204 protein-coding genes, 2 pseudogenes and 1 riboswitch (2 of these 207 running past the window's edge) are annotated in these 223,860 nt (G+C 69.8%); of the genes and pseudogenes, 107 read left to right on the plus strand and 99 right to left on the minus strand.

All coding sequences use genetic code 11. From position 1 onward, the window contains the following. From recG to WAF18_RS04915, 7 genes are all read left to right on the plus strand, one after another. On the plus strand, window positions 1-1,354 hold the 3' portion of the coding sequence (gene recG / locus WAF18_RS04885; protein ID WP_337244135.1) for an ATP-dependent DNA helicase RecG. It extends 740 nt beyond the left edge of the window; the window shows 1,354 of its 2,094 coding nt (coding positions 741-2,094); its start codon lies off the left edge, out of view; it ends in the stop codon at window positions 1,352-1,354. 138 nt (window positions 1,355-1,492) lie between these two features. Further along, the gene (locus WAF18_RS04890; protein ID WP_337244136.1) at window positions 1,493-2,152 is read left to right on the plus strand and encodes a response regulator; all 660 of its coding nucleotides are present in this window, start codon (window positions 1,493-1,495) and stop codon (window positions 2,150-2,152) included. 249 nt (window positions 2,153-2,401) lie between these two features. Next, complete coding sequence (locus tag WAF18_RS04895; protein WP_337244137.1) at window positions 2,402-7,153, plus strand: YadA-like family protein; 4,752 nt, start codon at window positions 2,402-2,404, stop codon at window positions 7,151-7,153. 61 nt (window positions 7,154-7,214) lie between these two features. After that, window positions 7,215-8,027, plus strand: a complete 813-nt coding sequence (locus tag WAF18_RS04900; RefSeq protein WP_337244138.1) for an OmpA family protein — start codon at window positions 7,215-7,217, stop codon at window positions 8,025-8,027. A 55-nt stretch (window positions 8,028-8,082) separates the two neighbouring features. Next, a complete protein-coding gene (locus WAF18_RS04905) occupies window positions 8,083-9,021 on the plus strand; it encodes a nucleoside hydrolase (protein WP_337244139.1) in 939 nt (312 codons plus the stop codon). 93 nt (window positions 9,022-9,114) lie between these two features. After that, a complete protein-coding gene (locus tag WAF18_RS04910; RefSeq protein WP_183427564.1) occupies window positions 9,115-9,366 on the plus strand; it encodes a type B 50S ribosomal protein L31 in 252 nt (83 codons plus the stop codon). 244 nt (window positions 9,367-9,610) lie between these two features. Then, the gene (locus WAF18_RS04915; protein WP_183427563.1) at window positions 9,611-10,903 is read left to right on the plus strand and encodes a citrate synthase; all 1,293 of its coding nucleotides are present in this window, start codon (window positions 9,611-9,613) and stop codon (window positions 10,901-10,903) included. 568 nt (window positions 10,904-11,471) lie between these two features. Here WAF18_RS04915 and WAF18_RS04920 read toward each other — a convergent pair. Beyond that, entirely contained in the window at window positions 11,472-12,116 is a 645-nt protein-coding gene (locus WAF18_RS04920; RefSeq protein WP_337244140.1) for a hypothetical protein, read from the minus strand. 108 nt (window positions 12,117-12,224) lie between these two features. Further along, window positions 12,225-14,783 carry a penicillin-binding protein 1A gene (locus WAF18_RS04925; protein WP_337244141.1) on the minus strand — a complete coding sequence of 853 codons (2,559 nt, stop codon included), beginning with the start codon at window positions 14,781-14,783 and terminating at the stop codon, window positions 12,225-12,227. A gap of 188 nt (window positions 14,784-14,971) precedes the next feature. On the opposite strand from WAF18_RS04925, the gene WAF18_RS04930 reads away from it, so the two are divergent. The 13 genes from WAF18_RS04930 (at window position 14,972) to WAF18_RS04990 (ending at window position 29,293) form a co-directional block, all read left to right on the plus strand. Further along, the gene (locus WAF18_RS04930; RefSeq protein WP_337244142.1) at window positions 14,972-16,030 is read left to right on the plus strand and encodes a pilus assembly protein PilM; all 1,059 of its coding nucleotides are present in this window, start codon (window positions 14,972-14,974) and stop codon (window positions 16,028-16,030) included. Next, window positions 16,030-16,635: a PilN domain-containing protein gene (locus tag WAF18_RS04935; protein ID WP_337244143.1), complete on the plus strand. Its 606-nt coding sequence runs from the start codon at window positions 16,030-16,032 to the stop codon at window positions 16,633-16,635. Before WAF18_RS04930 ends, WAF18_RS04935 begins: the two co-directional genes overlap by 1 nt. Next, the gene (gene pilO, locus WAF18_RS04940; protein WP_337244144.1) at window positions 16,632-17,306 is read left to right on the plus strand and encodes a type 4a pilus biogenesis protein PilO; all 675 of its coding nucleotides are present in this window, start codon (window positions 16,632-16,634) and stop codon (window positions 17,304-17,306) included. The genes WAF18_RS04935 and pilO overlap by 4 nt, the downstream gene beginning before the upstream one ends. A 20-nt stretch (window positions 17,307-17,326) precedes the next feature. Beyond that, on the plus strand, window positions 17,327-17,848 hold the full coding sequence (locus WAF18_RS04945; RefSeq protein ID WP_337244370.1) for a pilus assembly protein PilP: 522 nt from the start codon (window positions 17,327-17,329) through the stop codon (window positions 17,846-17,848). Window positions 17,849-17,861: 13 nt separating this feature from the next. Beyond that, the gene (pilQ, locus tag WAF18_RS04950; protein WP_337244145.1) at window positions 17,862-19,757 is read left to right on the plus strand and encodes a type IV pilus secretin PilQ; all 1,896 of its coding nucleotides are present in this window, start codon (window positions 17,862-17,864) and stop codon (window positions 19,755-19,757) included. Window positions 19,758-19,930: 173 nt separating this feature from the next. Further along, window positions 19,931-20,740, plus strand: a complete 810-nt coding sequence (locus WAF18_RS04955; RefSeq protein ID WP_337244146.1) for a hypothetical protein — start codon at window positions 19,931-19,933, stop codon at window positions 20,738-20,740. A 279-nt stretch (window positions 20,741-21,019) separates the two neighbouring features. After that, the gene (locus tag WAF18_RS04960) at window positions 21,020-22,012 is read left to right on the plus strand and encodes a MoxR family ATPase (RefSeq protein WP_337244147.1); all 993 of its coding nucleotides are present in this window, start codon (window positions 21,020-21,022) and stop codon (window positions 22,010-22,012) included. Between the two features lie 39 nt (window positions 22,013-22,051). Next, a complete protein-coding gene (locus tag WAF18_RS04965; protein ID WP_337244148.1) occupies window positions 22,052-22,969 on the plus strand; it encodes a DUF58 domain-containing protein in 918 nt (305 codons plus the stop codon). A gap of 7 nt (window positions 22,970-22,976) precedes the next feature. Next, a complete protein-coding gene (locus WAF18_RS04970) occupies window positions 22,977-23,429 on the plus strand; it encodes a DUF4381 family protein (protein ID WP_337244149.1) in 453 nt (150 codons plus the stop codon). Next, window positions 23,426-24,445 carry a VWA domain-containing protein gene (locus WAF18_RS04975; protein ID WP_337244150.1) on the plus strand — a complete coding sequence of 340 codons (1,020 nt, stop codon included), beginning with the start codon at window positions 23,426-23,428 and terminating at the stop codon, window positions 24,443-24,445. Before WAF18_RS04970 ends, WAF18_RS04975 begins: the two co-directional genes overlap by 4 nt. Then, window positions 24,442-26,187, plus strand: a complete 1,746-nt coding sequence (locus WAF18_RS04980; RefSeq protein WP_337244151.1) for a VWA domain-containing protein — start codon at window positions 24,442-24,444, stop codon at window positions 26,185-26,187. The genes WAF18_RS04975 and WAF18_RS04980 overlap by 4 nt, the downstream gene beginning before the upstream one ends. Beyond that, on the plus strand, window positions 26,184-27,866 hold the full coding sequence (locus WAF18_RS04985) for a BatD family protein (protein ID WP_337244152.1): 1,683 nt from the start codon (window positions 26,184-26,186) through the stop codon (window positions 27,864-27,866). The genes WAF18_RS04980 and WAF18_RS04985 overlap by 4 nt, the downstream gene beginning before the upstream one ends. A 47-nt stretch (window positions 27,867-27,913) precedes the next feature. After that, entirely contained in the window at window positions 27,914-29,293 is a 1,380-nt protein-coding gene (locus WAF18_RS04990; protein WP_337244153.1) for a dicarboxylate/amino acid:cation symporter, read from the plus strand. A gap of 87 nt (window positions 29,294-29,380) precedes the next feature. Here WAF18_RS04990 and WAF18_RS04995 read toward each other — a convergent pair whose 3' ends face one another. Continuing rightward, window positions 29,381-29,953, minus strand: coding sequence for a Dps family protein (locus tag WAF18_RS04995; RefSeq protein WP_183427549.1), 573 nt, complete (start codon window positions 29,951-29,953; stop codon window positions 29,381-29,383). A gap of 89 nt (window positions 29,954-30,042) precedes the next feature. On the opposite strand from WAF18_RS04995, the gene hrpA reads away from it, so the two are divergent. Further along, entirely contained in the window at window positions 30,043-34,170 is a 4,128-nt protein-coding gene (gene hrpA / locus WAF18_RS05000) for an ATP-dependent RNA helicase HrpA (RefSeq protein ID WP_337244154.1), read from the plus strand. A 195-nt stretch (window positions 34,171-34,365) separates the two neighbouring features. Then, on the plus strand, window positions 34,366-34,587 hold the full coding sequence (locus WAF18_RS05005) for a hypothetical protein (protein WP_337244155.1): 222 nt from the start codon (window positions 34,366-34,368) through the stop codon (window positions 34,585-34,587). Window positions 34,588-34,714: 127 nt separating this feature from the next. Here WAF18_RS05005 and WAF18_RS05010 read toward each other — a convergent pair whose 3' ends face one another. Further along, window positions 34,715-35,179 carry a transposase gene (locus tag WAF18_RS05010; RefSeq protein WP_337244156.1) on the minus strand — a complete coding sequence of 155 codons (465 nt, stop codon included), beginning with the start codon at window positions 35,177-35,179 and terminating at the stop codon, window positions 34,715-34,717. A gap of 231 nt (window positions 35,180-35,410) precedes the next feature. Then, window positions 35,411-35,941 carry a hypothetical protein gene (locus tag WAF18_RS05015; protein WP_337244157.1) on the minus strand — a complete coding sequence of 177 codons (531 nt, stop codon included), beginning with the start codon at window positions 35,939-35,941 and terminating at the stop codon, window positions 35,411-35,413. A 64-nt stretch (window positions 35,942-36,005) separates the two neighbouring features. On the opposite strand from WAF18_RS05015, the gene WAF18_RS05020 reads away from it, so the two are divergent. Together WAF18_RS05020 and WAF18_RS05025 are read left to right on the plus strand one after the other, a co-directional pair. Beyond that, complete coding sequence (locus tag WAF18_RS05020; protein WP_337244158.1) at window positions 36,006-38,162, plus strand: bifunctional (p)ppGpp synthetase/guanosine-3',5'-bis(diphosphate) 3'-pyrophosphohydrolase; 2,157 nt, start codon at window positions 36,006-36,008, stop codon at window positions 38,160-38,162. Window positions 38,163-38,208: 46 nt separating this feature from the next. Next, window positions 38,209-39,762, plus strand: a complete 1,554-nt coding sequence (locus WAF18_RS05025) for a hypothetical protein (RefSeq protein WP_337244159.1) — start codon at window positions 38,209-38,211, stop codon at window positions 39,760-39,762. Here the strand turns inward: WAF18_RS05025 and WAF18_RS05030 are convergent, their stop codons facing one another. Further along, complete coding sequence (locus WAF18_RS05030) at window positions 39,763-41,880, minus strand: glycosyltransferase (RefSeq protein ID WP_337244160.1); 2,118 nt, start codon at window positions 41,878-41,880, stop codon at window positions 39,763-39,765. It abuts the gene before it with no gap. A gap of 121 nt (window positions 41,881-42,001) precedes the next feature. On the opposite strand from WAF18_RS05030, the gene mrcB reads away from it, so the two are divergent. The 6 genes from mrcB to WAF18_RS05060 all read left to right on the plus strand — a co-directional run bounded on the left by mrcB (window position 42,002) and on the right by WAF18_RS05060 (window position 49,329). Next, entirely contained in the window at window positions 42,002-44,488 is a 2,487-nt protein-coding gene (mrcB, locus tag WAF18_RS05035; protein ID WP_337244161.1) for a penicillin-binding protein 1B, read from the plus strand. Further along, window positions 44,485-45,012: a hypothetical protein gene (locus WAF18_RS05040; protein ID WP_337244162.1), complete on the plus strand. Its 528-nt coding sequence runs from the start codon at window positions 44,485-44,487 to the stop codon at window positions 45,010-45,012. Before mrcB ends, WAF18_RS05040 begins: the two co-directional genes overlap by 4 nt. A gap of 20 nt (window positions 45,013-45,032) precedes the next feature. Beyond that, window positions 45,033-47,114, plus strand: coding sequence for an ATP-dependent DNA helicase (locus WAF18_RS05045; RefSeq protein WP_337244163.1), 2,082 nt, complete (start codon window positions 45,033-45,035; stop codon window positions 47,112-47,114). Further along, the gene (gene tsaB, locus WAF18_RS05050; protein WP_337244164.1) at window positions 47,111-47,815 is read left to right on the plus strand and encodes a tRNA (adenosine(37)-N6)-threonylcarbamoyltransferase complex dimerization subunit type 1 TsaB; all 705 of its coding nucleotides are present in this window, start codon (window positions 47,111-47,113) and stop codon (window positions 47,813-47,815) included. Before WAF18_RS05045 ends, tsaB begins: the two co-directional genes overlap by 4 nt. A 105-nt stretch (window positions 47,816-47,920) precedes the next feature. Beyond that, window positions 47,921-48,526 carry a signal peptidase I gene (gene lepB, locus WAF18_RS05055; protein ID WP_337244165.1) on the plus strand — a complete coding sequence of 202 codons (606 nt, stop codon included), beginning with the start codon at window positions 47,921-47,923 and terminating at the stop codon, window positions 48,524-48,526. Further along, window positions 48,523-49,329 (plus strand): class I SAM-dependent methyltransferase, encoded by an 807-nt coding sequence (locus tag WAF18_RS05060; protein ID WP_337244166.1) that lies wholly within the window; start codon window positions 48,523-48,525, stop codon window positions 49,327-49,329. Before lepB ends, WAF18_RS05060 begins: the two co-directional genes overlap by 4 nt. A gap of 96 nt (window positions 49,330-49,425) precedes the next feature. Here the strand turns inward: WAF18_RS05060 and WAF18_RS05065 are convergent, their stop codons facing one another. After that, window positions 49,426-50,295, minus strand: coding sequence for an energy transducer TonB (locus WAF18_RS05065; protein ID WP_337244167.1), 870 nt, complete (start codon window positions 50,293-50,295; stop codon window positions 49,426-49,428). Between the two features lie 59 nt (window positions 50,296-50,354). Beyond that, complete coding sequence (gshB, locus tag WAF18_RS05070) at window positions 50,355-51,296, minus strand: glutathione synthase (protein WP_337244168.1); 942 nt, start codon at window positions 51,294-51,296, stop codon at window positions 50,355-50,357. A 159-nt stretch (window positions 51,297-51,455) separates the two neighbouring features. On the opposite strand from gshB, the gene WAF18_RS05075 reads away from it, so the two are divergent. From WAF18_RS05075 to WAF18_RS05105, 7 genes are read left to right on the plus strand one after another with little or no spacing between them, the layout of a single operon-like run. Beyond that, window positions 51,456-51,860, plus strand: coding sequence for a response regulator (locus tag WAF18_RS05075; RefSeq protein ID WP_337244169.1), 405 nt, complete (start codon window positions 51,456-51,458; stop codon window positions 51,858-51,860). 10 nt (window positions 51,861-51,870) lie between these two features. Further along, window positions 51,871-52,236 carry a response regulator gene (locus WAF18_RS05080; RefSeq protein ID WP_183427535.1) on the plus strand — a complete coding sequence of 122 codons (366 nt, stop codon included), beginning with the start codon at window positions 51,871-51,873 and terminating at the stop codon, window positions 52,234-52,236. 29 nt (window positions 52,237-52,265) lie between these two features. Further along, on the plus strand, window positions 52,266-52,796 hold the full coding sequence (locus tag WAF18_RS05085) for a chemotaxis protein CheW (protein ID WP_337244371.1): 531 nt from the start codon (window positions 52,266-52,268) through the stop codon (window positions 52,794-52,796). A gap of 36 nt (window positions 52,797-52,832) precedes the next feature. Beyond that, complete coding sequence (locus WAF18_RS05090; RefSeq protein ID WP_337244170.1) at window positions 52,833-54,854, plus strand: methyl-accepting chemotaxis protein; 2,022 nt, start codon at window positions 52,833-52,835, stop codon at window positions 54,852-54,854. 13 nt (window positions 54,855-54,867) lie between these two features. Further along, window positions 54,868-60,360, plus strand: a complete 5,493-nt coding sequence (locus tag WAF18_RS05095; protein ID WP_337244171.1) for an Hpt domain-containing protein — start codon at window positions 54,868-54,870, stop codon at window positions 60,358-60,360. Beyond that, window positions 60,353-61,669 carry a chemotaxis protein CheB gene (locus WAF18_RS05100; protein WP_337244172.1) on the plus strand — a complete coding sequence of 439 codons (1,317 nt, stop codon included), beginning with the start codon at window positions 60,353-60,355 and terminating at the stop codon, window positions 61,667-61,669. Before WAF18_RS05095 ends, WAF18_RS05100 begins: the two co-directional genes overlap by 8 nt. Further along, a complete protein-coding gene (locus tag WAF18_RS05105; protein ID WP_337244173.1) occupies window positions 61,666-62,130 on the plus strand; it encodes a chemotaxis protein CheW in 465 nt (154 codons plus the stop codon). Before WAF18_RS05100 ends, WAF18_RS05105 begins: the two co-directional genes overlap by 4 nt. Before the next feature lie 34 nt (window positions 62,131-62,164). Here WAF18_RS05105 and WAF18_RS05110 read toward each other — a convergent pair whose 3' ends face one another. Next, a complete protein-coding gene (locus WAF18_RS05110) occupies window positions 62,165-62,899 on the minus strand; it encodes a 16S rRNA (uracil(1498)-N(3))-methyltransferase (RefSeq protein WP_337244174.1) in 735 nt (244 codons plus the stop codon). Continuing rightward, window positions 62,890-64,317: an adenosylmethionine--8-amino-7-oxononanoate transaminase gene (gene bioA, locus WAF18_RS05115; RefSeq protein ID WP_337244175.1), complete on the minus strand. Its 1,428-nt coding sequence runs from the start codon at window positions 64,315-64,317 to the stop codon at window positions 62,890-62,892. Before bioA ends, WAF18_RS05110 begins: the two co-directional genes overlap by 10 nt. Window positions 64,318-64,370: 53 nt before the next feature. On the opposite strand from bioA, the gene nudE reads away from it, so the two are divergent. The 4 genes from nudE to WAF18_RS05135 all read left to right on the plus strand — a co-directional run bounded on the left by nudE (window position 64,371) and on the right by WAF18_RS05135 (window position 67,082). Further along, entirely contained in the window at window positions 64,371-64,922 is a 552-nt protein-coding gene (nudE, locus tag WAF18_RS05120) for an ADP compounds hydrolase NudE (protein ID WP_183427527.1), read from the plus strand. Further along, on the plus strand, window positions 64,915-65,730 hold the full coding sequence (cysQ, locus tag WAF18_RS05125) for a 3'(2'),5'-bisphosphate nucleotidase CysQ (RefSeq protein WP_337244176.1): 816 nt from the start codon (window positions 64,915-64,917) through the stop codon (window positions 65,728-65,730). The genes nudE and cysQ overlap by 8 nt, the downstream gene beginning before the upstream one ends. Window positions 65,731-65,823: 93 nt before the next feature. Next, window positions 65,824-66,669 carry a nucleoside triphosphate pyrophosphohydrolase gene (gene mazG / locus WAF18_RS05130; protein ID WP_337244177.1) on the plus strand — a complete coding sequence of 282 codons (846 nt, stop codon included), beginning with the start codon at window positions 65,824-65,826 and terminating at the stop codon, window positions 66,667-66,669. A gap of 89 nt (window positions 66,670-66,758) precedes the next feature. Beyond that, a complete protein-coding gene (locus WAF18_RS05135) occupies window positions 66,759-67,082 on the plus strand; it encodes a YnfA family protein (protein ID WP_337244178.1) in 324 nt (107 codons plus the stop codon). 332 nt (window positions 67,083-67,414) lie between these two features. Here WAF18_RS05135 and WAF18_RS05140 read toward each other — a convergent pair whose 3' ends face one another. After that, entirely contained in the window at window positions 67,415-67,759 is a 345-nt protein-coding gene (locus tag WAF18_RS05140) for a DMT family protein (RefSeq protein ID WP_183427523.1), read from the minus strand. Between the two features lie 142 nt (window positions 67,760-67,901). Here WAF18_RS05140 and WAF18_RS05145 point away from each other — a divergent pair, with 142 nt between their 5' ends. The 6 genes from WAF18_RS05145 to WAF18_RS05170 all read left to right on the plus strand — a co-directional run bounded on the left by WAF18_RS05145 (window position 67,902) and on the right by WAF18_RS05170 (window position 74,419). Next, window positions 67,902-68,615 carry a response regulator transcription factor gene (locus WAF18_RS05145; protein WP_047137337.1) on the plus strand — a complete coding sequence of 238 codons (714 nt, stop codon included), beginning with the start codon at window positions 67,902-67,904 and terminating at the stop codon, window positions 68,613-68,615. Window positions 68,616-68,641: 26 nt separating this feature from the next. Beyond that, window positions 68,642-69,955, plus strand: a complete 1,314-nt coding sequence (locus tag WAF18_RS05150; protein ID WP_337244179.1) for a HAMP domain-containing sensor histidine kinase — start codon at window positions 68,642-68,644, stop codon at window positions 69,953-69,955. A gap of 108 nt (window positions 69,956-70,063) precedes the next feature. Further along, the gene (locus WAF18_RS05155; RefSeq protein ID WP_337244180.1) at window positions 70,064-71,593 is read left to right on the plus strand and encodes an efflux RND transporter periplasmic adaptor subunit; all 1,530 of its coding nucleotides are present in this window, start codon (window positions 70,064-70,066) and stop codon (window positions 71,591-71,593) included. Continuing rightward, the gene (locus WAF18_RS05160) at window positions 71,590-72,357 is read left to right on the plus strand and encodes an ABC transporter ATP-binding protein (protein WP_337244181.1); all 768 of its coding nucleotides are present in this window, start codon (window positions 71,590-71,592) and stop codon (window positions 72,355-72,357) included. Before WAF18_RS05155 ends, WAF18_RS05160 begins: the two co-directional genes overlap by 4 nt. Beyond that, window positions 72,354-73,592 carry an ABC transporter permease gene (locus WAF18_RS05165; RefSeq protein WP_337244182.1) on the plus strand — a complete coding sequence of 413 codons (1,239 nt, stop codon included), beginning with the start codon at window positions 72,354-72,356 and terminating at the stop codon, window positions 73,590-73,592. The genes WAF18_RS05160 and WAF18_RS05165 overlap by 4 nt, the downstream gene beginning before the upstream one ends. Window positions 73,593-73,753: 161 nt before the next feature. Next, a complete protein-coding gene (locus tag WAF18_RS05170) occupies window positions 73,754-74,419 on the plus strand; it encodes a LysM domain-containing protein (protein WP_337244183.1) in 666 nt (221 codons plus the stop codon). Between the two features lie 104 nt (window positions 74,420-74,523). On the opposite strand, the gene WAF18_RS05175 is transcribed toward WAF18_RS05170, so the two are convergent. Continuing rightward, window positions 74,524-75,042, minus strand: a complete 519-nt coding sequence (locus tag WAF18_RS05175) for a hypothetical protein (RefSeq protein ID WP_337244184.1) — start codon at window positions 75,040-75,042, stop codon at window positions 74,524-74,526. A gap of 70 nt (window positions 75,043-75,112) precedes the next feature. Next, window positions 75,113-75,823, minus strand: coding sequence for an SGNH/GDSL hydrolase family protein (locus WAF18_RS05180; RefSeq protein ID WP_337244185.1), 711 nt, complete (start codon window positions 75,821-75,823; stop codon window positions 75,113-75,115). 223 nt (window positions 75,824-76,046) lie between these two features. Between WAF18_RS05180 and WAF18_RS05185 the strand changes: the two genes are divergently transcribed. Genes WAF18_RS05185 through WAF18_RS05205 form a run of 5 tightly spaced genes read left to right on the plus strand, consistent with a single transcriptional unit; the run spans window position 76,047 to window position 79,499 of the window. Next, window positions 76,047-76,427: a diacylglycerol kinase gene (locus WAF18_RS05185; protein ID WP_183427514.1), complete on the plus strand. Its 381-nt coding sequence runs from the start codon at window positions 76,047-76,049 to the stop codon at window positions 76,425-76,427. Between the two features lie 52 nt (window positions 76,428-76,479). Beyond that, a complete protein-coding gene (locus WAF18_RS05190; RefSeq protein ID WP_183427513.1) occupies window positions 76,480-77,259 on the plus strand; it encodes a TerC family protein in 780 nt (259 codons plus the stop codon). A 4-nt stretch (window positions 77,260-77,263) separates the two neighbouring features. After that, window positions 77,264-78,160, plus strand: a complete 897-nt coding sequence (lgt, locus tag WAF18_RS05195; protein WP_337244186.1) for a prolipoprotein diacylglyceryl transferase — start codon at window positions 77,264-77,266, stop codon at window positions 78,158-78,160. A 2-nt stretch (window positions 78,161-78,162) separates the two neighbouring features. Further along, window positions 78,163-78,957, plus strand: a complete 795-nt coding sequence (locus tag WAF18_RS05200; RefSeq protein WP_337244187.1) for a thymidylate synthase — start codon at window positions 78,163-78,165, stop codon at window positions 78,955-78,957. Then, complete coding sequence (locus WAF18_RS05205; protein WP_337244188.1) at window positions 78,954-79,499, plus strand: dihydrofolate reductase; 546 nt, start codon at window positions 78,954-78,956, stop codon at window positions 79,497-79,499. The genes WAF18_RS05200 and WAF18_RS05205 overlap by 4 nt, the downstream gene beginning before the upstream one ends. Here the strand turns inward: WAF18_RS05205 and WAF18_RS05210 are convergent. From WAF18_RS05210 to WAF18_RS05260, 11 genes and pseudogenes are all read right to left on the minus strand, one after another. Further along, on the minus strand, window positions 79,484-80,101 hold the full coding sequence (locus WAF18_RS05210; protein ID WP_337244189.1) for a DUF1287 domain-containing protein: 618 nt from the start codon (window positions 80,099-80,101) through the stop codon (window positions 79,484-79,486). The two genes, WAF18_RS05205 and WAF18_RS05210, sit on opposite strands and share 16 nt — an antisense overlap. A 2-nt stretch (window positions 80,102-80,103) precedes the next feature. Further along, window positions 80,104-80,934 (minus strand): annotated as a pseudogene (locus WAF18_RS05215) (symmetrical bis(5'-nucleosyl)-tetraphosphatase); the annotation flags it as partial. Beyond that, window positions 80,934-81,317, minus strand: a complete 384-nt coding sequence (apaG, locus tag WAF18_RS05220; RefSeq protein ID WP_047137325.1) for a Co2+/Mg2+ efflux protein ApaG — start codon at window positions 81,315-81,317, stop codon at window positions 80,934-80,936. The gene apaG and the pseudogene WAF18_RS05215, both read right to left, overlap by 1 nt. Before the next feature lie 38 nt (window positions 81,318-81,355). Then, entirely contained in the window at window positions 81,356-82,165 is an 810-nt protein-coding gene (gene rsmA / locus WAF18_RS05225) for a 16S rRNA (adenine(1518)-N(6)/adenine(1519)-N(6))-dimethyltransferase RsmA (RefSeq protein WP_337244190.1), read from the minus strand. Between the two features lie 28 nt (window positions 82,166-82,193). Beyond that, complete coding sequence (locus tag WAF18_RS05230; RefSeq protein WP_337244191.1) at window positions 82,194-82,541, minus strand: tRNA-binding protein; 348 nt, start codon at window positions 82,539-82,541, stop codon at window positions 82,194-82,196. Then, the gene (gene pdxA, locus WAF18_RS05235) at window positions 82,538-83,518 is read right to left on the minus strand and encodes a 4-hydroxythreonine-4-phosphate dehydrogenase PdxA (RefSeq protein ID WP_337244192.1); all 981 of its coding nucleotides are present in this window, start codon (window positions 83,516-83,518) and stop codon (window positions 82,538-82,540) included. The genes WAF18_RS05230 and pdxA overlap by 4 nt, the downstream gene beginning before the upstream one ends. Window positions 83,519-83,521: 3 nt before the next feature. Beyond that, entirely contained in the window at window positions 83,522-84,841 is a 1,320-nt protein-coding gene (locus tag WAF18_RS05240; RefSeq protein ID WP_337244193.1) for a peptidylprolyl isomerase, read from the minus strand. Then, window positions 84,838-87,315 (minus strand): LPS-assembly protein LptD, encoded by a 2,478-nt coding sequence (lptD, locus tag WAF18_RS05245; RefSeq protein WP_337244194.1) that lies wholly within the window; start codon window positions 87,313-87,315, stop codon window positions 84,838-84,840. Before lptD ends, WAF18_RS05240 begins: the two co-directional genes overlap by 4 nt. Before the next feature lie 105 nt (window positions 87,316-87,420). Next, window positions 87,421-88,332, minus strand: coding sequence for a histone deacetylase family protein (locus tag WAF18_RS05250; protein ID WP_337244372.1), 912 nt, complete (start codon window positions 88,330-88,332; stop codon window positions 87,421-87,423). Window positions 88,333-88,372: 40 nt separating this feature from the next. Further along, window positions 88,373-88,924 (minus strand): cob(I)yrinic acid a,c-diamide adenosyltransferase, encoded by a 552-nt coding sequence (locus WAF18_RS05255; RefSeq protein WP_183427502.1) that lies wholly within the window; start codon window positions 88,922-88,924, stop codon window positions 88,373-88,375. An 18-nt stretch (window positions 88,925-88,942) separates the two neighbouring features. Then, on the minus strand, window positions 88,943-89,545 hold the full coding sequence (locus WAF18_RS05260; protein WP_337244195.1) for a DUF6580 family putative transport protein: 603 nt from the start codon (window positions 89,543-89,545) through the stop codon (window positions 88,943-88,945). A 102-nt stretch (window positions 89,546-89,647) separates the two neighbouring features. Between WAF18_RS05260 and ubiH the strand changes: the two genes are divergently transcribed. From ubiH to WAF18_RS05275, 3 genes are read left to right on the plus strand one after another with little or no spacing between them, the layout of a single operon-like run. Continuing rightward, window positions 89,648-90,856 (plus strand): 2-octaprenyl-6-methoxyphenyl hydroxylase, encoded by a 1,209-nt coding sequence (gene ubiH, locus WAF18_RS05265; protein ID WP_337244196.1) that lies wholly within the window; start codon window positions 89,648-89,650, stop codon window positions 90,854-90,856. Continuing rightward, window positions 90,853-92,031 (plus strand): FAD-dependent oxidoreductase, encoded by a 1,179-nt coding sequence (locus tag WAF18_RS05270; RefSeq protein WP_337244197.1) that lies wholly within the window; start codon window positions 90,853-90,855, stop codon window positions 92,029-92,031. The genes ubiH and WAF18_RS05270 overlap by 4 nt, the downstream gene beginning before the upstream one ends. A gap of 38 nt (window positions 92,032-92,069) precedes the next feature. After that, on the plus strand, window positions 92,070-92,342 hold the full coding sequence (locus tag WAF18_RS05275) for a hypothetical protein (protein ID WP_337244198.1): 273 nt from the start codon (window positions 92,070-92,072) through the stop codon (window positions 92,340-92,342). Between the two features lie 22 nt (window positions 92,343-92,364). Here WAF18_RS05275 and WAF18_RS05280 read toward each other — a convergent pair whose 3' ends face one another. From WAF18_RS05280 to WAF18_RS05310, 7 genes are all read right to left on the minus strand, one after another. Beyond that, the gene (locus WAF18_RS05280) at window positions 92,365-93,306 is read right to left on the minus strand and encodes a DUF808 domain-containing protein (RefSeq protein WP_337244199.1); all 942 of its coding nucleotides are present in this window, start codon (window positions 93,304-93,306) and stop codon (window positions 92,365-92,367) included. A 79-nt stretch (window positions 93,307-93,385) separates the two neighbouring features. Next, complete coding sequence (locus tag WAF18_RS05285; protein ID WP_337244200.1) at window positions 93,386-93,724, minus strand: hypothetical protein; 339 nt, start codon at window positions 93,722-93,724, stop codon at window positions 93,386-93,388. Window positions 93,725-93,745: 21 nt separating this feature from the next. Further along, window positions 93,746-94,843, minus strand: coding sequence for a 23S rRNA (cytidine(2498)-2'-O)-methyltransferase RlmM (rlmM, locus tag WAF18_RS05290; RefSeq protein ID WP_337244201.1), 1,098 nt, complete (start codon window positions 94,841-94,843; stop codon window positions 93,746-93,748). A gap of 1 nt (window position 94,844) precedes the next feature. After that, entirely contained in the window at window positions 94,845-95,405 is a 561-nt protein-coding gene (locus WAF18_RS05295; protein ID WP_337244202.1) for a nucleoside deaminase, read from the minus strand. A 39-nt stretch (window positions 95,406-95,444) separates the two neighbouring features. Then, window positions 95,445-95,780: a hypothetical protein gene (locus tag WAF18_RS05300; protein ID WP_337244203.1), complete on the minus strand. Its 336-nt coding sequence runs from the start codon at window positions 95,778-95,780 to the stop codon at window positions 95,445-95,447. A gap of 136 nt (window positions 95,781-95,916) precedes the next feature. Beyond that, window positions 95,917-96,468 carry a CPBP family intramembrane glutamic endopeptidase gene (locus tag WAF18_RS05305; protein WP_337244373.1) on the minus strand — a complete coding sequence of 184 codons (552 nt, stop codon included), beginning with the start codon at window positions 96,466-96,468 and terminating at the stop codon, window positions 95,917-95,919. A 134-nt stretch (window positions 96,469-96,602) separates the two neighbouring features. Further along, window positions 96,603-98,372, minus strand: a complete 1,770-nt coding sequence (locus tag WAF18_RS05310) for a glutamine--tRNA ligase/YqeY domain fusion protein (RefSeq protein ID WP_337244204.1) — start codon at window positions 98,370-98,372, stop codon at window positions 96,603-96,605. Window positions 98,373-98,617: 245 nt separating this feature from the next. Here WAF18_RS05310 and WAF18_RS05315 point away from each other — a divergent pair, with 245 nt between their 5' ends. The 3 genes from WAF18_RS05315 to msrA all read left to right on the plus strand — a co-directional run bounded on the left by WAF18_RS05315 (window position 98,618) and on the right by msrA (window position 102,481). Continuing rightward, window positions 98,618-100,768, plus strand: coding sequence for a GGDEF domain-containing protein (locus WAF18_RS05315; protein WP_337244205.1), 2,151 nt, complete (start codon window positions 98,618-98,620; stop codon window positions 100,766-100,768). A 60-nt stretch (window positions 100,769-100,828) separates the two neighbouring features. Further along, window positions 100,829-101,761, plus strand: a complete 933-nt coding sequence (locus WAF18_RS05320; protein ID WP_337244206.1) for a DMT family transporter — start codon at window positions 100,829-100,831, stop codon at window positions 101,759-101,761. 66 nt (window positions 101,762-101,827) lie between these two features. Then, window positions 101,828-102,481 carry a peptide-methionine (S)-S-oxide reductase MsrA gene (gene msrA, locus WAF18_RS05325; protein ID WP_337244374.1) on the plus strand — a complete coding sequence of 218 codons (654 nt, stop codon included), beginning with the start codon at window positions 101,828-101,830 and terminating at the stop codon, window positions 102,479-102,481. A gap of 21 nt (window positions 102,482-102,502) precedes the next feature. On the opposite strand, the gene WAF18_RS05330 is transcribed toward msrA, so the two are convergent. The 4 genes from WAF18_RS05330 to WAF18_RS05345 form a co-directional block, all read right to left on the minus strand. After that, window positions 102,503-103,423: a LysR substrate-binding domain-containing protein gene (locus WAF18_RS05330; RefSeq protein ID WP_337244207.1), complete on the minus strand. Its 921-nt coding sequence runs from the start codon at window positions 103,421-103,423 to the stop codon at window positions 102,503-102,505. An 85-nt stretch (window positions 103,424-103,508) separates the two neighbouring features. Next, on the minus strand, window positions 103,509-105,089 hold the full coding sequence (gene ahpF / locus WAF18_RS05335; protein ID WP_337244208.1) for an alkyl hydroperoxide reductase subunit F: 1,581 nt from the start codon (window positions 105,087-105,089) through the stop codon (window positions 103,509-103,511). Between the two features lie 172 nt (window positions 105,090-105,261). Continuing rightward, a complete protein-coding gene (gene ahpC, locus WAF18_RS05340) occupies window positions 105,262-105,825 on the minus strand; it encodes an alkyl hydroperoxide reductase subunit C (protein ID WP_337244209.1) in 564 nt (187 codons plus the stop codon). A gap of 871 nt (window positions 105,826-106,696) precedes the next feature. Continuing rightward, window positions 106,697-107,593: an alpha/beta hydrolase gene (locus WAF18_RS05345; protein ID WP_337244210.1), complete on the minus strand. Its 897-nt coding sequence runs from the start codon at window positions 107,591-107,593 to the stop codon at window positions 106,697-106,699. Between the two features lie 65 nt (window positions 107,594-107,658). On the opposite strand from WAF18_RS05345, the gene prmC reads away from it, so the two are divergent. The 3 genes and pseudogenes from prmC to WAF18_RS05360 all read left to right on the plus strand — a co-directional run. After that, complete coding sequence (gene prmC, locus WAF18_RS05350; protein WP_337244211.1) at window positions 107,659-108,498, plus strand: peptide chain release factor N(5)-glutamine methyltransferase; 840 nt, start codon at window positions 107,659-107,661, stop codon at window positions 108,496-108,498. A 45-nt stretch (window positions 108,499-108,543) separates the two neighbouring features. Then, on the plus strand, window positions 108,544-109,485 hold the full coding sequence (pip, locus tag WAF18_RS05355) for a prolyl aminopeptidase (protein ID WP_337244212.1): 942 nt from the start codon (window positions 108,544-108,546) through the stop codon (window positions 109,483-109,485). A gap of 119 nt (window positions 109,486-109,604) precedes the next feature. Further along, window positions 109,605-109,823, plus strand: a pseudogene (locus tag WAF18_RS05360) (alkylphosphonate utilization protein); the annotation flags it as partial. Between the two features lie 38 nt (window positions 109,824-109,861). Here WAF18_RS05360 and WAF18_RS05365 read toward each other — a convergent pair. From WAF18_RS05365 to WAF18_RS05375, 3 genes are read right to left on the minus strand one after another with little or no spacing between them, the layout of a single operon-like run. Then, complete coding sequence (locus WAF18_RS05365) at window positions 109,862-110,428, minus strand: NUDIX hydrolase (RefSeq protein ID WP_337244213.1); 567 nt, start codon at window positions 110,426-110,428, stop codon at window positions 109,862-109,864. 54 nt (window positions 110,429-110,482) lie between these two features. Beyond that, window positions 110,483-111,439, minus strand: a complete 957-nt coding sequence (locus WAF18_RS05370) for a 5'-3' exonuclease H3TH domain-containing protein (RefSeq protein ID WP_337244214.1) — start codon at window positions 111,437-111,439, stop codon at window positions 110,483-110,485. Then, complete coding sequence (locus WAF18_RS05375; RefSeq protein WP_337244215.1) at window positions 111,436-112,029, minus strand: nitroreductase; 594 nt, start codon at window positions 112,027-112,029, stop codon at window positions 111,436-111,438. Before WAF18_RS05375 ends, WAF18_RS05370 begins: the two co-directional genes overlap by 4 nt. A gap of 71 nt (window positions 112,030-112,100) precedes the next feature. Here WAF18_RS05375 and WAF18_RS05380 point away from each other — a divergent pair, with 71 nt between their 5' ends. Next, window positions 112,101-114,407, plus strand: coding sequence for a DUF1631 family protein (locus tag WAF18_RS05380; protein ID WP_337244216.1), 2,307 nt, complete (start codon window positions 112,101-112,103; stop codon window positions 114,405-114,407). Window positions 114,408-114,446: 39 nt separating this feature from the next. Here WAF18_RS05380 and WAF18_RS05385 read toward each other — a convergent pair whose 3' ends face one another. From WAF18_RS05385 to WAF18_RS05420, 8 genes are all read right to left on the minus strand, one after another. After that, window positions 114,447-114,866, minus strand: coding sequence for a DUF3106 domain-containing protein (locus WAF18_RS05385; RefSeq protein WP_337244375.1), 420 nt, complete (start codon window positions 114,864-114,866; stop codon window positions 114,447-114,449). Window positions 114,867-114,902: 36 nt separating this feature from the next. Then, on the minus strand, window positions 114,903-115,292 hold the full coding sequence (locus WAF18_RS05390; protein ID WP_337244217.1) for a hypothetical protein: 390 nt from the start codon (window positions 115,290-115,292) through the stop codon (window positions 114,903-114,905). Beyond that, on the minus strand, window positions 115,289-115,903 hold the full coding sequence (locus WAF18_RS05395) for an RNA polymerase sigma factor (RefSeq protein ID WP_337244218.1): 615 nt from the start codon (window positions 115,901-115,903) through the stop codon (window positions 115,289-115,291). The genes WAF18_RS05390 and WAF18_RS05395 overlap by 4 nt, the downstream gene beginning before the upstream one ends. Window positions 115,904-116,106: 203 nt before the next feature. After that, window positions 116,107-117,504: an NAD(P)(+) transhydrogenase (Re/Si-specific) subunit beta gene (locus tag WAF18_RS05400; RefSeq protein WP_337244219.1), complete on the minus strand. Its 1,398-nt coding sequence runs from the start codon at window positions 117,502-117,504 to the stop codon at window positions 116,107-116,109. Further along, the gene (locus WAF18_RS05405) at window positions 117,501-118,022 is read right to left on the minus strand and encodes a hypothetical protein (RefSeq protein ID WP_337244220.1); all 522 of its coding nucleotides are present in this window, start codon (window positions 118,020-118,022) and stop codon (window positions 117,501-117,503) included. Before WAF18_RS05405 ends, WAF18_RS05400 begins: the two co-directional genes overlap by 4 nt. Next, a complete protein-coding gene (locus WAF18_RS05410; RefSeq protein WP_047138234.1) occupies window positions 118,019-118,318 on the minus strand; it encodes an NAD(P) transhydrogenase subunit alpha in 300 nt (99 codons plus the stop codon). The genes WAF18_RS05405 and WAF18_RS05410 overlap by 4 nt, the downstream gene beginning before the upstream one ends. Next, a complete protein-coding gene (locus WAF18_RS05415; RefSeq protein ID WP_337244221.1) occupies window positions 118,315-119,430 on the minus strand; it encodes an NAD(P) transhydrogenase subunit alpha in 1,116 nt (371 codons plus the stop codon). The genes WAF18_RS05410 and WAF18_RS05415 overlap by 4 nt, the downstream gene beginning before the upstream one ends. A gap of 130 nt (window positions 119,431-119,560) precedes the next feature. Then, window positions 119,561-120,310 (minus strand): sulfite exporter TauE/SafE family protein, encoded by a 750-nt coding sequence (locus WAF18_RS05420; RefSeq protein ID WP_337244222.1) that lies wholly within the window; start codon window positions 120,308-120,310, stop codon window positions 119,561-119,563. Between the two features lie 92 nt (window positions 120,311-120,402). Between WAF18_RS05420 and WAF18_RS05425 the strand changes: the two genes are divergently transcribed. Further along, a complete protein-coding gene (locus tag WAF18_RS05425; RefSeq protein ID WP_337244223.1) occupies window positions 120,403-121,308 on the plus strand; it encodes a LysR substrate-binding domain-containing protein in 906 nt (301 codons plus the stop codon). A 21-nt stretch (window positions 121,309-121,329) separates the two neighbouring features. Here the strand turns inward: WAF18_RS05425 and WAF18_RS05430 are convergent, their stop codons facing one another. Both WAF18_RS05430 and WAF18_RS05435 read right to left on the minus strand, forming a co-directional pair. Beyond that, window positions 121,330-121,797: a DUF2269 domain-containing protein gene (locus WAF18_RS05430; protein ID WP_337244224.1), complete on the minus strand. Its 468-nt coding sequence runs from the start codon at window positions 121,795-121,797 to the stop codon at window positions 121,330-121,332. After that, window positions 121,778-123,052 carry an SDR family oxidoreductase gene (locus WAF18_RS05435; protein ID WP_337244376.1) on the minus strand — a complete coding sequence of 425 codons (1,275 nt, stop codon included), beginning with the start codon at window positions 123,050-123,052 and terminating at the stop codon, window positions 121,778-121,780. The genes WAF18_RS05430 and WAF18_RS05435 overlap by 20 nt, the downstream gene beginning before the upstream one ends. On the opposite strand from WAF18_RS05435, the gene WAF18_RS05440 reads away from it, so the two are divergent. Beyond that, window positions 122,984-123,523 carry a hypothetical protein gene (locus WAF18_RS05440; RefSeq protein WP_337244382.1) on the plus strand — a complete coding sequence of 180 codons (540 nt, stop codon included), beginning with the start codon at window positions 122,984-122,986 and terminating at the stop codon, window positions 123,521-123,523. The genes WAF18_RS05435 and WAF18_RS05440 overlap by 69 nt on opposite strands. Before the next feature lie 55 nt (window positions 123,524-123,578). Here WAF18_RS05440 and WAF18_RS05445 read toward each other — a convergent pair whose 3' ends face one another. Then, the gene (locus WAF18_RS05445; protein ID WP_337244225.1) at window positions 123,579-123,992 is read right to left on the minus strand and encodes a hypothetical protein; all 414 of its coding nucleotides are present in this window, start codon (window positions 123,990-123,992) and stop codon (window positions 123,579-123,581) included. A 98-nt stretch (window positions 123,993-124,090) separates the two neighbouring features. Here WAF18_RS05445 and sufT point away from each other — a divergent pair, with 98 nt between their 5' ends. The 4 genes from sufT (at window position 124,091) to WAF18_RS05465 (ending at window position 129,876) form a co-directional block, all read left to right on the plus strand. Next, window positions 124,091-124,642 carry a putative Fe-S cluster assembly protein SufT gene (gene sufT / locus WAF18_RS05450; protein WP_183427614.1) on the plus strand — a complete coding sequence of 184 codons (552 nt, stop codon included), beginning with the start codon at window positions 124,091-124,093 and terminating at the stop codon, window positions 124,640-124,642. Window positions 124,643-125,085: 443 nt separating this feature from the next. Next, window positions 125,086-126,816, plus strand: a complete 1,731-nt coding sequence (locus WAF18_RS05455) for a S8 family peptidase (protein WP_337244226.1) — start codon at window positions 125,086-125,088, stop codon at window positions 126,814-126,816. Window positions 126,817-126,949: 133 nt separating this feature from the next. After that, a complete protein-coding gene (locus tag WAF18_RS05460; RefSeq protein WP_337244227.1) occupies window positions 126,950-129,271 on the plus strand; it encodes a pre-peptidase C-terminal domain-containing protein in 2,322 nt (773 codons plus the stop codon). 200 nt (window positions 129,272-129,471) lie between these two features. After that, window positions 129,472-129,876 (plus strand): hypothetical protein, encoded by a 405-nt coding sequence (locus WAF18_RS05465; RefSeq protein ID WP_337244228.1) that lies wholly within the window; start codon window positions 129,472-129,474, stop codon window positions 129,874-129,876. Window positions 129,877-129,892: 16 nt separating this feature from the next. On the opposite strand, the gene WAF18_RS05470 is transcribed toward WAF18_RS05465, so the two are convergent. The 3 genes from WAF18_RS05470 to wrbA all read right to left on the minus strand — a co-directional run bounded on the left by WAF18_RS05470 (window position 129,893) and on the right by wrbA (window position 131,428). After that, window positions 129,893-130,381 carry an asparaginase domain-containing protein gene (locus tag WAF18_RS05470; protein WP_183427466.1) on the minus strand — a complete coding sequence of 163 codons (489 nt, stop codon included), beginning with the start codon at window positions 130,379-130,381 and terminating at the stop codon, window positions 129,893-129,895. 109 nt (window positions 130,382-130,490) lie between these two features. Then, window positions 130,491-130,838 carry a DUF2069 domain-containing protein gene (locus tag WAF18_RS05475; protein WP_337244229.1) on the minus strand — a complete coding sequence of 116 codons (348 nt, stop codon included), beginning with the start codon at window positions 130,836-130,838 and terminating at the stop codon, window positions 130,491-130,493. Further along, complete coding sequence (gene wrbA, locus WAF18_RS05480) at window positions 130,835-131,428, minus strand: NAD(P)H:quinone oxidoreductase (protein WP_337244230.1); 594 nt, start codon at window positions 131,426-131,428, stop codon at window positions 130,835-130,837. Before wrbA ends, WAF18_RS05475 begins: the two co-directional genes overlap by 4 nt. 114 nt (window positions 131,429-131,542) lie before the next feature. Between wrbA and WAF18_RS05485 the strand changes: the two genes are divergently transcribed. Together WAF18_RS05485 and WAF18_RS05490 are read left to right on the plus strand one after the other, a co-directional pair. After that, window positions 131,543-132,817, plus strand: coding sequence for a YihY family inner membrane protein (locus tag WAF18_RS05485; RefSeq protein WP_337244231.1), 1,275 nt, complete (start codon window positions 131,543-131,545; stop codon window positions 132,815-132,817). Further along, entirely contained in the window at window positions 132,814-133,368 is a 555-nt protein-coding gene (locus WAF18_RS05490; RefSeq protein WP_337244232.1) for a TlpA disulfide reductase family protein, read from the plus strand. Before WAF18_RS05485 ends, WAF18_RS05490 begins: the two co-directional genes overlap by 4 nt. A 39-nt stretch (window positions 133,369-133,407) precedes the next feature. On the opposite strand, the gene WAF18_RS05495 is transcribed toward WAF18_RS05490, so the two are convergent. Further along, on the minus strand, window positions 133,408-134,823 hold the full coding sequence (locus WAF18_RS05495; protein ID WP_337244233.1) for a serine hydrolase domain-containing protein: 1,416 nt from the start codon (window positions 134,821-134,823) through the stop codon (window positions 133,408-133,410). An 85-nt stretch (window positions 134,824-134,908) separates the two neighbouring features. Between WAF18_RS05495 and WAF18_RS05500 the strand changes: the two genes are divergently transcribed. Both WAF18_RS05500 and WAF18_RS05505 read left to right on the plus strand, forming a co-directional pair. Next, the gene (locus WAF18_RS05500; protein WP_337244234.1) at window positions 134,909-135,511 is read left to right on the plus strand and encodes a LemA family protein; all 603 of its coding nucleotides are present in this window, start codon (window positions 134,909-134,911) and stop codon (window positions 135,509-135,511) included. Window positions 135,512-135,596: 85 nt separating this feature from the next. Continuing rightward, on the plus strand, window positions 135,597-137,507 hold the full coding sequence (locus WAF18_RS05505) for a M48 family metallopeptidase (protein WP_337244235.1): 1,911 nt from the start codon (window positions 135,597-135,599) through the stop codon (window positions 137,505-137,507). A gap of 56 nt (window positions 137,508-137,563) precedes the next feature. Here WAF18_RS05505 and WAF18_RS05510 read toward each other — a convergent pair whose 3' ends face one another. Beyond that, window positions 137,564-139,159, minus strand: coding sequence for a GMC family oxidoreductase N-terminal domain-containing protein (locus WAF18_RS05510; protein ID WP_337244236.1), 1,596 nt, complete (start codon window positions 139,157-139,159; stop codon window positions 137,564-137,566). 116 nt (window positions 139,160-139,275) lie between these two features. On the opposite strand from WAF18_RS05510, the gene WAF18_RS05515 reads away from it, so the two are divergent. Beyond that, window positions 139,276-140,622 carry an MFS transporter gene (locus tag WAF18_RS05515; RefSeq protein WP_337244237.1) on the plus strand — a complete coding sequence of 449 codons (1,347 nt, stop codon included), beginning with the start codon at window positions 139,276-139,278 and terminating at the stop codon, window positions 140,620-140,622. 16 nt (window positions 140,623-140,638) lie between these two features. On the opposite strand, the gene WAF18_RS05520 is transcribed toward WAF18_RS05515, so the two are convergent. Both WAF18_RS05520 and WAF18_RS05525 read right to left on the minus strand, forming a co-directional pair. Continuing rightward, window positions 140,639-141,052 (minus strand): hypothetical protein, encoded by a 414-nt coding sequence (locus WAF18_RS05520; protein WP_337244238.1) that lies wholly within the window; start codon window positions 141,050-141,052, stop codon window positions 140,639-140,641. Window positions 141,053-141,125: 73 nt separating this feature from the next. After that, window positions 141,126-143,609 (minus strand): acyl-CoA dehydrogenase, encoded by a 2,484-nt coding sequence (locus WAF18_RS05525; protein ID WP_337244239.1) that lies wholly within the window; start codon window positions 143,607-143,609, stop codon window positions 141,126-141,128. Between the two features lie 180 nt (window positions 143,610-143,789). On the opposite strand from WAF18_RS05525, the gene WAF18_RS05530 reads away from it, so the two are divergent. Beyond that, a complete protein-coding gene (locus tag WAF18_RS05530) occupies window positions 143,790-144,410 on the plus strand; it encodes a TetR/AcrR family transcriptional regulator (RefSeq protein WP_337244240.1) in 621 nt (206 codons plus the stop codon). Between the two features lie 137 nt (window positions 144,411-144,547). Here WAF18_RS05530 and WAF18_RS05535 read toward each other — a convergent pair whose 3' ends face one another. The 3 genes from WAF18_RS05535 to WAF18_RS05545 form a co-directional block, all read right to left on the minus strand. After that, on the minus strand, window positions 144,548-147,496 hold the full coding sequence (locus WAF18_RS05535) for a TonB-dependent receptor (protein WP_337244241.1): 2,949 nt from the start codon (window positions 147,494-147,496) through the stop codon (window positions 144,548-144,550). 260 nt (window positions 147,497-147,756) lie between these two features. Further along, window positions 147,757-148,608, minus strand: coding sequence for a hypothetical protein (locus WAF18_RS05540; RefSeq protein WP_221187577.1), 852 nt, complete (start codon window positions 148,606-148,608; stop codon window positions 147,757-147,759). 105 nt (window positions 148,609-148,713) lie between these two features. Beyond that, the gene (locus WAF18_RS05545; protein WP_337244242.1) at window positions 148,714-149,619 is read right to left on the minus strand and encodes an Hsp33 family molecular chaperone HslO; all 906 of its coding nucleotides are present in this window, start codon (window positions 149,617-149,619) and stop codon (window positions 148,714-148,716) included. A gap of 129 nt (window positions 149,620-149,748) precedes the next feature. Between WAF18_RS05545 and mtgA the strand changes: the two genes are divergently transcribed. Both mtgA and WAF18_RS05555 read left to right on the plus strand, forming a co-directional pair. Continuing rightward, complete coding sequence (gene mtgA, locus WAF18_RS05550) at window positions 149,749-150,456, plus strand: monofunctional biosynthetic peptidoglycan transglycosylase (protein ID WP_337244243.1); 708 nt, start codon at window positions 149,749-149,751, stop codon at window positions 150,454-150,456. Beyond that, the gene (locus WAF18_RS05555) at window positions 150,453-151,457 is read left to right on the plus strand and encodes a glycosyltransferase family 2 protein (protein ID WP_337244244.1); all 1,005 of its coding nucleotides are present in this window, start codon (window positions 150,453-150,455) and stop codon (window positions 151,455-151,457) included. Before mtgA ends, WAF18_RS05555 begins: the two co-directional genes overlap by 4 nt. A gap of 3 nt (window positions 151,458-151,460) precedes the next feature. Here WAF18_RS05555 and WAF18_RS05560 read toward each other — a convergent pair whose 3' ends face one another. From WAF18_RS05560 to WAF18_RS05575, 4 genes are all read right to left on the minus strand, one after another. Continuing rightward, window positions 151,461-153,440, minus strand: coding sequence for an AsmA family protein (locus WAF18_RS05560; protein ID WP_337244245.1), 1,980 nt, complete (start codon window positions 153,438-153,440; stop codon window positions 151,461-151,463). A gap of 111 nt (window positions 153,441-153,551) precedes the next feature. Next, a complete protein-coding gene (locus WAF18_RS05565) occupies window positions 153,552-154,205 on the minus strand; it encodes a hemolysin III family protein (protein ID WP_337244246.1) in 654 nt (217 codons plus the stop codon). A gap of 85 nt (window positions 154,206-154,290) precedes the next feature. Continuing rightward, on the minus strand, window positions 154,291-155,895 hold the full coding sequence (locus tag WAF18_RS05570; RefSeq protein WP_337244247.1) for a peptide chain release factor 3: 1,605 nt from the start codon (window positions 155,893-155,895) through the stop codon (window positions 154,291-154,293). Between the two features lie 71 nt (window positions 155,896-155,966). Continuing rightward, window positions 155,967-156,896: a peptidoglycan DD-metalloendopeptidase family protein gene (locus WAF18_RS05575; protein ID WP_337244248.1), complete on the minus strand. Its 930-nt coding sequence runs from the start codon at window positions 156,894-156,896 to the stop codon at window positions 155,967-155,969. 167 nt (window positions 156,897-157,063) lie between these two features. Beyond that, a riboswitch (SAM riboswitch) is annotated at window positions 157,064-157,192 on the plus strand. Between the two features lie 97 nt (window positions 157,193-157,289). Between WAF18_RS05575 and WAF18_RS05580 the strand changes: the two genes are divergently transcribed. From WAF18_RS05580 to WAF18_RS05595, 4 genes are all read left to right on the plus strand, one after another. Beyond that, complete coding sequence (locus WAF18_RS05580; RefSeq protein ID WP_337244249.1) at window positions 157,290-158,345, plus strand: homoserine O-succinyltransferase; 1,056 nt, start codon at window positions 157,290-157,292, stop codon at window positions 158,343-158,345. Then, a complete protein-coding gene (locus WAF18_RS05585) occupies window positions 158,342-159,577 on the plus strand; it encodes an O-succinylhomoserine (thiol)-lyase (RefSeq protein ID WP_337244250.1) in 1,236 nt (411 codons plus the stop codon). Before WAF18_RS05580 ends, WAF18_RS05585 begins: the two co-directional genes overlap by 4 nt. Continuing rightward, on the plus strand, window positions 159,574-160,662 hold the full coding sequence (locus tag WAF18_RS05590; protein WP_337244251.1) for a homoserine dehydrogenase: 1,089 nt from the start codon (window positions 159,574-159,576) through the stop codon (window positions 160,660-160,662). Before WAF18_RS05585 ends, WAF18_RS05590 begins: the two co-directional genes overlap by 4 nt. A 136-nt stretch (window positions 160,663-160,798) precedes the next feature. Then, complete coding sequence (locus tag WAF18_RS05595) at window positions 160,799-161,533, plus strand: DUF1521 domain-containing protein (RefSeq protein ID WP_255493031.1); 735 nt, start codon at window positions 160,799-160,801, stop codon at window positions 161,531-161,533. A gap of 81 nt (window positions 161,534-161,614) precedes the next feature. Here the strand turns inward: WAF18_RS05595 and WAF18_RS05600 are convergent, their stop codons facing one another. Beyond that, window positions 161,615-162,997: an L-serine ammonia-lyase gene (locus WAF18_RS05600; protein WP_337244252.1), complete on the minus strand. Its 1,383-nt coding sequence runs from the start codon at window positions 162,995-162,997 to the stop codon at window positions 161,615-161,617. A 49-nt stretch (window positions 162,998-163,046) separates the two neighbouring features. Between WAF18_RS05600 and WAF18_RS05605 the strand changes: the two genes are divergently transcribed. After that, window positions 163,047-163,280, plus strand: a complete 234-nt coding sequence (locus WAF18_RS05605) for a glutaredoxin family protein (protein ID WP_337244253.1) — start codon at window positions 163,047-163,049, stop codon at window positions 163,278-163,280. Between the two features lie 16 nt (window positions 163,281-163,296). On the opposite strand, the gene WAF18_RS05610 is transcribed toward WAF18_RS05605, so the two are convergent. The 3 genes from WAF18_RS05610 to WAF18_RS05620 are packed head-to-tail and all read right to left on the minus strand — an operon-like array spanning window position 163,297 to window position 165,098. Then, complete coding sequence (locus WAF18_RS05610) at window positions 163,297-163,857, minus strand: YceI family protein (RefSeq protein ID WP_337244254.1); 561 nt, start codon at window positions 163,855-163,857, stop codon at window positions 163,297-163,299. A 3-nt stretch (window positions 163,858-163,860) separates the two neighbouring features. Then, complete coding sequence (locus WAF18_RS05615; RefSeq protein WP_337244255.1) at window positions 163,861-164,439, minus strand: cytochrome b; 579 nt, start codon at window positions 164,437-164,439, stop codon at window positions 163,861-163,863. Further along, on the minus strand, window positions 164,436-165,098 hold the full coding sequence (locus WAF18_RS05620) for a YceI family protein (RefSeq protein ID WP_337244256.1): 663 nt from the start codon (window positions 165,096-165,098) through the stop codon (window positions 164,436-164,438). Before WAF18_RS05620 ends, WAF18_RS05615 begins: the two co-directional genes overlap by 4 nt. Before the next feature lie 151 nt (window positions 165,099-165,249). Between WAF18_RS05620 and WAF18_RS05625 the strand changes: the two genes are divergently transcribed. The 10 genes from WAF18_RS05625 (at window position 165,250) to WAF18_RS05670 (ending at window position 184,944) form a co-directional block, all read left to right on the plus strand. Then, window positions 165,250-168,801: an ATP-binding protein gene (locus WAF18_RS05625; RefSeq protein ID WP_337244257.1), complete on the plus strand. Its 3,552-nt coding sequence runs from the start codon at window positions 165,250-165,252 to the stop codon at window positions 168,799-168,801. Between the two features lie 80 nt (window positions 168,802-168,881). After that, window positions 168,882-169,886 carry a ligase-associated DNA damage response exonuclease gene (locus WAF18_RS05630; RefSeq protein ID WP_337244377.1) on the plus strand — a complete coding sequence of 335 codons (1,005 nt, stop codon included), beginning with the start codon at window positions 168,882-168,884 and terminating at the stop codon, window positions 169,884-169,886. 25 nt (window positions 169,887-169,911) lie between these two features. Then, on the plus strand, window positions 169,912-171,624 hold the full coding sequence (locus WAF18_RS05635) for a cisplatin damage response ATP-dependent DNA ligase (protein WP_337244258.1): 1,713 nt from the start codon (window positions 169,912-169,914) through the stop codon (window positions 171,622-171,624). A 61-nt stretch (window positions 171,625-171,685) separates the two neighbouring features. Then, a complete protein-coding gene (locus WAF18_RS05640; protein WP_337244259.1) occupies window positions 171,686-174,184 on the plus strand; it encodes a ligase-associated DNA damage response DEXH box helicase in 2,499 nt (832 codons plus the stop codon). Next, on the plus strand, window positions 174,177-174,851 hold the full coding sequence (pdeM, locus tag WAF18_RS05645) for a ligase-associated DNA damage response endonuclease PdeM (RefSeq protein WP_337244260.1): 675 nt from the start codon (window positions 174,177-174,179) through the stop codon (window positions 174,849-174,851). Before WAF18_RS05640 ends, pdeM begins: the two co-directional genes overlap by 8 nt. A gap of 146 nt (window positions 174,852-174,997) precedes the next feature. Continuing rightward, window positions 174,998-175,630, plus strand: coding sequence for a hypothetical protein (locus tag WAF18_RS05650; protein WP_337244261.1), 633 nt, complete (start codon window positions 174,998-175,000; stop codon window positions 175,628-175,630). 48 nt (window positions 175,631-175,678) lie between these two features. Then, window positions 175,679-177,664: a hypothetical protein gene (locus tag WAF18_RS05655; protein ID WP_337244262.1), complete on the plus strand. Its 1,986-nt coding sequence runs from the start codon at window positions 175,679-175,681 to the stop codon at window positions 177,662-177,664. A gap of 112 nt (window positions 177,665-177,776) precedes the next feature. Next, window positions 177,777-183,092 (plus strand): DNA repair ATPase, encoded by a 5,316-nt coding sequence (locus WAF18_RS05660; RefSeq protein WP_337244263.1) that lies wholly within the window; start codon window positions 177,777-177,779, stop codon window positions 183,090-183,092. Window positions 183,093-183,133: 41 nt separating this feature from the next. Then, window positions 183,134-183,847, plus strand: coding sequence for a hypothetical protein (locus WAF18_RS05665; protein ID WP_337244264.1), 714 nt, complete (start codon window positions 183,134-183,136; stop codon window positions 183,845-183,847). Continuing rightward, on the plus strand, window positions 183,844-184,944 hold the full coding sequence (locus WAF18_RS05670) for a toxic anion resistance protein (protein WP_337244265.1): 1,101 nt from the start codon (window positions 183,844-183,846) through the stop codon (window positions 184,942-184,944). Before WAF18_RS05665 ends, WAF18_RS05670 begins: the two co-directional genes overlap by 4 nt. Before the next feature lie 234 nt (window positions 184,945-185,178). Here WAF18_RS05670 and hemE read toward each other — a convergent pair whose 3' ends face one another. The 6 genes from hemE to WAF18_RS05700 form a co-directional block, all read right to left on the minus strand. After that, complete coding sequence (hemE, locus tag WAF18_RS05675) at window positions 185,179-186,252, minus strand: uroporphyrinogen decarboxylase (RefSeq protein ID WP_337244266.1); 1,074 nt, start codon at window positions 186,250-186,252, stop codon at window positions 185,179-185,181. 11 nt (window positions 186,253-186,263) lie between these two features. After that, window positions 186,264-186,557, minus strand: coding sequence for a WGR domain-containing protein (locus WAF18_RS05680; protein ID WP_337244267.1), 294 nt, complete (start codon window positions 186,555-186,557; stop codon window positions 186,264-186,266). A gap of 71 nt (window positions 186,558-186,628) precedes the next feature. Continuing rightward, window positions 186,629-187,723: a 3-dehydroquinate synthase gene (gene aroB, locus WAF18_RS05685; RefSeq protein WP_337244268.1), complete on the minus strand. Its 1,095-nt coding sequence runs from the start codon at window positions 187,721-187,723 to the stop codon at window positions 186,629-186,631. Between the two features lie 86 nt (window positions 187,724-187,809). Beyond that, on the minus strand, window positions 187,810-188,370 hold the full coding sequence (locus WAF18_RS05690; RefSeq protein ID WP_337244269.1) for a shikimate kinase: 561 nt from the start codon (window positions 188,368-188,370) through the stop codon (window positions 187,810-187,812). Window positions 188,371-188,436: 66 nt separating this feature from the next. Next, the gene (locus tag WAF18_RS05695; RefSeq protein ID WP_337244270.1) at window positions 188,437-188,910 is read right to left on the minus strand and encodes a hypothetical protein; all 474 of its coding nucleotides are present in this window, start codon (window positions 188,908-188,910) and stop codon (window positions 188,437-188,439) included. Continuing rightward, window positions 188,798-189,244, minus strand: a complete 447-nt coding sequence (locus WAF18_RS05700) for a hypothetical protein (protein ID WP_337244271.1) — start codon at window positions 189,242-189,244, stop codon at window positions 188,798-188,800. Before WAF18_RS05700 ends, WAF18_RS05695 begins: the two co-directional genes overlap by 113 nt. Window positions 189,245-189,303: 59 nt before the next feature. On the opposite strand from WAF18_RS05700, the gene pdxH reads away from it, so the two are divergent. Together pdxH and WAF18_RS05710 are read left to right on the plus strand one after the other, a co-directional pair. Then, window positions 189,304-189,942: a pyridoxamine 5'-phosphate oxidase gene (gene pdxH / locus WAF18_RS05705; RefSeq protein WP_337244378.1), complete on the plus strand. Its 639-nt coding sequence runs from the start codon at window positions 189,304-189,306 to the stop codon at window positions 189,940-189,942. A 114-nt stretch (window positions 189,943-190,056) separates the two neighbouring features. Then, the gene (locus tag WAF18_RS05710) at window positions 190,057-190,674 is read left to right on the plus strand and encodes an NAD(P)-dependent oxidoreductase (RefSeq protein ID WP_337244272.1); all 618 of its coding nucleotides are present in this window, start codon (window positions 190,057-190,059) and stop codon (window positions 190,672-190,674) included. 56 nt (window positions 190,675-190,730) lie between these two features. On the opposite strand, the gene WAF18_RS05715 is transcribed toward WAF18_RS05710, so the two are convergent. Both WAF18_RS05715 and proC read right to left on the minus strand, forming a co-directional pair. Further along, complete coding sequence (locus WAF18_RS05715; RefSeq protein WP_337244273.1) at window positions 190,731-191,198, minus strand: DUF4426 domain-containing protein; 468 nt, start codon at window positions 191,196-191,198, stop codon at window positions 190,731-190,733. Beyond that, the gene (proC, locus tag WAF18_RS05720; RefSeq protein WP_337244274.1) at window positions 191,191-192,033 is read right to left on the minus strand and encodes a pyrroline-5-carboxylate reductase; all 843 of its coding nucleotides are present in this window, start codon (window positions 192,031-192,033) and stop codon (window positions 191,191-191,193) included. Before proC ends, WAF18_RS05715 begins: the two co-directional genes overlap by 8 nt. 168 nt (window positions 192,034-192,201) lie before the next feature. Here proC and WAF18_RS05725 point away from each other — a divergent pair, with 168 nt between their 5' ends. The 4 genes from WAF18_RS05725 to WAF18_RS05740 all read left to right on the plus strand — a co-directional run bounded on the left by WAF18_RS05725 (window position 192,202) and on the right by WAF18_RS05740 (window position 196,150). Then, a complete protein-coding gene (locus tag WAF18_RS05725; protein ID WP_337244275.1) occupies window positions 192,202-193,239 on the plus strand; it encodes a type IV pilus twitching motility protein PilT in 1,038 nt (345 codons plus the stop codon). A 105-nt stretch (window positions 193,240-193,344) separates the two neighbouring features. Then, window positions 193,345-194,475 carry a PilT/PilU family type 4a pilus ATPase gene (locus tag WAF18_RS05730; RefSeq protein ID WP_183427427.1) on the plus strand — a complete coding sequence of 377 codons (1,131 nt, stop codon included), beginning with the start codon at window positions 193,345-193,347 and terminating at the stop codon, window positions 194,473-194,475. Between the two features lie 107 nt (window positions 194,476-194,582). Continuing rightward, window positions 194,583-195,362 (plus strand): M48 family metallopeptidase, encoded by a 780-nt coding sequence (locus WAF18_RS05735; protein WP_337244276.1) that lies wholly within the window; start codon window positions 194,583-194,585, stop codon window positions 195,360-195,362. A gap of 161 nt (window positions 195,363-195,523) precedes the next feature. Beyond that, window positions 195,524-196,150 (plus strand): superoxide dismutase, encoded by a 627-nt coding sequence (locus tag WAF18_RS05740; protein WP_183427425.1) that lies wholly within the window; start codon window positions 195,524-195,526, stop codon window positions 196,148-196,150. Window positions 196,151-196,208: 58 nt separating this feature from the next. Here the strand turns inward: WAF18_RS05740 and WAF18_RS05745 are convergent, their stop codons facing one another. Beyond that, window positions 196,209-197,273: a hypothetical protein gene (locus WAF18_RS05745; protein WP_337244277.1), complete on the minus strand. Its 1,065-nt coding sequence runs from the start codon at window positions 197,271-197,273 to the stop codon at window positions 196,209-196,211. Next, on the minus strand, window positions 197,270-197,809 hold the full coding sequence (locus tag WAF18_RS05750) for a DNA-3-methyladenine glycosylase I (protein ID WP_337244278.1): 540 nt from the start codon (window positions 197,807-197,809) through the stop codon (window positions 197,270-197,272). Before WAF18_RS05750 ends, WAF18_RS05745 begins: the two co-directional genes overlap by 4 nt. 100 nt (window positions 197,810-197,909) lie before the next feature. Between WAF18_RS05750 and WAF18_RS05755 the strand changes: the two genes are divergently transcribed. Continuing rightward, a complete protein-coding gene (locus tag WAF18_RS05755) occupies window positions 197,910-198,365 on the plus strand; it encodes a peptidylprolyl isomerase (RefSeq protein WP_337244279.1) in 456 nt (151 codons plus the stop codon). Between the two features lie 13 nt (window positions 198,366-198,378). Here WAF18_RS05755 and WAF18_RS05760 read toward each other — a convergent pair whose 3' ends face one another. Then, on the minus strand, window positions 198,379-199,263 hold the full coding sequence (locus WAF18_RS05760) for a DUF72 domain-containing protein (RefSeq protein WP_337244280.1): 885 nt from the start codon (window positions 199,261-199,263) through the stop codon (window positions 198,379-198,381). A gap of 115 nt (window positions 199,264-199,378) precedes the next feature. On the opposite strand from WAF18_RS05760, the gene WAF18_RS05765 reads away from it, so the two are divergent. The 4 genes from WAF18_RS05765 to WAF18_RS05780 all read left to right on the plus strand — a co-directional run bounded on the left by WAF18_RS05765 (window position 199,379) and on the right by WAF18_RS05780 (window position 202,898). After that, window positions 199,379-199,933: a YqgE/AlgH family protein gene (locus WAF18_RS05765; RefSeq protein ID WP_337244281.1), complete on the plus strand. Its 555-nt coding sequence runs from the start codon at window positions 199,379-199,381 to the stop codon at window positions 199,931-199,933. Next, window positions 199,930-200,412 (plus strand): Holliday junction resolvase RuvX, encoded by a 483-nt coding sequence (gene ruvX, locus WAF18_RS05770; protein WP_337244282.1) that lies wholly within the window; start codon window positions 199,930-199,932, stop codon window positions 200,410-200,412. The genes WAF18_RS05765 and ruvX overlap by 4 nt, the downstream gene beginning before the upstream one ends. Window positions 200,413-200,482: 70 nt before the next feature. Continuing rightward, window positions 200,483-201,430 (plus strand): aspartate carbamoyltransferase catalytic subunit, encoded by a 948-nt coding sequence (locus WAF18_RS05775; protein ID WP_337244283.1) that lies wholly within the window; start codon window positions 200,483-200,485, stop codon window positions 201,428-201,430. Between the two features lie 70 nt (window positions 201,431-201,500). Continuing rightward, on the plus strand, window positions 201,501-202,898 hold the full coding sequence (locus WAF18_RS05780; RefSeq protein WP_337244284.1) for an amino acid permease: 1,398 nt from the start codon (window positions 201,501-201,503) through the stop codon (window positions 202,896-202,898). A gap of 60 nt (window positions 202,899-202,958) precedes the next feature. On the opposite strand, the gene WAF18_RS05785 is transcribed toward WAF18_RS05780, so the two are convergent. From WAF18_RS05785 to WAF18_RS05860, 16 genes are all read right to left on the minus strand, one after another. Continuing rightward, complete coding sequence (locus WAF18_RS05785) at window positions 202,959-203,789, minus strand: prolyl oligopeptidase family serine peptidase (RefSeq protein ID WP_337244285.1); 831 nt, start codon at window positions 203,787-203,789, stop codon at window positions 202,959-202,961. A gap of 24 nt (window positions 203,790-203,813) precedes the next feature. Further along, window positions 203,814-204,452 (minus strand): DUF1294 domain-containing protein, encoded by a 639-nt coding sequence (locus WAF18_RS05790; protein WP_337244286.1) that lies wholly within the window; start codon window positions 204,450-204,452, stop codon window positions 203,814-203,816. A gap of 11 nt (window positions 204,453-204,463) precedes the next feature. Next, the gene (gene mgtE / locus WAF18_RS05795) at window positions 204,464-205,825 is read right to left on the minus strand and encodes a magnesium transporter (protein WP_337244287.1); all 1,362 of its coding nucleotides are present in this window, start codon (window positions 205,823-205,825) and stop codon (window positions 204,464-204,466) included. A 146-nt stretch (window positions 205,826-205,971) separates the two neighbouring features. Further along, window positions 205,972-207,705 carry a phosphoenolpyruvate--protein phosphotransferase gene (gene ptsP / locus WAF18_RS05800; protein ID WP_337244288.1) on the minus strand — a complete coding sequence of 578 codons (1,734 nt, stop codon included), beginning with the start codon at window positions 207,703-207,705 and terminating at the stop codon, window positions 205,972-205,974. A gap of 58 nt (window positions 207,706-207,763) precedes the next feature. After that, window positions 207,764-208,033 (minus strand): HPr family phosphocarrier protein, encoded by a 270-nt coding sequence (locus WAF18_RS05805; RefSeq protein WP_337244289.1) that lies wholly within the window; start codon window positions 208,031-208,033, stop codon window positions 207,764-207,766. Between the two features lie 41 nt (window positions 208,034-208,074). After that, on the minus strand, window positions 208,075-208,467 hold the full coding sequence (locus tag WAF18_RS05810) for a PTS fructose IIA subunit family protein (RefSeq protein ID WP_337244290.1): 393 nt from the start codon (window positions 208,465-208,467) through the stop codon (window positions 208,075-208,077). A gap of 110 nt (window positions 208,468-208,577) precedes the next feature. Then, window positions 208,578-209,447, minus strand: a complete 870-nt coding sequence (gene rapZ, locus WAF18_RS05815; RefSeq protein WP_337244291.1) for an RNase adapter RapZ — start codon at window positions 209,445-209,447, stop codon at window positions 208,578-208,580. After that, window positions 209,444-210,403, minus strand: a complete 960-nt coding sequence (hprK, locus tag WAF18_RS05820) for an HPr(Ser) kinase/phosphatase (RefSeq protein ID WP_337244292.1) — start codon at window positions 210,401-210,403, stop codon at window positions 209,444-209,446. The genes rapZ and hprK overlap by 4 nt, the downstream gene beginning before the upstream one ends. Further along, window positions 210,400-210,873: a PTS sugar transporter subunit IIA gene (locus WAF18_RS05825; RefSeq protein ID WP_183427397.1), complete on the minus strand. Its 474-nt coding sequence runs from the start codon at window positions 210,871-210,873 to the stop codon at window positions 210,400-210,402. Before WAF18_RS05825 ends, hprK begins: the two co-directional genes overlap by 4 nt. 184 nt (window positions 210,874-211,057) lie before the next feature. Then, the gene (raiA, locus tag WAF18_RS05830) at window positions 211,058-211,384 is read right to left on the minus strand and encodes a ribosome-associated translation inhibitor RaiA (protein WP_183427396.1); all 327 of its coding nucleotides are present in this window, start codon (window positions 211,382-211,384) and stop codon (window positions 211,058-211,060) included. Between the two features lie 134 nt (window positions 211,385-211,518). Then, a complete protein-coding gene (locus WAF18_RS05835) occupies window positions 211,519-212,955 on the minus strand; it encodes an RNA polymerase factor sigma-54 (protein ID WP_337244293.1) in 1,437 nt (478 codons plus the stop codon). A 36-nt stretch (window positions 212,956-212,991) separates the two neighbouring features. Next, window positions 212,992-213,711 (minus strand): LPS export ABC transporter ATP-binding protein, encoded by a 720-nt coding sequence (gene lptB / locus WAF18_RS05840; protein WP_241945518.1) that lies wholly within the window; start codon window positions 213,709-213,711, stop codon window positions 212,992-212,994. Continuing rightward, the gene (gene lptA, locus WAF18_RS05845) at window positions 213,711-214,277 is read right to left on the minus strand and encodes a lipopolysaccharide transport periplasmic protein LptA (RefSeq protein WP_337244294.1); all 567 of its coding nucleotides are present in this window, start codon (window positions 214,275-214,277) and stop codon (window positions 213,711-213,713) included. The genes lptB and lptA overlap by 1 nt, the downstream gene beginning before the upstream one ends. Then, window positions 214,255-214,818, minus strand: coding sequence for an LPS export ABC transporter periplasmic protein LptC (lptC, locus tag WAF18_RS05850; RefSeq protein ID WP_337244295.1), 564 nt, complete (start codon window positions 214,816-214,818; stop codon window positions 214,255-214,257). The genes lptA and lptC overlap by 23 nt, the downstream gene beginning before the upstream one ends. Beyond that, window positions 214,815-215,366, minus strand: a complete 552-nt coding sequence (locus WAF18_RS05855) for an HAD hydrolase family protein (RefSeq protein WP_337244296.1) — start codon at window positions 215,364-215,366, stop codon at window positions 214,815-214,817. The genes lptC and WAF18_RS05855 overlap by 4 nt, the downstream gene beginning before the upstream one ends. A gap of 33 nt (window positions 215,367-215,399) precedes the next feature. Beyond that, window positions 215,400-216,365, minus strand: coding sequence for a KpsF/GutQ family sugar-phosphate isomerase (locus WAF18_RS05860; RefSeq protein ID WP_337244379.1), 966 nt, complete (start codon window positions 216,363-216,365; stop codon window positions 215,400-215,402). 208 nt (window positions 216,366-216,573) lie between these two features. On the opposite strand from WAF18_RS05860, the gene WAF18_RS05865 reads away from it, so the two are divergent. Genes WAF18_RS05865 through WAF18_RS05875 form a run of 3 tightly spaced genes read left to right on the plus strand, consistent with a single transcriptional unit; the run spans window position 216,574 to window position 218,383 of the window. Beyond that, window positions 216,574-216,822 carry a BolA/IbaG family iron-sulfur metabolism protein gene (locus tag WAF18_RS05865; protein WP_183427389.1) on the plus strand — a complete coding sequence of 83 codons (249 nt, stop codon included), beginning with the start codon at window positions 216,574-216,576 and terminating at the stop codon, window positions 216,820-216,822. After that, window positions 216,822-218,081 carry a UDP-N-acetylglucosamine 1-carboxyvinyltransferase gene (gene murA, locus WAF18_RS05870; RefSeq protein ID WP_337244297.1) on the plus strand — a complete coding sequence of 420 codons (1,260 nt, stop codon included), beginning with the start codon at window positions 216,822-216,824 and terminating at the stop codon, window positions 218,079-218,081. Before WAF18_RS05865 ends, murA begins: the two co-directional genes overlap by 1 nt. A 2-nt stretch (window positions 218,082-218,083) precedes the next feature. Next, window positions 218,084-218,383, plus strand: coding sequence for a hypothetical protein (locus WAF18_RS05875; protein ID WP_337244298.1), 300 nt, complete (start codon window positions 218,084-218,086; stop codon window positions 218,381-218,383). Between the two features lie 574 nt (window positions 218,384-218,957). Here the strand turns inward: WAF18_RS05875 and WAF18_RS05880 are convergent. From WAF18_RS05880 to purM, 5 genes are read right to left on the minus strand one after another with little or no spacing between them, the layout of a single operon-like run. Further along, window positions 218,958-219,674, minus strand: coding sequence for a DUF3108 domain-containing protein (locus tag WAF18_RS05880; RefSeq protein ID WP_183427386.1), 717 nt, complete (start codon window positions 219,672-219,674; stop codon window positions 218,958-218,960). 1 nt (window position 219,675) lies between these two features. Next, window positions 219,676-220,392 (minus strand): DUF3108 domain-containing protein, encoded by a 717-nt coding sequence (locus WAF18_RS05885; RefSeq protein ID WP_183427385.1) that lies wholly within the window; start codon window positions 220,390-220,392, stop codon window positions 219,676-219,678. Between the two features lie 10 nt (window positions 220,393-220,402). Further along, window positions 220,403-221,062, minus strand: coding sequence for a phosphoribosylglycinamide formyltransferase (gene purN, locus WAF18_RS05890; protein ID WP_337244299.1), 660 nt, complete (start codon window positions 221,060-221,062; stop codon window positions 220,403-220,405). Continuing rightward, window positions 221,059-221,517, minus strand: coding sequence for a hypothetical protein (locus tag WAF18_RS05895; protein WP_337244300.1), 459 nt, complete (start codon window positions 221,515-221,517; stop codon window positions 221,059-221,061). The genes purN and WAF18_RS05895 overlap by 4 nt, the downstream gene beginning before the upstream one ends. 9 nt (window positions 221,518-221,526) lie before the next feature. Next, complete coding sequence (gene purM, locus WAF18_RS05900; protein WP_337244301.1) at window positions 221,527-222,570, minus strand: phosphoribosylformylglycinamidine cyclo-ligase; 1,044 nt, start codon at window positions 222,568-222,570, stop codon at window positions 221,527-221,529. A gap of 148 nt (window positions 222,571-222,718) precedes the next feature. Between purM and WAF18_RS05905 the strand changes: the two genes are divergently transcribed. Together WAF18_RS05905 and WAF18_RS05910 are read left to right on the plus strand one after the other, a co-directional pair. Then, window positions 222,719-223,804: a DUF2066 domain-containing protein gene (locus WAF18_RS05905; RefSeq protein WP_337244302.1), complete on the plus strand. Its 1,086-nt coding sequence runs from the start codon at window positions 222,719-222,721 to the stop codon at window positions 223,802-223,804. Window positions 223,805-223,820: 16 nt separating this feature from the next. Beyond that, a protein-coding gene (locus WAF18_RS05910) for an AI-2E family transporter (RefSeq protein ID WP_337244303.1) crosses the window boundary here: on the plus strand, window positions 223,821-223,860 show its beginning. The gene runs 1,139 nt beyond the window's last position; only the first 40 of its 1,179 coding nucleotides appear in the window; it begins with the start codon at window positions 223,821-223,823; the stop codon falls past the right edge of the window.

Here is a 223,860-nt window from a genome sequence, read left to right on the forward strand (position 1 = left end):
TGCGCTGCAGGCCCATCGCGCGCCAGTGCTGCGGCCCGGACCGCTCGCGGCCGCGATGGAGGCCGGGCTGCCGTTCGCGCTGACCGGCGCGCAGCGCCGCGTCCACGCCGAGATCGTGCGCGATCTCGCGCAACCGCGTCCGATGCTGCGCCTGGTCCAGGGCGATGTGGGCAGCGGCAAGACCGTCGTCGCTGCGCTGGCCGCGCTGGCGGCGATCGACTCGGGCCGTCAGGCGGCGCTGATGGCGCCGACCGAACTGCTGGCCGAACAGCATTTCCGCAATCTGTCGGCCTGGCTCGGGCCGTTGGGCGTCCGTGTCGCGTGGCTTGCGGGCAAGGTCACCGGACGTGCGCGCGCGGCCGCGGCTGCCGACATCGCCGCGGGCGTCGCGCAACTGGTGGTCGGCACCCATGCACTGATGCAGCAGGCGGTCGAGTTCCACGACCTGGCACTGGCGATCGTCGACGAGCAGCACCGCTTTGGCGTGCACCAGCGCCTGGCCCTGCGCGACAAGGGCGCGCAGGCGGGCAGCGTGCCGCATCAACTGGTGATGACCGCCACACCGATTCCACGCACATTGGCGATGGCGGCCTACGCCGATCTCGATGTCTCGGCGATCGACGAACTCCCACCTGGGCGCACCCCGGTGCAGACCGTGGTGCTCGGCGCCGGCCGGCGCGCCGAGCTGATCGAGCGCGTGCGCGCCGCGTGCGCGCAGGGCCGGCAGGCGTACTGGGTCTGCACGCTGATCGACGAGTCCGACGAGGTCGTGGCGCAGGCTGCGCAGACGACGTTCGAGCAACTGTCCGCGGCGTTGCCGGACCTGCGGATCGGCTTCGTGCACGGACGCCTGCGCGCCGCGGAGAAGCAGGCTGCGATGCGCGCATTCAAGGACGGCCACAGTGACCTGCTGGTCGCCACCACCGTGATCGAGGTCGGCGTGGACGTGCCCAATGCGTCATTGATGGTGATCGAGAACGCCGAGCGCCTGGGGCTGGCGCAACTGCATCAGTTGCGCGGGCGCGTGGGGCGCGGCAGCGCCGCGTCGAGCTGCGTACTGCTGTATCAGCCGCCACTCTCGCGCACCGCACGCGAACGGCTCGACACGATGCGCACGACCGGCGATGGCTTCGTGATCGCCGAGAAGGACTTGGCATTGCGCGGGCCGGGCGAACTGCTGGGCACGCGGCAGACCGGCCTGGCCGAGTTCCGGCTTGCTGATCTTGCGCGCGATGCCGACCTGCTGCCGGTCGTCCATCGGCTCGGCGAGGCCTTGCTGCGGACCGATCCTCAGTGCGCGGACCGGCTGGTCGCACGCTGGATCGGGGGCGCGGCGCGCTACGCGGCGGCCTAACAGTGCATGTTGATCGACAAACCGCCCCGGTTGCCTCGTTCATCTGCATGAACTGGCGATCTTCATGCAGTCACCACTTCGCTGCGAGGTACGGTACCTGATACGCGGGGATATGCGTTGTGATGGGGGGGCTAGGGAATGGCGCTTTCAGTGGAAACGATCCGGGTCTATGCGGCCGATGAGCGGCCGATCGTGCTGGCTGGCATGCGCGCGGTGCTGCATGCGCCCGATTCGGGCATGCATCTCACCGGGGAGGCCGCCAGTGGGCAGGCGCTGCTGCAGATGCTGCAGACGCGGTTCGACTGCAATGTTGTGGTCACTGATTTTTCGATGCAGGGTGCCGATCCCCGCGCTGGAGATGGCCTGCGGTTGCTGGGCCAGCTGCGGACGCGGTTTCCTGCGATCGGCGTCGTGGTCTTCACTGAAGTCCGCAATCCGCCGCTGTTGCGCGCGATGTTCGAACTGGGCGTGCACGCGATCGTGGACAAGTCCGGTACGCTCGATGAGCTCCCTGTCGCGATCCGATGGGCGGCAAGCGGCCGGCGCTACCTGAGCCGGAGCATTCAGCGCTTGCTCGATGCTGCGACCGGATGCGGCCGCGGCGCACCGCTGTCGCGCCAGGAGGCGGAGGTCGTGCGCTTGTTCGCCAGCGGCAAGACCGTCAGCGAGATCGCATCGTCGTTCTCGCGCAGCGTCAAGACCGTCAGCAGGCAGAAGAGCGACGCGATGCGCAAGCTCGGGCTCGAGAACCACAGCCAGCTCTATGCCTATGCGTTGTCCGGCGGGTTGGCGCGCTGAGCGAGCCTGACGCAGGCCGTTGCGGGCGCGTCGTCGGGCGGGCCCGCTGCACGCAACCGGCTCAGTGAAGGCGCGGCCGTTTCAATGAATGGATCGATCCCCTCGCGTCGATCAATCGACGTGCAGGTGACGCGTGCGCCTGCAGCCCTGTCGTCTGTGACGACAGTCGCGATTTTTGAGAATCGTCTGATTCACACCCGTGGCGCGGCGCGGTTCCCTTGAGCCCTCATGAACAGCGAGGGAAGCGGGATGAACAAGGTCTTCTGCAGGATCTGGAACCGTGCGCTCGGGGCCTACGTCGTCGCATCCGAACTGGCCGACCGGCGCGTCCGCGACGGGCGTCGCGTGCGTGCTGCGGTGCTGGCGATCGTCTGTTTGCCGGCGATCGCAAGCGCGGCCGCCCAGGAGCGGACGATCGGGCCGTCGGCGGCGGACCCGGAAAAAATCGCCGAACTCGTCGAGCGGCACCTCAACGAGAATGAGCGGGTGCTGGCCGGTGGCGCGCTGCCCGTCTGGTCGAACACCGCGATGATGGGCCAGTCGCGCGCTATCGCTGGCGGTGTCGCGCCCATGGGGGTGATCGATCCAGGTGGCCTGACCGGCGGTACGCTGCCCGGGCTGGTGCAGCATCTGACCAACTTCCTGCTGCCGATCTCCAACGAGTACCGTGCCTGTGGATTGCTCGGTAACGGCACGTTGCTGCCCGACGAATGCCTGTCCATCGCGCGCGAGAACTTCAGCTACGCGTTCCAGTCGGTATCGCTGCTCGGCACCGATCTGCTGACGATCCCCGATGTGCTCGACCTCAACGGCAACCGCCAGGCCGACCACACCACGATCATCGGTCGCGCAAGCTCGGGTAGCTACATCAACGTGCCGATCGGCAACTACGCCGGACAGAACAACGATCCGGACTGCGAACTGGTCGTCGGCATCGGTGTCTGCGTGCCGGGCGTGCTGGGCACCTACACCTGGGACACCTTGCCCGCGCAGGACTACCAGATCATCGTCGGCGATGGTGCGGCGGCCAACGGCTCGAACACGGTGGTCATGGGCACCAATGCCAGCCACGTGTTGCCGGCCATTTCCGCGACCGACCTCGGCTGGACCGGGGGTCCCGACGGCAACTACGCCGCGCGGCTTGGCAATGCGGTGGTCATTGGTCATAACGCGTCGGGTACGGCAGACCGACAGACGATCCTGGGCGCAAACGCCAGTTCGGTACACGCCAACAGCGTCGCGCTGGGCGCCGATTCGGTGACGGTGCGCGGCGCGCAGACGGGCTATACCGCGCCCGGCCTGGCAATTGCACAGACCTCGGCGGGCGAAGTGTCGATCGGCACGGCCACTGCCGCCCGGCAGTTGACCAACGTCGCGGCGGGCAGCGCTGCAACCGATGCGGTCAACGTCGCGCAGTTGCAAGGGGCGCTGGCGGAAGTCGATGGCGTCGGCGAGTTCGCGGTCCGCTATGACGACAACGGCACCGGTGTGCCGGATTTCGGAAGGATCACGCTGGACGGTGCAGGTGGCACCGTGATCGGCAACGTCGCGGCGGGCGTGGCGGATGACGAGGCAGTCAACGTCGGCCAGTTGTCGCCGGTGGTCGCGGCCTTGGGCGGCAGCGCCGGAATCGACCCGACAACCGGCGCGGTGACAGGCCCGGTGTATACGCTCGACGATGGCAATGACACCGGCACGACGGTCGACTTCGGCGATGTCGGCTCCGCGCTCGCCAATCTCGACGGCCGCACCGCAAGCAACACCACGACGATCAACAACCTGCTCGATGGCACCGAAGGTCTGGTGCGGCAGGATCCGGGCACGCTGGTGATGACGGTCGGCGGCCAGACCGGCGGCGATGAGGTGAGCTTTGCGAACGCCGGTGGCGATGCGCGGCGGCTGAGCGGCGTGGCCGCCGGTGTCGAGGCGACGGACGCGGTGAATGTCACCCAATTGACTGACGTGGCCGATGCCGTCGACGACCTCGGCGCGTTGGCGGTGCAGTACGACACCGCTGTCGATGGCGGTCCGGACTACAGCCGGGTGACGCTGGCCGGGACTGGTGGCACCGCGATCGGCAATGTCGCAGCGGGCGAGGTCAGCGCGACCAGCAGCGAAGCGATCAACGGCGCGCAACTGTTCGGCGTCGCCGGTTCGGTGGCTGACCACCTGGGCGGCGGCGCGGGTGTTAACGCCGACGGCACGATCTCTGCGCCGACCTACGTGATCCGCGGCGGCAACTACACCAACGTCGGCGACGCATTCGATGCGGTGGATGGCGCGTTCGATGATCTGATCGACGACTTCGGTGACCTGGGCGCAACTGCGGTGCGCTACGACACCGATGCCGACGGCAATCCGGATTACAGCCGGGTCACGCTGGCCGGCACGGGCGGTACCGCGATCGGCAACATTGCGGCGGGCGTGGCAGTGGATGACGCGGTCAATGTCGGTCAGCTGACGCCAGTGGTTGCGGCCTTGGGCGGCGGCGCGGCGATCGACCCGACCACCGGTGCGGTGACGGGGCCGGTGTACACGCTCGACGATGGCAGCGATACCGGCACGACCGCCGACTTCGGCGATGTGGGCTCGGCGCTCGACAATCTCGACGGCCGCACCGCAAGCAACACTACGACGATCAACAACCTGCTCGACGGCACCGAAGGTCTGGTCCGGCAGGATCCCGGGACGCTGGTGATGACGGTCGGCGCGCAGACCGGTGGCGATCAGGTGAGCTTTGCGAATGTCGCGGGCGATGCGCGGCGGCTCAGCGGCGTCGCCGCTGGCGTCGAGGCGACGGATGCGGTGAACGTGGGCCAGTTGGGCGACGTCGTCGGCGACATCGACGACCTGGGGGCGGTTGCTGTGCGCTACGACACCGACGCTGACGGCAACCCGGACTACAGTCGCATCACACTGGCGGGCGCCGGCGGCACGGCGATCGGCAATGTCGCGGCGGGCGAGGTCAGCGCGACCAGCAGCGAGGCGATCAATGGCGCGCAACTGTTCGGCGTCGCCGGTTCAGTGGCCGACCACCTGGGCGGCGGCGCGGGTGTCAACACCGACGGCACGATCTCTGCGCCGACCTACGTGATTCGCGGCGGCAACTACACCAATGTGGGCGATGCGTTCGACGCGGTGGATGGCGCGTTCGATGATCTGGTCGTCGATGTCGGTGACCTGGGCGCGACCGCGGTGCGCTACGACACCGATGCCGACGGCAATCCGGATTACAGCCGGGTCACGCTGGCCGGCGCCGGCGGCACCGCGATCGGCAACGTCGCGGCGGGCGTGGCAGTGGATGACGCGGTCAATGTCGGCCAGCTGGCACCAGTGGTCGCGGCCTTGGGCGGCGGCGCGGCGATCGACCCGACCACCGGTGCGGTGACGGGTCCGGTGTACACGCTCGACGATGGCAGCGATACCGGCACGACTGCCGACTTCGGCGATGTCGGCTCCGCGCTCGACAATCTCGACGGCCGCACCGCGAGCAACACCACGACGATCAACAACCTGCTCGACGGCACGGCAGGTCTGGTGCGTCAGGATCCGGGCACGCTGGTGATGACGGTCGGCGCGCAGACCGCCGGCGACGAAGTGAGCTTTGCGAACGTCGATGGCGATGCGCGGCGGCTCAGCGGCGTGGATGACGGCGTTGACGACACCGATGCGGCGAATGTCCGCCAGTTGCGTGCGGTGGAGGGTCAGATCAGTGACCTGGATGCGTTCGCGGTGCGCTACGACGCGCAGGACATGGCGCGCATCACGCTGGGCGGAAGCGGCGGCACCGTGATCGACAACCTCGCAGCCGGGCAGATCGCAGCCGGCAGCCTGCAGGCCATCAACGGCGGGCAGATGTTTGCGAGCATTTCGAGCATGGCCGCGATCTTCGGTGGCGGTGCCGCGGTCGATCCGTTCGGCGGCCTGGTCCCACCGGACTACATGATCCAGGGCACGTTCTACAATTCGGTGGGCGCTGCGCTGGCCGCGCTCGACACCGGCCTGACCCAGGTCAACAACCGCATCGACAACCTACCGTCCGGTACCGGTGGCGGCGACCCGCTGGTGGTCGTGGACGGCGTCCGTGATGGGAGCGATGACGCCACCGTCGATGGCCAACGCGGGGTCGCGATCGGCAGCAATGCGTCGGCCGGCGGCGATTACGGTGTCGCCATCGGCGGCGACAGCTATGCGGCGGGCGGCAACGACACGGCCATCGGCGGCAATGCCAAAGTGTATGCCGACAACAGCACGGCGGTCGGTGCCAATGCCACGGTGCAGGCCACGGCGAGTGAGGCGGTCGCGGTGGGCGAGGGCTCCACGGTCGCAGCAAGTGGGGGCACTGCGATCGGTCAGGGGGCGACCGTGACCGACACGGCACAGGGCGCCGTCGCGCTGGGCCAGGGCTCGGTGGCCGATCGCGCCGGCACGGTATCGGTCGGCAGCGCCGGTGGTGAGCGGCAGGTGGTCAATGTCGCGGCCGGCACCCAGGACACCGACGCGGTCAACGTGGCGCAGCTGCGTGCGTCCGAGCAAGGCACGGTGCGATATGACACCAACCCCGACGGCAGCGCCAATCCGACCCAGATCACGCTCAACCAGGGCGGCGGCGAGGTGATGGTGCGCAACGTGCGGGCCGGTGCCGCGGGAACCGACGCGGTTAACGTCAACCAGCTCAACGCCGGGATCGGGCGCGCGATCGGAGAGGCGAATGCCTACACCGACATGCGGGTTGGGCAGATGCAGTCCGACATCTGGGAGATCGACCGCGGGTACCGCGCCGGCGTCGCGGCGGCCATGGCGGTCGCGGGGCTGCCGCAGGCCTACATGCCCGGCAAGAGCATGGTCTCGGCGGCGGTGAGCGGCTACGAGCGCGAGGCCGGGCTTGCGGTCGGCATCACGACGGTCTCGGAGAACGGGCGCTGGGTCTACAAGTTCAGCGGCACGACCAACACCGTCAACGATGTCGGCTTCACGATGGGCGCCGGCCTGCAATGGTGACTGCAGCGGCCCCGTCTTCGGGCGGGGCCGCTTGCCTCGAACGCGACTGAAGGAGACCCGCATGCATTCGATCCCGAGCTTTTCCATCCGCACTTGCGCCTTGGTCCTCGCCGCGGGGCTCGCCGCCTGTGCTTCGACCGGCGGCGCGGATGAGGCGCCACGATTCCCCGATCCCGCTTCGGCCAAGCCGCATGGCGGCACCTATCCCACCGCCGGTGCACTGCAGCCGCTGGGGCCCGGGCTGAGCAAGGACCAGCTCTATGGATTGCTCGGGCCCCCGCATTTCTCCGAAGGCGTGTTCGGCGTGCGCGAGTGGGACTACGTATTGAACTTCCGCGAGGCCGAAGGCCAGGTGGCGCGTTGCCAGCTCAAGCTGCGCTTCGACGAGACCGGTCAGGTGCGCGACATGCACTGGATGCCGGCCGCCTGCGCCGAGCGCGCCCGGCCACGCGATATCGGCATCGGCGGCGGCGTGACGACTGCGGGCGGGCGAGTCGCGCTGCTGTCGGCCGACACCACGTTCGTCTTCGCCCGCGCCGAGCTGACGCCGTTGGGACGGCGCACGCTCGATGCGTTGGTCGAGCGCGCCGGTGCGCTGGATGGCATCGAGGCGATCGAGGTGGTCGGTCACGCCGACCGGATCGGCCGCCCCGCCGCCAACGATGCACTCTCGCGTCGGCGCGCAGAAGCCGTGCGTGACTATCTCGCGCAGCGCGGTGGACCGGCGACGCGGATCTCGGTCGAAGGCCGCGGAAGTCGCGAACCGCTGGTCGCCTGCGAGGGACTGCACGGCGTGGACGAGATCGCGTGCCTGGCGCCCAATCGCCGCGTCGAGATCATGATGCAGCGCCGGGTGACGGCTGCCGTTCCCTGAGCGGCGTCGTTTCGTCGCGGCTGGCCGTGCGCGGCCGTGATGGGGATAATGCGGCATGGACGCCCGTATTCCCCTGCTGATCGACACCGACCCCGGGGTCGACGATGCCCTGGCCCTGCTGCTCGCGTTCAACGATCGCGCGCACGAGGTGGTCGGATTGACGATCGCGGCCGGCAATGTCGGCCTGCATCACACCACGGCCAATGCGTTGAAGCTGTGCGAGCTGGTCGGGCGCTCCGACGTGCCGGTCTACGCCGGCAGCGCCTCGCCTTTGCTGCACCCCGCGCCGGATGCGGCCTACGTGCACGGCAACGACGGGTTCGGCGACGTCGGCTACGCGCCTGCAGCGCACGGCCTGCAGGACGAACATGCCGCGCTGGCGATCCTGCGGCTCTCGCATGTGCACGCCGGCAGCCTGGTGCTGGTGGCGCTGGGGCCGCTGACCAACATCGCACTCGCGCTCAAGCTCGATCCGACGCTGCCCTCGCGGGTGGCGCGCTTCGTGACAATGGCCGGCGCGGTCACCGGGCACGGCAACATCACGCCGAGCGCGGAGTTCAATGTGTACTTCGATCCCGAGGCCGCGAAGATCGTGTTCGACGCGTTCCCGACGTTCGAACTTTCGGACTGGGAAGCCACGGTGGCCCACGGCCTGCCGCATGACGAGGTGCTGGCCTGGATGCAGGCAGGCGGCGCGCGCGCGGATTTCTACGAGGCCATCTCGCGCAAGACGCGCGAGTGGTCGGCCGACCGTCGCGGCGACGAGTGGCACAGCGCGGATGCGCTGGCGATGGCCTGGGTGCTCGCGCCCGATGGGGTGCTGGAGACCGTCGCCCGGCCGGTGGATGTGGTGCTCGACCATGGGCCGGCCCGCGGCGCGACGATCGTCGACTGGCAGCGCCAGCTCGGTCGGCCGGACAATGTCACGATCCTGATGCGCTACGACCGTGTGCGCTTCCACGCCCTGGTCCGCGAGGCACTGCAGGCGGTTTGACCCCGTCCTGGGCACCCGCCGGCAGGTGCCCTTGCCGGCCGGGCCGAGCGCCGGCTATAATGCCGCTCTTTCCCTGCGCAAACTGGTGCCGCCATGAAGGCCGACATCCATCCGGATTACCGTGAAGTCGTGTTTCAGGACGTGACTTCGGATTTCAAGTTCCTCACCCGCTCGACCCTCGCGGCCACCGCGAAGGAATCGATTCAGTGGGACGACGGCAACGAATACCCGCTGGTCAAGATCGACGTGTCCTCGGCCACGCATCCGTTCTACACCGGCCAGAACAAGATCATCGACACCAGCGGTCGCGTCGACAAGTTCCGCAAGCGCTACGCGAAGCAGTAACTGGAACGCGCGTCGCCCGCGCGACGCATCCGGTGTGCGCAGGCGGCCGCCAGCTGGCGGCCGTCGCCGTTTGTGCGCAACGCCCATCGCATCTCCGGTGCGGTGGGCGTTGTCGTGTTCGACGTTCCCGCAACCCAGTGACCGCGTGTCGCGGGGCGCTATGCGATAATTGACGCGTTGCGGCACGCGCCGCGCCCGCCCCACCGGAGCATCCGCCGCTCCGGGAAACGAGGAGTCTTCTTCAGTGTCCGATACCAATTCCAAGCTCGAACAGGTCACGCTCGATGCCGCCGGCAAGTCGGTGACGCTGCCCGTCCTGCATGGCACGCTCGGCAACCCCTGCATCGACATCTCGAAGCTGCCGAAGGAAACGGGCTGCTTCACCTACGATTCCGGTTTCACCGCCACCGCCAGCTGCAAGTCCGCGATCACCTATATCGACGGCGACCAGGGCGTGCTGCTGTACCGCGGCTACCCGATCGAGCAGCTCGCCGAGCATTCCAGCTTCCTGGAAGTGGCCTATCTGCTGATGAACGGCGAACTGCCGTCCAAGGACGAGTTCGGGCGCTTCGAGCACGAGGTCACGCATCACACGATGATGCACGAGTCGCTCAAGTGCTTCCTGCAGGGCTTCCGCCACGATGCGCACCCGATGGCGATGCTGGCCGCGTCGGTGGCGTCGATGTCGGCGTTCTACCACGACACCCTGGACCTGCAGGATCCCGAGCAGCGCCGCCTCGCCGCGATCCGCCTGCTGGCCAAGATGCCGACGCTGGCCGCCGCCGCGTACCGCTATTCGATCGGCTGGCCGATCCGCTACCCGCGCAACAGCCTGGGCTACGTGGACCGCTTCCTGCACATGATGTTCGAAGTGCCGAGCGAGCCGCTTGAGCTCAATCCGGTCGTTGCCAAGGCGATGGACCTGTTGTTCATCCTGCACGCCGACCACGAGCAGAACGCGTCGACCTCGACCGTGCGCCTGGTCGGCTCCACCGGTGCCAACCCGTACGCTTCGGTCGCCGCCGGCATCACCGCGCTGTGGGGCCCGGCACACGGTGGCGCCAACGAGGCGGTGCTCAAGCAGTTGGCCGAGATCGGTGATGCGAAGAACGTCGAGAAGGCGGTCCTTCGCGCCAAGGACAAGAACGACCCGTTCCGCCTGATGGGCTTCGGCCACCGCGTCTACAAGAACTTCGATCCGCGCGCGAAGATCATCCGCGAGATGACCCACAAGGTGCTCGGCGAGCTGGGGATCGATGATCCGTTGCTGGAAGTGGCGATGAAGCTGGAAGAGGCTGCGCTCAAGGACGAGTACTTCGTCGAGCGCAAGCTCTACCCGAACGTCGATTTCTACAGCGGCATCATCTACAAGGCGCTGAAGATCCCGACCGAGATGTTCACGGTGATGTTCGCCATCGGCCGCACCGCCGGCTGGGTGGCGCATTGGCTCGAGCAGCAGGTCGATCCGGAGGCCAAGATCGGGCGTCCGCGCCAGATCTACACCGGCTACGACGTGCGCGACTACCGCAAGGGCTGATGCGTCGCCGACCCTGCGTTCAAAAGAAGCCGCGGTTTTCCGCGGTTTCTTTTTTTCGTTCTCCCGCCAGTTCCACTTCGGAAGGGCAGCGGCCTGCCAGCCGGTAGCCGCTCTTCCCTCGGTCAAGGCATCCTGCCTTGACTCGGGCGCGCGCCATCCATGGCGCGCTTGACGCGGCCACCGGCTGCCAGTCCGCTGCTGCGGACATTGGCAACCTGACTTCGGACGGGCGCAGCGTCGCCCGCTGAAGGAAGTCGCACACTTTGGGCTTAGTGCGTCGTCCTGGCCCGGGATGCCATAGCGGACCACGCGGCGTGAGTCCGTCATCGGCCAGTGCTAACTGCCTACATGGCATGTCGTACAGCTGCCATGAATGCTTTGGCGCGCTTCGCTAGGCCGGACCGCGTCCTGGCCGCTGCGACGCGAGCTCCGGTGAAGATCGCCCCGATCGAGCGAGCAGACGCAGGATTCTTATGGCTTCGCGGAGGCCATTCCTTTCTGCTCGTTACCCGAGCGCGAGAGAGGCGGGGCGCATTCGCTGTCATCGGGCGCTGTGTAACGCGGCGCGCTAGACGCCGTCGTCGTGCCCGGCCGACCCGACGGCGAGCAGCTGGCGCAACTGCGCTCCGGACACCCGGCGTATCGGCCGGTCGTCGTCGGCGCGCAGGGGCGCTTGGCGCAGCGCATTGGCCGGCAGCACGGTCAGTTCGAAGGCCACCTCGCCGGCGTGGAAGGCCCAGATCGGGCAATCCTCCCGGCGGGTGCGGTCGAGGCGGATGCGACGACTGCGCACCTGGGCCGGTATGCGCTGGTCGACCAAAAAGCGCTGCACCGCATCGGCATCGTCGCTGTGCAGGTGCAGTTGCACCGGCGCCTGGGCATCGGCGGTGCCATCGAGCACGCCACCGTGCAGGCGGGGCTGGAACGGCGCGAAGAACGTGAGCGCCTCCAGCGCGGCCTCGCGGCTGCGCTGGAGCGCGTCGGCATGCGCGGCGGGCGAGAACAGGCGGCGGTATTCGCCCAGCGCCTGCTCGATCTCCTGGTCCTGCGGCAGCGAGGCGTCGTCGTGGATGCCCAGTCGACCGGCTGCCTTCAACCGGGCCTGGTGGATGTCGTGGATGCCGCCCTCGGCCATGAGCCGGGCGGCCTCGTGCGCCAGTCGGTGGCGACGTTCGCGGGTGCGGGCCCCGGCATGCTGGCGTGCGCGATGCATGCGTATTCCCCCGTGTCGAGCGACGTTCCGACTCTACGCCTCCGCCCTTGACGGTCAAGCCATCGCGCCGGGGGCGGCGCGATGGGTTCAGGCATCGCGAGCCCGTGATCAGAAGATGTCGAAGGCTTCCTCGGCCGGCACGTCGTCGATCCGCAGATCGACCTCGGACTCCATCCGCTCCAGATCCTCGGCCTTCACGTATTCGACGATGCCGCCGCCCTCGGCGCCGACCGGCATCAATCGCCCGCTGGCGGTCACCGAGACACGCACCATGCCTTCGGGCGGCTCGTTGCTGGCCTCGGGCACGCCGTCCAGGGCGACCCGCATGAAGTCGATCCAGATCGGCAGCGCAGCGCGCCCGCCGTACTCGCGGTAGCCCAGCGAACGGTTGTCGTCGCGGCCGACCCAGACCGAGGTCACCAGGTTGCCGCCGAAGCCGGAGAACCAGGCGTCGCGATGCTCGTTGGTCGAGCCGGTCTTGCCACCGACGTCCTCGCGTTCGAGCACGCGCGCGGCGGTCCCGGTGCCGCGGCGCACGACATCGCGCATCATCGAGATCATCTGGTAGGCCACGCGCTCGTCGATCGCGCGCTCGGCCATGACCGGCGCCTGGCCATCGGCGCGCGCCTCGGGCTCGGGCGCGGCGTCCTGTTCCGGTGCCTCGGTGACGGTGCGCTGCGCTGATGCGGGCCCCAGGTTGAAGCCGTCGACGACATGCGACGGCGCAGCCGACTGGCCAGGGCGGCCGTCGTTGCCGCAGCCACGGCAGGCGCGTGCCGGGTTCTCCTTGAACACCAACGTGCCCTCGCGGTCGCGGACCTCGTCGATGAACCACGGGTTGATCCGGAAGCCACCGTTGGCGAACACCGCATAGCCGCGGGTCACATCGAGCGGGGTCAGCGACGGTGTGCCGAGCGCGATCGACAGGTTGGGCGGCAGTTGCGACTCGTCGAAACCGAAGTGGCTGATGTAGCGGCGGGCGTAATCCACGCCGATCATGTCGAGCAGGCGCACGGCGACCAGGTTGCGCGACTGCACCAGCGCTTCGCGCAGGCGCATCGGCCCGCGGAACTGGCCATCGGAGTTCTGCGGGCGCCAGTCCTGCCCGCGGCGCATCCTGAACAACACCGGCGCATCGGGCACGATCGAGGCCGGGTTGAAGCCCTTCTCGAACGCCGCGGCGAAGATGAACGGCTTGAAGCTCGAGCCAGGCTGGCGGCGCGATTGGGTCGTGCGGTTGAAGTTGCTGCCCGCGAAGCTGAAGCCGCCGATCAGCGCGCGGATCGCACCGTTGTCGGGCTCCAGCGACACCAGGGTGGCCTGGGCGCGTGGCAACTGGTCGAGCTGCCAGCTCACCGTGGGCGGCGGCGCCGGCGCTTCGGGATCGGCATTGGCGGGCACCTTGGCCGGGGTCTCGATCCGGCGCACCCGGATGAGGTCGCCGCGCGCGAGCAGGGCGGACGGCGCGCGTCCGGTCCAGCGGCTGCTGGCCGCGTCCAGCGTGACGGTGCTGCCGTCGGCAAGGACCACGTCGGCGGTGCCGTCGCCGCTGCGCAGCACCAGGGCCGGCAGCAGGCCGCCCTGGGGGGCGATGCCGCGCAGCCGGCGGGCGGCGGTCGCCGCGTCCTCGTCGGCCGCCAGTTCGAAGGTCTCCGCCGGCTTCATCCAGCCGTGGCGGTGATCGTAGGTCATCAGCCCGTTGCGCACTGCCAGTTCGGCGGCGGCCTGCATCGTCGGGTCGATCGTCGTGGTGACGTGATAGCCGCGGGTGAGCACGTCGCCGCCGTAGCGGGCGACCATCTCCAGGCGCACCATTTCGGCGACATAGGGCGCGTACGCCTCGATCGGCCGCTCGTGGGGGCTGGCGTGCATCTCGACCGCGCGTGCGGCCGCCGACTCGGCCGGCGTGATGTAGCCCAGCTCCTGCATGCGCGCCAGCACGTAGACGTCGCGCCGCTCGCGTGCGCGCTCGGGATTGCTGATCGGATTGCCGCTGGACGGGAACTTCGGGATCGCCGCCAGCGAGGCCATCTCGTCCAGATCGAGCTCGGCCAGCGACTTGCCGTAATAGAACTCGGCCGCCGCGGCCACGCCATAGGCGCGATTGCCGAAGAAGCTCCTGTTCAGGTACAACTCGAAGATCTCGTCCTTGCTGAGGTTCTGCTCCATCTTGCGCGCCAGCAGCATCTCGGCGAACTTGCGGGTGAAGCTGTACTCCGAGCTTAGGAAGAACTGCCGGGCGACCTGCTGGGTGATCGTCGAGCCGCCGGGCACGCGGCGGTCGTCGGTGGTCGCCAACAGCCACAGCGCGCGGGCCACGCCGCGGTAATCGATGCCGCCGTGCTGGTAGAAGCGCGCGTCCTCGGTGGCCAGGAACGCCTGTTTCAGGCGCTCGGGCACCTGGTCGATCTTGACCGGATAGCGCCGCGTCTCGCCGAACAGCGCGATCAGCTTGCCGTCCCGGGAATAGACATACATCGGCTCCTGCATCTCGATATCGCGCAGGATCTCCACGTCCGGCAGCTTGGAGGCCACGGCGGCGTAGAGGATGCCGGCGGCCACGGTGGCCAGCACGGCCAGCACCAGGCCCAGGATCAGGACCCAGCGCAGCAGGCGGCGGAAACGGGAGGTGCGGGGGCGGGGGGGCGACGCGGGATCGGGTCTCATCCGCGCAGTATAGGGCGCCATCGCCGGCCGGTCTCTGAGCGGCCGCGACGGCCTCGCACGGCCCCTCGGCAAGGCCCTGCGCGAGGCGCCGGACAGCGCTGCGCTGTTGCCATCGCGGGGAAAGTCCGTTATCTAATGCGCCGGGACACGCGGCGTGCGGATGCGCCCGTGGCGAAGGGGAGCACTCTGTGGGGCTTATCGCAAAAAGCCACGTGCCGCTGGTCGGCATCGACATCAGTTCGACTGCGGTCAAGTTGCTCCAGCTGTCCAGGCAGGGCAACCGGTATCGCGTCGAGCACTATGCGGTCGAGCCGTTGCCGCCCAACGCCGTGGTCGAAAAAGCCATTGTCGAGGCTGAAGCCGTCGGCGATGCGATCCGGCGGGCCGTGGCCCGCTCGGGCACCCGTGCCAAGCACGCGGCCGCTGCCGTCGCCGGCTCGGCGGTGATCACCAAGACCATCCCGATGCCCGCCGATCTCGACGAGGACGAGCTCGAGTCGCAGATCGAGCTTGAGGCGGTCAACTACATTCCCTACCCGATCGAGGAAGTGAACCTCGATTTCGCGGTGCTCGGCCCTTCGCCCGGCAACCCCGACACCGTGCAGGTGCTGCTGGCCGCCTCGCGCTCGGAGAATGTCGAGCTGCGCGCCTCGGCGCTGGAGCTCGGCGGGCTCGTCGCCCGGGTGATCGATGTCGAGGCCTTCGCGATCGAAAGCGCGTTCGCGCTGGTCGCCGACACGCTCGGAATCGCCGAGGACGGTGTCGTGGCGCTGGTCGATGTCGGCGCAACGATGACCACCCTCAACGTGCTGCGCAACGGCCGCAGCCTGTACTCGCGCGAGCAGGTGTTCGGCGGCAAGCAGCTCACCGACGAGGTCATGCGCCGCTACGGGTTGAGCTACGAAGAGGCGGGCCTGGCCAAGCGCCAGGGCGGGTTGCCGGAAAGCTACGAGGTCGAGGTGCTCGAGCCCTTCAAGGAGGCGATGGTCCAACAGATCAGCCGCCTGCTGCAGTTCTTCTACGCCGGTAGCGACTTCAACCGGGTCGACCGGATCGTGCTGGCCGGCGGCTGCGCATCGATCCCGGGCGCGGCGGCGATGGTCGAGGAACAGCTCGGTGTGCCAAGCGTACTGGCCAACCCGCTGGCGCAGATGACACTCGGCCCGCGCGTGCAGGCGCAGGCGCTGGCCCAGGATGCACCGGCGCTGATGATCGCCTGCGGCCTGGCACTGCGGAGTTTCGACTGATGGCGCGGATCAACCTGCTGCCCTGGCGCGCCGAGCGACGCCGGCAGCGACAGAAGGAATTCGGGATCATGGCCGCGCTCGCGGCCGTGGCCGGCATCGTGCTGTGGCTGCTTGTGAACATGTACTACAACGCGCAGCTCGACGGGCAGCATGCGCGCAACGCCTTCCTGCAGCAGCAGATCGCCGAGCTCGATCGCGAGATTGTCGAGATCGACAGCCTCGACCGGCAGCGGGCCCGCCTGCTGGCACGCAAGGCGGTGATCGAGGAGCTGCAGGGCAACCGCTCGCAGATGGTGCACCTGTTCGACCAGCTGGTGCGGACCATTCCCGATGGCGTGCTGCTGACCTCGCTCAAGCAGGAAGGGCAGATGCTGACGCTCGAGGGGCGCTCGCAGTCGAACGCGCGCGTGAGCACCTATATGCGTGCACTTGAAGGCTCGGGCTGGATGACCAACCCGCAGTTGGCGGTCATTGAGGCTCGCGACGGCGTACCGGGTCTGCCGTACGCGTTCACGCTCAATGTCCAGCTCTCGACGCCGGCGGCCAAGGAAGCCGGCGCGACGACGCCTGCGCCCACCGCACCCGCTCAGGAGGTCGCCCCGTGAGCCGCAAGAAGGTGTCGCTGCGCGAGCTCGACCTCAACAATGTCGGCGCCTGGCCGCGCGAGTACCGCATCGGGACTTGCGTGGTCGTGGGCCTGCTGATCTTCGCGTTGCTGTGGTGGGGCATCACCCGCGACAAGGGCAACGACCTGCGCACGCTGGAAGAGCAGGAAGCCACACTGCGCAACGACTTCGAGACCAAGCAGGGCAAGGCCGCCAACCTCGAACCGCTCAAGCAGCAGCTCGCGCAGATGGAGCAGCAACTGCAGCAGATGCTGCGCCAGTTGCCGAGCAAGACCGAGATGCCGGACCTGATCACCGACATTTCGCAAACCGCGATCGCCACCGGCATCCAGAACGACCTGTTCCGGCCCGGCACCGAGATGCCGCGCGAGTTCTATGCCGAGCAGCCGATCGCGCTGCGCATGGTCGGCACCTATCACCAGTTCGGCGCGTTCGTCAGCGGCGTTGCGTCGCTGCCGCGCGTGGTCATCATGACGATGCACGACATCTCGCTCAAACCCCGTGGCGACGACAGCGGCGGACTGGGTGCGATCGGCCCCAACTCGGTGCTCGAGCTCTCGGGCACGGTGAAGACCTACCGCTACCTCGACGAAGAGGAGACCGCGGCCCAGGAGCAGGCGGCCGCCGCCGCGACCGGGGAGACGCCCTGATGGCCGCGTTCGCCAAATCGATGTCCCGATGCGCGCTGACGACCGTGCTGGCCGTGCTCGCGGTCGGCTGCGGGCGCGACATCACCAGCGAGCCCGGCGGCGCGCCCAATCTCGAGGTCTGGGTCGATGAGGTCAAACAGCGGCCCGCGCCGCCGCTCGAGCCGCTGCCGGTGATGCAGCAGTTCGAGACCTTCGAATACTCCGCCCAGGGCATCCGCGACCCCTTCAGCAACGCGTTCACCGACGTCGACAGCGGCACCGGGCTGCGGCCGGACTCGAACCGGCGCAAAGAGATCACCGAACAGTTCCCGCTCGACAGCATGTCGATGGTCGGCACCATGAATACCGGTGCCCGCATGCTGGGTTTGGTGCTGGCGCCCGACAAGGTGACCTACCGCATCGCGCCGGGGAACTATCTGGGGCAGAACGATGGCCGTGTCACATCGGTCACCGAGAATCGTATCGAGCTCGTCGAGCTGGTGCCCGACGGGGCCGGCGGCTGGCTCGAACGCCCGGCGTCGCTCGCGCTGAATGAAAAATAACGAGGAAAGCAAGATGACCGTGAGCAAAGCGGGAAGCCCGCGGGCCGCAAGGACGTCGGCACTCCACGCCGGCGCGTTCGGCCTGGCCATTGGCATGTTGGCGACGTTCGGCGGTGTGCAGGCCGCGCAGCCGGCCGCACCGGGATCGCTGCTGCCTGCGCTGCAGGCCTCGACGGGCGCAGCGCATGCCGGCGTGTCGGTGACCGATCTCGATTTCAAGCGTGGAGACGGCGGCTCGGGCAAGCTGATCCTGCGCTTCGACGGCGAGGGCGCGGCCCCCGACCTGCGCACGCAGGACGGCAACATCGTCATCAACTTGGGAAGCGCCACGCTGCCGGCGCAGTTGCAGCGGCCGCTCAACGTCGTCGACTTCGCCACTCCGGTGCAGCGCATCGATGCACGTCAGGGCGGCAACGGCGCGCAGGTCGTGCTCAGCGCCCGCGGCGACTTCGAGCCGATGGCCTACCAGAGCGGTCGCGACTACATCGTCGAGATCGTGCCGCGCGCGGCCTCGAGCGATCGTGCGGTCGGTGCGGCTACCGCCGCGGCGGCCATGGGCCAGGCCGCGACGACCGTCTCGGATGTGCGGGCCTACAGCGGTACGCCGGTGTCGTTCAATTTCCAGGACGTGCCGGTGCGCACGGTGCTGCAGCTGATCGCCGACGAATCCGACCTCAACATCGTCGCCAGCGACAACGTGACCGGCAACGTCACCCTGCGCCTGCAGAACGTGCCGTGGGATCAGGCGCTGGACATCGTGCTGCAGGCCAAGTCGCTCGACAAGCGTCGCAGCGGCAACGTGGTCTGGGTCGCCCCGCAGACCGAGATCGCCGCCTTCGAGCAGGCCAAGGAAGACGCGCGCCTGGCGATCGAAGAGCGCGCGGAGATGACCACCGAGTACATCCCGATCAGCTACGGCAACGCCGAGGACATCGCCAAGCTGCTGACCGAGGAAAGCAAGAACGGCATGGGGGCCAACACCAACAACACCGGGGCTGGTACCACGCAGCAGCGCGGCTTCCTGTCGGCGCGCGGCAGCCTGAGCTTCGACCGCCGCACCAATACGCTGCTGGTGATCGACATCCCCTCGCGCGTCAACGAGATCCGGCGCCTGGTGAATCTGCTGGACAAGCCGGTCGACCAGGTGGTGATCGAGGCGCGCATCGTGATCGCGAACGAGTCGTTCGCACGCAACCTCGGCGCACGCTTCGGTGTATCCACGAATAGTCGTATTGACAATCGCGTCGATGTCGGCGGAACGTTGCCTATTGGTCAGGATGGTTCTGTTGGCGCCCCGGGCGGTTTGAATGTGAACCTACCGGTGACGGGCAACGCGCCGTCGCTAGCATTCACGATTCTCGGCAACACCATCAACTGGGCAGTCGAGCTGCAGGCACTGCAGGCAGAACAGCGCGGCGAAGTGATCTCCAATCCGCGCGTCGTCACCAGTAACCAGCGCGAAGCGACGATCAGTCAGGGTCAGGAAATCGGCTACATCACCGTGACCGGCGGCCAGAGCAACAATGTGCCGACAGTCCAGTTCAAGGACGTGCTGCTGGAGTTGAAGGTCACCCCGACGATCACCAACGACGGCCGCGTGTTCCTGGCGATGGACATCAAGAAGGATGAGGTGATTGATACCATCGAGTATCCAGATATCGGAGAGGTGCCGCTCATCAGCAAACGCAACGTCACCACGGCGGTATTGATCGACGACGGCCAGACCGTGGCGATCGGCGGCGTCTACGAGTTCTCGGACCGCGCCTCGCTGTCGAAGGTGCCGTTCCTGGGCGACCTGCCGATCCTGGGCAACCTGTTCAAGAGCCGCGGTCGCACCAAGGAAAAGGCCGAGTTGCTGATCTTTGTGACCCCGAAGGTCATGCGCGTCGCGCAGCGCCCGATCGGCTGACCGCCGACACCCTGTATGTCGCCACACGGGGGGCCGAAAGGGCCCCGTTTTTTGCCTGTAGGCCACTGGAGTCGATGCGTAATTGATTTCAGCCCCCTAGTCCCGCGCGCGTCGCGCCGTGTTAACTCGCCTTCTGATAAGTTCTAAGGCGGGCAGGGGGCAAGGAGGCTTAAATGAAAACTGCACGATTCTTCAACATTTCTTTGGTGGGTCTGCTCTGTTTTTCGGCTCCAGCAATCTCGTCCGCTGATTCAGCGTTAGATGGCGGAATCTATTTCGCAAGTCCAGAGGCGGCTAGTTGTAGCTTTCTTGATAGCCGTATCTTTGTTGGCGGTTTTATCCAAGACATGTCTTGCCCTGGTGTCGGGGTCGTCTCAGGCATAGGTTCCACTCTTAACGATGCGAAGAGTAACGCAGAGCAGATGGGGGTACTCGCGCTCGAGACTGGGGTGGGGTGTAATGCTGGAGCTTACTGGGATATAGAATTTAAGACTTTTCCTGGTGGTTTTCGAACCAGGTTCTTCTGCTCTGGTGCGGCTGCTGGGGCAGTCGGCGGGATTGGTTCAACTGCGACGGATCTAGGTCATAACTTGTATCAGTTCGCAGAGCTATTTGCAGCAACTGGTACTCAGTGCGCTTTTTCCACAGCTCTTCCAGATCTGCAAGCAATTCCGGGTGGGTATTATGGGACTATGTTTTGCGACAACGGGATTCGTGGAACAACGTTGCCCGGAGTAGGTAGTGCGACTGGGTTTGGTGTTGCTGTTAGGCGATTTGCAGAGGGATTTGCCCTTTACGACCATGCGTGCTGGTTTGGTTTTGATGCTCCGAATTTGACCGCGATTCCGGGCGGGTGGGATTTTTATGTTTACTGCAGTTCTGGTGATGGCGCCGGCGTGAAGATTTCCGGTTTCGGTTCTTCAATGTCGGATGCGGGCCTTAATGTGGCTGATCTTGCATTTCAACGAGCTTCTGGAGGGTAGGTCTCATCTCTTGGAGTCGGTCTGTTCCCGCTCTCTATATTCTGAGGATTTATTATGAGAGAGTGGCGATGGTATGAATTTTATTTGGAATGATGAGTGTTACCACTGCATTGCCGGTCGCAGTCCGTGGACGGACGTGACCGCATTTTCTACGGGGCCCGCAAGGGTCCCGTTTTCATGTCCGGCGGCTGACGCGCGCGGACACGCGGGTTGAACCCAGCCCCCCGGTTCGGGTCACACTGTCGAGCGGCGCGTCGGGCGCCGGAGACAGGGAATCCGATGGAGCATGCGGTCGAACAACCGGGGCAGTTGCAGGCGCGCTTCGTCGCGCTGCGCGAGGCCCTGAGCGAGGAGATCGTCGGTCAGCCCGCGCTGGTCGACCGGTTACTGGTGGCATTGCTTGCCGATGGCCACCTGCTGGTGGAGGGCGCGCCAGGCCTGGCCAAGACCAGTGCGATCCGGGCACTCGCGGCGCGGCTCGATGCCGAGTTCGCGCGGCTGCAGTTCACGCCCGACCTGTTGCCCGCCGACCTGACCGGGACCGAGATCTGGCGCCCGCAGGATGGCCGGTTCGAGTTCCAGGCCGGTCCGATCTTCCATCCGCTGCTGCTCGCCGACGAGATCAACCGCGCGCCGGCGAAAGTCCAGTCCGCGCTGCTCGAAGCGATGGGCGAGCGCCAGGTGACCGTCGGTGGCCGGACCTATCCGCTGCCCGATCCGTTTCTGGTTATGGCCACGCAGAATCCGATCGAGCAGGAGGGCACGTTTCCGTTGCCCGAGGCGCAACTCGACCGGTTCTTGATGCATGTGCGCGTGGGCTATCCCGATGCCGGGGCCGAGGCGCGCATCCTGCAACTGGCGCGTGAGCGGGCGCTGGCCCAACTCGATGCGCGACCCGAGGCGGTCGAGCGGATGCCGCTCGCGGCGCTGTTCGCGGCGCGTCGGGCGGTACTCGCGCTGCACGTGGCGCCGCCGGTGGAGCGCTATCTGGTCGAACTGGTCCTGGCCTCGCGCGATGCCGCGCGCTACGACGCCGCCCTCGCTGCGCGCATCGCCTGGGGCGCCAGTCCCCGCGGTTCGATCGCACTCGAGCGCTGCGCGCGGGCCGTGGCCTGGCTCGCCGGCCGCGACTTTGTCACGCCCGACGACGTCCGCGCCGTGGCCCCGGACGTGCTGCGGCATCGCATCCTGCCCAGCTACGAGGCGACCGCCGAAGGCTGGGACGGCGAGCGTCTGGTCCAGGCCCTGCTCGACCGCGTCCCGTTGCCCTGACGGCCCGGGGATCGGACGGTCGTGATCGGGCATTCGGCAATGCGGGACGCGGACGGGGCCGTGGACACGGAGGCGGGCGTGCGCCCGGCGCTGGTCGAGCTCATCGCCCTGCGCGCGAGCGCCACGCGGCAGGGCGCGGCCCGGCGCGCGCATGTGGGCCTGCGCCAGCAGGCGCCATCGCCGCAGCGCGGGCAGGGCATGGAATACGCCGAGTCGCGCGAGTACGTGGCCGGCGACGATGCGCGCCACATCGATTGGCGCGTGACCGCGCGCACCGGTCGGCCGCATACCAAGGCCTTCCAGACCGAGCGCGAGCGGCTGACCCTGCTCGTGGCCGATACCGCGCCAGCGCTCTACGTGGGCAGCCGGGTGCGATTCAAGTCGGTCCAGGCCGCGCGTGCGGCGGCGGTCGCCGCCTGGGCCGCCGTCGCCGACGGCGATCGCATTGCAGCGCTGCGCGGCACGCATGACGAGGCGCCGGTGCCGCCGGCGTCCGGCAGTCGCGGCGCGCTGCGCGTGCTGCATGCGCTCGCGCGCTGGTATGCCACGCCGCCTGCGGGCGATGCCGGGCTGGCGGTCGCCCTCGATCACGCCGGGCGGCTGCTGCGGCCTGGCGCGCGACTGCTGGTGCTGGCCGATGCCGCCAGCATTGCGACGGTGCCGGCGCAGCGGTGGCAGGCGCTGGCCGCGCACAATCAAGTCTTGGTGCTGGTGTTGACCGATCCATTGGAACAGGCGCCGCCCCGGGCTCGGCTGCGCTTTGCCGCGTCCTCGGGGCAGGTGGAGCTCGACCTGCGCGACGAGACCCAGCACGCCCGCTGGCAGGCGGCGTTCGCCGAACCGATCGCCCGGGCCCAGGCGACGTTGCGCGCGGCGCGCGTCCGCTGTGTGCTGCTGTCGAGCGAGATGCCGAGCGACGTGTGGTTGCCGGCATTCGGCCGACCGAAGGCGACCTGATATGGCGATGCCGGATCTGGTCCTGCGCGATATTCACGTGACCGCTGCCCCGGGCTGGTGGCCACCGGCGCCTGGCTGGTGGTGGCTTGCCGCGGCGGTCGTGGCCGTGCTCGTCGTGGTGGCCGGCCTGCGCTGGCGGCGTGCCCGCCGGCGCCGCGCCTGGGCGCGGTTGTTCGATGCCCAGGTCGAGGCGGCGATCGATGCGCCTGCGCGGATCGCCGCGATGTCGGCGCTGCTGCGCCGTGCGGCGCGGCGCGTGCGCCCGGATGCCGATCGGCTGCAGGGCGATGCCTGGCTGGCGTTCCTGGACGAAGGCGGTGGCCAGGCGGTGTTCGTCGACGGCGTGGGCCGCCTACTGCATGACGGCGGCTTCCGACGGACGGTCGAGGGCGACGCGCTCGATGCGCTGCACAACGCCGCGCGCACGCGCTTCCTGGCGTTGATGGCGGCCGGCCGATGAGCACGCCTGCGGCAATGGAGGGGCTGCTGTCGTCATTCGCCTGGCCGTGGATGCTGCTGGCCTTGCCATTGCCCTGGGCGCTGCGGCGCTGGTGGCCGCCGGTGCGCAGCGAAGGCGATGCGCTGCGAGTGCCGTATGCCGGCCTCGAGTCGATTGCCACGCCGGCCGCCGGCCGCGGCGGCGCACGGGCGTCGTGGCTGCTGTGGGCGGCCTGGGTGCTGCTGTGCATCGCGGCGGCACGTCCGCAGGGCGTCGGCCCGCCCGAGCACCCGCCGCGCACGGCGCGCGACCTGATGCTGGCGGTCGACCTGTCGGGCAGCATGAGCGAGGAGGACATGGTGATCGGGCGGCGCGCGGTCGACCGGCTCACGGCGGCCAAGGCGGTGATCGCCGACTTCCTCGAGCGCCGGGCAGGTGACCGGATCGGGCTGATCGTGTTCGGGCAGCGCGCCTATGCGGTCACGCCGATGACATTCGATCGCGACAGCGTGCGCCAGCAGTTGGACCGGACCGTGGTCGGTCTGGCCGGGCGCGAAACCGCGATCGGCGATGCGATCGCGCTGGCGGTGCGCCGATTACAGGACGGCGAAGGCGAACGCGTGCTGGTGCTGCTGACCGACGGCGTCAGCAACGCTGGTGCGCTGCGCCCGCAGAAGGCGGCCGAACTGGCGCGCGACGCCGGATTGCGCGTGCACACGATCGCCTTCGGCAGCGATGAGGACGGCTTGCAGATGCTGGGCTTCCGTCTGCCCGACGGCGGCGAGCCGGCGATCGACGAGGCGGCGCTGCAGGCGATCGCCGATACCACCGGTGGCCGTGCATTCCGGGCCCGCGACACCGAATCGCTGGCCGGGATCTATGCCGAGATCGACCGGCTCGAACCGGTTGAAGCGCCGGGGCCGGCGCTGCGCGCGCGGATGGAACGCTATCCGTGGCCGCTGGCCGCCGGTTGCCTGCTCCTGCTGCTGGCGCTGGTGCCGCGTTCGTGGCGTGTGCCGATGCGGGGCGCGCGATGAGCGGCGGATGGCCCGACGTGGTCTTCGCTCGGCCGGCCTGGCTGTGGGCCTTGCTGGTGCTGCCGTTGCTGGCCGGCATCTGGTGGGTGCGCCGGCGCGGCGAGGATGCCTGGCGACAGGCGGTCGATCCACATTTGCTGCCGCACCTGCTCGAGCGCCGTCCCGGTGGACGTGGGCTATTGGCGCTGGCCACGTGGCTGTGCGCGTGCCTGCTCGCGGTGCTGGCGCTGGCAGGCCCAGGTTGGCGTCAGGTCGACGTGCCGTTGGCGTCCGTCGCGGCGACTCCGCTGGTCATCGCCCTGGACCTGTCGTCGGCAACGACGGCGACCGACCTGTCACCGTCACGGCTGTTGCAGGCGCGGGCCAAGCTCGCGCGCCTGCTCGCGTTGCGCCAGGGGCCGGTGGCGTTGCTGGCCTATGCGGACGACGCCTACACGGTGGCGCCGCTGACCGACGACGCGGCGAATGTGGCGCTGTATCTCGACGCGCTCGCGCCCGACATCATGCCGGTCGACGGCCAGCGCGCGGATCGCGCGATCGAGCAGGCGACGCGGCTGCTGCGCCAGGGCGATGCGCTGCGCGGCGAGATCGTGCTGCTGACCGACGGCGCCGATCGGGCCGCGATGCGCGAGGCAGCCGCCGCGGCGCGGATGGGCTATCGGGTCTCGGTGCTGGGCTTGGGCAGCGCGGACGGCGCCGCCTATCGCGATCGCGACGGAGCGCTGCGCCATGCACGCCTGGATGCCGCCGCGCTGCAGGCCTTGGCGACCGCCGGAGGTGGCCGCTGGCACCGCCTGAGCGCCGACGACGGCGATCTCGACGCACTGGGCCTGCGCGAGGCCCGTGCGGGCGGGGCCGGCGCCGCGGCCGACGGCGACGCGCAGGCCCGGCGCATCGCCGACCAGGGCTACTGGCTGTTGCTTCCGTTGCTGGCGCTGGTCTTGCTGGCGTTCCGGCGCGGGGCTGCGGTCGCGGTGTTGGCGGTGGCGCTGGTCTGGCCGATCCTGCCAGCGCAGGCCGCGCAGCCGCCGGTCGGCACGCCCTGGCGGCGCGCCGACCAGATTGCCCACGCCCAACTCGAGCAAGGTGCGGCGGCCTATCGCGGCGGGCGACACGAGGACGCATTGCGCGCGTGGACCGGACTGCCGGGCGCCGACGCTGCTTACAACCGCGGCAACGCGCTGGCGCGCCTGGGGCGGTTCGACGAGGCGATCGCCGCCTACGACGAGGCGCTGCGGTTGCAGCCGGACATGGCCGATGCGCAGGCCAATCGCGCCGCGGTCGATGCCGCGCGTCGCCGTCAGCCGCCGCCAGGTCCCCGCGACGATCCGCGCTCGCCGCCGCGTGACCAGCAGCGCCAGTCCGGACGCCCGGATCCGGGAGAAGGCCGGACAGGCGACCGCGGTGCGCCACAGCCTGCGCCCTCGTCGGACGGCGCGCCGCGCCCCGATACGCCGCCGGCGCCCCCCGATACCGCCCCGCCCACCGACGAGGCCGCGCAGCAGCGCGCCGACCAGGCCATGCGCGAGCGTATGCAGCAGGCACTCGATGACGCCGGCGAGGGCAGCCAGACGCCTGGCGACGCCGCGCCAGCCGACCGGCAGGACGCCGACACCCGGCGCGAGCGCGAGCAGGCCAACCAGGCCTGGCTGCGGCGGGTGCCCGACGATCCGGGTGGCCTGTTGCGGGCGCAGTTCCGGATCGAACACGAGCGGCGCCACGGCGCGGAGGCATTGCGATGACGACCGGAGTTCGGACTTGGCGCGCGGCGGTGGTCCTGGCGGTGCTGCTCGCCTGCCTGGCGGGGAGCCTGCAGGCGCAGACGCGCGCCTGGCTGGACCGGGACCAGATCGCGCTGGGCGAGACCACCACGCTCAATGTCGAAACCGACGAAGCGGTCGCCGTGCCCGACTGGAGCGGCCTGACCCGCGATTTCGAGCTCAGCGGGCACACCAGCCGACGTCAGGTCGAGATCCGCAACGGGCGCCAGATCGAGCGCGCGCTGTTCGGCGTGGCGCTGCGTCCGCGGCGCGAGGGCCGGCTGACGGTCCCGCCGTTGCAGGTCGGTGGTGCGCGCACCGACGCCTTGTCGCTGACGGTCGGCCCGGCGCCGGTGCGATCGGCCCGCGACGGCGCGGCCGCGTTCGTCGAGGCCGAACTCGAGACCGACATGCCCTACGTGCAGCAGGCAGTCGGCTACACCCTACGGCTGCACTACGCCGTGCCGCTGGTGTCGGGCCAGCTCGAGCAGCCCGAGCCCGAGGGGGCATCGTTGCAGCGGATCGGCAACGACATCACCTACAGCCGCGAGTTCGACGGCCGTCGCTACAACGTGGTGGAACGGCGCTTTCTGCTCGTACCCGAGCGCAGCGGGCCGCTGACGATTCCCGGTGCACGCTTCGAGGGGCGCGGCGCCGGCGGCGGCTTCTTCGATGATCTGTTCGATCGCGGACCGCGCCAACTCTCGGCCAACGGCCCGGCGACCGCGCTGTCGGTGCGCGCGATGCCAGGCACGGCGCCGCAGCCCTGGTTGCCGCTGCGGAATCTGGACCTGCGCTGGCTCGACCAGCCCGAGCGCGGCCGGGCCGGGGCTGCAACCACGCTCACGCTGGAGGCGACCTTCGACGGCGCGGTCGGCACACAGTTGCCCGAGATCAGCTTGCCGGCGCCCGACGGCGCGCAGGTGTTCGCCGAGCCGCCGCAGTACGACGAGCGCTTCGACGAGGGCCGCCCACGGGTGCGCATGACCCGCCGTTTCTCGATCGTGCCGCGGGCTGCCGGTTCCTTGCATGTGGCCGGCCCTCGCGTGGGATGGTGGGATGTCCGCGCAGGCGCCGCCCGGACCAGTGCGGCGCCGGATCTGCATCTGGCGATCGATTCCGGTGATGGCGATGCCACCGATGGCGACGCCGACACGCAGACGGTGGCGACTGCGCCGGGCTTGCCGGCCGCCCGTGGAGCGGATGGGGAGGTCAGTCGTGTCTGGCCGTGGCTGGCGGCGCTGTTCGCGCTGCTGTGGCTGGCGACCAGCGTCGTGGCCTGGCATGGGCTGCGCCGGGCACGCGCCGGCGCGCGGGGGCTGGTTGCTGCGGTGCCGGGCGCCGCGCCTGTGCCGAGGTCTCGGAGCGGCGGGCCGTCACTGGCGACCGTGCTGCAGACCGGAGATCCGGCCGAGGTCGACGCGGCGCTGCGCGCGCTGGTCGATCCGCCGGCGGCAGACCTCGAGGCCTTGCGGCGTGTACTCGGCGATGCCGGCCAGCGCGACGCGCTCGTGCAGTGGCAGCGGGCGCGCTGGGGCGGCGGCGACCTGGCGGCAGCGCGCGCCGCGCTGCGCCAGGCCTTCCGCGCTGGCGCGCGCGTCGCCGGCCCGGCGACGCCCGAGGACGAGGCCGTACTGCCGCCGCTCTACCCGCGGCGCTGAGACCCGCTTCCTGCTAGCCTCCGCTGCTTTCCCGCAGCGATCACGCCATGTCCCGTCCGCTCGCATCCGCCCGCGCCCGCCTGCCGCTGCACTGGAAGATCGCGATCGGTTTCGCGGCCGGCTTGCTGCTCGGCATGCTCGCTCACTATACCGGGCTGTCGGCGTGGGCGCCGACCGATCCGGCGTCGGCCGCCTGCGCCGTCGCCGAACCGGGCTGGCAATGCCGGCCGCTGGTCGCGACGTTCGTGGCCTGGGTCACCGAGCCGCTGGGCACCTTGTTCCTGAGTCTGATCTTCATGCTGATCGTGCCATTGCTGTTCTCGGCACTGGTGGTCGGCGTGTCGGAAATGGGCGATGTCGCCTCGCTCGGCCGGATCGGCTGGCGCACGCTGGCCTGGACGATCGTGCTGTCGGGCCTGGCGGTGCTGCTGGGGCTGGTGATGGTCAACCTGTTCCGCCCCGGCGCCGGCGTGGATCCGGCACTGGCCCAGCAACTGCTGGCCGAGAGCGCGCAGCGCACCGAGGCGATCGTCAGCGACAGCCGCAGCGGTGCCAAGGGCATGGAGATGCTGCTGTCGATCGTGCCGCAGAACGTGGTCGGCGCGGCATCGGACAATGCCAACATCCTGGCGTTGATGTTCTTCGCGCTGATGTTCGGTATCGGCCTGGTGCTGACCAAGTCCGAGGCGGCGGCCGCGCTCAAGCGCGGCATCGAGGGCCTGTTCGAAGTCTCGATGACACTGATCGGACTGGTGATCCGGCTGGCGCCGATTGCGGTGTTCTGCTTCATGTTCAACCTCGCGGTGCTGTTCGGCTGGGACCTGCTGGTCCGCCTGGGCGCCTACGTCGCGGTGGTGGCCGGTGCGCTGGCGCTGCACATGCTGGTGACCTACTCGCTGGCGCTGCGGGTGTTCGGTGGCTGGTCGCCGCTGGCGTTCTTCCGCGGCGCGCAGGAGGCGATGCTGATGTCGTTCTCGACCGCATCGAGCAACGCCACGCTGCCCACCGCGCTGCGCGTGGCCGACGAGAACCTCAAGCTGCCGCGCAAGGTCTCGCGCTTCGTGCTGACGATCGGCGCGACTGCCAACCAGAACGGGACGGCGCTGTTCGAGGGCGTCACGGTGATCTTCCTGGCCCAGTTCTTCGGCGTCGACCTGTCGATCGGCCAGCAGGTGCTGGTGATGCTGGTCTGCATCCTGGGCGGGATCGGCACCGCCGGCGTGCCGTCGGGCTCGCTGCCGGTGGTGGCGCTGATCTGCACGATGGTCGGTGTGCCGGCCGAGGGCATCGGTCTGGTGCTGGGCGTCAACCACTTCCTGGACATGTGCCGTACGACGGTCAACGTGACCGGCGATCTGGGCATCGCCGCGCTGGTCTCGCGCGGCGAGGTCGACGGCCCGGACGAGGCGACACCGCCGCAGGCCTAGCAGGGCACGCTGGCCGAGCAACTCGCCTGGCAGCCAGCCATCGGTGCTGCACCGGCGCCGCGCGGCCGCGGCGCCGGATGACGTGCATTACTGCAGCAGCGAGCGCAGCATCCAGGCGTTCTTCTCGTGGGTCTGCAGGCGCTGGGTCAGCAGGTCCTCGGTCGGATCATCGTCGGCATCGTCAGCCACTTCGAGCGCCTTGCGCGCGCTGCGGCAGACCGCTTCGTTGCCCAGGACCAGCTGGCGCACCATCTCGCGCCAGTCGGGCGACTTCTCCAGACCCGGCTCTTCCTTGATCGAGCTCAGCTCGATGAACTCGGCATAGGAGCCCGGCGCGTTGTAGCCCAGGGCGCGGATGCGCTCGGCGATCTCGTCCAGCGCGTTCCACTGTTCGGTGTACTGGCCCTCGAACATCACGTGCAGGGCGTTGAACATCGGGCCGGTGACGTTCCAGTGGAAGTTGTGGGTCTTCAGATACAGCGTGTAGGCGTCGGCCAGGAACACCGACAGGTGCTGGGCGACCTGCTTGCGATCGGCGTCGCTGATCCCGATATCGATCGCCGGCGCGGTCGAGCGCGCATCGGGCGAGGCCACGGCGGGCGCCACCGACGAACGCTTGGTGCTGGATTTGGAGGCAGGTTGGGGTTTGGCCTTGGCCATGGTCGACGACTCCTGTGGGATGGGATTGCGGCCACAATACGCGGCCTTCGCGATCGAATATGAGACCTGGGAGCGGATTCGCAAGCGTGATGGAGTATTCCAGCGACAACGAGGTGAATGCGGCGTTGAGCCGGGCGCGCGCGTCGGTCGATGCCGCCTGCTCGCGCGATCGCGGCCCGCTGCTGGGCCTGTGGTCGCGCTGGCGGCGCACGCCTGGCGACCCGGCCGCGCGCGATGCGTTCAGCAGCCGGCTGCAGGCCTCGGTCGCGCGGCGCGAGGCGCGCGCGCAGCGGCTGCCACGGGCGACGGTCGATCCAGTGCTGCCGATCGCCGGCAAGGCCGAAGAGATCGTCGCACTGATCCAGGCGCACCAGGTCGTCGTGGTCGCCGGCGAGACCGGCTCGGGCAAGACCACCCAATTGCCCAAGCTGTGCCTGGCGGCCGGGCGCGGGGCGGCGGGCATGATCGGCTGTACCCAGCCCCGGCGCATTGCCGCGCGCACCGTCGCCCGGCGCGTGGCCGAGGAGTTGCAGGTACCGATCGGCGGCGCGGTGGGCTACCAGGTCCGCTTCAACGACAACATCGGCCCGGACACCGCGGTCAAGTTCATGACCGACGGCATACTGCTGGCGGAAATCGCCTCGGATCGCTGGTTGTCGGCCTACGACACCCTGATCGTCGACGAGGCGCACGAACGCAGCCTCAACATCGACTTCCTGCTCGGCTACCTCAAGCAGTTGCTGGCCCGGCGACCGGACCTGAAGTTGATCGTCACCTCGGCGACCATCGACACCGCGCGCTTCTCCGCCCATTTCGGCGACGCGCCGGTCGTCGACGTCGAAGGCCGCGGCTATCCCGTCGAAGTCCGCTACCGCCCGCTCGGCGAAGAACCGGGGTCAGTGTCGAATGTCGCAGCAACTGCAAACGGCGCGGCGCGCGGACAGGGAAAAATCGACGCTGATCCCGGTGTTTCCGTGCTCGACGGCATTCTTGCGGCCTGCGACGAGATCATGGGCGAGCGTGGGACCGGCGACACGCTGATCTTTCTGCCGGGCGAGCGCGAGATCCGCGATGCGCACCAGGCGCTCGAGCGCCGCAAGTATCGACACACCGAGATCCTGCCGCTGTATGCGCGCTTGTCGGCGCGCGACCAGGATCGGGTGTTCAACCCGGGTCCGCTGCGCCGTATCGTGCTGGCGACCAACGTCGCCGAAACCTCACTGACGGTGCCGCGGATCCACTACGTGGTCGATCCGGGGCTGGCGCGCGTCAAGCGCTACAGTCCGCGGCAGAAGCTCGACCGCCTGCACATCGAGCCGATCAGCCAGGCCAGCGCCGATCAGCGCAAGGGCCGCTGCGGACGCATCGCGCCGGGCGTGTGCTACCGCCTGTTCTCCGAGGCGGATTTCGACTCGCGGCCGCGCTTTACCGATCCGGAGATCCGACGCGCGGCGCTTGCCGGCGTGATCCTGCGCATGCTGTCGCTGGGCCTGGGCGGGGAGGGCGAGCCGCGCGCGCGGCGCGGCCGGCGGGGCAGCGATGCGCCGCAACCGGCTGCGGATCCGATCGCCGATTTCCCGTTCGTCGAGCCGCCCGATCCGCGCGCGGTCGCCGACGGCTGGCAGCAGCTGACCGAGCTGGGCGCGATCGACGACGGTCGCCGACTGACGGCGCACGGCCGCACGATGGCGCGGTTGCCGATCGACGCGAAGCTCGCGCGCATGCTGGTCGCGGCGAACCAGCACGGCTGCCTGCACGAGATGCTCGCGATTACATCGTTTTTGGGCATCCAGGACCCGCGCGAGCGACCGGCCGACCAGCGCGCCGCGGCCGACGCCGCGCATGCGACCTTCGCCGACCCGCGCTCGGAGTTCGTCGGCATCGTCCGGCTCTGGGACGCGTACCGGCAGGCGCATGAGGACCTGACCCAGTCGCAACTGCGCAAATGGTGCGAGCGGCATTTCCTTGGCTTTTTGCGGATGCGCGAGTGGCGTGAACTGCATCGGCAGCTCAAGTTGCAGTGCGAGGATCTGGGCTGGTCGGTGGACGCGTCTGTCGTCTCCTATGCGGCGGCCGGGGATGAGACCGAGAACGCGCGGGCGCGCGGGCAGGCGGCCATGCGCGCGCACGTGGCCTTGCATCGCGCACTGCTCGCCGGACTGCCCACGCAGATCGGCCATCGCGCCGATCCGGCCGGCGGGGGGCGCCATTCGGGACAGTACGAAGGGCCGCGCGGACGTCGGTTCCAGTTGTTTCCCGGCTCGCCGCTGGCGAAGAAGCCGCCACCGTGGGTGCTGTCGGCGACGCTGCTCGACACCGAGAAGGTCTGGGCACTGACCAATGCAGGAATCGAACCGGACTGGGTGATCGCCGAGCTCGATCACCTGCTCTCGCGTCGTCATCACGACCCGCGCTGGTCGCGCGCGCAAGGGCGGGTGATCGGCAGCGAGCAGATTGCCTTGTTCGGCCTGGTGCTCGCGCCCAAAAAGCCGGTGGACTACGGACGGCTGTATCCCGACCAGGCGCGCGCGCTGTTCCTGCGCGATGGCTTGGCGACTGGCGAGATCGATCTGCGCGCGGGGTTTCTCGAACGCAACCTGCGCACGCTGGCCCGCGCGCGTGAGGAGGAAGCCAAGCTGCGGCGCAGCGGACTGGTCGTCGACGAGGATTGGATGGCGCAGTGGTACGCGCAGCGCATTCCGTCCGACGTACGCTCGGCCCAGGCGCTGGACGCCTGGTATCGCAAGGCGCCGGAGGCGGCCAAACGCGCACTCGAGTGGAGCCGCGACGACCTGTTGGTCGCAGACGGCGTCGATGCCGATCTGTTTCCGGCGTTCATTGCGCTCGGCGACGCGCGGCTGACGGTGTCGTATCGGTTCGAGCCCGGCGCGCCCGACGACGGCATGACCGTGTCGGTGCCGCTGCACCTGCTCAATGCGATCGACCCGGCCCGGTTGTCGTGGCTGGCGCCGGGGTTCGTCGAGGACAAGGCGGCGGCGCTGATCCGCAGCCTGCCCAAGGCGCTGCGTCGCAACTTCGTGCCGGCGCCCGATTTCGCGCGTGCGTTCGCCCAGGCCTGGCGCGAGGGCGATGCGGATACGTTCGCCGGCACGCTGGCGCGCTTTTTGAAGAAGCTCGGCGGTGTGGAGATCGCGGCCACGGACTTCGACGAAACCGCGCTCGAGCCGCACCTGCGGGCGAACCTGCGCCTGGTCGATGTCGGCCGCGACCGCAAGGCGCGCACCGTGCTGGCCGAATCGCGCGACCTGGAAGCGCTGCGCGCGCGTTTCGGTGCGCAGGCGGCGCGTGCATTCGCCGCCCATGCCGCCGATGGGCTGCAGCAACGCGGCTTGACGGTATTCCCGGACACACCGGTGCCGGTGTCGATTGCCGGCGCCGGCGGGTTGCCGGCGTACCCCGCGCTGCAGGACGACGGCGAAAGCGTGTCGTTGGCCGTCCATGCCGATCCGGCGCAGGCGCGGCGCCTGCACCCGCAGGGTGTGCGCCGCCTGCTGCGCATCGCGCTCGTCGAGCGCGTGCGCCAGGCACGCAAGCAGTTGCCGGTGGCCCCGAAGACCGCGTTGCTGTATGCGGCCATCGAATCGGCGGCGCCACGTGCGGCCGACCGGCCGGGCGACCGGCTGCGCGAGGACTTGGTCGAGGGCGCGCTTGCCGCATTGCTCGACGCCGGTCTGGAGACGATTCGCGACGCCGAGGAGTTTGCCGCGCATCGCGACACCATCGGCAAGGCCCTGTTCGGCGAGGCGATGGCGCGGCTGCAGCGCGCCGAGACGATCCTCGATCTCGTAGCCGAGATCCGCGGGCGATTGGATTCGAAGCTGATGGGCTGGGCGCGGGCGAATCTCGACGATATGCAGGCGCAGCTCGCGGCGCTGGTGCCGCCCGGTTTCCTGCGCGACGTGCCGGCGGCCGCATTGGCCGAGTATCCGCGCTGGCTGCGCGCCCTGTCGTTGCGCGCAGAACGGGCCTTGCGCGACCCCCAGCGCGATCAGCAGCGCATGCTCGACGTCAAACCGTTCGTCGACGCACTGCTCGACGCCGGTGCCCGCGGTCTGGCCGACGACGCGCAATGGCAAGCATTGCGCTGGGAGATCGAGGAACTGCGCGTCTCGCTGTTCGCGCAGGAGCTCGGCGCCAAGGGTGGGGTGTCGGCGAAGAAGCTGGCAAGCCGGGTCGCGGTATTGCGCGCGGCCTGATATCACTTCCATCGAATGCCCGACGGCGGCTCACGTCCTGGGTCGCTTGTGTGTCGCGGCAGGGCAGGACCTTCGCGACGTGTCCCATTGTTAGACTGCGGTCGCGGCCTCGGCGGACTTGCCGCCTCCGGACGAGCCGTGCCGGATCGAAGGAAGTGCGGCAATGCGCTGTAGTCACTTTCAAGGAGGATCACGATGAAGACATCAGTTCGCTGGATTTCGACCGTCTGTGCCGTGATGTGTTTGGGGGCGATGGGAACTGCCATCGCGGCGCCGGCCACCCGTTGCACGGCTGAGAACGATGGTGCCACCGAGTACGTGCCCAATCGCAACGGTGGCGCAATCTACGAATGCGTCGATGGCAGATGGTGGAGAATCGCTGTCTGCAACCAGAGCGGGCAGTGCACCTACCTTTGACGATGGAGACGGTCGCTCCACGCGATGGAGCGGCCGTTTCGCGCGCGCAGTAGCTGGCGTCTTACACGCCTTCGTGGGACGCGTTGCTCCGGACTTCGGCCGTGCAGCGCATGCCTGCTGACGAGGGCTACAGGGTCGCGATGGCGTGCGTGTCGCGCATCCACCAGTCGCGATGAGCGCGCAAGCGTCCGTCCAGGGCGTCGCGGAGTGGTTGGGCGATGAGGTCGCGCACGTGGTTGCGCAGGTCGGCGTCCGGGCGCAGCCGTCGATCCATGTAGCCGGCCTGCCAGATCGACCCCGCGCCTCGCGCATGCCCGCGGATCGCACGGGCGGTCTGCGACTTGAACGTCTGCACGACCTGTCCGAGCATCGGGACGCGCAGTTCGAACAGCCAGTGCACCCGGTCGGGCATCAAGACCCAGGCTTCGGAACGTAGCCACCCCTGCCGCTCGCAGGTCTCGATCTCATGGCGCGCGATCCGTGCGTAGAGCGGATCGCGCAGCCAGGGCACGCGGCCGTAGGTGACCGCGGTGACCACGTAGTGCGTGCCTTGTGTGGAGCGCGGAAGCGGTTGGGGGCGAGGACTGGGCATGCCGACAGCGTGCCTCGCACGCCGTGGCACGCGAATCGGGCATCCCCCGCGCAGCGCTTAGGAAAATGCCGCGTGGCGAGGGCGGGAACTTCCCGGTCACTGCACGCAGGCGAACGCGGAGCACTGGCTGTGCCGCGCTCGAGCTCGCAGTGGCGTCGCAGACGGCCGTGTGCGCTCGCGGGTCCGGTCAAGCGCCGCGCGCTGCGCACGGCGCCGCCGGGCGCGGCGTGCTCAGCGGACGCGTTCGACCTTGGCCTGGGTGTTGTAGCCGTCCACTTTCAGCCACCAGGCGCCGAGCATGCCCGGGCGGATGCGCACGCCGATGTCGGTGCCGCGGGCGCCCGAGAGGGTCGCGCCGTCGATCTGGCGCCAGACCTGCCCATTGGCGAGCGTGTACTGCCGGCCGCTGGCAAAGCCCTGGAACGCGCCGACGATCGTGCTCTCGATGGGCTCACGTGCCGGCGCAGGCGCGGGCAGCCCGGTCGCGGCGGAGGCGGCCTCGCGGCGGCCCTCCTCGCGTGCCTGCGCGATCCGCGCTTCGACATCGGTCCCCGCTTCCATCGTTGCGGTTGCGGCCGGCGCCTCGGCCTGACGGGCCAGCCACGCATTGAGCCGATCGAGCTCGGCATCATCGAGCTTGCCCAGCCCGGCGGCACGGAATTCCGCGGCGCTCATCCGGTCCTCGATCCGGGGCTGCTGCGCGAATGCGGGCAGAGTGGCCGCCAGCGCGGTGGCGATCAGGACGCAGTGGAATGCACGCATGCTCTGTTCCTCGGACGGGGTCGCGGGCTAGTGTAGACGGTCCTGCGACCGTCCCGAACACCTCATGTCCGAGCCTGCCGGCCCACTGCCGGATCGCCTGCTGGCACTGCCTTCCACGGCAGCGCTCGGGCCTGCCCTGCGCGCGGCCTTGCAGGAGGCGGCCGCCGCGGCCGACGGCGTGGCCGAGCTCGATGAGAGCGTGCTGCAGGACACGCTGGCGTCGCTGGCGCTGCTGGGCGCCGATGGCGATGTGGTCGCCGCGGCGATCGCCGATGCGGTGCCGGTCTGGCGCGCGCCGATGCGCGCGCGCGTGCCCGCGCTGGTGCCGCTGCTCGACGGTCTGCGCGCCGCGCATCAGGTTTGGTCGCTGCATGCCGAGCATGTCGGCAGCGGCAACCCGGAGGGCCTGCGCCGGTTGCTGCTGGCGCTGGTGCGCGATCTGCGCGTGGTGCTGGTGCTGCTGGCCCGGCAACTGGCACAGATGCGTGCGGCGGTGCGCGCCGACGAGCCGACCCGGCGTGCGCTGGCCCTGCTCACGCGCGACATCCATGCGCCGCTCGCCAATCGCTTGGGCATCTGGCAACTGAAGTGGGAGCTCGAGGACCTGGCGTTTCGCTATCTGCAGCCCGAGATCTATCGCCGCATCGCCGGCCTGCTCGATGACAAGCGCGCCGGCCGCGAACGCTACATCGAACAGGTGCGCACGCAACTGGGCGAAGCGCTCGCTGCGCAGGACGTGCGCGCCGACGTTGCCGGGCGGCCCAAGCACATCTACAGCATCTGGCGGAAGATGCAGAAAAAGCAGGTGCCGATCGGCGAACTCTATGACCTGCGCGCGGTGCGCGTGCTGGTCGACGACGTGCCGGCCTGCTATGCGGCGCTGGGCGTGGTGCACGCGCTGTGGACACCGATCCCCAGCGAGTTCGACGACTACATCGCCCGGCCCAAGAACAACGATTACCGCTCGCTGCACACCGCAGTCGTCGGGCCGGAAGGCAAGACGCTGGAGGTGCAGATCCGCACGCGCGAGATGCACGAGGCGTCCGAACTGGGCGTGGCCGCCCACTGGCGCTACAAGGAGACCGGCGGCTCGCAGCGCGCGCCGGCCGGCAGCGCCGCGCTCGAACGCCGGATCGAGTGGATGCGGCGGCTGCTCGAATCGCATACCGACGGCGGACGGGCCGAAGGCCTGGTCGATGCGTTCGATACCGAACTGGTCGAGGACCGGGTCTTCGTGCTGACGCCCAAGGGCGAGATCATCGATCTGCCGCAGGGCGCGACGCCGCTCGATTTCGCCTATCACGTGCACACGATGGTCGGGCACCGCTGCCGTGGCGCCAAGGTCGACGGCCGCATCGTGCCGCTCGATACCGTGCTGCGGACCGGCGAGCGCGTCGAAATCCTGACCGCCAAGCTGCCGTCGCCGCGGCGCGACTGGCTGGTCGCGGCCAATGGCTTTCTCGCCAGCCCGCGCTCGCGCGAGAAGGTGCGCAACTGGTTCCACAAGCTCGATCGCGAGCGCAACGTCCAGGCCGGCCGCGAACTGCTGGAGCGCGATCTGCGCCGCTTGGGTCTGCTGCAGGCCGATCTGGCGCCGGTGCTGTCGCGCTTCAACGCGAGCAGCGTGGACGATCTCTACGTGTCGGTCGCGCTCGGTGATGTGGGGCCGAACCAGATCGGCCGGGCGCTGCTGGAGATCGAGCGCGAACGTCACGCGCCCGCGCAGGACGATGCGCCGACGTTGCCGCTGCGCCGGCCGCGCCGCGCGCCCAAGGCGGCCGATTCGAGCTTCCGCGTGGTCGGGGTGGACAACCTGCTGGTGCAGGTCGCCCGTTGCTGTCGTCCGGTTCCGGGCGAACCGATCGCCGGCTATCTCACCCGCGCGCGCGGCGTGAGCGTGCATCGTCGCGACTGCCCGTCGTTCCTGCGCTTGTCGACAGGCCAGCCGCAGCGGGTACTGCCGGTCGAGTGGGGCGAGCAGGGCGGCGGCCACGAGTCGGATGTCGTCGTCGAGGCCGTCGATCGCCGGCACCTGCTCAAGGACCTGAGCAACCTGATCGCCCAGGAGGATGTGCACGTGCTGGCGATCCAGAGCGAACACCACCGGCTCTCGCGCGTGCAGTTGCGGCTGCGCCTGCGGGTTTCCGATTACGGCCAGCTGGCGCGGCTGCTGGGCAAGCTCGACAGCGTGCCGGGGGTGGAGCTGGCGCGGCGGGCGTGAACGATCGCGACATCGGTGTTCAGCTCGATCTCGCATACTGCGCGGCGTGAACGGCGACGATCTCTCCAACGGACCTGCGCCCGCCCGGCGCCTGGCTGCCCGCCCGTGGCGGTCGCTCGCGGCCGACGCGCCATGGTGGCGCCGCTGGCCGGGGGGCTTGCTGGCGGCGTGCATCGGCCTGGCGCTGTTGGTGTTCGGCGTGCGCGTCCTCGTCGTCGACCGGCTGTGGCCCGAGACGCGGGTGCAGGCGCTGCTCGACGATGCCGCCCAGGCGATCGCGGAGGGGCGCCTGGATGCCGGCGACGGCAGCGGCGCGCGGCAGCTGTTCGAGGCCGCGCAGGCGCTCGACCCCGACGATGTGCGGCCGCGCGCGGGGCTGTCGCAGGTCGCCGATGCGGCGCTCGTCCAGGCCCGCGCCGCCGTCGAGGCGCGGCGCTTCGATGCCGCCCGGCGCGCGCTCAAGCTGGCCCAGGAATTGTCCGCCCCGCGCGATGCGATCGAGGCCCTGGACGCCCGGCTGCGCGCGCTCGAGGCCGGTGGCACGGCGCCCGAGGTGCTGTTGCGCCAGGCCCAGGCAGCGCAGGCCCAGGGGTGGCTCGATGCCGGTCCCGATGCGGCGCTGCCGCTGTATGCGCGGGTGCTCGCGATCGAGCCCGGCAACGGCGATGCGTTGCGTGGGCGCGACGAGTCGCTGGCCGCGCTGCTCGAGCGGGCACGCGCGCGGCTGCGCGACGGCGATCTGAGCGGCGCGGCGGCGCTGGTCGCCACGGTGCGCGATTACGATCCCGGCCACGTCGACCTGCCCGACACTCAGGCACGTCTGACCGAGGAACTCGATGCATTGCGCCGGCGTGCGGCGACGCATCTGGCCGACGGGCGCATCGAACGTGCCGTCGCCGAATGGCGGATTCTGCTCGCCTTCGATGCCGAGGACGCCACTGCGCAGCGCGGGCTGCTCGATGCAGGCGCCGCGTATGCGCAGCGCGCCGAGCGCTATGCCCGCGACTTCAACTTCGCCGATGCCGATGCGCAGCTGCGCGAGGCGCAGGCGCTGGCGCCCGACAGCGAGGTGGTGCGCGCGGCCGCGCTGCGGATCGAGCGCTCGCGCGCGGTGCATGCCGACCGCGGCACCCAATTGCCGCCCCAGGAACGCCGACGCCGGGTTGCGGCGCTGCTGCAGCAGGCGGCCGCCGCGCAGGCGCGCGGCGATTTGATGTCGCCGCCGGGCGACAGCGCCTACGACCATGTCCGCGCCGCTCGCTTGCTCGCGCCCGACGATCCGGCGGTCACCCGCGCCTCGGCGCGATTGCTGCCCGGCGCCCGCCAGTGTTTCGACGCCGGCCTGCGCGCCAACAACCTTGCGCGCGCGCATGCCTGTCTCGACGCCCGGGTCGCGCTGGGCGAAGGCGAGCCTGCGGCGCGCGATGCGCGGCGGCGGCTGGCCCAGCGCTGGCTGGCGATCGGCGACGAACGTCTGGGGGCGGGCAATCTCGCCGGCGCGCAGGCCGCGTTGTCGGCAGCGCGCAGGATCGACCCGGGCGTGCCGGGTCACGCCGAGTTCGCGCAGCGGCTGCGCACCGCCTCGCTCAACAACGGCTGATCAGGGCTGCGCGCGGTCGACGGCGCCGTCGATGAACACCGTCTGGACGGTCCGGCGCGCGGCGTCGAGGGAGAAATGCCGGCGGACATTGTCCAGGCCGTGCTCCGCGAGCCGGGCCCACAGCGCTTCGTCCTCGTACAGGCGCACGACCGCGTTGGCGAACGCGTCGGCCTGGTCGGCCAGCAACACGTCGTGCCCGTCATGCAGTTGCATGCCTTCGGCCGCGCAGGTCGTGGCGACCACCGGCTGGCCATGGGCCATGCTCAGATTCACCTTGCCCTTGACGCCGGCCCCGAAGCGCAACGGCGCAACCGCGATGCGGCAGCCGTCCATGTAGGGCGTGATGTCCGGCACGTGGCCGTGGATGACCACGCCGTCCACCCGGGCCAGCGCGGCAATGGCGTCGTCGACGTGGTCGCCGATGCAGTGGAAGCGGACCTGCGGCAGGCGTGCGCGGATCGCCGGAAAGATCGCGCCGACGAACCATTTCACCGCATCGACGTTCGGCGGATGGCGGAAGCCGCCGACGAAGACCAGATCGTGCCGCTGCGCGAACGGTCGCCCGGGCCCGGCGACCTCGTGCAGGTTCGACAACAGCGCCACCCGGGCCTGGGGCGCGTCGCGGGCCAGCAGGGCGACCTCGCTCGGGCTCACGACCAGGGTCGTGTCGCAGCGGCGGACGACGTCCAGTTCCTGCGCCCGCGTGCGTTCGGCGGCGCGGCGCAGCGCGGGATCGCCCGAGACCTCGGCGCCGCGCAGTTCGCGCAGGTAATGCAGGTCGATGGTGTCGAAGATCACCTGCGCCTGCGGCGCATGCCGGCGCACCAGCGGCAGGAACTCGTGCGCGATGTAGTGGCGACACAGCATCACCCGCGAGAACCGGCCGCCGTGCGTGCGTAGCCACTGCGCGGCACTCTTGGCATAGGGCGCGTACCAGACTTCGACCCCGATTGCCTGCAGCGCCTGCGTGGCCGCACCCAGGTGACGGCGGTCGGCCGGCAGGAACACCACGTGCATGCCCGCCTCGCGGAGCAGCCGCATCAGATTGACCAATCGCAACGAGGCCGAGTCGCGGTCGGGCATCGGGGTCACGCTGTCGATGATCAGCACCTGGGGCACGCCGGCGCGCGGTAACTGACCGGCCGCCACCGGATCGGCGGGCCGCTGCGCCAGCACCTGCGCCCAGCGCGCGGCGAACACCGGCTGGTTGCGCGCCTGCGCCGCCTTCATGCCCTGCGACAGGTCGGTGCCTGCACTCACGCCCTCCAGGTGCACCACGCAGGCTTCGGGCTGCACGAGCACGCGCAGTCCGGCGTCGTGAACCCGTAGCGCGAGATCCGCATCCTCGTAGTAGGCCGGCGCATAGCGGCTGTCGAAGCCGCCCAGGCGTTCGAACAGCGCGCGCGGCAGCATCAGCGCCGCCCCTGACACATAGTCGACATCGGCGCAGTAGCGCAGTTGCGGATGCAGCGGGTCGGCAAACCGACCGCGGTTCTCACCGCGGCCGTCGCGCACGAGCATCGTGCCCGCTTCCTGCAGGCGGCCGTCGGGATAGACCAACTGCGCGCCAACGATGCCGACATCGGGGTCACGCGCGAAGGTCGCCAGCATCGCGTCCAGCCAACCGGGCTGGGGCACGGTGTCGTTGTTGAGGAACAGCAGATGGCCCCCGCGCGCCAGCGCCGCGCCCGCGTTGCAGGCGCCGATGAACCCTGCGTTTGCCGGCATGGTGTGCAGGCGCAGGCCGCCGATGCGGGCCAGGGTCGCCGCGCTGTCGTCGGGGCTGGCATCGTCGACGACGATGATCTCGAGCGAGGCCCGTGGCGGGTGCGCGGCGATCGCGCGCAAGCAGGCCAGGGTCTGCGGCAGGTGGCCATAGACCGGGACCACGATCGACACCGCGGGTGCGTCGTGGCACGGAACGTCGAACGGCGCGAACGCGCTCAGGTCGGCGGCGAGCAGGGTCTGCCGCGCGCGCGGTGCGAACACGCCGAACTGCGCGCCGACCCGCTGCCACGTTGCGCGCAGCCCGCGCATGCGCAGGCTTGCGAGTCCGCGGCGGAACAGGCCGAGCGCCCGGACGAGCCGAAAGCGCGCATCGGCCAGGGAAAACGACATGCGTCGGAACTCCAGCTGACTGGTCGGGAGGCCGCCCGATCCCGCCCGAAGGCGCTGGGATAGACTGCCGGGCGCTATTGTGTCACCCACATCGACCCGCTGCCGCGGGTGCAGGACATCCATGGCCCGGATCGATTACGAAGACGACGACGATCTCGACGATGACGGCGCAGCGCCGTCGACCTGGCACCGCCGCCTCCTGAGCTGGATGCTGGCGCTGATCGGCCTGGGACTCGGTTTCCTGATTCCCTACACGCTGTACCTCAATCATCAGGTCGGCGAGCGGTTCGGCGCCTTGCGCTGGCAGATGCCCACGCGCGTCTATGCCCGGCCGCTGCATCTGGCACAGGGCGTGGCGATGAATGCCGCGACGCTGAAGACCGAACTGGCCGCGGCCGGCTACCGCGAAGGTGACGGGGTCAAGCCCGGGACCTACGCCACCGAGGGGGCACGCTGGACGATCGCAAGCCGCGGCTATCGCGATGTCGACGGCGTCGTCGCGCCTGCGCGCGTGCAGGTGTCGCTGTCGGGCGGCCGCATCACGCGGCTGCGCGATGGCGAGGGCGGTGCGATCGAGGCCGCGCGGCTGGACCCGGCGCGCATCGCCACCCTGTACGGACAGCAGCAGGAGGAGCGCCGCCTGGTCCGCGTGCAGGAGGTGCCGCAGTTGCTGACCGACACGCTGCAGGCGGTCGAGGACAAGGACTTCGCGCACCACCACGGCATCGACCTGAGCGGCATGGCGCGTGCGGCGCTGGTGAACCTGCGCGCCGGCGAAGCGCGGCAGGGCGCGAGTACCCTGACCCAGCAGCTCGCGCGCAGCGGTTTGCTGGGCATCGGCCGCGAGCAGACCTACACCCGCAAGTTCAACGAGATCCTCTACGCACTGCTGATCGAGGCGCGCTACGACAAGGGCGCGATCCTGGAGGCCTATCTCAACCAGGTCTACCTCGGCCAGCGCGGCGCGCAGGCGATCCACGGCGTCGCCGCCGGCGCCGAGTTCTGGTTCGGGCGCCGGATCGACGATCTCGAGCCCGAACAGGTCGCGTTGTTGGTTGGCATCATCCGCGGCCCGTCCTACTACGATCCGCGCCGCCAGCCCGAACGTGCGCAGGTGCGTCGCGACTTCGTGCTGGGCAAGATGCGCGAGAGCGGGCTCATCGATCAGGCCACCTACGACCGGGCACTGACCCGCCCGCTGGGGGTGACCGACACGCCGGGCAACATCGCCGCCAATCGCTTCCCCGCCTACGTCGACCTGATCCGCCGCCAGCTGGCCAACGACTATCCGGCCGGCGCATTGCAGGGCGCCGGGCTGTCGGTCATGAGCGCCATGGTGCCGTCCGCCCAGGCCTACGCCGAGGGCGCGACCGTGCGCACGCTCAAGGATCTGGGCACGCGCGGACGCCCGGAACTGCAGGCCGGCCTGGTCGTCACCGACGTGCATACCGGCGAGGTCATCGCTGCGGTCGGCAGCCGGGTGCCGAGCGAGCACGGCTTCAATCGTGCGTTCGAAGCCCACCGCCCAGTCGGATCGCTGCTCAAGCCGTTCGTCTATCTGATCGCGCTCAGCAACCCGACCCGCTATTCGCTGGCCAGTTGGGTCGACGACTCGCCGGTGACGGTCACGCTCGAGAACGGCAAGCGCTGGTCGCCCGGCAATGCCGACGGCCGCAGTCACGGCACGGTGCGGCTGATCGACGCATTGGCCAACTCGTACAACCAGTCCACGGTGCGCGTGGGCATGGATGTCGGCCCGCGCGCGCTGGCCGATGTGGTGCACATGCTCACCGGCATCCGCGCCGAGGCCAATCCGGCATTGATCCTCGGCGCGATGGACCAGAGCCCCTATGCAATGGCCCAGCTCTACCAGTTCCTGGCATCGGGTGGTGAAGTGCAGACGCTGCGCACCGTGCGCGGCGTCATCGACGAGCAGGGGCGTGTGGTCAACCGCTACGACATCCAGCCCAACCCCGCGCAGCAGAGCGACGCGCTGTCGGCGCGCGTGGTCACGATCGCACTGCAGCACGCGGTGACCTCGGGCACCGCGCGGCGGCTGGTCAACGACGGCCTCGGCCGGCTCAACGCCGCCGGCAAGACCGGCACCAGCAACGACGGACGCGACAGCTGGTTCGCCGGCTGGACCGGCGACCATCTGGGCGTGGTGTGGGTCGGCAATGACCAGAACGCGCAGACCGGGCTGGTCGGGGCGACTGGCGCGATGCGGGTGTGGTCGGGGCTGTTCTCGCGGCTGCCCAGTGCGCCGCTCGACGTGGGCAGCGAGGGCCTGGAGTGGCAGTGGGTGGCGCAATCCACCGCGACCGATGCCGACTGTCCGGGCGCACGCCGGTTCGCGTTCGTCGCCGGCTACGCGCCGCCGTACCAGTCCTGCCGCGGCTACGAACAGGACGGCCAGCCGACCTACATCGACCAGGACGGCAACCCGGTCGACGCCAATGGCGCGCCGATCGAGACCGAACGGCGCGGCTGGCGCGAGTGGTTCGGCTTCGGCCGCCGCGATCGCGACGAGGCACCGCCCGCGCCGACGCAACCGCAATCACCGCCGCAACCCGCGGCTCAGCCGCCCACCGAGGAACTCCCCCGATGACCGCCTTCCTGTTGCGTGGTGCCTGCTGCGCTGCCGTGCTCGCACTGGCTGCGTGCACCACGCCGCCTGCATCCGCCCCGGCCGCAGCGCCGGCGAACACTGTCGCGCCGCAGACGATGGTCGCGGCGATCCGCGCCGCCAGCGGCGACGGTGACGGTGAGCTGGCGGTGCAGCCCTTGCGTGATCCGATGGTCGAGGATCTGCGCGAGCACGCGGTCGCACTCGAAGGCCAGGGCGATGTGGCCGGCGCTGCGGCCGCGCTCGATCAGGCACTGGAGATCGTGCACGACGACCCCGCACTGCTGCAGGAGCGCGCCGAGCTTGCGATCCTGCAAGGCGAGTTCGCGCGGGCGGCCGAGCTGGCCGAGCGTGCGCACGCGATCGGCAGCCAGGTCGGCCCGCTGTGTCGCCGGCACTGGATCACGCTCGAGCAGGTCCGGCTCGCCTCGGGCGATGCTAGCGGCGCGACCGCGGCCCGCACGCAGGCCGACGGCTGCCGCGTCGCCGGCCCGCAGCGCTACTGATTCGGGACTGCGACGTCGGGGTGTCGGCAGCGGACGCCAACGGCCTGGCTGCACGCAGCCGCGAGGCGCTGGTCGAAGGCGGGCCGCTGGCCGCGCACATTCCGGCTTTCCGCCCGCGCGCGGCGCAGCAAGCGTTGGCGATGGCGGTCGGTGACGCCATCGAGCAACGCGCCACGCTGCTGGCCGAAGCCGGCACGGGCACCGGCAAGACCTTTGCTTACCTGGTGCCGGCACTGCTTTCGGGGCTCAAGACGATCGTCTCGACCGGAACGCGCGCGCTGCAGGACCAGCTTTATCATCGCGACCTGCCGCGCGTGCGCGACGCGCTCGGCAGTGGCCTGCGCAGTGCGCTGCTCAAGGGGCGCGCGAACTACCTGTGCCTGTATCGGCTGGAGCAGGCGCGTGGCGCGCCGCGGCTGGCGACGCGCGATCAGATCCATCAATTCCAGCGCATCGTCGCCTGGGCCGGGCGGACGCGGCTGGGCGATGTCGCCGAACTCGACGGCCTGCCCGAGGACACGCCGCTGCTGCCGATGGTCACCTCCACCGTCGACAACTGCCTGGGCAACGACTGCCCGTTCTGGAGCGAGTGCTTCGTGGTCCAGGCGCGCCAGCGCGCGCAGGCCGCGGACGTGGTCGTCGTCAACCACCACCTGCTGCTCGCCGATCTGGCGCTCAAGCAGGAGGGATTCGGCGAAATCCTGCCCGGTGCCCAGGCCTTCATCGTTGATGAGGCGCACCAGTTGCCTGAGTTGGCCGCGCAGTTCTTCGGCGAAGGCCTGAGTGCGCGGCCGCTGGTCGAACTGGCCCGCGACGCCGTGGCCGAGTGCCGCGACGTGCCGGGCGCGCTGCCGGTGCTGCAGTTGCCTGCGCAGGCGCTCGACGGCGCGGCGCGGGGACTGCGGATGGCGATGGACGGCCTGCCGGCCCGCGGCACCCGCTACCGGGCGCTGTACCAGCCGGCGGTCGAGGATGCATTGCATGCGCTCGACGAGGCCCTGGTGCACCTGCGCGATGTGCTGGCACCCCTGCGCGAGGCCTCGCCCGGGCTCGACGCCTGCCATGCCCGCGCCGCGCTGTGCCTGACCCGGCTGCGGCGCTGGAACGACGGCGCCGCGTCGGCTGCGATGTTCGACGATGCCCAGGCCACTGACGAGTCCGAAGCCGAAGCGAGCCCCGCCGAGCACCCCGGCGACGACAGCGTGCTGTGGTACGAGCTGACGCCGCGCGGCTTTCGCCTGCAGCGCACGCCGCTGGACGTGTCGGCCCCGCTGCGTGCGCATCGCGAGGTGTCGCAGGCGGCCTGGGTGTTCACGTCGGCGACGCTGGCGGTCGACGGCAGCTTCGAACACATCGCCAAGCGGCTGGGGCTCGACGCACCGCAGACGCTGCTTGCGCCGAGTCCGTTCGACTGGGCGCACCAGGCGCTGTGCTATCTGCCGCCGCGGTTGCCCACACCGGCCGCGCCCGGCTACACCGCCGCGGTGGTCGACGCGCTGCTGCCCGTGCTGCATGCCTCGGGCGGGCGCGCGTTCGTGCTGTTCTCCTCGCACCGCGCGCTGCGCGAGACCGCGGTGCTGTTGCGTGCATCCACGCGCTGTCCCTGGCCGCTGTTCGTGCAGGGCGAGGCGCCACGGCACGTGCTGCTGCAGCGCTTTCGTGAGTCTGGCAACGGCGTGCTGCTGGGCGCGGCGAGTTTCCGTGAAGGCGTCGATGTCGCCGGCGATGCATTGAGCGTGGTGGTCATCGACAAGCTGCCGTTCGCCGCGCCCGACGACCCGGTGTTCGAGGCGCGGCTCGATGCGATCCGCCGGGCCGGCGGCAATCCGTTCCGCGATGAGCAATTGCCGCAGGCCGTCATTGCCCTCAAGCAGGGCGTGGGCCGGCTGATCCGCACCGAGGCCGATCGCGGCGTGCTGGTGCTGTGCGATCCGCGTTTGCTCGGACGCGGTTACGGCGCGCTGTTCCTGGACTCGCTGCCGCCGCTGCCGCGCACGCGCGAGATCGCCGATGTGGAGGCGTTCTTCGCCGCGCCAGCTGCGACAATCCTCGCCGGCGAGACCGACGCCGCCCTCCCGCATCCCGAGTCCCAGCCGTCATGAAACTACTCGCGTTCGAAACCGCCACCGAGGCCTGCTCCGTCGCGCTCTGGGACGACGGCCGCGTGCTCCACCGCAGCGAGATCGCGCCGCGGCGCCATGCCGAGCTGGCGCTGCCGTGGGCCGAGGCCTTGCTGGCGGAGGCCGGGATCGCGCGTAGACAGCTCGACGCGGTCGCGGTCAGTCGGGGGCCGGGCGCGTTCACCGGCGTGCGCCTGGGTATCGCGCTGGTGCAGGGCGTGGCGCTGGCGCTCGATCGCCCGGTCGTCGCCGTCTCGACGCTGGCCGTGCTCGCAATGCGTGCCGGCGTGGGCGAGGGCGCACACGTGCTTGCGGCGATCGATGCGCGCATGGGCGAGGTGTACCGCGCCGCATTCGCAATGCGGGCCGACGGACCGGAGGCGATGTCCGACGAGCGTGTCGGTGCCCCCGACACGGTCGAACTGCCGGGGACGGGCGCGGCCTGGTCTGGCGTCGGCACTGGCTTCGGTGTCGCCGACGGCGTGCTGGCGGCGCGTCTGGGAGCCTCGCCAGCGCGGATCGACGCGACCGCGTTGCCGCAGGCCGCCGATCTTGCCGCCCTGGCGGCGGCTGCGTTCGCCCGCGGCGAGGCGGTCGCACCGGAGCGGGTCGAACCGGCCTACCTGCGCAACGATGTCGCACTGACGCTGGCCGAGCAGCAGGCGCGCCGCGCGGCGCGCTGAGCGGAACCCAAGGACGTCTGTGACTGTCCTATCCTGAGCCCACCCCCTATGCGGAAGCCGACCATGTCTTCGCCGTCTCCTGCAGGTGCTCGCCCATCAGCCACGATGCGCCCTGACCGGCGCGTGCGCGGCTGGCTGCGTCGCGAGGGACTGCCGCTGATTGTCCTGCTCGGTCTGTTGTTGATCGCGCGCTCGTCGCTGGCCAATCACTATCACGTGCCCAGCGGCTCGATGACGCCGACGCTACAGCCGGGCGACCGCGTGGTCGTCGACATGCGCGCCTACGGCCTGCGGGTGCCCTTCACCGAATGGATCCTGTGGCCGGGCGACCACCCAGCGCGCGGGGACGTGGTCGTGTTCCGCTCGCCGGCCGATGGCATCCGGCTCATCAAACGGGTCGTCGCCACCGGTGGCGACCGGGTCGATCTCATCGATGGCCATCTGTCGATCAACGGGGTCGCGCTCGCGCCGGTGGCCGGTGCGCCCGAGGATTTCGGCACGCGCCAGGCCGTGCTCGATCTGGCGGACGGCGGGGGGGCGGACATCCATGGACTGCGGGTGCCGGCAGGGCATGTGCTGGTGCTCGGTGACCATCGCGGCGCGAGCCTCGACGGCCGTTGGTTCGGCGTGGTGCCCAGCGACGCGATCTACGGTCAGGCCCGCGGCGTGTTCTGGCGTCGGGGCGAAGGCCCGGGCTGGAGCCCGCTGTGACGACGACCACCCGCGGACAGATCCGCTTCGACGATGGTGCACGCTACGAACGCTACATGGGCATCTGGAGTCGGCTTGCCGGCGACCGGTTCCTCGATTGGCTGGCGCCTCCGCCGGGCCTGGACTGGCTCGATGTGGGCTGCGGCAACGGCGCGTTCACCCAAGCGCTGATCGCACGCTGCGCCCCGGCGCGGGTGTATGGGATCGACCCGTCCGCCGCGCAGTTGGCGCACGCGCGGACGCGGCTGGACGTCGATGCCGCGCATCTGCTGGTCGGCGACGCGATGGCGTTGCCCTTTCCGGCGGCCAGCGTCGACGCGCTGGTCATGCCGCTGGTGATCTTCTTCGTGCCCGAGCCGGCGCGCGGCGTGGCCGAGATGGCGCGGGTCGGACGTCCCGGTGCGCTGGTCTCGGCCTATGCCTGGGACATGCCCGGCGGCGGCTTTCCTTATCACGCGCTGCAGGCGCGGCTTCGCGCCCAGGGCGTCGCGGTGCCCGCGCCGCCGTCACCGGAGGCCTCGCGCCTGGACGTGCTGCAGGCATTGTGGGCCGGCGCCGGCCTGTGCGAGGTGCGGACCCATTCGATCGAGGTGCGGCGTACCTTCGCCGACTTCGACGATTACTGGCAGACCGTGCTGGGGGCCCCCAGCGTCGGCCCGCAACTGGCCCGGTTGCGGCCGGACGAGGCCGCACAGTTCGCCGCCGAGGTTCGCGCTGAACTTCCGCTCGATCCCGCGAACGGCACGATCACGCTCGGCGCGCGGGCCCATGCCGTTGCCGGCCGGGTGCCTGCCGGGGCGTGACCGCTGCGGGTGACTGCGCCCAGCCGCATCCTGCGGTGTCGGGCGGCCTCGCGATGCGCGTCGGCAGACCTGGACTCGGCAATGCGCGGTATGGGCTCAGTCGTCCACCAGGGCGCCGCCGGGCAGGAAATTCCAGCTGCGGGTGACGTGCAGAATGTCGATCTGCTCGTCGGTCGGCGGCAACGGCGGGTAGGGCTCGGCGAGTCGAGCGATCCGCAGCGCGGCGTCGTCGAGCAGGGGCACGCCGCTGCTGCGGATGACGTCGGCACGCTCCACCGAACCGTCGCGGCGGATCGCCACGCTGATGACCAGGCGCCCGGCCAGACCCCGTCGGCGGGCCTCGTCGGGGTAGTTCAGATTGCCCACGCGCTCCACCCGGTCCACCCATTGCCGCAGGTACGTGGCATAGACGTACTCCTGGGTGCTGGCGGACACGAACTTGCGCTTGGGCCTGCGCGCGTAGCGCTCCGAGCGCAGATGGATCTCCGCGGCCAGGCGCGCCATCTCCAGGTCGCGTTCGACCCGTTCGGGGCCGGGCGGCAGCGTGCGGCGTTCGGCCTGGGGCGTGGGATCGGGACTTTCCACGTGGGTCTGACCGCGTGCGCTGGCGACGACGCGTTCGCGCGGCGTCGGTCGGGTGTCGGGCGATTGCGCGTGCAGCGGGCGTGGCGCGACGCCGGCCTCGGGTTGCGGCAGCAAGCCCGGCCGCGGCTCGCGCGGCCGCAGGCTGCGCGTGTCCTCGCCGCCGCCCTGGTGGCTGGCCTGGGCGAGGAAATCGGCCTGGGCCTGGGTCAGCGGGCTCGTGGTCTCGGTCAGGATCACGTCCAGCGTCGGCACCACCGGCGCGGCGTCTTCGGTCGAAAAGCCAATGCCCAGCACCAGCAACCCGTGCACCAGCAGCGACAACGCCAGCGTCGCGTCCAGGCGCGCGTCGTCGCCGATCCGCGGCGGCGACGCGGCGGTCACGGCCTGGCGTCGCCGGCGCTAGCGATGCGCATCCGGGGCGATCCGGGACCGGTCCGGTGTCATCCGCGCTCGATCGCGTCGAACAGCTGCCCGGCGATGTTCAGACCGAACTGCGCATCGAGCTCGCGCACGCAGGTCGGACTGGTGACGTTGACCTCGGTCAGCCAGTCGCCGATCACGTCCAGGCCGACGAAGCGCATGCCGCGCGCGGCGAGCGTCGGGCCGACCTGGGCGGCGATCCAGCGGTCGCGCTCGCTCAGCGGCCGGCCCTCGCCGCGACCCCCGGCGGCCAGGTTGCCGCGGAACTCGTCGCCCTGCGGGATCCGTGCCAGACAGTAGTCCACCGGCATGCCGTCGATCAGCAGGATGCGCTTGTCGCCGTCGACGATCTCCGGCAGGTAGCGCTGCGCCATCGCCAGCCGGCGGCCGCCATCGGTCAGGGTCTCGAGAATCACGTTGAGGTTCGGGTCGCCGGCCGCGGCGCGGAAGATCGAGCGTCCACCCATGCCGTCGAGCGGCTTGAGCACCGCCTGGCCGTGCTCGGCGACGAAGGCCTTGAGGGCGGCCGCGTTGCGGGCGACCCGCGTCGGCGGGCAACACTGCGGGAACGCGAGCGCGCCAAGCTTCTCGTTCATGTCGCGCAGGCCCTGTGGATCGTTGACGATCTGCGCGCCCTGGCGCTGGGCGACGCTGAGGATCTGGGTGTCGTTGATGAATTCCGGATCGACCGGCGGATCCTTGCGCATCAGCACCACGTCGCCCTCGCCGAAGCGATGCATCGACGGCGTGCCAAGGCTGAACCAGTCGGCGGGATCGTCGCGCACGGTCAACGGCGCCAGCGTGGCCACGGCCTGGCCGCCGTCCATGCCCAGGGCGCCGGGCAGCACGTACTGCAGGCGGTGGCCGCGCCGCTGCGCCTCGAGCAGCATCGCGAACGTCGTGTCCTTGGCGATCCGGATCGACCCGATCGGGTCCATCACCACGACGACGTTGAGCGACATGCCGGCATCCAGACAGAGGGGAAGTCGGCATGTTAGCAGGGCTGTTTTCGGCGCACCGGGCATCGGGGCGTGTACGCTTGACAGCCCAGCGACCGGCTGGGATATAACTCCGCGATGCTGCGGCGCCGAACGGCGCGTCGGGCAGGGGACAGCAACCGCATGAGCAGTGACGACAGATCATCCACCGGATGCCTCGACGGCTTGCGGGTGATGGTGATCGACGATTCGAAGACCATTCGACGGACCGCCGAAACGCTGCTGCGCCGGGAAGGCGCCGACGTGGTGACCGCGGTCGACGGCTTCGAGGCCCTGGCCAAGATCGTCGAGCACGCACCGCAGGTCATCTTCGTCGATGTGATGATGCCCCGACTCGACGGCTACCAGACCTGCGCGCTGATCAAGAACAACCGCCGCTTCGGCGCGACACCGGTCATCATGCTCTCATCCAAGGACGGGTTGTTCGACAAGGCGCGGGGTCGGATCGTCGGTGCCGACGAGTACGTCACCAAGCCGTTCACGCGCGAGGAGTTGCTCGATGCGATCCGTCACCACGTCGACGCCTGAGGGGAAAGGCATGGCTCGCATCCTGTTGATCGAGGACTCGCCCACCGACACCGCGGTGCTGACCCAGTGGCTGGAGCGGCACGGCTACGAAGTGCTCGCGGCCGCCAATGCCGAGGACGGCATCGCGTTGTGCCGCAGCGAGCGGCCCGACCTGGTGCTGATGGACGTCGTGCTGCCGGGCATGAGCGGCTTCCAGGCCACCCGCGCATTGGTGCGCGATCCGCAGACGGCGGCCATCCCGGTGGTGATCGTCAGCACCAAGGGTATGGAGACCGACCGCATGTGGGGGCTGCGCCAGGGCGCGAAGGGCTATCTGGTCAAGCCGCCGACCGAAGTGGCATTGATCGCGCAGATCCGCCAGGTCCTGGGCGGGTGAACGCCGCGGCGCCCGATCTTGCGGCACCGGTGCCAGAGGCGTTCGCGCTGCTGGCCGACTTTGAGCGACGCAGCCTGGCGCACGTCGTCGGGCTGCCCGAGCAGTTGGACGCCCCCGGCCTGTGGCGAGGCGTGGGCTATCGCATCGGCCGTCGGTTGCTGGCGTCGGCCTTCGACGAGGTCGTCGAGATCCTGACGATGCCGCCGATCACGCCCGTCCCCGGCGCCCAGCCCTGGATGCTCGGGGTGGGCAATGTGCGCGGCGCCTTGCTGCCGATCGTCGATCTGCGCCAGTTCCTGGAAGGCGAACGCAGTGCGCCGCAGGACGGCCAGCGGATGTTGCTGGTCCGCCAGCCCGGCGGCGATGTCGCGGTGACGATCGACGCGCTGTTCGGTCAGCGCAGCTTCCTGGAACAGGACCAGGTGCCGGCCGACCCGATCGCCACGGGGCGCTATGCGCACTTCGTCGATCGCGCCTACGCGCAGGCCGGCGCGGTCTGGGGCGTCTTCAGCCTCGACCGCTTGGTTCGCACGCCCGAGTTCAGACATGCCGCGGCCTGACGCCGCGGCGCGCACCACGATCAGGAAACGCAAGGCATGAGCACAGTGGTCGATCCCCGCGCAGGCAAGCGACGCATTCTCGGCACGAACTTCTGGGTCGCGATGATGATCGTCGCCGGCACGATCCTCGTCCTCAACACCGGCTACGGCACCTGGCGCGCCGCCCAGCTCGGCAGTGCCAGCCTCTCGGCCTCGAATCTGCGCGTGGACAGCCAGCGGTTGGCCAATCAAGGCTCGGAAGCGGCACGTGGCAACGCGGTCGCCTTCGCGGCGTTCAACGCCACCCGGGCGCAGATCGAGCGCGACATCCGCCAGCTCGAGGAGCGCTACGGCAGCACCGCGGGCGTGTCCGGCCCGATCCGCAAGGTCGCCGCGACCTGGGAACCGTTGGGGGAGAGTGCGGCGCGGCTGGCCGAAGGCGAAGCGGCGGTCACCGCGTTCGCCGGCCATGCCGAGCGTTTCAGTCAGCGGGTGCCGCAGTTGCAGGCGCTGCTCGATGAACTGGTGCGGGCGATGTCGAGCAGCGGTTCGCCGTCCTCGCAGGTGTACATGGCGCTGCGCCAGGTGGTGATCGCCGGCGACATGGCGCGTCGGGTGACCGAAGTGCAGGCCGGCGGCGCGGTCGCCACGGTCGCCGGCCAGGGGCTGCGCCGGAACGTCGAGGATTTCCAGCAGGTGATGACCGGCCTGCGCGAGGGCGACGCGACGCGCGAGCTACAGGCGTTGACCAACGGCAATGCGCTCGCGGCGCTGGCACGGGCCGACGAGGCCTGGGCACAGATGCGCACCGACCTGGAAGCGATCCTGGCCAGTAGCGAGCCGCTGTTCCAGGCCCAGGCGGCGGCCGGCGAGCTGGTGACTGGCTCCGATCGTCTGCTCAGTGACAGCGAGGCGCTGTTCAACGCCTTCACCGCGTTCGGCTCGCTGCAGGACCGCAGCCTGCTGGGCAACGTGTGGGTCAGCATCGTCGCCGGCCTGTTGGCGCTGGCCGCGATCGCCGGCCTGGTGACCGAGCTCAATCGCGCCCAGCGCCGGCGTTACGAGACCTCGCTCGAGCTCAACAACCGCAACCAGGAAGCGATCATGCGCCTGCTCGACGAGATGGGCGCGCTGGCCGAGGGCGACCTGACCGTCAAGGCTTCGGTGACCGAGGACATCACCGGCGCGATCGCCGACTCGATCAACAACGCGATCGAGCAGTTGCGCAGTTTGGTGCAGACCATCAACGACACCTCGGTGCAGGTCGCCTCGAGCGCGCAGGAAACCCGCGCAACCGCGATGCACCTGGCTGAGGCGGCCGAACATCAGGCGCATGAGATCAATTCGGCGTCTGACCGCATCAATGAGATCGCCGTCAGCATCGACCAGGTCTCGCGCAATTCATCGGAGTCGGCCGACGTCGCCCAGCGCTCGGTGCGCATCGCGACCAAGGGTGCCGGCGTGGTGCGCGAGACGATTGCGGGCATGGATTCGATCCGCGACCAGATCCAGGAAACCTCCAAGCGCATCAAGCGCCTGGGTGAGAGCTCGCAGGAAATCGGCTCGATCGTCGAACTGATCACCGACATTTCCGAGCAGACCAACATCCTGGCACTCAACGCCGCGATCCAGGCCGCCTCGGCCGGCGAGGCGGGGCGCGGCTTTGCGGTGGTCGCCGACGAAGTGCAGCGCCTGGCCGAGCGTGCGACCGGCGCCACACGCCGGATCGAGACCCTGGTGCAGACCATCCAGTCCGACACCAACGAGGCGGTCACCTCGATGGAGCAGACGACCTCCGAGGTCGTCGCAGGGGCGCGGTTGGCGGAGGACGCCGGCACCGCGCTGGGCGAGATCGAGAGCGTGTCGACGAGCCTGGCCGATCTCATCGAGGGCATCTCCTCGGCTGCGCAGCAGCAGTCCTCGGCTGCGACCAACATCACCGAGGCCATGCACACGATCCAGTCGATCACTGCGCAGACATCGCGCGGCGCCAGCCAGACCGCCGAGTCGATCGGCAATCTCGCCCAGCTCGCCGCCGACCTGCGCCGTTCGGTCGCCGACTTCAAGCTGCCGACCTGAGCCGGACGGACGCATGAGCGGGCTGCGCGACGCCATCGACCACACGATGCTGGGCTGGATCAAGCCCGAGCTCGATGAGGTGCTGCGCCAGGCGCGGATGGAACTGGAGCGCTTCGTCGAAGCGCCCGACGATGGCACGCGTTTGCGTCACTGCGCTGCCGGGTTGCGCCAGGCGACCGGCACGCTGCGCATGGTCGAACTGCAGGCGCCGGCACTCGTGGCCGAGGAGATGGAACGGCTGGTCGAGGCCTTGCAGCGGGACGAGGTGGGCGATCGTGACGTGGCGGCCTCGGCCTTGCTGCGCGGCCTGCTGTTGCTGCCCGACTATCTCGAACGGTTGCAGGGCGGTCATCGCGACATCCCGATCGTGCTGTTGCCGCTGCTCAACGACCTGCGCGCCGCGCGTAGCGTCTCGGCGCTGGACGAGCGTCTGTTCTTCGACGCCGGAACGGCGGACACGCCGCGCATCGGCGTCCAGGACGAGGGGGAGGCCGCCGTCCCGGCCGATGTGCCGGCCGACACGCTCGATGCATTGCGCCAGGCCTTCGGTCCGAGCGACACGCGCCCCAGCGACGCTGAACTCGACCATGCGCGCGGCAGCCTGGCCGGGCGCAATCGCGCCCTGCTCGGCACCGTGACGGGGGCGATCAAAGACGAACTGCTGCAGGTCAAGGATGCGCTCGATCTGCATCTACGTACTGGCGTGCGCGATCCGGCCGCGCTGCGGCCGCAGTCGGCCCGGCTCGCCACGGTGGCCGACACCCTGGGCATGATCGGCCTCGATGACGCGCGCGCGGTGGTCGCGCAGCAGTGCGAGGCGCTGGAGGCGATCGCCGATGGCGCAGTGCCGGCCGACGAAGCGGCGTTGCTCGACATCGCCGGCGCCCTGCTCTACATCGACGACACGCTCGATGCCCAGGCCGCGCAACTGGGCGATGCGGCCGCGGCCGACGGTGCGCTCGCGGCCGAGGCGCAGCGCTCCCGGGCGGCGGCGATCGGCGAGGCGATCGCGGCGTTCGCCGAGGCGCGCGAAGCGCTGGTCGTGTTCGTCGATCGGCAATGGGATCGCACCGCGCTGTTGGCGGTGCCGGGCCTGCTGATCGAGGTGGCCGGGGCACTGGCGATCCTCGAACAGTTGCAGGCGGCCGCCTGCCTGGATGGCGTGCGCCTGTACGTTGATCGCGAACTCCTGGCCGGGTCGCAGGTACCGGAGGCGGGGCGTTTGGACGCCTTCGCCGACGCGGTTGCGAGCCTGGAATCGTTCCTTCAAGGGATGGGCGAGCAACGGCCCGACCGCGACCGGTTCCTCGACGTCGCCCGCAGCCGCCTGCAGGCGCTGGGATACTGGCCGCTGCCCGGCACAGCGCCGCATCTACGGGATGCGGATGGACGTCTCGACGCGCATGGCGACGGCGACCGCCCGTCGACCGACGACACCGAGGTGGTCGATGAGGCGTCGGCGTCCGCACGCGAGGCGCAGGCGCCACCGCGGGGCGGCTTCGCTGCCGTCGGCAACGATATCGACGACGAGATCCGGGAGATTTTCCTGGAAGAACTTGCCGACGAGATCGCCCATCTGGGCACCTTGTTGCCCGAGTGGCGGCGCCAGCCAGGAGATCCGGAGCGGCTGCGGCAGGTGCGCCGCGTCTTCCACACACTCAAGGGCAATGGACGGCTGGTCGGCGCGGTCGAGCTGGGCGAATTCGCCTGGCGCGTCGAATCGTTGCTCAATCGCGTGATCGACGGCCTGCATCCAGCTGGCCCCGCCATCGTGGCGGCAGTCGACGTGGCCGCGCAGGCATTGCCCGCCCTGGACGCGGCACTGCGCGGCCAGGCGCCGTTACTGCTCGATGTGGACGCGGTCGCCGCCAGGGTCGCCGACATTGCGGCCAATGGTTCGGACGTCTCGTCGCCTGCATCGAAGGCCACGGCGCAGGCCGCGTCCACCGATGAAGCACCGCGCCCCGTGGAGCCCGGCGAGACGGTGCCGGCACAGATCGACGCGCTGCTGCTCGAGATCCTCGATGCCGAGGCCAACGAACATCTGTTGACCGTCGATGCCTGGATCGACGCGGCGCGCGCCGGGGACGCGTTCGACGTCGAACGGCTGCTGCGCGCGCTGCATACGATGCACGGCGCGTTCGCGATGGCCGAGGTCCCGGCGGTCGGTGCGTTGCTGGCGCCGGCCGAAGACTACGCCCGGCGGCTGGTGGCCACGCCGGCGGTGCCCGATCCCGAAGCGGTCGATGCGATCGACGCGTTGTGTCGTGCGCTGCGCGAGGCGCTGACGCGGCTGCACGACGACGATCCGCGGATTGCGGTGTTGCCCGCCCTGGCGGCACGCCTGGGCGTCGTCCGCGACCGGCTCGATGCGTCACCGGTGTCGGGCTACGACATCGCCGACTTCGATGCGCCGATCGTGGACGCACCGATTCTGGACGATGGGGACGACGCGGCGGGTGCGCTGCGCGATGGCCTGCGTTTCGAACAGGCCGAGCTCGAGCAGGCCGGTGTCGAGCAGGCGCGGAACGACGATGACGCGTGCCAGGCAGACGCGCGCAGCGACACGCATCGGTCGGACGTCGAGGACGTCACCGCCGAAGAGTGGGTGCCCGCACACTCGGACACCGACACCGACACCGACACCGACACCGACACCGACACCGAAGCCGACGCCGACGCCGAAGCCGACATCGAAGCCGACATCGAAGCCGACATCGAAGCCGACGCGGATTGGTCGGCGACCGAGCACCTCGACCGCGGTCGCCGCGAGACCGAACAGCGGTCGGCGCTGCAGCGCCAGGCCGCGATCGACGCGGCGGTCCTCACCGACGAGCGCCATCGATACGCCGCGAGGGCACTGCGAGAGGCGGTTGTCGCGCATCGGCCGGTCGACGTCGCGCCTCCCCAGGTCGACGACATGGCGCCTGTCACGGCGCCGGATGCGGGCGATCGCGATGACCTCGCCCCACCGCCCGAGGGGCCATCCATTGTGGATGCCGGCCTGTCCTCGCCAGCACTGTCCGCAGACGATGCACTGGCCCCGGCGACCTCGTGGGTGGAGGCTGCTCCCGACACCGACACCGACACCGACACCGACACCGACACCGGTGCCGAGGTCGAGGTCGAGGTCGAGGTCGAGGTCGAGGTCGTTTCCGATCTTTCTTCCGACCCCGATCCCCAAGGCCCGCTGGACCAGGCCGACCTGGATCTCGACCTGATCGACACTTTCGTTGAGGAAGGCATCGACCTGCTCGACGATGCCGATGGTCTGCTGGCGCTGCTGCGCGACGATCCGGGTGCCTCGCCCGCGATCGCCGGCCTGCAACGGGACCTGCACACGCTCAAGGGTGGCGCGCGCATGGCCGGGCTGATGCCCATCGGCGATCTCGGGCATGCGATGGAGACGCTGCTCGAGACGCTTGCAGAGCGACGCCGGCCGATGCGTCGAGACGAACTCGCGCTGCTGGAACAAGGCTTCGACCGGTTGCACGCAATGCTCGTGCGCGCCGGGGAACGGCGGGCCATTGGGCCATCGCCGGGGCTGGTCGACGCGTTCGCTGCGATTGCGCGCAGCGCCGCGGATGTGGCAAGACCGATCGACGAGACGCAGGGCGACACCGCGCTGACGCCCTTGTCGGCGCCATTGCCCGCGCCGACGCGCTCGGCCGACGGCGACGACGACGCCGCGCGCGGCACGCAAGAACAGGTACGTATCCGGGCCGGTCTGCTCGACCGCCTGGTCACCTACGCCGGCGAAGTCGCGATCTACCGCGCCAGGCTCGAGCAGCAGTTGGGGACCTTCCGCGGCGCGATGCTCGAACTCGCGCAGACCAACGACCGCCTGCGCGACCAGTTGCGACGGCTCGACATTGAGACCGAGGCGCAGATCGTCGCCCGCTATCGGCGCGAGGGCGACAGCGGCGACATCGCCTTCGATCCCCTCGAACTCGACCGCTTCTCGACCCTGCAGCAGCTCTCGCGTGCACTGGGCGAAACGGCCGCCGATCTCGACAGCCTGCAGCACACCCTCGACGAGCAGACCCGGCATTACGAATCGCTGCTGCAGCAGCAGTCGCGCGTGAGCTCGGACCTGCAAGAGGGCCTGATGCGCACGCGCATGGTGCCCTTCGATGGCATCGTGCCGCGCCTGCGGCGCGTCGTCAGGCAGGCCGCCCAGGACACCGGCAAGCAGGTGGAGCTGCACCTGACCGGCGCCCACGGCGAGATCGACCGCAATGTGCTCGAGCGCATGGGCCCGCCGCTCGAGCACCTGCTGCGCAACGCGGTCGCGCATGGACTGGAAATGCCGCAGGCGCGCCGACAGGCAGGCAAGCCCGAGGTGGGGGCGATCCGCATCGCGCTTCGCCGCGAGGGCGCGGAGATCGTGCTGGAGGTTGCCGACGACGGTACCGGGCTCGACCGGGCAGCGATCCGTCGCCGCGCACACGAGCGCGGCCTGCTGGCGGCCGGGGCACAGATGGCCGAACGCGATCTGGATGCGTTGATCCTGCAGCCCGGCTTCACGACCGCCAGCGCCCTCAGCCACGTGGCCGGGCGCGGCGTCGGCCTGGACGTGGTCGCCAGCGAGGTCCGCCAACTCGGCGGCAGCGTCGACATCCAGTCGCGGGATGGCGCGGGCAGCACGTTCGTGTTGCGATTGCCGCAGACGCTGGCCGTCACCCAGGCGGCGTTCGTGCGCATCGGCGAGACGACCTTCGCGGTGCCGATCGCCTCGGTGCGCGGCGTCGGCCGCATCGCCCGCGACGCGCTGCGCGCGGGCGGACACTACCGCTACGGCGACGAGGACTACGCGCTCCACGACCTGGGTCGGCTGGTCGGGCAGGCGCCCGCGCGCGCCGAGGGCCACCTGCAGATGCCCTTGTTGCTGATCCGTGCCGGTGAACTGCGTGCGGCGGTTGCGGTGGACGAGATCCTGGGCAACCGCGAAATCGTGGTAAAGCCGGTCGGCCCTCAGCTCACCTCGATCCCGGGTATCTTCGGCGCGACCATCATGGGCGATGGCCGGGTGGTGGTGATCCTGGATATCGCGCCGCTGGCGCGCCGACAGGCGGCGCAGCCCGACGCGGCCATCGCCGCAGCGTCGCCCGTGCAGGCCCGTCGCGTCCCGCTGGTGCTGGTCGTCGACGATTCGATCACGATGCGCAAGGTGACCTGCCGCGCGCTCGAGCGGCAGGGCCTGGCGGTCGCGACCGCCAAGGATGGCATCGACGCGCTCGAGCGCATGGACGAACGGATTCCCGACCTGGTGCTGCTGGATATCGAGATGCCGCGGATGGATGGCTACGAACTGGCGATGCGGATGAAGGCCGATCCTCGGCTGCGCGCGCTGCCGATCATGATGATCACCTCCCGCAGCGGCGACAAACATCGCGAGCGTGCGCTGGAGATCGGTGTCGACCGCTACCTTGGCAAGCCGTACCAGGAGGCCGAGCTCCTGCGGCATGTCCAGGCCTTGCTGGGACTGGAGCCCGACGATGCGTGACCCTGTCCTGCGTGTGGTGGTGCTGGCCCGGCCCGGCCCGGTCTGCGACCGGCTCGCGGCCGCCGTGGTGGAGGCCGGCGCGGCCGCGGCCGTGGAGGTCGATCCGCTGATGGCGGATGCAGGGCAGCTCGATGCGCTCGCCCCGGCCGCGATCGTTGTCGCGCTGGAACCGGCAATCGCCGAGGCGCTCGATGCGCTGACGCCCGTGCTGGCGCACCCCGGACGCACGGTGATCTTCGAGGAAGCCGACCGCGTGCTCGAGCGCAGTGGCGACGATGCCGCGCACTGGGTGCGGCAACTGGGCGCCAAGCTGCGGCTGCGCGAGGCCCCGCAGTCAGGCCCTGAGGCGGCGCAGACCGACGAGGCGTCGGGTGTGTCGCCCGCCCATGCGGGCTATGCCTTCGATCCGGTCGCGGCCGAATACGACGACGCGCCCGCCACGCCGCACGCCCCCTTCGCGCTCGATTTCGATGTCGACTTCGCGGCCGATGATGTCGCAGCTCTGCCAGTGCCTGCTGCCGTTGCGGACAGCGTACCGGCCGCCGGATCCGTCGACACAGCCGAGCGCGACCATGCTGCCGCGGCTGCGGTGCCCCCGGCAGACATCGACCTGCTGCCGTCGTTCCGTGGGCTCGCCGACGTGCCCGACCCGCCGCCGCAGCGCCCGCCTGGCCACGACTTGGCCGATCTCGAGCAGCGGATCGCCGGCCTGGCGCTGGCCGACGCCGACAGCTACGGCCACGGCCCGGAGCGCGGACTGGTCCTGATGGACGGCGGGCTCGGCAGCCCGGATGCGGTCCGGCAACTGCTCGCTGCGCTGCCCGAAGCGTTCCCTCGGCCGGTGCTGGTGCGGCTGCGTCTGGAGAGCGGTCGCTACGACCAACTGGTTCGGCAGATGGCGCGTGTGGCGGCGATGCCGGTCCATCTGGCCGAGGCTGGCATGGAGATCACGCCCGGTGCGGTGTACGTGCTGCCGCCGGACCTGCAGCCGCTGCGCACGGGCGCGCAGTTGCGCTTCGCCGCCGGTGGCGACCCCGCTGCGATCACGCAGGCAATGCCGGCCGCCGACAGTGCCTGGCTGCTGCTCAGCGGCGCCGATCCCGCGCTCGTGCCGCTGGCCACGGCGCCCACCTGGCAGGGCGCGCTGGTCATCGGACAGGACGGGGCAGGGTGCTACGACCCCACTACCGGCCAGGCGTTGAACGCACGCGGCCATCGGACAGGGCCACCGCCGACGCTCGCCGCCTGGGTGATCGAACGCTGGATGCCCGGCGCCGGCGCGCCTCAGCATGAGGGCTGGTCGCTGTGAGCGCGGCGACCGACATCCGCTGCGTGCTGATCCGGGCCGGGGTGACCCAGTTGCTGCTGCCCAATGCGACGATCTCCGAGGTGCTGTCGTACTCGTTGCCCGAGCCCATCGCCGGTGCGCCGGCGTGGCTGCCCGGGCGCTTGCGTTGGCGCGGCTGGCGGTTGCCGCTGGTCGACTTCGCAGCGCTGTCGGCGCAGGGCGACGAGGCGGCCGGCCCCGGCAACAAGGTGGTCGTGCTCAAGGCGCTCGGCGGCGATCCGCGGTTGCCGTATCTCGCGCTGTCGACCCAGGGCTTCCCACGCCTGGTGACGGTTTCGGCCGCGCAATTGCGCGGCGCCGATGGCGCGCATGCCGCACCGTTGCCGTTCGCAGTCCGCGCCCGTGTGCAGTTGGGCGAGGAGCGCGCGCAGATCCCGGACCTGGATGTGCTCGAGCGCGCGGTGCGCGAGGTCGTGGACTAGGTCGGACCGATTCTGGCGCAGGCCGGACTCGGCCTCACCCCAGGTCGCCGAAACGCGCCTGCAGCGCGGCGATCGCGGCGATGCCCGCGGTCTCGGTGCGCAGGATCCGGGGGCCCAGGCGCAGCCCGGCGAAGCCGGCGGCGACGAGCGCCGCGCGGTCGTTGGCCGACCAGCCGCCCTCCGGGCCGATCGCGAGCACCAGCTCGCCGGCCGGGGTGGGCATCGTCGTCAGGCCCGCGGTCGCTTCGGGATCGAGCAACCAGCGGCCGGTGCTCGGCGGCAGCGTGGCCAGCGCCGCCGCCAGCGATTGCGGCGCGGCGACCCCGGGCACCCACGCGCGCCAACTCTGCTCACAGGCCGACACCACAACGCTGCGCCAGTGCGCGTGCCGCTTGCCGGCGCGCTCGGCGTCGAGCCGGACCTCGCTGCGCTCGCTCGAGACCGGCACGATCGCGGCCACGCCCAGTTCGGTGGCCTTCTGCAGGATCCAGTCCATCTTCTCGCCGCGCGCGATGCCCTGCAGCAACACGATGCGCAGCGGCGATTCGAGCGCGACCGGCGTGCCGGTGCCGATGCGCGCGGCCGCGCCGCGCTTGTCGGCCCGGGTCAGTTGCGCCTCGTGGTCGTATCCGTCGCCATTGAACAGCACGCAGCGTTCGCCCTCGCGCAGGCGCAACACGCGGACCAGGTGCGCGGCGGCATCGTCGGGCAACGTGATCGTGTCGCCCTCGCGCAACGGCAGGTCGACGAAGGCCCGGATCACGCGCACGACGTCGCCACCTCGATGGCCTCGGCGGTGACCTGCGCGAGCAGTTGCAGTTGGTCTTCGTCGATGCAGTAGGGCGGCATCCAGTAGAGGATGTCGCCCAGCGGGCGCAGCAGCACGCCGCGCTCGACCGCATGGCGGTAGGCGCGCAGGCCGATGCGCAGCGCCGGATCGAACGGCGTCGTGCGGTTGCCCTCGCGGGTGAGCTCGAACGCGACGACCATGCCGGTCTGGCGGGTGTCGGCGACATGCCGGTGCGCGCCGACCTGCGCGGCCAGCGCGGCCATGCGCGCGGCGGTGTCGCGGTTGCGCGCGAGCGTGTCGTCGGCGGCGAAGATGTCGAGCGAGGCCAGGGCCGCGGCGCAGGCCAGCGGATTGCCGGTGTAGCTGTGCGAGTGCAGGAAGGCGCGCTCGCGCGAGGCGTCCAGGAAGCCGTCGTACAGCGCCTGGGTCGTGAGCACCGTCGACAGCGGCAGGAACCCGCCGGTCAGGCCCTTCGACAGGCACAGCAGGTCGGGCTGGATGCCGGCGGGCGTGCCGGCGTTGCCGGGCGCCTGCTCGCAGGCGAACAGGGTGCCGGTGCGCCCGAAGCCGACTGCGATCTCGTCGGCGATCAGGAAGATGCCGTGCACATCGCACAGCTCGCGCACGCGCCGCAGGTACACCGGGTCGTGCATGCGCATGCCGCCCGCGCACTGGATCAGCGGTTCGAGGATCAGCGCGCAGATCTCGCCGGCGTGCGCATCGAGCAGCCGCGCCAGCGCATCGGCCGCATCTTCGGCGTGCCCGGCGGCGCTCTGGCCGTCGCGGGCCTCGAAGGCGTCGGGCGAGGGCGCGAACAGGGACTCGCACAGCAACGGCGCATAGACCCGGCGGTACAACGGGATGTCGCCGACCGCGAGCGCACCGAGCGTTTCGCCGTGATAGCCGTTGCGCAGCGCGACGAACTTGGTCCGCCGCGGCGCGTCGCCGCGGTTGGCGAACCACTGGAACGCCATCTTCAGCGCGACCTCGACGCCGGCCGAGCCGTTGTCGGCGTAGAACACCTTCGACAACGGCGCCCGTCCGGGCTCGCGCGGGGCCAGCGCCAGCAACCGTTCGGCCAGCTCGACCGCGGCGGGGTGGGTGCAGCCGGCCAGGATCACCTGCTCGAGCGTGCGTGCCTGGCGCGCGATCGCCTCGGCGATGCGCGGCTCGGCATGTCCGTGCAGGTTGGTCCACCAACTGCTGCCCGAGTCGAGGATGCGGCGACCGCCGGCCTCGACCAGCCAGGCGCCCTCGCCGCGCACGATCGGCAGCAGCGGTTGCGTATCGGGGTGCTCGCGCATCTGCGTGCACGGGTGCCAGACCGCGGCGAGGTCGCGGGTCCGCCAGTCGTTGCCGTCGGCTAGAATGGCCGGATCGTGGATCTGTCCTGTCATCCCACCATTATCGCCCCGCAGCGCCGGCGCCGTGCAGGCCGGAGCGTGCGCGCGTGAGCCGACGGCTGCCGACGATCCACGGGATCACCGAGCACGACGCCGGCCCGTACCGGATGGAGCAGCTCGATCTGGAGTTCTCCAACGGCGAGCGCCGACGCTACGAGCGCCTGCACGGGCGTGGCCATGGCGCGGTGATCGTTGTCCCGTTGATCGACGCGGAAACCGTGTTGCTGGTGCGCGAGTACGCCGCCGGCATGCATCGCTACGAGCTGGGGCTGGTCAAAGGCCGGATCGACGCCGGCGAGACGCCGATCCAGGCCGCCGACCGCGAGCTCAAGGAGGAGGCCGGCTACGGCGCCCGCCGGCTCGATGCCTTGCGCAGCCTGAGCCTGGCACCGACCTACATGAGCCACCAGGCCACCCTGGTGCTCGCGCGCGACCTGTATCCCGAGCGGCTGCCCGGCGATGAGCCCGAGGAGCTGGACGTGGTGCCGTGGAAGCTCGATGCGCTGCACGAATTGATCCTGCGCGAGGACTTTTCGGAAGGACGCTCGATCGCCGCGTTGTTCATCGTCCGCGACTGGCTGCGCCATTACGGTGGCTGACGGCCGCGCGCCGGTCGAGGCTGCGATCGTCGAAGGCGCGATCGCAATCGCGCACCGCGCCGCCGAGGCGATCCTCGCGGTCTACGCACACGCTTTCGACGTGGTCGCCAAGGCCGATGACAGCCCGGTGACCGCGGCCGATCTCGCCGCGCACCATGTCATCGTCGACGGCCTGCAGCGGCTCACGCCCGACATTCCGGTCGTGTCGGAGGAAGCGGCCGATACGGTGCCGGCGGCCGAGCGCCGCGCCTGGCGGCGGATGTGGCTGGTCGACCCGCTCGATGGCACTCGGGATTTCGTCAAGCGCAACGGCGAGTTCAGCGTCAACCTGGCGCTGATCGACGACGGCGTCGCAATCCTCGGGGTGATCCAGGCCCCGGTCACCGGCGCGCTGTGGTACGGCATGCCGGACGTCGGGGCCTTCCGCCGCGATGGCGGCGGCGAGGCCGCGATGCGTGCGCGCCGGAGCGCAGGCATGGCTGGCCCGCTGCGGGTCGCCGCCAGCCGCTCGCATCGTGATCCGCGGACCGCAGCGGTACTGGCACGGATCGGCGACATCGAGCCGCGTCCGCTCGGCTCGTCGCTGAAGTTCTGTCGGCTCGCCGAAGGCGCCCTCGATGTCTACCCGCGCTTCGGACCGACCTCCGAGTGGGACACCGCGGCCGGGCAGGCGATCCTGGAAGCCGCAGGTGGCGCCGTGCTCGCGCCCGACGGCCGGCCCTTCCGCTACAACCAGCGCCCGACCCTGCTCAACGGCGACTTCATCGCCCTCGGCGACCCCGACCTCCCCTGGCGCACATGGCTCTGACGCCCAGAGCCGGGGTCAGAGTCGATTTTTCGGGCTGCCCGCTATGTTCAAGAAATCGACTCTGACCCCGGTTTTGGTTGAAGGATGTGTGTGATGGCTGAGAACGACGGCGGGATGGCGCGGTTGCTGGCGGTGATGGCGCGGTTGCGCGATCCGCAGACCGGCTGCCCTTGGGATCTGCAGCAGGATTTCTCCACGATCGCGCCGTACACGATCGAGGAGGCCTACGAGGTCGCCGATGCGATCGACCGCGGCGACTTGCCGGGTCTGTGCGACGAGTTGGGCGACCTGTTGCTGCAGGTCGTCTTCCACGCCCGCATGGCGCAGGAGCAGGGGGCGTTCTCGTTCGACGACGTGGTCGCGGCGATCGTCGGCAAGCTGGTCCGGCGGCACCCGCACGTGTTCGCGCAGACTTCGGCCCCGGACGCGGGCGCGGTTGCGACCAACTGGGAGGCGATCAAGCGGGCCGAGCGCGTCGAGGCCGGCGAGACCGACCGTTCGGCGCTGGCGGGCATCGCCCGTGGCCTGCCGGAATGGCAGCGCGCGACAAAGCTGCAGAACCGCGCGGCGCGGGTGGGGTTCGATTGGCCCGGGCCGCAGCCTGTGCTCGCCAAGCTGCAGGAGGAACTGGACGAGGTGCGCGCCGAATTCGATGCGCTCGCCGCCGATCCTGACGATGCGGCTGCGCGCGACCGGCTGGAGGACGAGCTGGGCGATCTGCTGTTCGTCGCCGCCAATCTGGCGCGCCATGCCAAGGTCGATGTCGGCAGCGCGCTGCGCCGCGCCAACCACAAGTTCGAACGACGATTCCGTGCGATGGAGACGCTGGCCGAGGCCGACGGCACCGCGTTCGCCGAACTGCCGCTTGCCGCCCAGGAGGCTTACTGGATGCGCGTCAAGTGCAGCGAGGCCCGGTCGGACGCCGAGGATTTGGGCTGACGCATCGCCACCCCGGCACAGTGTCGGCTCCCGTCGTTCCCCTCTGTCATCGTAACGACCCGTTCCTGTCCCCAATTCCCTTCCGGCTCATGAAGACGCTGCTGCTGTTCCTGCTCACCGCCGTGGCCGAGATCGTGGGCTGCTACCTGCCTTATGTATGGCTGCGCAAGGCGGGCAGCGCTTGGCTGCTGGTGCCAGCCGCGCTGTCGCTGGCCCTGTTCGTCTGGCTGCTGAGCCTGCATCCGACCGCCTCCGGACGCGTCTACGCGGCCTATGGCGGCGTCTATGTCGCGGTGGCCCTGGTCTGGCTGTGGCGGGTGGATGCAGTCGTGCCGACGCGCTGGGACCTGCTCGGCGCGGCACTGTGCCTGACTGGCATGGCGGTGATCATGCTCTCGCCGCGGCCGGCCTGAGCGCCCGCGGCTGGGAACACAGGGGCGCCAGCGGCACTGCGTTTGCGCTCACTCCAGGAAGATCAGCCAGGCCGCGAAGACGATCATCGCGAAGCCCGCCCCGCCCTCGATTGCGTTCCGCCTGGTCAGGGCAATGAGGCCGCGCGCGCGGCCGGGAACACGTCAGGCGCCAGCAGCACCGCGTTTTGGCTCACTCCAGGAAGATCAGCCAGGCCGCGAAGACGATCATGGCGAACCCGGCCCCGCCCTCGATTGCGTTCCGCCTGGTCAGGGCAATGAGGCCGCGCGCGCGGCTGGGAACACGTCAGGCGCCAGCAGCACCGCGTTTTGGCTCACTCCAGGAAAATCAGCCAGGCCGCGAAGACGATCATGGCGAACCCGGCCCAATGGTTCCACTTCAACGGCTGCCCCAGGTACCACGTCGAGAACCCCGCGAACACCAGCAGGGTGATGACCTCCTGCATGCCCTTGAGTTGCGGCGCCGAGTAGACCGCCGCGCCGATCCGATTGGCCGGCACCATCAGGGTGTACTCGAAGAACGCGATGCCCCAGCTGACCACGATCACCGTCAGCAGCGGTGCGCTGCGGTACTTGAGATGGCCGTACCAGGCGAAGGTCATGAAGATGTTGGACCCCAGCAGCAGGAGCACGGGGAGGAAGCGTTCGAAGCCGGGCATGTCGATGGCTCGGGCGAGGGAGCGCGAAGCGTAGCGCAGGGCCTGCCGGTCGGGTGATGCGTCGCAATCTTCACGAACTGTGCACCCGGCCCGTGAGATTTTCACAAAGATTAATCACCGCATCAGCCACGGGAGCCAAGCAATGCGTGCAGGTCAGGAACCAGGGGGACTCGTTCTCATTGTCGAGGACAATCGCAACATTTCAGAGATGGTCGGCGAATATCTGGAAGGGCGCGGTTTCGAGGTCGACTACGCGGCCGACGGCCTGGACGGGTACCGCCTGGCGACCGAGAACAGCTACGACGTGATCGTGCTCGACCTGATGCTGCCCCGGCTGGACGGCATCGAGGTCTGCAAGCGCCTGCGCGAGGATGCACGCAAGTCGACGCCGGTGCTGATGCTCACCGCGCGCGACACGCTGGACGAGAAGCTGACCGGGTTGAGCTCGGGCGCCGACGACTACCTGACCAAGCCCTTCGCGATCCAGGAGCTCGAGGCCCGGCTGCGCGCGCTGATCCGCCGCGAGCGTCGCCAGGTGGGCTCTGAGGTGCTGAAAGTGGCCGACCTGGTGCTCGACCCGGCCAGCATGCGCGCCACCCGCGGCGGCACCGAGCTCCAGCTCTCGCCGATCGGCATGAAGCTGCTGACGATCCTGATGCGCGAATCGCCGCGGGTGGTCAACCGCCAGGAGATCGAGCGCGAGATCTGGGGCAACAGCCTGCCCGACTCCGACACGCTGCGCAGCCACCTGTACAACCTGCGCAAGATCATCGACAAGCCCTACGACAAACAGCTGCTGCATACCGTGCAGAGCGCCGGCTACCGGATCGCCGACATCGAACAATCGCCGGCCTAAAGCCGGCACGCCAGGCGCTCGATCCAATGCCCCAGGGGCTTCCAAATCGCATCCGCGATGCGTTCACGTTCCAGGCCGTCATCGCTGGCATGACGCTGATCGTGTGCATCCTGGCCGCGGCGCTGGTGGGCCGTGAGGTCGCGGCGCGCCATTGGCTGCGCGCCGAGGCCGAGGCCTATTGGCGCGCACGCACGACCGACGCGGCCTATCCGCCGCCGTTCGGCGCCAATATGCAGGGCTACTTCGTCCCCAGCGGCGGCGGTGCCTGGGACAGCATCGTCAGCGGCGACCGGGCGGTCGCCAGCCTGCTCTGGTTCAAGGATGCACCCGAGGGCTTTTCGCAACGCCGCGACACCAGTGGCGTGCTGCTGGTGGACCGGCGCGAGGCCGGCACGCTGTATCTGGCGGTGTCGATGGGGCTGTTCGACCGCATGCTGGCCTTGGCCGCAGGTGGCCTGATCGTGCTGACCGTCGGCACGATCTTCATCGTGTCGTGGCTGACCTACCGCACCTCCAAGCGGATGGTGCTGCCGATCCACCAACTCGCCGTCGAGGTCGGTCGCTGGAATCCCGCTGGCGACGAGGACGGGATGCCGCCGCCACTGGAGTCGCGCGAGGGCGGCGGCCGCGAGGCGCAGGCACTGTCGAGCGCACTGCACGGACTGGGCGAGCGCATCGCCTCGTTCGTCCGCCGCGAGCGCGAATTCACCCGCGATGCCAGCCACGAGCTGCGCACGCCGCTGACGGTGATCCGCGTCGCCAGCGACATGATCGCCGCCGATCCGTCGACGCCCCCCCATCAGCAGCGCCCACTGCTGCGCATCCGCCGCGCCAGCCAGGACATGGAAGCGGTCATCGACGCCTTGCTGGTGCTCGCGCGCGAGCGTGGGGTGATGCCGCAAAGCGAAGTGTTCGAGGTCGCTACGGTCGTCGACGAAGAGGTCGAGAAGGTCCGGCCGATGTTCGATGCCAAGCACCTGGGGCTGCGGGTCGACCTGCAGGCCAGTCCGCGGCTGGAGGCCCCGCCGCGCGTGCTCGGCGTAATGCTCGGCCATCTGCTGCGCAACGCCTGGGCGTTCACCGAGAAAGGCGAGGTGGTCGTGGTGGTCGCCGAGGATCGCATCGTCGTGCGCGATACCGGCATCGGCATGACGCACGAGGTGCTGCAGCGGGTGTACGAGCCGTTCTACCGGGTCGATCCATTCGGCCAGGTCGGCAAGGGCATCGGCCTGTCCATCGTGCGCCGGCTGGGGACGCGCTTCGGCTGGCCGGTGAGCCTGGACAGCACGCCGGGCGAGGGCACCACGGTGACGATCAAGTTGACGCGCCCGGCCGGCTGAGCCTGCGCCCGCCGGTCCTGCACGCGGCATGATAATCGGTGCGCACCCCGGTCAACTGCGGCCGGCCTGGTGCGTTACCCCGTCATATCGCCCATCGAAGATGCCTGCATGTCGAGCCGTGCCAAGCCCAAGTCTGCTTCCCGTCGCCGTGGCCCGGCGCGCATCGTGCCCATCGTCGTGGGGATCGCGGTCGTCGCCGCGGGACTGTGGTGGTGGACCGGGCGCAGCAGCGAGGGCGCCGAGTCGGCCTACCGCACCACGCTGGTCGAGCGCGGCGACATCCGCGTGGCGATCTCGGCGACCGGCACCCTCAGCGCGACCTCGACGGTGACCGTCGGCAGCCAGATCTCGGGGCAGATCACCGACGTGCTGGTCGATTTCAACGACAAGGTCGTCAAGGGCCAGATCATCGCGCGCATCGATCCGAGCAGCTACCAGGCGCAGATCGAGCAGGGCAGCGCGCAGATCGCCTCGGCGCGGGCGTCGTTGGCGCAGGCGCAGGCGACCCTGGAGAACGCCGAGCTCGACTATCGCCGCAAGGCCGATCTGGGCACCCAGCGCTTGGTCGCGCAGAGCGACATCGACCTGGCCAAGGCCGCACTCGACCAGGCACGCGCCCAGGTCGCCTCGATGCAGGCGCAGATCCGCCAGCAGACCGCCGCGACGCAGACCACGCGGGTCAACCTGGATCGCACGGTGATTCGCTCCCCGGTGGACGGGGTGGTGCTGCTGCGCTCGATCGAGCCTGGGCAGACGGTGGCCGCGAGCATGACCGCGCCCGAACTGTTCCAGATCGCCGAGGACCTGGCGAAGATGCGCATCGAACTGTCGGTCGACGAATCGGATATCGGCCAGGTGCGCACGGGCCAGACCGTCAACTTCACCGCCGACGCCTTCCCCGATCGCCAGTTCCGCGGCGTCGTCGAGCAGGTCCGGCTATCGGCGACGACCACCAACAATGTGGTCACCTATCCGGTGGTGGTGACCGTCGACAACAGCGACGGCACATTGCTGCCGGGGCTCACGGTCAACGCCGAGATCGAAGTCAGCAACCGCCGCAACGTGCTCAAGGTGGCCAGCGCGGCGACGCGTTACAAGCCGGCAGACGCTGCGCAGATCGCGATGGCGGCGCCCTCGGGCGCGCCCGCCGGTGGCCTGGTCGCCGACCTGGAGGCCGCAGCCGCGGATCTGGAATTGAATGCATCGCAGCGGGCCGCGTTCGATGCGGCGCTGGCCGCCATGCGCACGCGCCAGCAGGAGCGTCAACAAGCCGGTGCACAACGCGCACCCGCGGGCGGGCGTGGCCCGGCGGCAGGCGGCCCCGGTGGCGGACCGGGCGGTGGCGCGCGCGCGCTCGACCCCCGGCTGCAGGCGCAGATCCGCCAGCGCATGACCGAGCGCGTCCAGCAGGAGTTTGCCGGCTTCACCGCACAGCTCGACGACACCCAGCGCGCGCAATGGCAGCGCACGCTGGCATCTCTGGTCGGCGCCACGCGGACCACGCTCTATCGCCTGGTCGACGGGCAGCGCGAGGCGGTGCCGGTGCGCATCGGCGCCAGCGACGGCAGTAGTGTCGAGATCTCGGGGCCGGTCGCCGAGGGCGATGCGATCGTCATCGGCGAACGCGCGCCGCGATGAGTACATCCATTCCGGCGCCCGCGGCGGCGCCCGTCATCGAGACCCGCGCGCTCAAAAAGATCTACGCCGAAGGCAGCGAGGCGGAGGTCGTGGCCTTGCGCGGCGTCGATCTGCTCATCCGGCGCGGCGAGTTCGTCGCGATCATGGGCCCGTCGGGGTCGGGCAAATCGACGCTGATGAACCTCATCGGCTGTCTCGACACACCCAGCGATGGCATCTATCTGTGCGACGGCGTCGATGTCGCGACGCTCGACCGCGAGGCGCTGGCGGCCCTGCGCCGCGACACGATCGGCTTCGTGTTCCAGGGCTTCAACCTGCTGCCGCGGATGAGTGCGCTCGACAACGTGGCGATGCCGCTGGGCTATGCCCGCGTGTCGCCGGCCGAACGGCGGGCGCGGGCGCAGGCCGCGCTCGAGGCGGTCGGGCTGGGCGCGCGGACTGCGCACCGGCCCAACGAGTTGTCCGGTGGCCAGCAGCAGCGCGTCGCGATCGCGCGTGCGCTGATCAACCGGCCGCCGGTGCTGCTCGCCGACGAGCCGACGGGCGCGCTCGACACCCGCACCGGCGAGGAGATCCTCGCACTGTTCAAGCAACTGCGCGACGACGGCCATACCGTGGTGCTGATTACGCACGACCCCGAGGTCGCCGCGCATGCCGACCGCACCTATGTGATGCGCGACGGCGAGCTGCATGAAGAGCCGGGAAGCGGGCGTCCGGCCCTCCATGCCGATGCCGCCACCCAACCGACGGGAGGGTGTCCATGAGCTTCCTCGACGTGCTGCGCACGGCGATCTTCGCGCTGCGTGGCAACTGGATGCGCAGCGCGCTGACCTCGCTGGGCGTGATCATCGGTATCGCCGCGGTGATCGTCATGGTGTCGGTGGGCCAGGGCACCCAGGCCGAGATCGATCGCCAGCTATCGGGCCTGGGCGCGCAGAAGCTCGATATCGGTCCCAGCGCTGGCCGCTCGCCTGGCGGCGCGCGCATGAGCGCGTCGAGCTTCTTCACGCTTAATGAGGGCGACATCGATGCGATCCGCCAGGAGATCCCGGAAGTGCAGTACATCTCCGGCTCGCTGCGCGGCAGCAGCCAGGTGGTCTATGCCGAGCGCAACTGGAACAGCGGCTGGCGCGGCGTCCAGCCCGATTTTCTGGAGATCAACGGCTGGACGATCGCCAATGGCAGCGGCTTCGAGCCTCAGCACTTCACCGGTGCCGAGCGCGTGGTGCTGCTCGGCGAAACGGTACGCCGAGAACTGTTCGGCGAGGCCAGCGGCGTCGGCGAGCAAGTGCGCATCGGCCGGACGATCTTCACCGTGCTCGGCACGCTCGACAGCAAGGGGCTGAGCGGCTTCGGCAGCGACCAGGACGAAATCCTGATCGTGCCGCTGGACACCGCGCGACGGCGCCTGATGGGCGCGATGGGCCTGCCGGCCGGCGCGGTCATGGATGTCTCGCTGACGGTCGCCGATGCCGGCGACCTGGGCTATGTGCAGAACGAGGTGGAGTCGCTGCTGCGCCAGCGACACCGCATCGGCCCCGGCGAGCCGGACGACTTCCAGGTGCGCAACGTCTCGCAACTGGTCGCCACCCGCAACCAGACCACCCGGCAGATGTCGTGGCTGCTCGGCGCGGTCGCGACGATCTCGCTGATCGTCGGCGGCATCGGCATCATGAACATCATGCTGGTCTCGGTGACCGAGCGGATCCGTGAGATCGGTCTGCGCATGGCGGTCGGTGCCGGGCCGTCGGATATCCGCCGCCAGTTCCTGGCCGAGGCGATGCTGCTGTCGCTGGGCGGGGGTGTGCTGGGCATCGCGCTGGGCGTGATCGGTGCGTTATTGGTCGGGCACTACAACAGCGAGCTGCCGATCCAGCTCAACGGTAACGTGGTCGCGCTGGCAGCCGGGTTCTCGGTCGCGACCGGCCTGTTCTTCGGCTACTACCCGGCGCGCAAGGCCTCCGAGCTCGATCCGATCGAGGCGTTGCGCCAGCAATGAGCCACGGGCCATCGCCTGGGCACGAAGTCGCGCGCGATGAATGGGGAACGCCCTCCGACTAGGGTCGCTCCCAGATTGAGCGGGTGGGCCGGGGCGGCGACAGTGCAGGTGTCCGCCCCAGTGACCTGGGGCCTGCCCGAATCCGTTCCGGAGGCTCAGCGATGACTGCGATCGGCAGCACCTCGTCCCACCACATCGCCTGGGGCGATACCCTCAGCGCACTGGCCGTGCGCTATGGCACGTCGGTCGATGCGCTGATGTCGGCCAACAGCCAGATCCGCGACCCCAACAAGATCTACGCCGGCGACACGCTCAATATCCCCGGTGCCGCAGGCGGCGCGACCGGCAGTCAGGGGACCGGCGGCGTTGGCGGCACCGGCGCGGTCAGCGATACCGGGGCGGTCGATGCACGCAACCCGGCCGCGATCGCCGAGCAGTTCATCGGGCGCAACGCGGGCGAGCTCAAGTACAGCGACGAACTCCCGATGCAGTCGTGGGTGCCCAACAACGTCAACTGCGCGAACTTCGTCTCGGCGGTGCTGCAGAAGGCCGGTGTCATCGATGCCGGCCAGGCCAGCGCATCGGTCGACCAGTTGGCCAACAACCTCAAGGGCGACGGTTGGCAGACGGTGTCGCTGGCCAATGCCCGACCTGGCGATGTCGTGCTGATGCAGAAGAACGGCCAGTCGCACGTGGTGCTGTTCGCCGGCTTCGAAGGCGGCAAACCGCAGTTCATCGGCTCTAACAACGTCAATGCCGACGGCTCGCAGCGCATCAGCTGGGGCGGTGCCTCGGGCAATTACGAGATCATCACGCCGCCGCGTTGAGGCCGGGTCGCGGATCCATCGTGGCCGGCATTCGCCGGCCTCTTTGATGTGCGCACAAATCGTGCGAGCGCCCCGCACCTTGGCGCACACGGAGGGTGCCGCCGCTAGAACCCGAACAGCTGGCGGGGGGCCGCGTGCGTCTGCGGCCAGGTCAGCCACGCCACATCGGATGGCCCGATCGCATGGTCGAGTACCGTCCATTGCGTTGTGGCGGGCGTCGCGGCCGTCGGCGTCCCGTCGTGGGGCGGGGCTTCCGACGCTGCGTCAGCGGCATTGGTCTGCGCGGGCTCGACGCGCAGCAGCGCCACATAGACATCGGACATGCCACCGGCCGCAGCACGCTCCGCATACGGCGTGCCGGCATAGTCCGGGCGACCGCCCCTGGGGGCGCGCAGCGTGCCCTGCAGAAACGCCCAGTCACCTAGCCGGTCCAGACGTTCGACGTCGACGACCACGCGGTCGCCGAGTGCGCTGCGCAGCGGCGCGGTGGCGGCCTCGAGCAGGGCGTCGTAGCCCGGTGCGCCGGGGTGTTGTGGCGCGACAGTCGATTGTGCGAACGCATGCGACATGGGAACTCCCAGGGTCAGCGCGGCCAGCAGGCCGGCGGCAAGGCGGAGGCGCATGGCCGTGCTCCGGATCGATACCCGGCGCAGTCTCGCCGGGCACGCATTCGGGCCGGGTGAACGCCCGGCGTCAGCGGACCAGGTACGGGCCGATGATCTCGCGCCACAGCGCGTAGCCGGCGGCGTTCATGTGCAGGCGATCTTCGATGAACAACGCCTCGCGCGGCACGCCGTTCGCATCCAGCATCGGGGTGAAGACGTCGATGTAGGCGACATTGCGCTGGGTCGCGGCCCAGGCGCGCAGCGCCTCGTTGGTCTCGCGCTGGACGCCCAGCAGGTTTGCGCGCAACGGGCTGGGCTTGATGCCAAGCAGCGCGATCTGGGTGCCGGGCAGTTCGGCGTGGATGCGGCGTACGAACACCTGCGTGTCGGCCAGCACCTGTTGCGCGGACCGGCCGTCGGCGGTGTCGTTGTCGCCGGCGTAGAGCACGATCTGGCGCGGGCGGTAGCGCAATGCGATCTCGTCGGCGTACCACACCGAATCGCGCACCTGCGAGCCGCCGAAACCGCGGTTGAGCACCGGCACGTCGGGGAAGTCGGTCGCCAGTGTGTCCCAGAAGCGCACCGACGAGCTGCCGGTGAACACCACCGGCCGCTCCGGCGGCGGCGTCGCGGCGTCCTGGGCGGCGAACCGGGCCATGTCGGCTGCCCATTCGGGCGATGACACCGGGTCGAGGCCGGCGGTGAAATTGCGCGGGCTGCTGGCACAGGCGGCCAGCAGCAGGGCAGCGAGCGAGAGGACGGCGGCAGCGCGGAAACGGGCGAAAAGCGGGGCATGCATCAGGGGCAAGACCAGGTTCGAACGAGCCGCCAGTCAAACAGCCCCTGTCGCGCGATGCAAACCACGGCCGGCCCGAGGCCCGGGATGTGGCAGAATCGCCCGGTCGCGACAGTCCTTCCGATCCGGTCTGCCAATGCTTTCGACCCCTCCGCGGCCCGTGCGCCGAGCCCCGCCGGTGCGCATCTGGCGTTCGGCGATGATCCATCGGGCGCGGACGTGAGCGATGGCTGACGAGACCGGACACTGGCCGCGCGGGCCGGCACGGATGCTCAAGGCCACGGTGTGGTCCTGCCAAGGCCTGCGCGCCGCCTGGTTGCACGAGTCTTCGTTCCGGCTCGAGGTCTGCCTGCTGGTGGTGCTCGCGCCGCTGGCCTTGTGGCTGGGCGCGACCGGCGTGGAGCGGGCGCTGCTGCTGGGCAGCTGCCTGCTGGTGCTGGCGGTGGAGTTGTTGAATTCGGCGATCGAGGCGGTGATCGAGCGTTACGGCGCCGAGCATCACGAGCTCGCCGGGCGGGCCAAGGATATGGGATCGGCCGCAGTGTTCGTGACAATGATCAATGTGGTGGCGGTATGGACGCTGATCCTGCTGCCGCGCTGGCTGTAGACGCCGCCGCGAGCCCCGCGGTGGCTGGACCCCAAACGAGGAAGCCCTCCCCATGATGGAACTGCTGACCGACCCCCAGGTCTGGATCCTGCTGATCACGCTCAGTGCGATCGAGATCGTGCTCGGCATCGACAACCTGGTCTTCATCTCGATCGCCGTCGGCAAGCTGCCCGTCGAGAAGCGCGAGTTCGCGCGCAAGTTCGGTATCGCCGTGGCTTGCATCACGCGCATCGGCCTGCTGCTGACGCTGGCGTGGCTGGCGCGGCTGACCGATCCGCTGTTCGAACTGTTCGGCCGCGGCATTTCGGTGCGCGACCTGATCCTGATCCTCGGCGGCCTGTTCCTGATCGTGAAGGGCGCGATGGAGATCCGCGAGCAGCTCAAGGGCGAGGATCCCGAAGCCCACGGCAGCGTGGGCAAGGCGACCGCGTCATTCGGCGCGGTGATCGCGCAGATCGCGGTCATCGACATCGTGTTCTCGCTCGACTCGGTGATCGCCGCAGTCGGCATGGCCGGCGAGTACGTGCCGGTGATGGTCTGCGCGATCCTGCTGGCGGTGACCGTCATGCTGCTGGCCGCGCAGCCGCTGGGCAAGTTCATCGACGCCAACCCGACGGTCAAGATGCTGGCGCTGGCCTTCATCGTATTGATCGGTGTCTATCTGCTGCTCGACGGGTTCGGCCTGCACATTCCCAAGGGCTACATCTACGGCTCGATGGGGTTCTCGGCGTTCGTGGAGATGCTCAACCTGTGGGCCAAGCGCAATGCGATGCGCAATCGCGGCGAGGTGACGCCCCCGGTCGACGAGCCCACGCATCCGCTGCCGCGCTGATTCGATGATCATCCTTCACCAGATCGATCCGATCGCGCTGCAACTGCCGCAGATCGGCCCGTTCCATCCGTCGGTCCACTGGTACGGCGTCATGTACCTGCTGGGCTTCGGCATGGCCTGGTGGCTGGGGCGGCTGCGCATCCGTGCCGGCCGCCTGCCCGGCGTCGATGTCGAGCGCTTCGGCGATCTGCTGTTCAACGGCATCCTCGGCGTGATCCTCGGTGGCCGCATTGGCTACGTGCTGTTCTACACGCCGGGCGAGCTGATGGCCGACCCGTTGATGCTGTTCAAGGTCTGGGACGGCGGCATGAGCTTCCACGGCGGCCTGCTCGGCGTGCTGGTGGCGGCCTGGTGGTGGGCGAGGCGCCAGCGCCTGCACTTCTTCGACGTGATGGACTTCGTGGCGCCGCTGGTGCCGCCGGGCCTGGGCTTCGGCCGGCTGGGCAACTACATCGGTGCCGAACTGTGGGGCAAGTACACCCAGGACGGTTGGGGCGTGGTGTTTCCGACCGATCCGGCGTTCGCTGGCTGGTCGGCCGAGCGCCTGCAGGCCGAGTTCGCGACCGGTGCGCTGGATCAGTTCGCACGGCACCCCTCGCAGCTCTACCAGGCGTGCCTGGAAGGGCTGGCGATGTTCGTCATCCTGTGGCTGTTCTCGCGCAAGCCGCGTGCGCGCTACGCGGTCTCGGGGATGTTCGCGCTGCTCTACGGCGTGTTCCGGATCCTGGTCGAGTTCGTGCGCGTGCCCGATGCCAACATCGGCTATCTGGCGTTCGGCTGGGTCACCCAGGGCCAATTGCTGTCGCTGCCGCTGGTCGCGCTGGGTCTGTTCCTGCTGTGGCGTTCGCGCAGCGCGCCGGTGTTGCAGCCGGTCGTGCCGGCGCAGGCGCAGGCGGGCTGAGCATGCGCCAGTACCTGGATCTGCTGCGCCACGTCCTCGAGCACGGCAGCGACAAAGCCGACCGCACCGGAACCGGCACGCGCAGCGTGTTCGGCTGGCAGATGCGCTTCGACCTGGCCGAGGGCTTTCCGCTGGTCACGACCAAGAAGCTGCACTTGCGCTCGATCGTGCATGAGCTGCTGTGGTTCCTGAAAGGTGAGACCAACATCGGGTATCTCAAGGCCCACAAGGTCGGCATCTGGGACGAATGGGCCGATGCCGACGGCGAACTGGGGCCGGTCTACGGCAAGCAGTGGCGGCGCTGGACCGGCAGTGACGGTCGCGAGATCGACCAGATCCGCTGGGTCGTCGAGGAAATCGTGCGCAATCCCGACTCGCGCCGGCTCATCGTCAGCGCCTGGAATGTCGCCGATCTGCCGCAGATGGCGCTGATGCCCTGCCACACGATGTTCCAGTTCTACGTGGTCGACGGCCGCCTGAGCTGCCAGCTCTACCAGCGCAGCGGCGACATTTTCCTCGGCGTGCCGTTCAACATCGCCAGCTACGCGTTGCTCACGCACATGGTCGCGCAGGCCACCGGCCTGGGCGTCGGCGATTTCGTGCACACGCTCGGCGACGCGCACCTGTACGCCAATCACTTCGAGCAGGCCCGCGAGCAACTCACGCGCACGCCGCGCTCGCTGCCGCGGCTGCGCTTGAATCCGGACGTGACCGACCTGTTCGCGTTCGGCTACGACGACATCGCCTTCGACGGTTACGACCCGTTGCCAGCGATCAAGGCGCCGGTCGCGGTATGACGGCGCGGCAGTCGGCCGCGGGCGAGGGTCTTGCCGCATGCGGTAGGCCGCGGATCGTGTTGATCGCAGCCCTCGATCGCAATCGCGCGATCGGCGGCAACAATGCACTGCTCTGGCACCTGCCCGACGACCTCAAGCGCTTCAAGGCGCTGACGCTGGGTCAGCCAGTGCTGATGGGGCGACGCACCGCCGAGTCGATCGGCCGCGCGCTGCCCGGTCGCCGCAATCTGGTGCTGACGCGTTCGGGCCGCGTGCCATTCGACGGGATGGAAGCGGTCGCGTCGCTCGATGCGGCGCTCGCGCTAGCCGCGGGCGATGGCGCCCAGGCGCTGTGCGTGATCGGCGGCGGCGAGGTCTACGCGCTCGCGCTGGCACGCGCTACACACCTGGCGCTGACCTGCGTCGATACCGAGGCCGACGGTGCCGACGCCTGGTTTCCGGCCTTCGACGCCGCCGACTGGATCGAGACCGCGCGGCAGGCGCACGCTGCCGACGCGCGCCACGCGCACGCCTTCGCATTCGTTGATTATCGCCGCGCCTGAGCGGCCGACCCTGACGCGAGCACCGGTCGGTAATGGCCGATGATGCGCCAGCGCAGCAAGACGTTCTCCTCGCGCGTGCCGCGGGCGATGTTGTGCAGCACCAGCGGCGTACGGTCGTCGGCCTTGCGGTCGGACACGATGCCGATGTGCAGCAGGCCGTTGTCCAGGCGCCAGGCAACGATGTCGCCCGCTCGGTAATCGCCGCGGGCTTGCACGACGGGACGCGACCAGCCCTGGCGCGTGAACCAGGTCGTCTGGTTGGGCACGCGTCGATGGTCGATGTGCGGGTCGGCGGTCAGATGCCGCCACTGGCGAGGGTAAGCCTGCGGATGGGCGCGTTTGTCCTGGTGGATGCGCTGTTGCAGGTCAATCCCCTGCGTGCGCAGTGCGCGCACCACGACATCGGTACAGACGCCGCGATCAGCCGGCACGTCGCCGCCGGGATAGTCCAGGCGGACGTAGGCCGGATCGTAGCGGACGGTGACGCCGACCTGACGCCGGGCGGCGTCTGCCAGCGGATGCGCGATCGCGCTCGCCGACAGTACCAGGCCGATCAGCACGAGCGCTGCCAGCCGGGGCTGCAGGCGCGGACGCCGGCTCATCTGGCCGGCGGCGGTACGTCGCGTCCGGGCACCTGCACGATGCGCAGGGTCTCGGCGTCGAGCTGCAGCGCGGTCAGCTTGCCGCCCCAGACCGCGCCAGTGTCGAGCGCGTGGATGCCGTGGCCGATGAACAGGCCCAGCGTCGACCAGTGGCCGCAGACGATCTTCAGGTCGCGCTCGGCACGGCCCGGGACCTCGTACCAGGGATAGAGCCCCGGTTGCTGGGTGCCGGGGGCGCCCTTCTCCTCGAACGCGATGCGGCCCTTGGGCGCGCAATAGCGCATGCGGGTGAAGATATTGATGATCGCGCGATCGCGGTCGGGCCCGGTCAGGTTCGGCGACCATGCGGGGCGATCGCCGTACATGTTACGCAGCAACTTGCGATAGCCGGGGCTGCGCAGCTTGCGTTCGATCTCGGCGGCGTGCTTCTCGGCCAACTGGGTGGTCCAGCGCGGCGCAAGGCCGGCGTGCAGCATCATCCAGCCCAGCGTGCGGTCCACGTGCAGCAGCGGACAGGCGCGCAGCCAGTCGAGCAGCACATCGCGGTCGTGCGCAAACAGCACGCCGCGCAGATCCGGATTGACCTTGCGCTGGTCTTCTTCGCGACGCTCGGCGATCGCCAGCAGCGACAGATCGTGGTTGCCCAGCACACTGACGACGTTCTCGCGCAGCGAATGCACCAGCCGCAGCGTCTCGACCGACTCGCCGCCGCGATTGACCAGGTCGCCGCAGAACCATAGCCGGTCGGCGGCCGGGTCGAAGCGGATCGCCTCGAGCAATCGCGCGGTCGCACCGTAGCAACCCTGCAGGTCGCCGATCGCCCAGATCGCCATCAGTGCAGGGTACGCGGAACCGACAGCGTGAACGGCGGAATCGGGGCGTCGAAGTGCGCGCCGTCGTCGCCGACCATGTCGTAGCTGCCCTCCATCGTCCCGACCGCCGTCGACAGCACCGCGCCGGAGGTGTAAGTGAAGGCCTCGCCGGGCTCGAGCCGCGGCTGTTCGCCGACGACGCCGTCGCCATGCACTTCCTCGACGCGGCCATTGGCGTCGGTGATGATCCAGTGGCGCGAGACGAGCTGGGCCGGCAACCGGCCGACATTGCGGATCCGGATGGTGTAGGCGAACACGTAGCGATCGTCGTCGGGCGTCGATTCCTCGTCGAGGAAGCGCGTCGCGATCTGGATTTCGAGGGTGTAGTCGGCAGTCTCGTCCATGGCGCGCTCAGTGTAGCGGGCGGCAATGAATGCTTCGACTATGGCGTGGCCGTATGGTTGGCCAGACGCACGAAATCGGCCACCGACAGCTGCTCGGCGCGTTGCTGGGGATCGATGCCGGCTGCCGTGATCGCTTCGGCGTCCATCGTGCCGCCCAGTGCGTTGCGCAGGGTCTTGCGGCGCTGGCCGAATGCGGCGCGGACAATATCGGCGAAGCGCTTGGGGTCGATGATGCCGATGCGCTCGGGCGCACGCGGCACCAGCCGCACGACCGCCGAGTCGACCTTCGGCGGCGGGCGGAACGCGCCTGGTCCAACGACGAACAGCGCAGTGACGTCGCAATAGGCCTGCAGCATCACGCTCAACCGTCCGTAGACCTTGCTGCCAGGGCCTGCGGCCATGCGCTCGACGACTTCTTTCTGCAGCATGAAGTGCATGTCCACGATCGAGGCCGCATGCGCCAGCGCGTGGAACAGGATCGGCGAGGACAGGTTGTAGGGCAGGTTGCCGACCAGCCGGATCGGCGTGCCGTCTGCGAGCGCGGTCAGATCGACATCGAGCACATTGGCATGCACCAGAGTCAACGCACCGTGCGCGGCCGCCTGCGCGGTCAGTGGCGTCAACAGGTCGCGGTCGAACTCGATCGCCGTCAGGCTGCCGTGGCGGTCAAGCAACGGGAACGTCATCGCGCCCTGGCCGGGCCCGATCTCGACCAGGCGGTCGCCGGGCTTGGGGTCGATCGCCAGCACGATCTTGTCGACGACACCGCGCTCGTGCAGGAAGTTCTGGCCGAGCGATTTCTTCGGCGGTTCGGTGAAGCTGCCAGAGGCGGCGGAGGATCGGATCATGGGGCGGGTCGCAGAAAAAGAAGAGAGGTCACAGCAGCCGGGTGCCGGGCGCGATGTCGCCGTCGGGCACGCACAGCCGGACCTTGCCCTCGGTGTCGTGGAAGCCGGTGATCAGGCACTCCGACATCAGCGGCCCGATCTGTTTTGGGGGGAAGTTCACCACACCCACGACCAGCCGGCCGACCAGGGCCTCGGGTGCGTAGTGGTCGGTGATCTGCGCGCTGGACTTGCGCACGCCGATCTCGGGACCGAAGTCGACCTGCAGCACATAGGCCGGGCGCCGCGCCTTGGGAAACGCCTCAGCGGACACCACGCGGCCCACGCGCAGGTCGATGCGCAGGAAATCGTCCCAGCCGATCGGCGCGCCGGCGCTCATGCCGCGGCCCGGCGATGGCGAGCGAGCGCGGCGCATTGGTCGATCGCACAGAACAGGCTCGACGGGTCGGCGCGGCCGCTGCCGGCGAGCGCGAGCGCGGTGCCGTGGTCCACTGCGACGCGGGGATACGGCAGGCCCAGGGTCAGGTTGACCGCCGATTCGAAACCGCTGTGCTTGAGCACCGGCAGGCCCTGGTCGTGGTACATCGCCAGCACCGCATCGACATCGGCCAGACGCGTCGGCAGGAACGCAGTATCGGCCGGCAGCGGGCCGTCGAGGGCGAGCCCCTCGGCACGCAGCCGCGCCAGCACCGGGGCGATGATGTCGCGCTCCTCGAAGCCCAGATGGCCGTCTTCGCCGGCATGGGGATTGAGGCCCAGCACCGCGATCCGCGGCGCCTGCAGCCCGAAGTCGCGACGCAATGCGGTGTCGAGGATGCGCAACACGCGCTCGAGCACGGGCGCGGTGATGGCATCGGGGACGGCGCGCAGCGGGAGATGGGTGGTCGCGAGCGCCACGCGCAGTTGCGGGTTGGCGAGCATCATCACGACATCGCAGCCGGCGTCGTCGGCCAGCAGTTCGGTCGTGCCGGTATAGGGCACACCGCCGGCATTGATCGCGGCCTTGTGCACCGGGCCGGTCACCAGGCCGTCGAAGCGGCCTTCGCGGCAACCGGCCGCAGCGTGCAACAGCGCATCGAGGATGCTGCGCGCGTTGCGCGGGTCGGGCGTGCCGAACGCGGGGACATGCGCATGCGGGAGCTCGATCAGGCGCAGCGTACCGGGGGGCACCTGCGGTGCCTGGGCATCGGCGAAGGCGATCGGCAGCGCGATCGCGTCGGCGGCCCGACGCAAGGCCTCGCGATCGCCGATCGCGACCAGGTCGGCCTCACAGGCGCGCCAGGCGGCGCGCACGCACAGCTCCGGGCCGACGCCGGCCGGCTCGCCCGGCACCAGCGCCAGCCTGGGCCGGGTCATCGCTCAGCCGCCGCCGCCGATCTCAGGATCGGGGTTGGGGCCAATGCGGACGCTGACATAGGCCTCGCCGCGCATCTCACGCACGTAGCGATCCCACTCGTCCTCGAGCTTGCGCTGGCCGATGGCCTCGCGCGCCTGCGCACGCCGGTTGTTGTCGTTGCCGGCCGACTGGCGGCTGGCCATGCGCTGGACGATGTGCCAGCCGGCCTGCGTGCGGAACGGCTGGGAGACATCGCCGTTGCCGAGCGCGGCAACCTGGCCGCCGAAGTCCGGGCCGAACTCGTCTTGCGTGAACCAGCCCAGGTCGCCGCCGTTGGCCTTGGTGGCGTTGTCCTCGGAGCTGTCGCGGGCGATCTGCGCGAAGTCGGCGCCGCCCACGATGCGTGCGCGCAGCGAATCGGCACGCGCCTTGGCGGCGCTGTCGTCCTCGCCCTGGGCGCGGATCAGGATGTGGCGGGCCTGGTACTCGGTGACCGTGCCGGCGCCGCCGTTCTGGCTCGCGTCGCGCACATCCACCAGCTGCAGCAGTTGGAAGCCGCTGGGGCCGCGGATCGGGCCGATGACCTGGCCCGGCTGCAGCGAGGTGACCGAGGTCGCGAACGCGGCCGGGATCTCGTCGCTCCGGCGCCAGCCCAGGTCGCCGCCTTCCAGTGCGTTCGGGCTGTCGGAGTAGCGCACCGCCGCGGCCGAGAATTCCATCTCGCCACGGTCGATCAGGCCCTTGATGCCATCGATCTTCTGCTGACCGGTCTGGATCTGCTCGGGTGTGGCGCCCTCGGGCAGCGCGACGAGGATGTGCGCCAGGCGGTACTGAGCGCCGGTGGCCTGCGCCGACAGGGCGGCATCGACCTCGGCATCGCTCACCGAAATACGGGTCTGTGCGAAGCGCTGGCGCATGCGCTGGATCAGCAGTTCGTCGCGTAGCGAGGCACGGAAGTCGTCGAACGACATGCCGTCGCCAGCCAGCTGACGACGCAACTGGTCCATCGAGAAGTTGTTCTGCTGCGCGATCGCCGCGATCGCCTGGTCGACTTCTTCGTCGCTCACGCGAACGCCGGTCTGCTGGGCACGCGCGGTCTGCAGGCGCAGTGTGATCAGCCGCTCGAGCACCTGGCGCTCGAGGATCTCCTGCGGCGGCAACTGGTCCTGGCGGGTCGCGTACTGGGTGCGGATGTTGTTCACCGCGCGGTCGAGTTCGCTGGCGAGGATCACGTCCTCGTCGACGACCGCAGCGATGCGGTCGAGCGGTTGCAGGGTCTGGGCATGCGCGGCGGCGGCGCACAGCACGATGGCGGCCGCGAGGGAACGGATCAGTGTCTTCATTGGCTCAGGCCGGGAGTGATGGATTCATCGTCGTCGCTGTTGCGCAGCTCCGACGGCGGCACGAGATAGAGGTCGTCACGGTAGTAGCCGAGAATAGCACGGCGCAGACGGCCCTCCGTGTCAGGTCCGGCCGACCCCAGGCCCTTGAGTTCGACTTCGAACATGATGGCGTTGTTCATCTCGCCCTGGCGGTTGCGCAGGTAGCGCCGGCCGACCACGCGAGCGGCCAGGCAGCAGCTGTCCCACTGCACGCCAGCCACCGCTTCGAGCAACTGATTGTCGGCGAGCGAGTAGTAGTAGCGCCCGACCAGGCTCCAGGTCGGGTTGATCGGATACAGGAATGACAGGTCGGCCTGCTCGATGAGGTCGCTGCGGCGGCGGTAGGCGAAGTTGACGATGCCGTCGTCGCCGATCAGGTAGCGCGTGCGGACACTGGCCAGGTCCTCGCGGCGGAACTTCGGGTCCCACTGATAGCCGGCGCTGATCGTCCAGCGGTCGTTGATCGCATAGGTCGAGTCGGCGACCCAGGCCGAGCGCCCGCGCTCGATCTGGGTTTCGTTGCCGACTGTCACCCGCGAATCGTCCAGGTAGACGATCTGGCCCAAGCTCGCGCTGAGCTTTTCCCGGCCGTCGGACTCACGAATCAGGCGCGTGCTCACTGCCAGCGTCACCTGATTGGCGTCGGCCTGGCGGTCGGCACCCGAGTAACGGTTGTCGCGGAACAGCTGGCCCCAGCCGAAGGTCAGCGGGCTGGTGTCGAACAGCGGCAGCGCCGACTGGTCGCGATAGGGCGAGTGCAGGTAGTAGATCCGCGGCTCGAGCGTGTGCAGGTAGTCCTCACCGCGGAACCGGGTGTTGCGGTCGAAGAACAGCCCCGCATCGAGCGAGGTGATCGGCTGGCTGCGGCTGGGCGCGGTGTCGCGCAGTTGGCCGAAGGCCGCCTGGTACTGACCCTGCAGCGCGTCGGGAATCGGGACCCCACCGCCGATGCCCAGCGCACTGCGCGCGCGTTGGTCGGCGATCGAGTCCGCCAGCTCCCGGTCCAACCCGTAGGCGGTGTGCCGCCAGGCGAGTGTGGGACGCAGGAACCAGCTCGGGCCCTCGAGCGGCATCGAGATGTAGGGCTTGAGGTCGACCCGGCTGCCGCCAGGGCGGGCAACGTCGTCGACGTGCGAAAACCGGGTCGCGGTGGCATTGACGCCGGCGGTGAACCAGCGCCCGTACGGCCGCTCCCAGCTGAAGTAGGCGTGCGGCAGCCGGTTGTAGGGCAGGATCGACTCAGGCAGCGTGTAGTCGGTCAGCATCTGGTAGTCGGCCAGCACGCCGGCGTTCCAGTAGCCCTGCGGACCCGATCGGCCCTGGCCGAAGACACCGAGCTGGCTGACGCCGCTGATCGACGAGATGCCGTCGACATTGTTGCTGGCGTCTTCCAGATAGCGCGGGTCGCTCATCCAGGTCAGGTTCGCGCGCGCCTGCCAGGTCGGATTGAGATCGGCCGAGCCGCTGAAGCTCAGGAACCCGCGGTCGTCCTTGCGGCGGTTCTCGGCGATCGGCACCTGGGTCTGCTCGAGTTCGCGCTCGCGGCTGGCGAGTTTGTCGGACGGCAGGTAGGCCATGTCGAGCACGCCGCGGGTGGCGTCGGTCATGAACCGGAACTCGGTGCCCAGTTGCAGGCCGCGCTTGCTCATCCAGCGCGGCTCGAGCGTCATGTCGTAGTTCGGCGCCAGATTGAGGTAGATCGGCTGCGAATAGTCGAAGCCGTTGCGGCTGGACTGCGAGATCCGCGGATAGAGCAGGCCGGAGATGCGGCGCTCGTCGATCGGGAAGCGGAACCAGGGGACGTACAGCACCGGCACCTTGCCCACGCGCAGGGTCGCGCTGCGGGCCGTGCCCATGCCCAGGTCGGTGTCGACGTCGATCTGCCGGGCCTTGAGTTCCCACCAGCGGTCGCTGGGCGGGCAGGTCGAGTAGGTCGAGCCCAGCAACGCGCCCTGGGCACCCTCCATGCGGATGTGGTCGGCGCCGCCGTTGCCACGCCGGGCCGTGAGCTGGTAGCGCACGTTGTCCATGCGGTAGGCCTCGGCCAGGGTGTCGCCCTGCAGCTTGTCGGCGACCACGCGCATGCCGGCGTCCTGATAGCGGACGTTGCCGCTGGCCACGAACGTGCCGTCTTCCTCGGAGTAGTCGAGGTCGTCGGTCCCCAGGAACTGGTCGCCGCGCCGCAGCGTCACATTGCCCGAGAAGCTGCTGCTCTCGCCGGTGATGCCTTCGAAGGCATCGCCGTCGATGTCGGTGGGCTGGTTTTCGCGGTCCTCGACCGAGCCGACCGGCGCCTGGGCGTCGGCGAACGCCGGGACGGCATCCTCGATCGGGCACAGCGCCCAGTAATTGGGGCGTGGCAGGTCGTCGGCCTGGGCCGTGAGCGACAGCGCGATGCAGAACGGAAGGGGCAGCAGGCGGAGGGCGGGGCGCACGGTCGATCCGTTCGGCCAAAACGGGCGCCAGCATGCCGCATCCCTTGTGCAGCGGCAATGCAGCCCCTCGGCCTTCCGTTCACGTCCGCAGGCGCGTCCCGGCGCTCAGCTGGCCAGTGCCTGAAGGTGGGCCACCGTGCACTCGCGCAGCGCCTGCAGGTCGTAGCCGCCCTCGAGCATCGACACCAGGCGCCCCTCGGCATGGCGGTCGGCCAGCACGACCAGCTCACGGGTCAGCCAGGCGAAGTCCTCGGCCTCGAGCTCGAGTTGGGCCAGCGGGTCGAGGCGATGGGCATCGAAGCCGGCCGATACCAGCACCAGCTGCGGGGCGAACGCGTCGATCTCGGGCAGGATCCGTTCCCGCCAGGCTTCGCAGAAACGGGTGCTGCCAGTGCCCGGCGCCAGCGGGATGTTGACGATATTGCCGACCCCGCGCTCGCGGCGCAGGCCGGTGTCGGGAAACAGCGGCAGTTGGTGTGAGCTCAGGTACTGCACCCGCGGCTCCTGCTCGAAGATCGCCTGGGTGCCGTTGCCATGGTGCACGTCGAAATCGACGATCGACACCCGCATCAGCCCGTAGCGCTCCAGCGCATGGGCCGCGGCGACGGCGATGTTGTTGAACAGGCAAAAGCCCATCGCGATGTCGGCGGTGGCGTGATGGCCGGGCGGGCGTACGGCGCAGAACGCTCGGCGCAACTCGCCGTTGCAGACCAGATCGACCGCGGCGACACCGGCGCCCGCGGCATACAGCGCGGCCTGGGCCGAGCCGGGCGAGAGCACGGTGTCGGCGTCGAGCGGAATGCGTCCGGTCGGCTGCGATTCGAGCACGGTCTGCAGCAGGGTTTCGTCGTGCACCCGCAGCAGTTGCCCGCGGGTGGCGGCCGGGGCCTGGCGCAGATCGAGGTCGGGGAACGCGGCGCGCAGCGCCTCGATCACCGCGACCAGCCGCTGCGGCCGCTCGGCGTGGTCGGGGCCGGTGTCGTGATCCAGGCACGCGGCATGCGAGAACACCGGCACCTGCCGGTCGTCGCCGCCGAAGCCGATCGGGTGGTGCATGTCAGGCGCGCCGCCGGGGCTGCCACAGCACCTCGCCGTGGCCGTCGCTCCGGGCGAGCACCCGGGCCAGCACGAACAGCAGGTCGGACAGGCGGTTGAGGTAGCGCAGCGCCTGCGGCCTGACCGTCTCCACGCGCGACAGCGCGACGGCCTCGCGCTCGGCGCGGCGCACGATGGTGCGGACGAGATGGCAGCGCGCCGCGGCCTCGCCGCCGCCGGGCAGGATGAAGTCGCGCAGCGGCGGCAAGGCGGCGTTGTGGTGGTCCAGTTGCGCCTCCAGGTCCGCGACATCCGCATCCTCGATCGCGGCGTGGCCGGGGATGCACAGCTCGCCGCCCAGGTCGAACAGCCGGTGCTGGAGCGCGGTCAGCAGTGTGCGCACGTCCTCGGGCAGCGGCGTGGCGAGCAGCAGGCCGAGGGCCGAGTTCGCCTCGTCGACAGTGCCGTAGGCCGCCACCCGCAGCGCGTCCTTGCCGGTCCGGCTGCCGTCACCCAGGCCGGTCGAGCCGTCGTCCCCGGTGCGGGTGTAGATCCTGGAGAGGCGATGGCCCATCGCGGACGCAACCGGCGATCAGGCCGTCTGCGGGCGCAGTGCGGGAAGCCGCTCGCGCATCAGTGCGAAGCCGCCGAACAGCAAGGCCGAATAGAACAGCGTGCTCAGCAGCGTGGTCTTGAAGAACGGCAGTGCCGCCGCGTAACACGCGGGCAGGCCTTGGCTGCAGGCCGGATACGCGGGGTTGAACGAGGCGCTCAGCCAGACAGCGAAATTGCTGACCAGGAAGAACAGCACCGATCCGGCGAGCGAATAGCCCAGTACCCGAGGGCCAGTCACGCGGCCGCGCAGGCCGAAGGCCAGCACGCAGGTCAGCGCGATGCACAGATAATTCGCAGCGATGCTCGGCAGGTAGGCCGGCGTCGTGAAGTACTCGACATAAGCGCCGCCGCGGGCGATGCCCAGCGCCACGTCCGACAGTGCCATCGCCAGCAAAGGCACGGCGAGCGCCAGCCCGCGCCTGGCGAAATAGGCGCCGCCGAACAGGGCGATCGCCTCGATCGGCGCGAAGTTCGGCGGCAACGGCAGCAGCCTGGAGAGCGCGGCAAGCAGGATCATGCCGGCCAGCACGCAGGGGCCGGGCGCGATCACGCGGTCGGAGGAGCAAGAGCTGGCAGGCATGGCGGATCAGGGCCGGCGAACGGTGCTGCGATCTTAGCGCGGATCGTCCGCACGGGCCCTTCGTGCCACGTTCGCAGCGGCGGCTGCCGGTACAATCCCGCCATGACGCATTCCCATGCTGTACTGATCGTCGGTGGCGGGCTGGTCGGTGCCAGTCTGGCGATCGCACTCGATCGCGCCGGCGTCGACACCGGGCTGGTCGAGGCGACGCCGCCCGAGTCGATGCCGGCGGTGTTCGACGAGCGGAATCTCAGCTTCGCCGAGGCCACGGTCAACGCGCTGACCGCGCTGGGCGTGCTGCAGAAACTGCAGATGCCGCCGGGCCCGATCCGTCGCATCCACGTCAGCCGCCAGGGCGACTTCGGCCGCCTGCGGCTGGACGCCGCCGACTACGGCCGCGAGCAGTTCGGGCAGGTCGTGGTCGCCCGCGACTTCGGTCAGGCGCTGGAGTCGCGGCTGGGCGAGCTGTCGCATCTCACCCGCTACCGGCCCGCGCGTTTCGTCGGGCTGGAGCCGGAGGCCGACGGCCTTCGCATCGCGCGCATCGCGGGCAGCGAGGGCGAACAGCGGATCGGTGCGGCGCTGGTCGTCGCCGCCGATGGCACGGCGTCTGCCGTCCGTGCGGCATTGGGCATCGATACCCTGGAACACGACTATCGCCAGGATCTGTTCGTCGCGCGGCTGCGTACGGCGCGGGCGCCGGACGGCAGCGCGTTCGAACGCCTGACCGACAGCGGCCCGACCGCGCTGCTGCCGCGTGGAGATCGCCACTACGGTCTGGTGCACGGCGTCGATCGCGACGCCGCCGACGCGGTCGCCGCCCTCGACGACACTGCGTTTCTGGCCCGCGTGCAAGCGGCGTTCGGCTGGCGTGCGGGTCGGTTCGAGGCCGTCGGCCCGCGCAGCCGCTACCCGCTGCGCCGCGTCGTCGCCGAACGCACCACCGCTGCGCGCGCGGCGCTGGTCGGCAATGCGGCGCAGACCCTGCATCCGATCGGCGCGCAGGGCTTCAACCTCGGCTTGCGCGATGCGCTGACGCTGGCCGAACTGGTCGCCGACGGTGGCGATCCCGGCGCGCCAGCATTGCTGGCGGCCTGGGCGGCGCGCCGGCATGAGGACCGTACGCGTACGCTGGTGTTCTCCGATGGCCTGGCGCGGCTGACCGCCAACCCCTCGCCGCTGCTGCGCCCGTTGCGCAGCGCCGGGTTGCTGGCGCTCGACGCCGACCGCGGCCTGCAGGCGATGCTCGCCGGCGGCGCGATGGGCTACCGCGGCGACGTGCCGGCGCTGTGTCGCGGAGCGACGCCATGAGCCGGCGCGGTGTGCGCGATGTCGTGGTCGTCGGCGGCGGCGTGGTCGGTGCGGCCTGTGCGCTGGCGCTCGCCGGCCAGGACCTGGACGTGGTGCTGGTCGAGGCCAGGCCGCCGGCCGGCTGGACGCCGGCCGAGCCGGACCTGCGCGTCTACGCATTCGCGCACGACAACGCGCGGTTGCTGGCGCAGGTCGGCGTCTGGGACGCGGTGCGCGCCGCACGCGCGCATCCCTATCGGCGCATGCGGGTCTGGGATGCCGGCGGTGGCAGCGAACTGGACTTCGACGCCGATGCGCTGGGCATGCGTGAGCTGGGCTGGATCGTCGAGCACGGCCTGCTGGTGGATCGGCTCTGGGCACGGTTGGCTGCGGCCGGGGTCGAGGTGCGCAGCCCGGCGACGGTCGAGGCGCTCGAGACTGCCGCAGACTCGGTCGCGCTGCGGCTGGCCGACGGCCCCCGGATCGAGGCGCGGCTGGCGATCGCGGCCGACGGCGCCGGCTCGGCGCTGCGCCGGTTGGCCGGGATCGGTGCGCAGGCCCACGACTACGGCCAGAGCGGCGTGGTGGGGTATGTGCGCGGCGAGCAGCCGCACGAGGACACGGCCTGGCAGCGCTTTCTGCCGACCGGCCCGCTGGCGCTGCTGCCCTGCGGCGACGGCAGTTGTTCGATTGTCTGGACCTTGCCGGCCGACGAGGCCGCGCGCGTGCGCAGCCTGGACGATGCCGCGTTTGCCGACGCGCTGACGCGCGCCGCGGAAGGGCGCTTCGGGCGGCTGGCGCCGGTCTCGGCGCGGGCGGCCTTCCCTTTGCGTCGCCAACTGGTCGATAGCCAGCACGCCGGGCGTGTGCTGGTGGTCGGCGATGCTGCACATGTGGTTCACCCGCTGGCCGGACAGGGCGTGAATCTGGGCTTGCGCGATGTCGCCGGCCTGGTGGAGACGGTGACGCAGGCCCGCCGCCGCGGCGCGGTCTGGGATGCGCCGCACCGGCTGGCGCGCTGGGCGCGCACCCGGCGCAGCGACAACACCATCGCGGCCTACGCGTTCGAGACCATCAACCGCGTCTATTCGACCGACGCACTGGCACCGACGCTGCTGCGCAGCCATGCGCTGGGCATCGCGCAGGCGCTGCCGCCGCTGCGCAACCTGCTGTGGGCGCGCGCCGCCGGTCGCTGAGCCGGCGCGGCGTCGCCTGCCTGCGGGCGGCGACCTGCGTGGCCGCTTGGCTGGGCGCGGCGCCCGTGTTCGCGCTGCGGCAGTGTCCTGCGGTCAGCGACGATGCGGGCCTGTTCGCGTTCCTGGGCGTCGTCTGTCTGGTGCTGGCGGTCGTCGTCGGCAGCGCAGTGCCCTGGATCACGTTCCGCAGGCTCCGCGGGCAGCCGGCCGTCGCGGTCGTCCTCGGGCTGCTGCTGGCGATCGTCGTGATGCTGGCGATCTGGGTCGCGGGTCTCTGGGTCTGGGGCGCCTGGGCGGTCATGCGCTGCTGACCGGGCGACGCCCGCTGTCGCGTCAGTCCGCAGACGCGTGCGCCTTGCCCGTACGCAGGCGGCGGACGCCCGATACCACGGCGACCGCCAGACCGCCGGCGACCACGCCCACGACCGCATTGATCAGCGTCGGCAGCAGCGCGCCGAGCACGGTGCCGACCGTTGGCAATGCGCCCAGGCCGGTTGCTGTCTCGTCGATCCAGGTCGCCAGGTCGTGGATGGCGTGGGTGATGATGCCGCCGCCGACCAGGAACATCGCCGCGGTGCCGACGATCGCCAGGCCTTTCATCAACCAGGGCGCGGCGCGCAGGATCGCGCGGCCTGTCGCCTGCGCCGCCGCCGAGGCGCGACGGGTCAGCGCCAGGCCGGCGTCGTCGAGTTTGACGATACCCGCGACCAAGCCGTAGACCCCGACGGTCACCAGCGCCGAGATGCCGACGAGCACGCCCAACTGGGTCGCAAAGGGCTGACCGGCGACGGTGCCCAGCGCGATCGCGATGATCTCGGCCGACAGGATCAGATCGGTGCGCACCGCGCCGCGGATCTTGTCGCGCTCGAATGCCACCGGGTCGACATCGGCTGCGGCCAGCGCCGCGGTGCGCGCGGGCTTGTCGGCATCGTCGCGCGCGCGATGCACGAGCTTGTGCAGGACCTTCTCGAAGCCCTCGTAGCACAGGAACAGGCCGCCGGCCAGCAACAGCGGGGTGACCAGCCACGGCAGCCAGGCGCTGATCGCCAGCGCGCCGGGCACCAGGATCAGTTTGTTGCGCGCCGAGCCCTTGGCGACCGCCCAGACCACCGGCAGCTCGCGGTCGGCCTGGACGCCGGTGACCTGTTGCGCGTTGAGTGCCAGATCGTCGCCGAGCACGCCGGCGGTCTTGCGCGCGGCGACCTTGGTCATCAACGCGACATCGTCGAGCACGGTGGCGATGTCGTCGAGCAGGGTCAGCAGGCTGAAGGCCATCGCAAGGGCGCCGAAAAAGGAGAGGTCGGCGCGCAGTATCCGTCAGCGCGGTGAGCGCGCAATCACGCGCGCGCGGACGTCAGCGGGCCAACGCGTAGGCGGCGATCGCGAAGGCCAGCGCGGCGGCGGTCGCGGCAGCCACGGCCAGCCGGTTGGACAGCACCAGCCGTCGTTCCAGGCGCTCGGCGCCCAGTTGCAGCACCTCGATGGTCTTCTGCATGTCGACGGCGAGCTTGGCGATCGAGTCGGCGTTCTGGCTCGCCGCATCCTGCAGTTCGCCAATCTGCGCGTCGATCACGTCGAGCCGCCGCTGCTGGCCGAGGTCGATCTGGGGCGGCGTGCGGGTGAAGATCGGCCGTGCCAGCCGGACGATCTCGGGCAGGTACGGGGCGACGGCGGTGATCCAGCCTGCGGCCATGGGGTGTCCTCCGGTGCGCGTCTACTCGACGCTGGCGTAGACCGTGATCTCTTCGCGGTCGTGGTAGAGCTGGCGGGCACGCAGCGTCAGCGTCGCATGCTCGCCGGCGTTGTTGGCGAACAGGTCCAGCGCCAGCAGCGTTTCCTGCCAGCGCTTCTTCATCGGCAGCTTGAGATTGAAGATCGCGTGCCGGCACCAGCCCTCGCGGAACCAGGTGGCCATGCGGTCGGCCACGCGGCGCGGCTGTTCGACCATGTCGCACACCAGCCAGTCGACCGGGCCGACGGGCTGATAGCGGAAGCCGTCCACGCGGTGGTGATCGACCAGGCCAGTGTCGAGCAGCTCGGCCTGCATCGGTCCGTTGTCGACTGCGACCACTCGCATGTGCTCGCGCGTCAGCACCCAGGTCCAGCCGCCGGGCGCTGCGCCCAGATCGACCGCGCGCATGCCCGGCTTGATGCGGGCATTGCGCTCGCGCTCGGTCAACAAGGTCATGAAGGCCTCTTCGAGCTTCAGCGCCGAGCGCGACGGGGCCTCGGTGTGCGTGCGCAGGCGCGGGATGCCCATCGCCCACGGGGCGCTGTCGCCGACGATCGATTGCGCGATGAAGGCGTGGGTGCCGCTGACGAAGAAGACGTGCAGGCGCGGGAAACGCGCTTCGTCCTTCTGGCTCAGGAAGCCGCGCTTGCGCAGCGCCGGACGCAGCGCGTTGCCGAAGCTGCGTGCCAGGCCGGCGAGCTGCTTGCCGTCGTCGGAATCGGGATGTTCGACGATCAGCTCGCCATGACGTCCGCGGCCGGCCAGCGCCTCGAAGATCGGCGTGATCCGGTCGGTCGGGTCCAGGTCGCGCAACTCGGCCAGCAACATCAGCTTCTGGCGCGCGAAGATCAGTTCGCGGAACGGCAGCTCGTGGGTCAATGCCGGGCCGTTGTCGGAATGGAACAGCACGTAGCCGTCCCCGCGCCGGGTCTGCGCATAGCCGGCGACGCGCACGCCGGCGGCGCGCTCGGTCAGCTCGGCGGCGAGGTCGGACTCGAAACCCGGGCGGCAATAGCACAGCAGGCCGCTGACCGGTGGAGTGGCGCCGAGGTCCGACTGGAGCGGGTCGATGTCGTGCATGTCAGTACTTCGCTCCTTCGGATTCGCCGTAGGTGCGCAGCACTGTGCAGGCCTCGTCGCGCAACAGGTCGCGCACGACCGCAATGCCGCGGCCGGTCAGGGCGCCGACCCAGTCTTCGGGCAGCGGGCCTTCGTCGAAGGGCGTCAGCGCCTCGACGTCCTCGGCGCGCGCGCCGATCAGCAGCCGGTCGATGCCGGCCCAGACGGTGGCGCCGTAGCACATGCAGCAGGGCTGCGACGAGGTCGCCAGCGTCACCGGGCCGATGCGTTCGTTGAGCCGCGGCGTCTGCAGCCGTTGCTGCGCCAGCATGTAGGCCATCGTCTCGGCGTGGGCGACCGAGCAGGTGTGCGGCATCACCCGGTTCACGCCGACCGCCACGATGCGGTCCTGGCCGTCGAAGACCGCCGCGCCGAACGGGCCGCCACTGGCGGCCTCGACATTGCGCCGCGAGAGCGCGATCGCGAGCGCGACCTTGGCCTCGTCGCCAGGATAGGTGCGCGCCGTGTCGACATGCTCGTGGACCCAGGCGGGCAGGGTGAGGTGGACTTGTGCGTACAGCATTGCAGATACCTTGGAAGAAGCCAGGCGGCGAAGCCGCGGTCAGCGCGTGTGCACGCGCATCGGCGCCGCTTCGCAGCGGTTAGAGACGCAGCGGCAGGCCTCGATCTGCCGGAAACCGCAGACCGAGGCCAGCCCGCGCGCGGCGCAGTCGGCCGCGACGGCCTGCGGATCGACCGCGGCGTCGCGATGGACGCAGGCCGGATAGACGCCGCAGCAGTTGCCGACATTCTTGACCACGCAGTCGGCGTCGACCTCGCAGCCGGTGTCGGGGGCGAGCGGATTGCCGGTGCCGACCGACAGGGCCGGGGGCGCGCCGGCGGGCGGTGTGCTCGGTGTGTGCGGCGCGGCGCAGGCCGCGAGCATGAGGACCGACACGAGGGCGCAGAGGCCGAACAGTAAGGGGCGCAAACGATTCATCGGCGCGATGGTACCGCCCTGGCGCGTCGGCCGTGTCGAACGCGCGCTGCGGGCGCATGTCGGCACGCGCCGGTTGGGGAGGGAGGCGACGGTGTTAGACCCAGCCCTGGTACAAAGTGAACACGCCCCAGGTATCGATGAGGCCGTGGGCGAGCACCAGCGCCCAGAGGTTGCGTCCCGAGCGCAGATAGGCTGCACAGAACAGCGCGCCGACCAGGCCAGTCAACACGATCCCCGCCAGTCCTTGATCTGCATGCATCAGGCCGAACACGACGCCGCCGACCAGCGTCGCAAGGGCGCCGCGCATAGGCTTGGCGCGGAACAATGCCGCCAGCTGATGGACCAGAAACGCACGGAAGACGAGCTCCTCGCCCAGCGCGGCACTGAGCCAGGCCCCCAGCACCAGATCGCGCGCCATCGGAACGTTGCCGCGCAGCGCGCCGTAACCGCTGTAGTCCACCGGCGTTCCGGTCAGCCTGTCGACCAGCGGTTCGAGCACCGGGCCGACGATGCCTGCGACCAGGACGACCAGCGCAGCCGTCCAGCCGAGCGTTGCCCACAGGCTCTGTCGCCCGAAGCCGGCGGCCCGCCACCGGCGTGTCTCGACCAACACCCAGGTCACGCCGAGCGCCCCGACGATCGGCATCCGCCAGGGAAACGGCAGCCACTGGACGTAGGCCAGCGACAGGACCACTGCGATCGCCCCCAGGCGAACGAGCGGGTGCGTCATCCACGACGGACCCATGTGCATGTCCGGCACCGACGTGGGCGTGTCGGCCATCAGCCGCCGGGCTTGGCCGAGGTCCAGACGTCGCGCAAGGTGACGCTGCGGTTGAACACCGGCTTGTCTGTGGCGTGGTCGTAGCGGTCGGCGACGAAGTAGCCCAGGCGCTCGAACTGGAACGCCTGCTCGGGTGCGGCCTGCGCGGCGGCCGGCTCCACGTAGCCGGTGGTGCTGCGCTTGGAATCGGGATTGAGATGGTCGCGGTAGGTCTTGCCGGTGGACTCGTCATCAGGCTTTTCGACGACGAACAGGCGGTCGTAGAGCCGCACCTCGGCCTGGACCGCATGCGCGGCGCTGACCCAGTGGATCGTGCCCTTGACCTTGCGGTTGGCGCCTTCCATGCCGGGTCGCGACTCGGGATCGAGCGTGCCGCGCAACTCGACGATCGCACCGTCGGCGTCCTTGATCACCTCATCGACGCGCACGATGCCGGCGCCGCGCAGGCGCACTTCGCCGCCGGGCACCAGGCGCTTCCATCCCTTGGGCGGCACTTCGGCGAAATCCTCGCGCTCGATCCACAGCTGCCGCGAGAACGGCACCTCGCGCGTGCCCTGCGCCTCGTCTTTGGGGTGGTTGGGGAAGGTCAGCGTTTCGGCATGGCCCTCGGGCAGGTTGGTCAGCACCAGCTTGAGCGGGTCGATCACTGCCATGCGCCGCGGCGCGCGTGCATCGAGGTCGTCGCGCAGCGCACCTTCGAGCACCGAGAAGTCGATCACCGAGTTCTGCTTGCTGATGCCCACCCGGTCGACCAGCAACCGCAGGCTCGCAGGCGTATAGCCGCGGCGACGCAGCCCCTGCAGCGTGTACATGCGCGGGTCGTCCCAGCCGTCGACCAGGCCGTCGGCGACCAGTTGGGTGAGCTTGCGCTTGCTCATCACCGTGTAGTTGATGTTCAGGCGCGAGAACTCGATCTGACGCGGCTTGGCCGCGACGACCGGCAGGCCGCGCGCAGTCAACGATGCGAGCAGTTCGGGATGTCCGGCCAGGTCGACTCGGTCGACGACCCAGTCGTAGAGCGGGCGATGGTCCTCGAACTCCAGCGTGCACAGCGAGTGGGTGATGCCTTCGACCGCGTCGCCCAGCGCGTGGGCATAGTCGTACATCGGATAGATCGGCCAGGCATCGCCGGTGTTCTGGTGGGCGAGATGCTTGATCCGGTACAGCGCTGGGTCGCGCAGATTCATGTTGCCGCTGGCCATGTCGATCTTCGCGCGCAGCGTGCGCGTGCCGTCGGCGAACTCGCCGGCGCGCATGCGCCGGAACAGGTCCAGGTTCTCCTCCACGCTGCGGTCGCGGAACGGCGAATTGCGGCCCGGCTCGGTCAGCGTGCCGCGGTACTCGCGGACCTGCTCCGCGGTCAGGTCACAGACGAAGGCATCGCCCTGCGCGATGAGCTTCTCGGCGGCCAGGTAATAGACCTCGAAGTAGTCCGAGGCGTGGCGCAGTTCGGCCCAGTCGAAGCCCAGCCAGCGCACGTCGTCTTCGATCGCACGCACGAACGCCAGGTCTTCCTTTTCCGGGTTGGTGTCGTCGAAGCGCAGGTTGCACCGCCCGCCGAACTCGTCGGCGATGCCGAAGTCCAGGCAGATCGCCTTGGCGTGTCCGATGTGCAGATACCCATTGGGCTCGGGCGGGAACCGGGTCCGGACCGTCGTGTGCCGGCCGCTGGCGAGGTCCTCGCGGACGATCTGCCGGATGAAGTCCTGACGCACCGGAGCGGCGGCGTCGGTGGGCGGGGCGGCGGATTCGATCGGACCTGCGGACATGGGGCGGACGGCTCGGGAAAGGCGGAATGAACTGCGCAGTGTAGCGGACCGGTCGGCAGGGCCGGCGATGGCCGAGCCTGCCCGGGGCGCGGCGCTTGTGTGACCGCCGATGACATAATGTTGTGACGGAGTACGGATTTCCGACGGGAAGGAGCAGGATGCAGCGCGACAGCGAGAAGGCGCGCGGGCGGCGCGTGGGCGACGATGTGTCGGCCGCGCGCCGACGTGTGCGAGAGGGCCCGCCGATGACGAGCAGCGAACGTGCGCGTGCGATTCCCGGCCACGGTTGGGTGCTGGCCGGCTGCCTGCTGGTATTGCTGGGCCTGTTCGTCGCGCTGGTCGCCTCCACCCAATTGCGGCCGGGCGAGCGCCGCGCGGTCGAGGTCCTGCCACCGGCGCCCGACGCGTCCCCCGGGGCAGAGGCACGCCTGCGCTTCACGCTGCCGAGCGGCGATGCCGCCGGTGGGCGCTGGGCACTGTGGTTTCCCCGTGAGATGGTCGAGGGGCTGCAGTTGCAAGCCGCCGATGGCTGGCGCAGCGAGCCGCGCGGCTTCTTCCAGGTCGGCGACGACGAGGGCATGTTGCCGACTGGCTATGGCTTCGTGCTGCCGGAGTGGCAGGGCCCGGTGGAACTGACGCTGCATGCCGACCGGCCGCTTCCGGCGACGATGCGGCCGGTGCTGGCCCGCGCCGTCGACGTGCGGCGGATCGAGCGCTCGGGCGTCGCGCTCGCCGGTGCGGTCTACGGCGGCCTGTTGGCGCTGGCGGCGATGGCGCTGGCGCTGGCGCACGCCTCGCGTGACCGACTGTTCGTGGGGTTCTTCGGCTATGTGGTCGTGCTGGTGCTGCTGCTGCAGGCCCGCAACGGGCATCTGTACGGGTTGCCCGGCGCGTCGCTGCTGGGGGCGTGGCGCGAGCAGGGGGTCTCGGCGCTGGCGCTGCTCTATGCCGCGGTTTGGCTGTCACTTGTGCGTGCCTACGCGATGCCCGGACGTGACGACCGTCTGGTGCGTATCGTCCGCGTACTGGCGATGGTGTTGGCGGCGCTGGCTGCAGTCTGCGCCCTGCGCTTGCCGGCGCTCGATGGCGTCATCGAGCGCATCACCGCCTACGGCTGGCTGCTGGCGGGCATCGCGGGGCTGGCGATGCTGGTCGATGGCGCACGCCGCGGCGTCGCCCTGGCCGGCTGGTTGCTGGTGACCGCATTCGTGCCGGTCATCGCCGGCGCCTGGGCCGCCCTGGTCCGGCACGGGCTCGCCGCCGACGTGCCGCTGGTCCACCTGGGGTATCAGGGCGGCGCGGTGGCGTTCGTGCTGGTGTTGGGCCTGGCCCTGGTGCAGCGGATCGGCGACTACCGTGACCAGCGCGACCGCGACCGGATCGCGCGACTGGAGACCGAGCGCCGCATGCGCCGCGAGGCGGCCCGCGCGAATCTGTCGGCGGCCCTGCAGGCCCAGCTCGACGGTCTGGACGCAGGGGACCTACCGGCCTGCGGTTTCCGCTTGCTGGTCGAGCACCTGATGCCGCTGGTGCCTGCCGAGTCGTGCGCGGTGATGCTGCGCGGTTATCTTGGCGTGGACCGGGTGTTCGTCGAGCCAGCCGGGGTGGCGGCGCGTGTCGAACGCAGCCTCGCCTCGCGCGAGCAAGCCCTGCGCCGACTGGCGGTCGCTGGCGTGGCGACCCAGCAACCTGCGCCGGAAGAAGGCCGCGGACCGGCGATCGAGGCCTGGGTGCCGCTGCAGATGCGCACGCCGGTCTGGGGCGTGCTGGTGATGCGCCGTGCCGGCGACGCCGGATTCCTGCCCGAGGACATGGCGCTGATTGCCGAACTGCTGCGACTGGTGCAGCAGCACGTCGACCAGGCGGCGGCCGCGCTCAAGCTGCGCCGCTCGGCCGAGATGGACGCACTGACTGGCACGATGAACCGCCGCATGCTCGACCAGTGGGTGGCGCGGATCTTCGCCGATGCAGAGCGCGACGAACGGCCGGTCTCGGTGCTGTTTGTCGACCTGGATCACTTCAAGTCGGTTAACGACCGCTACGGTCATGCCTGCGGCGACGACTGCCTGCGCCGGGTCGCGGCCGCGCTGAAGGGCGCTTTGAGCGACGGCGCGGTGTTCGGCCGTTACGGCGGCGAGGAGTTCATGGTCGTGCTGCCGGGCCTGGAGGGCGCCCGGGCGCGGGTCATCGGCGAGCGCATGCGCATGGCGGTCGAGGAGGTCGATGTCCGCCACGAAGGTACGCGCGTTGGGCTGTCGGTCAGCATCGGCATCGCGACCCGACGCCGCGGCGAACGCACCGCCGCCCAGACGCTGGCGCGCGCCGACAAGGCGCTCTACGCCGCCAAGCACGAGGGCAGGAATCGCGTCCGGATGGCGCCGGCCGTCTTCGCCTGAGGTGCCGGCCGGGGGTAGGGCGCTGCTACGCTGCCGCTCCCCCATCGCTGGATCGGTGCCATGCAGGACGTTCCCGCCGGCCGCGCTGCACTCGCGAGCATGTTGGCCGGCGCCGTGTTGATCGGCAGCAACGGCCTGATGGTGCGCCTGGCCGGCACGCCGCCGACGATCTCGGCGTTCTACCGCATGCTGTTCGCCGGCGCCCTGCTCACGCTCTGGGTCGCGCTGCGTCGCGATTGGCGGCCGATTCCGGCACGGCTATGGTGGCTGGCGCTGTTGCCCGCCGCCGCGTTCGCGGCCGACCTGTGGCTGTGGCATCGCAGCATCCTGCTGATCGGTCCCGGCCTGGCAACGCTGCTGGCCAATGCGCAGGTGTTCTTCATGGCGCTTGCCGGGATGGTGCTGTTCGGCGAACGCCTGGGACCGCGCTTTCTGGGCGGCATCGTGCTCGCCTTCGCGGGGCTGTGGCTGCTGCTGGGTGCCGACTGGGCCGCGCTGCCGGCCGACTACCGCTGGGGCGTGTGGCTGGGGCTGGGAACCGGACTGTGCTACGCGGTCTACAACGTCGGTCTGCGCCAGGTGCAGCGCGCCGGACAGCGGCTGGCGCCGCTGCGCGCCGCGCCGATCGCGCAGGTGCTGGCGCTGGTGTCGCTGCTGTGCGCGGTGCTGCTGGGGCTGGCGGGTCTGGCCGAGGGCGTGTCGTTCGCGATCCCGAGCTGGCGTGCCCTGGCCTGGTTGCTGTTGCTCGCAGGGCTCGGGCATTGCCTGAGCTGGATGCTGATCTCGCGGGCGATGCAGCAGTTGCCGGTCGCACTGGTGGGCCTGTTGCTGCTTGCCCAGCCGGTGTGCGCGTTCGTGCTCGATCTGGTGGTGTTGCAGCGGCCGACGGTGCCGCGCGAATGGCTGGGGCTGGCCTGCACGCTGGCGGGCATCTTCCTCGCCGGGCTGAAGGGCAGCGATCGTGCGCGGGCATCTGAGCCGCAGCGCCCTTGAACCCCGGGTCGGCATGCCGCATCCATGAGAGGCGGCGACCGGCCGCATCCGCAGGAGGGTTCGATGATGCTGGGAATCGGAGCGTGGAAGCAGCGCCTGCCGCGGGCGCAGGACGCGCTGCCCGGCCGCGACACGCCGCTGCCGCTGCACAACGTGCATGCCGTGCACGGCCGACCGCTGCGCGATGCCGTCGACGGTCTTGAGCAGGTGCAGTTCGGCATGGGCTGCTTCTGGGGCGCGGAGCGCAAATTCTGGTCGCTGCCGGGCGTGGTGACGACGGCGGTCGGCTACGCCGGCGGGCTGACCCCGAATCCGACCTACCGCGAAGTGTGCTCGGGCCAGACCGGCCATGCCGAGGTCGTGCTGGTGGTCTACGACCCGGCGCAGGTCGCCTTCGAGCATCTGCTGCAGCTGTTCTGGGAAGGCCACGATCCCACCCAGGGCATGCGTCAGGGCAACGACGTCGGCACCCAGTACCGCTCGGCGATCTACTGCACCACTGCCGATCAGCATGTCCTGGCGGTGCGCAGCCGCGATGCCTACCAGGCGCAGTTGCAGGCCGCGGGCTTCCCGGCGATCACCACTGAGCTGGCGGGACCGCCCGCGCCAACGTTCTACTACGCCGAGGACGAGCATCAGCAGTACCTGCACAAGCACCCTGGCGGCTATTGCGGGCTGGGTGGGACCGGCGTCGCCTGCCCGGTGGGTGTAGCGCTGTAGCGTCGCCGATGCGCGGCTGGCTCAGGCGGCGCGTGGCGCCGCCGGGTCGAGCAAGGCTGCCGGCAGCGCACGCAGCGCTTCGGCCAGCCGCAGCAGGAAATCGTGCATCGCCGAGCTGCGCCGCCACACCATCGCGATCCGCCGTGTCGGGCGGGTGTCGCTGAAGTCGAGCAGGTGCAGATGCGGCGACGGCGCCACCGGCGGTTTGGTCGCGAGCACCGGCAGCAGGGTCACGCCGACGTTCGCGGCGACCATCTGACGCAGCGTCTCCAAGCTCGTGGCGCGGAACTCGGCATGCTCGGCGGCGCCGGACAATCGGCACACGTCCAATGCCTGCTCGCGCATGCAGTGGCCGTCCTCGAGCAGCAGCAGCTTCTGCTGCGACAGCGCCGGCAGGTCCAGCCGGTCCTGCGCGGCCAGCGGATGGCGGTCGGACACGGCGAGCACGAATGGCTCCTCGAACAGGAACTGCGTGTGCAACTGCTCGTCGTCGAGCGGCAACGCAAGAATCGCTGCGTCGAGCCGGCCATCGTGCAGGCGTGACAGCAGCACGTTGCTCTTCTCCTCGATCAGCAGCAGCTCGAGCTCGGGGAACCGTGCACGCACCAGCGGCACGGCGTGCGGCAGCAGGTAGGGGCCGAGCGTGGGAAACACGCCGAGCCGGATCGAGCCGGCCTCAGGATCGGCGCTGCGCCGCGCGACGTCCTTCATCTGCTCGATGTCGGCGACGATCCGCCGCGCGCGCTCGGCGATCTGCTGGCCGGTCGGGGTCAGCATGACCTTGCGCGGCGCCCGTTCGACCAGCGCCACGCCCAGTTCCTCCTCCAACTTGCGGATCTGCGTCGACAGCGTCGGCTGGCTGACGAAGCAGCTGGCCGCGGCGCGGCCGAAATGCCGATGTTCGGCCAATGCGACGAAGTAGCGCAGATCCCGCAGGTTCATCGCTGCGTGCCCCGCGCCGACGCGCTGCCCGGTCGCCGCGAAGCGACGACCGGGCAGGCCGCATGGTCTGCGGGCGCGCCCATGCTCAGGCGGCCGCGGCCTGAGCGGCCGGCGCGGAGTGCCGGATCAGATGGTCGAACGCGCTCAGCGCCGCCTTCGACCCTTCACCCATCGCGATGACGATCTGCTTGTAAGGCACCGTGGTCGCATCGCCGGCGGCGAACACGCCCGGCACGCTGGTCTGGCCGCGGGCATCGACGACGATCTCGCCGCGCGGGCTCAGCTCGACCACGCCCTTCAACCATTCGGTATTGGGCAGCAGGCCGATCTGCACGAACACGCCTTCGAGCTCGACACGATGGTCGCTGCCGCCAACGCGGTCGCGGTACACCAGACCATTGACCCGGCTGCCGTCGCCGAGCACCTCGGTGGTCTGCGCGCTGGTGACGATGCGCACATTCGCCAGGCTGCGCAGCTTGCGCTGCAGCACCTCGTCGGCGCGCAGCTGCGCGTCGAACTCGATCAGCGTGACGTGGGCGACGATGCCGGCCAGGTCGATCGCAGCCTCGACGCCGGAGTTGCCGCCGCCGATCACCGCCACGCGCTTGCCCTTGAACAGCGGTCCGTCGCAATGCGGGCAGTAGGCCACGCCCTTGTTGCGGTACTGGTCCTCACCCGGCACGTTCATCTGCCGCCAGCGCGCGCCAGTGGCCAGCACGACGGTACGCGAGCGCAGCGACGCGCCGTTCTCCAGTTGCACCTCGATCAGCCCGTCGTCGCCGGCCGGCACCAGCCGCGTGCCGCGCTGCAGATTCATGATGTCGACCTCGTACTCGCGCACGTGTTGCTCGAGTGCAGCGGCGAGCTTCGGGCCCTCGGTCTCCTTGACCGAGATGAAATTCTCGATCGCCATCGTGTCGAGCACCTGGCCGCCGAAACGCTCTGCGGCGATACCGGTACGGATGCCCTTGCGCGCGGCGTAGATCGCTGCGGCCGCGCCAGCCGGACCGCCGCCCACGACCAGCACCTCGAACGGCGCCTTGTCGGCGATCTTTGCGGCCTCGCGTTTCGCCGCACCGGTGTCGAGCTTGGCGACGATCTGCTCGAGCGTCATCCGGCCCTGATCGAACTTTTCGCCGTTGAGGAACACGGTGGGCACCGACATGATCTCGCGCGCCTCGACTTCGTCCTGGAACAGGGCGCCGTCGATGGCCACGTGGCGGATGCGTGGATTGAGCACCGCCGCCAGATTCAGCGCCTGCACCACGTCCGGGCAGTTCTGGCACGACAACGAGTAATAGGTTTCGAACAGGTAGTCGCCCTCGAGCGCGGCGACCTGCTCGAGCGTCTCCTGCGCGGCCTTCGACGGATGGCCGCCGACCTGCAGCAGCGCCAGCACCAGCGAGGTGAACTCATGCCCCATCGGTAGGCCGGCGAAGCGCAGCGAAATGTCGTGACCGGGCGAGGTCAGCGCGAACGACGGACGCCGCGCGTCGTCGCCGTCCAGGTCGATCGTGATGCGATCGCTGGCTTCGGCGAGGTCGTCGAGCAGGCTGCGCAGCTCGGCGGACTTGGGGCCGTCGTCGAGCGAGGCCACGATGTGGATCGGGCGCACGGCGCGGGCCAGGTAGCCCTTGAGCTGGGCTTTGAGGTCGGCTTCCAACATGGTCGGCTCCTGGAGGCAGGGTGGGGCGGTACGCGACGTGCCGTGATGGCACATCGGACGGCGGGAGGGAGGCGAACCGGAGACCGCGCGAGCGCACACGGGCTCCGGTTCGCCTCCATCCCCGAAACGGGGACGGAGGCGGCCGCGGCAGGCGCCGCGGCCGGCACGCGGATCAGATCTTGCCGACCAGATCCAGCGACGGTGCGAGGGTCTTCTCGCCTTCCTTCCACTTGGCCGGGCAGACCTCGTTGGGGTGGGCGGCAACGTACTGCGCGGCCTTGAGCTTGCGCAGGGTTTCGGTCACGTCGCGGGCGATCGCGTTGTCGTGGATTTCCAGCGTCTTGATCACGCCGTCGGGGTTGATGATGAACGTGCCGCGCAGTGCGAGGCCTTCTTCCTCGATGTGCACGCCGAACGCGCGCGTCAGCTGGTGGGTGGGGTCGCCGACCAGCGGGAACTGCGCCTTGCCGACGGCAGGCGAGGTCTCGTGCCACACCTTGTGCGAGAAGTGCGTGTCGGTGGTGACGATGTAGACCTCGGCGCCGGCCTTCTGGAACTCGGCGTAATGCTCGGCGGCGTCCTCGACCTCGGTCGGGCAATTGAAGGTGAAGGCGGCCGGCATGAAGATCAGCACCGACCACTTGCCCTTCAGGCTCTCGTTGCTGACTTCGACGAACTCGCCGTTCTGGAACGCGGTGGCCTTGAACGGCTTGATCTCGGTGTTGATGAGGGACATGGAAACTCCTTGGGTGAAGAGGGTGCGGCCGTGGCCGGCCGACGGCCGGAGAGACCGGCTAGGCATAGGTTAGGCGCGCTCTATCGATATGTAAAATCGATAAGTCGAATCCTATCAATAGGTTCAGGCTATCGATTGTGGGTGCGGCGAGTACGACAATGAAAACGCTTGCAATGACTGCTGCACTGCAGCAATATCAGGCGCAAGGGGCTGGTCGACGTGCTATCGCCACCCAGCCCAGGCGGTCCAGGCCGCACACCCCGTTCCGTGTCCGTACCTCCCTCCCACACGTGTCACGGAATCTTTGAAGGCGGCTTCGGCCGCCTTCATTTTGTCTATCTGCAAGTGCGAGGCCGGAAACGGCTCTCCCCTCTGCAAGGCCGCTGCACTGTCCGGCCACGCAAAGCGCGCGTGGCGCTCGCATGGATGCGCGGCAATGCCGCGCACACCATCCATGCTTTCCCCGCCTTGACTCGGGCGCGCACCATCCATGGCGCGCTTGACGCGGTCACCGGTCACCAGTCCGCTGCCATGAACGCTTGCAACCCGACTTCGGATGGACGTCGTAGTCGCCCGCTGGACGAGTCGCTGGCCGTCGGCCTCAGTGTGTCGTAGTGGCCGCCGAACACGACCCGGCTCGATCAGTCAGCATAAAACCGGGGTCAGAGTGCAATTTCGCGGGACGAAAATTGCACTCTGACCCCGGTTTTGTGAGGTGCGCGCGGTCGAGTCAAGGCATGCGAACGCCAGGCGTGCGTTGCGTGGCCGGACCGCGTAACGGCCGTGAAAGAGGAGAAGGCGGCTTCTGTCGGCGGGCAGCAGCCTGTCCGAACTGGAGAATCAGTCTTCCCTCTACCCCAAAAGAAGACCCTCAGTCGGTCAGCACGCGCGCCGCGTTGCGGGCTGCATCTGGTCCGGCCGCTGATGTGGGCCCCGTCGTGGACACGAAGTCCAGCACCGCAGGCAGCACCGTTGGCGATCGCGCCGGGTTGTAGAACGCCGCTGCGGGCGCGAAATGATGCGCGCCGGGCAAGACCCGCAGCGTCGAGGCCTCGCCGTGACCGCGTAGCGCGGCGTCCAGGCGCCGGCTGTTGTCCACGTCGACCGTGCGGTCGGCATCGCCGTGCACCAACAGGAATGGCGGCTCGTCGCCATCGACGAACCGCAGCGCCATCGCGTCGGGCCATTGCGTGCGCGGCCCGAACACCGGCGCCAGGCGCGGTCCGATCGAAAAATCGTAGGGACCGGCCAGACCGATCACCCCGGCCAGATCGCGCGGCACCATGCCGACTGCCGCAAGATGGCGCGCATCGGTGCCCAGCAATGCTGCGATCTGCGCCCCGGCCGAGTGCCCGGCGACAAACAGACGGCGCGGATCGCCGCCGTACGCCTGCGCGTGGTCGCGCGTCCAGCGCACCGCCCGCGCCGCATCGCCGACGAAATCGGGAAAGCCGGCCGCCGGATACGTGCGGTAGTCGGCGACGATCGCGACGACGCCGTGCTGCGCCAACCGGCTGCCGACGAAGCGATACTGCGCGCGGCTGCCACGCCGCCACGAACCGCCGTAGAAGAACACCACGACCGGGGCGTCGCTGACCGGTGCAGCCGGCCGATAGACGTCGAGCGACAATGCGCGGTCGGCGTCGTAGACCACGCTGACCGCGGGTCGGTCGCTGTGCCGGTTGACGACTGCGAAGAACGCGCTCTGACAGGCGGACAGCATCAACGCGACCAGCGCCGCAAGGCAGATGCGCAAGGAAGAAGGCATCGGCGGCCGCTCGAGCGAAAGGGCGACCACCATGCCGGACGCCCGCGCCGCTACGATGTGAAGTCATGGATACGCCTTCTCCCCGACTCGATGCGGTGCTGCGCGCGGCTGCGTCGCGCATCGACGCCACCGATGCCCGCTGGCTGCTCGCGCACGCTGTCGGGCGTCCGCACAGTTGGCTGTTCGCACATGGCGACGACCCGATCGAGCCGGCATTGGCCGCACGCTTCGAAATGTTGGTGGCGCGTCGCGCTGCCGGCGAGCCGGTCGCCTATCTGACCGGGCGTCGCGGCTTCTGGCGGTTCGACCTGGCGGTGTCGCCGGCGACGCTGATTCCCCGGCCCGAGACCGAGCGGCTGGTCGAGCTGGCGTTGGCGCGGCTGCCGGCCGGCCCCGGCGCCGCGGTTGCCGACCTGGGCACCGGCAGCGGTGCGGTCGCGCTCGCGCTTGCGGTCGAGCGCCCGGACGTCGACGTGGTCGCCACCGACCTGAGCGAGGCCGCGCTCGCCGTTGCGCGCGCCAATGCCGCCGAGCTGGGGCTCGCGCGCGTGACGTTCCTGGCCGGCGACTGGTACGCGCCGCTCGCGGGCCGCCGCTTCGATGTGCTGGTCAGCAACCCGCCGTACATCGAGGCGGACGATCCACACCTGGCGCGTGGCGATCTGCGCTTCGAGCCGCCGACCGCACTGGCCTCGGGCGACGACGGCCTCGACGCGATCCGCGTGCTGGCCGGCGGGGCCTGCGCGCACCTGCGGCCCGGGGGTTGGCTGTTGGTCGAGCACGGGCTGGCGCAAGGCGCGGCGGTGCGCGCGCTGTTCGAAGCGGCAGGCCTTGGCGATGTGGAGACCGCGTGCGATCTGGAGCAGCGCGACCGCGTGACCTTCGGACGCGCCGGGGGCGCCTGACCGCGGCTGTTAGAATGGCGTCCGGTTCCTTTCGGATGCCCGTGCATGCGACAGCTCTATCCCGCCATCGAACCCTACGACACCGGTTCGCTGGCCGTCGACGATCGACACGTCCTGTACTACGAACAGTGCGGCAACCCGAAGGGCAAGCCGGTCGTGCTGCTGCATGGCGGTCCGGGCGGCGGTTGCAGCCCGAAGATGCGCTGCTTCCACGATCCGGCGAAGTACCGCATCGTGCTGTTCGATCAGCGGGGTGCCGGACGCTCGACGCCGCATGCCGATCTGGTCGCCAATACGACCTGGGATCTGGTCGCCGACATTGAGCGCCTGCGCGAGCATCTGGGCATCGAGCAGTGGCAGGTCTTCGGTGGCTCGTGGGGGTCGACGCTGGCGTTGGCCTATGCCCAGAGCCACGCGCGCCGGGTCAACGAACTGGTCCTGCGCGGCATTTTCATGTTGCGTCGCTGGGAACTGGAATGGTTCTACCAGGAAGGTGCGTCGCGTCTGTTCCCGGAAGCCTGGCAGCAGTACATCGCGGCGATTCCGCACAATGAGCGTGGCGACCTGATCGCCGCGTTCCACAAGCGCCTGACCAGCGACGACGAGGGCGTGCGCCTGGACGCCGCCCGCGCGTGGAGCGTCTGGGAAGGCGCCACGAGCTTCCTGCATATCGACGAGGACTTCGCCGACAGCCACGCCGATGCGCGGTTCGCGCTCGCGTTCGCGCGCATCGAGAACCACTACTTCGTCAACGGGGGCTTCTTCGAAGTCGACGACCAGTTGCTGCGCGACGCCTACCGCATCGTCGACATCCCGGGCGTCATCGTGCACGGCCGCTACGATGTCGTCTGCCCGGTGCAGAACGCCTGGGACCTGCACCAGGTCTGGCCGAAGGCCGAACTGGTGATCACGCCGGCCTCGGGCCACTCGGCGTTCGAAGCCGAGAACATCGACGCGCTGGTCCGCGCGACCGATCGCTTCGCCTGATCCACTGCGCGCCCGCATGCGCGGGCGCGATCATCCACGCGCGCTCGCGTGGCACGTATCCACTGCTCATGCGCCGGACACCGGCGCACACCACGGGACATCGCACCATGTCGGAAGAAGACACCATCGTCGTCAAGGACAGCAACGGCACCGCGCTCGCCGACGGCGACTCGGTCACGCTGATCAAGGACCTCAAGGTCAAGGGCACCAACGTCACGCTCAAGCGCGGCACGCTGGTCAAGAACATCCGTCTCACCGACGACGCCGACCTGATCGAGTGCAACGCCGAGAAGGTCAAGGGCCTGGTGCTGCGCACCGAGTTCCTCAAGAAGGCCTGAGTGCAGGTGGTGCCGGGCGCAGGCCCGGCCCATGACCGTCAGTCGACCGGTGTGCCGTCGGGCTGGTGGTCGATCATCCACAGCCCCGCCCAGAGCTTGAGGTCGAGCTCGTAGCCTTCGGCATGCTTGCGCATCAGCCAGGCCGGCGCGGTGGCGCGCGGCACGGTGTGGACGATGATGTCTTCGTCGTCGATGCCGCCGCCTTTGCCGACCCGGGTCAGTTCGCGGGCACGGACGAAGGCCACGCGCTCGTTGCTCATGCCCGCTGTCGTCGGGCCGGTCAGCAACACATCGACACGCCCGGCCGACCAGCCGGTCTCCTCGATCAGCTCGCGCCGGGCCGCGTCCTCGAGCGAATCGGAGCTGCCGTGGTCGCCGACCAGGCCGGCCGGCATCTCGATCGTGCGCGCACCCAGCGGCACCCGGTACTGCTCGACGAACAGCACCTCGTCGTCCGGCGTGACCGCAATGATCAGCACCGCCATACCGTTGCCGCCGTGGGTGCGTTCGCACGATTCCCACGTGCCCCGGCGCACCAGCCGCAGCCAGTCGCCCTGATAGAGCACTTCCGCCGCGTCGGCGGGTCCTGCATCCGGATTCGTCATGCGTCGATGGTAGTCGCCTGGCCGCAACGCCGGTAGCACGCTGCGGCGCGCCGGTCAGGCTTCGGCCACCGGCGCCCACGTCAGCCCGGCCGCGGCGTACAGGCGCCGCCGCGTCAGCGGGCCGAAACGCAACGCGGTGCACAGCGCCGACAGCGCCTGCGCATCGCCGTCGCGCCGTGCGAAGCCATCCGCGCCCTCGCCCAGCGGCGCATCGCAGGCGATCGTCGTCAGCTGGCGGTACAGCTGCGCGGCCTGGGCGTGCTGACGTAGCTTCGCACCCGCCTGGGCGGCGCCGCGGAAGCGCAGGAACGCGATCTCGTCGCTGCGCGCCAGCAGCGCGTCGAGCGTGCCGAAGTGGTGCAGCAGGCTGGCCGCGGTCTTGCAGCCGATGCCCGGCACGCCGGGGATGTTGTCGATCGCGTCGCCGCACAGCGCGAGGTAGTCGGCGATCTGGTGCGCCTCCACGCCATGGCGCGCACGCACGCCGGCCGCGGTCCAGCGTTGGCCGCGAGCGTAGTCCCACTGCTCGTCGGCGCCCTGGAGCAATTGCGACAGGTCCTTGTCGGCCGAGACGATGACGCCGTGGTGCGCGCGGTGGCGACCGGCCTGCAACGCGCTGCCGATCAGATCGTCGGCTTCGTACTCGGTGTCGGCGAGCACGACCAGGCCGAGCGCGCGGCACAGCGCCTTGCAGTGCGCGAACTGCCGGCGCAATGCGTCCGGCGCGGGCGGGCGGTTGGCCTTGTAGGCCGGATACAGGCGATTGCGGAAACAGCTGTCGAGCGCTTCGTCGAAGGCGATCGCGATGTGTCGCGGGCGTTCGCGCTCGATCAGCTCGGCGAGAAACCGTGCGAACCCCTGCACGGCATTGGTCGGCCAGCCATCGGCGTCGTGGAACTCGTCGGGCATCGAGTGCCAGGCGCGGAACACGTAGAGGCTGGCGTCGACCAGGTACAGCGGGGCGGTCGGCGGCGGGGCGGGCGACTGGACGGCGGGGGGCGTCAGACTCACGGCGCGACCCAGTCCTGCAGCAGCGCGGCCGGGTCCGGTCGCTCGCGTTCGGGCGGATCCAGCCGCGGGCTGCCGATGTGGATGAAGCCGGCGATGCGTTCGTGCTCGCCCAGGCCGAGCGCGGCGAGGATCTCGCCGTCGTAAGCCGGCCAGCCGGTCAGCCAGGACGCGCCGAAGCCACAGGCCTGCGCGGCCTGCAGCAGTGCAAAGCACACGCTGCCGGCGGTCAGCAGCCGCTCGATGTCGGGGATCGCGGTGTCGTGCGGGTCCAGGATCGCGACGACCGCGATCACCAGCGGCGCGTGCGAGAACCGGTGGCGGTCCTTGTCGAGCGCGCCGGCGCCGATCTCCGGATCGCGTGCGCGGGCGCGGGCTACCAACCGTTCACCGAGCGCGTGGCGCGCGTCGCCGGCGATGCGCAGGAACCGGAACGGCACCCGCTTGCCGTGGTCGGGGACCCGCACCGCCGAGCGCAGCATGCGCTGCAGGGTCGCGTCGTCGGGTCCTGGCGCATCGAGCTGGCGCGCCGGCACCGAACGCCGCGCATCGAGCGCGTCGAGAAGGCGTTCAGCATTTGGGAGTATCGTCACGGACTTGTGCCTCTGGTTTCGGAAAGCTAAGTGCGGGGGCGCTGTGCCCCATCCCCCGATTCTCCCCCAAGATGACGCATCCCCACGACATCGGTCCGGCGCCGCCTTCGCGCCGACCAACGCCGGGCGAGCCCGAGGCGGTGTTCGACGCACTGCGACGCGACGCGGTGACGGCGTTGGGCGAGGTGCTGTCGACGCTGTGGGACGAGGTCGAGACACAAGTCGAACGCGATGCGCTTGGCGCCGCCGCCGACTACATGGCCGCACAGGACGCACGATTGGCTGCGCGCGCATTGCGCATGCGTGCGCCGGTGCTGGCGGCGAGCTTCCGTGCCGCGATCGAGGCGGCCTTCGAACGTTGGCGCAGCGCCACCCCACCGCGGCCGGCGCACGACGCGATGGCGCTGATGTCCGAAGGCCAGTTGGAACTGCATCTTGCGGTCCAACAGCAGGTCGACCTGCTCGAACACCAATGGCTGGGCCGGTTGACCGTGCTCGATGGCCGGATGGCGGGGCTGGCATCGCGCCTGGGTGTCGCCGATGGCGCGGCGCATCCGCTGCGTCCGCTCGTGCCGGTCCAGGCGTTCGCCGGTCTGCTCGATCCCGACGCGCTGCCGCGCGACCTGCGCACCCGGCTGTTCGAGCAACTCGGTGCACGACTGCCGGCGGTTCTGGCCGGGCTCTACGCTCGCGCCGATACCTTGCTCGACACCGCGTTCGGGCCGGTGGCCGCGACACCGGCCGCCGACCGTGGCGGTCGCGCGCCCGCATGGCAACCCGAGGGCGGGTTGGTCGAGGCGCGGGTGGATGCAGCCGACGCTGCGCGCACTGTCCGGCCTGCGCAGGGGCCGTTGTCTGCGGATCTGGCCCGGCTGCTGGCCGCCGGTGGTCCGGACACGTCTGATCCCGATCCGCAGGGCGCTGAGCTTGCGCTGGTGCGAGCGCAGTTGCACCGCTGGCGGGCGCAGCTCGCGCGTATGGCGGCGCCCCACTCGGAAGAGGCGTCCGCGCGCGATGTGCCGCCCGGTGCGACACCGGCCGTCGAGGCGGCGAAGCTGCTCAGCGTGGCGCGGTTGCTGCAGGGCGACGACCCCTCGCCGTATGCTCGGGTGCTGGCCGGCGACGACCGGAGGCGATTGGGTGAGGTGATCCGGCTGGAACTCGCGCGCGGCCTGCGCGGCGTCGGCGTCGATCCCGACCGCGCGCCGCTGAGCGGCGACGATGAGGACGCGATCGATCTGGTCGGCCTGCTGTTCCAGGCGCTGTTCGAGGCCAACGACTTGATGCAGCAGGCGCGCGATCTCTACGGCCGGCTGGTCATGCCCTGCCTCAAGGTGGCCTTGACCGACGAATCGATGTTCAGCCAGCGCGGCCATCCGGCGCGCCGGCTGCTCGATGCGGTCACCGAGGCCTGCGACGGCAATACCGGCGATACCGCGCTCGACCGCGACCTGCTCGAGCATGCCGGGCGGCTCGTCGACCGGGTCGTGGAGGAATACGAAACCGACCAGGCGGTGTTCGCGCTCGCGGCCGAGGAACTGCGCGAGCGCCTGGACCAGCAACGCCGTCGTACGGAGGTCGCCGAGCGACGCGCCGCCGAAGCGATCCATGGTCGCGAACGCCTGCAACAGGCACGCCGCGGCGTCGCCGATCTCGTGGCCGAGCGCATGAGCGCGCAACCGCTGACCGAAGCCGTCGCTCGCTTTCTCGACCAGCACTGGCGCCACCACTTGACCCAGACCTGGCTGCGCGACGGTCCCGATTCGCCGCGCCACCGCGCCGCGGTCGCGATCGGCGATGCGATGATCGGCATCGATCTCGACGCCGCCGCGGCCGATGGCGACGCAGTGGCCGCGTCCCTGCGCGCGCTGCAGGGGCCGCTGGCCGATTGCTACGCCAGCGGTGGCCTCGATGCGGCCGCCGCGCGCGAGGAGGTCACGCGCATCGTCGCCGCGCTCGCGCGTTGCGATGCGCCCCGGCGCATGCATACGCCGCTGCCGGAGGACGAGGCGCTGGACGAGCCGTCCGATCCGCTGCTGCGCCTGGTGGACGGCACTGCGACGCCCGCATTCGATCCGACCATCGCGGCACGGATGCGCCAGTTGCGCCCCGGCCAGGGCCTGCGGCTGATCGACGAGCACGGACGCCAATCGGTGGCCCGGGTGGCATGGATCAGTCCGCTGACGTCGCGGCTGCTGATCGTCAACCGGCGCGGTGTGCGTCGGATGGTCGTCTCGCCCGAGGAACTGGCCGCCTTGGTCGGGGCCGGGCGCGCGCTCGTGCGTTCGATCGATGCCCCGTTCGACGAGGCCATGAAGCATCTCTGGCAGCACTTGAGTGCGGCCAACGACGACGGCGACAGCATGGCTGTGGGCTGATCGCCGCGTCCGGCAGCGACACCCAGGCCGGAGTCGGTGTCAGTGCGGGGGCCTTGCCCCCTCGCGCGGCTCGGGTGCCGGATTGGCTTGCGCCCAGCGGCGGCGCTGTTCGGGCGTCATCTGTTGCCAGCGTTCGCGCAGCGCGGCGCGCTCGGCCTCGGGCAGCGTGCGCAGCCTGGTGTACAACGCGCGGGCTTCCTCACGCTGCTCAGGCGGCAGCCGCTTCCAGCTGTGCATGCCGTGGCGGGCGTGCTCGCGCTCGGCCGGCGTCATCGACTGCCAGCGCTGCGCATGGCCGAGCATCCGGCGGCGCTTGTCGGCGTCGGCGTCGTTCCAGCGATCGCGGATCGGCGCGACGAGTTGGTCGCGCTGCTCGGGCGTGAGCCGCTCCCAGTCGGGCAGGGCAGGACCAGGCTGGGCGGCCGCAAGGCCGATCGCCGACAGGCCGCCCAGCAACAGGAGCGCGCGTAGAAAGGGGGAAGACAGGCGCACGGGTCACTCCATCGCAAGCAAGGTGGACTCGTTCGCGGCGAGCCACAGGTAGAAGTCCGGCGATTCCTCATACGTCGCCAGGGCGTCGGCCACGCCGTCGTCGAGCGCGGCAGCGCCATCGGCCTCGGCCAGGACCGGTGCGGGCGTGGTCGTCGACGGTGCCGGTGGGGCGAGCGATTGCAGGCCGATTGCCAGCGCGAACAGCGCGGCGAAACCGGCTGCCGCCGGCCACGCCCAGCGGCGCCATGCAGGCGTGGCGGTCGTGGCGGCATGCCGCGCGCGATGCAGGCGCGCGGTGGTGCCGGCCGAGATCTGCGCCTGCGCATGGCCGTAGAGCGCACGCAGTGCGGCGTCCCCGTCTGCGGCGGTGTGCGGTTGATTCGGGTGGATCATCGAAACTCCTCCAGTTGCGTCTGCAGCGCCTCACGGGCACGGAACAGATGGGTTTTCACCGAGCCCTCGCCGCATCCCATGATGCGCGCGGTGGTCCCGACATCGAATTCCTCCAGCACCCGCAGCGTGAATGCTTCGCGCTGGCGGCGCGGCAGCTCACGCAGCGCCTCAGCCAATCGCTGCCAGGCCTCGCGGCCGTCGTGCGAGCGCGATGGATCGGGGCCAGCATCGGCCCAATCGATCTCCTCGCCCTCGGACGTACGGGCATCGGTGAGCCAGCTCAGCCGGAAGGTGCGCCGGCGCTGGCTGTCGACGATCCGACTGCGCAGCACGGTCCAGAACAGCGGCGTCCATTCCGACGCCGGCCGGTCGCGATAGCCCAGCATCCGGATCATCGCGTCCTGCACCACGTCGAGCGCGTCGTCGCGATGGCGCAGGCCGAGTTCGGCGAAACGGAACGCCCGACGCTCCACGCTCGCCAGGAACGCTTCGATTGTGGCCGGCGGCGCGGGGTCTGGCGCGGCCGTCGCCGCGGGCAGGGGAGCGCTCACCGGCGCCAGCCTACCGTCCACGGCATGCGTCTGCGGGTCGAACGGGAGGCTGCCATCCATCGTCGGGTCGTTGCGCCACGGGCGGGGTCGTCCTGAACAACGCCTCGTGGCGTCGACGGTTGACGCGGACCCGGCACATCGTTGGACGAGGCGCCACGGTTCATCGCCGATTGCGCCGGGCGGCTCGGCATGCGGCCATCACGACCTCTGGCCAGGTGTGCCGGTCGGGGCAGAAACGAACGGCCGCACGCCAACGGCGGGGGCTAATGCCCGCCGTCGAGCGCCTTGAGCTCGGTGACCAGGGCGCCGGCCGCCTCGGCGCCGTCGCCGTAGAGCATGCGGGTATTGTCGGCGTAGAACAGCGCGTTCTCGATGCCGGCAAAGCCCGTGCCCTTGCCACGCTTGATGACCACGACATGCTTCGAATCGATCACGTCCAGGATCGGCATGCCGTAGATCGGGCTCGCCGGGTCGGTCTTGGCGACCGGGTTGACGACGTCGTTGGCGCCGATGACCAGGGTCACGTCGGTGTTGGCGAACTCGGGGTTGATGTCGTCCATGTCGACGATCAGGTCGTAGGGCACCCCGGCTTCGGCCAGCAGCACGTTCATGTGCCCGGGCATGCGCCCGGCGACCGGGTGGATTGCGAACTTGACCTTGACCCCACGCTCGATCAGGCGCTGGCTCAGTTCGCGGATCTTGTGCTGCGCCTGGGCCACGGCCATGCCGTAGCCGGGCACGATCACCACCCGCTCGGCATAGGCCATCATCGCTGCCACGTCGCCGGCCTCGATCGGCTTCTGCGTGCCCTCGATCGCCTGGGCCTGCGCGCTGCCGCCGAAGCTTGCGAACAGCACGCTGCGGATCGAGCGGTTCATCGCCTTGGCCATCAGCCGGGTCAGCAGCATGCCGGCCGCGCCGACCATCGTGCCGGCGATCATCAGTGCCTCGTTGCCCAGCACATAGCCCTCGAAGGCCACCGCCAGGCCGGTCAGCGCGTTGTACAGCGAGATCACCACCGGCATGTCGGCGCCGCCGATCGGCAGCGTCATCAGCACGCCCAGCGCGAGCGCCAAGGCGAAGAACGCGGCGATCGCCGGCAGCTCAAGCGCATGCACGACCAGCCCGCCTACGATGAGCGCGGCGACGAACACCGCCAGGTTGAACAGTTGCTGCCCGGGAAAGGCGTAGCGCTTGTCCATGCGCCCGTCGAGCTTGGCCCAGGCGATCACCGAGCCCGACAGTGCGATCGCGCCGATCAGTGCGCCCAGCGTCGCCAGCACCAGCGGCACCGAGGCGGGTGCGCCGGCATGCTGCGACCAGCGCAGCAGCTCGACCGCGCCGATCGCTGCCGCCGAGCCGCCGCCCAGACCGTTGTAGAGCGCGACCATCTGCGGCATGTCGGTGATCGCGACTTTCTTGCCCGACACCCAGGCCAGCACGGTGCCCAGCGCGATCGCCGTCGCCATCAGGCCGAGGTTGTGCAGGCCGGGCACGAAGAACGTCGCCGCGGTCGCCAGCAGCATGCCCACGCCGGCCCACTGGATGCCCGAGCGCGCGGTCTTCGGCGAGGCCATGCGCTGCAAGCCGAGCAGGAACAGCGTTGCGGCGATGAAGTAACTTGCCGCGATCAGTCCTGTGCGTAGATCGAGGCCGCTCATCGTGTCGTCACCATCGTGGCGCCCGTCACCGGAGACGGGGTGCGGTCGAGTCGATGGTGCTCACGCATCTCCATCGCGGTCTTGAGCAGGCCGATCATCCCTAAGCCGAATGCGAGCAGGCCCAGCGACAACTGGCCGACCACCGGGTCGCCGGCCACATAGGCGCCGATCAGGCCCAGCGCTATCGCGCCGAGCGCATAGACGGCCAGCAGTCCCAGCATCCAGCGCCCCTTGCGCGGGTCTTCCCAGACCCGACGCGAGAATGCGTTCTGAGTCTTGGTCGGGTCCTGCAGCGACGACAAGCCGATGCCGATGCCGGCATGCAGCAACACCATGTTCGCCGCCTCGTAGACCGGCCCCCAGCCGGCCCGTTCCGAGGCGCCGGCGGCGAGGCCGGCGCGCACGGCGTAGTACAGCGCCACCAGCAATGCCGGGTACTGGAGGTAGCTCAGCCACTGGAACACGCTGCGGGCCGAGGGCAGGCGCCGCGACGGTGGAAAGACGGGCAGGTCGGTCACGGCGCGTCGCTCCGCTTGGCGGTGGGCTTGAACATCTCCAGCATCCGCTCGGTGACGACATAGCCGCCGGCGGCGTTGCCCGCGCCCATCAGCACCGCGAGGAAGCCGATCGCCTTCTCCAGCGTCGTGTCGGCATGGCCGAGCACGACCATCGCACCGATCAGCACGATGCCGTGGATGAAGTTCGACCCCGACATCAGCGGCGTGTGCAGGATCACCGGCACGCGCGAAATGATCACGTGGCCGGCGATCGCGGCCAGCATCACGATGTACAGCGCCACGAATCCATCGATCATGCGGGAGCTCCGGAAGTGGGGGCGGTGGCCGGTACCTGCGGCCACACCGTCCGGGCCAGCAGTTCGTCGGTCCAGTCGAACGCGAGGGCGCCATCGACGAGCAGCAGCGACACGAAGTGCTGGACGTTGCGTGCGTACATCTCGCTGGCGTGGGTCGCGCCCAGGCTCGCCAGATCCAACGGGCCTGTGACCGTGACGCCTGCGACCTCGACGGTCTGACCGGGAACGGTGACCGCGCAGTTGCCGCCGGTTTCGGCGGCCAGATCCACGATCACGCTGCCCGGCCGCATGCCGGCGACCATGTCGGCGTCGATGATCGTCGGCGCCCGCCGGCCAGGCACGGCGGCAGTGCACACCACGACATCGATGCCGGCCAGATGCGCGGCCAGGCGGCGTTGCTGCTCGGCACGCTCTTCATCGGTCAGGGCGCGGGCATAGCCGCCCTCGCCGGCGGCGCTCACGCCGAGGTCAAGAAAGCGTGCGCCCAGCGATTCGATCTGCTCGCGCGTCTCGGGCCGCACGTCGAAGCCCTCGACCTGCGCGCCCAGGCGCCGCGCGGTCGCGATCGCCTGCAGTCCGGCGACACCGGCGCCGACCACCAGCACCTTCGAGGGCCGGATCGTGCCGGCGGCGGTGGTCAGCATCGGGAAGAACCGCGGCGCCAAGTGCGCGCCGATCAGCACCGCCTTGTAGCCGGCCATGCCGGCCTGCGAGCTGAGCACGTCCATCGCCTGCGCGCGGGTGGTGCGCGGCAGCCGTTCGAGCGGAAAGGCGAGGAGGCCGTGTGCGCGCAGCGCGTCGGCGCGTGCCGGCTCGGCATCGGGTTGCAAGGTGCCGATCAGGGCGGCGCCCGGCTTGAGCCGGGCGATCGCGTCGGTCGGCGGCGCCTGCACGCACAGCACCAGGTCGGCCTGCGGCAGCGCCTCGTCGTCGACCAGATGCGCGCCGGCCTCGGCATAGGCGGCATCGGCGAAATGCGCGCCTTCGCCCAGGCCGCGCTGCGCGAGCACGGTGGCCCCGGCGGCGATCAGTTTCCGCACCGTTTCCGGCGTCAGCGCCACCCGGCGTTCGCCAGGCGCCGTTTCCTTCATCGCAAGCACGACGACCGCCATCACCACTCCCCGTGGGTCAAGGACACCGGACGATGCCGTCCGAACCGGACACGCTGTTGCCGGTGTCGATCCTAGCCTGAATGCTGCTGCAGGTCAGCGGGTGCGTGATCGATGGCGGCAATGCGATCGGTCAGCGCCAAGGGCGCGAGGCGAGTTCCAGGCCGAGCAGCAGCAGGCAGACCAGGAACCAGACGCGAAAGCGCGCTGGCGGGATGCGCCGGCGCAGCCGTCCGCCGAGCCACATGCCGGCCAGCGCGGGCACGACCGCCAGCGTCGACAGACCGGCCTGTTCGAATCGGAACGCGCCATGGGCGCCCAACCCGATCGCCAGCGCGAGCGTCGAGACCGTGAACGAGAGTCCCAGTGCTTGCACCAGCGTATCGCGCTGCAGCCCCAGCGCCTGCAGGTACGGTACGGCTGGAATCACGAACACGCCGGTGGCGCCGGTGACCAGCCCGGTCGCGAGACCGACCGTGGGCGACCACCCGCGCTCATGGCGTGCAGGCACGGTCAGCGGCGGGGCGAGCAGGGCATGGCCGGCGTAGGCGATGAGCGCCAGCCCCAGCGCGCACCCCGACCGGGTCGGATCGGTCGTGGCCAGTGCGCCGGCATCGGCGATTGTGCCGACCACGATGCCCAGCAGCATCGGCCAGAGCCGGCGTATCAGCGGTCCCAGCTCGGGGCCGGCAGCCAGTTGCCAGGCATTGGTCACCATCGAGGGCACCACCAGCATCGCCGCCGCCGCTGCCGGTGGCATGCCCAGCCCGAGCAGTCCCATGGCGATCGTGGGCAGGCCCATGCCGGTCAGGCCCTTCACCGCGCCTGCGAGCAGGAAGATGCCGACCAGTGCTGCGAGGGGGAAAGCGATCGCCATGTCCATGGCGCCATTGGGCGCCGGGGCGGGGCCGGGCACAATGCGGTTTTGACCGCGTGTCCCTTCGGATGGGCCGAAGGGCGCGTCCTGGAGGTCTCGTGCGAATCGACCTGTCCGACCTGCGCCTGTTCCTGCACATCGTCGATGCCGGCAGCATCAGCCAGGGCGCGGCGCATGCGCATCTGGCACTGGCCTCGGCAAGCGAACGGTTGCGGCGGATCGAGGCCGATGCCGGCATCGCCTTGCTCGAGCGGCACGCCCGCGGTGTCCGCGCGACCGAGGCCGGCGAGGCGCTCGCGCACCATGCGCGGCGCATGCTGCGACGGCACGGCATGCTGCGCGACGAACTGCAGGCGTTCGCGGCGGGCGCGCGCGGAACCTTGCGGCTGTACGCCAATACCGCAGCGGCGACCGGTTTTCTGCCGGAGGCGCTGGCGCCGTGGCTGGCGGCGCGTCCGGCAGTCCGCATCGAGTTGAAAGAACGTACCAGCGCAGAGATCGTGCGTGCGGTCGCCTCGGGCCGTATCGAGGCCGGTGTGGTCGCCGACAGTGTCGATGCCGGCGATCTGCATCTGGCGCCGGTGGCGGACGACCGACTGGTGCTGATCGTGCCGGTCGACCATCCGCTCGCCGCTGTACGCGAGGCGGCATTCGCCGATGCGCTCGCGTTGCCGTTCATCGGCCTGGCGCCGGGCAGTGCATTGCAGGATCACCTCGACGCGCACGCGGCGGACGCCGGACGCACGTTCGCGTTCCGCATTCGTGTCCGGACCTTCGAGGACCTGTGCCTGCTGGTCGCGCGCGGCGTCGGCGTGGGCATCGTGCCGGCCGGCGCCGCGCAGCGTTACCGTCGCCGCCATCCCCATCGCGCGATCGCGCTGCGCGAGCCCTGGACACGCCGCCGGCTGTGCGTCTGTGTCCGCGACTGGCGAGGCCTGGCGCCGCCGATGCGCGACCTGCTCGTCCATCTGGGGACCGGTCCGCCGCCCGACATCGACGGCTGACCGCCGCGGCGTCCGTGCCGTTCAGAGCACCGGCTTGGCGGTCATCAGGTAGAAGATCGCCAGGAACGAGAACAGCGCCGGCACGCCCATCGCCGCCCAGGCCCCCAGGTGCCGGTCGTAAGCAGGCGGCAGCGGCTGGCCGCTGGCGACGGCCCGCTGCGCGATGTCGCGCAGACGGATCTGGATGCCGACGACCGGCAGCCAGCACAGCCCGGCGATCACGAACAGCACGATCGACCAGTACAGCCACGGCGTCGACAGCGGAATGTGCAGCCGGTGCGCCAGATAGAGGCCGGTCAACGGCTGCACGACGATCGTGGTCGCCGTGAACAGCCAGTCGGCGATGACCACCAGCCGGGCCACCGCGGCGACCACCACCGGATCGCGCTGGCGGCTTGCGAACAGCAGGTAGAACGCCGTGCCCACCCCAGTGCCGAACAGGAACGTCGACGACAGGATGTGCAGGAACTTAACGAAGGCGATGTCCATCGGGGGCGTCCAGTTTCAGCAGGGCATAGATCAACGCGAGCACCGGCAGGTTCTTCAGCACCGGTCCATAGGGATGCGCCCAGTACTCGGGCAGCCAGAGGCTGATGACCAACGTATAGAACGCGATCAGCCCCAGTTGCGCGCAGTAGGCGGCGCGCCGCCAGCGGGGCCGCCAGACCGCCAGCCCGAGCAGCGCATCCAGCGCCGCCGCGCCGTAGAGCGACGGCAGGGCGAGCGCATCGGGCACGTGCGCGCGCTGCAGCAGCTCCACGCTGGCCTGCACCGGGTAGACGAAGGCCGACACCCAGGCGGTGACCAGCCACATCAGCGAGTTGGCCGTTCGCAGGATCGGGAGCAGCACGCGCAGGTGGGCGGCGCGGCGCACGTCGTCGCGCGCGCCGGGTGCGAGGAAGCGGGTCGCCGGGCGCAGCGGCCGGGCAAGCAACGCCTGCCAGGGGGCCGCGTCGCCATGATTGCCTGCCTCGAGCATGCGCAGCGCATCGGCCTCCAGGATCTGGGCAAGCCCCGGGATCGGCCAGCGCACCGCCAGCCGTACCGCCCAGGCCGGCGCGGGCAGCACGCGTAGCCGCTGGCCCATCTGCGTCGCCAGGGTCCGCAGGTAACCGGCGAACGTCAGCGGTGCGGGCCCGACCGCCTCGATCACCGCTGGCGGGTCGGGATGCTCGACCAGCGCGGTCACGCCATCGAGCAGGTCGTCGAGATGGATCGGCTGGACGCGCTGCCGGCCCCCGTCTGGCAGGGCGATGAGCGGTTGCGCAGCCAGCGCCAGGAACAGGCGCGTGCTCGTGCCGGACTCGGCGAAGACCAGCGACGGGCGAACCACGACACCGCGGCCGGGAAAGGCCGCCACGCAGGCATCGCCCGCCGCCTTGCTGCGCCAGTAGGCCGTCGCGGCCTGCGCGTGGGCGCCCAGCGCCGAGATCTGCACGATCCGTGTCACGCCGGCCGCTGCCGCCAGCGCGAACAGCGTGCACGGCCCGCTCACGTGCACCTGCTCGAAACTGGCCCCGTCCGTTTCCCGGAAGATGCCCGCGGCATTCACCACGACATCGACCGTCCGCAACACGTCCATCCACTGATCCTGGCATGGCCGGGCGAGGTCGAGCGCGACGCGTCGCCCGGGGCCGGCATCCTCCGTCACATGCCGCATGGCGAGGACCACCGCATGTCCTGCCCGCTCGAGCCGTTCCGCGATCGCACTGCCGATCAGCCCATTGGCGCCCAACACCAGCACGGTCAGCGGCTGCGCTGGCGTCTTGCCTTCGTGCGTGCGCTGCGTTCCGGGACTGCGGCCAGCCTGCTCTCCACCGTGGTCGTGTCCTGGCTCAGTCACCGGCGCACCCGCGCACCGGCTGCGGGAACCAACGCCACCAGCCAATGGGTCTGGGGACAGGCGGCGCATCGCCAGGACCGGCCGTCATGGGCGTACACCGGGGTGGGCTACGGCATTCATCATGCGTGTTCCCTGTTCTGGGCCTCGGGCTTCGAGTACGCCCGGCGCGGCCGCCGCACGCCGGGGCGGGTCGCCGCACTGGCGGCGGCAATGGCAGTGGCGGCGTATGTGGTGGACTACAAGGTCGTGCCGGCGCGCCTGTCGCCCGGATTCGACCAACGCTTGCGCGACCGTGACCTGTTCGCCGTGTATGCGGCGTTCGGGGCCGGTGTCGCGCTGCCCTGGTTGCTGAAACGAAGGGCCGGACGCTGATGCTCTCACGCTGCGCAGGCCGGTCTGCTTGCGTGTCCGACACCGCATCACAGGCCTAGCGGGCGAGGACCGCCGCGATCACCAGCCCGGCGCCGAGCCAGGCCAGATCGGCCGGTGTGTTGGCCAGGCCGGCGAGGGTCCAGGCGTGGTGCGGGCCGAGTTTGAGTGCCGACTCCCAGGGCATCAGCCCCATCGGGCGGGCGAGTTGGGTGGCGACGATGCCCCAGTTGGCGATGACGATCGCCAGCAGCGTCGCGGCTGTGCCCGCGAGCGCGCGCACCAGGCCGGGGCGGAGCCGGGCCAGGCGGACCAGCAGTGCTGCGTCGAGCGCGGCGACCACGGCCATCCAGGCGCCTTGCGCGCCCAGCGCATCGGCCAGCAGGATCCAGGCGGCGGCAATGCCGGCGCTGCCGAGCAGCAGCAGACCGATCGCCAGCGGCCAGCGCCGGGCGCGGGCGGGTTCGGACATGGAAGACAGCATCGCGGGAATGGTGGGTCAGCATACCGGCGGGCAGCGATACAATGACAGCCTTGTCGCGGCCACTTCCGGCCCTCATGTCCTGGGCCATGTACTCCCGCAGCAGCGAACCCGTCCGTTTCGAACGCGATTGCGAAGCCGTCCTCGTCCCCCAGGGCGAGGAAGTGACGCTGCCGGCGGGCAGCGCCGGCTACATCACCCAGGCACTGGGCGGCAGCTACACCGTATTCGTCGAGGGCAATCTGTTCCGGATCGCCGGCCGCGACGCCGATGCCATCGGCAAGGAGCCGCCGGTGCCGCTGGAACTGCCCGACGACGCCGACGATGCCGCGGTCGAGCGCATGGTCTGGCACCAGTTGCGGACCTGTTTCGACCCCGAGATTCCGATCAACGTCGTCGATCTGGGCCTGGTCTACGAGGCCGTGGTGATTCCGGTCGACAACGGGCACCGCAAGGTCGAGGTGCGGATGACGCTGACCGCGCCGGGCTGCGGCATGGGCGAGATCCTGGTCGACGACGTGCGCAGCAAGCTCGAACTCATCCCGACGGTCGACGAGGCCGATGTCGAACTGGTGTTCGATCCGCCGTGGAACCGGTCGATGATGTCCGAAGCCGCGCAACTCGAGACCGGCATGCTCTGACGGCGCCGACGCGCCGTCCATCGTCACAACCCCGCATGGCGGGCAGCGGCGCCGGGCGTGCTGCTGCGTGCCGGTGAACTCGACGATCCGCTGCTGAAGGCCAGCCCTGTGGGTCTGCCGCGCCCATGCGCGAGCGCGTTCTGCCGATGCCCGCGCGCGGTGCATGACACCTGCCCGCGCGCCCCTCGCAGCCGTGAGGTTTTTGGGGCCGCTCACGTGGCTGAACGCTGAGTATCATGCAGAAGTGTGATGTTAATCGCATTCATTAGCGAAAAATTAATGGAAACCGCCATTGCGCGCGAACATGACTGTCGCGTAGCGTCAGTTTGCGGTCAGTTTCGTCATGTCCGCGTTCGTTGCGGGTCGGCCATCGTCCCTGGCGATGCGCCCGGCTCCGGCCCCGCGCCGCGGCTCCGGCGCGCCCACCGTTTCGGGGGTATTCCATGTCGAACACGTCCATTCCGTTCCGTCGCCTCCAGCGCCGCGCACTTGCCGCGGCCACGCTGCTGGCCCTCGCCGCGCCGCTGGCCGCGGCCCAAGCTATCGAGCGACTCGATCTCGCCGGGCTGCAGTCCGCCGAGCAGCATGATCGTTTCATCGTCAAATACCGGGACGGCAGCGCCGCGCAGGCGCAGCCGGCCTCGATCAACACGGCACTGGGGACCGTGGCCGGTCGCCTGGCCGTCGGCGGCGGCAAGCAGTTGCGACTCGAGCACCTGCGCCGTACGGCGGTCGGCGCCGATGTCGTGCGCACCAGCCGCAAGTTGGATCGGGCCGATGCCGAATCGGTGATGCGCCAGCTCGCCGTCGATCCCGATGTCGAGTACGTCGAGGTCGACAAGCGCAACCGCGTGTTCTGGACGCCCAACGATCCGCGCGTCAGCCAGCAGTACGGCTTCGGCACCGGCGCCGGGGGCATTCGTGCGACCACCGCCTGGGACGTGACCCGCGGTGCGGGCGCTGTCGTCGCGGTACTCGATACCGGCATCACCTCGCACAGCGACCTCAATGCCAACATCCTGCCCGGCTACGATTTCATCACCGATCCGGCAATCGCAGGCGATGGCAATGGCCGCGATGCCGATCCCAGTGACCCGGGCGATTTCGACGGCATCTATCCCTCGAGTTGGCACGGCACGCATGTCGCGGGCACGGTCGCGGCGGTGACCAACAACGGCGTCGGCGTCGCCGGCACCGCGCCGCTGGCCAAGGTCGTGCCCGTCCGTGTCCTCGGCCGCGGCGGCGGCTACGACTCTGACATCGCCGACGCGGTGATCTGGGCCTCGGGCGGCACAGTTCCCGGGGTGCCCGCCAACCAGAATCCGGCCGAGGTCATCAACCTGAGCCTGGGCGGACGCGGCAGCTGCGGCAACACGATGCAGAGTGCGATCAACGGCGCGATCGGCCGCGGGACCACGCTGGTCATCGCGGCCGGCAACAGCAATGCGAACGTGTCGGGCTTCTCGCCGGCCAATTGCGCCGATGTCATCGCGGTGGCCTCCAATACCAGCACCGGTGCGCGTTCGAGCTTCTCCAACTACGGCACCGGCATCACCATCTCCGCGCCCGGCTCGGGCATCGTCTCCACGCTCAACAGCGGCCAGACCACGCCGGGCAGCGAGAGCTACGCCTCCTACGACGGCACCTCGATGGCGGCGCCGCATGTCGCCGGCGTGGTCGCACTGGTGCAGTCGGTGTCCAATCCAGCCAAGACGCCGGCGCAGATCAAGGCCCTGCTGACCAGCACGGCGCGCGCCTTCCCGTCGACCCCGTCCCAGCCGATCGGCGCGGGCATCGTCGATGCGAAGGCCGCGGTGGATGCCGCGTCGGGCGGCGGCACCGGCCCGAACCCTGATCCAGGCGACGGCAGCCTGGTCGTCGGCACGCCGATTACCGGCCTGTCGGGCGGCACGGGAAGCAGCCAGTTCTGGACGGTCAATGTGCCGTCGGGCGCGACCAACCTCGTCATCGCGCTGTCTGGGGGCAGCGGCGATGCCGACCTGTACGTCCGGCGCGGCGCGCAGCCGACGACCTCGACCTGGGACTGCCGTCCTTACCGGTCGGGCAACAACGAAAGCTGCGCGTTCGCCGCGCCGCAGGCCGGGACTTACCACGTCCTGGTGCGCGGTTATTCATCGTTCTCGGGGGTCACGTTGCGCGCCGATCACGACTAGCGCGGCGGGGATGCAGGGCTCGGGGATAGAGGGCAGGCGACGCGCCGTGATCGTCGCGCGTGTCGCCGGCGGAGCACACCGGTCTTCGGCGTGCTCCGTTTTTTCGGTGCAATCCAACGAGGGGTAGAAAGGGATGAAGACTCTGATCGCAAGCCTCACCGCCGGCGCGTTGTCGCTCGGCATCGCGACGGCGGCGCCGCGCGACGCGCGACCCGCGGCGTTTGCCCACCGGCTGCCGGCCGAACACACGGTCGAACTCAAGCGCATGCCGGGCGTGGACGTCGCCCGGCTGCGCGCCGAGGACGCTCGGCAATCACGCACTCAGGGCCTGCGCCCGGTGCGGTTCGCCGCCCCGCTGGCCGTGGACCTGACGCCGGCCGATGCCGGCGACTGGGACGAGATCGCCGGCGGCAACCTCGTCTGGCGGCTGCGTGTGGAATCGAAGGATGCGCTGTCGCTGAACTTCGGTTTCTCCGAGTACCACATGCCCGAAGGCGGGCGCCTGCTGATCTATCCGGCGGGGCTGGACCGCAACGCCGACCCCGAGGCGATCCGCGCCTTCGACGCCGCCGACAACAAGCCGCACGGCGCGCTGTGGACGCCGATCGTGCCGGGCGACAGTGCGGTGCTGGAAGTCGTGGTGCCGAAGGCCAAGCTGCCCGAACTCAAGCTGCGGCTGACCAGCGTCAACCACGACTACGTCGGCTTCGGTCGGCTCGCGCGCGAAGGCGCGCTGGCACAGACTAAGGGCGTGTCGGGCAGTTGCAACGTCGATGTGGTCTGCCCCGACGGCGACGACTTCCGTGAGGAGATCCCTTCCGTCGGCGCGTACTCGCGCTTCGGTACGTTCTACTGCAGCGGCTCGTTGCTCAACAACACCGCCGGCGATCGCAAGATGTACTTCCTGACCGCGCACCATTGCAGCATGGGCACCGCGGACGCGGCGGCCAGCATCGTCGTGTACTGGAACTACGAGAATTCGACCTGCCGCACACCGGGCAGCTCCGCCAGTGGGGCCAACGGCGATGGCAGCCTGGCCCAGAACCAGACTGGCGCGGTCGTGCGCGCGACCCATGCCGGCTCTGACTTCACCCTGCTCGAGCTCGACACCCCGGCCGACCCGGCGTTCGCACTGAGCTGGTCGGGCTGGGACCGCCGCGATCTCGCACCGAGCGGCGCCACCGGCATCCACCATCCGCGGGTGGCCGAGAAGCGCATCACCCATTCCGACAATCCGTTGCGCGTCGAGGGCTACCTGGGCGCCAGTGGCAACAGCCATCTGTGGGTGCAGTGGAACCCGCGTGGCACCACCGAAGGCGGATCCTCGGGCTCGCCGCTCTACAGCCCCGAGGGCCGTGTGATCGGCCAGTTGCATGGTGGCTACGCCTCCTGCACGACGACCGGCGCCGACCACGTCGACTGGTACGGCCGGCTGTTCACCTCCTGGACCGGCGGCGGCACCGCAGCGACCTCGCTGGCGAGTTGGCTCGATGCGGGCGGCACCGGTGCGCAGTTCGTCGACACCCTGACCGCCGACGGCGGCGTGGCGCCGGGCGCGCCAACCGCCGACTTCACCTATGCGATCGATCCCGACACGCTGACCGTGACCTTCACCGACGCCTCCACTGCAGGCGAGGACGCGATCGACAGCCGGTCGTGGACGTTCGGCGACGGCGCCAGCTCGACCCAGGCCAGCCCGGTGCACACCTATGCCGAGGCCGGCACCTACACGGTGACGCTGACGGTGACCGACACCGAGGGCCGCAGCCACAGCCGTAGCGAGTCCCTGGAGGTTGGCGACACCGGTCCGGACGCAATCGCGATCGAGAACGGTGTGGCCGTTCCGGGCCTGAGTGGCGCGGCGGGCAGCGAGCAGCTCTATAGCCTGGTCGTGCCCGAAGGCGTCAGCGGCCCGCTGCTGATCACGACCTCGGGCGGCACCGGCAACGTCTCGCTATACGTCAGCCGCGACGCCGAGCCTGGCCCGGACGCGGCCGATTTCCGCTCCCAGCGGCCCGGCAACAACGAGTCGATCCGGATCGTCGACCCGGAAGCCGGCACCTACTACATCAAGCTGGTGGGCACCGCGGCCTTCGCCAACGTCAGGCTCCAGGCGCGCCATGCCGAGCCCAGCGACGGCGGCGGCCAGGGATCGCTGCGCAACGGCGTGCCGGTGACCGGCATCTCAGGCGAAGCGGGCAGCGCGCAGTATTGGACGGTGCAGGTGCCAGCCGGCACCATGAGCCTGGATGTGACGATGAGCGGCGGCACCGGCGACGGCGACCTGTACGTGCGCTACGGCGAGCAGCCCACGACCAGTGCCTACGACTGCCGGCCCTATCGCTTCGGCAACGAGGAAAGCTGCTCGTTCGTCAATCCGCAGCCCGGCACATGGCATGTGATGGTGCACGCCTACTCGGCGATTTCGGGCGTCACCTTGACGGCCGAGTACTGATCGTGAATGCCTGATCGGCGGCGGTTGCAGGCTGGGATGCCTGCAGCCGCCGTGGATCGAGCGTGCGATGCGGCGCCGGCGGCTGTCTGGCGGGGCAGTGCAGCATGTCGCGCAATCGTCTTGCGGCCTTCATCCCGGCATCGCCAGCATGAAGGCATGCTCGACCACGCCGCAGTCCGCGGTTTCGACAGGGCAGGGTCATGCGTCCGATCTCGATGGGCTACGCCATTCTGGCCGTGGCGGTGCTGTGCGCACCGGTCGCGGCGCTGATGGCCTCGCGTGGCCCCGACGCGCCCGCACCGCACAATGAGCCCGCCATGCAGCAGCGTTTCATCGTCAAGTATCGGGCCGGCACCGAGCCGGCGCGCGACCCGCACGCCGTGCAGGCGCACCTGGACCAGGTGGCCGAGGCCCTGCCGCAGACCGGCAAGGCGGCTTCGGCGCCGAAGCTGTCGTGGCTGCGCCGACTGGCCGTCGGGGCGGATGTGTTCTCGGTCGACCCCGCGCTCGATGCGGCCGGCACACGCCGCCTGCTCGAGGCGTTGCAAGCCGATGCCGATGTCGACTACGCCGAACCCGACGGCATCATGACCATCCAGCGCTGAACGGCGGGGCGCTTCCTCAGGCCACCGGCTCGAAGCGGTTGGCCTCGACATTCTTGCGGACCTTGAGCGGGTCCCAGATCCGGCCGTTCATCGCCACGTAGACCCCCGGTGGCTTGGACTGGACGGCCCCCACTGCGGTGCCGATATTGAATTCGGCGTCCGAGCCGCGGAAGCGCGCCGGGCTCAGTGCCCCGGTCAGCACGATGGTCTTGTCGGTGATCGAGGCCAGCACCTTCGCGGTCTCGACCATCGAGTCGGTGCCATGGGTCAGCAGCACGTGGCGTGCAGGCTGCGCGGCGATCGTCGCGCGGATCAGCTCGCGGTCGTCGTCGGTGATGTGCAGCGAATCCTTGCGGATGATCGGAATGACCCGGAACCGGAACGCGACGCCCAACTCCTCGAGCATGCGTCCGATCTGCGGTTCGCCGACCTGGTAGTCCGATTTGTCGTCGAAGTAGATCTTGTCGATCGTGCCACCGGTGGTGACGATCAGCAGCTCGTCCATTGCCATGACATCTGTGTGGAGTGGGGGGAATGATAGCGGGGCCGATCGTGACTGCGCGATCAGCGATCCAATGCTCGGCACGCGGTGCCCGGCCTTGCGCCGTCCCCGGTCATGCGTCGCCGCGCTTGCGCGAGAAGCGCGCGCGCATGCCCGGCAGGCTGGCCGAGAACACGACAATCAGCGACAGCGCGATGCCGGCCCAGGCAAAGTGCCCCTGCTCGGGCTGCGACCAGGCGTACATCACCCCGTGTGAGAACCAGAACAGCGCTGCAATGCCCGACCACAACGGCGCGCTGCGCGCGCCGCGCAGCACGCCGGCGAGCAGCAGCAGCGGCGGCAGTACGAATACCAGCAAGGCCGCACCGAAATGCGCATCGCCCCAGTGCCAGGCCAGGTACAGCAGCGCGATCGCGGCGAGCGCGCCGGCGAGCACGGGGCGCGAACCTTCGGCCTTCATGCCGCGAGCTTGCCGGCCAGCATCGCGATGCGCCGACCCAGCGCCCGGGCGAGCACGGCCTCGTCATCGCTCGGCTGCGGGTCGTCCTGCTGACCAGCGACGTGGCTGGCCCCGTACGGCGTGCCGCCGCCGCGGGTGCTGGTCAGCGCGGGCTCGGTGTAGGGAATGCCGGCGATCACGCAGCCGTGGTGCAGCAGCGGCACGAGCATCGTCAGCAGCGTCGCCTCCTGGCCGCCATGCTGGGTCGCGGTCGAGGTGAATACCCCGGCCGGCTTGCCGACCAGCGTGCCGCTCGCCCATTCGGCGCCCAGGCCGTCGAGGAAGTGCTTGAGCGGGGCGGCCATGTTGCCGAACCGGGTCGGGCTGCCAAGCAGCAGGCCGGCGCACTCGGCCAGGTCGGCGCGTTCGACGTAAGGTGCGCCGTCCTCGGGCACCGGCGGCGCGGCGGCCTGGGTGATGGCGGCGACCGGTGGCACGGTGCGCAGCCGGGCCTGCATGCCGTCGACTTCGCCGATGCCCCGCGCGATCTGGCGGGCGAGGCGGGCAACCGAGCCGTTGCGGCTGTAGTAAAGAACGAGGATTTCGGGCATCGATCCGATCTGCGGTGCAGGACGTTCAGTGTGACAGGCCCAGGCGGCGGTGTCCGGCCGCGGGCACCGGGACCCTCCGCGCTGCCCGCGTCATCGCTTTGCTACGCTGCGCCGATGGAACCGCTCGACACCCTGAGCCGCTGGAGCGAGCGCATCACCGACCGCGCACGGGCGCTGTCGTTCGCGCGTTTTCTGTGGCGGCGCTTTCTCGACGACCGCTTGTTCGAGGCGGCCGGTGCGCTGGCCTTCACGACTGTGTTTGCGCTGGTACCGCTGTCGATGGTGGTGTTCGGCGTGCTGACCGCGTTCCCCGCGTTCGGCCAGTGGCGCGACCAGCTCAGCGATTACATCTTCTCCAACTTCGTGCCCAGCAGCGCGCGCGCGGTGGAAGCGGTGCTGCTGCAACTGTCGGCCAATACCGGGCAACTGACGACGATCGGCGTGGTGGCGCTGGTGATCTCGGTGTTGGTCACGCTGCTCAGCATCGAGGGCACCTTCAATCGGATCTGGCGGGTGAAGTCGGCGCGGCCGACGGTCGGCCGCTTCCTGGTGTACTGGACCGTGCTCACGCTTGGCGCGCTGATCGCGACCGCGAGCCTGGCGGTGTCGGCGCGGTTCTTCGCGCTGGAGATCTTCAGTACCGAGTCGGGGCGCTGGTTGCGCGGCGCGATGTTGTGGGCGGCGCCGATGCTGATCGAACTGGCGGCATTCGCGACGATCTTCCGGGTCGTCCCGCACCGCACCGTGCAGTGGCGGCATGCGTTCGCAGGCGCCGCGCTGTCGGTGCTGCTGTCGGAATTGGTGAAGTGGGGCATCGGCCTGTATCTGGGCAGCTTCAGTGCCTACGAAAAGATCTACGGTCAGATCGCGTTCCTGCCGATCTTCCTGCTGTGGGTGTATCTGGGCTGGGTCGCGATCCTGCTCGGCGCCTCGTTCGCGTCGTCGATCTCGGCCTTCCGCTATCAACCGGCGCACCTGCGCCTGCCGCGCGGCTACGAACTCTATGGCCTGCTGCGCATGCTCGGCCGCTTCGCCGAGGCGCGCCCGTCCGGGCGCGGCCTGCACAGCGACGAGATCCAGGCGCTGGAGCCGATGCTGACCGACGCCCTGGTCCAGCAGATGCTCGCCCAACTGGAGGAGATCCAGCTGCTGCGTCGCGCCGAGACCGGCGAATGGCTGCTGGCCCGCGACCTCGACGGCCTGAGCCTGGCCGAGCTCTACGAAGCCTGCCATCTGCGCATCCCGATCGAGGAAGCGCTCCTGCCGTGCCGCGACGACCCTCTGGGCGTCGCCGCGTCGGCCGCCCTCGACGACCTGCGCATTCCCTTGCGCGACCTGCTCAAGCGCCGGGTTGCCAGCGTCTACGCCCCACCGGAGACTTCCGCATGATCCGCCGCCTCGTTCCCTGCCTCGCCCTCGCCGCTGCCCTCGTCGCCTGCCAGCGCGGCGATGAGGCTGCCGCCCCGGTCGACGATCGCGCCGCGGCCACGCCTGCTGGCGATACCGCGCCGGCATCGTCGCGCGAGCAGCCGGCGCTACGGGTCGAGACGATCGACGGCGGTACGTTCGATCTGGCCGAGCACCGCGGGCAATGGGTCGTCGTCAATTTCTGGGCCACCTGGTGCGCGCCGTGCCTGAAGGAGATGCCCGAGCTGTCGGCGCTCGATGCGATGCGCGAGCATGTGCAGGTCGTGGGACTGGCCTACGAGGACACCACCGCCGAGGATCTGCGCACGTTCCTTGAGGCACGCCCGGTGGTCTATCCGATCGCGATCGTCGACACCTTCGAGCCGCCGGCCGATTTCGAGACGCCCAAGGGCCTGCCGATGACCTATCTCATCGGGCCCGACGGTCGGGTGGTCGAGAAGATCCTCGGGCCGGTCACTGCTGCGAGACTCGAGGAACTGATCGCGCAGGCGGGCGGGCCCGCAGTCGGCTGAGCTGCGCGACGCGCCCCGGCACGTGCCGGGGCGTCGGGATCATTCGGGCGTGGCGGCGGCGCGGTACGTGGTGCTACCGCCGCTGGGTGCATGCGTCGGTGCGGGACTGCGCTGGGCGTGCAGCAGCTCGATGTTCGGGTCGACGTCGAGCCAGCGCTGCGGCGGCAGGCCGATGGCGCGGTCGAGGATCGTCGGCATCAGGCCGGACGGCAGGCTGCTCTCGCTGTTCCACAGCACGACGATGCCCAGGTCGCGCTCGGGCATCATCGCCATCAGGCCGCGGTAGCCCTGCACGGCGCCGCCGTGGAAGACCACGCGCTCGCCCGAGTAATCGAACACGCGCCAGCCCAGCCCGTAGCCGGCCGCCTCGAGCCGGTCGCGACGCCAGGACGAGTTGCGCATCTCGGGTGGGGTGCCGACGATCGGGGCCTGCAGCGTCGCCAGCAGCGGTGCAGGCAACACGTCGGGGCGGTGCCCGGTCTGGCCGAGCATCCACTGGGCCATGTCGGCGATGCTGGCGTTGACGCCCGCAGCCGGGGCGAGCCGGTAGTAGGTCGGCTTGGGCATCAGCGAGGTCCAGCCGCCGCCCGCGCGCACGTGCGGCTTGGCCCAGCGCGGACTGGCCTGGATGCCCTCCAGGCCGTAGCTGGCGTCGTTCATGCCCAGCGGCTTGAAGATCCGCCGCGACACCGCCTCGCTGAAGAACTGGCCGGAAGTCGCGAACACGACGTCGCCGATCAGGCTGAAAGCGACGTTCTGGTAGGCGTAGCAGTTGCCGGGCTGGCAGGTCATCGGCGCGGCCGAGAGCCGCTGCACCAGATCGTGATAGTCGGCGTTGCGCTCGATGTCGCGGTCGTAGGTGTTGCGGCCCAGGCCGACGCGATGGCTCAGGACGTCGGCGACGGTGAGCTGCTGAGCGGCCGAGGGATCGGAGAAGCGCAGCGACGGCATGTAGTCGACCACATGGCTGTCCCAGCGCAGTGCGCCTTCGGATACCAGCAGGCCGGTGATGGTGCCGGCGAAGGACTTCGACAGCGAGGCGAGCCGGAACACGGTGTGCGCATCGACCGGCTCGGCCGACTTGACGTCGGTGATGCCATAGCCGCGCGCGCTCAGCACCTGGCCGTTGTGGACGATCGCCATCGCCAGGCCGGGCACGCGCTGATTGGCGACCAGGTCCTGCGCCATCGCCTCGAACAGCGCAACATCGAAGCCGCTGGCCAGAGGCTTGGGCTGGCGCACCGGCATCAACGGCTCGGGCTTGACTGCGTCCTCGCGGCTGCGGGCCAACGGGCGTTCGTTCAATGGCACCACCGAGGCGACCTCGGCAATGTCGTCGGCGGCTTCGCTCTCCGCAGGCGGGCTCTGCGCCGCCGAGCCGAGCGCGGCGGGCAACAGCAGACCGATCAGGCCGATCCGGGCGAGCGGGCGACGAGCTGGATGTCGGCTTTTCATCGGGCCTTCCCCCTGCGTATGCTCCGGCGATAGCGGGGATGATATAGCGCGTCAAATCCGGTTTGCATGAACAAGGGGAAGTTTGATGGGTAGCCTGCTGATCCTGCTGGCTTTTATCGGTGTGCTCTTCGCACTGGTCCTGTGGGGTGTGGGGATCTACAACGGGCTGATCACCGCCCGCAACGCCTACCGCAACGCGTTCGCGCAGATCGACGTGCAACTCCAGCGGCGCTTCGACCTGATTCCCAACCTCGTGGAGACCGCCAAGGGGTATCTGCAGCACGAGCGGCAGACGCTCGAGGCGGTGATTTCCGCACGCAGCGCGGCCCAGGCCGGACTCGCAGCGGCCAAGGCAGCCCCCGGCGACCCGGCCGCGATGGGCAGACTCGCGCAGTCGCAGGGCGCGCTCGACGGCGCGTTGGGCCGGTTGCTGGCGGTGTCGGAAGCCTACCCCGATCTCAAGGCCAGCCAGACCATGCAGCAGCTGACCGAGGAACTGACCAGCACTGAGAACAAGGTCGCCTTCGCGCGCCAGGCCTACAACGATGCGGTCATGGCCTACAACAATCGGCGCGAGGTGTTCCCGTCGAGCCTGGTCGCCAACAATTTCCGCTTCCGGCCGGCGGCGCTGCTCGATATCCCCGCCGATCGCGCCGAGGTCCGCGACGCGCCCAAGGTGCGCTTCTGAGCCACGGAGAGCGGGGTTTGCGCATCGGGGACGGGGCGAGGCGTGCCGCCTGTCTGCGGTCCCGTTGCCCTGATCCCGGGCTGCCATGAACTTCTTCGAACGCCAGGCCCAGGCCAGACGACAGTCGACATGGCTGGTCGTGCTGCTGTCGCTGGCCGTGATCGGGATTGTCGGACTCGTCGACGCCGCGGTGTGGTGGCTGATCGGACCGCACGTCAGGACGCTGGCCTGGGCGACGGCGCTGACGGCCTGCACGATCGTGATCGGTTCGCTGTACCGCATCGCGACATTGCGCGGCGGTGGCGACCGGGTCGCGCGCCAACTCGGCGGCACGCCGGTCGTTGAGGACACTCAGGACGTGCAACTGCGCCGGCTGCGCAACGTCGTCGAGGAGATGGCGATCGCATCGGGCATCCCAGTGCCGAAGATCTACGTGCTCGAGGGCGAGCCCGGCATCAATGCCTTCGCCGCCGGCTACGCGGCCTCCGATGCCGCGGTCGCGGTGACCCGCGGTGCGCTCGACCGGCTCAACCGTGACGAACTGCAGGGCGTGGTCGCGCACGAGTTCAGCCACATCCTCAACGGCGACATGCGCTTGAACGTGCGGCTGATGGGCGTGCTGTTCGGCGTGCTGATGATCGGCGTCGCCGGCCGCAAGGTACTGGTGTACGGGCGCCATGCGCGTTACAGCCTGGTCGCTGCATGGATGGGGCTGGCGGTCGTGGCGATCGTCGTTGGCAGCGTCGGTACGTTCTTCGCGCGCATGATCAAGGCGGGCGTGAGCCGCAGCCGCGAGGCACTGGCCGATGCCTCGGCCGTGCAGTTCACGCGCCAGACCGCCGGCATCGCTGGCGCGTTGAAGAAGATCGCGGGCACGACAGGCGGCTCGCGCTTCGAGCGCCGCGACGCGGCCGAAGAAGCCAGCCACATGCTGTTCGGCGATGGGCTGGGCCTGCGCGGGTGGTTCGCCACGCACCCGCCGCTGCTGCAGCGCATCCAGGCGCTCGAACCGGGGTTCGATGCCGAGCAGCTGACGCGGCTGCAGTTGCAGTGGTGGCAGTCGCCGCCTGACGGGCTGGGAGAGGACGCCGCGCTGGGCCTGCTGCCCGCGGCGCAGGACTTGCCGCAAGCCGGCGGCTCGATGGCGCTGGACCCGCGCGTGGTCTCGGCGCAGGTCGCCCAGCCGCACCAGGACGATTACGCGCGGGCGCATGCGCTGGTGTCGGCGATCGGTGACGACCTGCGTGCGGTGGCCCTGCATCGGGACTCGGCCATGCCGCTGCTGCTGGGACTGCTGCTCGACGACGATGTCGGCGTGCGTCGCCTGCAGCACGACGCGATCTCGAGCCGGCTCGGCCAGGCCACCGCGATCGAGGCCGATCATCTGCGCCAGGCCCATCTGCGCACGCTCCACCCGATGTTGCGCCTGCCGTTGGCCGCACTCGCCTTCCCGGTGCTGCGCCGGCAGACGCGGCCAGCACTCGCCGCGTTCCTGGACACGGTCCACGCGGTGGTGCATGCCGACGACCACGTCTCGCTGTTCGAGTACTGCCTCGGGCGACTGCTGAACGCGCAGGTCCGCGAGGCGCTCGCGCCGGCGCGCCATGTCCGCTTCGGGCGTCGCAAGCCTGGCGACGTCAAGCAAGAGTTCGCGACCTTGCTCGCGGTGGTCGCGCAGGCCGGCCATCCCGATGATCCAGCGGCGGCCCGGCGCGCTTATCTCGCGGGCATGCTGCGGGTGTTACCGGGCGACCACTTGCCGTACGCGCCGCCGGTCGCCGGCGTGCAGGCACTCGATACGGTCTGGGCGCCGCTCGACGCGCTCGACCCGTTGGCCAAGCAGGTGATGGTCGAGGCCATCACCGCGGCCGCCAGCCACGATGGCCGCATCGGCGTCGCCGAATCCGAACTGCTGCGCACGATCTGCGGCGTGCTGCACTGTCCGCTGCCCGCCGCGCTCGAGCCGGCGCCGGATCGGCTGTTCGGTGCTGCCTGATCAATTCTGCCTGAGCAGATCTGCCGGACCAGGCCTGCTGGATCAGGCCTGTTGGATCAGGCCTGCTGGATCAAGGCGGTGGCGCGTTCGGCGAGCATGACCACCGGCGCGTTGAGGTCGCCGCCGGGCAGCGTCGGCATGACCGAGGCATCGACGACGCGCAGGCCGTCGACCCCGCGGACCCGCAGTTGCGGATCGACGACGGCCTGCGCATCGGTGCCCATGCGGCAGGTGCCGGCCGCACGATGCACCGACTCGGCCTGGTCGCGCACGAATGCGACGAGGTCGCCGTCCGAGGCGTGCTCGCCCGGGGGCAGCGGCGCGCTGCGGATGCCATCGAAGGCGGCCTGCGCCAGGATCGTGCGCGCGATGTGGGCGCATTCGACCAGCATTCGCAGGTCGACGCCTGCCGGATCGGTGAGGTAGCCGGGGTCGATCCGCGGTCGGTCGCTGATCCGGTTGCCGGTCAGGCGCACGTCGCCGCGGCTGCGCGGCCTCAGGGCGCAGGCGCGCAGGCTGCAGCCCGCATCGAGCGACCGCGCGTCGTGCGCATCGACCTGCGCCGGCGCGAAGTGGAGCTGGATGTCGGCGCGGTCGTCGCCGGCGAGCGGCGAGCGGAAGAAACCGCCCGCCTCAAGCCCATTGCTGGTCCCCGCGCCACGCCGGCCGCGCACGAAGTAGTCCCAGGCCATCGCCGCCTCGCGCATGCGGCTACGGCGCGGGGGCGTCTCGCTTCTGAGCGCGATGCGAATGCCGAGGGCAGCCTGCAGGTTGCGCCCGACATCGGGCGCGTCGTGCACCACCGGCAGTCCATGCCGGCGCAGCGCCATCGCTGGGCCGATGCCCGAGAGCATCAGCAGTTGCGGCGAGTTGATCGCGCCGCCGCATAGCAGCACCTCGCGCGTCGCCGGCTGGTGGAACGCACCGCGCGCGCTCGCGTAGACCACGCCCGTCGCGCGGCCGTGCTCGAAGGTCACCCGGTTGACCCGCGCCCCGGTCACGATCGTGAGGTTGGGCCGCGCCCTGGTCGCGCGGTCGAGATACGCGGTCGCCGCCGAGCAGCGTGCGCCGTCGCGCTGGGTCACCTGGTATAGCCCCACACCGAGTTGGTCGGGGCCGTTGAAATCGGCATTGGCCGGCAGCCCGGCCTGCTGCGCTGCCTCGATGAACGTCCGCGTGTGCGGGTCGACATGGCGCAGCTCCGAGACCGTGAGCGGCCCGTCGCCGCCGTGCAACGGATCGCCGCCGCGGACATTGCCTTCGGCGTGCCGGAACCACGGCAGCACGTCGCGCCAGGCCCAACCCTCGGCGCCGTGGGCGGCCCAGTCGTCGTAGTCGGCCGGGGCGCCGCGGGTGTAGCACATCGCGTCGATCGCGCTGGAACCGCCCAGCACCCGTCCGTGCGGCCACCGCAGGCTGCGTCCGCCGAGCTGTGGCTGCGCCGCGGTGGTGTCGTCCCAGGTCAGGCCACGGCCGGGGAGTTTGGCCGCCGCTGCGGGCATGTGCAGGAACGGGTGGGTGTCGTTCGGGCCGGCCTCGAGCAGCAACACCCGGACCTGCGGGTCGGCGCTGAGCCGGTGCGCGAGCACGCAGCCGGCGGCACCGGCACCGACGATGATGTAGTCATAGACGGGCGGGGGCGTTGGGGGCATCGGATGCGCGGGCAGGGCGGGGCGACAAGGATAGGCGTGCGCGGTGTCCGGCGCTGGCGGTGGCCGGGAGCATCGGCTAACGTGCGCGTCGACAGCCGCCCCCCGTACGTGTCCCGATGACCGACGTTGACGCCGATGCTCCCCACGGGCGCGGCCAGTTCCGGAGCGCGCTGCGCGAATCGCCGCCGTTGTGGTGGGCGCTGCTGTACTTCTTCTGCCTGCTGTGCGGCTACTACGTGCTGCGCCCGGTCCGCGATGCGATGGGCGCCTCGACCGACGCGGTCGCCATCTTTCCTGGCTTCATGCTCGACTGGGCTGCCACGCGCGGCATCGCACTGGGCGAGTTCACGCTGCAGGTGCTGTTCACCGGCACGTTCTTCGTGATGCTGCTGTTGCAGCCACTCTACGGCGCGCTGGTGTCGCGCTTTCCCAGGCGGGTCTTTCTGCCGGTGGTCTACCTGATCTTCATCGCCTGCTTGCTGGCGTTCCGGTGGGCGTTCGACAGTGCCTTGCCCGGGCGCGGCGCGCTGTTCTTCATCTGGATCGCGGTGTTCAACCTGTTCGCAGTCAGCGTGTTCTGGAGCTTCATGGCCGACGTGTTCGACGATGCACACGCCAAGCGCTACTACGGATACATCGGCGCAGGCGGGACGATCGGCGCATTCCTTGGCCCTTTGATCACGACGTTGCTGGTCGGGCACATCGGGGTGCAGAACCTGCCGCTGATCAGCGCAGGCTTTCTGGCCGTGTGCTTGCTGTGCATCCTCAAGCTGCGGGCCTGGGCACGCCGCAACGAGGCGCGCCGCGCTGCGCACGACGAGCGCGCGATCGGCGGCTCGGTCTGGGCCGGGCTGAAGCTGATCGTCCGCGATCCGTTGTTGCGCGGGTTGGCGCTGCTGATGTTTTTCGGCGTGGGCGTCGGCACGCTGCTCTACAACGAACAGGCGGCCATCGTGCGTGCGTCGTATGCGACCGCCGAGGCAGCCACGCGCTATTACTCGACCATCGACTGGGCGGTGAACGGGCTGACGATCGTCGTCCAGTTGCTGCTCACCCGCTGGCTGCTGCGCCGGTATGGCGTGGCGCCATTGCTGCTGCTGCCGGCCTGCGCGATCCTGATCGGCTTCTCGCTGCTCGCCGCCTCGCCCTATCCGCTGCTGGTGGCGGTGGTCCAGGTCGTGACCCGGGCCAGCGAGTTCTCGCTGTCGAAGCCGGCACGCGAGACGCTCTACACCCGGGTGGACCGCGAATCGCGCTACAAGGCCAAGGCGGTCATCGACACCGCCGTCTATCGCGGCGGCGATGTGACCTTCGTGTGGGTGCACAAGGCCTTGGCCGTGCTGGGCTCGCAGATGGTGTTCCTGGCCGGCGTGGGCATCGCCGCGGGTATGCTCGCCGGTGCCTGGCGCGTGGTCCGCGCCGAGCGCCGGCTCCCCGATCGCGGGCAGGGCCCGGTGGTCTAGCTGCGCGCGATGGCGCTCAGCCCGACACGAATCCTCGCACCGCCAGGGCGGTGAACATCAGCGCGCCGAGCAGGAACAGCGCGCTGAGCACATGCACCAGTGGGTGGTGCACACGAAGCCAGACGAACTGCAACGTCAGCCGCAGCCACCAGAAGGCCGCCATGCCGGCGAGCACGGCGTGACCCAGCGGCGTGGAGGCGAGCGCGCTCGGCATCGCCAGGCACAGCCACGCGACGCCGGCGAAGACCAGCACGAGTTGCGCATTGGCGATCTGCAAGATCGCGCGGTTGGCGACCGTCGTCGTCTGCACCGTGCGCGGCCAGCCGAACAGGCGCCAGAACGCGACGTGGAAGAGCGCAAATGCCAGGCTGTGCACGCCGCAGGCGATCAGCAACGCGGCGTCGAAAGCGGGCAGGTTGCTCGATGGCATGTGCGGCTCCAGATACGAAAACGGGCACGGCCTGTAGAAAGACCGCGCCCGTTCGGGCTCGCAGCTCGCGGCCTCAGGCCGCTTCGCGGGATCCGTCTTCGCGGCGTCGTGCGACCAGGTCGCGATAGCCGGCCGAGCGCAGCTCCTCGGGGTCGAAATCGTCGACGGTGATCGTGTCGAGCGTCAGCGCGCGTAGCTCCTCGAGCAGCGCACGTTCCTCCGCGCTGATATGGCCCTCGCGCACCGCCTCGTCCAACTGGGCGTCGTAGTCCAGTGCCTCGATGCCCTTGCTCTTGAGCGCTTTGAGGAACTTGCGCTCCACCGGCTCGGCCGCGACCGCCTTGGCGAGGTAGCTGGCGATGCGGCCACCGGGATTGTGCTCGGTCGGCTGCAGAAACACACCGTCGGCCAGTCGCTCGCGCGCATCGTTGAGGCTCATTAGCAACGCCGCCACACGATGCCCCAGGCGGTCGCCGGGCGCCTCGGCGCGGCGGCCGAGCGGGAAGATCAGCGCCCACATCAGCCAGCCGACCGGACGGATCGGGAAGTTGCGCAGCGCCGCCGACAGCGCGGTCTCGATCTTGTGCACGCTGTCGTGGAACGCCCAGGCCAGCAGCGGCTTGTCGGCTTCGGGCGCCCCCTCGTCGTGATAGCGCTTGAGGATCGCGCTGGTCATGTAGATGTGACTGAGCACGTCGCCGAGCCGGCCCGACAGCGACTCCTTGAACTTCAGCTTGCCGCCGAGCATCAGCATCGACACGTCGGCCATCAGTGCGAGGTTGGCCGAGTAGCGGTCGAGCTTGCGGAAGTAGCGCCGGGTGTAGGCATCGCCGGGCGCCGCGCCGATGCGCGCACCGGTCAGGCCGAACCAGAACGAGCGCACCGCATTGGAGATTGCGAAACCGATGTGGCCGAACAGACTGCGATCGAACGCCTCCAGGCCAGCCGCGGTATCGGGGTCCTGCGCGGCCTTCATCTCCTTCATGACCCACGGATGGCACAGGATCGCGCCCTGTCCGAAGATCAGCAGGCTGCGCGTCATGATGTTCGCGCCCTCGACGGTGATCGCGATCGGCGCGGCCTGCCAGTTGCGGCCGGCGAAGTTGCGCGGCCCCAGAATGATGCCCTTGCCGCCGATCACGTCCATGACATCGCTGATGACTTCGCGGCTCATCGTCGTGCAGTGATACTTGGCGATCGCCGACGGCACCGACGGCACATCACCCCGGTCCACCGCGGCCGCGGTGGCCTGCGACAGCGCGCTGATCGCGTAGGCCTTGGCGCCGATGCGCGCCAGCGCTTCCTCAACACCTTCGAAGCGCCCCACCGACAGCCCGAACTGCTTGCGGATGCGCGCATAGGCGCCGGTGATCACCGCGCCGGCCTTGGCGCCGCCGCTGGCCGTCGACGGCAGCGTGATCGAACGGCCGACTGCCAGACACTCGTTGAGCATGTTCCAGCCCTTGCCGGCCATCTCGGCGCCGCCGATCAACTGGCTCAGCGGAATGAACACGTCCTTGCCGCGGATCGGGCCGTTCTGGAACGGCGAGTTGAGCGGGAAATGGCGGCGGCCGATCTCGACCCCGGGGGTGTCGCGCGGCAGCAGCGCCAGCGTGATGCCGATGTCCTGGGTATCGCCGATCAGACCCTCGGGGTCGTACATGCGGAAGGCCAGGCCGATGAGCGTCGCGACCGGGGCCAGCGTGATGTAGCGCTTGTCGAACGTCAGCCGCACACCAAGCACGTTGGCGCCGTTCCACTCGCCCTTGCAGACGATGCCGTAGTCGGGGATCGAGGTCGCGTCCGAGCCCGCGAACGGACCGGTCAGCCCGAAGCAGGGCACTTCCTGGCCGACCGCCAGGCGCGGCAGGTAGTAGTCCTTCTGCTCCTGGGTGCCGTAGTGATTGAGCAGTTCGCCAGGACCGAGCGAGTTCGGCACGCCGACCGTGGAGCTGACCACGCTTGAGACCGAGGCCAGCTTCTGGATGACCTTGTGGTGCGCGAGTGCCGAAAAGCCCAGACCGCCGTAGGCCTTGGGGATAATCATCCCGAAGAAGCGGTTCTCCTTGATGTAGGCCCACAGCTCTGGCGGCAGGTCGGCATGGACATGGGTCAGCTCCCAGTCGTTGACCATCGCGCACAGCGTCTCGACCGGCCCGTCAAGGAAGGCCTGCTCCTCGGCGGTGAGCTGCGGCTTGGGGTAGTTCAGCAGAATGTTCCAGTTCGGATCGCCGGTGAACAATTCGCCTTCGAAGCCGACCGAGCCGGTTTCCAGCGCGATGCGCTCGGTCTTCGACAGCGGCGGCAGCACCTTGCGGAAGAACGTCAGCAAAGGCGCGGTGATCAGCGCCTTGCGGACCGGCGCGATCAGCAGCGGAACCGCGATCAGCGCAACGACCGCGGCCGCAACGACCGTCGCGGTGGCATTGGCCCCGAGCAGCCAGCAGGCCAGCAACAACGTGATGGTGATCGCCGCCCAGTAAGCGAGCCGCAACCGGTGGTAGGCGGCGAACGCGCCGGCTAGGAGGAAGGCGAGGAAAGGGATCGCAACGCTCATCATGGACTCCGACAATCGGCGTGGCAGGCAGGAAGGCGACAGCTGACGTCGCCCGATGGGCCGATCTTGACCGTACGGTCGAGTATGGTAACGCGAGCGACCGAAGTCAATGCTGCGCCGCGGCGCGTCTTCGCAACGTCGATACTGTTGCCGACGCAGGCGTATGGATAGACTGTGGCAATGAGTAAATCCGCTTCATCGCCCGCCGCGGGCACCGCCCGGACCGGCACCGCTGCGACCGAACGCCAAGGACGACTGAGCGCCGACGACTGGGCCCAGGCGGCCCTGGACCTGATCGCCGAAGCCGGGGTGCAGGCCGTCGCCGTCGAGCCCCTGGCCCGCCGGCTGGGCGTGACCAAGGGCAGCTTCTACTGGCATTTCCCGTCCCGCGACGCCTTGCTGCAGGCCGCGCTCGAGCGCTGGGAGAATGTCGAGCAGGAGGCGCTGTTCGGTGCGCTCGAGTCGATGCCCGACGCGCGCGAGCGCCTGCGCGCGCTGTTCCACATGGTCGCACGCGAGTACAAGTCGCACGTCATCTATAGCGCCCTGCTCAAGGCGCAGGATCATGTCACGGTGCAGCCGGTCATCGAGCGCGTGTCCAAGCGTCGCCTCGACTACCTGACCGCGTCCTTCCGCCAGGCCGGACTCGGCCGCGAGGACGCCCAGCACCGCGCGCGCCTCACCTACGCCGCCTATGTCGGCTTCCTGCAGTTGAACCTGCAACTGCACCAGGCCCGCATGCAGCAGGAGGAGTTCGACGCCTACGTCGAGCACCTGGCGAGGACGTTGGTGCCGAGGTGAGGGCGTCCGCCATTGTGTGTTGCTGGATGTAAGGCGACAGCCGCCATTAAAAGGCATCTGAAAATGAAAAAAAACGACGGCCCCTTTCGAAGCCGTCGTTCTCCATATCTACACTGGACTGAATCTAGGGATTGGACTCAGAAGTTCTGCTGGTAATTGAAGTAGATGAACCTGCCGGGGATCAAGTACTGCGCATCAAACGTATTCGAGAATGCGTTTGACGACAGAGGCGGTTCTTTGTCGAACAAATTACGAACGCCAGCGGTGATCTTCGAGTTCCACGGGGACTTCCAACTCGCCTGGGCATGCGTGTAGGTAACGCCGCCGAAGTAGTTGGTGGGTGCTCTACGAGGAACCCCGATAACTGTACTCGAGCCGGGGACAAACTCGTACTGGTCCACAATGCGGTCGGGGTCCGAACACATATTCACGAGAGCCAAATACTGGGGATCCACAGCGCCCAGAGCAAGGGCTGTGTCGCGGAACATTGTGCAGCTCTCACGGACACGACTACGATACTCCAGCGTGACCGAGGCATTGAAATCGGCGTACTGCCAATTTGCAGTCAGGCTGGAGCGCAAGCGGTGACGCGGAGCGCCAGCCGACGAGTTTCCCGCCACGGTGCCGACTACATTGCCAGCGGATATGCGGCCATCGCCGTTGAGCTCCCCGCGCTGGATCTGACCCACGTCACCGAAATAGGTCACGTAAGTGTTGTCCATACGAAGCTGGAAGTTTCCAAGTCGAGCAGTCTCGAACCGATAGGCGGCACCGAAGTCGAAGCCTTCCGTCTCCAGGCCGCCAACGAAGTTAGTGTTCTGGGCCATGATGGCGGAAACTTCGCCGATATTGCCGTTGACCGCGCCGGCGGTATCACGAGTGATCAACGAGCAACTGTTGAGGTTGAGCTGCTGGTAGCACTCATTGAGGATCGTCTGCGCGGCTGACGCTCCGACGGCATTGCGTATGGTGATGTTGTACCAGTCAACGTACGTATCGAAACCGGGAAGCCATTGCGGTGAGTAAACCAATCCAAGTGTCTTGGATACGGAGGTTTCAGGCTGGAGGTTAGTGTTACCGCCGGTGGTTGCGTATGTTTGAGACAGGCGGGAGACAAAGCCCTCCGGGGCACCTGTTGCGCGACACAGTTCGCGAGTCGCGGCACTGGATTGGAACGTCGGATTCGTCGCGTTGCAGGGATCAGAGAAGGAAGGTCGGCCCGTCGCCGAACCCGCAAACAACTCCGAAACAGAGGGTGCTCGGAAGCCTTCACCCCAAGAGCCTCTAATTAGGAGGTCATCCACCATCTGCCAGCGGAAGCTGGCTTTGGGGTTGGTGGTGTCGCCGAAGGTGGAATAGTCCGAGTAGCGGCCTGCAAGCGACAACTCGAGCGACTTGGCCAAGAACGCATCTTTCACCAGGGGTACTTGCAGTTCAAGATACGCTTCGTCGACGCTGTAGCTACCGCGCGTCGGTAGGAATGGGTTATCGCCAAGCACCAGCCCGGCGGCGGTCAACGGATCGGGTTCACTTGACCCGAACTCCTTTCGGTGCTCGAGGCCAAATGCGAAAGCCAGCATTCCGGCAGGAAGTTCGAACAGCTCGCCACTGAGGTTGGCGGTCGCCGATTCCAAGGTGGACTTTTGGACATTCTTTGGATTGACCGCAATCCAGTCGAACATGTCCTGCGTGAAACCTGCTGGGCCACCCAACACATTCATGGGGACGCAATTGGCGATAATTTGAGTTGGGGTTCCGCAACGTGCGACGCCGGTGCTGTCGATAAACGAGGGGCCCGTCGCCTGATTGACGCGCGTGGAGAAGTAGAAACCGTTCTTGGGCTGCAATTGCTTATTCTGAGAGTAAGAGTAGCCAACGTCCCAGTTGAAGAAGCGCTCGCCAATCTCGAAGAAGCCATCGAGTCCAGCACTGAAACGCCAAGTGTCTTGTTCTTGCCCGTACAGTCGCGGGAAGTTTGTGGGGCGGAAAGCGGCGCCGATGATATCGACGCCGAAGGGATTGTAAATGCTGGCCGAGGAGATCGTCAGCGGGGACAGTGGTTGAGCCGCCAGCTGAGCCTCGCCAGTGCGATTGGTGTAGAACACGTCGCTAGTGAAGCGGACGGCGTCGTGCAATTGGTAGCCGACTTGGCCGAAAACGGAGTAGGTCTTCTGCGGCTGAACCAAGTAGTTGTCTGGCGCAAAGTTGTAGCCATCGGTGAGGAAGTTGAACGGCCGAAAGTCGGACTGAGCTGCTGGGGAGCAGACCTGGTTGGGTAGACAGCCTGGGTTCGATGGGTCGAGAATGAGGTTGCGTCCCGCAACCGTAAAGTTGCCATACGGGCCCACCGGGCTCGCGCGGCCCGGTGCCGATACCGTGGACGGGAAGCCATAAAGCGGAACGGCAGAAATATCCCGATCTCCCGCGGATACTGAATCTTGTTTGTTGTAAGACAAGCTCAGCAGGCCGGAGAAGCGCTCAGTCGACCCGCCGACCGTGAAGTCGTAGGACTCCCGGGCGCCATCACCCTGTGAGTATTGGCCGTAGTTTGCGTTGAACTGCGCGCCATCGAAATCTCGGCGGGTCTGAATATTGACCACGCCACAGATCGCGTCCGAACCATAGAGAGCTGAGGCACCGTCCTTCAGGACTTCGACCCGCTCAACGGCAGCGAAGGGAATCGAATTCAGGTCCACCGAACCGCTGAGACCGTTGTCACTGACCCAGCGCCGGCCGTTAACCAGTACCAACGTCCGGTTGGCCGCGCAATTACGAAGATTGACACTGGAGTTGCCGCTTGTGTTGCCGTTGTTGGTGTTCAGGCTGAGGGACGGACCGTTAGCGCTGATCTCGCGGAGTACGTCAGAGACCTGGTTGAGACCCGTAGCCTCCAGTTCCTGCCGGGTGATGGACAGGACAGGTAATGCGGCCTCCGATTCTGAGCGCTGAATGCGGGATCCCAGGACCTCGACACGATCTAACGTTTGTGCTTCCTGCGCGCTGGCTGTTGTAGCTGCAGACGTCGTCGCACCGGCAACCAGCGCAAAGGCAATCGCGCCGCCAAGCTTTGTGGTCTTCAACTTCATTCCTCTCTCCAAGTCAGTCTTGGGATTTCCCCAGGGGAACCCGCCGCAGGCGTCAAGCGAAACGCCAAATCCAGCAAGGTTGCAGCCGATACTAGCGAGGGTGAGAGAAAAATTAAAGGTCCGTTAACGAAATGCTTGCGCGGCGTGAAATCGCCTGAAGAGGCCATGCGAGGCCGGTCAAGCTGAATTTATGTTCAGCTTCGACGTGCGTCGGGGGTGAGGGAATCAAGACAAAAAAAAGGGCGCCGATGGCGCCCTTCTTACAGATCCTGCTGGTACCGGATGTACGGCACGGCGCCGTCGTCGTCGGGCAGGTCGGCCATGCGAGAGAACGGGTTCTTTCCGCGGGTGACGACGTTCTCGGCGCCGACGGTGAGTTGGCCGCTCCAGGGCGTGCGCCAGCTCACGCCCACACCCAGGCCTTCCCACTTGGGGAGCCCGGGGGTGTCGACGACCTGGCCGACGATGTTGGCGCTGAAGCGCCCGATGCCGCCGCCGACGCTGACGCTGCTGCTCGTCCACTGGTCGCTGAGGTCGGGCGGTGCGGTCGCCGACGGGATCAGGGTGGCCTTGGCGAGCGTCCCGGCCAGCGAGACGTACGCGTCGTCGCCAATGTTCTTTCTGGCGAACACGGTCAGGTCGTGGACGTCGACCCGGCCTGCGGAGCCACCACGTGCCGGCGTCAGCCAGCCCGGCAGCGTGTCGCGGCCTTCGCCGAAGGTCACGCCGGCACCACCGCCGGGTCGGCTGAAGGAGGCGGTCGCGGTGGCCCGGCGGTTACCGGGGGCCGGGTCGTCGAGCGAGGCGAGCTGGCAATTGCGCGCCAGGCTGCTGACTGCACCGTTGAAGCTGCTGCCGGGGCTGCACAGCAAGGCGAGCGAACTGCCGGGTTCCAGGCCGAAGGCGGCGTCGAATCGGTTCTCGCCCATGCGCCAGCGTCCGCCCGCCTGGTGCGGCGTGGCCGGTTCCAGAACGAGGAAGGCTTCGACTTTGCCGGAAGTATCGAGGACCGGCAGCACGGTCTGGTTACGCTTTTCCTGCGCATGCGCACCCGCCGCCACGCAGAGCGCGAGGGACGAGGCGAGCAGCAGTGGCGTCAAAGACAGTCGCATGGCCGATGTGACCCGATCGTTGCCGGGAAGTTCCCCAGATTCACCGACCCTACTCTAGAGGGTTTATGTTTATTTAACAATCCTGCCACTGTCCCGGCAGGGCCCCTACTGCAACCGGTCCGACGCCTCGCCGCTGGCCACCGGGGCCGCCAGCAAGTGCTCGATCTCGTCCGCGGAGAACCGGTAGACACGACCGCAGAACTCGCAGGTGACCGAGGCCTCGCCGTCAACGGCGGCCGCGCGGGCCTCCGTTTCGCCCAGCGAGACCAGCATCGCCTCCACGCGCTCGCGTGAGCACGAGCAGGCGAAGGCCAACGGACGTTCTCCGAGCACCTGTGGATCGTCGTCGGGAAACAACCGTGTCAGCAGCGTCTCCACGGGCCATCGAAGCAATTCGCTGGTCGAGAGCGTGTCAAACAGGATGCTCGCCCGGTTCCAGCCGTCCTCGTCGCCTTCGTCGCCCGGCAGCTTTTGCAGCATCAGTCCGGCGGCGTGGTCGCCCTCGACTGCAAGCAGCACGCGGGTCGGCAACTGTTCGGACTGGCGGAAGTAGTCCTCGAACGCGCCCGACAGCGATTCGGACTGCAGGCCGACCAAGCCCTGATACCGCATCGGGTCGCGGCCCTGTGCGGGGTTTTCGATCGTCAGCGCCAGGATCGCGTCATCGCCCAGCGTGCGCAGGTCGCGTGAGATGGTCTCTGCACCCGCCTCGGCGATCCGCGCAATGCCGCGGATGGTGCCGGCCGCGGTGCACTCGGCAAACAGCGCCCGCAGCGGCCCGGATGCGCGCAGTTGCACCGACAGCCGGCCGTCGACCTTGGCATGGCCGGTGAACAGCGCGGCGGCAGCACAGGCCTCGCCCAGCAGGACTTCGACCGAGGCGGGGTAGCGTGCGTTGGCCAGGACCCGGCGCCAAGTCTCGGTCAGGTGCACGCGGACGCCGCGCACGCCGGCGCGCTGGAGCAGGAAGCGGGACAGCCGGTCGCTGTCGGGAGCGGAGGTTTCGGTCATGAGGTCGTCGGGAAGCAGCGGCGATTGGCGGCATCGGGCGTGCCCGATACAGTGGCCGCCATGATGCAGTCGGTTCGAGAAGATGGGGGCGAGGGCGGCGCTGCGCAAGCAGGCGCTGGACATCGCGGCGTGGCGCCGCGTCGGCGTCGATGGCTGCGCCGGTTGCTGTGGCTGCCGGTGCTGGCGATCGGGTTCACGGTGCTGCAGGTCCTGGTGCTGCGCGTAGTCGATCCGCCGTTCTCGACGGTCATGGCACTCCGCCAGATCGAGGCCTGGACCGGCAGCGAGGGCGACTTCGCGCTCTATCACCAGTGGCGCGATCTGGACCGGATCGCGCCGTCACTCGCGGTCTCGGTGATTGCTGCCGAGGACCAGAACTTCGCGCGGCATCGCGGCTTCGATCTCGAGGCGATCGAGCGCGCCCGCGCGCACAACGCCCGTGGCCGCTCGACCCGGGGCGCAAGCACGATCAGCCAGCAGACGGCGAAGAATCTGTTCCTGTGGAGCGGGCGCAGTTGGGTGCGCAAGGGCCTGGAGGCCTGGTACACGGTGCTGATCGAACTGCTCTGGCCCAAGACCCGGATCCTGGAGGTGTATCTGAACGTTGCCGAGTTCGGTGACGGGATCTATGGCGCCCAGGCTGCTGCACGTGCGCATTTCGGCAAGGACGCGGCGCAGCTGTCGCGCGCCCAGAGTGCCCGCTTGGCGGCGGTGCTGCCGAGCCCGCGGCGCTACAACGCCGCCCATCCCGGGCCCTATGTCCAGCGCCGAGCGCAGTGGATCGAACGCAATGCACGCCAGATCGGCGGCGAGGCCTATCTGGATACGCTGCGATGAGCGCCGGCGCGTCGGCCGAGCGCCTGACGATCGTCATTGCCGCCTTCGACGAGGCGCGGTCGTTACCGCTGCTACACCCCAGGATCGCGGCGGTCATGGAGACGCTCGCCGACGACGGGATCGATGCAGGCGTGTTGTATGTCGACGACGGCAGCACCGACGGGACCTGGGAGGTGCTGCAGGGCCTGGCGGCAGGGGATCGGCGCGTGTCGCTGCTGCGGTTGTCGCGCAACTTCGGCAAGGAGGTCGCGCTGACGGCCGGCCTGGACCTGGTCACGGAGGGCGCGGCGATGATCCTCGATGCCGATGGCCAGGATCCGCCGGAGTTGATCCCGCGCTTTGTCGCGCTCTGGCGCCAGGGCTACGACGACGTCCACGGCACTCGGCTCAGCCGAGAAGGGGAGCGGTGGATCAAGAAGTTCACCGCGCACGTGTTCTATCGGGTGATGCAGCGGCTGGCCAAGACGCCAGTGCCGGCCGATACCGGCGACTACCGGCTGCTGTCGCCGCGCGCACTAGCCGCGTTGCGCCAGTTGCGCGAGCGTCATCGATTCATGAAGGGCCTGTTCGGCTGGATCGGGTTCAATCGTGTCGCGCTGCCCTACGAGCGGCATGCGCGCTTGGCCGGGCGCACGAAATTCGGCTTCTGGCGGTTGTGGAATTTCGCGCTCGAAGGCGTGACCAGTTTTTCGACCGCGCCACTGCGGCTGGCGACCTACGTCGGCGTGTTCACCGCGTTCGGCGCGTTCGCGTTCGCCCTATGGGTCATCGCCAAGGCGATGCTGTTCGGCGATCGTGTGGCCGGCTGGCCGACGATGATGGCGGTGATCCTGTTCCTGGGCGGCGTGCAACTGGTGGCGCTGGGCGTGATCGGCGAGTACCTGGGCCGGCTGTACGAAGAGTCCAAACAGCGACCGCTCTACTTGGTGCGCGATTGGCATCCCGCGGGCGCTGCCAGGCCTGCCGTCGACAATCCGGTCGACCTGCGCCACAGCGGATGAGGCTCACTTGGCGTAGGCACCGCCGCAGCTGCTGTCTTCGCCGCCGCCCAGTTCCAGGGTCGCCAGCAGCGCGGCAGGCGGGGCGATCGAACCGAGCGCGAGTGCGACCGCGCCGCGCAGGCCCAGGCGGGCCATGTCGGGGCGGAAGCTCGGATCGGCAAAGGTGCCACCGATAACCAGCGGCGAGCGCAGCGCGAGGATGCTGCGGTCCTTGGGACGCGGGCGTAGCTCCAGATCCAGCGTCTCCTGACCGAGATCGATGCGACCGTCGCCGACGATCAAAGTGTCGGTGGTGTCGAATGCGAGCGCGCGGCTTTGCATGACGCCCTTCTGCACGCCGAAGTCGGCGAATGCGCAACGCACCGGGATCTGCTTGTCCTTGCCGATCAGGTACTTGAGGGTCTCGTAGATGTCGATCCCGGCCAGTTCGACGAGCATGTTGCTGACCCGGCCCGCGCCCATGCCGACGGCGATATCGCCGTTGGCGCTGCCCAGCATTGCGGCCACCGAGTTGCCGGTGCCGGCGAGGTTGAAATCGCCGCCGATCTTGCCCACCGCCTGGTTGGCGAGGGCGGTATCGGGAAACAGGCCGCCCAGGTCGACCCGGCGGACGCTGGCCTGGAGCCGGGTGTCGATGACGTCCTTGCGCGCGTCCATGCGCACGGTCGAACGGATGTTGCCGCCGGCGACGCCGAAGTTCAGCGGATCGAGCCGGAGCAGGCCCGCCTCGAGCTTGAGGTGGGCGTCCATGTCGTCGATCGGCAGCTTCGGCGCATTGATGCGCTGCGCACGCAGGCGCACGTCGGCATCCATCGAGCGCAACTTGCCCAGCTCATAGGGGGTATCGGGAATCACCTTGCCCCGGGCGGAGAGGGCCTGTTCGCGCCGGACGAGCTCGGGATCGAGCGGCGCATCGCCTTCGCTATCGGGCGTGCCGCCGATGAAACCGGCCAGGTCGTCGAAGTCCAGGCGTCTGGACACCAGGTCGGCCTGCAGGAACGGGCGCTCACCGCCGACGGTGAAGGCGGCCGAGCCCGCGAGATCGCTCTGGCCGACCTTGCCGGTGAAACCGTCGTAGTGCCAGGTCTGGCCGTCGCGGGTCAGGCGCCCGTCGAGGGCGTAAGGCGGGGTGTCGGGCAGGGCGACCCCGACCAGCGGATACAGATGTTCCAGGTTGCGCCCCGACAGTGCGAACTGCAGATCGAAGTCGCGCAGCTCGAACGGTGCGGTGAGGCTGCCGCGCGCGTGTGCGTGGGTCGTGCCCGCAGACGCGCGCAGGTCGAGGTGGTAGGGCTTGTCTTCGTCCTGCAGCGCGAGCGGAGACTCGGCCACGCCTTCAAGCGTGAAGCCGTTGCCGCTCCACTGGCCATCGCCCTCGATCGCGATCGCAGGCGCCGCGTCGGCCCCCGCGCGCGAGGGCCGGCTGGCCAGGCGCACGTCCACGCGGGTCTTGCTCGGTGCGTCGACGAAACGCAGGCGCCCATCGTCGACCCAGAGGCGGCGGATCTGCATCGGCTCTCCGTCGCCATCGCCCATGTCGAACGTCCAGTTGCCGCCGCTCCCGTCCGGGTTGGTTTCAAGCAGCAGCACCGGGCGTGCCAGGCGGATTTCGGGCAGGCGGATGCGGCCGCGGAGCAGCGGGAAGACCTCGACCTGCAGTTCCAGCCGGTCCGCCGCCGCCATCGTCCTGTCCTTGGCCCAGTCGGCATTGGCGAAGCGCAGGCGATCCGCACGCACGGTGGTCACCCGGCCCAGGTCGACATCGAGGTCGCCGCCGATCTGCAGCACGCGCCCCGTCTGCGCGTGGACGATGCGCTCGACCGGGCGTTTGAACCAGTTCCAGTCCCAGAAGAGGATCAGCAGCAGCACCAGGACCGCGATCACTGCCAGCACGACGCGCCCCGGATGTCCGAAGAATGCGCCGCGCACGCGCGTGGCGTGCGAGCGCGGGGGCGGTACGGCAGTGGGCGTGGGATCGGTCATCGCGGCTCGCGTCCTGTTTGCGAGGCACCATCCCGCCGGCTCGATCAAGCCCGGGTGAATCCGTTGTGGCGTGTTCAGTCCGCGGATGCGACGCCACCGCGCGCCTTGGCTTCAGCGCGCCGGCACGACCTGGGCGAGCACCGCAACGTAGTGACAGACGCTGCCGGCGATGCAGAACAGGTGCCAGATCGCATGCGCGTAAGGGATCGACTCGCGCATGTAGAAGAACGTGCCCAGGGTGTAGAACAGGCCGCCGGCGATGATCCAGCTCAAGGTCCAGGTGTCGAGCGCGGCGGCGACCGGCCCGATCGCGATCACCACCAGCCAGCCCATCGCCACGTAGATCGCGGTCGACAGGCCACGGAAGCGCCCGGTGTAGAACAGCTTGAAGACCACGCCGGCCAGTGCCAGGGTCCAGATAGTGCCGAACAACCACCAGCCCAATGTGCCGCGCAGTCCGATCAGCGTGAATGGCGTGTAGGTACCGGCGATCAACAGGTAGATCGCGCAGTGGTCGAACACCTTCAGCCGGCCCTTGAGGACCGGGTGGTGGACGGCGTGATAGAGCGTGGAGGCCAGATAGAGCAGCAGCAGCGTGATGCCGAAGACGATCGAGGCGCCGAGTTGCCAGCCGTTGCCGAACAGCGCGGCGAGCGTGATCAACACCGCGCCGGCGGCGAGCGCGGCAGTCGCACCGAGGCCGTGGGTCAGCGCACTCGCGAATTCCTCGCGCTTCTCGCGCAGGGACGGGGCAGGGGAGGGCATGTTGGTGCGTCCGACGGGGGAGGGACTGGTCGGATTATGACCCCCGCGGCGCGGTCCTGTCAGACCGCGCCGGTCGAGCCGGCGGTCAGGCGGCCGGCATCGCGTGCGCATGCTCGCGCGTGGCCAGGAACTCGACGCCCGGCGCGCGCTCTTCGGCCAGTTGCAGGTTCACCCGGGTCGGCGCCAGGTAGACCAACTGATCGGCCGCGTCGATCGCGAGATTGCCTGCGTGCTTGTCGCGGAAGTCCTCGAGCTTCTTGGCGTCCGCGCAGCGGATCCAGCGCGCGGTCGAGACCTGCACCGGTTCGAAGATCGCGTCCACGCCGTATTCGTCCTTGAGCCGGTAGGCGACCACGTCGAACTGCAGCACGCCGACCGCGCCCAGGATCAGGTCGTTGCTCATCAGCGGCTTGAAGAACTGGGTCGCGCCTTCCTCGCTGAGCTGCGCCAGGCCCTTCTGCAACTGCTTGAGCTTGAGCGGGTCGCGCAGGCGCGCGCGGCGGAACAGTTCGGGCGCGAAGTTGGGAATGCCGGTGAAGGCGATCGGCTCGCCTTCGGTGAAGGTGTCACCGATCGAGATCGTGCCGTGGTTGTGGATGCCGATCACATCGCCCGGGTAGGCCTCGGCGGCGATCTCGCGGTCGCTGGCCATGAAGGTCAGCGCGTTGGCGAGCTTGAGCTCCTTGCCGCTGCGCGGGTGGAAGGCCTTCATGCCGGCGGCAAACCGGCCCGAGCACACGCGCATGAACGCGACCCGGTCGCGATGCTGCGGATCCATGTTGGCCTGGATCTTGAACACGAAGCCGGTCAGCTTGTTTTCCTGCGGCGCCACGGTGCGCGTGGTCGTGGCGCGCGGTTGCGGCGGCGGTGCGTGTTCGACGAAGAAATCGAGCAGCGGCTGGACGCCGAAGTTGTTGACGCCCGAGCCGAAGAACACCGGCGTCTGCCGGCCTGCGCGGTAGGCCTCGAGGTCGAACGGATGGCTGGCGCCCTGCACCAGCTCCAGTTCGTCGCGCAGGTCGGCCAGCATCGCCGGGCCGATCCGCTCGGCCAGGCCGGGCGCGTCCAGCGAGGGGAAAATCGTCGAGTCCTGGCGGGTGAAGTTGCGGCCTTGCTCGTAGAGATGCACTTCGCCGGTGAGCAGGTGCACGACACCCTTCAGGCGCTGGCCCATGCCGATCGGCCAAGTCACCGGCGCGCACTGGATGCCCAGCACGCGCTCGACTTCGTCGAGCAGGTCGACCGGGTCCTTGCCCTCGCGGTCGAGCTTGTTGACGAAGGTCATGATCGGCGTGTCGCGCATGCGGCACACCTCCATCAGCTTGATCGTGCGCTCCTCGACGCCCTTGGCGACGTCGATGACCATCAGCGCCGAGTCGACCGCGGTCAGTACGCGATAGGTGTCCTCGCCGAAGTCGGCGTGGCCGGGCGTGTCGAGCAGGTTGACGATGCGGCCCTCGTAGGGGAACTGCATCACCGAGCTGGTAACCGAGATGCCGCGCTCCTTCTCCAGCGCCATCCAGTCGGACGTCGCGTGACGGGCGGCCTTGCGCCCTTTGACCGAGCCGGCCATCTGGATCGCGCCGCCGAACAGCAGCAGCTTCTCGGTGAGGGTGGTCTTGCCGGCGTCCGGGTGCGAGATGATCGCGAAGGTACGGCGGCGGGCGGCTTCGGTGGCGACGTCGGGCATGCAGGCGGCGCACGCGCGCGCGTGCGGTCTCGAGGCTTCGGGAAGCCGGCGATTATACGCGGCGGGTCGGCTTAGTCCGGTGCGGGCTGGGCGAAGCGCAGGACCCCGCCGGGGCCGAACATGCGGAACGGCAGCGATTCCAGGCGCAGGCCGCGGTTGGCCTGGACCGCGAAATGCAGGTGCGGCCCGGTACTGGCGCCAGTGTTGCCGGAAAAGCCAAGGATCTGGCCGCGGCGCACGTGTTCGTCCGGAGCGACGATCACGCCGCCGCGTTGTAGGTGCGCATACAGCGCCATCGTGCCGTCGTCGTGCAGCACCCGCACGAAGTTCGCGCGGGCCGGGTCGTCGTGCGCCGCGACGAGGCGCGTGCTGCCCGAAATCCCGGCCTCGACCTGCATGACCGTGCCGTCGCGTGCGGCCAGCACCGGCGTGCCTGCGTCGACCGCGAAGTCCACGGCGTAGGCGTGCTCAGGATCGTGATGGCTGAAGCCGCCGCCGAAGCCCTGGGCGATCCGCAGCGGCGCGCCGCGCAGCGGGTAGGCGTACTCGACATCGCGCGGGCGAGCGCTGGGATGGCCGGGCACGGCCCGCAGCGTGAGGTCGACCGCGCCGTCGGCGGCATCGGGCAGCCAGGCAACGAGCGTGCGGCCATGGGCCGGAACGGTCGCGCGGGCTGGCAATGGCGGGTCGCTGCCCGGTGTCGCGCCGTCGGCGGTCAGCAGCACTTCCACCGGACCGGCCAGGGTGTTCTCCGCGACGATGCCCACGCGCCCCGCGGCGGGTTGCCGGTGCAGTCGGACCGCTGGCGAGGCTGTCGCCGGCGACCCCTGCGGGGGCGCGGAAGACGGCGCCGGCCAGGCGGCGCTGGACGGCGTCTGGGCCGAGACGACGAGGGGCAGCGCGAGCGCCGCGCCGACGAGGCTGCCTGCAAGCACGGCATCGATGACCGGGCCGAGGCGTCTGGCGCGTGGGGCCGGGTCGGAAAGGGACGGGCGGCGCATGCGCGCGATTATGCCGGGCGCTCGCCGGTCGCCGATGCCTCGCTGCACCGTGGCCTCGGCTGTATCGGCGGCAAGGCGTCGGATCCTGCGATCGCCTGCCGTGAATTCCATCGCTGCATCCGGATGAAGCGATTGACATGGCGTGCAGGGGCTGGCAACCTGCGTGACATCCATCGAGACCGGCGGAGGGACAGGCCCTTTGATGCCGGGGCAACCTGATGGGATCCACGCGTCGCGTGGGCCCCGTCGCGGTGCCAAGTCCTGCGGGGACCTGTGCGTCCACCGGAAGATGGTCATGCGTCGCTTCGGCATCGAGGCGATGCATCCGCCGAGTCGGCGGCTTCCGGCATCCCCCCGCAAGACGCGATGGTCCGTTCCCATCTGGACATCGCCATGAGTCTTGTCGACACCGCGCCCCGCCATTCCGACGCCGGCCCCGATCCGGCGTTCGTGCCCACGTCGCCATCGAACGCCGCGACCGGAGACCGCGCTCTGCGCGGCCGCATCGATGTCGCGCTGCCGATGCGCCACGCCGGTTTGCGCCACGTCGGTCTGCGCTATGAACTGCGCGGCACGCCAGGTGCGCCGGTGGTGTTCGTAGCCGGCGGGATCTCCGCGCACCGTCATGTCGCCTCGAGTACCTCGTATCCCGAGCCGGGCTGGTCCGAGGCGCTGCTTGGTGCGGGCCGTGCGCTGGACCCTGCCTGCGTGCAGGTGCTGGCCTTCGATTTCATCGGCGCCGACGGCGCACTCGATGCCCCGATCGACACCACCGACCAGGCCGATGCGGTCGCCGCGCTGCTCGACGCGCTCGACATCCCGGTGCTGCACGCCTTCGTCGGCTACTCCTACGGTGCGCTGGTCGGGCTGCAGTTCGCGGTGCGCCACGGCGGCCGGCTGCGGCGGCTGGTCGCGGTCAGCGGCGCGCATCGCGCGCATCCCTACGCCGCGGCGTGGCGTGCGCTGCAGCGCCAGACCGTCGCACTGGGCCAGCTGCAGTGCGCCGATGCGCAAGGCCTGTCGCTGGCCCGGCAATTCGCGATGCTCAGCTATCGCACCCCTGAAGAATTCGCAGAGCGCTTCGACGCCGCACCCGAAGTCGTCAACGGCCGTGTGCGTGTCGCCGCCGAGGACTATCTCGACGCCGCGGGCGCGCGCTATGTCGCGCGCACGCCGGTTGCCGCGTGGCTGCGGCTATCCGAATCGATCGACCTGCACCGGATCGAGCCGACCCAGGTCCGGGTGCCTACCACCGTCGTCGCCGTCGAGGGCGACCGGTTGGTGCCGCTGGCCGACGCGGTGACGCTGCTCGAGGGCCTCGGACCGAACGGCCGGCTGCGCGTGCTGCGCTCGCCCTACGGCCACGACGCCTTCCTCAAGGAAACCGATCGCATCGACGCCATCCTGGCCGTCGCACTGCGCGACACCGACCACGGAGATCCCGCATGAGCATCCAGAGCCCGTCCTTCGATCCGGCCGCGTGCCGCCCCAGCACGCGTGCGGTGCGCGCCGGCATCGACCGCGATCCGGCCTACGGCGCGGTGACCCCTCCGATCGTGCTGTCGAGCAACTTCAGCTTCGAGGGCTTCGAGCGCAAGCGCGAGTACGACTACACGCGCAGTGGCAATCCCACCCGCGACCTGCTCGGCGAGGCGCTGGCCGCGCTCGAAGGCGGTGCCGGCGCGGTGGTCACGTCGACCGGCATGGCCGCGATCACGCTGGTGCTCAACGCGCTGCTGCAGCCCGGCGACCGGCTGGTGGTGCCGCATGACGCCTACGGCGGCAGTTGGCGGCTGTTCGATGCGCTGGCACGCAAGGGGCATTTCGAGCTGGTCACCGCCGATCTCACCGACCCGCGCGCGCTGGCCGAGGCGCTGGCCTGCGGGCCGAAGCTGGTGCTGATCGAGACCCCCTCCAATCCCTTGCTACGCATCACCGACCTGCGTTTCGTCATCGAGGCCGCGCAGCGCGCCGGTGCGCTGACGGTGGTCGACAACACCTTCCTGTCGCCTGCGCTGCAGCGGCCGATCGCGTTCGGCGCCGACGTGGTGCTGCACTCGACGACCAAGTACATCAACGGCCACAGCGATGTCGTCGGCGGCGCGGTCGTCGCGCGCCATGCCGAGGTGCACGCGCAACTGGCGTGGTGGGCGAATGCGCTGGGCATCACCGGCTCGCCGTTCGACAGCTTCCTGACCCTGCGCGGGCTGCGCACGCTCGATGCGCGGCTGCGCGTGCACCAGGAGAACACCGCTGGCATCGTCGCGCTGCTGGATGCGCATCCGATCGTGGCGAAGGTGCATCACCCGGGCCTGGCCTCGCACCCCGGGCACGCGGTCGCCGCGCGCCAGCAGTCGGGATTCGGCGCGATGCTGTCGTTCGAGCTGTCGGGTCCCGATCCGCGCGCGGCGGTGCGTGCGTTCGTCGAGGGCCTGCAGTACTTCACGCTGGCCGAGTCGCTGGGCGGCGTCGAGAGCCTGGTCGCGCATCCAGCGACGATGACCCATGCCGCGATGAGCGCGCAGGCGCGCGAGGCGGCCGGCATTTCCGAAGGTCTGCTGCGGCTGTCGGTCGGCATCGAGGCGCTCGACGACCTGCTTACCGACCTGCAGGCAGCGCTGGCGCGAGCGGCCACGGTCGCCGACCAGGCGCCGGCAATCCGCGCCGGAGCCGACGCATGAGCACGGTCGTCGCCTTGCGCCGTGCGCGCCGGACGCAACCGCAGCCCGCTCGGCTCGCGTTGCTGGGCACCGGTACTGTCGGCAGTGCCTTCGTCGCGCGCTACCAGCGGCTGGCCGCGCAGGGCCTGGCGCTGCCGGCCTTGGCGCGGATCTGCAATTCGCGCACGCAGATCGCCTGCGGCGACGATCCGGTGGCGGTGCTCGAACAGGCGCGTGTCGCGGCGACCCGACGCAACGGCTTTCCGCCCTGGGCCGAGGGCGAGAGTCCGCGGCCGGGCGACATCGTCGTCGATGCGACCGCCAGCGAGACCGTCGCCGACTGGCATCCCGAGTGGCTCGCGCGCGGAGTCCACGTGGTCACCGCCAACAAGCTCGGTACCGGCGGCGAACTCGGCCGGGCGCAAGCGATCGCCGAGGCGGCCGGCAGCGAAGGTGGCGGCCGCTATGGCGACAGCGCCACGGTCGGTGCGGGATTGCCGTTGCTGCGCAGCCTGCGCGCGCTGGTCGCCGGCGGCGACCGCATCCACGCGGTCGAAGGGGTGTTGTCGGGATCGCTGGCCTGGTTGTTCGCCCGGTTCGACGGCAGCCAGCCGTTTTCGACTCTCGTGCAGGAGGCCCGCGCTGCCGGCTTCACCGAGCCCGATCCGCGCATCGATCTGTCAGGCGAGGACGTGCGCCGCAAGCTGTTGATCCTGGCGCGGGCGGCGGGGCTGCCGCTGTCGGCGCATCAGGTCGCAGTCGAATCGCTGGTGCCGCCGGCATTGGCCGCACGCGAGGTTGGGGCGCTCGAGGGCGGGTTCGCCGAGCTCGACACCGCGCTCGCCGCGCGCTGGGCCGCAGCGTCCGCGGAAGGATTGCGGTTGTGCGTGGTGGGACGTTTCGATGCGCTCGGCGGCGCCAGCGTCGGTCTGCGTGCATTGCCGGCGCATCACCCGCTGTGCGCCGGCGGCGGAACCGACAACCGGGTTGCGATCCACAGCGATCGCTATCGCGAACAGCCGCTCGTGATCCAGGGCCCCGGGGCCGGTGCGGAAGTGACAGCAGCAGCATTGCTCGACGACGTCCTGGCCTGCGCGCGACCCTGACCCGCTCAAGCCTGGGGCAAACCCTAGATCGGGTGCACCCCGATGGCAGGAAGCTGAACGGCGCGCTGAAATGGCGTCATTCAGTTTCCATGTCGATCACGGGGTCTCCATCATGTCCAATACATCTTCCTTGAGCATGTCCGTCTCGCTGAGCGTCAGCGGCCAGTTGCCGTCGGTGCAGAGCTCGGCCAGCACCCAGCGCACATCCGACGGGCGGGTGCAGTTCGAGAACGATAACTACCGCATCACCGCCGGCGACAACGACGAGGTGGTGGTGTTCAACAAGAACACCGGCGAGAACTACCGCATCTGGGGCGATCCCCACGTCGAGATCGACGGCAAGCACGCCTTCGACTTCTGGGGCCAGACCACCTTCCTGCTCGACGACGGGACCAAGGTCACCATCGAGACCACGCCGTGGGAGCAGGGCGGCAATGGTGCGACGGTGGCCTCGGTCGTGACGATCACCGACGGCGACTACGGCGTGCAGATCTCCGGTGTCGACAGCAACACCTATGGCGACCTGGCGTTCCAGGAGTTCGCAGGCGGCGGCCGTCTGCTCGATGCCGCCGTGCGCGACGGCAACGTGCTGCTGGAGAACGAGAACGGCAGCGGCTTCATCGCCGTCGACCAGAACGGCAACATCCAGAATGTCGACCAGGCCTTCATCAATGCCACCGACGAACTGAAGAACGGCGGCCCGGACTTCCTGGCCCACTTCGCCGAGATCTTCTCGTTCTTCACCGGCCTGATGTCGATCGGCTTCAACGGCGGGCTGTCGCTGGGCAGCGACAATCCCAACCGCGATCCCGAGCCGACCGCCCAGCCGGTGCCGTGGCAGTTCAGCCTGACGCTGTCGATCCGCGCCTGATCCACGCGTCTCCTAAAACGGCGTGCCGCGACTGCGGCGCGCCGTTTCCGTTTGCGGTAGGCGAGGCGCCGCGCAGGCGGCTCAGCACTCGATGACGTTCACCGCCAGGCCGCCGCGCGAGGTTTCCTTGTACTTGTCGCGCATGTCGCGGCCGGTCTCGCGCATCGTGCGGATGACCTTGTCGAGGCTGACCTTGTGCTTGCCGTCGCCGCGGAAGGCCATGCGCGAGGCGTTGATCGCCTTGACCGCGCCCATCGCGTTGCGCTCGATGCACGGGATCTGCACCAGGCCGCCGATCGGATCGCAGGTCAGGCCCAGGTTGTGCTCCATGCCGATCTCGGCGGCGTTCTCGATCTGGCTTGGCGTGCCGCCGAGCGCAGCCGTCAGCCCGGCGGCCGCCATCGAGCAGGCCACGCCGACCTCGCCTTGGCAGCCGACCTCGGCGCCGGAGATCGAGGCGTTTTCCTTGTAGAGGATGCCCACGGCCGCTGCGGTCAGCAGGAAGTCGAACACGCCCTGCTCGTTGGCGTTGGGAATGAACCGGTCGTAGTAGTGCAGCACCGCCGGCAGAATGCCGGCCGCGCCGTTGGTCGGTGCGGTGACCACACGGCCGCCGGCGGCGTTTTCCTCGTTGACCGCGAGTGCGTAGAGGTTGACCCAGTCGAGCACGGTCAGCGGATCGCGCATCGCCGCTTCGGGCTTGGCGGCGAGCTCGGCATGCAGCGCCGGGGCGCGGCGGGTGACGTGCAGGCCGCCGGGCAGCGTGCCGCCCTCGCGGATGCCGCGCGCAACGCACGACTGCATCGCCGCCCACAGTTCGCGCAGGCCGCCGAGGATCTCGGACTCGCTGCGCCAGACCTTTTCGTTCTCCAGCATCAGCCCAGCGATGCCCAGTCCGCTGTCCTGCGCCTGGCGGATCAGCTCGTCGCCGCTGGCGAACGGATAGGGCACCTGGGTGGTGTCGGCGACGATGCGGTCCTCGGCCGCCTCGTCCTGGTTGACGACGAAGCCGCCGCCGACCGAGTAGTAGTCGCGTGTGGCGACCACCGCATCGTCGGCGTCATAGGCGGTGAAGCGCATGCCGTTGGTGTGGAACGGCAGCTTCTGCCGCTTGTTCATCACCAGGTCGCGCTTTTCGTCGAAGCCGATCTCGTGGGTGCCGCCCAGCCGCAGCCGGCGCTCGCCGCGGATACGCGCCAGCGCATCGGGAATGATGTCCGGGTCGATGCGGTTGGGCATGTGCCCTTCCAGACCCATCATCAGCGCCTTGTCGGTGCCGTGGCCGCGGCCGGTCAGCGCCAGCGAACCAAAGACCTCCGCGCGGACGCGCACGACCTCGTGCAGGCGCCCGGGCTCGGTGAGCCAGCGCGCAACGAAGCGGGCACCGGCGCGCATCGGCCCGACGGTATGCGAGGAACTCGGCCCGATGCCGATCTTGTAGAGGTCGAAGGTGCTGACTGCCATCGCGCTATTCTACGGCCCGCCCCCTGTTCCATGCCTGACGCGACGCCGCATGACGCCCCCGGCCCTGATCCTGTACCAGCGCGACGACTGCCATCTGTGCGACCTCGCGCTCGAGGTGCTGGCGCAGGCGCGCGCGCCTGCGTTCGACAGTGTCTTCATCGATGACGACGCCGCGCTCGAGGTGCGCTACGGCTGCCGTGTGCCGGTGCTCCGCGATGCCGGGCGCGACGTCGAACTGGACTGGCCGTTCGACGCCGACGCGGTGCGGCGGCTGCTGGCCTGACCCGCCGACAGCGACGTCAGTTCGCAGGCTTGAGATACACCCGCGTGGCGACCGCGATCTCGTCGGGGATCGTGCCGGTGTCGGCCCATTCGCCGCCGCCGACGCCGAAATCCAGGCGACGCACTGTCGCCCTGCCCGACAGCAGCGGACGCGGGCCTGGGGTCCAGGTGAAGGTCAACGTGACCGGCTTGCGCACGCCGCGCAGCGCGAGCTCGCCGTCGGCCGCGTAGCGTCCGTCGCCGAGGTCGCGGAACCGGGTCGCGGTATAGGTGGCCTGGGCGAAGCGGGCGGCGTCGAAGAACGCCGCGCCGCGCATCTCGCCGTCATAGTCGTCGTTGCGGGTGGTCGCGGTCGCGATCGGGATTGCCACTTCCAGCCTGGCGCCGCTCAGGTCGGTCGGGTCGAATGCGAGCGTGGTGCGGAAGTCGGGAAACGTGCCGGTGAACACCTCGCCCTGGTACTTGCCGGCGAAGGCCAGCGACGAGCCGGCGGCCTGCACGTAATCGGCAGCGGAGGCGGTGAGCGGCATCGCGACGGCGAGCGCGGCCGCGAACAGGAAGCGGGGGGCGTGGGGCATCGGTCAGTCCTGGAGTGAGGGTGGGGGGGCAGGGCGCAACCAGCCGCGTGGCAGCATCCGTGCCAGCGTGGCATCGCGCAGGAACAGGTGGTGGTACAGCGCCGCGGCCGCATGCAGCAGCGCCAACGCCACCAGCGTCCAGAACAGCCATTCGTGCGCCTGGCCGGCCAGGCCGCGCAGATCCGGGTCGCGCGCGACCAGCGCCGGCAGATTGAACAGGCCAAACCACTGCAGCGGGTAGCCGGCGGCCGAATTGAAGGTCCAGCCGCTGAGCGGGATCGCCAGCAGCAGTGCATACAGCAGCCAGTGCGTGAGCGTGGCGATGCGGTCCTGCCAGCGCGGGGTGCCGGGCACCGGGCGCGGCGCGCCGGCGAACAGCCGCCAGGCCAGCCGCAGCGCCGCGAGCGCGAGAATCGTCAGGCCCAGCGACTTGTGCAGGGCGTAGACCTGGACCTTGGTCGGGCTGGGCCGCATGTCGCCCATCGTCAGGCCGATGATGCCGACCGCCAAGATCAGCACCACGACGGTCCAATGCAGCAGTTGGCTCACCGCGCCCCAGCGCTCGACATTCTTCAGCGTCATGGTGTCTCGTCTCCGGGTGTGTCGGTGCCGACCGCTGTGTCGTCGGCATCGCCCGCATCGTCGCGGCCCGTGCCGCGCTCGCGCACCGCTTCGAGTTCGATGCGCAGGCCGACCGTGTCGCCGATCATCGACGGCCAGGCGTCGATGCCGAAGTCCGCCCGCGACAGCTGCGCGGTGGCCGAGAATCCGACCATGCGCCTGAACGGCGGCATCGGGTGGCGGCGTGCGGCGTTGAACGTCGCATCGAGCGCGACCTCGCGCGACACGCCGTGCAGCGTCAGCGTGCCGTGGACGATCGCATGCGTGGCATCGCGAGGCTCGATACGGTTGGAGACGAAGGTGGCGGAGGGATGGCGCTCGGTATCGAGCAGATTGCGCGCGCGGACCGCGCGGTTCCAACGGTCGTCGCCGAAGTCGATGCGCTCGAGCGGCACCGAGACCTCGACCCGCGCGCTCGACCAGTCCGTGGGATCGAAGACCAGCGTGCCCTGGCTGCCCGACACCGTGCCGATCGCCTTCGATAGGCCGGCGTGTTCGATGTCGAGCATCACCCGGGTGTGCACCGGATCGAGCGCGTACTGCGCCGGTCGCGCGGCCACAGGCGCGCAGGCCAGTGCCAGCAGCAGGCAGGGGACGAACAGGCGCCGCGGCAGTCGCATCGTCTTAAGTTCCGGTCGCCGCGGGCGGCATGCGGGGATTCTAGGCACGAATCGCATGGTCGCGCAGCCGCGGTGGCGCTTGCATCCGGGACGATGCGTTGCGAGCATCGCGCGTTGCGGGCAAGGCCGCGGGGAAAGGGATGTCGGGCCCATGTGGAAGCGTGTTGCCGCTCTGGCGCTGATCTGGACGTTCGCCTGCGGTGTGCTGGCCGCGACGCCGGAGATGCCGCGGTTGCGGGTGCTCGGCGTCGCCGATGGCCTGCCCACGTCCGATGTCACCGGCATCGCCCAGGACAGCGACGGTTTCGTCTGGATCGCGACCGCCGACGGTCTGGCCCGCTACGACGGCGCCGGATTCATGGTCTGGCAGCACGATCCAGAAGCGGCGGATGCCTTCCCCGGCAACAATCTGCAGGCGCTGCATGTCGACCACGAGGACCGCGTCTGGGTCGCGGCCCAGGAAGGCGGTGTCGCGGTGATGGACCGTGATCGCTCGGCAGGTTTCCGGCCTTATCGGATCGACGCGCATCCAGAAGCGCGGCTCGGTGATGTCTGGGATTTCGCCAGCCGGCCGGGCGAGATCTGGATGGGCCTGGGCACCGACGGGGTCTACGGCCTGCGCGCCGACGGCAGCTTTGTGCATCTGCGCCACGATCCCAACGACCCGCGCACGCTGCCCAGTGACAACGTGGTCAGCCTGTCGTTCGACAACGACGGCATGCTGTGGATCGCGACGATGGCGGGCCTGGCCCGCTACGACGGCCGCCGTGTCTGGCGCGAGCCGTTGCCCGGCGGCGATATGCCGCTGACGGTCACCGACGTGCAGGCGATGGGCGACGAAGTCTGGGCCTCGAGCGCGCGCGGGCTGTTCGTGCGCATGCGCGACGGCCAGTGGCACTGGCGCCCGTGGTCGGGCATGTTCGCCCGGCCCAATAGCGTGCTGTCGATGCTTGCCGATCCGCGTGGCGGCTATTGGCTGGGCACCCGGCGCGGCCTGTGGCGATTGTCTGAGGACGGCATCCCGACCCCGGTGCCGGTCGGCCGGGACGCATCGCGGCCGTTCCCGGCCCGAGCGATGTTCCTGCAGCCCGACGGCGCGCTGTGGGCATCGGCGCCGGGCGAGGGCGTCGGCTTTTTGCGATCGGACTGGCGGCATGTGGCCGAGCTGGTGCGCGGCGAACGCGGGCTGCAGGGCCACGGCTACGCGACGATCGCACCGGCCAACGACGGCGGTCTGTGGCTAGGATCGGAAACCGGCGTCGTCGAGCATGTGGACCAGGCGCTGCAGGTCTCCCGGCTCGATGGGGAGGCGCGCGCGCGCCTGGCCAACCAGCGCATCCTTGGCATGGCCGAGACGCGCAGCGGCGTGCTGTGGATCGGCCATGTCGGCGGCCTGTTCCGGCACGGACGCGACGGTACGCTGAGCGAGTGGGAAGGCGAGCCGGGCACCTCGGTCGCGCACGGCGTGGGCTACAACATCGTGCGCGCTGCGCCTGACGGCACGCTGTGGACCGGCAGCATGGGCGGCTATGGGGTCGAGCACCGCGATGGCGACACCGGCCGCATGCTGTGGCAAGCCGGCGATGATCCCTTGGTCCATGAGGGCGTCTACGGCTTCGACGTCGCACCCGACAACACCGCCTGGGCGGCTTCGGTGCCGGGGCTGGGCTACTTCGACCCGCAGGCTGGTCGGTTCGTGATCGTCAGCGGCGAGCAGCCCTATTACGCGGTCGCCGTGCAGGGCGAAGACACGGTCTGGGCGGCCGGGCGCGACGGCCTGGAGCGCTGGCGCCTCGAGGACGACACCTGGGCGCGGCAGGAGCGGATCGGCACGCGCGAGGGGCTGCCGTCGGTGATGCCGATGGGGCTGGCGGTCGACGTGCGCGGACGGGTCTGGGTCTCCACCCGGCGTGGTCTCTACCGCTGGGATCCGCAGGCCCGGCGCATGCGCCGCTATGGCAGCGAGCACGGCCTGTCGTCGCAGGAAATGCTGTTCCGCTCGATCGCGGTGAGCAGCAGCGGCCTGCTCGCTGCCGGCACCGCGGTCGACTCGGTGGCCATCATCAACACCGCGTCGGAGGAGACCGGTCGGGTCGAGGAACCGAAGCTGCGCGTTCTCGGCCTGGACGTGCGCCGCGACGGGCTGTGGCAACCGCTCGAAGGCGCCCATCCCGAACTGTTCCCCGACGACCGCGAGCTGCGCGTCTCGGCCCGGCTGCTGGCCTATGACGATCCGGGATCGAACCATTACTGGACCTGGCTCCAGGGCCTGGACACCGGCTGGGTCGACCAGGGCGCCAATGGCGACCGGGTGTTCTCGGGCCTGCGGCCCGGCAACTATGTGCTGCGCATCCGCGCCAGCGACGCCTACGGCAATGCCGCGCCGATGCAGGAACTGCGATTCCGGGTGTTGCCGCCGTGGTGGCAGACCTGGTGGGCACTCACGCTGCTGATCTGCGCCATGGGACTGGTCGCGCTGTGGGGCGCGTCGATCTACCGCCGGCGCGTGCGGCGGCGCGCGGAACTGCAGTTGGCCGGGCGCCAGCGCGAACTTGCCGAGCAGGCGTCGCTGGCCAAGAGCCGCTTCCTGGCCACGCTCGGCCATGAGGTCCGCACACCGATGACTGGCGTGCTGGGCATGAGCGAGCTGCTGCTCGACACCCCGCTCGACGCCCGGCAGCGCAGCTACACCGAATCCATCCGCCGCGCCGGCGACCACCTGATGCGCCTGGTCAACGATGCACTGGATCTGGCGCGGATCGAGGCCGGCAAGCTCGAGCTCGATCCGCAGCCGTTCGAGCTGCGCGCATTGATCGAGGACATCGTCTCGCTGTCCGCGCCGATGGCCCGGCACAAGGCGCTGGGCTTCGATGTCGCCTTCGACGAGGGCGTGCCGGCCTGGGTGCATGGCGACGCGGTGCGGGTGCGGCAGATCCTGTTGAACCTGATCGGCAATGCAATCAAGTTCACCGACGACGGGCGGGTCGGATTGCGGATCGCGCGTCCGCCCGAAGGCCTGTGTTTCCAGATCAGCGACACCGGCCCCGGGCTCAGCGCCGAGCAATGCCAGCGGCTGTTCCGGCGTTTCGAGCAGGCCGACGGCGCACGCACCGCCGCGCGCTACGGCGGCAGTGGCCTGGGGCTGGCGATCAGCCAGGAACTGTCGCTGGCGATGGGCGGCCGGATCGACGTCGAGAGCACCCTTGGCGCGGGCACCCGGTTCACGGTCGTGCTGCCATTGGCCGAGGTCGCCACCCCGCCGCGGCGCACGCGCTTCGAGGGCCACGAGCGCATCACCGCGGCGGTCGGACTGGTGGTGTTGCTGGTCGAGGACGACCAGACCGTGGCCGACGTGATCCGGGGGCTGCTCGAGGCGCAGGGCCACCAGGTCGCGCATGCGATGCATGGACTCGCTGCGCTGACCGAAGTGCGGACCCAGACATTCGACATCGCGCTACTCGATCTGGATCTGCCGGGCATCGACGGCCTGACCCTGGCCGGCATGTTGCGCGCCCAAGGCTTCGACCGTCCGCTGGTTGCGGTCACCGCGCGCGCCGATGCCGAGGCCGAGCCGGCGGCGCGCGCGGCCGGTTTCGACGGCTTCCTGCGCAAGCCGCTGACCGGCGAGATGCTGGCCGACGTGCTGGCCCAAAGCTGGCGGCCGGTCCACGAAGGCGGCGGTCTGGACGACCGCGAGGACTGAGCGGCGGCTTGGCACCGCCTGCACGGCGGCGTCGCCAGACTGCCGCCATGGCCGCCTCCCGTCCGTCCCCCACCGCCCGCATGCCGAAGGGGCGGCGCGACGACCTCATCCAGTTGCGCCCCGAGGGCCTGTATTGCCCGGCCGGCGATTTCCATATCGATCCGTGGCGCCCGGTGCCACGCGCGGTGATCACCCATGGCCACGGCGACCATGCGCGCACTGGCATGGGCGCCTACCACAGCACGCGTGCGGGGCTGCCGATCCTGGAGTGGCGCCTGGGCGAGCAGATCTATGTCGCACACGATTACGGCGCGCCATTCCAGATGGGCGCGGCGACGGTGTCGCTGCATCCGGCCGGCCACGTGCTGGGCTCGGCCCAGGTGCGGGTGGAGGTCGACGGCGAGGTCTGGGTCGCCTCGGGCGATTACAAGCGCCAGCACGACCCCACCTGCGCACCGTTCGAGGTCGTGCGCTGCGACACCTTCATCACCGAGGCCACGTTCGGCCTGCCGGTCTACCGCTGGCCCGACACCGCGCAGGTTGCAGGCGAGATCGAAGCCTGGCGCGCGCACTGCGAGACACGCGGCGAGGCGGCGGTGCTGTTCTGTTACGCGCTGGGCAAGGCCCAGCGCGTGCTGGCCGAACTGGTGGCGCATACCGACCAGCCGGCGCTGCTGCACGGCGCCGTCGCCGCCGGCGTCGAGGTCTACCGGCGGGCCGGCATCGCGATGCTCGACACCGTGCCGGTTGCCGAGACCGATCGCGGCGGCGATTTTGCCGGCCGGTTGGTCATCGCGCCGCCATCGGCGGCCGGCAGCGCGTGGATGCGCCGGTTCCGCCGCGCGCAGCAGGGCTTCGCATCGGGCTGGATGCGCATTCGCGGCAATCGACGCCGTCGCAACTACGATCGCGGCTTCGTGGTATCCGACCACGCCGACTGGCCCGATCTGATGCGGACCGTGCGCGAGACCGGTGCCACGCGGGTGATCGCGACCCACGGCAACACCGATGCGATCATCCGTGCGCTACGCGAGGATGGCATCGCGGCCGAAGCCTTCCGCACCGATTTCGGGGACGAGGAATGAGCGCCCGGCGCCCGAGGGCCTGCGCATGAGGCGCTTCGCCCGGCTGTACCGCGAGCTCGATCGCAGCACCGCCACGCTCGACAAGCGCGCGGCACTGGTTGCCTACTTTCGCGACGCGCCGCCGCACGATGCCGCCTGGGCGCTGTTCCTGCTGGCCGGCGGCAAGGTCGCCGGGGCCGGGCGACGCATCGCCAATACCCGCGAACTGCGCGAATGGATCGGCCAGGCCGCGGGCTTGCCCGACTGGCTGGTCGACGACAGCTACGACCAGGTCGGCGACTTGGCCGAGACGCTCGCGCTGTTGCTCGACGATCCTGTCGCGCCGGCCGACGACGCCTCGCTGGCCGAATGGATCGAGCGGCGGCTGATCCCGGTCGCCAATCGCGACCCGGCGGTCCGGCGCGCGCTGGTGGTCGAGGCCTGGGCTTCGCTGTGTTTCGACGAGCGGCTGGCGTTCAACAAGTTGCTGACCGGCGCGCTGCGCGTGGGCGTTTCGCAGCGACTGGTGCAGCAGGCACTGGCGGAGATGAGCGGGCTGGACATCGCGCGTATCGCCCAACGCATGCTCGGCAGTTGGACGCCGAGCGCGCAGTTCCTGCGCGACCTGCTTTCGCCCGACGAACTGCCCAGCGACCGGCGTCAGCCGTATCCGTTCTTCCTTGCTTCGCCCTTGGAGCAGGCGCTGCGTCCCGACACGGTGAGCGAGGGCACGGATGTCGAGGCGGCCCCCGATGCGGAGCCGGATATGGCCGTGGCGGCGCCGGTGCTGGCCAACGATCCCGACGCAGTCGCGCGCGCGCTTGGCCCGATCGACGACTGGCTGCTGGAATGGAAGTGGGACGGCATCCGCCTGCAACTGATCCGCCGTGGCGCGGACATCGCGCTGTGGTCGCGCGGCGAGGAGCGCCTCGACGGACGCTTTCCCGAGATCGAAGCCGCGGCGCTGACGCTGCCGCGCGATTGCGTGTTCGACGGCGAACTGCTGGCCTGGCGGCCGGGCGAACCCGCGCCCATGCCGTTCACCGCGCTGCAGACCCGCATCCAGCGCCGCAAGCCTGGACCGAAGACACTCGCCGACACGCCGGTGCGCGTGCAGGTCTACGACCTGCTCGAGCTCGACGGCGAGGACTGGCGCGACCGGCCGCAGGCCGAGCGTCGGGCGATGCTCGAGACATTGGTCGCCCAGCACGACGATCCGCGCATCGTGATCTCGCCGCGCGTGGATGCTGCCGACTGGGCGCAGGCCGCTGCGCTGCGTGCCGATGCCCGCGCGCGCGGCGTCGAGGGCTTGATGCTCAAGCGCGCCGATGCCCGCTACCAGGCCGGCCGGCGTCGCGGCGACTGGTGGAAGTGGAAGATCGATCCGCTGACCATCGACGCGGTGCTGATCTATGCGCAGGCCGGCCACGGCCGGCGCAGCACGCTCTACACCGACTACACCTTCGCACTGTGGGATGGCGACACCCTGGTGCCGGTCGCCAAAGCCTATTCGGGGCTCGACGACCGCGAAATCCTCGCGCTCGACAAGTGGATCCGCGCGCACACCCTCGAGCGCTTCGGGCCGGTGCGTTCGGTCACCGCGCACCATGTCTTCGAGCTCGGCTTCGAGGCGGTCAACCGCTCGAGCCGGCACAAGTCCGGCATCGCCGTGCGCTTTCCGCGCATCCTGCGCTGGCGCCGCGACAAGCCGATCGCCGAGGCCGATCGGCTCGAGACCTTGCGGGCGCTCGCACGGTGACGGCGGCGTCCGGCGAGGGCGGCCGTCCGCGGTGCGCAGGGCCGTGGCCCGGCCGGTGGCGATGACTCGTCTTCGCGGCCCCGATGCGCCGCTGCGCGCCTGGTTTGCGGCGCAGGGCTGGCGTCCGGCACCGTTCCAGCGCGAAGTCTGGCGCCGGTATCTTGCTGGCGAGTCGGGCCTGTTGCAGACCCCGACCGGCAGCGGTAAGACGCTGGCGGCCTTCGGCGGGCCCCTGCTCGAGGCGCTGGCCGCGCGCCCGCGTGCGAAGGCCGGTCCACGCACGACCCCGGCGAAGTCAGCCGCGCGTGCCGGCAAAGACGCCGGGCGCAGGCTGCAGGTGCTTTGGATCACCCCGCTGCGCGCGCTCGCGGTCGACACGGTGCGCGCATTGCGCGCGCCGATCGAGGCGCTCGGTCTGGATTGGACGGTCGCGATGCGCACTGGCGATGCCAGCGCACGCGACCGGCGGCTGGCGCGCAGCGGCCAGGCCGAGGTGCTGGTCACCACGCCCGAATCGCTGTCGCTGCTGCTGTCCTATGCCGACACCACGCCCTCGCTGGCCTCGGTGCGTTGCGTGGTCGTCGACGAATGGCACGAACTGCTCGGCAACAAGCGCGGTGTGCTGCTGCAACTGGCGCTGGCGCGGCTGCGCCGGCTCGCACCGGCGCTGCGCATCTGGGGCGTCTCGGCGACGCTCGGCAACCTGGCGCAGGCGCGCGATGCGCTGCTGCCGCATTGTCCGCAGGCGCAGGTGGTCGCCGGGGTGGCGCCCAAGCGTTTCACGCTCGACACGCTGCTGCCCGGCGAGGACGAGCGCTTTCCGTGGGCCGGCCATCTGGGCCTGGCGCAGTTGCCGCGTGTGCTGGAACGGCTGATGGCCGAACGCACCAGCCTGCTGTTCGCCAACACCCGCTCGCAGGCCGAACTGTGGTATCGCGCGCTGTCGGCGGTCTGGCCGGAGGCGCCCGAAACGCTGGCACTGCATCACGGTTCGCTCGATCCGAAGCTGCGCGCGGCCGCTGAGCAGGGCCTGCGCGCCGGCAGCGTGCGCTGCGTGGTTGCGACCTCCAGCCTCGATCTCGGTGTCGACTTTCCCGCCGTCGACCAGGTGCTGCAGATTGGCAGCCCGAAAGGCGTCTCGCGGTTGCTGCAACGTGCCGGGCGCGCACGCCACCGCCCGGGCGAAGCGGGGCACGTGGTCTGCGTGCCGACGCACGCGCTGGAACTGGTCGAGTACGCCGCGGCTCGCGCCGCGGTTGCCGCCGGCACGATCGAATCGCGCCCGCCGCCTGTGCTCAGCCTCGATGTGCTGGCCCAGCACTGTGTGACGCTGGCGCTGGGCGGCGGCTTCGAGGCCGATGCGCTTTACGACGAAGTCCGCGGGACCCATGCGTTCCGCGCGCTCGACCCGCTGGCCTGGCGCGCGGTGCTCGATTTCATCGTCCAGGGCGGCGCGGCGCTGGCGCATTACCCCGATTTCCGCCGCGTGGTGCGCGGCGAGGACGGGGTCTACCGGGTCGAGGACCGGCGCATCGCGCTGCGTCATCGGCTGTCGATCGGCACGATCGCCAGCGACGGTGCGGTGCGCGTGAAGCTGCTGCGCGGCGGCGGCCTGGGCTCGGTCGAGGAGAGTTTCGTCGGTCGCTTGCGGCCGCGCGACCGGTTCCAGTTCGCCGGCCGCACGCTGGAGTTGGTACGGCTGGAAGACATGACCGCGTACGTGCGCGTCGCCAAGGCCGGCAGCGGCACGGTGCCCAAATGGCAGGGCGGCCGGATGTCGCTGTCGGGCACGTTGGCGCACGAGGTCGAGCGCCTGTTCGCCGGCCCGCGCGATGCACCGGAGCTGCGTGCGATCGGTCGGCTGCTCGATCTGCAGCAGCGGCTGTCGGCGCTGCCGGCGCCGGGTCGCCTGCTGGTGGAGTGGATCCGCGCGCGCGGCGCGCGCCACCTGTTCGTGTTTCCGTTCGCCGGGCGTCAGGTGCACGAGGGCCTGGCCGCGCTGCTCGCGCTGCGCTGGGGCCGCCTGCGCGCCAACAGCTTCTCGTTCGCCGCCAACGATTACGGCTTCGTGCTCTCGCCCGCGCAGGAGGTGGAGCTCGATGCGCTCGATGTCGAAACGATGCTTTCGCCCGAGGCCTTGATCGACGACCTGCGCGAGAGCCTGAACCTGGCCGAGCTCGCCCGCCGCCAGTTCCGCGACATCGCCCGCGTTGCCGGTCTGCTGCCGCCGTCGCTGCCCGGGCGCGCGCCACGTTCGATGCGCCAGCTGCAGGCCTCCAGCGGCCTGCTGTTCGACGTGCTGCGCCGGCACGATCCCGACCACATGCTGCTGGCGCTGGCCGAGCGTGAGGTGTTCGCCGCGCAACTGGACGTGGTGCAACTGCGCACCACGCTGGAGGATTGCAGTGCCCGCAGGCTCGACCTGCATCCGCTGCGCACGTTCACCCCGCTGTCGTTCCCGCTGTGGGCCGAGTCGATGCGTGGCCAGCTCAGCACCGAGGACTGGCGCACACGCGTGCAGCGCGCGGCGGCGCAACTGGAGCGGCGCAATCGTGGCTGACGGCGCGTTGGAGATCGAGATTGCCGGCGAGGCGCTGCGATTGTTCGCCGAGCGTGCGCTGCTGTGGCCGCGGCAGCGCACGCTGGTCGTGGCCGACGTGCATCTGGGCAAGGCGCAGCACTTTCGCGAGGCCGGCATCGCGCTGCCGCGTGGCGGCACCGAGCACGATCTCGAACGGCTCGACGGGCTGATCGAAGCCAGCGGCGCGACGCGATTGCTGGTGCTCGGCGACCTGCTGCACGCCGGTGCGCGCGATGCACCGTGGCGCGCGGCCTGGCAGGCATGGCGGGCCCGCCACCCGACGTTGTCGGTCGACCTGGTCGGCGGCAACCACGATCGCGCCCTGCGCACCGCGCCCGAACTGGCGTGCACGCTCGGCCTGCGTCTGCACGGCCCGCTGTTGCACGCGCCGCCGTTCGTGTTCGTGCATGACGTCGATGATGCGGTCGCCACCGACATCGCGGGTTACCGGCTTGGCGGGCATCTGCATCCGGTGGTGCGCCTGCCGGGCCTGCCGCGCTTGCCGGCTTTCGTGTTCGCGCAGGATGCCGGCTTGCTGCCGGCGTTCACCGCGTTCGCTGGTGGCCTGCCGATCGCACCGTCGCCCGGCATGCGGCTGTACCCCTGCGCGCCGGGGGCCGTGGTGGCGCTGCCGGCGACGCTCTGAGCGCATCCGTCGCTCGCATCCATCCGCTGGCTTGACGGCGACCGTGGCCGGGCTGGCATGATGGCGGGCCCATCGACCGGATGTTCGGCGGGAGCGGCCTGCGCGGGGAGTGTGGGCTGGCCAGGACACAGGAGTGCTTCGCCGACATGCCCGAATTCGTCGCCACCGCGCTCGGATACCCCACGCTCGTCTACAGCGTGCTGCTGGGGGTGTGCGCGCTCTACTGGCTGATCGCGGCGCTGGGACTGGTGGACATCGGTGGCCTCGATCTCGACCTCGACCTGCCCGATGGCGCGGACGCGCATGGACTGGCCGGCGTGCTCGCACGGCTGGGGCTCGATCGGTTGCCGATCATGCTGGTGCTCACACTGGTGGTGTTCTTCGGCTGGTTCTGCACCTACTTCATCCATCTGTTCCTGCTCGCGCCGCTGTGGGGCTGGCTGCGCTGGACGCTGGGCACGCTCACTGCGCTGCTCGCACTGCTGCCGGGCGCACTGCTGACCACCGCGGCGCTGCGACCGTTGCGGCGCTGGCTGTCGAAGTTGCAACCGGTCGCCGAACCCTCGCTGCTGGGACGGGTGGCCGTCGTGCGGACGCCGACGGTGTCGGCGTCCGCCGGAATGGCCGATGTCGACGACGGCGGTGCCGGCCTCGTCCTGCAGGTGCGCGCCGAAGGGGCCCATGTCCACCAGCGCGGCGAGCGGGTGGTGCTGGTCGAGTTCGATCCTGTGGGGCATTGCTATCGGGTCGTGCCCGAAGCCGATTACCGTCACATCTGATCCGTACGGTCCGCGGAATGCGGACCCCAAGCGAAGGAGAAACACCCGATGAGTGTCGCCACGCTCGCCCCGTTCCTGATCGGCCTGGGCATCGTCATGGTCGTGCTGCTCGGCGCGGCCGGCCTGTTCAAGGCCTTCTACAAGAAGGTCGACCAGGGCACCGCGCTGATCGTCAACGACATGAGCACGCAGCCCAAGGTGCGCTTCACCGGTGCGCTCATCATCCCGGTCCTCTACCGCGCCGAGCTGATGAAGATCAGCCTGATCACGCTGCAGATCGATCGCCGGGGCAAGGAGGGGCTGATCTGCCGCGACAACATGCGCGCCGACATCGCGGTGGCGTTCTACTTGCGCGTCAACGAGACCCAGGCCGACGTGCTGCGGGTGGCCAAGGCGCTGGGCGCCGATCGCGCCTCGGACAAGCATGCAGTCGACGAGCTGTTCAACGCCAAGTTCTCCGAGGCGCTCAAGACCGTCGGCAAGAAGTTCGACTTCACCGACCTGTTCGAAAAGCGCCAGGAGTTCCGCGACGAGATCATCGCGGTCATCGGCAACGACCTCAACGGCTATGTGCTCGAGGACGTGGCGATCGATTACCTCGAGCAGACGCCCAAGAGCGTGCTCGATCCGCACAACATCCTCGACGCCGAGGGCATCCGTAAGATCACCGAGCTGACCGCCTCGCAGAACGTGGTCACCAACGAGCTCGAGCAGAACGAGCGGTTGGCGATCACCAAGAAGAATGTCGAGACGCGCGAGGCGACCCTGTCGCTCGAACGTCAGCAGGCCGAGGCCGAGGCGCGCCAGCAGCGCGAGATCGAGACGATCCGCGCGCGTGAGGAAGCCGAGACCGCAAAGGTGCAGGAGGAACAGCGGCAGGTCGCCGAGAACGCCCGCATCGAAGCCCAGCAGCTGATCGACATCCGTGAGGAGAACCGCCTGCGCGAGGTCGAGGTCGCAGCGCAGAATCGCCAGCGCGCGGTCGCGATCGAAGCCGAGCGCGTCGAGCGCGCCCGCCAGCTTGAGCAGGTCACCACCGACCGTGAAGTGCAACTGCAGGGCGTGGAGCGCGACAAGGTCGTCGAGCAGGGCCGGATGGACGTGGCCAACATTACCCGCGAACGCATCGCCATCGACAAGACCGTGGCCCAGGAGGAGGAACGGATCAAGGAAGTGCGCGAGGTGTCGGAAGCGGACCGTCTCAAGCAAGTCACGATCCTCGACGCCGAGGCCAAGGCGCAGGAGGCGTTGGTGCGTCAGGTCAAGGAAGCCGAGGCGCGCGAGACCGCCGCCCGGCACCGTGCGGTCGAGGTCACCACGCTCGCACAGGCCGATTTCGAGGCAGCCGGCAAGCAGGCCGAAGCCAAGAAGCTGCTCGCCGAAGGCGTCCGTGCCGAGCGTGCCGCGCCGGGTCTGGCCGAGGCGCAGGTGCAAGAGGCCGGTGCGGTCGCGATCGAGAAGGTCGGCGTTGCCGAGGCGCGCGTCATCGAGGCGAAGGCGGATGCCAATCTCAAGCAGGGGACGGCGGAGGCGCGGGTGCTGGCCGAGACCTTGTCGGCGCAGGCCCAGGGCGAGTCGCAGATGGGCCGTGCGAAGGCCGAAGCGGTCGAGTCGATCGGCAGCGCAGAGGCCACCGTGGTCGAGAAGAAGCTCTCGGCCGAGGCCGAGGGGCTGACCCGCAAGTTCCAGGCGATCGATGCGCTCAGCGATACCGCACGCGGGCACGAGGAGTTCCGCATGGCGCTCGACACAGGGCTCCGGCAGGCGCTGGCGTCGATCGAGGCAGGCAAGGACATCTCGCGCGAGAATGCCGAGGTCATCGCCAGCGCATTGCGCAACGCCGACATCGATCTGGTCGGCGGTGATGGCGGCATGTTCGAGAACCTGGTCAAGGCGGTCTCGCTGGGGCGGTCGATCGAGGGCCTGGCCGGCAAGAGCCCGATCGTGCAGGACCTGATGCAGCGCTACCTTGGCGTCGCCGCCTCCAGTGCCGACACCGAGCGCCGCGCGCTCGTCGAGGACGGCGCGGCCTGAGGCCGCTCTCGCTCCGCAACGTCGCAGAGGCGGTCGCCGGCCGCCGGTGACGCGCCGAGATCCACCGGGCATGCGCACAGTGCATGCCCGTCACAGCGCAGGATGAGTCGTGATGTCAGAACCCACGCCCGACGCCGGGCAGCAGGCGCCCACGACGGCCAGCCATGTTGACGAGGCGGTCGCCCAGGGCGGTGCTTACGAGGTGCTGCGACGGCGCCTGGCCGAGCAGGGCGCACGCCTGCGCAGCTTGGCCGAGTCGCTCAACACACGCCGCTTGCAGGAGTTTGGCGACAGCCGCATGGAGGTCGCCGGACGCTTCCGCATCCGCACCGAGAACAATTGCGTCGGTCGCGACATCGTCCAGGTGCTCGGCGACCACCTGCTGTTTGGCTACAACGTCTACATCGGCCTTCGGACCCAGACGCGCGTCGAGGATGTTTTCGCGCTCTACCGCCTGACCGAGGAGGCGGACGGCTACGACGTGGTACCGGTCGACCCCACCGGCAGCTTCCTCGGCGATGCCGGCTTCGTCCGCGACTTCGGCGAACTCTACGCCTACTACAAGCACGCCCGCTTGCTGCAGTTGATCGTGCGCGAGGGCCGGTTGCTGGCCGCGTTCCAGATCGGCGAACGCAGTACCGACGTGCGCGTGTTCCGTTGGCAGATCGCCAACTCCGGGGAGCTGCGCTACCTGGACTCGCGCGGTGAGCGCGACATCGCCCTGCCGCCGCCGTTCGACTTCGAGTGGACTCGCGCGACCCGTGAGCTGGCGGTCGATGGGCGCCACCCGCATCTCAACATCCTCGACACGATCTTCGTGGAGACGACCGGCGGCGACCTGACCGTCAAGATCGAGAACAACACGCAGACCGGGCAGGGGATCTATGCCGAGGCGGTCGAGGACCGCACGCAGTCGATCGACGATGCGATCTTCGACTTCGCCAAGGTCGGGTCGCTGATCCTGCTTAAGGTGCTGCCCTACCGCGAACAGGCCTGGCGCGGGCTGATCTACAACACCCTGACCGGCACGATCGTGCGTAACGACGCCATCGTCCAGGCCTGCGTGCAGTTGCCCGAAGACCACGGGATCATCTTCCCGGGCGGTTACTACCTGCAAAGCGGCGAGCACAAGGCCTTCGACGCGCAGATGGACGGCATGCAGTTCAAGCGCGCGATCCGCTCGCCCAATGGCGAGGACGTGATGTACGTCTTCTACGACCGCGAGGCGGGTCGCTCGGCGCTGTTCGTCTACAACACGATCCAGCGCGCCCTGCAGAACCCAGTGTTCGGCCATGGCTACGCGATCCTGGCCGACGGGCGCATGGTGCTGTTCCATGCCGAGGGCGATGCGCCGACCCGGATCCACCCGATGCAGGTCTGGCAGACCCCGTTCACCAGTGACGAGTACGCCGCGCGCGCGCCGACCGGCAACAGCTTCATGGGGCGCATCGGCAATCCCGAGCTGGTGCGGGGTATCTCCAACCTGTTCGATCTGGCACGCGAGATCGATGGTCGCGAGGTTTCGGTCCAGCGCTACCAACTGTTGGTGCACAGCGCCCGGCGCATGTTCGATGCCCACCACTGGCTCGAGGACGAGGCAAGCGAAGGCGCCGGGCCGCTGTTGCACGAGATCGCCGCGACCGGCGAGTCGGTGCTCGACGAGTACGAGAAGGTCGAAGGCATCCGGCAGCAGTCCGACCGTGCGATGCATCAGGCCGAAGCCGAGCACCGCACGTTGCTCGGACGGCTGCAGACGGATGACTGGACACGGATCGAGGACTTCGTCGAGGCGCTCGGCGCGATCGCGCGGCTGCGCGGCCACCTGCTGACGATCCGCGACCTGCGCTACATCGACACCGCGGCCATCGACCGCATGGGCGAGGCCCTGCAGGCGGCCCAGGACCGCGTGGGTGCGGCGACCGGCGCATTCCTGGCGGGCGAGACCGCGCTGCAGCCGCTGGCCGAGCGCCTGCAGGCGCTCGACAGTGAGGCGCAGGCCGCCCAGACCGCCCGCGCGCTGGCCGAGCGCATTGACGCGATGCAGGCATTGGCGGGCGATCTGGACATGCTTTCGGAGCTGATGGCTACGCTGAAGGTCGACGATGCGACCGAGCGCACGCGGGTCGTCGAGGCGATCTCTGCGCTTTACGCCCGCCTCAACCAGTCGCGCGCACGTGCCGACCAGCGCCGGCGCAGCCTGGGTTCGGCCGAGGCCGTTGCCCAGTTCGGCGCCCAGTTCGCGCTGTTCGGACAGGCGATCGCCGGCGCACTTGCGCTGGCGACCGACCCCGAGCGTGCCGACGAGCAGTTGTCGAGGCTGAGCGTGCAGTTGGAGGAGCTGGAAAGCCAGTTCGGCGAGCACGAGCAGTTCCTGGCCGACATCCTCGCCAAGCGCGAGGAACTGGTGGAGACGTTCGAGGCGCACCGGCAGGCGTTGCTCGACGAGCGACAGCGCAAGGCCCAGGCGGTGTTCGATGCCGCGGCGCGCATCCTCGATGGTCTGCCGCGGCGGACCGAGCGGTTCCAGAGCGCCGATGAACTCAACGCGTTCTTCGCCGGGGATGCGCTGATCCTCAAGCTGCGCGAGCTTGCCGACCGGCTGCGCAGCTATCGCGACAACGTCAAGGCCGACGACGTCGAGGCGCGCCTGAAGGGCGTACGCGACGAGGCGGTGCGCAGCCTGCGCGACCGCAGCGACCTGTACGAGGGCGGTGGCCAGGTGATCCGGCTCGGGCCGCGGCACCGCTTCAGCGTCAACGTCCAGCCGCTGGACCTGACCATCCTGCCGCGCGGCGATGGCCTGGCCGTGCACCTGACCGGGACCGACTTCTACGAAGCGATCCAGGACGCCGAACTCGACGCGCTGCGCGACTACTGGCAAGTGACGCTGGACTCCGAGTCGCCCTCGATCGCGCGCGGCGAGTATCTGGCCGGGCTGTTGCTGGAGGCCGCGATCGCCGGGCGCGAGAATCTGCGCCTGGAAGTGCTGGACGCGCAGGCCGGCGACCCGGATGCGCTCGAGCGCACGGTGCGAACCTTCGCCGCGCCGCGTTATCGCGAAGGCTACGAGAAGGGCATCCATGACCGTGACGCGGCGCTGATCCTGCGTGCGCTGCTGCCGCTTTTTGCTGCCGCCGGCCCGCTGGTCCATCCGCCAGCCGCACGCGCGCTGGCGATGCTGTTCTGGGCGCGCGCCGGCGATGACGGCGATGTCGCGCAGTGGCCGGCGCGCACCGCCGGCGCACTGGCGATCGAGCGCCTGTTCGGCTCCACCGATGGCCTGGACGCGCTGCGCTCGGAGATCGCCGAAGCACTGTCAGGGTTCCTGGCGCGACACGCGCTGCCGATCGATCCGGCGTTGGCCGTGGATGGGGCAAGGTACCTGATCGACGAACTGCGCGACGGCGATCCGACCTTCGGCATCAGCCACTACGCCCGGCGCTTGGTCGACGCCCTGCGCGTGGCGCTCGATGCAGCTGACCTGGCTGCTGGCTTCGACGCGTCGCTCGAGCGCCTGGCCGAGCGGCCAGCGGCGCAGTGGGCGTTGGCGGCGCAGTGGCTGCACGGCCTGTGCGGCGATCCCAAACACGCCCCGATGGCCGGTTACATCCCCGAGGCGATCGTGCTGTTGCTGGTCGGTCGGACCCTGCGTCACCGGGTGCGCGAGGTGACGCTGATCGCCAAGGTCGAAGGGCTGCTCGGCGAGCACCCGCGCATCCAGGACGGCCGCCTGCAGCTTTCGGTCGACGACTTCCTGTCGCGCCTGCGTGCGCACCGCGAGACCTTTGTGCCGGCGTTCCACCACTACCAGGCGGTGCGCCAGCGCATTGCCGCGCGCGAACGCGAGGCGCTGCGGCTGTCGGAGTTCAAGGCGCGGCCGCTGACCTCGTTCGTGCGCAACCGGCTGATCGACGAGGTCTATCTGCCGCTGATCGGCGACAACCTCGCCAAGCAGATGGGCACCGTCGGCGAGGACAAGCGCAGTGACCTGATGGGCCTGCTGATGATGATCTCGCCGCCCGGGTACGGAAAGACCACGCTGATGGAGTACGTGGCCAGCCGGCTTGGCCTGGTTTTCATGAAGATCAACGGGCCGGCACTCGGTCACCAGGTGCGCGCGCTCGATCCCGAGCAGGCGCCCGATGCCACCTCGCGCCAGGAACTGCACAAGCTCAATCTCGCGCTGGAGATGGGCAGTAACACGATGCTGTACGTCGACGACATCCAGCACACCCATCCCGAGTTCCTGCAGAAGTTCATCTCGTTGTGCGACGGCACGCGCCGCATCGAGGGCGTGTGGCAGGGCCGCACCAAGACCTACGACATGCGCGGGCGGAAGTTCTGCGTGGTCATGGCCGGCAACCCGTACACCGAGTCGGGCGAGGTGTTCAAGATTCCCGACATGCTCGCCAACCGCGCCGACATCTACAACCTGGGCGACGTGCTTGGTGGCATGGAGGATGCGTTCAAGCTCAGTTACATCGAGAACAGCCTGACCTCCAACCCGGTGCTGGCGCCGTTGGCCACGCGCGACATGAGTGATCTGTACCTGCTCGCCGATCGCGCTGCGGGCAAGGAGGTCTCCACCAACGACCTGTCGCACGCCTACAGCGGCGCGGAGGTCAACGAGATCGTCGCCACACTGCAGCGGCTGATGCAGGTGCGCGACGTGGTCTACCGAGTCAACCAGCAGTACATCGCCAGCGCCGCGCAGGCCGACCGCTACCGCACCGAGCCGGCGTTCCGCTTGCAGGGCAGCTATCGCAACATGAACAAGCTGGCCGAGAAGATTTCGCCAGTGATGAACGCCGCCGAGTTGCAGCAGCTCATCGCCGACCATTATCTGGGCGAGGCCCAGCTGCTGACCACCGGCGCCGAGGAGAACCTGCTGAAGCTGGCTGAGCTGCGCGGCACGATGACCGAGGTCCAGGCCGCGCGCTGGGCGCAGATCAAGCGCGATTTTCTTCGCGACAAGGCGATGGGTGGCGAGGACGCCGACACCGGCGCGCGCGTCGTCGCGCAACTGGCCGACATCGCCCAGGGCCTGCAGGCGATGGGCGGCGGCGAGCCGCCGCCGGCACCGCCGCAAGCGCCGTGGCAGGACATTGTGGGCGCGCTGCAGCGTATCGCCGAGCGCGACGCCGATGCGCCGCCCATGCGCGAGGCGGCCGAGGCCTGGCCGGCCGCGATGCAGGCCACGATCGCGCCGCTGCTCGAGCGCTTCGGCGAATCGCTGGCAGGGCAGGCTGGCCTCAATGCCGCGCTCGCGCAATTGATCGAGTTGCTGCGGTTGCGCGCGGCGGCGAATGACACCACTTCCGCGACAGGGCGGGCGCGGCGCGAGCGCACGCCCGCCGAGCGCCGTCTCGACGAAGCGCTCGACCAACTGGGACTGCTGGACGGACGCCGGGAGACACCGTCCGAATGAGACCCCAAGCGCCGCACGACGCAGCGGAGACGAACACGTCGATGGATCGTGTCGGCGCCGCGATGGCGCATGGTGCGTCGGCACTCGACGCGCTCGATGCGATCGACGTCGGGGCGGCGCTGGATGCCGCTGCCGCCGCCCGGCTGGTCGAACGCCTGCGTGCGGTGCACCTGGCGATGCGCGCGGACGCACCGCGCGCGCTGCGTCGCAGCGCCGGGCTGCTCGGACGCCTGTTCGGGCGCGACGTCAAGCTGCAGGCAGAGGCCAGCGCGCTGGCCGCACGCCTGGGCGTACTGCTGCGCGATGCCGATCGAGCTGCCCACGGGCTGACCGCGCATCTCGACGGCCAGCGCGCCTGCCTCGACCGGCTCGAAGCCGCACTGGCGGCGCTGCGCGCCGCTGCTGCGGACGCCGGTCCGGCGCTCGGCGCAGCGGACGATGCGGCGCGCCTGGCGCTCGACAGGCGCCGACAGCATCTGCGCGACGTGGAGGCGGCGCACGCGCTGAGCGCGCGTCAGCTCGCACTGCTGCACGCGCAGGGCCTGTCGCTGCTGGACCGTTACCGCAACATCCGCGAGGTGCTGGTGCCGGTCTGGCGTCAGCGCGCCCTCGGGTCAGGCGCCATCGACGGCGTCGCGCAAACCGAGACGGCCGCGGCGATCGAGGCCGAGATCGCTGCCGAACTCGCCGGTATGGCCGCTACACTCGACCCACGGCCGTCCGACCGGGCCGCCGATCAGGAGACTGCCGCATGAGCCAGGACACCCCCGACCACGCCCTCTTGCCCGCCGCTGGCGTGCTCGATGACGCTGCGCTGCAGGCCCTGGGCCTGACCGCAGACGACCGCAGCGAGATCGCCGCGGCCAGCAAGGCGCTTGAGGACATCTCGCCCGGCAATCTGCACGTGTTCGGCCGCGAGGCGGCAAGCAAGACCGCTGCATTCTCCAGCCAGTTGCTCGACCAGGTGCGCAACAGCGACCTCGACGCCTCGGGCGACAAGCTCGGCGAGGTGGTGCGCATCGCGCGTGCGCTCGACCTGGGCAGTGTGGCCGGGCGGTCGAAGCTGCCGGTGATCGGCCCATTGATCGACCGGTTGCGCGGCTCGCGCGACGAACTGGTGCAGAAGTTCAGCACCACCAACCAGCAGATCGAGCGGCTGATGCAGGACATTGGCCGTCAACAGGACGGCCAGCACCGGCGGGTCTCCGAGTTCGACCGCATGTTCGACATCGTCGTCGAGGAACGTCGCGCGCTGGGGGTCCATGTCGCGGCGGGCAGGCAGCGCCTGGCCGAGTTGGCCGAGGACCTGCGCGCGCTCGAGGGCCTCGACGACCCGCAGTCGCGCACCCGGCGCGCGGAGATCGACAACGCGGTCCGGTTGCTCGACAAGCGCGTCGGCGACCTGGCGGTGATGCAGCACGCCGCCGAGCAGTCGCTGCCGATGATCCGGCTGATCCAGGCCAACGCGATCCAGCTCATCGAGAAGTTCAACACCGTCCGCAACGTCACGATCCCGTCTTGGAAGCGGCAGTTCGCGATCCAACTGTCGTTGGACGAGCAGAAGAATGCGGTCGCGCTGTCGAACGCGATCGACGACGCGACCAACGACCTGATGCGTCGCAATGCCGATCTGCTGCGCGAGACCTCGGTGGGCACGGCGCGCGCGAACCAGCGTGCGGTGATCGACATCGCGACCCTGCGCCACGTCCACGACCAATTGATCCACACCGTCGAGGAAGTCCGCCAGGTCCACCGCGAAGGCATCGAACAGCGCCGGCAGGCTGAGGGCGAGCTGGCGCGGCTGCGCGAGGACGTCCAGAAGCAGCTGGCCAAACCCGCGCTGGAGGTCTGAGGCGCCATTCGCATCACCGGGACAGCACCGGGGTCAGAGTGCAATTTCGTGAGGCGAAATTGCACTCTGACCCCGGTTTTCTGGATCCTGGTTTTGCGAGCGGGCAAGCAGGGCGGGCGCGCCCATCGCGCCCTCGACGCCGCCGTCAGCCGTCAGTCCTCGGCTTAGACGTGGGCAATCCAGCGTCGGACCGGTGCAGCGCCGTCCGTTGAAGGACGGCGCGCGCGTCCGGTCTCAGCGCGCGCTGTAGGCGTGCACCTCGTCGACGAGCACCGCGACGTGGTCGGGATTCATGTCCGGCGACATGCCGTGGCCGAGGTTGAACACGTGGCCGTCGCGCGAGCCCTGGTTGCCGGCGGCGTAGCTGTCGAGCGCCCGCCGCACTTCGCGGCGGATCGCCTCGGGCGCACCGTACAGCGTCGCCGGGTCGAGGTTGCCCTGCAGGGCGACGCGGCCGCCGGTGCGGCGCGCGGCATCGCCGAGCTCGATCAGCCAGTCCACGCCGACACCGTCGGCGCCGGTCTGTGCGAGGTCCTCGAGATACGCGGCGGTGCCCTTGCCGAACAGGATCAGCGGTGCGCGATCGGCGCCGTCGCCGCGCTCGAGTTCCTTGGCGATGCGCGCCAGGTACGGCAGCGAGAACTCACGGTACATCGCCGGGCTCAGCACGCCGCCCCAGGTGTCGAATACCTGCAGCGCCTGCGCGCCCGCGGCGCGTTGTGCGGCCAGATAGGCGATCACCGCGTCGGTGTTGACCGACAGCAGCGCGTGCAGCGCCTGCGGGTCGTTGAGCGCCATCGCCTTGATGCGCGCGAAGTCCTTGCTGCCACCGCCTTCGACCATGTAACAGGCCAGCGTCCACGGGCTGCCCGAGAAGCCGATCAGCGGCACCGCGCCGTCGAGCTCACGACGGATCAGCCGCACCGCGTCCATCACGTAACGCAGCTCGGTCTCCATGTCCGGCACGCCGAGCCGGGCGATCGCCGCGGCGTCGCGCACCGGGTGGCGGAACTTGGGGCCTTCGCCTTCGACGAAATACAGCTCCAGGCCCATCGCATCGGGGATGGTCAGGATGTCGGAGAACAGGATCGCCGCGTCGAGCGGGAAGCGGCGCAACGGCTGCAGCGTGACTTCGCAGGCGATGTCCGGTTGCTTGGCCATGCCCAGGAAGCTGCCGGCCTGGCGACGGGTCTCGCGGTACTCGGGCAGGTAGCGCCCGGCCTGACGCATCAGCCAGACCGGCGTGCGGTCCACGGGCTCGCGGCGCAGGGCGCGCAGGAAGCGGTCGTTCTTCAGAGGTGCGGACAAGGGGGTCTTCCTTACTCGGTGGCGTCGGCGTGGGCCGTGCGGGCATCAGGAGCGGACGGCATCGTTGCTGCGTGCGTGCCGACCAGGTGGAAACCGCGACGCAGTTGGGTGTCGCGCGCGCGTTCGAGCGCGCCCAGCGCACTGGGCTCGTCGGCGTACTGCTGGCTGCGCAACTGGCTGCGGCCGCCGATCTGCCCCGACTCGCGCACGAGCGTCCAGCCGCCGAGCAGGTCGGGCTGCAGCATCAGCTGGACGAAACGCGCGGCCTCGTGGCCCTGGGCCGGTTGTTGCAGCAGCAGTCGCATGGGGCGGCATTGTACGGGGCGCAGGCCAAGCGCGGGCCTGCTTGCCCGAACAACGCGTTGGCGCAGCGGCGTCAGCCGGCGCGCAACACGCCGATGACCGTGCTTTCGGGCACGTCGGCCAGCACCTGGGCGCGGCCGGCGCCGGACCAGACGATGAAGCGCAGGCCGCCGGCCTGGGCCTTCTTGTCGAGCCGCATATGCGCCAGCAGGCGCTCGGAGTCGAGGCCTGCCGGCAGCGCGACCGGCAACTGCAGGCGGGACAGCAGCGCGATCAGGCGTGCGGTGTCGTCGGCCGGCGACAGGCCCAGCGCTTCCGACAGACGCGCGGCGAGCACCATGCCGACCGCGACCGCCTCGCCGTGGTTGAGTCCGCCGTAGCCCTGCTCGGTCTCGATGGCGTGGCCGAAGGTGTGGCCGAAGTTGAGCAGGGCGCGCTCGCCGTGCTCGAACGGATCGCGCGCGACGATCGCAGCCTTGTGCGCGCAACTGCGCGCGACCGCTTCGGCCAGCGCGGCCTCGTCCATGGCCAGCAGCGCCGGTGCCTGTGCATCGAGCCAGTCGAGGAACGGCGCATCGGCGATCGCGCCGTACTTGACCACTTCGGCGAGCCCTGCGCGCAGTTCGCGCGCGGGCAGAGTGCGCAGCGCCGCGGTATCGGCAATCACCGCGCGCGGCGGATGGAAGGCGCCGACCAGGTTCTTGCCTTGCGGCAGGTCGACCGCGGTCTTGCCGCCGACCGACGAATCGACCATGGCCAGCAGCGTGGTCGGCAGTTGCACGCAGTCGATGCCGCGCATCCAGCACGCCGCGGCGAAGCCGGCCAGGTCGCCGATCACGCCGCCGCCCAGGGCGAACAGGGTCGCATCGCGGCGCAGCCGCGCCTGCGCCATCGCATCGACGACCTGGGTGAAATGAGCCAGGGTCTTGGCCGACTCGCCGGCCGGCAACACATGGCGATGCACGCGCAGGTCCGGCCGGGCGGCCTGCAGCGCGGCGGCGACCCGGTCGGCGTAGAGCGGGGCGACGTGGCGATCGCTGACCAGCATCGCCTCGCCACCGCGCACGTGTCGGGCAAGCAGCGCGCCATCGTCGAGCAGCGCCGGGCCGATGTGGATGGTGTAGGGGCGTTCGCCGGCGACGGCGACTTCACGAAGCGGTGGGGACATGGCTGATGACTCGTTTGCGCGTGGGGCCTGGCCTGCGGCATCGACGCGGTGCAGGCCCGGCAGGGGCGTGGAAGGTGGGGGGCCGCTCATTCGGCCGGCGGGTCCGGACTCGGGGACGCAGCAGGGCACCAGTGGGTCTCGACCAGGTGGCCGAGCGCGGCAGCGGCTTCCGCGCAACCATAGGCGCCAGTGTCGAAGCGCAGATGGGCGGCCTGCGCGTACATTGGCGCGCGCACCTGGGCCAACCGATGCAGCACCTCGCTGCGATCGTCGCCAGCGATCAACGGCCGTGCCCGGTCGCGGGCCAGGCGTGCGAGCTGGGTGTCGACATCGGCATGCATATGGACCACGAAGCCGCGCGCGCGCATGCGCTGCCGGTTCTCGGCGTCGAGGACCGCGCCGCCGCCGGTCGCGATGATCTGGCGGGTGCCCTCGAGCACCGCGGCCAGCGCCGTCTGCTCGCGCGCGCGGAAGCCCGCCTCGCCTTCGCAGTCGAAGATCGTGGCGATCGTCGCGCCGGTGCGGACCTCGATTTCGTGGTCGACATCGACGAACGCCAGCCCGAAGCGGGCCGCCAGGCGGCGGCCGATCGACGACTTGCCGGCGCCCATCGGACCGACGAGCACGAGGTTGGGAGCACAGTGCATGGCCGAATCCTAGCAGCGGGCCGCACCGCATCGATGCCGGCCGCACATCATTGCCTGCGCGGCCGATCAGCCGGGCAGGCGTACGCGCCGCTGCGCGTCCAGCGGGATCACGACATCGGCCGTGTCCGGCAACGTGCGCAGCAGTTGCCGGCTGACGCGCTCGTAGTGCTGCACGAAGCGTTCGACCTGGGCGCGGTCCATGCCCGCCCGATCGGGCGCCGCACTGCGCAGCGCCTGCTCCTGCTGCCAGCGCCAGGTCGGCACCACCTCGAAACCCGGCGGCTGCAGGAACAGCAGCCGGTCCACGCGCCGCCACAGTGCGGGGTAGTCGCGGGCGAGCGCGGTGTTGCACCAGTGGCGCCAGGTGCCGTCGGGATCTTCGTCGCGCTCCAAGGCGTTGATCGGCGCGGCCAGCGCTTCCGCAGGCTCAGGTGTCGCGCCCAGGCACCAGCCCTCGAACACGGTCAGCGCGACCGGGCCGGCACTCGCCCAGTCCGCGGCCGGCCGCCGGTCGTCGCGTCCCTTGTCGAAGCGCGGCAACCGGGTGCTGCCGCCTGCCCGCAGCGTAGAGCAGCGCGCAGCCGAGCGCGACCTCGTGCGTGCCCGGCGGGCCGCGGGTGGCGAGCAGCGGGTGCACGGTGCGGGCCAGGCGCTGCCGGGCACGGTGGTCGAGATAGAGGTCGTCGAGCGAGAGCACCGCGATCGCCAGGCCGCGTGCCCGACCGGCGGCGGCGAGCTGGGTGGCCAGCGTCGACTTGCCTGTGCCCTGCAGGCCACTGATGCCGAGCACGCGCGCCCCGTGCCGCAAGGCGTCGTCGAGCACGCGCGCGACGAGCGCGTCGGACCATAGCGCAGGTGAGGGTGGGGCGGCCATCGCGGCACGATACCCGAGCGTCGACGCCGCCAGTGACGAACGGTGCGCCGACGTTCGACATCGCGACGCGACGGCGCGATGATCGGCACATGACCACGCCCTGCGCCGCCCTGCTGACCGAAGCCCTGTCCACGTTCTCCGTGCTGTTCGACGAGGCCGCCGCGGCCGGCGAACCCGACCGCACCGCGATGACCGTCGCCACCGCCGCCCTCGACGGGCGCCCCTCGGCGCGGGTCGTGCTGCTCAAGGCCTGGGACGAGCGCGGTTTCGTGTTCTACACCCATCTCGATGGCCGCAAGGGCCGCGAGCTGCAGGACAACCCGCAGGCGGCATTGCTGTTCCATTGGCCACGCGTGCGCCACGGCGTGCAGGTCCGCATCGAAGGGCCGGTGGTGATCGTCGGCGACGACGAGGCCGACGCGTACTTCGCGTCGCGTCCGCGTGGCAGCCAGCTCGGCGCCTGGGCCTCACGGCAGTCGGAGGAGCTCGACGACCGCGCGACCTTCGAGCAGCGGCTCGACGACGCCGCCCGTGAGTTCGAAGGGCGCGACGTGCCACGCCCGCCACGCTGGTCGGGCCTGCGCGTCCGTCCCGACCGCATGGAGTTCTGGTACGGCGCCGACTATCGCCTGCACGAGCGCTGGCTCTACGAATGCGATGCCGCCGGCAACTGCCGCAAGCGGATGCTGTATCCGTAGACCGGCACCGGGCGGCCGCCCGGTCACGGGGCGGAACGCTGCTTTGCACGGGCGTCATCCCCCCGTGGCAGCCCGCGCACTAGCATGCAGGCCCCCAGCTTCGAGAGTGCCCCCATGCAACGCATCGCCATTGTCGGCGTGACCGGTCGGGTCGGCTCGCGCCTTGCGCGCGAACTGCTCGCGCGTGGCCACCGCGTCACCGGCATCGCCCGCAACACCGCCGATGTCCCGCCGCAGGCGGGGTTGAGCCTGCAGTCCGCCGATGCTTCGCGCAGCGAGTCGCTTGCGCCGGCGCTGGCCGGGCACGACGTCGTGGTCAGCGCCGCGCGCTTCGACGGGGGGCCGAGTGCGCAGGTCGTCGTCGACGCGGTCCGCGCGGCCGGTGTGCCGAGGCTGCTGGTCGTCGGCGGCGCGGGCAGCCTGGAGGTCGCGCCGGGCGTCGCCTTGATCGATACCCCCGAGTTCCCCGAGGCCTATCGCGCCGAGGCCGCTGCCGGCCGTGCGTTTCTGCAGGCCTTGCGCGATGTCGCTGACCTCGACTGGACCTTCGTCTCGCCGGCGGCCGTGTTCGAGCCCGGCGAGCGCACCGGCGTGTTCCGGGTCGGCGGCGACAGCCTGCCGGTCGACGCCCAGGGCCGCAGTGCGATCTCGATGGAGGATTACGCCATCGCCTTCGCCGACGAGATCGAACGTCCCGCACACCCGCGTCAGCGCATCAGCATCGGCTACTGAGGTCGCGTGCACGGGGTCGCGGCCCTGCCGCGGCGCCCGTGGACCTTCGCGTGTCGTCAGCGCGGGATCTCGCGGCTGAAACGCAGCACGGTGCGGATGCCGTCGGCGCCCGCGACCGCGATCTCCAGCCGCAGGGTGTCGGGGCCGGACGCGCGTGCAATGGCGACATGCTCGACCTGTCCGTCGACGGTGACCGCTGCGAATGCCAGCGGCTGACGCACACCGCGCAGGTCGCGCGCATGACCGGTCACGGTCACTGGCGGCGTGGCGTCGCCGTCGCGGACGCTGACCAGGACGAGCACACGGTCGTCGCCGCAGTCGATGCCGTACTGGCGCGCGGCGGCCTCCGAGATGCGCGCGGTCGGCACGACGCTGGCCTCGACTTCGGCGGTGCCGAGCATGGCGCGTTCGGGCATCGCGAGGGTGTTGCCGCCGCCGCTGACGACCGGGGGGGACGGTTCGGTGCCGCAGGCGGCGAGCGCCAGCGCCAGCATGGCCGCGAGCGGCAGCCGGCGCTCAGTCATTGGCGGCCGACAGTTCGGCGCCGCGGCGCGCCGCGCTCGCGATCGCTTCGGCGACCAGGGCGCGCAGCCCGCCGGCCTCGAAGGTCTCGATCGCCGCCTGGGTGGTGCCGCCGGGCGAGGTCACGCGCTGGCGCAGCGCGGCGGGCGCTTCGTCGCTCTCGGTGAGCATGCGCGCCGCACCGAGCACGGTCTGCAGCACCAGCGTGCGCGCGTCGGCAGCCGGCAGGCCCTGGGCAGTGGCCGCCGCCTCCATGGCCTCGGCGAGCAGGAAGACATAGGCCGGGCCGCTGCCCGAGACCGCGGTGACTGCGTCCATGCGCGCTTCGTCCTCGATCCAGACCGTGGGCCCGGCGCTGCGCAGCAAGGCATCGGCGCGCTGGTGCCCGGCAGGGTCGACCTGTGCGTTGGCGAACAGGCCGGTCACGCCGGCGCCGAGCAGGGCAGGGGTGTTGGGCATCGTGCGCACGACCGCGACCCCGCCACCGAGCCAGCGCTCGAGTTGCGCGGCGGTGATGCCCGCCGCGATCGACAGCACCAGCGGACGCATTTCGGCGGCCAGCGGCGCGAGCGCTTCGCAGACCTCGCGCAGCACCTGCGGCTTGGTCGCCAGCACCCAGGTTCCGGCGCCGGCGACGGCCTCGGCGGCGGTCTCGAACGTCAGGATGCCGAAGTCGCGGGCGAGCGCCTCGCGGGTACCGGCATTGGGATCGGCGACGCGGATCGTGCGCGGGTCGGCGTCGCGCGCGAGCAGCCCGCCGATCAGGCTGCGCGCCATATTGCCGCCGCCCACAAAAGCGGTCGTGGCGTCGAGATCGAAGACGGAGGCTTGGGGCATGAGGAGTCCGGAACGGCAAGAAGGGAGCCGCCGCCAATGCCGCGCCGCGCAGTCCGGCGACGCGGCCGCATCGGGGCTGCGACGGCGGGGTCTATACTGCCGCCGGACACCGGGAGGCGCCAGTCGCCGCCGGCCCGCGCCGCCGCCGGACCACCAACGAGGGACACCATGGACATCGCCGAACTGTTGGCGTTCTCGGTCAAGAACAAGGCCTCCGACCTGCACCTGTCGGCCGGCCTGCCGCCGATGATCCGCGTCGACGGTGACGTGCGGCGCATCAACATTCCCGCACTCGACCACAAGCAGGTGCATGCGCTGATCTACGACATCATGTCGGACAAGCAGCGGCGCGATTACGAGGAATTCCTCGAGGTCGACTTCTCGTTCGAGATCCCGGGCCTGGCGCGGTTCCGCGTCAACGCGTTCAACCAGAACCGCGGCGCCGGTGCGGTGTTCCGCACGATTCCGTCCGAGGTGCTGACCCTCGACGACCTCAACTGTCCGCCAATCTTCCGCCAGCTGATCGACCAGCCGCAGGGCCTGATCCTGGTGACCGGGCCGACCGGCTCGGGCAAGTCGACCACGCTGGCGGCGATGCTCGATCACATCAACAAGAACGAGTACGCGCACATCCTGTCGGTCGAGGATCCGATCGAGTTCGTGCACACCTCGCACAAATGCCTGGTCAACCAGCGCGAAGTCCACCGCGACACCCACGGCTTCAACGAGGCGCTGCGCTCGGCGCTGCGCGAGGACCCCGATTACATCCTGGTCGGCGAGTTGCGCGACCTGGAGACGATCCGCCTGGCGCTGACCGCCGCCGAGACCGGCCACCTGGTGTTCGGCACCCTGCACACCAGTTCGGCGGCCAAGACCATCGACCGCATCATCGACGTCTTCCCGGCCGGGGAGAAGGCGATGGTGCGCTCGATGCTGTCCGAAAGCTTGCGCGCGGTGATCTCCCAGGCGCTGCTCAAGAAGGTCGGCGGTGGCCGCACCGCGGCCTGGGAAATCATGGTCGGCATTCCGGCGATCCGGAACCTGATCCGCGAGGACAAGGTCGCGCAGATGTACTCGGCGATCCAGACCGGCCAGCAGTCGGGCATGATGACCCTCGACCAGCATCTCCAGGACCTGGTCCGGCGCGGCGTCGTCGCGCGCGCCCAGGCCAAGGAACATGCGAAGGACAAGCGACTTTTCGAATGAGTCTTGATGTCAGGATTCGTGAACAGTGATTCGTCAAGGCCAAGCGCGGCTGCTCGTCCGACTCCCGAATCACCCTTGACCAATCAGGGCTCCGCAGGAGCACAGATGAGCAGCCTCGACTTCACTTCGTTCCTCAAGCTGATGGCCCACCAGCGGGCCTCGGACCTGTTCATCACCGCCGGCCTGCCGCCGTCGATGAAGGTACACGGCAAGATCTCGCCGATCACCCAGACGCCGCTCACGCCGCAGCAGGCGCGCGACATGGTGCTCAACGTGATGACCCCGCCGCAGCGCGAGGAGTTCGAGCGCACGCACGAATGCAACTTCGCAATCGGCGTCTCCGGTGTGGGCCGGTTCCGCATCTCGTGCTTCTACCAGCGCAATCAGGTCGGCATGGTGCTGCGGCGCATCGAGACGCACATCCCGACGATCGAGGAACTGAACCTGCCGGCGGTGGTCAAGACGCTGGCGATGACCAAGCGCGGCATCGTGATCATGGTCGGCGGTACCGGTGCCGGCAAATCCACGTCGCTGGCGGCGATGATCGGCTACCGCAACCAGAACTCGAGTGGGCACATCATCACGATCGAGGATCCGATCGAGTTCGTGCATCGGCACGCCGGCTGCATCATCACTCAGCGCGAGGTCGGCATCGACACCGACAGCTGGGAGGCTGCGCTCAAGAACACCCTGCGCCAGGCGCCGGACGTGATCATGATCGGCGAGGTGCGCACGCGTGAGGGCATGAACCACGCGATCGCCTTCGCCGAGACCGGGCATCTGGTGCTGTGCACCCTGCACGCCAACAACGCCAATCAGGCGATGGACCGAGTCATCAATTTCTTCCCCGAGGACCGGCGCAGTCAGTTGCTGATGGACCTGTCGCTCAACCTCAAGGGCGTCATCGCCCAGCAACTGATCCCCACGCCCGACGGCAAGGGCCGGCGCGCGGCGATGGAGATCCTGCTCGGAACGCCGCTGGTGCAGGACTACATCCGCGAAGGCGAGATCCCCAAGCTCAAGGAGATCATGAAAGAGTCGACCAACCTGGGCATGAAGACCTTCGACCAGTCGTTGTTCGAGCTCTACCAGGCCGGCGAGATCTCCTACGAGGACGCGCTGCGCTACGCCGATTCGGCCAACGAGGTGCGCCTGCGCATCAAGCTGGCGCAGGGCGGCGATGCGCGCACGCTGGCCCAGGGCCTGGACGGGGTGGAAGTCGCCGAGGTCCGCTGACGGCATGCAGCCGGACGCTTGATCGGCGAGGTGCGTGCGGCCGAAAATCCGCGCGCGGCGACGGGCCCGGTGCGCGTCGCCGGCCCCTCCCATCACAAGGAAGCACCATGCATCACTTCGTTCCCCGCTGCGTCCTGGCCGTCTCGCTGCTGGCCGCAGCGGTCTCCGCCGCGCACGCGCAGAGCGCCCTCGATCGCCTCAAGGGGCTGGGCGGCGGACGCGCCCAGACTGCGCTGGATGTCGGCAGCGATGTCGTCAAGGGACTGACGCTCAGCGATGCCGACATCGCCACGCTCGGCGCCGAGGCCGCAGTCGCCTACGATGCCGAGAATCTGGTCGCGCCTGCCAGCGATCCCTACGCGCAGCGGCTGGCGCGCCTGGTCGCGGGCTGGGAGAACGATGCCGGCCTGAATCTCAACTTCAAGGTCTATCGCACGCCCGAGATCAACGCGTTCGCCTTGCCCGACGGCTCGGTGCGGGTGTTCAGTGGCCTGATGGACGCGATGGACGACGACGAACTGCGCTTCGTCATCGGCCACGAGATCGGCCACGTCAAGCACGGCCACAGCAAGGCCCGGTTCCGCACCGCCTATCTCGCCCAGGCCGCGCGCAAGGGTGTGGCGAGCACCAATAACGCAGCCGGCCGCCTGGCGGCGTCCGAGCTGGGCGGCGTCGTCGAAGAGGTGGTCAAGGCGCAGCATTCACAGTCCAACGAACTCGAGTCCGACGGCTACGGCCTGGGGCTGCTGCAGCGCGGCGGCTTCAACCCGCAGGCGGCCGTGACCGCATTGCAGAAGCTCGACGACGGCGGCCCCAAGGCCGGCATGCTGTCCAGCCACCCCGATCCGGCGCACCGCGCGCAGCGCATCCAGGCGCAACTGCGCTAAGTGCGTCGGGCACGCGCTCGCGGGTCTTGCGCGCTGCGCGCGCCGCGAAACGCTGCGTTGTTCCGATCCGACCCGTGCTGCGCGTATCGTGGCCGGGCCTTGTCGCCAGTTTGACCTCCGTCGGAGGACAATGGCGCATTCATCTAAGAGGAGTCTCGCTGATGGCCTACACCCTTCCCGAACTTGGCTACGCCTACGACGCGCTCGAGCCGCATATCGACGCCAAGACGATGGAGATCCATCACACCAAGCACCACCAGACCTACATCAACAACGCCAACGCTGCGCTCGAAGGCACCGAGTGGGCGGATCGCCCGGTCGAGGAACTGGTGGCCAATCTCGACAAGTTGCCCGAGGACAAGCGCGGTCCGCTGCGCAACAACGCGGGCGGCCATGCCAACCACTCGCTGTTCTGGACGGTGATGTCGCCCAAGGGCGGCGGCGCGCCGGTCGGCGATGTCGCCAAGCACATCGACAGCGACCTGGGCGGTTTCGATGCATTCAAGGAGGCCTTCACCAAGGCCGCGATCAGCCGTTTCGGCAGCGGCTGGGCCTGGCTGTCGGTCGACAAGGCCGGCACGCTGAAGGTCGAGAGCAGCGCCAACCAGGACAATCCGCTGATGCAGGGCATCGGCTCGGGCAACACCCCGATCCTGGGCCTGGACGTCTGGGAACACGCCTACTACCTCAAGTACCAGAACCGTCGTCCCGACTACATCGCCGCGTTCTACAATGTCGTCGACTGGAACGAGGTCGAGCGCCGCTATCAGGCCGCGGTCAAGGGCTGAGCCCACAGCCACTGCGGTCCCCGCAGCGCCCGCCGGTCGTACCGGCGGGCGTTTGCGTTCAAGGCGTCGCGATATCGGACGCCGGAACGATATCGACCGCGAGCACACGGCGCTCGGTCGTGAGCGCGATCTCGGCGATCTGCGTGGCCTGCCGGTCGTACACCCAGGCCATGCAGCAGCTCTGGCTGCCGGCTGCGTGATAGCTGTTGAGCAGGTTGATCACGGTGACCTCGCTGCAGTCACCGTCATGGTGCAGCGCAAACGTCGCCGCGAACTCGAAGGTGTAATGCCCGGCGCCATGCCAGGGCCGGGGGGCATCGTCGCTGCGTTCAGGGCACGCGGGGGCCGGGCCGGTGCGCTTGGCAAGTGCGCTGAGGCCCTGGTCGACTGCGGCCAGCAGCGATGGTGCTGACGGGTGGCTGCTTGGCTGTGGCGCGACCCGGTGGCGCATCGCATAGCGCACGCGCAGTCCGTCCTGAGCGGGCTCAGGGTTGAACGGACGGGTGAGGGTGAGCATGTCCTGCGCATAGACGCTGTCGCGGTAGACGATCCAGATGCGGCTGTCGATCGCGATGAGGTCGAAGGCCTGGTCGCCGCCCCGGCCATTGATCGAAAAGGTCATGGTGTCGCGCGCGTCGGCGTCTCCGACATCCGCAAGCGGCCATGCGAAGCCGTCCGGGCGCTGGCGGATCAGCTCGATCTGCGAAAACAGGCCGGTACCGCCGACATAGGTCTCGCGTACGAGGTCGAGACGTCCATCGCCATCAAGATCGACCAGTTGCAGGTGGGCACCGCGTCCTTCGCCATCGCCGCGATCGCAGGTGCCCGGCCAGCGCGCCAGGGCCTGCCAGTCGGCCAGCGGCACGCCTGGGGGCCGGACGATGTGCGCCAGGCAGTCGGCCAGCGGCGCGTCTGGCGCATCGGCCAGTGCAACGTCCAGCTCCGCGGTGCTCACGGCCTGGAGCGGGGAGAGGGCGGCCGCCAGCGGGTCGACAGCGCCTGCGGTGGTGGCGTCCAGAATCGCTTGGCGCAGTGTGTCGACGGGTCGCTCGGCCTGCGCCGCCAGGACGGGCGCAAGCGCGAGGGCTGCGACCAGCAGCCCGCGCAGGCCACCGGATGTCATGGCGTGGCGCGCCGCCGCAGTTCGACCGCAACCGGGCAGTCGGGGCGATGCGCGCCGGGCAGGTAGCCCAGGCTCATCAGGAACTCGCCGGTGATCTCGCCACCGGTGAACCGGAACGTGCGCTTGAACAGCTTCACCCACGAGGCTTTGTCGCGGGGCCTGCCGTCTTCGTTGGCGTGCGCGTCCAGCCACGCGGCGAAGCCGCCATGACTCGTTCGCAGGCCCTGCACGACCTGGGCGTTGTGGATCGCCGCGTCGATCTTGAGCCGGTTGCGGATGATCGCCGGGTCGGCCAGCAGGCGCGCGCGGTCCGCCTCACCGTAGCCGGCGACCGCATCGACGTCGAAGCCGTCGTAGGCCGCGCGGAAGCCCGCGCGCTTGCGCAGCACCGTCTCCCAGCTCAGCCCGGCCTGGTTGATCTCCAGCAGCAGGCGCTCGAACAGCACCGCCTCCTCGCGCTGCGGAAAGCCGTATTCGGTGTCGTGGTAGGGCCCGTGCAGCGGATGGCCGGGGGCGATGTCGCAGTAGCCGCTCATGCGCGCAGCATAGGCAGGGCCGCGGCCTGGCGCCAGGTGCCGGCTTGCGCCCTTCACGGCGGCCGCGCGACCATGCGCCATCGCCCAGCAGGAACCGTCGATGGAAATCGCACACCGTCGTGTCGCCACGGTCCACTTCACGCTGTCGGACACCTCCGGCGCGCAGATCGCCACGACCCGCGGGCATGACCCGCTGGTCTACATGCACGGCAGCGGCTCGATCATCCGCGGGTTGGAAGAGGCACTCGAGGGGCGCAGCGCCGGGGACACGTTCACCGTCGAGATCCCGCCCGAGGCCGGTTTCGGGCCGCGCCACGATGGGTTGATGCAGCGCCTGCCGCGTAGCGTGTTCACCGGCAGCGCCGTGCCGGCGGTCGGCGAGAAGCTGCGCGCGCAGACCGAGAAGGGTCCGTTGGACGTCACGGTCACCGCGCTCGATGCCGACAGCATCACCGTGGACGGCAACAACCCGCTGGCCGGGCGCACGCTGCGCGCCGAGGTCGAGGTCGTCGGCGTGCGGGTGGCGACGCCGCAGGAAATCCAGTTCGGGCTGTGAGCCGGTCGCCGGCTCAGCCCGGCTGGCTGCGGCCGCCCAGACGCGTCGCCAGGGCCTGGGCGTCGAACGGCGCACGGACCTTGGCGTCGTTGTCGAAGTAGCAGTAGACGTCGCGACCGGAGGCCGCCGGCGGCGCCCGTGGGGCGCTGCGCGCGGCATCGCGCGGCTCGCCGCCGGCCGCCCAGCGGGCGATCCGGCGCGCCCAGCGATCGAGGGCAGGCTCGCCGTAGCCGCTGGTGTAGAGCTCGGTGTCGCCGTGCAGGCGGATGTAGACGAAATCGGCGGTGACGTCCTCGAGCACCGGGTGCCGCCCGGCGCTGTCGGAAACCACCAGGCCGACGCCATGGGTGCGCAGCAGGGCGATGAACGCGGGGTCGCGGAAGCTCGCATGCCGCACTTCGAGCGCATGCCGGATCGGCCGTTCGCGCAGGCGCGGCAAGGCGGTGCGGCCGGCCATCCGGTCACACTCGCGTCGCCGAGCCAGTGACAGCGCCTCACCGGTATCGCGCGGCAATACGCGCAGAAAAGCCTCGATGCGCGCCGGCTCGAACGCCAGGTTCGGCGGCAACTGCCACAGCAACGGGCCCAGGCGGTCGTCGAGCGCCAGCACGCCGGATGCGAAGAAGTTCGCCAGTGGCATCTCCACGTTGCGTAGCCGCTTCATGTGCGTGACCAGACGCGGCCCCTTGACCGCAAACACGAAGCCTGGCGGGGTCGCATCGCGCCAGCTGCGCCAGCTTTTGGGCGATTGCAGCGAGTAGAACGACCCGTTGATCTCGATGGTCCGAAACATGCGCGAGGCGAAGGCCAGTTCCTCGCGCTGGACCAGGTCCTGGGGATAGAAGACCCCGCGCCAGGGGGCATAACGCCAGCCGGAGATGCCGATGCGGACCGCCATGGGACGAGCTTGGCGACCGACGGCGGAGGCTGCGTGAAGCGGATTGCGTTGCCTACGGCGCCGGCCTGCAGGTCATGCACAGGTGGCGTGCAGCGCGGCCGGCTAGAATGCCGCCATGTCGTTCTTTGCCAACCACCTGCTGGTCGCGCTGCCGGCGCTGCAGGATCCCGACTTCGCGCGTTCGGTCGCGTTGATCTGCCAACACGATGCCGAGGGCGCGATGGGCGTGGTCGTCAACCGGCCTTCGGAGTACACCCTGGGCGAAGTGTTCGAGCAGATGGGCATCGTGCTCATCGACCAACGCCTGCGCGACCACCGAGTGCTCGCCGGCGGCCCGGTGCATCCCGAGCGCGGTTTTGTGCTGCACGACGGCCAGGCGCGTTGGGATTCGAGCCTGGCGATTGCCGAGGGCCTGAATGTCACCACATCGCGCGACGTGCTCGAGGCGATGGCGGCCGGCGAAGGTCCGGACAACGCGATTGTCGCGCTGGGTTGTGCCGGCTGGGGCGCCGGCCAGCTCGAACAGGAACTGACCCAGCACAGCTGGCTGACCGTGCCCGCCGATGCGCCACTGCTGTTCGATACCCCGCTCGACGCGCGCTGGCAGGCCGCGGCCGGCCGGATCGGCGTCGACATGACCCTGGTCGTCAGCCACGGCGGGCGGGCGTGAGCGAGACCGCGCCCGCCGCTCCGGCGATCCGCCGCGACGGCACCGTGCTCGGTTTCGACGTCGGGGCGCGACGCATCGGCGTGGCCGTGGGCAGCGCGTTCGGCCATGGCGCGCGTGCATTGGCTGTCGTCGACGTGCACGGCGGCCAGATCGACTGGCCGGCGGTCACGCGGCTGCACAAGGAATGGCGGCCGGACGGCATGATCGTCGGCGACCCATTGACCCTGGATGGCGGCGACCAGCCGGCGCGGGTCCGGGCGCATGCGTTCGCGCGCGAACTTGTCGCCCGCTTCGGCCTGCCGGTCGTCTTGATCGACGAGCGCGCAAGCTCGATCGAGGCGGCCCGCCGCTTTGCCGTCGACCGGGCCGAGGGACGCCGCCGCCGCCGCGATGCGGCGACGCTCGATGCGGTCGCCGCGGCGATCATCGTCGAGCGCTGGCTCGCGGCGCCGGACACCGGCACGCCGGTGTCGCGCTGACCCACGCGTGCTATCCGCGCGGGCACCGGGTGCGGGACAATCGAGCTCCCGCCGCTGCCCGCTCACCGCGATGTCCCCGACCGCTTCTTCCGCGCAACTCGATGCCGACGGCCGCCTGCGCCATCTGTTGACCCTGGACGGCCTGCCGCGCGCGACGCTCGAGGCGCTGCTGATGCGCGCCCAGGCGATCCTCGACGGCGATCAGCCCGCTGCGCCGCTGGCTGGCATTGCGGTCTGCACGCTGTTCTTCGAACCCTCGACGCGGACCCGGTTGAGCTTTCAGCGCGCGACCCAGCGACTCGGCGCCGACGTGCTCGGCTTCGACGCCTCGACCTCGTCGACGACCAAGGGCGAGACTGCGCTCGACACCTTCCGCAACATCGAGGCGATGGGCGTGCGCGGCTTCGTCGTGCGCCACAGCGTCGACGGCGCGGTCGCCGCGCTGGCGCAGGCCGCCGCGCCGGGCACGGCGTTGCTCAATGCCGGTGACGGGCGCAGTGCGCATCCCACGCAGGGTCTGCTCGACATGCTGACGCTGCGCCAGACCAAGGGCACGGATTTCTCAGGCCTGCGCGTGGCGATCGTCGGCGATGTGAAGCATTCGCGAGTCGCGCGCAGCGACTTGCAGGCGCTGCGCACGCTTGGTGCCGGCGAGATCCGCGTCTGTGGACCGGTGGCGCTGTTGCCCGATGAGGCGACGCTCGCCGGCTGCACCGTCTCGCACGATCTCGACGCGGCACTGGAAGGCGTCGACGCGGTGATGATGCTGCGGCTGCAACGCGAGCGCATGGAAGAAGGGCTGGTCGGCTCGCTCGAGGACTACCACCGCGACTACGGGCTCGACGCACGCCGGCTGCGGCTGGCGGCGCCCGATGCGGTGGTGCTGCATCCCGGGCCGATGAACCGCGGCGTGGAGATCGCCGACGACGTCGCCGACGGCCCGCAGTCGCAGGTGCTGCGTCAGGTCCACAACGGGGTCGCGGTGCGCATGGCCGCGCTGGAGGCGTTGCTGGCCTGAGCCCGGGCGCGGTCCGGTTACGGCGACGCGAATCCGGTATCGTGCCTGGCTTTCGACCAGGCCGGCCCCGATGCAGCCCACCTCTACGTCCAGTCCAAAGACCACACGGCCGGTCGCGACGCCTGCGCATGCGCTCAAGCCGCGGCAACTTGTGATGATGGGCCTGGGCAGCGCGATCGGCGCCGGTCTGTTCCTGGGCTCGGGCGTCGGCATCCAGGTCGCCGGTCCGGCGGTGCTGCTGTCCTATCTGATCGCCGGCGCGCTGGTGATCGTGGTCATGCACGCGCTCGGCGAGATGGCCGCGGCCAAGCCGGCCAGTGGTGCGTTCTCGGTCTACGCCGAGGACGCGATGGGGGCGACTGCCGGCGCCACGGTCGGCTGGCTGTGGTGGCTGCAAGTGGTGATCGTCATCGCCGCCGAGGCGGTCGGGGCCGCCGGCCTGCTGGCGACGCTGTGGCCCGGCGTCTCGGTGCCCGGCTTGGCGCTGACGTTCATGGCCGCGTTCACCGCGATCAACCTGCTGGGCGTGCGCCACTTCGGCGAATTCGAGTTCTGGTTCGCGATCCTCAAGGTGGTCGCGATCCTGGCGTTCATCGCGGTCGGCGTCGCGCTGCTGCTGGGCTGGCTGCCGGACGTGGCATCGCCGGGGCTGGCGCATTTCCATGCCGATGGCGGCTTCGCGCCGAACGGGCTGATGGGCGTGGGCGCGGCGCTGCTGGTCGTGGTGTTCGCGTTCGGCGGCACCGAGATCGTCGCCATCGCCGCTGCCGAGACCGACGATCCGGCGCGCAGCCTCGCACGCGCAATCCGCACAGTCGCCTGGCGCATCCTGGTGTTCTACCTGGGCTCGATCGCAGTGATCGTCGCCGTCGTGCCCTGGGACAGCCCGGCGCTGGCCTCGCCGTTCGCGGCGGTGTTGCAGGTGGCGCGCATTCCCGGCGCGGCCGCCGCGATCACCCTGGTCGCGGTCATCGCGCTGTTGTCGGCGCTCAACGCCAACCTCTACGGCGCGTCGCGGATGATCTGGTCGCTGGCCCGGCGCGGCGAGGCGCCGGCGGTGCTTGGTCGCAGCGACCGCCGTCAGGTGCCGGTCGCCGCGGTGCTGGCCAGTGTCGCCTTCGGTTTCCTCGCGGCGGGCCTGGAGCTGTTGTTCCCGCAGCGGGTGTTGCCGGTGCTGCTCAACATCGTCGGTGCGACCTGCCTGCTGGTCTGGACGATCGCGCTGGTCTCGCAACTGATCCTGCGCCGCCGCGCCGACCGAGTCGGTGCGGCGCTGCCGTACCGGATGCGCGGATTCCCGGTGCCGACCCTGGCCGCGCTGGCGATCCTGGGGCTGATCTTCGTGCTGTTGATCGTCTCCCCGGACACCCGCGTGCAGTTCCTGTCGATGGTGCTGCTGGTCGCAGTGATCGCCGCGCTCGGCGCGCTGGCGCGACGGCTGCGGACGGGGGCGCGCCCCGCGCCTTAGTCGCGTGTCGCGCGCGGTCGACGACGCCCCGGCCCGCGCTCGGCCCGGGCGACGCGTCGCTCAGCGCCGCTGCGCGAACAGCCAATCCCACAGCGCCTGCGTGGCGTAGGCTGCGTCCCAGCTGTTGTGGTTGGCGTCGGGGAACTCGGTGTAGCGCACGTCGGCGCCGGCGCGCTGCAGCGCGGCGTACATCCGGCGCGACTGCTCGGGGGGCACGACATCGTCGCGGGCGCCGTGGAACAGCCAGCTCGGGATGTCGCGCAGCCGTTGCGCGGCGGCATCGAACGGGTCGGGTGCATCGCGGGTCGATTCGACCTGCAGGCTGTTGAGATCGGGGCGCGTGTCGGGCGGGGTGATGCCGCCGCAGACCGGCACCAGCGCGGCGAAGCGCTCGGGCGCACGCAGGGCCAGCGACCAGGTGCCGTAACCGCCGCGGGACATGCCGGTCAGCGAGGTGCGGCGCGGGTCGCCGTCGAACTCCGCGGTCGCGGCATCGAGCGTGGCCAAGGCCATCGTCGCCACGTCGCCTTCCCATGACGTGCCTTCGGGCGATTGCGGGAATACCACCAGGGCCGGGAAATCGGCCGCGTGCGCGCGCACGTACGGCCCCAGGCCGGCGTGGGTCTGCTTGTCGCCGTCGCTGCCGCGTTCGCCCGAACCGTGCAGGAACAGCACCACCGGCAGCGGCCGGGGCAGGGCTGCCGTCGGCACGAAGACCTGGTAGGCGTAGCGGTGGCCGCCCACCTCGATCGTACGGCGCACGAAGCGGCCCGGTGCCTGCGCGGACGGCGACGAGCGACAGCCGGCGAGCCAGGCTGCGCCGCCGGCGCCAGCGAGTGCGAGACCGCGCAGCACGCGGCGGCGGGACGTGGAATCGGGGGGCAGGGACATCGGAGGCTCCAGGACGGGGCGCGCTCAGAGGGCGGGCCGGAGGACGAGGGCGAGGGCGATCGCATGCAGCGCGATCATCGCCACGAAGACATGACGGTAGGCGCGCTTGACGCTCTTGTGCCGCAATAGGCGTTGCGCGAGCCAGGCAGCCGGCCAGCCGCCGAGCAGTTCGAACAGGTGCAACTGGGCTTCGGGCGTGCGTCGGCGTCCGGCCTGCGCGGCGCGCTTATCGACCGCATACATCCCGAACGTGACCAAGTTGAGGACCGCCAGCCCTGGCACGAGCATGGCGGGCAGGCGGCCGGCGTCGATGCCCCAGGCCAGCGCCGCGGCCCACAGCGCGATCGTCAGCAGCATCGCCAGCGCGCCGACCGGGCCGCGCGCGCGCGGCCTTGGGGCCGGCGGTGCCTGGCGCAATCGGCGTTCGCGTGTGGCGGCCAGCGACACCCGCACCACCCGATGGGCGCGCCAACGGCCATCGGCCTGGCGTTCGGGCGTGTAGCGCACGATCTCGCCGACTTCCGGCCGGCGGCCACCCTGGTCGTAGTCGCGGATGTGGAAAAACGCGCGCGGCCCGTCGGCAGGATCGAGCGGCTCGACAAAGCCGTAGCCGCGACCGTCGTCCCAACTGGCGATCTTTCCCGGTTGCGAGGTCGGCGGCATTTGTGCGGTCCTCAGCGCAGCATGATCGCAGTGGCCAGGCCGAGAAAACTGAAAAAGCCCATGATGTCGGTCACCGCGGTGACGACGACCGTACCGGCGACCGCGGGGTCGACGCGCATCCGCTTGAGCAGCAACGGCAGCAGCACGCCAGCGGTCGCGGCCGAGCAGAAGTTGATCACCAGCGCGGTGAAGATCACCAGCGACAACACCCAGTCGTGGAACCAGACCAGCGCGACCAGCGCGACCAGGGTGCCGATCAACATGCCGTTGATCAGCGCCACGCGCAGTTCCTTCCACATCAGGATGCGGGCGTTGCTGGCGCCCACCTGGCCCAGCGCCAGGCCGCGCACCATCAGCGTGAGCACCTGCACCGCGGCGTTGCCGCCGATGCCGGCGACGATCGGCATCAATACTGCCAGCGCCACGACTTTTTCGATCGTCGCCTCGAAGCGACCGATCACGAAGGCGGCCATGAACGCGGTCAGCAGATTGATGCCCAGCCACACCACGCGGCCGCGCACCGCACGCCGGATCGGCGAGAACAGGTCCTCGTCCTCATCCAGACCCGCCGCGCCCAGGGCCTGGTGCTCGGCCTGCTCACGGATGATGTCGACGACGTCGTCGACGGTGATCCGGCCCAGCAGCACGTTGCCGTCGTCGACCACCGGCGCGGACACCCAGTCGTTGTCGGAGAACTGGCGCGCGACCTGGTCGGCCGATTCGTCGACGTGGATCGAGTCGAGCTCGTCGTCGATCAGCCGGTTGATCGGGGTGCCGGGATCGCGGGTCACCAGATCCTGCAGTGCGACCCAGCCGATCAGCTGGTGGCGGCGGTTGACCACGTACAGATGGTCGGTGTGATCGGGCAGTTCACCGCGCAGGCGCAGGAAGCGCAGCACCACGTCGACCGTGGTGTCGGCACGCACCGTCACCACGTCCGGGTTCATCAATCGGCCGGCGGTGTCTTCGGGATAGGAGAGCACCTGCTCCAGGCGTTCGCGGTTCTCCCGGTCCATCGAGCGCAGCAGCGTGTCGATGACCGCATCGGGCAGGTCCTCGACCAGATCGGCGAGGTCGTCGATATCGAGATCTTCGACTGCTGCGACCAGCTCGTCGGGATCCATGTCCGCGATCAGGCTCTCGCGGACCTCGTCGCCGACGTGGACCAGCACCTCGCCGTCGTCGTCGGCATCGACCAGCCCCCAGACCACGATGCGCTTGTCGTGCGGCAAGGACTCGAGCAGGTTGCCGATCTCGGCCGGCGCCAGCGTGTTGACCATGCGCCGTACCGGCCCCAGCCGCCCGCTGTCGAGGGCATCGGAGAGCAGGCGCAGCTGGCGCGCGGTCTTGTCGTGGCGGACGGCTTCGGCCATGAACGGCTCCGTTGCGCGTCGCGACGCACGCGGCGCGACTGGGTCAGATATGCATCGCTGCATTATCCGCGCTGCCCGCCGATCTGCACACCCCGGTCAAGCGTATCGGTTCGCGCGCGTTGGGTGCCGGCGCGGCCGGCATCGGCTCAGCCGGCCGCGCGAGCCGGCTGCGCGGCGTCGAGCCAGCGTTCGATCGACGCGCGGTCGCGTGCGCGCAGCAACGCCGGCGTCCGCGATCGCAGCGCGCGCAGGTCGATCCCGCGGATCGCACGGCGCACTTCCAGCAGCGGCGACGGGTGCAGGCTCAGTTCCTCGATGCCCAGCGCCAGCAGCAGCGGTGTGAAGCGCGCATCGCCGGCAATCTCCCCGCAGACCGAGGCCGGGATGCCGCGCGCGCGCGCCACGCGCACGATGCCGTGCAGCAGGCGGATCACCGCCGGGTGCAGCGGCGAGTACAGGTCGCCGAGCGCGTCGTTGTTGCGATCGGCCGCCAGCAGGTACTGCACCAGGTCGTTGGTGCCGATCGACAGGAAGTCGAGCTCGCGCACGAAAGTGGGCAGGGCGATCGCCGCCGAGGGCACCTCGATCATCGCCCCCAACGCGATCCGCTCGGCGGTCTCGTGCCCCTCGGCGCGCAGGTCGCGTTGGACCCGGTCCAGCAACCGGCGCACCGCGACGATCTCTTCGCGGCCGCTGACCATCGGCACCAGCACCCGTACCGGGCCGTAGCCCGAGGCCCGCGCGATCGCCCGCAGTTGGGTCTCCAGCAAGCCGCTGCGTGCCATCGACAGCCGCACTCCGCGCAGGCCCAGGGCGGGGTTGGGCTCGTGGCGCAGGGCCAGGCCGGTGTCGTCGGCCTTGTCGGCGCCGATGTCGAGCGTGCGGATCGTCACCGTGCGGCCGGTCATGCCCAGCACCAGGTCGCGGTAAGCGCGGAACTGCGCGTGCTCGTCGGGGATCTCGCGGCTCTGCAGGAACAGGAATTCGGTGCGGTACAGGCCGACGCCGGCCACGCCCAGCGCGTGCGCCTCGGCGACGTCCTCGCGCGATTCGGCGTTGGCCCACAGCTTCATGTCGACGCCGTCGAGCGTCTTGCTCGGCTCGCGGCGGAGCCGACGCAGCTGCTTGCGCTCGCGCTTTTCCTCGCGCACCCGCGCGCGATAGGCGCGCAGGTCCTCGGCATTGGGCTCGACGACGATCTCGCCGGTGCCGCCATCGACGACCAGCACCGCACCGTCGTTGATCTGGGCCAGCGCCTGCGGCGCGTTGACGATCAGCGGCAACTGCAGGCTGCGGGCGAGGATGGCCGAATGCGACAGCGTGCTGCCGGTCGAGGTGACGATGGCCAGCACGCCCCGGGCCTGCAGCCGGCCGATCTCCGACGGTGCGATGGCGTCGGTGACCAGGATCTCGCCGGCCACGCCCTGCAGCTCGGCCTCGTGCGCATGCAGCGCAGCATGTACCCGGCCGATGACGTGGTCGATGTCCTCGATGCGGCTGCGGAAGTAGGCATCGTCCATGCCCTCGAACACCGCCGCCAGGCGGTCGCGCTGCAGCCGCAGCGCGTAGTCGGCGCCGTACAGACCGGTGCCGACGAGCTCGTCCAGGCCCTGCAGCAGCTCCGGGTCGTCGAGCAGCAGCGTGTGCAGGTCGAGGAACTCGCCGACCTCGTGGGCCAGCGCGCCGTGCAACTGGTCGCGCATGGTGCGGATCTCGCCGCGCACCTGGGCGATCGCGGCGTGCAGGCGCGCCAGCTCGGCCGGCGCCTGCTCCGGCCCAATGTGCTCTTCGGCGACTTCGAGCGCGTGCGGTTCGCGGACGCGCGCGCGTCCCAGCGCGTTGCCGCGCGAGGCGCCGTGCCCGTGCAGCGACTGCCGCATCAGGCGCGCTCGCCTGCCACCGGACGGCAGGACGCGCGGGCGGCCGGCGGAGCGTCCATCACCCTTCCTCGTCGAACCGGCGTTCGAACAGCGCGGCTGCCGCTTCCATCGCGGCGGCTTCGTCCTCGCCATCGAGCCGCAGCACCACCCGCGTGCCGTGGCCGGCCGCCAGCAGCATCACCCCCATGATGCTCTTGGCGTTGACTTCGCGGCCCTTGGCGACCAGCGTCGCATTGCAGCGGAAGCCCGACAGCACCTGCACCAGCTTGGCGGTGGCGCGCGCATGCAGGCCGAGCTTGTTGGCGACGAGCAGTTCACGTTCGATCATCGGGGGCGGGGCCTGTCCGGAAAGCGGGAAAGATGGGCGCGTCAGGCGTCGTCGAGTACGACGCCGTTGCGAGCGCCCGCCGCGGCGGTGGCCGGCAACGTGTCGAGCGCCTGCTCAGGATAATTCATCACCCGCAGCAACATCGGCAGGCTGAGCGCGGAGATGCGCCGGGCCGGTGTGCCGAGACGCGCGAGCTGAGCTGCGACATTGCTGGGGCTGGCGCCGTAGAGATCGGTGAGGATCAGTACACCGTCGCCATCGTCCACCGTGCGCATCGCCGCGCTGGCCTTGGGGAGCGACACCTCGAGCGCCTCGTCGAAGGGCACCTCGAACACTGCGGTGCGCAGCGGCAGCTGCGTCAACAGGCGCACGGCCACCGCGTGCATCGCCGTGCCGATGCCTTCGTGGGTCAAGAGGAGTACGCCGACGGCCATGCGTGGACGTTACCAGAGCGAGGGGACCGCCCGGAAGCGTCGCAGTCGCGATGCAGTGTCTCCCGCCGGCAGCGCGCGGAGACGTACGTCGTGGAGTGAAGGGCGGGCGCTCAGTCGAGCTCGCGGTGCCAGGTCGCCACATCCGGCCAGCCGGTCTCACGGGCGTGGCGGGCGAGCGCCTCGGCCAGGTAAACCGAACGATGCCGGCCGCCGCTGCAACCGAACGCGACGGTGACGTAGCTACGCGTGGCGCTGCGCATGCGCGGTAGCCAGGTGTCGAGGAACTGCGTGACCTGCGCCACGAATTCGCCGACCTCGGCATGGGCCTCGAACCAGGTCCGTACATCGACATCGCGCCCCGACAGCGGCCGCAGGCGTGGATCCCAATGCGGATTGGGCAGCGCACGGGCATCGAACACGAAGTCGGCATCGGGCGGCACGCCGCGCCGGTAGGCGAAGGATTCGAACAGCAGCGACAGCGCGTCGTCGTCGGCGAGTTGCAGTTCGGTGACCACGCGCCGGCGCAGCTGGTGGACGTTGAGGTCGCTGGTGTCGATCACCGTGTCGGCCAGCGCGCGCAACGGTCGCAGCAAGGTGCGCTCCAGCGCGATCGCATCGGCCAGCGACACGCCGACGCGGCTGAGCGGATGGCGGCGGCGAGTGTCGGCGTAGCGGCGCAGCAGGATTTCGTCGCCGGTTTCGAAGAACACCAGGCGCGGATCCAGCCCCATGCGGCCGACCTCGGCCAGCCAGGTCGGGATCCGCGACAGGTCGGTATGCCGGTTGCGCACGTCGATGCCGACCGCGAGCCGCCGCGGCGGCTCGTCGGCGCGGGTCACGTTGCCGACGAACTCGGCCAGCATGCCGGCCGGCAGGTTGTCGACGCAGTAGAAGTCCAGGTCCTCGAGCGTGCGCAGCGCGACCGACTTGCCGGCGCCCGACAGGCCGCTGACCACGTACAGCAGCGGGGCATCGGTCATGGCGCGCCCCGCTCGAGGAACTGCGAATGCCGGGCCAGGAACGCTGCCGCCGGGTCCAGGCCCTTGGTGCGCAGCACATGCGTGCGGGTCGCGGCCTCGGCGAGCACCGCGAGGTTGCGGCCGGGCATGACCGGCAGCGTGATCAGCGGCACGTCCAGGTCGAGCACACGGCGGATGCCCAGATCGCCGGTCAGGCGCACCATGCCGTCGCCGTCGCCGGCCAAGGGATCGGCATTGGGCCGGCTCAGGTGCACGATCAGCCGCAGATACTTGTTCCGCTTGACCGCGGTGTCGCCGAACATCTCGCGGATGTTGAGCACGCCCAGGCCGCGCAGTTCCAGCAGGTCCTGCAGCAGCTCGGGGCAGGTGCCGTCGAGCACGTCGGGCGCGATCTGGGTGAACTCGGGCGCGTCGTCGGCGACCAGGCGGTGGCCGCGGGTGATCAGTTCCAGCGCCAGTTCGCTCTTGCCCGATCCCGATTCGCCGGTGATCAGCACGCCGATCGAATAGATCTCCATGAAGACCCCGTGCAGCGTGATCCGGGGTGCGAGCACGCGCGCCAGGTGGTACTGCAACAGGTTCAGCAATTCGTGGCCGCGGTTGGGCGAGCTCCACAGCGGGGTCTGCGATTCCTCGGCCGCCTCGCGCAGATCTTCGGGGCAGGGCTGGTCCTTGCTGATGACCAGCGCCAGCGGACGGTACTGGACGATGCGCTCGATGGTCTCCCAGCGCAGCCGCGAATCCAGTCCGTCGAGCCAGGCCAGCTCCTCGGTGCCCAGGATCTGCACCTTGTTGGGATAGATGATGTTGAGGTAGCCGGCGAGCGACGGGCGGCGGGCGATCGTCTCCACCGCCTCGAGCGAGCGTTGCGCGCCATGCTGGCCGGCCAGCCAGCGCAGCCCCAGTCGATCGTGCAGCTGCGCGAACAGTTCCTGCGCTTCGATGGTCGCGTTCATGCGTTGGCCGCAGTCGATTGTCCGACATCGTCGAGCAGCAGCGCCTGCAGCGCGTGACGGTCGTGCGCACCGCGCAGCGCGTCGCGGAAGGCGCCATCGGAGAAGCGCTCCACCAGGCCCGACAGGAACTGCAGGTGCTGCTCGACCAGGTGTTCGGGCACGCACATCGCAAAGACCAGGTCGACCGACTCGCCGTCCGCGGCGCCGAAGTCGACCGGGGAGGACAGCCGCAGGAACGCCGCGCGCGGCTCGTGGAACGCGCCGCTGCGTGCATGGGGAATTGCGACGCCGCGTCCAATCCCGGTGCTGCCCAATTGCTCGCGTTCGCGCAGGGCGCGGCCCAGCAGCGGGGTCATGGTGGGCGAATTGCCGGACAGCAGGCGCGCGGCCGAATCCAGCACAGCGTCGCGGGAACCAGGCGCGACCAGCATCACGATGCGGTCGGCCGAGAGCAGATCGGAAAGAGGCATGCCGAGCGGGCTCGAGGACGGGGCGTGGGGCCAGCAGTCTAGCCCGATTCGACGCGGGGTCGTCGCAGCGCGCGGTCCGGGTCGCGGCGGGCACGTCGCCTGCGGCCTGGGGAAGGGAATACGGGCGATGTCTCCGGCCCGTCGGTGTCGGCCGGCCGCGTCGCCGCGGCCGGCCAGGGAACGATCAGCCGAACGTACCGTCGCGGGCGGGGTTCTCACCGCGATGATGGTCGACGATCTTCTTGCGATGCTTGACGACGATCCGGTCGAGCTTGTCGGTCAGCAGGTCGATCGCGGCGTACATGTCGACTGCGCTGGCATCGACGTGCTGGGTCTTGCCGGCGATCGTCAGCGTCGCCTCGGCCTTGTGGTCGGGCTTCTCCAGGCTGAGCTGGACGCGGACCTCCAGCGGGCCGTCGAAATGCCGGGAGAGCTTCTGCAGCTTGGTCTCCACGTACTCGCGCAGGGCGGGCGTCACTTCGATCTGATGGCCATGGGTCTCGACGTGCATCGGCAACCTCCTTCAAGGTAGGAAACGGACCGTCGGTCGATGTGCCGGCGGTCGGGTTCAGAGTAGCGCGGCCGGCGTGGCTGACAAGCGGCCACCGGTCGCACCCCTAGGGACCATCGTGCGGGGCGGGAAGTTCAGGCGATGCGAACGCGTTCGTGCGATGAGGCGATCTGCATCGCCTCGCGGTACTTGGCCACGGTGCGGCGCGCCACCGGCACCCCGGCGGCCTTGAGCAGATCGGCCAGGCGCGCATCCGACAGCGGTTTGCGCGGGTCCTCGGCGTCGATCAGGCCGCGGATCATCTGCTGGATCGCGGTGCTCGAGGCCTCGCCGCCGCCTTCGGTGCCGATGCCCGAGGCGAAGAACGCCTTCAGTGGCAGGGTGCCGCGCGGGGTATGCACGTACTTGCGCGCGACCGCGCGCGAGACGGTCGATTCGTGCATGCCGATCTCCTCGGCGACCTCACGCAAGGTCAGCGGCCGCAACGCGCGTTCGCCGAACTCCAGGAATCCCGACTGCTGGCGCACCAGGCTGCGCACGACCTTGAGCAGGGTGTCGCCGCGCGCCTCGAGGTTGCGCAGCAGCCAGCGCGCCTCCTGCAGCCGCCCGCGCAGATAGCCTGCGTCGCTGCTGCAGGCGTGCTCGATCATGCGTTCGTAGCCGCGGTGGATCGTCAGCCGTGGATGCTGGCGGCCGGCCAGCGTGACGCGCCAGACGCCGTTGTGGCGGCTGATCACGCAGTCGGGGGTGACGTAGTTGTCGTGCGGCACGCCGCCGATCCGTGCGCCGGGCCGCGGGTCGAGGCTGCGCAGCAACTGCAGCGCGGTCTGTGCCTGCTCCAGCGTCTGGCCCAGCGCATCGGCCAGGCCCTGCGGGCCGAGCCTGGGCAATCGCTCGATATGCGTGGTCGCCGCCTGCAGCGCGATGGCGCGCCCGGGGGTGTCGGCAGGCAGCGCCTCGAGTTGCAGCCGCAGACACTCGCCCAGGTCGCGCGCGCCAACCCCCGGCGGGTCGAAGCGCTGGATCCGGTACAGCACCGCGGCGATCTCCGCCTCGGTGGCGCGGGTCTCGGGCAACAGCGCCTCGGCGATGCCCGCGAGCGTTTCGCGCAGATAGCCATCGTCATCGATCGCATCGATCAGTGCGATGCCGATATTGCGATCCCGCGGCGAGACCGTGCTCAGATGCCACTGCCAGGACAGGTGGTCGCGCAGGTCTTCGGACTGGATGATGCGATCGGCCGGATCGCCGTCGCCTTCGCTGCGCTGTCCGCCGGAGGCCTGCCAGCCATCGTCGCCGTCCCAGGCGGAGGCGGCGGCCTCGTCGTCGTGTGTCCGGTCCGGCGCGTCGGGCGTGTCGTCGCCAGCGGCCTGGCCATCGCTGCGCTCGCCCGCCCTCGATGGGGCCGGCATCGGGGCATCGTCCCAGTCGAGCAACGGATTGCTCTCGACCGCAGCCGCGATCTCGGTCTCCAGTTCCACCGCCGAGAGCTGCAGCAGATGCAGCGCCTGACGCAACTGCGGCGTCAGGACCAGGTGCTGCCCCTGCGATGTCTGCAACCGTGGCTTCATCGTCCCCGGATCTCCATGGCCGGATACGCGAGCACGTTACAGACGGAAGGAATCCCCAAGGTAAACGCGGCGCACGTCCGGATCGGCCAACAGCGCCTCGGGCGCTCCCTGCGCGAGCACGCCGCCATCGCTGAGGATATACGCGCGGTCGCAGATTCCCAAGGTCTCGCGGACGTTGTGGTCGGTGATCAGCACGCCGATGCCGCGTTCCTTGAGATGGGTGACGATGCGCTGGATCTCGCCGACGGAGATCGGGTCGACGCCGGCGAAGGGTTCGTCGAGCAGGATCATCCGCGGGTTGGCGGCGAGCGCGCGCGCGATCTCCACCCGGCGACGTTCACCGCCCGACAGGCTGGCGCCAGCCTGGTCGGCGACGTGGCTGATCTGCAATTCGTCCATCAGATCGGCCAGCGCCTTGTCGCGGCCCGGCTTATCGAGGTCCTCGCGCAGTTCGAGCACCAGCATGATGTTGTCGGCCACGCTGAGCTTGCGGAACACCGAGGGTTCCTGCGGCAGGTAGCCGACGCCGCGCTTGGCCCGGGTGTACATCGGCTCGGCGGTGATGTCGTGACCGTCGAGCACGATGCGTCCGGCATCGGCCGGGACCAGGCCGACGATCATGTAGAAACAGGTGGTCTTGCCGGCGCCGTTGGGACCGAGCAGGCCGACGACCTCGCCCGCCTCGAGCGTCAGCCCGAATTCCTTGACGACCTCGCGCTGTTTGTAGCGCTTGCGCAACCCCTCGGCGACGAGCATCAGCGGCCGCCTTCGGTTGCCGGCTGGGCCGCAGGCTGCGTGGCGGGCGTGGCGGACGGCTGCGCCGGCTGGCGGTTACGCGGCTCGAACTGCATGCGCACGCGGCCCTGGCCCTCGCCGCCGCCCTGCACCTGGCCGGTGGACATGTTGTAGACGATCCGCTCGCCCTCCATGCGGCCGCGACCAGGCTGGTTGACGATCGCGTTGCCGGTCAGCACGACCGTGTCGTTGGGCATGTTGTAGTCGGCCTGGGCGGCGGTGGCGTCGACCCAGCCGCCGTCGTCCATCTGCTGCTTCATCTTGACCGGGCCCCCGGTCAGGATCACCCGTTGGAACTCACCGCCGTGGCGGCGCACGTCGGCGCGGCTGGCCTGGATCTCGAGCGTGCCCTGGCTGATGGTCACGCCGTTGGTGAACAGGCAGGGCAACTGCTCGTTGCTGACCGAACAGTCGCTGCCGCCGGCGTCGACCGACAGCGTCTGGTTGCGGTCGGCTGCCTTGGCCAGGACGGCGCCGGGCGCGAGGGCCAGGACGAGGAGCAGGCTAGCGGCGGGAATTGGGTTCATTGCGGAATTTGACCTGGGAAAGGAGTTCGATCCGCCCCGACTCAAGATCGGCGCGCATGCCCGTGCCCTGCATTGTAGAGCCGGGCTGGACCACGTCCACGAGCGCGTCGGAGGCGGCCTGGTTGCGTTGCGGGAACACGTCGAGCGCCTCGGTGCGCATCGTCGTGGGGCGCGGCGCGCCATCGGGACTGGTCGCGGTGACCTCGCCGCGCAGGCGCACCAACTCGTTGTCGTCGGACACCCAGCCGGTCTTGGAGCGTACCTGCCAATGACCGCCGGACTCGGCGGGGATATTGAACACCGGGGTGACCAGTTCCAGCGTGCGCGCGCCCGGGGTCTGCTGCAGTTGCGGCGCCTGCACGGCGAACGCCTCGCGACCGTCGCTGTCGAGCGCGACGAGATCGAAATCGCGCAGCAGGTAGTCGGTGCGGGTGTCGGCGGGGCCGTCGACGGTCAACCGGTCCTTCTGGCGCCAGGCCGACCAGCCCGACACCAGCGCGCCGGCGAGCAGCAACAGCGTGAGTCCCAGACGCCAGTTCACGAGACCCGCCCGTCGGCGTGGATCGTCGCCAGGCGACCCTGCGCATGCAGGATCAGGTCGCACAGTTCGCGGCCCGCGCCGCGCCCGCCGGGCGCGCGCGTGCGCCAGTGCGCCGCCGAGACCGCGCAGGCGTTGGCGTCGGCGGGCGCCACGGCGAGGCCGGCCTCGCGCATCGCGCCGACGTCGGCCAGGTCGTCGCCCATGAACGCGACCTGGTCGTCATCCAGGCCGAGCTCGGCGCACAGCGCGACGACCCGGGCCCGCTTGTCGGCGACATGCACGTGCGCCTGCACGCCCAGGTCGGCGGCGCGGCGCTCGACGATGCCGCCGGGACGCGCTGTGACCAGCGCCACCGTGATGCCGGCCTTGCGCAGCAGCACCAGGCCCTGGCCATCGTGGACGTGGAAGGTCTTGATCTCCCGTCCCTCGCTGTCGAAGCCGAGCCCGCCGTCGGTCAGCGTGCCGTCGACGTCGAAGCACGCCAGGCGCACGCGCGCCGCGCGCGCGAGCACATCGGGCGGCACGTGGTCGAATAGGGAGGCGGGCATCGGTGTCGTTCTGTCCATGAATGGAGAGTGGGGTTACACCACGCGGGCGCGCAACAGGTCCTGAATATTCAGGGCGCCCACGACCCGGCGCTCGGCGTCGAGCACCGGCAGCATCGTGATCTTGCGCGTCTCCATCAGGCGTGCGGCTTCCACCGCCAGCGCGTCGGCGTCGATCGCAATCGGGTCGCGGGTCATGACGTCGGCGATGCGGGCATCGCGCACATCGATGTTCGGGTCGGTGAGCGTGCGCCGCAGGTCGCCGTCGGTATACAGGCCGATCAGCCGCTGCGCCTCGTCGACGACGACGGTCATGCCCAGCCGCTTGCGGCTCATCTCCATCAGCGCATCGGCCAGCGAGGCGTCCGCACGCACCGCCGGCACCTCGTCGCCGCCATGCATGACGTCGTGGATGTGCAACAGCAACCGGCGGCCGAGCGCGCCGGCCGGGTGGGAGCGCGCGAAGTCGTCGGCGGTGAAGCCGCGTGCATCCAGTAGCGCCACCGCCAGCGCATCGCCCATCACCAGCGAGGCGGTCGTGCTGCTGGTCGGCGCCAGCGCCAGCGGGCAGGCCTCGGCCGGCACGCTGATGTCGAGATGGATGTCGGCGGCCGTGGCCAGCGTCGACGCCGGGCGGCCGGTCATCGCAATCAGCCCGTTGCCCTGGCGCTTGAGCACCGGCAGCAGCATCAGGATCTCGTCCGATTCGCCCGAGTACGACAGCGCCAACACCACGTCGGCGTCGGTGATCATGCCCAGATCCCCGTGCCCGGCCTCGCCCGGATGCACGTAGAACGCCGGGGTGCCAGTCGAGGCCAGGGTCGCGGCGATCTTGCGCGCGATATGGCCGGACTTGCCCATGCCGGTGCACACGACCCGGCCGCGGCACTCGAGGATGCGCGTGCAGGCGGCGGTGAAGGCGCCGTCGAGTCGGGCGGCCACGGCGTGCAGGCCCTGGACCTCGACCTCGAACACCTGACGCCCGCTGTCGGCGAACGCCACCCTGCGCGTGGCGGGGCGGGCGGAGACGGCCTGGGCCGCGTCGTCGAACGTATCCGGCAAGGGTCTTTTCCGTTAGGCTAAGCCGTTCATTTTATGCGCTTCCCGGCGTGAATGCCCCGCGACCGTCGGCGGCGTCGAAGACGGCTCATCCCCGCTTCACGCGAGGCGGCGCCCGGCCCCGTCCTGCGGCGCCCACAGGATCGAAGACTTGGATACCCGCACCATCACCGCACTCATCCAGCAGGGCATGCCCGACGCCCATGTGCATGTGGAGGGCGCCGACGGCGTCCATTTCGAAGCGCTGGTCGTCTCGCCCGCCTTCGCCGGCAAGCTGCCGCTGGCCCGCCATCGTATGGTGTACGCCACGCTCGGTGCGCGTATGGGCGGTGAGATCCACGCGCTGGCGCTGCGCACGCTGACCCCCGACGAACACGCGCGGCAGACGGGGCAGGGCTGATGGACAGCATCATCGTCTCCGGCGGCGCCACGCTGCAGGGCGAGGTCCGCATCTCCGGCGCCAAGAACGCGGTGCTGCCGATCCTGTGCGCAACGCTGCTGGCCGACGCCCCGGTCGAGATCGGCAATGTCCCGCACCTGCACGACGTGCTGACCACGGCCAAGCTGCTGGCCGGCCTCGGCGCCGGCGTCGAGCACGACGTCGAAGGCGCTCGGGTGATCGTCGATCCGCGCGCTGTGCACAGCCACGTCGCGCCGTACGAACTGGTGCGCACGATGCGCGCCTCGGTGCTGGTGCTTGGGCCGCTGCTGGCGCGCTTTGGCGCGGCCGAAGTGGCGCTGCCCGGCGGCTGCGCGATCGGCGCCCGGCCTGTGGACCTGCACATCAAGGCGCTCGAGGCGCTGGGCGCGACGATCACCGTCGAGCACGGCTTCATCCGCGCCCGCGCGCAGCGCCTGCGCGGCGGGCACGTGGCGTTCGAGACGATCAGTGTCGGCGCGACCGAAAACGTGCTGATGGCCGCGACGCTGGCCGAGGGCGACACGGTGATCGACAACGCTGCGCGCGAACCGGAGATCGTCGATCTGGCGCAGTGCCTGGTCGCGATGGGCGCCGACATCCGCGGCGCCGGCACCTCGCGCATCGAGGTCCGCGGCGTGGAGACGCTGCACGGCGCGCAGCATGCGGTCGTCGCCGACCGCATCGAAACGGGCACGTTCCTGGTCGCCGCGGCGATGACCGGGGGGCGGGTGACCGCCACGTCCACGCGTCCCGATACGCTCGGCGCGGTGCTCGACAAGCTGCGCCAGGCCGGTGCCGAGATCACGATCGACGGTGATCGGATCACGCTCGACATGCACGGCCGCCGCCCGCGCGCGGTCGACATCGTCACCGCCCCGCATCCCGGGTTCCCGACCGACATGCAGGCCCAGTTCATGGCGCTCAACTGCATTGCCGACGGCCGCGGCACGATCGACGAGACGATCTTCGAAAACCGCTTCATGCACGTCAACGAACTGATGCGCCTGGGCGCGGAGATCGACATCGACGGGCCGCGGGCTTCGGTCACCGGCGTGGAGCGCCTAAGCGGAGCGCCGGTGATGGCGACCGATCTGCGCGCTTCGGCATCGTTGATCCTCGCCGGCCTGGTGGCCGAGGGCGACACCACGATCGACCGCATATACCACCTCGACCGCGGCTACGAGCACATCGAGCGTAAGCTCGGCGGCCTCGGCGCGAACATCCGGCGGATACGCTGACGATGGCGTTCCGAGGTCGCATGTCGAGCCGGCGGGTGGCGCTGTTCGCGACGCTCGCCGTGGTGTTGCTGGCGCTGGGCTGGATGCGCTACACCGGCGCGGCGGCCTTGAGCGGCATCGAGTTCAAGGACATGGATTGGAACGAGGACGGTGAGTTGACCCGCAGCGAAGTGTTGCAGGGCTTCTTCACGATCGTCGCCGTGCGCACGACCGACGGCGCCCGCAGTTGCGTCGACTACCGCCGACGCGGCTCGGGCGAGTCGATTCGCGTCGAGTGCCGGACCACGCCCGCCACGCCGTAGGCGCGACGCCGGTCTTCCCATCCGAAGAAGAGAACGGTCTCGCTCCCAGGGGCAGGAATGGGGCACGCCCCTTCGGATAGGCAGCGGCCTGCCAGCCGGAAGCCGCTCTGCCCTCGGCAAGGCATCCTGCCTTGACTCGGGCGCGCACCATCCATGGCGCGCTCGACGCGGCCACCGGCTGCCAGTCCGCTGTCATAGCGGTTTGCAACCTGACTTCGGTGGACGCAGCGTCGCCCGTTGAGAGAAGTCGCGCGCTGTCGGCCGCAGTGCGTCGTGCTGCTCGGGTTGCGATAGCGGGCCAGGGCTGGACCGCGGCGGCGAGTCAGCCATGGGTGAGTGTGGGCTGCTCGCGCGGCATGCCGCGCAGCCGCACGAACGCGCGGTGTGCTTCGCCGGGCTGGTCTGAGGCGCGGGCTGACCGAGCCGGGAAGCAGTTCCCTGCCGGCGCGACGCGCGCTCCGGAGACGCGCGCCGTAATCTAGCGAGCAAAAAGCAAGCTTTCACTGACTTCGACCAAACACCCAGAAAAAGGCCCCGCAATGCGGGGCCTTCCTTGCTCAGTCGCCAGCGGCGCTCAGTTCACCGACTGCAGGCGCATGTCGATATGGTCGCTGCCGTCGCGGCGTTGCAGCAGCCGGGCTGGGACCGGCAGGTCGTCGACGATCCAGGCCACGATCTCGCGCCGCCCGTCGGTACGCACCACCTTGGTCGCCTGCAGTGTGCGGCCGCCAACCGTCACCGCCTCGGTGCCCTGCCGCTCGAATACCTGGCGCTTGCTGCGGCCGTCCTCGACAAGGCGATAGCGCAGCGGCGAGCGGCCGGCCTGCACGTCGCGCACCAGCACCAGATTCATCAGCATGCCGTCCAGGTCGCCGGACTGCAGCTTCACCGGGCCGCCCTGGTCATCCTTGACGTCCCCGCTCCAACGCGCCTCGCCGGCGTTCCAGTCGTAGGTCGCGTTGACACTGCGACGCTTGACCAGCATCGCCGCCAGGCCCGACTCGCCGCGCTGGGAGTCGGTGCTGCTGATCGGCCGCCACTGGTCGCCGTTGGCTTCGAACACCGTGCTTTGTTCGAGCCGGGCGCCGGCACCTGTGACGTTGAGACTGTACTTCCAGCGCGCGCTGCCTTCGCGGGCGAGCTTCATATCGGCCTGCCCACGCAGACCCATGAAGGTCGTCTGGTAGCTCGCGGTGAAGGGCTCGAGCGCCAGCGCCGGCAGCGTGGCGAGCGACAGCAGGGCGGCGCCGCAGGCGGCGAGCAGGCGGGGGCGGCGGGTCGTCTGGGGCATCTTAGGGAACTCCTTGGTATTCGACGAGGCGCAGGTCGATCGCGTCTTCGCCGTCTTCGCGTTGCAGGATGCGGATGGGGGTGGGAACGCCATCGGCGATCCAGACGATCATCTCGTCATTGCCGCCGTTGGTCCGTGAAACCCGCAACGCCGAATAACTGACGTCGGCGACCTGTACGATCTCCGGCTCGGGCGCGGTGAGGTAGGCATAGTCGCGTGCGCGGCCGCCATCGACGAAGCGGTACTGCAGCGCCGCGCCCGGGGCGGCGTCGCGGACGATCGCCAGGTTGATCAGCAGCGCGCTCATGTCGCCGGGCTGCAGGGGCACCGGGGCGCGGCGGCGCTTGCTGATGTCGCCGGTCCAGGTCGCAACGCCCCGTGTCCAGTCGTAGATGCCCTCGGTGCGGCGGTTGAACAGCACTGCCGCCTTGCGCAGCGTGTGCTGGGTCAACGGGCGGAAGGTCTCGCCGACGAGGTCGAATCGGGTGCCCTGCTCGACGTTCAGCCCGAGAATGCCGGCAAACCCGCGGTTGCCGCGGATGCTTAAGTCGATCTGCCAGTTCGGCCCGTCGGGCTGCAGCCGCATGGTCGCGGTGCCCGCCTGGCGGCCCTGGTACCAGGCCTCGTAGGTTGCGACGAACGGCTGCAGCGGCGCCGCCCGGCCGGCGGGCATCCAGGCGATCAGCAGGCCGGCGACGAGGGCGAGGAGAGGGCGCATTGGGCGGCCATCATGGGAAGCGCTGGTTGGCTGCCAGCTGAAGCGGCGCCGCTGCGGTTCGGCCGTCGATCTGCACCGCGCCGGCCGCGTTCAGCCGGACCCGCCCGGCGGCGATCCAGCGCAGGGTTTCCAGCAGCAGCGGATGCTCGCGCGCCAGCACCCGCTGGGCGAGCGCGGCCTCGTCGTCGCCGGGGTGCACCGGGACGCGCGCCTGGGCGATCACCGGCCCTCCGTCGAGGTCGGCGGTCACGAAATGCACGCTGGCCCCATGTTCGTCGACCCCGGCCGCCAGTGCCTGGCGATGGGTGTGCAGGCCCTTGAAGGCTGGCAGCAGCGAGGGATGGATGTTGATCATCCGGCCGGCGCGCCCTTCGACAGCCGCGGCGCCGATCAGGCGCATATAACCGGCGCAGACGATCAGATCGGGCGCGGCGGCGTCGATCGCTGCGAACAGTGCGGCGTCGTGCGCGTGGCGGTCGGCGTGGTCGCGTGGGCGCACGGCCTGCGCCGGGATCCCGGCAGCGCGCGCGCGTTCCAGCGCGCCGGCATCGCCGCGATCCGACCAGACGCCGACGACGGTCGCGTCGAGCGTGCCGGCGGCGATCGCGTCGAGGATCGCCTGCAGGTTGCTGCCCCGACCCGAGGCGAGCACAGCGATACGCAGCGTCATCGAGTGGAGCCGGTAGCAGCGAATGCGGCGTGCACGTCGGGGCGCGACAGTACGACCAGCGCGTAGACACCAAGTGCCGTGCCCAGCGGAAAGTTCAGGCACGCGAGCGCGGCGACCGCCACACACAAGCCGTGGCGTCGACGGCGCGCGAGATCGAAGCCGGCGCGGATGCACAGGGCGCCGCCGGCCAGCGCGGCCAGGACCAGCGCGCCGACCACCGCGATCGTGCTGACCCCGCCCGGATCGGCGAAGTCGTCCGCGGCTTCATTGACGATACCGAACACCAGCAGCACCAGCAGCGGCAGGCTCCCGGCCAGCGACAACGCACCCAGGACATGGTGCAGGACCGAGAGCGTGCGCAGTTGCCCATCGATCTGCGCCGGCGACAATGCGGGCGCGGCCGGGCCCGGGACCCGGGGCGGCGCGTAGGGCACGTGGTCGGGTTCGGCGTGCATGCGGCCGGCTCAGCCGATACGTACGCGCTCGCCGTCGCTGTGCGCGACGACCTCGCCGATTGACCAGTGGGCCAGGCCCAGGCCATCGAGCGCGGTGCCGAACGCCCCGACGCTGTCGGCCGGCACCACCAGCACGAAACCGATGCCGCAATTGAAAGTGCGCCACATTTCGTGGTCGGCGACCGCGCCTTCGCGCTGCAGCCATTCAAATACCGGCGGCAGCGGCCACGACGACGCGTCGATCGTCAGGCCGAGGCCGTCTGGAACCACTCGGATGATGTTCTCGGTCAGGCCGCCACCAGTGATGTGCGCCATCGCATGCAACTGCGGTCCGAGCGGCCCGCGCAGCAGCTCGAGCACCGGCTTGACGTACAGCGTGGTCGGCGCCATCAGCGCATCGACCAGCTTCACGCCGCCGACTTCGACCTCGGCCGGGCTGCCGGCCCGATCAAAGATGCGGCGAATCAGCGAATAGCCGTTCGAATGCGGACCGCTGGACGCGATGCCAACGAGCACGTCACCGGCCTGGACCTTGCCGCCGTCGCGCAGTTCCGACTTCTCGACCGCGCCGACGGTGAAGCCGGCCAGGTCGTACTCGCCGATGCCATACATGTCCGGCATTTCGGCGGTCTCGCCGCCGATCAGCGCGCAGCCCGACAGTTCGCAGCCGCGGGCGATGCCGCCGATGACCGCGGCGGTGGTGTCGATGTCGAGCTTGCCGGTGGCGAAGTAGTCGAGGAAGAACAGCGGTTCGGCGCCCTGGACCAGCACGTCGTTGACGCACATCGCGACCAGGTCGATGCCGATGGTGTCGTGACGGCCCAACTGCTGGGCGAGCTTGAGCTTGGTGCCCACGCCATCGGTGCCCGAGACCAGCACTGGCTCGCGGTACTTGCCCGACAGGTCGAACAGCGCGCCGAATCCGCCCAGGCCACCCATGACCTCGGGCCGGAAACTGCGCTTGACCAGCGGCTTGATGCGTTCGACGAGTGCATTGCCCGCGTCGATGTCGACGCCGGCATCGCGGTAGGTCAGGGGAGTGGGGGCGGTCACGGCGGCCGTCGCGAAGCGGAAAGGACCGGGGATTCTAGCAGCCGCGGCCGGCCTGCCGCGGTCGGCGCGTCGGCGTATCGCCACGAACCGCTCGCGCGGTTTGTGGCACCATCCCGCGTCGATGTCCCCCCGACTCAGGATCAACCGGATGCACCGCCCGAAGCGCTCGTTGGGAATGATGGCGTGGCTATTGGCCGCCCTGCTGCTGTCCGCCGGCCAGGCGGCCGCGCAGCGCATGGAGGGCGACCGCGCCGAAGGCACCGGCCTGTACGCGGCCGAGATCCCGGTGCGCAGCCAGAACGAGAACGAACGTACCGCGGGTTTCTCGCGCGCGCTGGCCCAGGTGCTGGGCAAGCTGTCGGGCGACCGCGGGGTCGCCCAGCGGCCGGGCGTGTCACAGGAACTGCGGCGCGCAGAACAATATGTAGAGGGCTACGACTACCGCCAGGACGAGGGCGTGTCCTCGCGCGGCTCGCCGACCTTCACCACGACCCTGGTGGTGCGCTTCCGTCCCGAGGATGTCGACGGCGTGGCGGCCGCGCTCGGCCTGCCGGTGTGGCCCGATCCGCGGCCCAAGCCGGTGCTGTGGCTGGCCATCGACGACGGCTCCGGGCCGCGGCTGGTCGGCCTGCAGCAGAACAACGTCGCCCGGCCGGTGCTTCAGCGCGCGATCGAGCGCGGTTACCGGCTCGGGCTGCCGGGCGGCAGCGCCGCCGAGCAGGCCGCCGTCGGCGCGATCTGGCGGGGCGACACCGCCGCGATCGCCCGCATCTCGGCGCGCTACAACCCGCCCATGCAACTGGTCGGCAAGCTCTACCGCGACGGCAGCGGCTGGAAGGCCGACTGGATCTTCGTCGATGGCGGCCGGGTGCTGGCCCGCTGGAGCGAAACCGGCGACGACGCCCGGCGGATCCTGCCGACCGGCGCCGACGGCGCGGCCGACGCGCTGACCCGCCGCTACGCCAAGGCCAGCCCGGCCGGCACGCCTTCGACCGAGGCGATCCTGTTCACCGGCATCAACAGCAGCGCCGACTTCATCCGCCTGTCGGCGCAGTTGCAGCGGATGTCGGTGGTCCGTGCGATCCGTCCGCTGCGCGCGACGCCGCGCGGGCTGGAGGTGCAGCTCGACCTGCTGACCGGGCTGAGCGGTTTCCGCCGCATGGCCGACGAGAACGTGCTGGTCGAGGCCGACGGCGCCCCCGAGGGCGTGACCCCCACTTTCCACCTGCGCTGATCGCGCCAGGACCATCATGACCGAGCACGATCCCGCGAACGCCGACATCGCGCGTT

The organism is Luteimonas sp. gir (genome assembly GCF_037198055.1).
Classification (GTDB): Bacteria; Pseudomonadota; Gammaproteobacteria; order Xanthomonadales; family Xanthomonadaceae; genus Luteimonas; species Luteimonas citri_A.

What these genes read in the sequence shown, in the direction of transcription:
- WAF18_RS04890 (WP_337244136.1), top strand. Translation starts at nt 1,493, where the DNA reads ATGGCGCTTTCAGTGGAAACGATCCGGGTCTATGCGGCCGATGAGCGG.
- WAF18_RS04895 (WP_337244137.1), top strand. Translation starts at nt 2,402, where the DNA reads ATGAACAAGGTCTTCTGCAGGATCTGGAACCGTGCGCTCGGGGCCTAC.
- WAF18_RS04900 (WP_337244138.1), top strand. Translation starts at nt 7,215, where the DNA reads ATGCATTCGATCCCGAGCTTTTCCATCCGCACTTGCGCCTTGGTCCTC.
- WAF18_RS04905 (WP_337244139.1), top strand. Translation starts at nt 8,083, where the DNA reads ATGGACGCCCGTATTCCCCTGCTGATCGACACCGACCCCGGGGTCGAC.
- WAF18_RS04910 (WP_183427564.1), top strand. Translation starts at nt 9,115, where the DNA reads ATGAAGGCCGACATCCATCCGGATTACCGTGAAGTCGTGTTTCAGGAC.
- WAF18_RS04920 (WP_337244140.1), bottom strand. Translation starts at nt 12,116, where the DNA reads ATGCATCGCGCACGCCAGCATGCCGGGGCCCGCACCCGCGAACGTCGC.
- WAF18_RS04925 (WP_337244141.1), bottom strand. Translation starts at nt 14,783, where the DNA reads ATGAGACCCGATCCCGCGTCGCCCCCCCGCCCCCGCACCTCCCGTTTC.
- WAF18_RS04935 (WP_337244143.1), top strand. Translation starts at nt 16,030, where the DNA reads ATGGCGCGGATCAACCTGCTGCCCTGGCGCGCCGAGCGACGCCGGCAG.
- WAF18_RS04945 (WP_337244370.1), top strand. Translation starts at nt 17,327, where the DNA reads ATGTCCCGATGCGCGCTGACGACCGTGCTGGCCGTGCTCGCGGTCGGC.
- pilQ (WP_337244145.1), top strand. Translation starts at nt 17,862, where the DNA reads ATGACCGTGAGCAAAGCGGGAAGCCCGCGGGCCGCAAGGACGTCGGCA.
- WAF18_RS04955 (WP_337244146.1), top strand. Translation starts at nt 19,931, where the DNA reads ATGAAAACTGCACGATTCTTCAACATTTCTTTGGTGGGTCTGCTCTGT.
- WAF18_RS04960 (WP_337244147.1), top strand. Translation starts at nt 21,020, where the DNA reads ATGGAGCATGCGGTCGAACAACCGGGGCAGTTGCAGGCGCGCTTCGTC.
- WAF18_RS04965 (WP_337244148.1), top strand. Translation starts at nt 22,052, where the DNA reads ATGCGGGACGCGGACGGGGCCGTGGACACGGAGGCGGGCGTGCGCCCG.
- WAF18_RS04970 (WP_337244149.1), top strand. Translation starts at nt 22,977, where the DNA reads ATGCCGGATCTGGTCCTGCGCGATATTCACGTGACCGCTGCCCCGGGC.
- WAF18_RS04975 (WP_337244150.1), top strand. Translation starts at nt 23,426, where the DNA reads ATGAGCACGCCTGCGGCAATGGAGGGGCTGCTGTCGTCATTCGCCTGG.
- WAF18_RS04980 (WP_337244151.1), top strand. Translation starts at nt 24,442, where the DNA reads ATGAGCGGCGGATGGCCCGACGTGGTCTTCGCTCGGCCGGCCTGGCTG.
- WAF18_RS04985 (WP_337244152.1), top strand. Translation starts at nt 26,184, where the DNA reads ATGACGACCGGAGTTCGGACTTGGCGCGCGGCGGTGGTCCTGGCGGTG.
- WAF18_RS04990 (WP_337244153.1), top strand. Translation starts at nt 27,914, where the DNA reads ATGTCCCGTCCGCTCGCATCCGCCCGCGCCCGCCTGCCGCTGCACTGG.
- WAF18_RS04995 (WP_183427549.1), bottom strand. Translation starts at nt 29,953, where the DNA reads ATGGCCAAGGCCAAACCCCAACCTGCCTCCAAATCCAGCACCAAGCGT.
- hrpA (WP_337244154.1), top strand. Translation starts at nt 30,043, where the DNA reads ATGGAGTATTCCAGCGACAACGAGGTGAATGCGGCGTTGAGCCGGGCG.
- WAF18_RS05005 (WP_337244155.1), top strand. Translation starts at nt 34,366, where the DNA reads ATGAAGACATCAGTTCGCTGGATTTCGACCGTCTGTGCCGTGATGTGT.
- WAF18_RS05010 (WP_337244156.1), bottom strand. Translation starts at nt 35,179, where the DNA reads ATGCCCAGTCCTCGCCCCCAACCGCTTCCGCGCTCCACACAAGGCACG.
- WAF18_RS05015 (WP_337244157.1), bottom strand. Translation starts at nt 35,941, where the DNA reads ATGCGTGCATTCCACTGCGTCCTGATCGCCACCGCGCTGGCGGCCACT.
- WAF18_RS05020 (WP_337244158.1), top strand. Translation starts at nt 36,006, where the DNA reads ATGTCCGAGCCTGCCGGCCCACTGCCGGATCGCCTGCTGGCACTGCCT.
- WAF18_RS05030 (WP_337244160.1), bottom strand. Translation starts at nt 41,880, where the DNA reads ATGTCGTTTTCCCTGGCCGATGCGCGCTTTCGGCTCGTCCGGGCGCTC.
- mrcB (WP_337244161.1), top strand. Translation starts at nt 42,002, where the DNA reads ATGGCCCGGATCGATTACGAAGACGACGACGATCTCGACGATGACGGC.
- WAF18_RS05040 (WP_337244162.1), top strand. Translation starts at nt 44,485, where the DNA reads ATGACCGCCTTCCTGTTGCGTGGTGCCTGCTGCGCTGCCGTGCTCGCA.
- tsaB (WP_337244164.1), top strand. Translation starts at nt 47,111, where the DNA reads ATGAAACTACTCGCGTTCGAAACCGCCACCGAGGCCTGCTCCGTCGCG.
- lepB (WP_337244165.1), top strand. Translation starts at nt 47,921, where the DNA reads ATGCGCCCTGACCGGCGCGTGCGCGGCTGGCTGCGTCGCGAGGGACTG.
- gshB (WP_337244168.1), bottom strand. Translation starts at nt 51,296, where the DNA reads ATGTCGCTCAACGTCGTCGTGGTGATGGACCCGATCGGGTCGATCCGG.
- WAF18_RS05075 (WP_337244169.1), top strand. Translation starts at nt 51,456, where the DNA reads ATGAGCAGTGACGACAGATCATCCACCGGATGCCTCGACGGCTTGCGG.
- WAF18_RS05080 (WP_183427535.1), top strand. Translation starts at nt 51,871, where the DNA reads ATGGCTCGCATCCTGTTGATCGAGGACTCGCCCACCGACACCGCGGTG.
- WAF18_RS05090 (WP_337244170.1), top strand. Translation starts at nt 52,833, where the DNA reads ATGAGCACAGTGGTCGATCCCCGCGCAGGCAAGCGACGCATTCTCGGC.
- WAF18_RS05095 (WP_337244171.1), top strand. Translation starts at nt 54,868, where the DNA reads ATGAGCGGGCTGCGCGACGCCATCGACCACACGATGCTGGGCTGGATC.
- WAF18_RS05100 (WP_337244172.1), top strand. Translation starts at nt 60,353, where the DNA reads ATGCGTGACCCTGTCCTGCGTGTGGTGGTGCTGGCCCGGCCCGGCCCG.
- bioA (WP_337244175.1), bottom strand. Translation starts at nt 64,317, where the DNA reads ATGACAGGACAGATCCACGATCCGGCCATTCTAGCCGACGGCAACGAC.
- mazG (WP_337244177.1), top strand. Translation starts at nt 65,824, where the DNA reads ATGGCTGAGAACGACGGCGGGATGGCGCGGTTGCTGGCGGTGATGGCG.
- WAF18_RS05135 (WP_337244178.1), top strand. Translation starts at nt 66,759, where the DNA reads ATGAAGACGCTGCTGCTGTTCCTGCTCACCGCCGTGGCCGAGATCGTG.
- WAF18_RS05140 (WP_183427523.1), bottom strand. Translation starts at nt 67,759, where the DNA reads ATGCCCGGCTTCGAACGCTTCCTCCCCGTGCTCCTGCTGCTGGGGTCC.
- WAF18_RS05145 (WP_047137337.1), top strand. Translation starts at nt 67,902, where the DNA reads ATGCGTGCAGGTCAGGAACCAGGGGGACTCGTTCTCATTGTCGAGGAC.
- WAF18_RS05150 (WP_337244179.1), top strand. Translation starts at nt 68,642, where the DNA reads ATGCCCCAGGGGCTTCCAAATCGCATCCGCGATGCGTTCACGTTCCAG.
- WAF18_RS05155 (WP_337244180.1), top strand. Translation starts at nt 70,064, where the DNA reads ATGTCGAGCCGTGCCAAGCCCAAGTCTGCTTCCCGTCGCCGTGGCCCG.
- WAF18_RS05160 (WP_337244181.1), top strand. Translation starts at nt 71,590, where the DNA reads ATGAGTACATCCATTCCGGCGCCCGCGGCGGCGCCCGTCATCGAGACC.
- WAF18_RS05165 (WP_337244182.1), top strand. Translation starts at nt 72,354, where the DNA reads ATGAGCTTCCTCGACGTGCTGCGCACGGCGATCTTCGCGCTGCGTGGC.
- WAF18_RS05170 (WP_337244183.1), top strand. Translation starts at nt 73,754, where the DNA reads ATGACTGCGATCGGCAGCACCTCGTCCCACCACATCGCCTGGGGCGAT.
- WAF18_RS05175 (WP_337244184.1), bottom strand. Translation starts at nt 75,042, where the DNA reads ATGCGCCTCCGCCTTGCCGCCGGCCTGCTGGCCGCGCTGACCCTGGGA.
- WAF18_RS05180 (WP_337244185.1), bottom strand. Translation starts at nt 75,823, where the DNA reads ATGCATGCCCCGCTTTTCGCCCGTTTCCGCGCTGCCGCCGTCCTCTCG.
- WAF18_RS05185 (WP_183427514.1), top strand. Translation starts at nt 76,047, where the DNA reads ATGGCTGACGAGACCGGACACTGGCCGCGCGGGCCGGCACGGATGCTC.
- WAF18_RS05190 (WP_183427513.1), top strand. Translation starts at nt 76,480, where the DNA reads ATGATGGAACTGCTGACCGACCCCCAGGTCTGGATCCTGCTGATCACG.
- lgt (WP_337244186.1), top strand. Translation starts at nt 77,264, where the DNA reads ATGATCATCCTTCACCAGATCGATCCGATCGCGCTGCAACTGCCGCAG.
- WAF18_RS05200 (WP_337244187.1), top strand. Translation starts at nt 78,163, where the DNA reads ATGCGCCAGTACCTGGATCTGCTGCGCCACGTCCTCGAGCACGGCAGC.
- WAF18_RS05205 (WP_337244188.1), top strand. Translation starts at nt 78,954, where the DNA reads ATGACGGCGCGGCAGTCGGCCGCGGGCGAGGGTCTTGCCGCATGCGGT.
- WAF18_RS05210 (WP_337244189.1), bottom strand. Translation starts at nt 80,101, where the DNA reads ATGAGCCGGCGTCCGCGCCTGCAGCCCCGGCTGGCAGCGCTCGTGCTG.
- apaG (WP_047137325.1), bottom strand. Translation starts at nt 81,317, where the DNA reads ATGGACGAGACTGCCGACTACACCCTCGAAATCCAGATCGCGACGCGC.
- rsmA (WP_337244190.1), bottom strand. Translation starts at nt 82,165, where the DNA reads ATGATCCGATCCTCCGCCGCCTCTGGCAGCTTCACCGAACCGCCGAAG.
- WAF18_RS05230 (WP_337244191.1), bottom strand. Translation starts at nt 82,541, where the DNA reads ATGAGCGCCGGCGCGCCGATCGGCTGGGACGATTTCCTGCGCATCGAC.
- pdxA (WP_337244192.1), bottom strand. Translation starts at nt 83,518, where the DNA reads ATGACCCGGCCCAGGCTGGCGCTGGTGCCGGGCGAGCCGGCCGGCGTC.
- WAF18_RS05240 (WP_337244193.1), bottom strand. Translation starts at nt 84,841, where the DNA reads ATGAAGACACTGATCCGTTCCCTCGCGGCCGCCATCGTGCTGTGCGCC.
- WAF18_RS05255 (WP_183427502.1), bottom strand. Translation starts at nt 88,924, where the DNA reads ATGGGCCATCGCCTCTCCAGGATCTACACCCGCACCGGGGACGACGGC.
- WAF18_RS05260 (WP_337244195.1), bottom strand. Translation starts at nt 89,545, where the DNA reads ATGCCTGCCAGCTCTTGCTCCTCCGACCGCGTGATCGCGCCCGGCCCC.
- ubiH (WP_337244196.1), top strand. Translation starts at nt 89,648, where the DNA reads ATGACGCATTCCCATGCTGTACTGATCGTCGGTGGCGGGCTGGTCGGT.
- WAF18_RS05270 (WP_337244197.1), top strand. Translation starts at nt 90,853, where the DNA reads ATGAGCCGGCGCGGTGTGCGCGATGTCGTGGTCGTCGGCGGCGGCGTG.
- WAF18_RS05280 (WP_337244199.1), bottom strand. Translation starts at nt 93,306, where the DNA reads ATGGCCTTCAGCCTGCTGACCCTGCTCGACGACATCGCCACCGTGCTC.
- WAF18_RS05285 (WP_337244200.1), bottom strand. Translation starts at nt 93,724, where the DNA reads ATGGCCGCAGGCTGGATCACCGCCGTCGCCCCGTACCTGCCCGAGATC.
- rlmM (WP_337244201.1), bottom strand. Translation starts at nt 94,843, where the DNA reads ATGCACGACATCGACCCGCTCCAGTCGGACCTCGGCGCCACTCCACCG.
- WAF18_RS05295 (WP_337244202.1), bottom strand. Translation starts at nt 95,405, where the DNA reads ATGCTGTACGCACAAGTCCACCTCACCCTGCCCGCCTGGGTCCACGAG.
- WAF18_RS05305 (WP_337244373.1), bottom strand. Translation starts at nt 96,468, where the DNA reads ATGCCGATCGTCGGGGCGCTCGGCGTGACCTGGGTGTTGGTCGAGACA.
- WAF18_RS05310 (WP_337244204.1), bottom strand. Translation starts at nt 98,372, where the DNA reads ATGTCCGCAGGTCCGATCGAATCCGCCGCCCCGCCCACCGACGCCGCC.
- WAF18_RS05315 (WP_337244205.1), top strand. Translation starts at nt 98,618, where the DNA reads ATGACGAGCAGCGAACGTGCGCGTGCGATTCCCGGCCACGGTTGGGTG.
- WAF18_RS05320 (WP_337244206.1), top strand. Translation starts at nt 100,829, where the DNA reads ATGCAGGACGTTCCCGCCGGCCGCGCTGCACTCGCGAGCATGTTGGCC.
- msrA (WP_337244374.1), top strand. Translation starts at nt 101,828, where the DNA reads ATGCTGGGAATCGGAGCGTGGAAGCAGCGCCTGCCGCGGGCGCAGGAC.
- WAF18_RS05330 (WP_337244207.1), bottom strand. Translation starts at nt 103,423, where the DNA reads ATGAACCTGCGGGATCTGCGCTACTTCGTCGCATTGGCCGAACATCGG.
- ahpF (WP_337244208.1), bottom strand. Translation starts at nt 105,089, where the DNA reads ATGTTGGAAGCCGACCTCAAAGCCCAGCTCAAGGGCTACCTGGCCCGC.
- ahpC (WP_337244209.1), bottom strand. Translation starts at nt 105,825, where the DNA reads ATGTCCCTCATCAACACCGAGATCAAGCCGTTCAAGGCCACCGCGTTC.
- WAF18_RS05345 (WP_337244210.1), bottom strand. Translation starts at nt 107,593, where the DNA reads ATGCCTTCTTCCTTGCGCATCTGCCTTGCGGCGCTGGTCGCGTTGATG.
- prmC (WP_337244211.1), top strand. Translation starts at nt 107,659, where the DNA reads ATGGATACGCCTTCTCCCCGACTCGATGCGGTGCTGCGCGCGGCTGCG.
- pip (WP_337244212.1), top strand. Translation starts at nt 108,544, where the DNA reads ATGCGACAGCTCTATCCCGCCATCGAACCCTACGACACCGGTTCGCTG.
- WAF18_RS05365 (WP_337244213.1), bottom strand. Translation starts at nt 110,428, where the DNA reads ATGACGAATCCGGATGCAGGACCCGCCGACGCGGCGGAAGTGCTCTAT.
- WAF18_RS05380 (WP_337244216.1), top strand. Translation starts at nt 112,101, where the DNA reads ATGACGCATCCCCACGACATCGGTCCGGCGCCGCCTTCGCGCCGACCA.
- WAF18_RS05390 (WP_337244217.1), bottom strand. Translation starts at nt 115,292, where the DNA reads ATGATCCACCCGAATCAACCGCACACCGCCGCAGACGGGGACGCCGCA.
- WAF18_RS05395 (WP_337244218.1), bottom strand. Translation starts at nt 115,903, where the DNA reads ATGGATGGCAGCCTCCCGTTCGACCCGCAGACGCATGCCGTGGACGGT.
- WAF18_RS05400 (WP_337244219.1), bottom strand. Translation starts at nt 117,504, where the DNA reads ATGAGCGGCCTCGATCTACGCACAGGACTGATCGCGGCAAGTTACTTC.
- WAF18_RS05410 (WP_047138234.1), bottom strand. Translation starts at nt 118,318, where the DNA reads ATGATCGATGGATTCGTGGCGCTGTACATCGTGATGCTGGCCGCGATC.
- WAF18_RS05415 (WP_337244221.1), bottom strand. Translation starts at nt 119,430, where the DNA reads ATGGCGGTCGTCGTGCTTGCGATGAAGGAAACGGCGCCTGGCGAACGC.
- WAF18_RS05420 (WP_337244222.1), bottom strand. Translation starts at nt 120,310, where the DNA reads ATGGACATGGCGATCGCTTTCCCCCTCGCAGCACTGGTCGGCATCTTC.
- WAF18_RS05430 (WP_337244224.1), bottom strand. Translation starts at nt 121,797, where the DNA reads ATGGACATCGCCTTCGTTAAGTTCCTGCACATCCTGTCGTCGACGTTC.
- WAF18_RS05440 (WP_337244382.1), top strand. Translation starts at nt 122,984, where the DNA reads ATGTCCTGCCCGCTCGAGCCGTTCCGCGATCGCACTGCCGATCAGCCC.
- WAF18_RS05445 (WP_337244225.1), bottom strand. Translation starts at nt 123,992, where the DNA reads ATGTCCGAACCCGCCCGCGCCCGGCGCTGGCCGCTGGCGATCGGTCTG.
- sufT (WP_183427614.1), top strand. Translation starts at nt 124,091, where the DNA reads ATGTACTCCCGCAGCAGCGAACCCGTCCGTTTCGAACGCGATTGCGAA.
- WAF18_RS05455 (WP_337244226.1), top strand. Translation starts at nt 125,086, where the DNA reads ATGTCGAACACGTCCATTCCGTTCCGTCGCCTCCAGCGCCGCGCACTT.
- WAF18_RS05460 (WP_337244227.1), top strand. Translation starts at nt 126,950, where the DNA reads ATGAAGACTCTGATCGCAAGCCTCACCGCCGGCGCGTTGTCGCTCGGC.
- WAF18_RS05465 (WP_337244228.1), top strand. Translation starts at nt 129,472, where the DNA reads ATGCGTCCGATCTCGATGGGCTACGCCATTCTGGCCGTGGCGGTGCTG.
- WAF18_RS05470 (WP_183427466.1), bottom strand. Translation starts at nt 130,381, where the DNA reads ATGGACGAGCTGCTGATCGTCACCACCGGTGGCACGATCGACAAGATC.
- WAF18_RS05475 (WP_337244229.1), bottom strand. Translation starts at nt 130,838, where the DNA reads ATGAAGGCCGAAGGTTCGCGCCCCGTGCTCGCCGGCGCGCTCGCCGCG.
- wrbA (WP_337244230.1), bottom strand. Translation starts at nt 131,428, where the DNA reads ATGCCCGAAATCCTCGTTCTTTACTACAGCCGCAACGGCTCGGTTGCC.
- WAF18_RS05485 (WP_337244231.1), top strand. Translation starts at nt 131,543, where the DNA reads ATGGAACCGCTCGACACCCTGAGCCGCTGGAGCGAGCGCATCACCGAC.
- WAF18_RS05490 (WP_337244232.1), top strand. Translation starts at nt 132,814, where the DNA reads ATGATCCGCCGCCTCGTTCCCTGCCTCGCCCTCGCCGCTGCCCTCGTC.
- WAF18_RS05495 (WP_337244233.1), bottom strand. Translation starts at nt 134,823, where the DNA reads ATGAAAAGCCGACATCCAGCTCGTCGCCCGCTCGCCCGGATCGGCCTG.
- WAF18_RS05500 (WP_337244234.1), top strand. Translation starts at nt 134,909, where the DNA reads ATGGGTAGCCTGCTGATCCTGCTGGCTTTTATCGGTGTGCTCTTCGCA.
- WAF18_RS05505 (WP_337244235.1), top strand. Translation starts at nt 135,597, where the DNA reads ATGAACTTCTTCGAACGCCAGGCCCAGGCCAGACGACAGTCGACATGG.
- WAF18_RS05510 (WP_337244236.1), bottom strand. Translation starts at nt 139,159, where the DNA reads ATGCCCCCAACGCCCCCGCCCGTCTATGACTACATCATCGTCGGTGCC.
- WAF18_RS05515 (WP_337244237.1), top strand. Translation starts at nt 139,276, where the DNA reads ATGACCGACGTTGACGCCGATGCTCCCCACGGGCGCGGCCAGTTCCGG.
- WAF18_RS05520 (WP_337244238.1), bottom strand. Translation starts at nt 141,052, where the DNA reads ATGCCATCGAGCAACCTGCCCGCTTTCGACGCCGCGTTGCTGATCGCC.
- WAF18_RS05525 (WP_337244239.1), bottom strand. Translation starts at nt 143,609, where the DNA reads ATGAGCGTTGCGATCCCTTTCCTCGCCTTCCTCCTAGCCGGCGCGTTC.
- WAF18_RS05530 (WP_337244240.1), top strand. Translation starts at nt 143,790, where the DNA reads ATGAGTAAATCCGCTTCATCGCCCGCCGCGGGCACCGCCCGGACCGGC.
- WAF18_RS05535 (WP_337244241.1), bottom strand. Translation starts at nt 147,496, where the DNA reads ATGAAGTTGAAGACCACAAAGCTTGGCGGCGCGATTGCCTTTGCGCTG.
- WAF18_RS05540 (WP_221187577.1), bottom strand. Translation starts at nt 148,608, where the DNA reads ATGCGACTGTCTTTGACGCCACTGCTGCTCGCCTCGTCCCTCGCGCTC.
- WAF18_RS05545 (WP_337244242.1), bottom strand. Translation starts at nt 149,619, where the DNA reads ATGACCGAAACCTCCGCTCCCGACAGCGACCGGCTGTCCCGCTTCCTG.
- WAF18_RS05555 (WP_337244244.1), top strand. Translation starts at nt 150,453, where the DNA reads ATGAGCGCCGGCGCGTCGGCCGAGCGCCTGACGATCGTCATTGCCGCC.
- WAF18_RS05560 (WP_337244245.1), bottom strand. Translation starts at nt 153,440, where the DNA reads ATGACCGATCCCACGCCCACTGCCGTACCGCCCCCGCGCTCGCACGCC.
- WAF18_RS05565 (WP_337244246.1), bottom strand. Translation starts at nt 154,205, where the DNA reads ATGCCCTCCCCTGCCCCGTCCCTGCGCGAGAAGCGCGAGGAATTCGCG.
- WAF18_RS05570 (WP_337244247.1), bottom strand. Translation starts at nt 155,895, where the DNA reads ATGCCCGACGTCGCCACCGAAGCCGCCCGCCGCCGTACCTTCGCGATC.
- WAF18_RS05575 (WP_337244248.1), bottom strand. Translation starts at nt 156,896, where the DNA reads ATGCGCCGCCCGTCCCTTTCCGACCCGGCCCCACGCGCCAGACGCCTC.
- WAF18_RS05580 (WP_337244249.1), top strand. Translation starts at nt 157,290, where the DNA reads ATGAGTCTTGTCGACACCGCGCCCCGCCATTCCGACGCCGGCCCCGAT.
- WAF18_RS05585 (WP_337244250.1), top strand. Translation starts at nt 158,342, where the DNA reads ATGAGCATCCAGAGCCCGTCCTTCGATCCGGCCGCGTGCCGCCCCAGC.
- WAF18_RS05590 (WP_337244251.1), top strand. Translation starts at nt 159,574, where the DNA reads ATGAGCACGGTCGTCGCCTTGCGCCGTGCGCGCCGGACGCAACCGCAG.
- WAF18_RS05595 (WP_255493031.1), top strand. Translation starts at nt 160,799, where the DNA reads ATGTCCGTCTCGCTGAGCGTCAGCGGCCAGTTGCCGTCGGTGCAGAGC.
- WAF18_RS05600 (WP_337244252.1), bottom strand. Translation starts at nt 162,997, where the DNA reads ATGGCAGTCAGCACCTTCGACCTCTACAAGATCGGCATCGGGCCGAGT.
- WAF18_RS05605 (WP_337244253.1), top strand. Translation starts at nt 163,047, where the DNA reads ATGACGCCCCCGGCCCTGATCCTGTACCAGCGCGACGACTGCCATCTG.
- WAF18_RS05610 (WP_337244254.1), bottom strand. Translation starts at nt 163,857, where the DNA reads ATGCCCCACGCCCCCCGCTTCCTGTTCGCGGCCGCGCTCGCCGTCGCG.
- WAF18_RS05615 (WP_337244255.1), bottom strand. Translation starts at nt 164,439, where the DNA reads ATGACGCTGAAGAATGTCGAGCGCTGGGGCGCGGTGAGCCAACTGCTG.
- WAF18_RS05620 (WP_337244256.1), bottom strand. Translation starts at nt 165,098, where the DNA reads ATGCGACTGCCGCGGCGCCTGTTCGTCCCCTGCCTGCTGCTGGCACTG.
- WAF18_RS05625 (WP_337244257.1), top strand. Translation starts at nt 165,250, where the DNA reads ATGTGGAAGCGTGTTGCCGCTCTGGCGCTGATCTGGACGTTCGCCTGC.
- WAF18_RS05630 (WP_337244377.1), top strand. Translation starts at nt 168,882, where the DNA reads ATGCCGAAGGGGCGGCGCGACGACCTCATCCAGTTGCGCCCCGAGGGC.
- WAF18_RS05635 (WP_337244258.1), top strand. Translation starts at nt 169,912, where the DNA reads ATGAGGCGCTTCGCCCGGCTGTACCGCGAGCTCGATCGCAGCACCGCC.
- WAF18_RS05640 (WP_337244259.1), top strand. Translation starts at nt 171,686, where the DNA reads ATGACTCGTCTTCGCGGCCCCGATGCGCCGCTGCGCGCCTGGTTTGCG.
- WAF18_RS05650 (WP_337244261.1), top strand. Translation starts at nt 174,998, where the DNA reads ATGCCCGAATTCGTCGCCACCGCGCTCGGATACCCCACGCTCGTCTAC.
- WAF18_RS05655 (WP_337244262.1), top strand. Translation starts at nt 175,679, where the DNA reads ATGAGTGTCGCCACGCTCGCCCCGTTCCTGATCGGCCTGGGCATCGTC.
- WAF18_RS05660 (WP_337244263.1), top strand. Translation starts at nt 177,777, where the DNA reads ATGTCAGAACCCACGCCCGACGCCGGGCAGCAGGCGCCCACGACGGCC.
- WAF18_RS05665 (WP_337244264.1), top strand. Translation starts at nt 183,134, where the DNA reads ATGGATCGTGTCGGCGCCGCGATGGCGCATGGTGCGTCGGCACTCGAC.
- WAF18_RS05670 (WP_337244265.1), top strand. Translation starts at nt 183,844, where the DNA reads ATGAGCCAGGACACCCCCGACCACGCCCTCTTGCCCGCCGCTGGCGTG.
- WAF18_RS05680 (WP_337244267.1), bottom strand. Translation starts at nt 186,557, where the DNA reads ATGCGACTGCTGCTGCAACAACCGGCCCAGGGCCACGAGGCCGCGCGT.
- aroB (WP_337244268.1), bottom strand. Translation starts at nt 187,723, where the DNA reads ATGTCCCCACCGCTTCGTGAAGTCGCCGTCGCCGGCGAACGCCCCTAC.
- WAF18_RS05690 (WP_337244269.1), bottom strand. Translation starts at nt 188,370, where the DNA reads ATGCACTGTGCTCCCAACCTCGTGCTCGTCGGTCCGATGGGCGCCGGC.
- WAF18_RS05700 (WP_337244271.1), bottom strand. Translation starts at nt 189,244, where the DNA reads ATGGCCGCCCCACCCTCACCTGCGCTATGGTCCGACGCGCTCGTCGCG.
- WAF18_RS05710 (WP_337244272.1), top strand. Translation starts at nt 190,057, where the DNA reads ATGCAACGCATCGCCATTGTCGGCGTGACCGGTCGGGTCGGCTCGCGC.
- WAF18_RS05715 (WP_337244273.1), bottom strand. Translation starts at nt 191,198, where the DNA reads ATGACTGAGCGCCGGCTGCCGCTCGCGGCCATGCTGGCGCTGGCGCTC.
- proC (WP_337244274.1), bottom strand. Translation starts at nt 192,033, where the DNA reads ATGCCCCAAGCCTCCGTCTTCGATCTCGACGCCACGACCGCTTTTGTG.
- WAF18_RS05725 (WP_337244275.1), top strand. Translation starts at nt 192,202, where the DNA reads ATGGACATCGCCGAACTGTTGGCGTTCTCGGTCAAGAACAAGGCCTCC.
- WAF18_RS05730 (WP_183427427.1), top strand. Translation starts at nt 193,345, where the DNA reads ATGAGCAGCCTCGACTTCACTTCGTTCCTCAAGCTGATGGCCCACCAG.
- WAF18_RS05735 (WP_337244276.1), top strand. Translation starts at nt 194,583, where the DNA reads ATGCATCACTTCGTTCCCCGCTGCGTCCTGGCCGTCTCGCTGCTGGCC.
- WAF18_RS05740 (WP_183427425.1), top strand. Translation starts at nt 195,524, where the DNA reads ATGGCCTACACCCTTCCCGAACTTGGCTACGCCTACGACGCGCTCGAG.
- WAF18_RS05745 (WP_337244277.1), bottom strand. Translation starts at nt 197,273, where the DNA reads ATGACATCCGGTGGCCTGCGCGGGCTGCTGGTCGCAGCCCTCGCGCTT.
- WAF18_RS05750 (WP_337244278.1), bottom strand. Translation starts at nt 197,809, where the DNA reads ATGAGCGGCTACTGCGACATCGCCCCCGGCCATCCGCTGCACGGGCCC.
- WAF18_RS05755 (WP_337244279.1), top strand. Translation starts at nt 197,910, where the DNA reads ATGGAAATCGCACACCGTCGTGTCGCCACGGTCCACTTCACGCTGTCG.
- WAF18_RS05760 (WP_337244280.1), bottom strand. Translation starts at nt 199,263, where the DNA reads ATGGCGGTCCGCATCGGCATCTCCGGCTGGCGTTATGCCCCCTGGCGC.
- WAF18_RS05765 (WP_337244281.1), top strand. Translation starts at nt 199,379, where the DNA reads ATGTCGTTCTTTGCCAACCACCTGCTGGTCGCGCTGCCGGCGCTGCAG.
- WAF18_RS05775 (WP_337244283.1), top strand. Translation starts at nt 200,483, where the DNA reads ATGTCCCCGACCGCTTCTTCCGCGCAACTCGATGCCGACGGCCGCCTG.
- WAF18_RS05780 (WP_337244284.1), top strand. Translation starts at nt 201,501, where the DNA reads ATGCAGCCCACCTCTACGTCCAGTCCAAAGACCACACGGCCGGTCGCG.
- WAF18_RS05785 (WP_337244285.1), bottom strand. Translation starts at nt 203,789, where the DNA reads ATGTCCCTGCCCCCCGATTCCACGTCCCGCCGCCGCGTGCTGCGCGGT.
- WAF18_RS05790 (WP_337244286.1), bottom strand. Translation starts at nt 204,452, where the DNA reads ATGCCGCCGACCTCGCAACCGGGAAAGATCGCCAGTTGGGACGACGGT.
- mgtE (WP_337244287.1), bottom strand. Translation starts at nt 205,825, where the DNA reads ATGGCCGAAGCCGTCCGCCACGACAAGACCGCGCGCCAGCTGCGCCTG.
- ptsP (WP_337244288.1), bottom strand. Translation starts at nt 207,705, where the DNA reads ATGCGGCAGTCGCTGCACGGGCACGGCGCCTCGCGCGGCAACGCGCTG.
- WAF18_RS05805 (WP_337244289.1), bottom strand. Translation starts at nt 208,033, where the DNA reads ATGATCGAACGTGAACTGCTCGTCGCCAACAAGCTCGGCCTGCATGCG.
- WAF18_RS05810 (WP_337244290.1), bottom strand. Translation starts at nt 208,467, where the DNA reads ATGGCCGTCGGCGTACTCCTCTTGACCCACGAAGGCATCGGCACGGCG.
- rapZ (WP_337244291.1), bottom strand. Translation starts at nt 209,447, where the DNA reads ATGACCGATGCCCCGCTGCTGTACGTGGTCAGCGGCCTGTCGGGCGCC.
- hprK (WP_337244292.1), bottom strand. Translation starts at nt 210,403, where the DNA reads ATGAACGCGACCATCGAAGCGCAGGAACTGTTCGCGCAGCTGCACGAT.
- WAF18_RS05825 (WP_183427397.1), bottom strand. Translation starts at nt 210,873, where the DNA reads ATGCCTCTTTCCGATCTGCTCTCGGCCGACCGCATCGTGATGCTGGTC.
- raiA (WP_183427396.1), bottom strand. Translation starts at nt 211,384, where the DNA reads ATGCACGTCGAGACCCATGGCCATCAGATCGAAGTGACGCCCGCCCTG.
- WAF18_RS05835 (WP_337244293.1), bottom strand. Translation starts at nt 212,955, where the DNA reads ATGAAGCCACGGTTGCAGACATCGCAGGGGCAGCACCTGGTCCTGACG.
- lptB (WP_241945518.1), bottom strand. Translation starts at nt 213,711, where the DNA reads ATGCTCGTCGCCGAGGGGTTGCGCAAGCGCTACAAACAGCGCGAGGTC.
- lptA (WP_337244294.1), bottom strand. Translation starts at nt 214,277, where the DNA reads ATGAACCCAATTCCCGCCGCTAGCCTGCTCCTCGTCCTGGCCCTCGCG.
- WAF18_RS05855 (WP_337244296.1), bottom strand. Translation starts at nt 215,366, where the DNA reads ATGCCCGCCTCCCTATTCGACCACGTGCCGCCCGATGTGCTCGCGCGC.
- murA (WP_337244297.1), top strand. Translation starts at nt 216,822, where the DNA reads ATGGACAGCATCATCGTCTCCGGCGGCGCCACGCTGCAGGGCGAGGTC.
- WAF18_RS05875 (WP_337244298.1), top strand. Translation starts at nt 218,084, where the DNA reads ATGGCGTTCCGAGGTCGCATGTCGAGCCGGCGGGTGGCGCTGTTCGCG.
- WAF18_RS05880 (WP_183427386.1), bottom strand. Translation starts at nt 219,674, where the DNA reads ATGCCCCAGACGACCCGCCGCCCCCGCCTGCTCGCCGCCTGCGGCGCC.
- WAF18_RS05885 (WP_183427385.1), bottom strand. Translation starts at nt 220,392, where the DNA reads ATGCGCCCTCTCCTCGCCCTCGTCGCCGGCCTGCTGATCGCCTGGATG.
- purN (WP_337244299.1), bottom strand. Translation starts at nt 221,062, where the DNA reads ATGACGCTGCGTATCGCTGTGCTCGCCTCGGGTCGGGGCAGCAACCTG.
- WAF18_RS05895 (WP_337244300.1), bottom strand. Translation starts at nt 221,517, where the DNA reads ATGCACGCCGAACCCGACCACGTGCCCTACGCGCCGCCCCGGGTCCCG.
- WAF18_RS05905 (WP_337244302.1), top strand. Translation starts at nt 222,719, where the DNA reads ATGCACCGCCCGAAGCGCTCGTTGGGAATGATGGCGTGGCTATTGGCC.